This is a genomic window from Halogranum gelatinilyticum (genome assembly GCF_900103715.1).
GTDB classification, from domain to species: Archaea; Halobacteriota; Halobacteria; order Halobacteriales; family Haloferacaceae; genus Halogranum; species Halogranum gelatinilyticum.
The window spans coordinates 224,488-440,872 of record NZ_FNHL01000001.1 but is presented as its reverse complement, the minus strand read 5'-3'; the positions used below and the strand labels follow the sequence as shown (position 1 = coordinate 440,872).

Here is a 216,385-nt window from a genome sequence, read left to right as displayed (position 1 = left end):
CCGAGCTGGGTGAACTCGAACATACCGAACGCCTGCAGGTCGAGCTCGGGTGACTGTTCGCCGAGCTGCGCGGCGATGTCGCTCGCGAGGATGTTGGTCGACGTGCCGATGAGCGTGAGCGTCCCGCCGATCATCGAGGCGAACGACAGCGGCATGAGGAGCTTCGACGGCGACGTCTTCCCCTCGTGGGCGAGGTCGGCGATGACCGGGACGAGAATCGCGACGACGGGCGTGTTGTTGATGAAGCCGGAGATGGGCCCGGTGATACCGATGGTCGCCGCGAGTTGCTTCCGCTGGTCGGAGCCGGCGTACGCGGCCATCTTCTGGCCGATTTTCTGGACGATACCGGTCCGGTTGATGCCCGTACTGAGGATGAGCATCGCGAGGACGGTTATCGTCGCGGGGCTGGCGAACCCCGAGATACCCTCTCGTGGTGAAATCTGTGTCCACGGTTCGAGGACCATCAGCAGGACCATCAGCAGAATCGCCGTCACGTCGATAGGGAGCCACTCGGTGGCAAACAGGACGAGCGCGAGGAGGATGACTGCGAAGACGACGAGCATGTCCACAGTCACAGAAGTCGAAGCCACCCCCTGAAGCGAGAGGGCGGGCGCGGAGAAAGACATACGTGAGTGATGTGTCGGCGAGGCAAAAGGGCTGGTATCTACGGTTTGACTCCTGTGACTGCGACGACCACTGGCGGCGGATGTCCTCAGCGGGCAGACTCGTCGTCTCGTTCGTACGTGATTGTCAAGGAGCCACTCGCAGGCCGCGCCGCCGCATCGCGAAGCGTCCGAAACTCGTCGAGCAACGTCGATGCGTCGTCCGACCCCACGCGGTCGTTCTGTGACTCCTCTCGTACCGTGTCGTACACCCGCTCCAGGATTCGGTGTATCGCGTATGCATCCGCCTTTGAGTCGATTTCGAAGGTTGCCTCGTATCGTCGCATACACTCGGTTCGTGCCCCAGCGGGATAACACAACGTACGGCGCGTACTCGGTGCGTTCCAGTGGCCGTCGGGTGGGGGACTCACCACCAACAACATCCGTCTACGGAGCCTTGTTTCTCTATGGACCACAGTCTCACACTGTGCGCTCGCCCGAGTCGACCCGTCGACGAGGGCTCTTGACACGGGATACTCGTGTGGCCTGTTCCTGTTCTCTGCGCGCGCCGGTCGCGCGGTACGCATCACATAGCGTCGTGTTCCGCACCAGCACCCATGAACCGGAAAAACACCGCCGAGAGAGACATCCACGCACAGCCCAGCCTGACCGACACCATCGACCACCGGTATCGGTATCGTATCCTCCTCGCACTCACGAGAGACCGAGTCGGTGACGGAATCGTCATCAGCCGGCCGGTCTGTTGTCGAGGAAGTCACCGACGGGATTCGCCGCCGCCGCGCTCTATGCGGCGTGTCTCCTCTGTGACGTACGGATGACGCAACGAGAGGTCGCCGCCGTCGCACGGGTGGCGGAAGTGACGATCCGTGCCCGGTATCAAGAACAGATCCGCGCGATGGGCCTCTGACGGACGAGACCGCGTCTCACGTCTCGTCCTGTAACCGTTCCTTCCGACGGTCGAACTCGTCGTCGTCGATGTCACCGCGGGCGTACGCGGCGCGGAGTTCCTCCATCGCGGTGTCGGCCCGTCCACCGGTGTTCGTCAGTGCCTTGTAGCCGAGATAGCCGAGACCGACGAGGAGCGCGAGCATCAGCAGTTGGCCGAGCGCGCCGACGAAGAGCATCCAGCCGGGTGCGTCCGTGCCGTACATCGGTCCCATCATCCCGCCACCGTAGCCCATCATCCCGCCACCCATGAACAGCGTGGGCAGGAAGACGAGCACGGCTAGTGCGGCCAGTGCGATCACGACCAGTTGGGTAGTGTTTGTCGTCGTAGCCATCGTAACTCACTCCTTGGGAAGCGAAGCTTCCTCACGTACAGATACGGTCTCTACGTTTAACTCCGTTATCGCTGCGAACTCTCTGGTTTCCAACGAGGATTCTTTGGAATCCAAAGTGAAACGGGGTTGTCCCACACGTAATACGGCCTCGTCCACACCGAACGACGGGTCCGCGGGTACGATGTCGCCAGCGACGGGCACCGCGGAGTCGACGGAGCCGAGGAGTCGACGACTCGATAACCGTTAGGCGTCGTCGACGAGCAGCGAGTCGATGTACGCCGAGAGACCGTCGCGGAGCAGCGGCTCGAACTCGTCGAGACCGAGGGCGAGATAGAAGCCGGTCGAGCCGTCGGTGGCGGCGACGAGGAAGGCAGCGGTGGCTCGGGGGTCGACGTCGCGGAAGACGCCCTGTTCGACGCCGTCGGTGACGATGTCGGTCAGCGTGTCGACGACGTGGCGTTCGAGTTCGACGAGCGGCTCGCGGAGCGTCTCGTTGTGCGGAGCGTGCGAGAGCAGCTCCATGACGGCGACGTTGACGCCGCGGCGTTCCTCGTCGTCGGTGGTGACGAACAGCCGGTCGCAGGCCTCGCGGAGTCGGCTCTCGGGGTCCGTCGCGTCGAGGTCGTCGAGTTCGGCGGCGAGCCAGCCGGTCGACCACGCCAGGAAGGCGGCCACCATCTCGTCTTTCGAGTCGTAGTGGTAGTACAGTCCCGCCTCGCTCTTGTCGCTCTCGGCGGCGACGTTCTTCGTCGTCAACCGCGCGTAGCCGTGTTTGGCGAGCGCGCGTCGGACGGCGTGGACGACCTCCTCGTCGGCCGACACGGCGGGGTCACTCATACCCGAGTGGAGCGGCGTGGCTCGTTTGACTCTTGTGTTCTCGGGGACGCGTCGACGGTCTCAGTCGTCGTTTCCATCCGGTGAGAAGAAAGACGAGTCGTCCCACATCGTCCGTGTAATCTCGTCGAGGTGGACGTCGCCGCATCGCTGGCACCGTTCCTCCTCCGGGAGGGCGTAGACGGTCTCACAGCGCGGACAGACGAAGAACCGGAGGCCGAGCACGGACGACCGTTGGGAGTCTGAACGCATAAGTCGACCTCCCGGCGGCTCCGTCGGCCGCCACGAAACCGTCACCTTCCCGAACCGTCTTGTCGCAGCCGTGAGTGTGTGAACACATGGCAGACGATTCCACGGAGACGGACAGAGCGTCCGGTTCGACCGTCGCATCGCTCGGCCGCGTCCTGTTCGGTCTCGGTCTCGCCCTGCAAGCCTCGGAAGACTTCCGCGACATGGAAGACAACGTCGAGTACGCCGAATCCGCAGGCGTCCCGCTGCCCGAGTTGGCGGCCCCGCTCGGGTCGGGGACGATGCTTCTCGGCGGTCTCGGCGTCGCGCTGTGGCGGTTCCCGCGGCTCGCAACGGGCGCAGTCGTCACGTTTCTCGCGATCGTGACGCCGACGATGCACGACTTCTGGAACGAGGAGGACGCGAGCGGCGAACGGCTGGCCTTCTTCGGCAACCTCACGATGTTCGGGGCCGCGCTGGCGTTCTTCCGGAAGGCGTACCGCTGACACACCGCCAGTAGGTGTGTCGCCGAGAGCGACGGCTGGTTCTCGGGGAGTGCTTCGGCGAGAAAGCGGTGTGACGTGAGTGCCGCGCCTACATCGGGAGGACCGTCACGCCGACGAGGATAATCGCGCCAGTGCCGAGCAGCACCATCACGCAGTAGCCCATGATGTCGCGGACGGAGAGGCCGCTGATGGCGAGCAGCGGAATCGCCCAGAAGGGCTGAATCATGTTCGTCCAGGCGTCACCCCACGCGGCGGCCATCGCGACCCGCGGGATACTCGTCCCGCTGGCTTCGGCCGCCGTGACGAGCGTCTCACCGATGACGGCCCACTCGCCCCCGCCGCTGGGGACGAAGACGTTGACGATGCCTGCCGTGAGGAAGGCGATGGCGGGGAGCGCGCCCTCCGGCGAGACCTGCACCATGCCCTGGGCGATCTGCGTCGCGAGACTGGTCGAGCCCTCCGGGGCGTAGGCCATGATGCCCATGATGCCCGCGTAGAAGGGGAACTGGATGATGATGCCCCAGACGTTCTCGACGGCCTCTTTCATCACGTCGATGTAGGCCGCGGCCGACCCGTGGAGCGTCAGGCCGAGAAAGAGGAAGCCGAAGTTGACGATATTGAGGTTGAGGTTGTTCCACGGCATGACGCCGTTGGCGACGCCGTTTGCGAAGTAGAGACCGACCGCGGCGATGCCGACGAGCCCGGTCCCGACGGCGAGCGGTGTCGAGTGTTCGATGCGGTCGGCGAGCGTCATGTCGTCGGCCGCGTGGACCGTCGCGCCCGAGACCGTCTCACCGCCGTCGGTGGCGACCGTCTCGGGGTCGATGGGCGTCTTCTTGTCGTCGTCCTCGGGGTACATCAGCGCGAACAGTCCCGGCAGGAAGACGAACGCGATGACCGCGAAGAGCACGAGGTTCATCGGCGTGAAGATCGTCGCGGCCGTCCCGATGGTCGCTTCGAGCGTCCCGTTGGCAAGCAGGAAGTTGCCGGCGTCGCCCGTGGAGTTGAGCGTCAGCGGAATCGACCCGGCAAGCCCGCCGTGCCAGACGACGAAGCCGGCGTACGCGCCGGCGACGATGACCGGGAAGTCGATGCCCCGCACCTCCTGGGCGACCTTCCGGGCGAACAGACCGCCGACGACGAGACCGAGTCCCCAGTGGACGAAGGAGGCGACGGCGGCGACGACGGGGACGAGCGCGGCCGCACTCCGCTCACTCGACGGAATGCGGGCGAGCCGTGCCAGCAGCGCGTCGACGACGTCGGTCTGCGCCAGCGCGTAGCCGGTCATCAGGATGAGCGTCATCTGCATCGCAAAGGAGAGCAGATTCCAGAAGCCACCGTACCAGCCGGTCGTGAGAATCGCCTCGGCGTGGGCGACCGCACTTCCAGCCGGTTCGACGAAGGCGAACGCCAGTCCGTAGGCGACGAACGTCAAGAGCACCGCGAATAGGAAGGCCTCCGGCAAGTAGCGTTCGACGAGCTTCGAACTCCCCTCTGCCATCCGACGGACGATGTTTGCCATCTGTATTCGGGACTGTCCGTTTATGTATGATAAATAGTGCGGATTGGTAGCAGCCGACTCGTGTGGTTCGCCGGGGTCACACGTCGGTTACGAGAAGAGCGCGTCCGCCAGCGACGGCGTCGCCTGTCTGAGCCGTATCTCGAAGTCGGCCTCGACCGAGTCCGTCTGGATCTCGTTGCCGACGCTCGTGTCGATCCGGTATTCGACGCGGATCTCGACGGTCTCACCGGCACCGACACTCCCGAAGTCGAGTTCGGCCACGCCGTCAAGCGACGAGGCGGGGACGAAGGTGGCCACGTCGCCGACGGCGAAGAGCCGCTGGCCCGAGTCGCGGACGGCGTAGACCCGAACCGTGGCCGCGTCGGCGAGTTCACCTTCGCCCACGCCGGGGTCGTCGCCCGTGATGTCGACCGCCCGCTCGGGGTCCGTCCGTCCGTTCTCGTCGCTTCGGACCGACAGGTTCGACAGGGAGAGGACCCCGGCGTCGCTGCCGTCGTTTCGGACGACGATGCTCGACCGTCGCTGCGCGCCGGGCGCGAGACCGTCGCCGGTGAAGAGGTCGGTCGGTGCCCCGGAGACCAGCGTCAGACGCACCGCGGGCGGCTCGGACGGGGTGGCCGTGGGAGTCGCGGTCGGCGTCGATGGCGTCGACGTTGATGGCGTCGTGGTCGGCGTCGACGTGGACGGCGTGGGGGTCGGCGGCGTCGGGTCCCCACCGCCACCCGTCGACCGCCGGGTGTTCTCGACGACGAGCCGGTACGAGACGGTCTGTTGGGCCTGTGCGACCGCGGTGTCGCCGCGGGAGGCGACGGCTCGAACCGAGACGAACGAGGTGTGCGTCGCTTCGGTCCCGTCGAGGGAGTTGTCGTACACCGCAGACCGCGTGGCGTCGAGGTAGACGAGGTCGGTCGTCCCGAAGGCCTCCGCGAGGGTGAGCGTGGAGCTGTCGGCCGCGACGGTTCGCGCACGGGCGAGTGCCCAGCCGTCGGCTTCGCTCCACGTATGCACCTCGACCGTGACGGTGTCGACGCTCCCGGTCCAGCGGAGGTCGCCGTCGAGGCTGCCGTCGACCCGACCGACGGTACCCATGGCGGACTGGACGGAGACCGGGTCGGCGACGACGGCGTCGACCGTCAGCGTCACCGGGTCGTCGGGCATCGGCGTGGTCGTCCTCGCGTTCGTCCCGGTCGGGTCGTCGGCCGAGGGGTCGGTGGGGTCGTCGGTCGGAGGGTCGCTCCCGTCGGTCGTCGACTGGGACGTCGTGCCCCCGGGTGGCTCCGGCGTCGACGACGGCGACGTCACGACGTCCAGCCCGCCGCCAGCCGACTGCTGGGTCGGGCCGTCCGAGGGCGCGGCCACGTTCGAGTCGCCGAACAGCGTGCCGACGAAGCCGATTCCGGTCCCCGCGAGGACGACGACGGCGACGAGCACCACGAGGACGTTCCGGCGGGTCACGAACGGCACGACGGCCGCGGCGAGAGCGGCAGCGAGGGCCGCGACGCCACCGAAGAACCACGCGACGAGCGCGCGACGGGGGCGGACTTCGACCAAGAGGGCACCCGCGACGACGACGGTTCCTGCCGGGAGGCGGTCACCCGTGTCGGTCTCCCGTTCGGTGTCACCGCTGCTGACGACGGCGATGCCGCTGTGGACGATGCCATCGACCGGAAGTCGCTCGCCGACACCGACCGAGACGACGTCGCCCGAGCGGAGTTCGTCGGCGGCGACGGTCTCGAACGCGCCCCCCTCCGTGCGGCGACGGACGTCGCCGGTCACAGGTCGCTCCAGGCTCGGGTTCGACCCGAGGGCGTGGTCGGGATGGCCACTCCTACGGGTCGGCAGTCACGTCGTGAGACGTCGTATCGTGAGACGGCTATCGGAACCGGGAGGGAGACAGAGGCGGCGTCCGAAGGCGGTCGTCCGGTCGAGCGGCTGGGTCGGAGATACATAGTTCTGAGTCGAGAGTTGTGGAGACAGCGACCGTGATGGTGTGTCTGTTCTCCTCCTCGAACCCGGACTACGTATTCATCCGCCCCATGCGTTCACGTAATGGGTCACAGAACGAGCACAATCACTCGTTAAACCGGCTCTCAGGCCCAGGTGACACGGTTTACTACCGTTTTCACCAGCCGTCGATGAACGAGATAAACGATTCGACGAGACCGAGTACCGTACAATGGTGGTATCGGGTTTATGTTGACTGCTGAACTGTATCTCAGACGTCAATGTCTCTCCAAACAGAACAACGGGCGGCGGGGGAGGGGGCGGCGGATGCGGAGAGTGACGGTTCGGGGGACGAGGAGCTCTCGACTGACGAGCTGTTTCACATCCTGAGTAACCGGCGACGGCGGTACGTGCTGCACTACCTCTTTCAGCGCGACGAACCGGTCGAGCTGCGGGAGCTTTCGGCACAGCTGACGGCCTGGGAGAACGACGTGGAGCTACAGGGCGTCACCCACAAGATGCGCCGCAGCGTCTACAACTCGCTGCAACAGACGCATCTCCCGCGGATGGCGAAGTCGGGCATCATCTCCTTCGACGACCGGAGCGGGACGGTCGAGTTGACCTCGCGGGCGGTCGACTTCGACATCTACGTCGACATCGTTCCCGGCCGCGAGATCCCCTGGAGCGTCTACTACCTCATCCTCGGGGCGTTCTGGCTGTCGGTGCTCCTCGCGACGCAGTTGCTGCCCGTGGCTCCCTTCACGACCTTCGACCAGGTCACCTGGTCGCTGTTCATGGCGGTGAGCTTCACCGTCTCGGGGGCAGTCCACGTCTACGTCAGCCGGAAGCGCCGACTGGGAAGCAGCGGGAAGCCGCCGGAGCTGCGCGTCGAGGAGTGAACGCTGTGAAGGCGTGAGTCAGTGGCTGTGCATGACACACACGATGTTCTCGGCCACCAAACAGCCTCGCCCTGAACAGTTTGGGTTCGGTGCTATCGACGGCTAAGTCGGCCGCAAACGGCTCGGACGCCGGTTTTGTAACGGGTCGCTCTCACTCCCGCGGGCAGTCGTACGTGTCGCGGACGGTGTTCGCCAGCATCCCGTCGGCGGCGAAGACGATGTAGACCACGACGAACGGGTCGTCGGCGGGGCGCATCACGAACACCTCGCGTTGGTCGTCGTCGTCTCTGTTCTCGTTTACCCGGTCGATGAGCGGCTCCAGCGGCAGGACGCCGCTCTTGAACTCCTCGAAGATGTCGCGCGCGCCGGGCTGTTCGGCGAAGACGTAGAGGACGCCGTTGGCCGCGCCGTCGGTGTCGTACGTCACGCGGGAGTTCATGCCCTCGTTGTCGGCCTCGGCGTTCTGCCACGTCTCGCGGGCGGCCTCGAACAGCCCCGTCACGTCGTCGACGAACTCGATTCGCGTGCGCTCGTCGACCGAGAGCGACGAGAACCGTGGGGTTCCCTCCTCGGTCCACGCCAAGGTCGCCTCGACGACGAAACCGGGGCGCAGTCCGGCGACGATGTCATCGAGAACACTGTCGTAGCCGTCGGTCCGGACGTACGTCGGGTCGAGGCTCTCGAGGTCGATGAGGAGGAGTTCCGGTCGCTCGCGAGGGCTGTCGAGGACGCGGAACCGGCCGCTCGTCGTCAGTTCCATGGATTCGGGTTGCGGTGGAACGTTCTTAAGCCGGTTGGTCTCGTGGGTCGCCCCGACTTCTCGGTCGGTCTCACGAGCGTTCGCGCAGTCACTCCAGTCAATACGCTCGCTGGGACCGGCTGGGCCGACGACGCAGCCACCCGCCTGCCACGCGGACTGTCCCACCGCGTACCAAGGTTCTATGTCCCGGTCGGTGAATGGGGAAACATGGTACAGGTCGTTGACGCGTCGACACTCGTCGGCGCGGGAGCTGTCGTCGTCTTACTCGTGTGCAGTGCCTTCTTCTCGGGGAGCGAGATCGCCATCTTCTCGCTGGAACGCCACCGGCTGAACGCGCTGTTCCAGCGTGGCCCGGAGAAACTCGTCGCCCCGCTGCGTCGCCTCCGCGAGGACCCCCACCGGCTGCTCGTGACCATCCTCGTCGGTAACACCATCGTCAACATCGCGATGGCCTCTATCGCCACCGCGGTCCTCGCCCGACTGTTCAACCCGACGACGGGCGCGGTCGTCTCCACCGTCTTGATGAGCGGACTCGTCCTCGTCTTCGGCGAAATCTCGCCGAAGTCCTACGGGGTCGCCAACAGCGAGTCCCTGGCACTGCGAGTCGCTCGCCCGCTCGAACTTATCCAGAAAGCACTCTATCCCATCGTGGGCTTCTTCGACATCGTCTCCCGTGGCATCAACCGCGTCACCGGCGGCGGCCAGGACATCGAGCGACCCTACGTCACCCGCGAGGAGATCGAGTCGCTCCTGACGACGGGCGAGCGCGTCGGTGCCATCGACGAGGCCGAGCGCGACATGGTCCAGGGCGTCTTCGACCTCAGTTCGACCACCGCCCGCGAGGTGATGGTGCCCCGCGTCAACGTCGTCGGCGTCGACGTCGACACCCCGCTCGACGAGGTCATCGAAATCTGCTCGGCCAACCGCATGACGCGCCTCCCGGTCTACGAGAAGGCTCTCGACCGGATGCTCGGCATCGCCGACATCCGCGACGTCGAGCGCGCCGCCCGCGAGGGATTGGACCTCCGCGACGTGCTCCTGCCGACGCTCCAGGTGCCCGAGAGCCGCGAGATCGACAGCCTGCTCACCGAGATGCAGGAGAAACGCGTCCCGATGGTCATCGTCCTCGACGAGTTCGGCGAGATGGAGGGCATCATCACCATCGAGGACATCCTCGAAGAGATCGTCGGCGAGATATTCGAAGTCGGCGAGGAACGGCTCATCCGCCCGACGTCCGACGGCCTGCTCGTCAAGGGCGAGGTGACCGTCGGCGAAATCAACGACTTCCTCGACGTCGGTCTGCCCCGTGAGGGCGACTTCGAGACGGTCGCGGGACTCATCAACACCAAGTTGGGCCGCATCGGCGACGTGGGCGACACCGTCGAAGTCGCGGGCGTCTCGCTCACGGTCGACGGCGCCGAGGGCAACCGTATCAGCCGCGTCCGGGTGAAGCGGCTGCCCGAAGAAGACGTGCCGGGCACGGGCAGCGAGTAACTCCTCACTCGACGGTCGCCGGGCGCGCGTGGACGGTCAGGACCGGCCGCTCGGCCGCCCGCAGGACTCGCTCTGTCGTACTGCCGAGCAGCAGCGACTCCAGGCCGCTGGCACCGTGCGTGCCCATCGTGATGAGGTCGGCGTCGATTTCCGCCGCGTAGTCCAGTACCGTCCGCGCGGGGCGGCCACGGCGGACCGCCGTCACCGTCTCGATGTCTGCGGTCTCGAAGCGGCTGCCGACCTCGCTCGTGACCCGCGCGCCCATCCGTTCGTAGCCGCCGATGAGGTCCACCACGACGTCGGGGTCGAACACGCTCACGTCGACGACGTAGAGGACGTGGACCGTCGCGTCGAACGCCGTCGCCAACGCCTCGGCGTGGCGGACGGCCGCGTCCGCACCCGTACTGCCGTCGGTCGGCAGCAGAATCGTCTCGTAGTCGGGCTGTTTCGTCCGCGGACCCCCGGCCACGAGAACCGGCGCGGTCGCGCCCGTGACGACGCGGGCGGCCGTACTGCCGAACAGCGTCTCGGCCAGCCCGCTCCGACCGTGGCTGCCGACGAGCACGAGGTCGGCATCGTTGCTCTCCGCGTAGTCGAGAACCGTGCGGTGGACGACGCCCGAGCCGACGGCACTCACCACGTCGACACCGCGGCCGCGAGCGCGGTTGGCGACCGTCTCGACGAACGCCTCGGCGCGGCGGCGTCGCGACGAGTGGACGTGGTCGCGCGTCTCTCCGTTATCCGGGCCTTCGTACGGCGGGACGACGCCGAGGACGTGGAGCGTCGCATCGAATGCCCCCGCGAGGGAGACGGCGTGGTCGGCCGCGAGCGTCGCGCCATCGCTACCGTCGGTGGCGAGGACGAGCGTGTCGAAAGAGCGGGTCATGGGGGAACTACGCGCTCATCCATCATGCTGTTTGCGCCGAACGACGGGCGATGGGCTGGGAGCGTCGCTCACGCGATTCCCTTCAACAACGTGCCGACGACGAACGCGACGGTCGCCGCGAGCATCCCGACGGCGAACATCTCGCCGCCGTTGACGACCCAGCTACGCCGCGTGACGAAACTCCGGCTCGCGCCGACGACGAAGAAGGCGATGCCGGTAAAGAGGATCGAGACGCGAAACAGCGGTTCGATGACGAGGACGTAGGGGACGAGCGGGAGTGCCCCGGCGACGACGAACGCGAGGAAGGTGACGAGTGCGGTCCGCCCCGGCGTCTTGCCGTCGTGGTCGACCTCGTTGCCACGTGCGGCCTCGTAGTCGGCCTCCGACCGTCGGCTGAGGAAGTTGCTCATCCCCATCGAGAAGCCGTCCGCAAAGAGGTTTGCCGCCCCGAGGATGAGGACGATGGTGGGGTCGAGTGCCGCGCCCGCGACACCGGCGACGACCGCGAAGGTCGTCACGATGCCGTCGTTCGCGCCGTAGATGACTTCGGCGATATACTTACCCGAGGGATGGACCTCGTCACCGAGCAGCGTCTCCAACATAGCCCCCTCTACGCCCCCGGTCGACAACGGTGTTTTCCCCTACCGGGTGAGTTCTGCCGCCGCCCGGAACAAACCATCCAGGATCTCCGGTGTCGTCGGATGGTACGCCCGGTCGGGCAGCTCGTGGACGTCCAGCCCCAGCTCCACGGCGACCTGCATCGTCTTGGCCATCACGTCGGCGTGGTAGTGCAGCCCCTGATACCCCAACACCGTACCGTCGTCGGCGTCGACGACGAGCGTCGCCCGCCCCCGCGGCGTCGCCTTCGTCTTGAACACGCCATCGTCGCTGGCGTCGCGGGAGACGGCGACGAAGTCCAGCCCCGCCGCCTCGGCGGAGGCCCGCGAGTGGCCGACGCGGGCGTAGGGGTAGACCGACGCCGCCGAGAAGACGACGTGGTGGTGGACGTTCTCGTAGTCGACCATCTCGGACGCGTCGCCCCGAGCGTGGGCCAGCAGGTTGTCGGCGGCGAGATAGCCCTGCTCCTTTGCGACGTGCAGGATGGGTTCCTTGCCGTTGACGTCGCCGACGACGAAGACGGTCTCCGCATCTCTAGCCTGCATCGTGTCGTCGACCCAGTCCGCTCCGACCGACAGCGGCGTGTTCTCCAGCCCGAGTCCGTCGACGGTGGGACGGCGGCCGGTGAAGAGAAAGAGCTGCTCGGCCTCGACGACCTCGCGCTCGCCGTCTTTCTCGACGCGGAGCCGGACGCCGCCGTCGTCCATCTCCTCGACCGACTGCTCGGCGGCGTTGGTCAGAATCTCGACGCCGAACTCCTCGCGGTAGATGGCGAGTGCCTCGTCACCGAAGGCAGGGTCGGCCTCGTCCAGCGGCCGGTCGTCGTGTTCGATGACAGTGAGATCAGACACGCCCGCCTCTTTCAGGTAGGGGACGAGTTCCATGCCGACGTAGCCGAAGCCCATCACGACGCCCGAGTCGGGCAACTCGGTCGCGTCGAGCACGTCCGCGCTCGTCATGTAGTCGACGTCGTCGATGCCGGGCAAGTCGGGGACGTGGACGGACGAGCCGGTGGCGACGACGACGTAGTCGGCGTCGAGTTCCCGCTCGCCCGCCTCGCCGTCGATGTCGCGCACGCGGACGGTGTGGTCGTCGACGAACGTTGCCGTTCCGTGGAGGAACTCGACGCCCTCCGTCTCCGCCATCCGGTGGACGGCCGCCCGGCGGTGTTCGGCGAAGCCGAGGACGTGGTCGTCTTTCGTCGCCACCGTCGCTTCGAGGTCGATCGTGGGTGGCTCGCCGTCCAGCCGGTGGTCGTGGCGGGCCTGATACCGGTGGGCCGCCGCCGAGAGGACCTCTTTCGAGGGCATACAGCCTTTGAGAATACAGAGCCCGCCGCCGGGCTCGCCGTTGTCGACGAGGGTCAGCCGGTCGATCTCGCGACCGACGTGGTCGGTGAGCGACTCGGCGACGGCGACGCCCGCGCTCCCGTAGGCACCGATGATGACGACGTGCATTGTCGGAGCCTCGGAGCCGAGCGGATTAGGTGTTGTGTCGGGTGGGCGTCGAGGGCACAGAAAACCGGAAGACGCTGCGGGGTTTCTTGGTGAGGGACCGTGGTCGCGTCGGGCCGACTACCGCGAGATGGCGTCGCCCTCGTCGGTGACGACTCGCTCGACTTCCTCGCGCGTGACGAGTGCCACGTCGCCGCCGATGGTCCGCTTGAGCGACGCGGTGGCCGCGCCGTAGGCCAGACAGTCCTTGAGGTCTGCGCCCGCGACGCGCTGGGCGAGGAAGCCGCCGACGAAGGCGTCGCCGGTGCCGATGGCGTCGAAGGTGTCAGCCTCGAAGACGCCCTGTTCGGCGACCTCGCCGTCGTGGAGCGCGAGCGAGCCGCTGTCGCCGCGGGTGACGACGACCGTATCGAAGTCGTACGTCGAGGCAAGATGGTTGGCGACTTCGACGGCGTCGCCGTCGAGGTCGAGGCAGGTCCGGACGTCGCTGATGGGGGCGACGAGCACGTCGACGTAGGGGAACAGCTCGCGGTAGCCCGCGGCGGCCTCGGCGGGCGACCAGAGCTTCGTCCGGTAGTTCAGGTCGAACGCCGTCTCCGTCCCGTTCGCCTGGGCGTGGTGCAGCAGCGTCTTCGTCGTCTCGGCGGCCGTCTCGGAGAGCGCGGGCGTGATGCCGCTCGTGTAGAACACCTCGGCGTCGGCGATGGCGTCGGTCGGGAGTTCCTCGGCCGTCGCGGTCGTGATGGCGGCGTCCGCGCGGTCGTAGACGACGTTGGTGCCCCGGGGCGAGCCACCGTATTCGAGATAGTAGGTGCCGACGCGGCTCTCGGGGCGTTCGTCCCACGCGACGGCGGCGTCGATGCCGTAGCTCTCTAGTTCCGATGTGACCCGACGGCCGAGCGACGAGTCCGGCAGCTTCGACAGCCACGTCGTCTCACAGCCGAGGTTCGAGGCCGCGACGGCGACGTTGCTCTCCGCGCCGCCGGCCTGCACGTCAAACTCGCGGGCGCGCTCCAGTCGGTCGCCGCGGGGCGGCGACAGGCGAAGCATCGTCTCTCCGAAGGTGACGATATCTGTCATACGCGGGGGGTCGGGAGGGGAGCTAATAAGTCCCAGTCGTTCGGCGGAGCCGCGGCGGTTACTCCTCGCGACGCCGCCCGGCGTGGCCCGGATAGTCGCGCTCGAAGCGGTCTTCGATCTCGCCGCGGTCGAACTCGATGATGACGGGACGGCCGTGCGGGCAGGCGTAGGGGTTCTCGCAGGCGTCGAGCGCTTCGAGGAGGTCGACGACGGACCCCTCCGTCAGCGACGTGTTGCCCGTGATGGAGGGGTAACAGGCGAGGTCCGCGAGCAGGTCGTCGGCGACGGCGTCGACGGTCTTCTGTCCGCCTTCCTCCGTGACGAACGCCGTCAGCGCGTCCCGCAGGAGTTCGGGGTCCAGCGTGGCGTCGAAGACCGCGGGCACCGAGCGGACCGCGACCGTCCGGTCGTCGACCCGCTCGGCGTCGAAGCCGAGTTCGGCGAGTGCCTCGGCGTACTCCTCGAAGAGCGCGGCCTCCCGCGCCGTGAGTTCGAGCGAGACCGGGTCGGCCAGCCCCTGCGCCGACGCGCCGTCGCGGAACTCCCGTTGGAGGCGTTCGTAGTTCACCCGCTCGTCGGCGGCGTGCTGGTCGATGAGGACGAGCCCACTGCTCGTCTCGGCGACGAGGTAGGTGTCGAACAGTTGGCCGAGCACCCGCAGCGAGGGGAGACTGTCGTAGTCGCCGCCGACAGTGGCCTCCTCGCCGTCGAGGGCGCGCTGGCTGGTCGGCCCGGCGACGCTGAACTCGGGCGTCGCGTCCGTCGTACCGCTTTCGTCGTCCGAAGCGTCGTCGCCGAGCGAACGCTGTTCGGACGCCTGCCACGACCGGGGCGAGGGACGCGTGCCGTCCGGGTCGTCCTCGCGTTCGTGCTGCTCGGGGAACTCCCACTCGTCGGTGGCCGCACCGAAGTCCGGTGTCACGTCGGTGTCGCCCTCGGTCTGGCTCGCTGCTGACGACGACTCGGCCGAGCGGGCGTTGTCGACGACCCACGCGTCCCCGTCGCCGTCGTCTGCGTGGTCCCGCACCGCTGCACCGCCCGACGTGGCCGGTTCACGCTCCCCGCTGGTGACTGGCTCCGTGCTGGTCTCCGTGGCCGCGGTGTCGGCAGTGTCGGCGGTATTGGCAGTCTCGGTAGTATCGGCAGTATCAGTGGTGTGGGTGTCAGTACCGCCCGTCGCCGCCGTATCACCGGACGATTCGACACCGTCGTCACCGACGGGTCGCTCGGTGTCCGTCGCTGGCGACGGCTCCGACTCTTCGGATCGCTCCGGCGCGACCGCGGTCTCGTCGGGCGCAGACCGCCCCCGCGGGGCCGACGACCGGACCAGCCCGCCTTCCAAGAGCGCGGATTCGACGGCCGACTCGACGGCCGCCTTCACGCCGGATTCGTCGTCAAAACGGACCTCCATTTTTCGCGGGTGAACGTTGACGTCGACCGAATTGGGAGGAACGTCCAAGAAGAGCACCGCGAAGGGGTAGCGGTCGGGGGCGAGTTGGCCGCCGTAGGCGTCGAGGACGGCCTCTCGGAGGACGCCAGCGGTGACGTACCGGCCGTTGACGAACGTCGAGAGATACTCTCGCCCCGACCGCGTCGTCTCGGGGTGGCTCACGAGCCCCGACACGGCCGCGACGGCGTCGCTATCGGGGTCGGCGTCGACGGGCGTCATCGCCTCGGCGACCTCGCGGCCGTAGACCGACAGGACCGTCGATTCGAGACTGCCCTGGCCCTCGGTGGCGAAGACCTCGCGGTCGTTGTGTTCGAGCGAGACGGCGACGTCCGGGTTCGCCAGTGCGTACTGCGTGACGACGGTGTTGACGTGGTCGAACTCCGTCGCGTCCGTCTTGAGGAACTTCTTGCGAGCAGGCGTATTGAAAAACAGGTCCTCGACCTCGATGGTCGTCCCCGCCGGACAGCCCGCCGGTCGGACCTCGCCGACGTCGCCGCCCTCGACGGTGACTTCCGCACCCGCGCTGGCGACGTCGCGGGGTTTCGAGCGGATGGTCGTCCGCGAGACGGCACTGATGGTGTGAAGTGCTTCGCCGCGGAAGCCGAGCGTCCCGACGCCGGTTTCGAGGTCGTCGATGTCGGAGATCTTGCTCGTCGTGTGCTCTTGGACGGCGAGTTCGAGTTCCTCGGCGGTCATGCCGACGCCGTCGTCGCGGACGCGGACGCCGTCCTTGCCGCCGTTGTGGACGGCGACCGAGACGCGCGAGGCGTCGGCGTCGAGACTGTTCTCGACGAGTTCCTTGACGACGCTGGCGGGGCGTTCGACCACCTCGCCCGCGGCGATGCGCTGGATCGTCGTCTGGTCGAGTGCCCGGATGGTCGGCCGGTCCGTGGCTTCCTCGCGGTCGGTCATTCGAGTCCTCCCTCCCGGAGTCGCTGTGCCCGCTCGACGGCGGTCGCCTGCGTGTCGCTCAGACGGTCGGCCGCCGCCGACGGCGCGAGCCAGTCGTACGCGGTGTGCTCGTGGCTGAGCGTGACGGCCGTCGTCTCGGCGACACAGAGATAGTAGACGCCGTACCGCCCCTCGCCGCGGTCGTTGCGCCACGAGATGGTGTAGATGGGGCGGCGAATGACGACGTCGAGACCCGTCTCCTCGCGGACCTCGCGGCGGAGTCCGTCGACCGTCGACTCACCGACGTCGAGGCGGCCGCCGGGGAGCTCCCAGCCGCCGTCGCTCGCGCGGCGGACGACGAGCATTTCTTCGCCGTCGAACAGTACCGCCCGCTGGCTCACCGTCGCTCTCAGTGGTTCCTCCGTCATCGCCGCACCGTCTGCCGTGTCACTGCGCGTTCGAGTGCCACGCGGAGGTCCGAGGCCGCAGGGACCGTCTCGACGGCTGCCTCGGGGTCGGCCCACTGCCAGTCGTGGTGTTCCTCGCCGAGTTCGACTCGCCGCTCGTCGGTCGCACAGCGGTAGACGACCGCGTAGCGACCGTCGCCCGCGTCGGTCTCCCACGCCTCGGTGTAGACCGGGCCTTCGACGTCGATGTCGAGACCCGTCTCCTCGCGGACCTCGCGACGCAGTCCCGAGACGACGTCCTCGGACGCACCGAGACGGCCACCGGGGATGTCCCACGCGTCGTTCGACTCCCGGCGCAGGAGGAGGAGGTCTCCGCTCGGTCCGAACAGCGCTGCCTTCTGGCTGACCGTCACCTGCAGATGTTCGTCACTCATCGTTCGTCTCCCAATCGGTCCTGCCACTGTTGAACCTTTGCCATCAACTCGAGTGGCGAGGTCGCCTCGACGTCGGTCCCGCGCAACTCGTCGAGAATCGCTTCGGTTTCGGGGTCGAGCGCGGGGCCGGTCTCCGTTGTCGACTCGGCCGAGTCGGTTGTCTCGGCAGCGGCGTGGCCGTTCGTCGCCGCGACTGCAGCCTGCGTCGCTTCCTCGTCGTCCCCAGCGGCTTCGCTCGCGTTCGCGCTGTTTCCGGCCGCGAACTCCCCCGAGCCGAGGTCGAAGACGGCCTGGACGGGTTTGCCGCTCCCGCCACCCTTCGCCTCGATGGCTTTCTCGTTGCGCAGACGGTCGAGCACGTCGGTCGCGCGGTCGACCACGGGCTTCGGCACGCCCGCGAGGTCGGCGACGTGAATCCCGTAAGAGCGGTCGGTCGGGCCGTCGACGACGGTTCGGAGGAAGGTGACGTCGCCGTCGCGCTCGTCCGCCGCGACGTGGACGTTCTGAACCCGCGGGAGATGGTCGGCGAGACCGGTCAGCTCGTGGTAGTGCGTCGCGAAGAGCGTCTTCGCCCGCACCTCGTTGTGCAGATACTCCGTCGCGGCCCACGCGATGGAGATACCGTCGTACGTGGCGGTCCCTCTCCCCACCTCGTCGAGGATGACGAGCGAGTCCTCGGTCGCCGAGTGCAGAATATTGCTCAACTCTTGCATCTCGACCATGAACGTCGAGCGACCCTGTGCCAACTCGTCGAGCGCGCCGACACGGGTGTAGATGCCGTCGACGACGCCGACCGTGGCACTGCGGGCCGGGACGAAACTCCCCACCTGTGCGAGGAGCGTGATGAGCGCCGCCTGTCGCATATAGGTCGACTTGCCGGACATATTCGGCCCGGTGACGATGAGGAAGCCGCGCTCGCGGTCGAGTCGGAGGTCGTTCGGCACGAAGTCGGTCGTCTGCTCGACGACCGGGTGGCGGCCCGCTTCGATGTCGAGTGCGTCGCCCTCGTCCAACTCGGGACGGACCCAGTCGTTGCCGGCGGCGTGCGTCGCCAGCGAGGCGAGCGTGTCGACCTCGGCGAGTGCCCGACCGACGTCCTGCAAGAGTTCGGCCTCACTCGCGACCCGCTCGCGGAGCTCCTGGAACAGTTCGTATTCGAGGTCGCCGCGGACTTCTTCGAGCCGCAGGATGTCGCGCTCTTTCTCCTCCAGTTCGTCGGTGACGTACCGCTTCGAGTTCTTGAGCGTCTTGATTTCGCGGTAATGTTCGGGGACCTTGTCGGTGTTCGACTTGCCGACCTGGATGTAATATCCATCAGTTTTGTTCCGGTCGACCTGGAGATGCTGGATGCCGTGTTCGCGCTTCTCGCGGGGACCGAGGTCGTCGAGCCAGTTTTTGGCAGCTTCGTGCCGCTCGATGAGGTCGTCCAGTTCGTCGTCGTAGCCGCGCTGGAACAGTTCGCCCTGCGTAACCGTCTTCGGCGGCTCCTCGGCGAGCGCGTCGTCGAGTTCGTCGTGCAGGGCCTTCGCCGCCTCGCGGTCCGGCCGGTCGACGACCTCGGACAGCGGTGAGTCGGCCAGCCGACTGCCCGCGATGGCGTCGGCGAGCGCGGGGAGGATTTCCAGCGTGTCACGGACGGAGAGCAGTTCGCGCGCGCCGGCACTTCCGCTGGCCGACCGGCTGGCGAGCCGTTCGAGGTCGTACGCGCCGTCGAGCGTGTCGCGGACGCGCTCGCGGGCCAGCGCCTCCGAGGCGAGTGCCTCGACAGCGGCCTGTCGGCGCTCCAGTTCGTCCGGGTCGCGTCGCGGGCGGGTCAGCCACTCCCGCAACATCCGGCCGCCCGGACTCGTGACGGTGTGGTCGAGCGTATCCAAGAGAGAGCCGTCGCGCTTGCCCTGCATCGTCTCCGTGAGTTCGAGGTTGCGCTGGGTCGTCGCGTCGAGTTCGAGATGGTCCCGGGCGTGGTAGGCCTGCAGCCGCGTCATCGACTGCAGCACGCCGGCACCCGTCTCGTCGACGTAGGCGAGGACGGCTCCCGCAGCCCGGACGGCGCGTTCGGAGTCCAGCCCGACGCTGGCGAGTGCCTCGTCGCCGAACTGCTGGCCGACGCGGTGACGGGCGCGGCCGGGCGCGAACGCCTCGGCCTCGTGCAGCGACAGGGAGGCGTCGGTGCCGTCGCGGATGGCCGAGAGGAAGTCGTCGTCGCCGCGGAGAGTGGGTCCAGGAAGGATTTCGGCGGGGGCGAAGCGGTACAGTTCGGCGTGGGCGTCGGCCGCGTCGTCGACCTCCGTGACGAGGAAACGGCCCGTCGTGATGTCGGCGAAGGCGAGACCGAAGCCGTCCGCATCCTTCACGACGGCGGCGAGATACTGGGCGTCGGCGTCCGTCGTCTCCAAGAGCGTGCCGGGCGTGACGACGCGAGTGATCTCGCGGGCGTGGCCCGACTCGGTCTCGTACTGGTCGGCGACGGCGACGCGGTAGCCGCGTTCGACGAGTGCCTTGAGGTAGGGCGTGAGGTCGTTGAGGGGGACTCCCGCCATCGGGTAGGAGGAGCCGTGCGAGGACTTCTGAGACACCTTGAGATCGAGTTCCTTCGCGACCAACTCGGCGTCGTCGGCGAAGAACTCGTAGAAGTCGCCGCACTGCATCGCCAGAATATCGGCGTCCGTCTCCTCCTTGAGGGCGAGGAACTCCCCGACGATTCCCGTTGCAGTCATACACGGTTCTGCGGGAGACGGCGGCTAAAACACTGTGGGTTCGCGGGATATGGCTCCGGCACTCACTCCGACCGACGCCGCGCGAGGACCGCACCCGCAAGCGACAGCAGTACCGCCGCGACGACCGCGGGGGCGACGCCGAAGCCCGGACTCAGGACGCCCGTCGGCGCGTCGCTCTCGACCTCGACGCGCGTGTTCGAGTAGGCGTTCTGTCCGCTGGACTCGTAGGTCGCCGTCGAGCCGTTCACCGAATCTGCGCCCTCGGCGCGTTGGATGTCGCCGGGCATATTCACCGTGTAGCGCAGCCGGAAGTCCGCGAGGCTGACGCCGCCCGCCGCGCTGTCGGCGACGGAGGCGTTGAAGAACGTCGTGTCGGTGTAGACGACGCTCCCGTCCGTCCGGGTGACGTTCAGCCGGTCGTTGTCGACGGGGTTCCACTCGGTGACGACGAGCGTGACGGAGGCGTTCTCGCCGTCGAGCGACTCGTCGACGGACACGTTGGCGGCGTTCGAGACGTTGACGTTCGCGCGGAGCTGCTGGCCGAGGGAGTCGAAACCGTCGTCGACGGCGGCGTCGTTGAGCAGGCCGTAGACGGTCGTCGAGGTGGTCAAGTCGAGTTCGTAGCGGTCGATGCTACCGTCGGCGGCGACGTCGGAGTCGACGGTCACCGTCGCACAGCCCGAGAGAGCGACGAGGAGGGCGAGCGCGAGCACTGCGGGGAATCGTCTGTCCATGGCTGGCGCACGACCGGCTGTCGCAAAGTCGTTCCGGCCTGGTCGGCGGGGGTCCGGTCGGAGACGAGTCGTTGGTGCTCCGTTCGGGCCGCCTACGCGTACGCCTCGAACTCCTCGCCGAAGACGAGGAAGTAGCCGGTGCCGACCACCCCGACGACGGTCGCGACGCCGAAGGCGACCTCCGGCGACTGCGAGTAGAGCCAGCCGCCGAGTGCCGCGCTCGGGATGACCACGACGTTCCGCAGGAGGTAGTAGGTCCCGACGACCCGACCGCCGGCATTCTCCTCGGCGGGACCGACGATGAGTGCCTTGTGCGCGGGCAGCCCTGCGAACCGCAGCCCAGAGAAGGCGAAGAGCAGCGCGAGGACGAGTGCGTTCGGCGGCGCGGAGACGAGCAGGGCGGGGAAGACCGCGTAGACGGCGAAGCCGAGTGCGACGACGGGCTTGAGTCCCACGCGACGCGCGAGCACCGCGACGGGAGCCATCACGAGCAGCGCGACGGCCATCTCGATGGCGAGTAGGACGCCGAAGTAGGCGTCGGGGTTCAGCCCGCCAACCACCGGGAGCGTCGCGCCGACCGCCAGAAACTCGACGACGACGATGACGAAGAAGGTGTAGACCATCCCGTTGGCGAACCGGACGAGCGTGTCGGCGACCAGGAGGGGTCGCAGCGGGTCGGGCATCGCCCGCACGTCGTCGACGACGGCCGAGAATCCCGCGAAGGACTTCCCCAGCGAATCCTCGGCCGCATCGTAGAGCCAGTGTTGGAGGGCGGTGGCGACGAGACCGAAGCCAGCAGCCACGAGGAGGACGTACCGGAACCCCACCTCGAAGGTTGCCGTCGCGAGCAGGCCAGCGGCGAGCAGCGGGCCGAGCAGGAAGGCCGTCCGGCGGAAGGTCTCGGTGCTCGCGAAGCCGCTCGCGAGGCGGTCCGGCGGGACGCTCTGCTTGACGATGGCGAACGTCGCGCCGAGACCGAAGGACTTCCAGGCCTGCGAGAGCACGAGTCCGAGGAAGATACCGACGGGGAGGGTGACGGCCTCGACGGAGAGCGCGCCGAGATCGAGCGGCGGGAGCGTGAGAAAGCCGAAGGCGGGCGCGAACAGCCAGACGCCGAAGCCGAGCGTCGAGGCCAGCCCGAACAGCGTCAGCGCGACCCGAGAGCCGATGCGGTCCGAGAGCGCGCCGCCGGGGTAGGGGTAGACGGCACTGATGAGGTTGCCGAAGCTCCCGTAGAGACCGATGGCGACGCTCCCCGCGCCGAGGACGCTCATGTACCGCGGCATATACCGGCCGGTCATCTGGAAGCCGAGGCTGAAGGCGAACATGGCGACCGAGAGGACGAGCACGTCGCCCTGCAACGCGAAGAACTGCCGGAACGTGTCCAGCGGATTCACGTCCTCGTTGTCCATATCTCCGTCTCTGCGGGCACCGACAAAACGACACTGGAGCGAGGCGGTCTCCGGAGGGATGGGGAGGGCTCTCGTGCGGTACATAGCAGTGAATTGGATTTTGGTTCATAGTTTACGTGACATATTTCTTTAGATAATTTCAATTCAAACAACGTGATACAAAGAAGTGCGATGAAGCAAGAAATGGCAACCTACCTGAAGCAGAACCCACGACTGACCGGCGTCCTGTTCACGACGCTCCTCCTGTTATCGCAGGCAGGCAGTGTCGTGGCGAACAATGCAGGCAGTATCCGCGGTCCTTAGTCGAGTTCAGAGAGTTCCAGTTCGGAACTCCAACGGAGACCCGACGAGGTCCAGACGGGAGTCGTCTCCAGTTCCAGAAACTCACGGAAGTCGGAGAGACGCAAACACTTGCGTTCGCTCTTACCAGTAGCGAGGTAGTATTTCGATTGATTCGGTAGATACGGAATGACGAGTGAGCCAACTTCGTGCTGCCTCGATGGGAAGAAGTCAAATTGTACAGAGAGATAGCCGTCTTCACTACACGGCTCAACCGTTGGCACGACTAGCACACCGCTCTCCGCCTGACACAACGACATCCCGCCGTCACCCAACACGGTGTACCGGTAGCCGACGACGTGCGCCTCCTGCGCCACCGACAACGCCGACCGGAAGGTGAACCCGCAGTTCAACAGCCGGGCGATGGTCTGGCCGAAGGCCGTCGCCGAGGCGTTCGCCACATCCGAGAGCGTCACGACGCCCGCGTAGCTCCCGCGGTCCAGGAGTGCCTCGCCTTGCTCGTGTGACTGGCAGGCGTTCAGGAGAAAGGAGTCGACTGCAACGTCGCACTCCAGGGTCGTCACGTCGAGATAGCCGTCGGCGCACTGCAGTCCGCGCTCGTCGACGTGGCCGATGTAGTGGAGGAAGTTCGTCGGCGTCTCCAAGACCTGTACCAGCTGGTCTCGCGTCAGGTCGTAGTGGACTTCGACCTCGAAATCCAGCAGCTCACGGCAGCCGTAGAGGTCGGCGACGACGTCCTCGTCGCGCATCTGCGGGTCGTTGCAGACGACGGTGATCTCGATGCTCGTGCGGTCGGTCGCCTCGCGGTCGAGACGCCGACGGTAGCTCTCGGGCGTCGACTTGCTCGCGCCGAGCGGGTATCCGTCGCCGACCCACGCGTGTTCGACCGTCTCCGTCGGCTCGGGCGTGACGATGTCGACGGGGGGCCGCTCGGTTCCTCGGGACGCCTCCGAGGAGTCGTCGCTCGACGTGCCACCGCGGGCCAGCCCGTCCTCCGGCACGGCCGCCCGGAAGAAGTCGCTCACCGCCTTCGGCTCGGCGCGAAGCGAGTCGCTCGACCGCTCGCTCGGACACCGGACGAGCGAGAGGTCTTTCGCGAGGAACGGCAGCATCTCGACGTTGTCGGCCGTGGGCCAGACGTCCGTCGTGAGGTTCCACTCGGGGAGCAACGGCTCGACGTCGGCGAACGGGACGTCGAGATACGCGCCGACCTGGTCGGCCATCGGTCGGCCGTAGAGGTCGCCGAAGTCGAGCGGGAGCGTCGCCTCGACCGCCTCCCGTTCGTGGAGGTCGACCGGATAGTAGCCCTCGGTCCGGGTGAGGCAGTCGAGGAAGAAGGTCTGTCTGAGCGTCCGCGCGAGGCCGGTTTCGAGGTCGGTGTCGGCCGTCAGCTGATGTGACCAGCCGGGCCCGTCGAGCCGTGGCGTCTCGCCCGGCACCACGTCGGCACCGAGATAGTACGCCACCGGCGTCGCCGCGAAGACGGCCGCCGGGTCGCGCGGGAGGACGAGCGTCAGCTCCGTGTCGGGGCGCTCGATACCGTCGGGGACGTCGAACTCGTCGCCGACCCGGAGCAACGGCGGATGGCCCCGAAGCGTCGGAAACGACCGTTCGGGCGAGATGGTCTGCAGCGACGACCCCAGCGTCGCGACCGCCCGCATCAACGTCTCCGGCTCCATCGTCGTCGTCACCGTCCCGGCGGGCTGTTCGTGGAACGACCGCGCGCCGAGTGCGACCGCAGCAGATCTGTCGAACCTGATGTCCGTAGAGCCGGTCCCGTAGGTGACTCTGAGCGGTGCGTCGACGGCGATGTAGAGCTTCATCGGTGCGGTGTTGACTTCGAGCGTGTAGCGTCCACGGGGGAGGACCACCGGTTCTCGGTTCGACGACTGGGCGACCGTCTCCCCGTCGCCGTTGCGGACGACGACGCCCATCAGCTTCGGGAGTTGGAGCCCGGAGGTTTCGACCCCGACGGCCGCGTCGACCGGCAGTCGGAACCGCTCTCCGGCCGTCGTCTCCGGCCGGGTCTCCTCGAACGTCCCGACCTCGAACGAGGTGTGTTCGATGTCGTCGACGACGCGGAGACGGGTGGCACTCACCTGCTCGAACCGGACCGTCACGCCGACCACCTCATAATCTCACCCACGGGGTCGTACCGTACTCCGGGAGATGCCACCGCTGTTCGGGGGCGAGACCGTCGCGGTGGCGCAGTTCGATGCGTGCGTCGAACCAGTGGCCCAGCGCGTCGATGCGCGGACTGTCGTCGGCGACGGGGAGATGAAAGTGGCCCATGCCGGTCGCGTCGCGGACGAGTGCCGTCGCGACACGCAGAAACCGGGCACTCGCCTCGTCGTCCCGTCCGAGCAGGGGACACAGCGGGTCGAAGGCGACACGGAGTTCCGACGGGTCGAGGTCGCCGTCGTCGAGCGCGTCGACCGCGTCGGTGAACACCTGCAACACCTCGATGGCGGACGGGCCGGACGCGTCGGACGGCGCGCCTCGGGGGGTGTCGACGGCGGTCGAGCGGTCCGTCGCCGTCACGTCGACGACGCGGACGTCGGGGTCGGAGGCGGCGACGCCCGGTGGGAGTCTGGTCGCGACGCGGTCGGCGTCGGCACCCGAGAGAACGAGCAGTCGGCGGCGCTGTTCGGCCGGGCTGCCGAGGAGCCGTCGGGTCAGCCGTGCGGACACGTCGTCGCCCACACAGCCGGTCACCAAGAGCGCGCAGCCGCGGCGTTTCAGCCGTGAGAGCACGTCGTCGAGGGTGCGTGCTTCGTCACCACGACACACGTCTCTTGTTCGCATTGGACTTTTCGTACCCGGCAGGTGGGGTTAAATGTTTCGCGGCTGGCACGGGTCCGAAGTCGGGACGGCACGGAGACGGCGTCGGCCCGCTTCGGTGGACCGAACACCTAAAGTCGGGTGCGTCCATCTCGTTCACAATGACTACGCTCGGAACCGCGAGCGCGGCCCCCGGTGAGATCGACACCGGACGGCTCGACGTCGGCGAGAGCCGCGACGGCAGCCCCATCGGCCTGCCCGTCGCCGTAATCAACGGTGCACGGGACGGGAAGACGCTCTATATCCAGGCAGCCAGCGACGGCGACGAACTCAACGGTGTCGGTGTCGTCCGCGAAGTCGTCCCGCAGCTCGACCCGACCGAACTCGCCGGGACGGTGCTCGTCGTCGGCATCGTCAACTACCACGCGTTCCAGGTCGCCGAACACCGCAACCCCATCGACGACACGAAGATGAACCGGGCGTATCCCGGCGACAAGAACGGCACCTCCAGCGAGCGCATCGCCGCCGCCACCTTCGAGGCGGCCCGGCGAGCCGACCTCGTCCTCGACCTCCACCAGGGGTCGACGAGCCGGATGATAAACGAGGTCCGCGTCCGTTGCGGCCGTCGCCACCGGATGCACCGCGAATGTCTCCAGCTCGCGAAGGTCTTCGGCTGCGGCCACGTCATCGACCAGAAGGGACCCGACGGCCAACTCGCCCGTGTCGCCCCGAGCGAGGGCATCCCGACCATCGACCCCGAACTCGGCGGCTCTGTCGGCTGGGACGACGAGAGCATCCGTCTCGGCGTCCAGGGCGTGTTCAACGTCCTCACCTACTACGGCTTCCTCGACGGGGACGTCCAGCCGGAAGAACAGACCCGTGCGAAGAGCTTCGACCAGTACGGCTCGCCCGCCGGGGGACTCGTCGACTTCCAGAAGGAACTCGGCGAGTCGGTCTCGTCGGGTGACACGCTGTTCGAGGTGACAGACGTCTTCGGGACGCTCAAAGCCCGCGTCACCGCCGACAACGAGGGCATCTTCTGGCGGTCGCGTCGGCTCCCGCAGGTCGCAAGCGGCGAGTACGTCTGCTCGGTCGGCAAGAACGTCGACACGTACTGAGCCACCCTTTTTCCTCCGCTGTCCCAATCACTACGGAGTGAAAACCCATCTCTCGCTGCCCACCAGGCGGTCCGACGCCCTCCCGGACCACGTCGATAACGACGTCCGGACCCCAGCGGTGCTCGTCGAGCAGCTCGTCGAGGCGTTCACCGACCCGGGTGAGACCGTGTTGGACCCCTTCGCCGGCTTCGGCACGACGCTCACCGTCGCCGAGAGACTGGGTCGCGTTGCCTACGGCGTCGAGGTCGACGCCGACCGTGCGACGTTCGTCCGCGAGCGCATCGCCGACCCCGAGAACCTCGTCCACGGCGACGTCTTCGACCTCGACGCCGCCTTCCCACCCGCCGACTGCTGTCTCACCTCGCCGCCGTACATCGGGTGGGCCGAGGGTGTCGATCCCTTCCGCAACTACGACCCCGACAGCGAGACGACGTACGAGGACTACCTCAACGACATCGTTCGGGCGTTCGAGCACGTCGCCGGATGGATGGCTGCCGACGCGACGCTCGTGGTCGACATCGCGAATCTGAAGACCGAGGACGGGGTGGTCACCCTCGCGTGGGACGTCGGGAAGTGCCTCGCCGAGACGGACGCGTTCGACTTTCGTGGCGAGATCGTCGTCACGTGGGACGGCAGGGAAAGTGACGGACGTGGGGGCGACGACAGCAACGGAGCCTACGGCTACGGCTACGACCACAGCTACTGTCTCGTCTACGATGTCGAAGGAGGTGCACGGTGAGGAACGCGTCCCGCTACGACAGTACAAGCATCTCGGTCGCTCCCGGCTGGAACTCGTAGTCGACCGGCCGGAACTCGGTCTCGATATCCTGCTCGCGTAACCGGCCGACCACCCTGTCGACGAATACCGACCGTTCGCGGTCCAGCGACGCCAGCGGGAACAGCCGCACCTCGCCGCGCGTGACGCGGAGCAGTTCGTCGACGGCCGCGTGGTGGAACTCGCTGGAGAGGCGGTCGTCGTAGAGAAAGAGGAGATTCGCGGAGAGCGTCAGGTCGAACGAATCGTCGGGGAAGGGCAGGTCGGGAAGTGCGGCCTCGACGTAGCGGTTCGGGTGACGCTCGTAGTCGGTCAGGAAACGCTCGTAGGCCGCCCGGAGATACCGCCCACGCGTCTCCACGTCGCCGTAGAAGTCCCAGACGAACAGGTCGCGCTTCTCGTGGAGCTGTGTCACTGTCTCGGTGACCGCCTGGTCGCAGACCGGGCCGAGGTCGCTTGCCGGTGGGCCGTACGCAGGATCGACGGCGGTCACGTCGGCACCGACGGCCGAGGCGACGGCGGTGAACGCACCCGGGCCGCCCGGACAGTCGAGGACTCGCGTGTCGACGAGTTCGGTCGCGTCGAGACCGAACATCGCACGATACTCCTCGAACGTCCGGCCGATGAGCCGAAACTCCTCGTCGACCGTGAACGTCGTCTCGTCGGGCACCGTTGCGGACCAAGTGTCCCGTTGACTGATAAACGTGTCCGCCACGTCGGCGAACAGTCGCCGGGGCGAGAGACGGAACCGTCACCTACTGGTCGCCTCTCCACGTCTCTCCGGCCATGCCGACCTCTCTTCACTGCCCCGCCTGCGACGCGACCTACGCCGACCGTTGGCGGTGCGAGTGCGGCCAGCCGCTCGACTTCGCCGAGACGCCCCTCCCCGAGGGACCGGCACCCGACGCAGGGGCGTTCGACACGCGCCGCGGCCTCTGGTCGTTCGACGAGTTCCTGCCCGTGAGCCGGGAGGTGACGCTCGGCGAGGGGACCACGCCGCTCGTCGACGCCCCGGAATGGAACGCCGAGTTCAAACTGGAGTACGTCTTCCCGACGGGGAGTTTCAAGGACCGCGGCGCGACGACGACGCTGTCGCGGGCGGCCGCGTTGGGTGTCGAGAAGGTCGTCGATGACTCCTCGGGTAACGCGGGTGCGGCCATCGCGACCTACGCCGCCCGCGCCGGCATCGACGCCGACATCTACGTTCCGGCGTCGGTCAAGGCCTCGAAGCTCCGCGCCATCGAGCGGGCGGGGGCGACGCCGGTCCGTGTCGAAGGGAGTCGCGAGGCCGTCACCGACGCCTGTCTGGAGGCAGTCGCGTCGGGCGAAGGCTGGTACGCCAGCCACGCGTGGAACCCCGCGTTCTTCGCCGGAACAGCCACGGTCGCCTACGAGATCGCCCTCCAGCGCGACTGGGACGTGCCGGACGCCGTCGTCCTCCCCCTGGGTCACGGGACGCTCTTTCTCGGCGCGTACCGGGGCTTCCGCGCGCTGCTCGAAGCGGGCTGGACCGACCGAATGCCGCGGCTACTCGGCGCGCAGGCCGCGGGCTACGCGCCCATCGCCGACGAGATTCACGGCGAAAGCGAGGGCGTCAACGACGTCGCCGACGGGATACAGATCCGCGACCCCGTCCGCCGCGGGGAGATTCTGGGAGCCATCGCCGAGACCGACGGCGACGCCATCGCGCTCGGCGAGGCGGCCGTCGAAACGGAACTGGAACGGCTGCACGCTGCGGGATTCTACACCGAGCCGACGTGTGCGACCGCCCCGGCCGCGCTCCGCGCCTATCGCGAGCGGGGCGTCCTCGAAGCGGACGCGGACGTGGTCGTGCCGCTGACGGGCAGCGGGCTGAAGAACTAGGTCGCGCTCACCGGAGCGACTCGACGGCAACGAACGAGCCGACGCTCGCGGCGATCCACTGCCCGCGGAGTTCCTCGCCGAGGTCACGCGGATAGAGCGTACACTGGTCGCCGTCGTCTGTCGAATCGATGGCGTAGTCCATCTCGAAGACGGGCCACGAATCGAGGTCGGTGGCTGGGGTGGGCAAGTCGGTCGACGGCTCGGGGTCGGGGTCGGGACGGGTCATTGGTGGCTCCTGGCGACGCGGTCGGGACGGCCGCGCCGTCGCTCGGAGAGACGTCAAGCGGGGCCTTGGGTATGGGGACGGTAAACGGACGAACGCCCTGTCGGTCGCCGCGGTATGGCGACGTTTCTCAGCGGAATCGGCGTTAGGATGGTCGTAACGACGAGAGAACCGGCTCCGTTCGAGTGATTCGTCACGCCCGGCAGCGGCTCACCGCTCGGGATGTGTCGGTGCGTCGAAGCCGCCGCGGACGAGCGGCTTCGCGACGTGTCGCCGCGCACACGGTGGGACCTCGTACCAGCCGGGTTCGAGGTCGCGGTCGACCGACACCTCGACCTTGCCCGGCCGACTCGTCTTGCAGTCGCGACACCGGTAACCCTGGTTCCGCCCCGCGCTCTCCATCGACCGACCGCACTCGGGACAGGTCGGCGTCGCCAGTGCGACGCGGTTCAACTCGCGGACGGCGAACTTCTCCAGTTTGAGCGTTCGCTCGCTCACCTCGCCGCAGAGGGTGAGACGGTCGCCGGGGCGGAGTGCCCGCACTCGGTCGCGGAAGCGTTTCGTCGGCTCGAAGGCGACGCAGGTGAGGTCGGCGTCGCTGCTGTCGCTGCCGTCGCTCCGCTCGCTTACGCCGACAGGTGACTCGTCGGCTCCGCCGTCGCCGACAGCGTCCGCGAGGGAAACGTCGAGGAAGACGTGGCCACCTTCCCGCGTCTCGGGGGCGGACACGACCGTTCCCGAGAGTCGGTAGGCCGCGCCGTCGGCGAGGTCGGCGGGCCGAGTCGCCGCCACGTCCTGCAGATGGGCGTCGGTGCCCTGGTTCGTCCGGAACAGGCTCGTGCGGTCGACGCGCTCGCCGTCGATGGCGGCGGCGACCGCAGCGACGCTCTCGGGGTCGTCGCCGCGGATGCCGTAGAGGATTGGACCGGGCGCGTGCGGGACGCAGACCGCCTGCCCTTCAACGTGGTCGACGGTATCCCAGACCGCGGGATAGCCCGCGTCGGCGGCGGCGAAGACCGAGTCGTAGTCGACGTCGCGGGGCGTCCCACAGCGGTCGAACGCGCGGTAGGAGACGTGTTCGTAGGTCCAGTCGTCGAAGGCGGCGTCGGCTCCGATGGCCGCGAGCGCGCCGATGCGGCCGCGACCGACCCCCCAGCCCGCGTGGCGGTAGCCTGCCTCATCGGCGAGGGCGACGGCGTCGGCGATGCTGTGGTGGGCACGGAGCGCGTCGCGGGCGAAGTCGGCGACGCGGTCGGGGACGTCAGCTGGGTCGCCGGGGCCGACGACGAGACCGGGGCTGGTTCGGGGGTCGTCGGTGACCGCGAGGTCGGTCAGTCGGTCGCGTGCGAGAGAGAACGCCTCGTCGACGGCGAGGTCGGTGTGGAGGGCGAGCGCGGCGTTCCCGCGGGTCTTGTGTTCGACGGCGGGGTTGAGCCGGACGAGCAGCCGGTCGGAGACGGTGCCACCCGCGGCCTCGACGGCCTCGGCGACGAGCGTCGCGAGATAGGTCGTACACATCCCCTGCTCGCGGGAGTCGGTGTCGTCGAGGCCGATGACGGTCATCGCGGAGGCCTACTCTACGGTGCGTAAAGCCGCTTTCGCGTTCGGAGAGACTATATAATTCTGTCGCCGAAATGCGGAGAAAATCGGGAGACGTGGCGTGGGTGTGGGGCACAACGGTTATATGTCGGGAATCGCCTATTACCCCCTATGTCTCGGGCAGCACTGGTCGACAATCTCAGTGCGATGTTGCACGACGCGGGGTTCGCCGTGAGCGACCGCTGTGCGATTCGGCCGAAGAGTTTCGACCTCGCCGCCCGCAGAGACGACGACCTCATCCTCGTCAAGATTCTGGGGAACATCGACGCGTTCGACGGTGCGACCGGCGCGGAGATGCGCCGACTCGGCACCTACCTGGACGCGACGCCGATGGTTATCGGTCTGCGGACCCGCGACGAGGATCTCAAGCCCGGCGTGGTCTACTTCCGTCACGGTGTTCCCGTTCTGAACCCCGACACCGCGATGGACATGTTCGTCGAAGAGGTCCCGCCGCTCATCTACGCCGCACCCGGCGGTCTCTACGTCAACATCGACGGCAGCATCATCGCCGACGAGCGCGAGGAGCGCGGCTGGAGTCTCGGTCGACTCGCCACCGAACTCGGCGTCTCGCGGCGGACCGTCTCGAAGTACGAAGACGGCATGAACGCGAGCGTCGAAGTCGCCATCCAGCTCGAAGAGCTGTTCGGGCGGCCCTTCAGTAGCCCCGTCAACGTGATGGAGGGTGCGGAGGAGGTTCGGGACGCCGAGCCGACGCCCGCGGACCCACAGGTCGACCCCGACGACGAGCACGTCCTGTCGGTACTGACTCGCGCGGGCTTCACCGTCCATCCGACGGCACGCGCGCCGTTCAAGGCCGTCAGTGAGGACAGCAACCGCGAGGGCAACGTGCTCACCGGCCACTCGGCGTTCACCCGCAGTGCCGAGAAGCGCGCCCGCATCATGTCCTCGCTCGGCGAGGTCACGCGGACGCGGTCGGTCTACTTCACCGAGGAGCAGTCCAAACGTGAATCGGTCGAGGGGACCGCCATCGTCAGCTGTGAGGAACTCGCGGGTATCGACGACCCTGACGTCATTCGCGACCTGATCCGCGAGCGGGCGAGCGACCCCGTCGAAGGGTAGGCCAGCCGACACACCCAAAGAGTTTGGCGGCGTGGTTATCCTGGTTGCCAGCCTAGTGAGCCTGTGCAGTATTTTACCGACGCGTCGGCCGGACTTCGTGAGGCGTTCGAGCGTGAAGTCCTCTCGTGGCCGGACGTCTCCGTCCAGACGACGTTCGGCTGTCCGTCCTACCGCGTCGCAGACGCGCGTTTCGCCGTCTTGAGCGACCAGGGCGTCTCACTCACGTGCCTGCCGGACGACGAACGGCGGTCGTTGGCGGCGACCCACCAGCTCCGCCCGTTCGTCGCCGACGGCCGAGCGGTCGCCTCGTGGACGACGGTGTCGGTGACGCCGGAGACGGTCGACTCGCTGCTCCCGGCGGTCAGACAGGGGTACGAGGCGGCGCGAAGCGTCTAAACGTCCGAAAAACGAAGTCCGCAGTTAGCTGGCCGAGCCGTAGGTCTCTTCGAGATACTCGACGATATCGTCGCTCTCGGCCATCCCCTCGATCCCGTGTTCCTCGTCGACGAGGACGGGGACGCCCGTCTGGCCGCTGACCTTCTCGACTTCGGTCCGCTCGGAGTGCGAACGCGGTACCATGTGGGATTCGTATTCGAGACCCAGCTCTGCGAGTTTGTTCTTGACCTTCGCGCAGTACGGACAGCCTTCCAGTTCGTAGAGTTCGAGGGTTGCCATCACTCTCCCGTTGGGAGTCGTGACTTAAGAACGCGGTGGTGGTGTGTGCCTGCCACGCCACACGACCGTCGCGCGTTTCATCGCGCGAACCGCGTCAGGCGTGGGAGTGTTGTGCCTGCCACGCCACGCGCGAAGCCGAGGTGGAAACGAATGCCAGCGATGGCAAAGAAACAGCGACCGCGTCGTCTCAGACCGCGCTGGAGAGGACGCCGCTCGTCCGGACGAAGAAGTAGACGACGAAGGCACCGGCGAGGACGAGGTGGCCCGGGCGGACGTCGTCGAACTCGCCAGCGGCGATCTTCACGAGCGGGTAGGAGATGATACCCGCGGCGATACCGTAGGCGATGGAGTAGGTGAACGGCATGACGAGGATGGTCATCCCGGCCGGGACGGTGTGGGTGATGTCGTTCCAGTCGATGTCGACGACGTTGCTGAGCATGACGACGCCGATGACGACCAGCGCGATGTGCGACGCGTAGAGCGGAATCGCCGCCGCGAGCGGGACGAGCGCGAGCGAGGCGAGGAAGAGCACGGCGACGACGAGCGCCGTCAGGCCCGTCCGGCCGCCCTCTTCGACACCCGTCGCCGACTCGATGTAGGTCGTGACCGTCGAGGTGCCGAGCATTCCGCCGACCGTGGTGCCGACGGCGTCGGCCATCAGCGGCTTGTCGACGTCCGGCAGGTTGCCGTCCTCGTCGAGGAAGTTACCGGCCTGGCCGACACCGACGAGCGTGCCCGCGGTGTCGAAGAAGTCGACGAAGAAGAACGTGAAGACGACGAGCGCGAAGGCGAAGCCCTCGATGTTGCCGAGCCCGGAGAGGAACGCGCCCGCGAGCGGCGAGATGTCGTAGGTCGCGCCCGGCCCACCGGCGACGAGACCGGCGTCGGGGGAGACGAGACCGAACTGCGTGACGGCCCAGCCGATGACCGTCGTGAGCGCGATGCCGAGGATGATCGAGCCTTTGACACCGCGGGCGTAGAGCGCGAAGGTGAGGAAGAGACCGAAGACCGAGAGGATGGCGACGGGGTTCGAGGCGACCTGGCCCATCGTGACGAGCGTCGCACCGTCGTCGACGACGATGCCCATCGCCTGCAGCCCGATGATCGTCAAGAACAGGCCGATACCGGTCCCGACGGCGAACTTGACGGGTTTCGGGAACAGCTTGATGATATACTCACGCGCCCCGACGGCGGTGAGCGCGATGAAGATGATTCCCTCCACGACGACGGCGGCGAGTGCCGTCTGCCACGGGATGCCGAGCGCGCCGACGACGGTGAACGCGAAGAAGGCGTTCAGGCCGAGACCGGGTGCTTGCGCGAACGGCCGGTTGGCGTAGAATGCCATGATGGTCGTCGCCACCGCGGCGGCGAGGATGGTGACGACGGCGAGCATCGACCGGACCTGTGCCGGTGAGTAGCCGTCGATGATGATCCCCGGTTTCGCGTCCGGAATGCCCGCCAGGATAGACGGGTTGACGACGACGATGTAACTCATCGTCAGGAACGTGGTGATACCTGCGAGTACCTCGGTCCGCACGGTCGTGTTGTGCGCGTCGAGGTCGAAATACTCTGTAAGGCCCATGATGGGCATACCTGTGATTATCGACTTAAGAATTGCCATCTCCAGTACGCACATATACACATATGTGGATAATTACTCCGAGATAACGCGCTCTACAAACTAATTGCTACACGAGCGTGTGTATAATCGTCGACAATCGGGAGAAAGAAACGGGTCATGGACGCTGGCGCGCCGGTCGACGACGCCGGACCGAGTTACTCGAACGTCGTCAGCGCGCCGACCGGCGCGTCGGTGATCTCCTTGGCGCGACCCGTGCCTTCGTCGCCGACAGCGATGAGCGCGAAGACGCCAGCGACCTCGGTGTCGGCCTGCAAGGCGATGTCGAGCAGGAGTTCCTGGGTCTCGCCCGACCGGATGAGGTCGTCGACGACGAGGACGCGCTGGCCCGACGAAAGCGCGCTCGCGGGGAGATAGTAGGTCAACTCGATGCCGGAGGCCAGCCGCTGGCGGGACTCGATGAACTCCTCGACGGCGGTCTCCTTGGACTTCTTGGCGTAGGCGAGGCGGGCGTCGAAGTAGCTCGCCATCGCCGCGCCGAGCGTGATGCCGTCGGTCGCGGCCGTCAGCACCACGTCGGGCCGTTCGAAGCCGAAGGCGTTGGCTGCGATAGGCGCGACGAGGTCGAGGAAGGACTGGTCGAAGACGACGCCGGAGTTGTCGACGTAGCCCTCGTCGTCGAACTCGACACGGGCTTCGAGCTCCGTCGAGAGCGCGTCGCGGCCGATCCCCTCCACGACCTCGCGGGCGCGGTCGGTACCGGGGAGGACGTGGCCGTTGACGTAGCGGTTGAGGTCGCCCGCAGGCAGGCCCGTCACCTCCGAGAGCTCGTCGTAGGTCCGGGTCTCTTTGAGCATCCGCAAGACGGCGACCGCCTGCAACTGGAGGGCGGCCTTCTCTGCTCTGTTCATACCGTGGACATCGCGTTTGCACAAGTATGAACACTTCGATATCCAGAGGTCGAAGAGATACGCACAGTTGTGTGACACCGGAAGGCACGGTTCGGGGGCCGAAACGAACGGCTCGGACCGTCGGCAGAGCCGAGAGTCAGCCCTCTGAAGTGGCGAAAACAGGGACGGAGAGAGGCTACTGGTCCGCGAGCAGGTCCGAGGCCGTGAGCAGCGAGTCGAGTTCCAGGTCGTGGTCGGCGAGATGCTCGGCGGCACCCTCCTGGCGGTCGACGACGACGATGACGCGGTTGACCTCCGCACCCGCCTCGCGCAGGGCTTCGGCGGCGTCGACGGCACTCTGGCCGGTCGTCGCGATGTCTTCGAGGATGACGACCTCCTCACCCTCGTCGAGTCGGCCTTCGATGCGTTTGGCCGTGCCGTACTCCTTTGCCTTCTTCCGGGCGATGACGTAGGGATTGCCCGTCTCGACCGACGTGACGGCCACGATCGGGACCGCACCGAGGGCGACGCCCGCGAGTTTGGTGTCGCCGACGCGCTCGGCGAAGGCCTCCGCGATGAGTTCGAGACAGTGGGGGTCGGTCTCGAAGAGATACTTGTCGACGTAGTATTCGCTCGTACCGCCGTGGGACAGTTCGAACTCGCCGAACTGGACGGCGTCGGCGTCGCGCAGTGCCCGAATGAGTTCCTGGTTCGCCATTACTGGTGGTGGGACGGGCGAGGGTGATAAACGGGGCGATTGGCGATTCGCGGCCGCCGTCGACGTGCGACTTCAAGCCGCTCTCGCGTCGCCGTGGGACCCGGACGACGGCCGGAGTCACCCGGAGTGCTGTCCGTACTGCATCCCGAGCCAGAACGCCGCGACGGGGACGAGGACGGCCGCAAACAGGGTGACGACCCGACTATAGACCACGACGGTCTGTGCGACCGTCCCGAACATCGGTAGCCACGTGGCCGACCCGGCGGTCACGCGCTCGAATATCGGCCGCAGTGCCGCTCGTAGGAGGAAGCCGACGGCGACGAGTCCGACGACTCCGAGAGGATACCGGAGAGGGCGGTAGTGAGTATCGGAGGACACGTCCGGGCGGTTCCGACCGAGGAGTGATAAGCCTTCTAGCGGGACACCGAACCGAAGTCACACGCCAGCGAGACGCCGTCGCCACGGAGAACGGTGTGGACCCGTAGAAATGGACTGCGAGGACGGCTCTACCAGGGTTCGTCCTTCAATCCGAGCACGTACGCGATGACGTTCGTCACGACGTGCAACACGGGCGTCATCACGACGACGACCACGAGCACGGGCAGTTTGAACGCCGCGCGGAACCACGCCGGGGCGAGCGCGGCCGTCAGGCCGAGCGAGCCGGCGACGAAGTCCAGTTGGTCGAGACCGGGGAACGCCGCCCCGCGCTCGCGGCCGCTGCGACGTTTGAGGAACGAGGCACCGATGTCGCCGAGCATCGCGCCGAACGACAGGGCGAACGCGGACTTGAGCGAGAACGCGGGGAGCGACACGCCGAGTCGTTTCTCCAGCGGGCCGCGGAGCAGGTCGAGGACGAGTGCTAGGAGGACGCCAGCGAGCGTCCCCACGGCGGTCCCGCGCCAGGTCTTGCCGTCGCCGAGGAGCCGTCGGCCGTTCCACGTACGGCCGCCGTCGATGGGTTCGCCGCCGCCAGCGAGCACCGCGACGTTGTTCGGGACGTAGGCCGGGAGCATCGTCCAGAACGCCTTGAGGACGAGTGAGCGCAACATACGCGAGACGTGTCGGGCGGAGGTTATAAGCCTCGGCGTTTCGGCCGACGGCGACGCCGGACGACGAACGGGAACGGATTTAAATAAACGACCGCAAGGATTGCCACATGATTCCCCCAATCGCCAGCCGATTCGTCGCGGGCGAGACGCCAGCCTCGGCGTTCGAGCACGTCCGCGAGACGAACGAGTCGGGCGTGAAGGTCATCCTCAACCTGCTCGGCGAGCACTACGACAACCGCGCCGAGGCCGACGGCGACACGGCGGCCTACGTCGATCTCGTCCGCGACATCGGGAGCACGGACCTCGACGCCTGCATCTCGGTCAAGCCCTCCCAGATCGGTCTCGACGCTGGCGACCGCGTGTTCGAGGAGAACTTCCGCGCCATCGTCGAGGCGGGCGACCGCCACGGGGTCTTCGTCTGGTGTGACATGGAGGACTACACGACCACGGACGTGACGCTCGACGCCTTCGAGGAGTTGGCTCGGGAGTTCGAGGGCGGCGTCGGTCTCTGCGTGCAGGCGAACCTCAAACGGACGAAGGCGGACCTCGAACGACTCGCCGACGTCCCGGGGAAGATACGGCTGGTCAAGGGCGCGTACGACGAGCCGAAGGAGGTCGCCTACAAGCAGAAGTCGAAGGTCAACGAGGCCTACCGCGAGTATCTGGAGTTCATGTTCGCGAACTTCGAGGGCGGCATCGCGGTCGGCAGCCACGACCCGAAGATGATCGAATACGCTACCGACCTCCACGAGGAGTACGGGACGGACTTCGAGGTTCAGATGCTGATGGGCGTCCGCGAGGACGCCCAACGGGAGTTAGTCGAACAGGGCTACGAAGTGTGGCAGTACGCCCCCTACGGCGGCAAGTGGTTCTCGTACTTCTACCGTCGCGTCCGCGAACGCAAGGAGAACGCGCTGTTCGCGCTCCGCGCGGTCGTCGGCGTCTAACGCGGGCGGCCGACACGTCGCCGAGGCAGTCTGTTTTATTCGAGAGACAGTACGCCCTCACAAACGGTCCCGAGTTAGAAGCGCTGATAAGGACGGCCTCTAGATACCCGACAACGAATGTCTACGTGGAAACGCGACGTCGCGAGCGGTCTCGTGGTTCTCGTCCCCCTCATCGTCCTCGCGGCCGTCGTCAGTTGGCTCTACCAGCGGATACTGGACCTCCCCGGCATGGACTTCGGCGTTCCGCCTGCGATTCCCGCGGGATACGCCAACCCGTTTCGGGTCCTCGTCGTCCTCGTCGTCTTCGCGATGCTGACGCTGGGCGTGGGCTACCTGATGCGGACGACCATCGGCCGCCTCGGAGAGGGTGTCATCGACGGCGTCATCAACCGCGTCCCGGTCGTCCGCGTCGTCTACAACGCCTCGAAACTCGCCGTCGAGACGGCACTCAGCGGCACCGAAGACCTCCAGAAGCCCGTCCGGCTCGAAGTCTGGAACGGCATCCGGATGACCGCGTTCAAGACGGGGAAGAAGACCTCGGACGGCCGTGAGGTCCTCTTCATGCCCACTGCCCCCAACATCACGACCGGCTTCGTGATGGAGGTCGAACCCCACCGCATCGAGGAGACCAACGAGAAGGTCGAGGAAGCACTCACCCGCATCCTCTCGGCCGGATTCGCCGAGACCGACGAGGGCGTCAGCATCGACGTCACCGAGGAGACGGGCATCGAAGACCTCGGCCGGATGAACTGACCAACCTGACCGCGCGACCGTCTACCGACTGTTTTCACGTCGCCGCCGACCGGTGAGCGGGGCGTTCGCAACGCTCGCCGAGTCGAGAAGGTGGGAAGTCAAGAAAGTCGAAGAATCGAAACTCGAAAATCGCAATTCGAGGATTTCAGCCGCTCAGACGTACGTGAACCACTCGTCGTGGTCGTCCGTCCGGCGCTCGACGAGGTCGAAGAACGCCTGCTGGAGTTCCTCGGTCACGGGACCGCGTTCGCCGATTTCGACGTTGTCGACCTGCCGGATGGGCGTGACCTCCGCCGCGCTGCCGGTGAAGAACAGCTCGTCGGCGGTGTTGAGTTCGCCGCGGCTGATGGAGACGTTGTCGTGGACCTCGTAGCCGCGCTCTTCGGCCAGTTCGATGACCGTGTTGCGCGTGATGCCGTCGAGGATGCTTTCGCTCAATCCGGGCGTGAAGATCTCGCCGTCGCGGACGAGGAAGATGTTCTCGCCGGGACCTTCGGCGACGTTGCCCTCCTTGTTGAGGACGATGGCCTCGCGGTAGCCGTTGCGGCGGGCTTCCTCGCCTGCGAGCATGGAGTTCACGTAGAGACCGGTCGTCTTGGCGTTGGTCGGAATCTGGCTGGAGGAGTGCTTGCGCCACGAGGAGACCATGACCTTGATGCCGTTCTCCAGGGCGTCCTCGCCGAGGTAGGTGCCCCAGGGCCAGGCGGCGATGGCGACCTGCGTCGGGCAGTCGCCGGGACTCACGCCGAGCGTGTCGTAGCCGTAGAAGGCGATGGGGCGGATGTAACAGGATTCGAGATCCTGTCGGCGGATGAGTTCCATCGTCGCCTCGGTGAGTTCCTCGCGGGAGAAGGGAATCTCCATCTCGTAGGGCTGCGTGGAGTCGTAGAGCCGTTCGAGGTGTTCTTCCCAGCGGAAGACGGCGGGGCCGTTCTCGGTGTCGTAACAGCGGACACCCTCGAAGACGCCGGTCCCGTAGTGGAGGCCGTGCGTGAGGACGTGAATCTGCGCGTCGTCCCAGTCCACGAACTCACCGTCCATCCAGATGGTGTCGACGTCCATGTCGTCAAATCCCATGTTCGGGCCATTGGCGGGCACTGCTATAAATTCATGAGGAATCGCGCGGCGAGGGTCGCCTTTTTGAGACGACAGGAGAAGACTGGACGTATGTCTCAAACAGCCACCGTCGCCGTCACCGGCGGCAACGGCCAGGTCGGCCGCGGCGTCATCCGCGAGCTGAACGCACACGGCTACCGCACGGTCAACGTCTCACGCGGCCGCCGCAGCGAAGCCGTCGCCGACGCCTACCAACAGGCGGACCTCCTCGACGCGGGCGAGGTCTACGGCGCGCTCGCAGCCTGTGCCGCCGACGCCGTCGTCCATCTCGGGATGCGGCCCCGCCCTGACGACGCGCCGGGCCACGTCACCTTCGAGAGCAACGTCATGACCACCTACCACGTCCTCGAAGCCTGCGAGAATCTCGATATCGACAGCGTCGCCATCGCCTCCAGCATGAGCGCGCTCGGTGCGGGCTTCGACCCCGACCAGGTGCGCCTCGACTATCTCCCCGTCGACGAGACCCACCCCGTCGACCCGCGGGACCCCTACGCCCTCGGGAAGCGCGTGCTGGAAGTCACCGCCGACGGCGTGGGCAGGAGAAACGACGGGCCGACGACGGTGGCGACGGTCCGGTTCCCGATGGCGATGGACGACGAGCAGATCGAAGAGGTCCTCGTCGACGGCGACCGCTCGCTGGACGCGATTCGAGAGGCACCGTTCCACCACTCGGCGCACAACACGCTGTTCGCGTACGTCCATCTCGACGACCTCGCGCGGCTCTTTCGGCTGTGTGTCGAGGCCGACTTCGACGGCCACGAGACGGTCTGGGCGGCGGCGGCGGACACGACCGTGGACCTCCCGACGAACGAGTTGGTCGCCGAAGAGTATCCCGAGGCCGACGTTCGAGTGGAACCGGAGGGGTTCGACGAGTACGGGAGTCTGGTCGACACGACGAAAGCGGGAGAACTGCTCGGCTGGACGCCCGAAAAGAGCTGGCGCGACTAACGCAGCCGCTCGACGAGCTGGTCGCCGTCGACGTAGACGAAGCCGTGGCGGGTGGCGTAGTCGCGGGCGGCGGCCTTCGGCAGCGCGTGGCCGGTCTCGTCGTCGAGCATCTCGCAGACGACGACGGCAGGCGGGAGTCCGGCTTCGGCCGCCAGCGCGAGGCCGAGTTCCGTGTGGCCCTGTCGGTCCGCGAGCAGGCCGGGGGCCGCCCGGAGGACGTTGACGTGGCCGGGTGCGCGGAAGTCGGCGGCGAACTCCTCGGGACCGTAGTCGCCCGCGAGGGCGGCCTCCGCCGCAGAGGCGAGTTCGGTGATGGTCAGCGCGCGGTCCGCGTCGGGGATGCCGGTGAAGGTGTCGCGGTGGTTAACAGGTAACGAAAACGACGAGCGGTCGTCGTATCCCAACTCATGGCTGCCCGCGCTGGGGTGGTCGATGGTGTCGTCGAGGAACGGCAGATCCATCGCGACCGCGGCGTCGTGCGAGAGCGCGGCGCAGACGAGACCGCCCGCGTCGTTGCGGAGGCGGGCGACGGCGTCGGCCGTCACGGCACCTGCGGGGTAGACGATGTCCGTCTCGCCCTCGCGGTCGTCGAAGTCGTGGACGAGGACGGGCTGGCCGTCGCGGAACGCCCGGATTGCACGGTCGACGGCGTCGTCGGCGACGGCGTCGTCGGCGAGGTCGCCAGCACGGCCGCTCATTGTGAGACCTCCACGACGCGGACGGAGACGGTGTCGCCATCGTCGAGACCGAGCGCGTCGCGCAGGCGGTCCGGGGCGATGATCTCTAGTTGGGTCTCGTCGTGGTGGGTCCGTTCGGGGACGATGATGTGGGCCGTGTCGTAGGACTCACCGTCGTACTCGACGGTCGCCTCGTAGCAGGAGGCGGGACCGAAGGTGCGCTCCTCGTCCTCCCAGCCGTCGATGGGGACGGCGTCGAGCGAGGACATCCCGGCACGGGCGCGGACGCTCTCCTCGGTCAGATCGACGTTGAGCGTGCCCGCGAACGGTTCGTAGCCGAGACGCTCTTCGAACTGCGCCATGTAGCCCGGCAGCGAGATGTAGTGGCGACCCTCGCCCATGCCGCCGGTGACGGTCCCGGTCAGGGTGACGGAGGCCTCCTCCTCGAAGACCCGCCGGTAGTCGGCGTACTCCTTGCGGAGGGCGGCCTCGCCAGCGTCGGTGATGTCGACCCACTGGCCGTCGCTGACGATGTCGCGCTCGACGTAGCCCGCCTCGTCCAGCCGCTGGAGGCGACGTGAAGCGGTCTGACTGGAGGCGTCGAGGCGGTCTGCGAGGCTCGAACACGAGACTTTGACGGGTCCGGCGAGCCCACCGTCGAGGGCGACGAGTTTCAGTGCAGCGAGTTCGTCGTGGCCGACGGCGGTCGCTGCGACCGTTTCTACCATACTCTAAACGTAGGAGCCATCGCTGATAAGCATACCGGAAGTGAGATGCGTAGCAGAAGTGAGATGGCGTGTCGGCGGAGTACCGACGCCGAGCGGGCGGAGGGTGCGACGCTTCCGTCACACCAGTGGATATCCACTCTATGGACGGTTCGCATCTAAGTCCGTCGGTTGCGGCGGTTCAGCGCGCCTCGTCGCTTCCGGGCCGGTCGGCGCGCTCGACCGCGTCGCCGACGGACTTCGGAAGACGGGCCATCACGCGCTCGAGACGGTCCTCGGGGAGCCAGACCCACAGATAGTGGCCGTCGCGACGCTCGATGACTTTGGATCCCTCGACGTCGGTGACGAGAACCTCGACGACCGGCGTCGCGTAGAGATCCGCGACGGCCGCGACGGCCTCGACCGTCGCCGGTATCTCGCCCACGAGTTCGGTGTCGGTGTGTTCGACGCCGGAGCGTGCGGCCAGGACGGCGAGCGCGTCGCTGGCGGACGGCCGACTGACGTCGAGTCCCCAGAAGTCGAGCGTCCCGAGTTCCCGCGGCGTCACGGCGGCGACGGCCTTCGTCACTCGGGCGGCTGCCTCGTCGTAGTCGCCGTCGAAGGCCTCCTCGTGGAAGCCGTAGCGGACCTCGTTGGGCGGTTCGGGTGCGGGTTCGGGCGGGTTCTCGACGACGTCGGTGAACAGGTCGGTCACGAACGACGCGACGTCGTCGTGACCGGCGTCGCGGGCGGCGGTGTCGAGGACGTCGCGAATCTCGGCGAAGTCGACGGCATCGGAAGTTCGGTCGGCCGCTGGAGGACTGTCGTCTGCAGGCATCCTCGACGGCTACGACCGGGCCACGCAAAGCCGTTCGGCTCGCTCGTCACGGCGTGACACAAGACCTCTGAGCTTAGAAACCCATTTACCCGACGCTCGTAAACGACACTCCATGTTCAGAGCGTTCCGTAACGAGGTCGAGGCGGCCCTCGCCGACGCACTCGCGGCGATGGACCTGCCGACCGACGACCTCGGCGTGGAGGAGCCACCCGAAGACGTATCCGCGACACTCGCCTCCAGCGTGGCGTTCCGCCTCGCGAGCGAGGTCGGCGCGCCGCCGCCGAAGATCGCCGTCGACATCGCCGACCACATCGAGCTCGACGGCTACGACTACATCGACCACGTCGACACCGGCGGCCCGTACGTCAACTTCCACACGACTGAGAGATACCTCGCCGATACCCTCGACGCTGCGGGCGACGAGGCGTACGGCCGTCTGGAGGATCAAGGAGAGTCCGTCGTCGTCGAACACACCAGCGCGAACCCGACAGGCCCGGTCCACGTCGGCCGCGCTCGCAACCCCATCCTCGGCGACGCCATCGCCAACGTCATCGACTTCGCCGGCTACGACGTCGAACGCCACTACTACGTCAACGACGCCGGCCGCCAGATGGCCGTCTTCACCTGGGCCTACGAGACCTTCGACGAGGACGACCTCGACGAGGAGCCCGAACGCGACCGCATCGAGTACGACCTCGTGCGCTACTACCGCAAGGGCAACCAGGTCCTCGAAGAGGGCGACCCCGCCGAAGTCGAGGCCGCCGAGGAAGAGATTTCGGAGATCCTCCAGGGTATCGAGGAGGGCGACGAGGAGACCTACGCCCGCGTCGAGGAGGTCGTCGACCAGGTCCTCTCGGGGATGAAGGAGTGTCTCGGCCGCCTGCCCGCCGAGTTCGACGAGTTCGTCAAGGAGACGCGGTTCATGTTCGACGGCTCGACGAAGGAGATCGCAAGCCGCCTGAAAGACACCGAGTACGCCGTCCTCGAAGAAGAGGCGTGGCAGCTCGACCTCGAAGACTGGGACATCGAGAAGAAGCTCGTCTTCCTGCGCTCGGACGGGACCTCGCTGTACACGACCCGCGACCTCGCGCACCACGAGTGGAAGTTCGACAACTTCGACCGCGCCGTCACGGTGCTCGGCGAGGACCACAAACTGCAGGCCGACCAGCTCAACGCCACCCTGGAGATTCTCGGTAACGACACCGACAAGCTCCAGAACGCCATCTACTCCTACGTCAACCTCCCCGAGGGGAAGATGTCGACCCGCGCCGGCACCGGTGTCGACCTCGACGACCTGCTCGACGAGGCCGTCTCCCGCGCCCGCGACGAGGTGGAGTCGCGGCTCGACTCCCGCATCCGCGACGACGAGTTGGACGAAGCGGACATCGAACGTATCGCCCACCAGGTCGGCATCGGTGCGGTTCGCTACGACATCGTCTCCAAGCAGCCGACGAAGGCCATCACCTTCGAGTGGGACCGCGCGCTCGACTTCGAGGCGCAGTCCGCACCCTACGTCCAGTACGTCCACGCGCGCTGTTGTGGTATCCTCGACGAGGCCAAGGACGCAGGAATTGAACCGACCGACGTCGACCCCGCGGTCCTCTCCACGGAGGCCGAAGAGCATCTCCTCCGGACCATCGCCCGGTTCCCGGCCGTTATCGAAACCGCCGCCGAGGACCTCGAACCCCACACGGTCGCGACCTACACCCGCGAGTTCGCAGAGGCCTTCAACGGCTTCTACCGCGAGTGTTCGGTGCTCAACGCCGACGACGAGGCGACGAAGCGCGCTCGCCTCGCGCTCGTCGACGCCTCCCGCCACACCGTCGCCAACGCGCTGGGCGTGCTCGGCGTGGAGGCACCGGACTCGATGTAGAGGTGAGAAGCGGCTCTAGAAGTGCTCTTTTTCGAAGAAACGAGTAAAACGGTGGTTACGCGATGAGCGTCCCGCCGACGGCGAAGACAGCGGCAGCACCCAGTCCGAGCGCGAGCAGCAAGAACAGTGCGACCCACCAGAACGAGACGGATTCGTTGTCAGCCATATCGGCACTCCGAGGACGAGGCTAAAAGAACTTCCCGTTTTCAGCCCAGGAGTCGGCCGAGGAAGCCCGAACTCCCCCCGTCGTCATCGTCGTCGCCGGAGTCACCGTCGGTCTCGCCGTCGGCGTCCGACGTGCCGCTCGCCTCGGCCTCCTCGACGAGCGAGGTCTCGTAGACGCCGCCGTCGTCCGCCGATTCAGACGTTTCCGCAGCCTCCGCCGCGTCACCACTCTCGGCGTCGGGGACGAGCACGTCGTCCTCGTCGGTCTCGTCAGTCTCGGTAGTATCGTCGGCGTCGACGGCTTCGGTCTCCGTGTCGGCCTCGTCGGAGTCGTCGGCGTCGACGGCTCCGGTCTCCGCCTCGGCCTCGTCGGAGTCGTCCGGCTCCTCGGCGTCGGACGCCGCATCCGCAACGTCGTCTTCGACGTCTTCGGTGTCTTCGCTGTCCGAACCGACGGTCTCTGTCTCGGGGTCGGTCTCGTCGTCTGTCTCACCCGTGTCTTCGATTTCGTCGACTGCTTCGGCTTCTTCAGCTTCTTCGGGGTCGTCTGCGTCGTCCGCGACGACCGCGTCGGGGTCTTCCTCTTCTTCTTCCGTTGCCTCGTCTTCGTCCGCGACGACCTCGGTCTCTGCCTCCGAGTCGTCGTCTGCGTCGGACTCGTCCTCGCTCTCGCTCGCTTCGTCGCCTTCGCCTGCTTCGTCGTTCTCGACAGTCGCCGTGTCTTCGTCGTCTTCGTCCGTCTCGACGTCGGGTTCGTCGATGGTCTCACCCGTCAGTTCGCGGGCGAGACCACGGTAGGCGGCGGCGACGTCGCTCGTCGGGTCGGACAGCGAAACCGGGTCACCGGCTGTCGCAGTCGCGACGAGCGGACTGGACGGAACGGTCGCGAGCAGTGGGACGTCGAGTGCCGAGGCGAAGTCCTCGTCGGCGAGCTGGTCGAGGTCGACGCAGGTGACCACCGCGCCCGCGACGGAGCTGCCGAGGCGTTCGGCCACCTCTCGGGTCTTCGCCGTGTCGCCGACGGCGTTCGGGTCGGGCGTGGTGACGAGCAGGACGTCGTCGGCAAGACCCAGCGGGAGGACACTGTCGTGGCTCAGTCCCGCGCCCGTGTCGAGCAAGACGTAGTCGTAGTCGATGAACTCGCCGAGGACGTCCCGGAGGTTCGCCGGGTCGGCGTCGGGGAACGCCGCCAGATCCGTGTCGCCGGGGACGACCGCGAGTCCCGCCGGTCCCTCGTAGGTCGCCGCCTCGACGTCGGCTCGCCCGGCGAGGACGTCGTGGAGCGTCGCATCGTCGGCGTCGATCCCGAGGGCGTCCCCGAGATTGGCCATCCCGAGGTCCGCGTCGATGGCGACGACGCGTGCGCCTGCCGCCGCGAGTGTTGTCCCGAGCGTTGCCGTCGTCGTCGTCTTGCCGACGCCACCTTTCGCGCTGGCGACCGCGATTACCCGAGCCATGGTTGAGTTATGTGTGAGTCCCGCGTTACGTATATAAAGGTAGTTTCATCCGAAATGACAGGTTCGGCGACTGTCCGGTGAAGCGAACAGGAGGCGAGGGTGAGCCGTGATGACAGCCGGGACGGACAGTCAAAGGTTACTTAGCCACTGGCCGGGCTAGTACCGACAATGAGTAGTAACGCCGAGGGGGCGAGCGAAGACCGACGGAAGTACGAGTTCCGGAAGGTCATCGAGGAGCTACAGGAGTACGAAGGCTCCGGCACCCAGCTCGTCACCATCTACATCCCCGAAGACAAGCAGATCTCCGACGTCGTCGCCCACGTCGTCCAAGAGCACAGCGAGGCGGCGAACATCAAGTCCAAGCAGACGCGGACGAACGTCCAGGACGCACTGACGAGTATCAAAGACCGACTCCGCTACTACGACACCTTCCCGCCGGAGAACGGCATCGTCCTCTTCTCCGGCGCGGTCGACAGCGGCGGCGGCCAGACCGAGATGGTCACCCGCGTCCTCGACAGCCCGCCGCAGCCCGTCGAGTCCTTCCGCTACCACTGTGATTCGGCGTTCCTGACCGAGCCGCTGGAGGAGATGCTGGCCGACAAGGGCCTGTTCGGCCTCATCGTCCTCGACCGCCGCGAGGCCAACGTCGGCTGGCTGAAGGGCAAGCGCATCGAACCCGTCAAGTCCGCCTCGTCGCTCGTCCCCGGCAAGCAGCGCAAAGGTGGTCAGTCCGCCCAGCGTTTCGCCCGCCTACGGCTCGAAGCCATCGACAACTTCTATCAGGAGGTCGCCGGGATGGCCGACGACCTGATGGTCCCGAAACGCCACGAACTCGACGGCATCCTCGTGGGCGGTCCCTCGCCGACGAAAGACGAGTTCCTCGACGGCGGCTATCTCCACCACGAACTGCAGGACAAGGTCGTCGGCAAGTTCGACGTCTCCTACACCGACGAGTCGGGTCTCGGCGACCTCGTCGACGCCGCCCAGGACGTGCTGGCCGACCAGGAGGTCATGAAGGACAAGTCCCAGATGGAGGAGTTCTTCGAGAAGCTCCACCGGGGCAACGAGGCCACCTACGGCTTCGAACCGACCCGGAAGAACCTCGTCATGGGTTCGGTCGACCGGCTCCTCCTCTCCGAGGACCTCCGTAGCGACGTCGTCGTCTACGACTGTCCGAACGGCCACGAGGAGTTCGAGGTCGTCGACAGCCGCCACAAGACGCCCGACCACGTCTGCTCGGAGTGCAAAGAGGAAGCCGAAGTGCGCGAACGCGAGGACGTCATCGAGCATCTGATGGCCATCGCCGAACAGCGCGGCACCGAGACGAAGTTCATCAGCACGGACTTCGAGAAGGGCGAACAGCTCATGGACGCCTTCGGCGGCGTCGCCGGTATCCTCCGCTACTCCACCGGCGTCTAAGCAACGACGGCTCGGAACTACTCTTCTCTTCGTCAGTTGCGATACGGACCCGAAAGGAGGCGGGCAGCCGCTCAGTGCGACCGGTCGAACCAGTCGGGCAGCAGCTGCTGTTGTCGGAGGAAGTGGTAGCTCGCAGAGACGCCGAACGCGAGGAACAGGATCGTGAACAGGGCGTGGGGGTCGACGGCACTCACCGTGGGGACATCGGCCGCGTGGGCGGCGACGAGTGCGAGCGCGAGTGCCGTGAGTCCGAGATAATACTCGGCCCACGAGATGTCGTCGCCCGGGACGACCTCCATGTAGACGCGGACGTCGTCGATCCCCTCGGCGAGCGTGACGGTCTTGGCGTCCGTGTCGTACTCGACGACCCCGTGGTCGTCCAGCTTCGGGAGATGCGTCTGGTGTAGCGAGACGTAGACGCTCTGGCGGACGTTCCGCGGCGCGGGGTCCTCGCCCGTCTCCTCCGTCGCGATGACCTCCGAGAGGTCGCGCAGCGACATCGAGCCGTCGTCTCCCCGCAACGATGTCAGCACGTGACGCCGACGGTCGTTCCGTAAGATGTCGTGGATGTCGGTTCGGTCGAGCGTCCCGGCGAGCGAGGCTGAAGATGTCGACATAGGGCCACCAACGAATCTGTGTTCAGTTGACATTACATCACCCCCTGCGTAACACTGCGAACGGCGAACACAGACATATCAATCTTTCTGATAGTGAAAATATACGACCGATCAATCGAGCAGCTGTTCGAGTTGCACGAGTCGCCTGTCGAGGTCGACGTGGGCCTCGGGAGCCACCGTTGCGAGCCGTGAGAGCACCAAGAAGAGATCGACGCCCTCCCGCTCGGCGTGTGCTGCGAGCACCTCGATGGCACTGCGGTTGAGTGCGAGCGAATCGAGGTTCCCGACGAGGAGTGCTGTCGCGACACCGCCCTCGCCGTCGGGGAAGAACGGACCGACGACACCGAAGTCGGCGTCGTCCGGCGGCTCGCTGTCGACGCTACGCACGCGCAGACACTGTGGACAGAACGAGGCCGACGCTGACGCCGACGGCACGTAGTCACGGAGCGAGGGCGGCACGGCGAAGACGGCCGTCTCGACGTCACACTGTGGACAGACCATGGAAAACAGCGGAGCCTAGTCGTCCGCGGTGACGGTCTCGACCGGTTCGGCCGCCTCGGCGGCTTCGGCTTCCTTCTCGGCCTTCTCCTCTTCTTCCTTCTTGGCCTTGATCTTCTTCAGCCGGAAGATCTCCTCACGCTCCTGTTCTTCGAGCTTCTGCTCGATATACTCCTGGTTCTCGTAGAGGTCGGGCAGCAGCTTGAACTCCAGTGCGTTGACGCGGCGTTTCGTCGTCTCGATCTCTTCGAGCATCTTCTTCATCGCCGTCTCGACCTCGGCGGCGAGGATGATGGATTCGAGCAGCTGCTCGTAGGCGTCGGCGGCCTCGTCGATGCGCGCCGAGGAGCCGAGCAGGCCGTAGCCACGCTCGTCGAGAGACTTCTTGACCTTCGAGGATTCGATCTGCGGGACGACGACGCCCATGATGTTCTTCGACTGCGTCGTGATCTCGGGATGCTCCTTGAGCGCGGCCGCGGCTCCGCGAACCGCGACGTCGCCCTCCATGGCGCGGGCCATGTTGAGCTTGCGCTGGGCGGTCTCGTAGTCCTGGGAGAGACCGGCGCGGACGTCCTGTGCCTGGTCGAGGATGTCCATGAACTCCATGATGAGCCCGTCACGCTTCTGTTCGAGCGTGTCGTGACCCCGTTCGGAGAGTTCGATCCGGTCCTCGATCTCCATGAGGTTCTTCCGGGTGGGTTTGACGTCTTCGGCCATTCGTTGTCGGGGGGTTGTGCGTCGAGGGTGTTAACCTTTTACTGTCTCGCCGGAGAGCGTCTCGACTCTCGGACGGTGCTGCCGCTCTCGGCGACGGAAACGAGAGAGTCAGGCAACACCGCGAGCTACGCGGTGGCCCCGAAAGAAGTCGCTGGTGTCAGCCGATTACGCTTCGGCTTCGACCGTCTCTTTGTCTTCGTGGTAGTACTTCTCGATGAGTTCCTCGTCGACACGGTTGAGTTCCGACTTCGGGAACATCGAGAGCAGCTCCCAGCCGATGTCGAGGGTCTCGTCGATGGTACGGTCGGTGTCGAAGCCCTGGTCGACGAACTCCTCCTCGAACCGCTCGGCGAAGTCGAGGTAGATGTTGTCACGCTCCGACAGTGCCTCGCGACCGACGATGTTCACGAGGTCGCGAAGGTCCTCACCCTCGGCGTACGCGGCGTACATCTGGTCGGAGACGTCGGCGTGGTCCTCGCGGGTCAGCCCCTCGCCGATACCGTCGTCCATCAGCCGAGACAGCGACGGCAGCGGGTTGATCGGCGGCTGGATACCCTGGCTGTTGAGGGCACGGTCGATGTAGATCTGGCCCTCGGTGATGTATCCCGTCAGGTCGGGAATCGGGTGCGTGTCGTCGTCACCGGGCATGGTGAGGATCGGAATCTGCGTGACAGACCCCTCACGACCCTCGATACGACCGGCACGCTCGTAGAGCTGTGCCAGGTCGGTGTACATGTAACCGGGGTAGCCACGTCGACCCGGGACCTCCTCACGTGCGGCACCGATCTCGCGGAGTGCCTCACAGTAGTTGGTCATGTCCGTCAGGATGACGAGCACGTGGTAGTCCTTCTCGAAGGCGAGATACTCGGCCGTGGTGAGCGCGAGTCGCGGCGTGACCGTCCGCTCGACTGCGGGGTCGTCCGCGAGGTTCATGAAGACGACCGAACGCTCCAGTGCACCGGTGCGCTCGAAGTCCTCCATGAACTCGTTTGCCTCTTCGGCCGTGATACCCATCGCGCCGAAGATGACTGCGAACTCGCTCTCTTCGCCGTCGTCGCCCTGGTTGTCCTCCGGCACCGTCGCCTGACGGGCGATCTGGAGTGCGAGGTCGTTGTGGGGCAGGCCGGACGCCGAGAAGATCGGCAGCTTCTGTCCACGGACGAGCGTGTTCATGCCGTCGATGGCCGAGACACCCGTCTGGATGAACTCCTCGGGATACTCACGGGAGTACGGGTTGATAGCGGCACCGACGATGTCGTGACGCTCTTCGGGGACGATCTCCGGGCCGCCGTCGATCGGCTGGCCGGACCCGTCCATGACCCGGCCGAGGAGGTCCTCGGTGACGGGCATCTTCAGCGTCTCGCCAAGGAACTTGACGGACGCGTTTCTGTCGATACCGGTGGTGCCCTCGAAGACCTGGATGGCCACGAGGCCGTCCGAGGATTCGAGCACCTGGCCGCGCTTGGTCTCGCCCTGCGGCGTCTCGATCTCGACGATTTCGTCGTACCCAATGGGCTCGTCGACCTCGGCGAACACCAGCGGACCGCTGATCTCGGTGATAGTCTGGTACTCTTTCATTAGTAGAGCTCCCGGAGCTGTTCGGTGATCTCGTCTTTGAGTTCCGCGACGTACTCCTCGTAGTCCTCCTGCACGCCGATACGGTTCAGGCGCGGGGCGGCCTCGATGGCGATGATCTCTTCGACAGGGACACCGGCGTCGAGGGCCTTCGCGGCCTCGTCGTTGAACGTGTGGATGGCCGTCAGCATGAGATACGTCTTCTCCGGCGGACAGAAGGTGTCCGTCGGGTGGAACGCGTTCTGCTGGAGGTACGCCTCACGGAGGTAGCGAGCCACCTCGAGGGTGAGCTGCTGGTCCTCCGGCAGGGCGTCCTTACCGACGAGCTGAACGATCTCCTGCAGCTCGCCCTCTTCGTCGAGCACGTCGACCGCCCACTGCCGCTCCTCGGGCCAGTCGTCGCGGACGTTCTCGACGAACCACGGGTCGAGCTGGTTCCGGTAGAGCGAGTAGGACTCGTTCCAGTTGATTGCCGGGAAGTGACGACGCTCTGCGAGGTCGGCGTCGAGTGCCCAGAAGGTCTTGACGATACGCAGCGTGTTCTGGGTGACCGGCTCGGAGAAGTCACCGCCGGGCGGCGAGACTGCACCGATTGCGGAGACCGAACCCTCGGTCCCGTTGATGTTCTCGAAGTAGCCGGCACGCTCGTAGAACTCGGAGAGACGCGCCGAGAGGTAGGCGGGGTAGCCCTCCTCACCGGGCATCTCTTCGAGACGCGAGGAGATCTCGCGCATGGCCTCTGCCCACCGCGAGGTGGAGTCGGCCATCAGTGCGACGTCGTAGCCCATGTCACGGTAGTACTCCGCGATGGTGATTCCCGTGTAGATACAGGACTCACGGGCTGCGACGGGCATGTTCGAGGTGTTGGCGATGAGCGACGTCCGGGCCATCAGCGGGTTGCCGGTCGTCGGGTCTTCGAGTTCCGGGAAGTCCTCGATGACTTCCGTCATCTCGTTGCCACGCTCACCACAGCCGACGTAGACGATGATGTCCGCGTCGGCGTACTTCGCGAGCTGGTGCTGCGTGACGGTCTTACCCGACCCGAACGGACCGGGAATCGCGGCCGTCCCACCCTTCGCGATGGGGAACAGGCCGTCGAGGATACGCTGCCCGGAGATGAGCGGTTCGCGGGGCGTCATCTTCGTCTCGGACGGACGCGCCTCACGCACCGGCCACTCCTGGTGCATCGTGATCTCTTCGCCGGTGTCGAGTTCCGCGATGACTTCCTCGACGGTGAACTCGCCTTCCTCGATGGAGACGACCTCGCCGCCCTCGGACGTCGGCGGGACGAGCACCTTGTGCTCGATGGTGACCGTCTCGGGGACCGTCCCGAGGACGTCACCGGAGGCGACCTCGTCGCCCTCCTCGACGGTGGGCACGAACTCCCACTTCTTGTCCATCTCGATGCCGGGTGCGTCGACACCGCGGTCGAGATACGGACTGTTCATCTTCTCTTCCAGCACGTCCAGCGGCCGCTGGACACCGTCGTAGATGGTGTCCAGCAGGCCGGGACCGAGGTCGACCGTCAGCGGCTCGCCCGTGTTCTCGACGGGTTCGCCCGGGCCGACGCCGGAAGTCTCCTCGTACACCTGAATGGTCGTGAAGTCGCCCTCGATCTCGATGACCTCACCCATCAGCCCTTCGTCACCGACGTACACGACGTCGTTCATCCGGGCGTCAAGGTCTCGGGCGGTCACGACCGGACCACTCACACTCTGAATGATACCGTCCTCACGAACGGTCTCTTGCTGTGTTGCCTGACTCATTGTTATTCGTCCATTAGGTCGATACCGATAGCTCGCTTGATCTGTTCGCGGAGGCCACCGCTGCCAGCCTCACCGCCCAGCGTGACGAGTGTCGGTTCGATGCTCGTCTCCACCGACTTGCGGACGTTCCGTGACAGATGGTCGAGGTCGTCTGCGTGCATCACGACGATGCCGACCCCGTCGTCTGCCAGTGTCCGCTCGACGGCGTCGTCGAGCTGTTCGTCTTTCTCCTCCTCGGCGACGTTCTCGCACTTCCGAACGCCAGCGAGTCGGAAACCGGTGGTGAAGTCGGGGCTGCCGACGACGGCGATCTCCTGACTCATAGTATCACCAGTTCCGCTTCGATCTCGTCCTCGTCGAGCCCGGCCTCGCGGCCCCGGGCGATCGCCCGGATGTTGTCGACCTCGCGCTCCTTGGCGAGGATGTACGAGATGATAGGCCCGATAGAGAGCGGGAAGACGGAGCCGAGTCCGTCGGAGTACTCGAGGAGCGCGGCCTCGAGGGCGCGCTCGAAGCTGATGAGGCTGTCTGCGTCCTCCAGCTCGTCGAGTGCGACGGAGAGCTCGTCACCGTACGTGCTCTCGCGGATGCGAGTCACCAGCTCGTCGGGGTTGGCCGCGAGCTGAGACAGTTCACTCTCTTTGAACAGGTTCCCGCCCTCGATGTAGTACGCCGAGGGGTCGATGTCCGCCCCACTGCGAGCGAGTCGCAGTGCGTTCCGGGCGTTTCGGAAGTCGATCTCCGCTTCGAGGAACTCACGGTACAGGTCGACGGCCTCGCCGCCGCGCAGTCCGCCGAGCAGGTTCTCGTAGAACGCGCGGTCGATGGCGTTCTCGAGGGGAACGAGGACGTTCGTCTCCTCGTAATCCTCGTAGGCCTCCTCGAGCCCGTCGGCGAAGATGGTTCCGTCGAGCGCCGTGACGACGTCCTCGATGCTGCTCGCGTCGAGCAGGCGGTCGAGGAAGCGGTCGTCGAACTCACCGGCGCGGATGAGGTCTGCGTCGATTGACTCGCGGTCGATGTCGGCGTAGACGCCACGGATGACCGTCTTGACGTTCCACGCGTCGAACTTCCGGAGATAGCGGGCGATGAGCCCGTACAGTCGGCCGTCGGCCCACTCGAGGATGTCGTTGAACTGCTTCGCGAGGTTGCGGTTCAGCGCGTACTCGATGAGGTCGACGCCGGAGTAGCGACTCCCGAGCGCGTTGATCTCGGTTTCGTACTCCGACTCCTCCATGAAGCGGGCGATCTCGGCCGGACCCATGCGGGTCAGCTTACGGTACTCCTCGTCACTAAACAGGGCACCACGTCGTGCACGGACGCGGGCGTTGACATACTCCGGATTCGAACTTCCGGTAGTACTCATTGGTCGAACAGACGGGTGCTCAGTTCCTTCAAGTTGTCCTCCCAGACGTCTTCGAGGACAGAGTCGAAGGTGTTGTTCACACGGACCCGCGAGGTCTCGCTCTCGACGACGACGCCACCGAGGCAGTCGTAGTCACCGGCGAAGCTGTAGCCGTCGTAGTCGGCGAGGATCTCGGTCAGAAGCTCCTCGTCGTCGGCGCGGCCGTGGACCCGAACCTCGTCGTCGCCGTCGAACTCCTCGGCGGCGGCGTCGAGCAGTGCTCGGGTCAGCTCTTCGCGCTTCTCGCCGCCGAGTGCGGCGAGTTCGTCTTCGACCTCGCCACGTACCTGCTGGAGTACGTCACGACGGGCTTCGAGGCGCTGCTGTTTGGCCTCGAGCTTCGCGGAGGAGAGGGTCTGCTCACGCTCTTGGGCGATCTGCTTCTCCACGGCCTCCTCGCGTTCCTCGATGATCCGCTCTGCGTCGGCCTCGGCGTCCGCGATGATCTCCTCAGCGCGGGCTTCGCCGTCGCTGCGGATCTCATCCGCGCGCGCGCGGGCTTCCTCTCGAATGTCCTCAACGACAGTATCCAAACTCATTGTGAAAGGGAGAGGAGGCGTTTAACCGACGATGAACACGACGACGAGCGCGAGAATGACGAGCGTCTCCGGCAGGACTGTCAGAATCAGGCCCTGCGTGAAGAGACTGTCGTCCTCGGCGATGGCGCCGACTGCTGCGGCACCGATGCCACGCTCTGCGTAGCCTGCACCGGCGGCGGCGAGACCCACGGCGAGAGCCGCGGCGGCGGGGCCGGAGATAGCCGGGCCGTTTGCTGCACTTTCCTGCATCACGATGTTGGCGATGTCGAGCATTGGTAGGTCCTCTGTAGTTGTGTCGGTCGTCTCCGAACGTTCGTATGTGTCCACACGGCAGTCATAAAGCTTCCCAAAGTGTTTGACGAGGTTCCAGCAAAACAGGGGTGAAACATCCGTACGGGCGGTCCGTACTCCCAACGGGGGTCGCGCCAACGGGGAGTGCTGACGGACCGTCCCGGACGGCCTCGCTACCTGTCGCCGAGCGTCACCCGAAACGGACAGCTGGACGTCGCGGTGCAGCCAGCGTTGCGAGACCGACCGGTGGAAACGGTGAGCGCGTGGTCCGGTCGGAAGCGGGAAGCGCGTGACCGCGCAGGAAGAAGAGTCCGTGGAGCCACCCACGGTGGGTGACCAGAGACCGACGGTCAGTCTTTCGTCGTGTACTGCCGGTCGTAGCCGAACGGTTCGTAGTCGCTGCCGCCGCCCTCGTAGAACTTGCCGAAGAACTCGACGTACTCGAGACGGACGGCCTGCAGGCCGGCACTCGTCACACCGAGGATGAGCACCAGCGCGTGGCCGAGCAGCAGCACGAGGATGCCCACGAGGAACAGCGCCGCGCCCCCGTTGAACAGCCCCTCGAACATGATCGCCTCGGCTCCGTACTCGTTGATGACCCACTGTGGCCCGTGTTCGAGCATGAAGTGGATCTCGCCGTCGTGCTGGTACGCACCGAAGACGAGCAGGTTGACGGCGAGCGCCATCCCGGCCTTCGCGAGCAGCACGGCACCGATCCGTGCGTACGACAGCACGTTGACGAGCACGTTGAGGAACTCGACGGCCTCCGCGGGCTCACCGACGATCAGGAGCGCGAGCCCGATGAAGAACACCACGAGCGGTACCGACAGCGAGATGCCGAGACCGGGGATGGTGAACAGCTCCATCGCCGGGAACCCGTTGAATCCGAGGTTGAAGACGGCCTCGAAATACTGCTGTTGGGACTCCGGTGCGGCACCGGTCCCGTCGAACAGCGTGAACAGGAACGCCGGCTTCGAGTCACCGTAGTGCTGGCTGAAGATCCAGTACCACAGCGAGTTCATCATGATGAGCCACGAGCCGCTCTCGTAGATGGCGTGCTTGACGTCGTGGAGTTCGGTCGTCTCGATGAAGTCGAGAATCCACCCGATGTTGAGGTGGAGAATCCCGATGAAGACGCTCACCACGAGCCAGGTAATCGCCCAGCTGATACCGGCGGGTGAGAGCCCCTTCTCGATGGGGGCGTGCGAGAGACCGACGACGCCTTCCCAGAAGTACGTCGCGATCAGGTGTAAGCCGAAGATCTCGCCGTACAGGATACCGAACAGCATCGTGAACACACCGGCGAAGAGGGTGATACCACCCATGCTCTTGAACGCCGGACGGTCCTCGAAGTTCGTGTAGAGGAAGTAGCCGATCGCGGAGTAGAGCATCCCGTAGCCGAGGTCACCGATCATCAGGCCGAAGAAGACCGGGAACGTCAGGAAGACGAACACGGAGGGGTCGAACTCCCTGTAGTTCGGCTTACTGACTGCGTTGACCAGAATCTCGAACGGTTTGACCGCGCCGGGGTTGTCCTGGACGACCGGCGGGTCGTCCTTCTGCATCACGACGTCCTGCCCGCCGTCAGCGGCGACGCCGGACCCCTGGTCGCCCACGGGTTCGCGGACGGACTCGTGACCGCTGCTGTCGAAGCTCGCACGTTCGAGCTCCTCGACTTCGACGTGGTTGCCGACGGCCGAGTTGAGACCGCTGACGAAGTCGCCGAACTTCGTCGTCGGAATCCAGCCTTCGGCGACGAAGGCGTTCTCCGTCGTCGCAAAGGAGAGCGGTGCCTCCGTCTTCTGGACGTCGATGGAGAGCTTCTCCTCGGCGGCGAGCAGGAAGCCGGCCGCCTCCAGCTTCACCGATTCGAGCTCGTCTTCGACGGTGTTCAGCTCGGAGCGGAGCTCTCGCTTCTGCTGTTCGAGTTCTTCGACGTACGCTTCGGGGGACGCGTCCGCCTCGGGGACGCTGAGTGCGGCGAAGTCCGCACCGACGAGTGCGTCGGTGAGGGCACTATCGTTCGTACTGTCCTCGGGACGGGCGAAGGCGGCGACGACGTTGCCCTCCGAGAAGACGTCGTAGACCTGGAGTTCGTTCGCGTGAGCGAGCGCGTCCTCGACGGTGTCGGGTTTGCCCTGGCCGACGGCGACCTGGATGCTGTCGTAGCCCGACAGGAGGTCGAGGTCGATACCGAGCTTCGCGAACGGCGCCATCGCGCCGATCTGTTCGTCGATGTCGCGGATCTCCGTGCGGAGCTCGTCACGACGGTCGTCGAGTTCGTTGACGCGCGCGCGAACCTCTTCGAGTTCGGCCTCGAGTTCGTCGTCGTCGACGATGCGGGTCGGTCCCGCGTCCTCGGCGTCGACGTCGAGGATGCTCTCCAGCGAGCGAACAGTGACGAGTTTGTCCGAGGCACCCTCGGCACCGTCGAGCGGGTCGCCCTGTCCGAACGACTCCCACGAGCCGTCGTACTCGGTGACGTGCAGGAGGTTGAGGTCGTGGACCGTCTCGATGACGTCGTCCATGAACCGCTTTGATCCCGTCACCGAGACCTTGCTCATCTGTTCAGGTCTGAGCATTCACCGCCTCCTCGAACTGTTCGATGGCGTATTCGACTGCCTCGTCGACGTTCGACTCGGCCTCTTCGACCAGTTCCTCGCGGGCTTCGACACCCTCTTCGAGGAGTTCCTCGCGGCGGGCTTCGATCTCTTCACGCGCCTCCGCGAGGCGGCTTTCCTCTAACTCGTCGGCCTCACGACGCGCCTTCTCGCGGATCTCGTCCGCTTCGTTGCGCGCCTCGGCGATACGCTCTTCGCGTGTCGCTTCGGCGGATTCGACTATGTCGTCGGCCTCTTCCTCGGCCGTCTTAATCCGTTCGAGAACCTCTGGTCTCGGCATACTCACTAATCACTGGGAAGTTGTGCGAGCGGCGTATAAGGTGTTTGCGGAACGCTCTCGCACGATGGCCGGAGATGGCTCCCGCGTCTGGCACTCCGGGGCCCGTCGCGGAATCCGCACCGTTATGCCTCCCCACTCCTAAGCGCGATTCAATGGGAGTCCTCGAGAACAAAGCACGGGCCCGCCTGTTCTACAAGTACCTCTCGAAGGTCTACGACCAGGTCAACCCGTTCATCTGGAACGAGGAGATGCGCGACGAGGCCCTGGGGCTGCTCGACCTCCAGGCCGACGACCACGTCCTCGACGTCGGCTGTGGGACGGGGTTCGCCACGGAGGGGCTCTTGCAGCACACAGAACACGTCTACGGTCTCGACCAGAGCATCCACCAGATGCAGAAGGCGTGGAAGAAGTTCGGCAAGAACGACCAGGTGAAGTTCCACCGCGGCGACGCCGAACGGCTGCCGTTCAAAGACGGCTCCTTCGACGCCATCTGGTCCTCGGGCTCCATCGAATACTGGCCGAACCCCGTCGACGCGCTCGAAGAGTTCCGCCGCGTCGTCAAGCCGGGCCACAAGGTGCTCGTCGTCGGCCCCGACTATCCGAAGTCGACCGTCTTCCAGAAGATGGCCGACGCCATCATGCTGTTCTACGACGAGGAGGAGGCCCAGCGGATGTTCGAGGAGGCCGGCTTCGTCGACATCGAACACCACATCCAACAGCGCAAACCGGGCAGTCCCCGCGCCATCACGACCGTCGCGCGGGCGCCCGAGAAGTAACGTTTCTTTCTCCTGTTGCGACACTGCGGTCTCTCACACCGTCGCCGACAGCCGCGCGACCGGCCTGCCGTCGGCGACGATGCGGACCGTGACGGTCGCCCCCGACGTCAACTGCGGGCTGTTCGTCGACGCGAGTTCGACGCTCGCCGTCTCGCCGACCGACCACGAGCCGTCGCTCGCGACGTTGAACGGCCCGGTCGGTCCCGCACGGAAGCCGCGCGCGGAGAAGAACGGGACCGGCGGCTGGTGGCGTAACTCGGTTCCGTCGACGGCGACAGTGACTCCCAACTCGCTGACGTCGAGCGCGCGGCCACCACGGTGTGCGAGCGTGAGTCGGTCCCCCGAGACGGACAGCGAGAGTGCGACGGGCGTCGCCGACCGCTCCTCGGGGAGCTGCGTCGTGGTCGCGAGAACGCCCGCGCCGACGACGGCCGCGAGACAGACCGTCACGACGAGGACGAGCGCGACGCCGACGACCGGTGAGACGGCGCGCTCAGTCGCAGATGGCGAAGGCACGGCTGGGGATGGCCGCGGGTTCGGATAAAAAGGTCAGCGTCGCGTGTCAGCCGAGCCGTTCGGGCGGTGCCGCGAGCCCCGTCTGGTTGTCGGTCCCGCCGTCATCGTCGTAGACCGCGTTGGGCGCGACCGGTTCGACGCGGATGTCGACGACGGACTGCGTGCCGGTCTTGATCGCCTGGATGGTGAACTCCTCGCCCGGCGAGACCGTCCAGAGATGGCCGGTCTCGTTCGTCGTCCCCAGTTCGACCGGCTGGCTGTTGCTCTGCGGCGCGGTGATGAGGCTCACGTCCGCGCGGACGGGGTCGCCGGTCTGTGCGTCCTCGACGGAGACGAGCATCGGGCCGCCGGGATACGAGGGATGGACCGTGAGCCGGAGACCGACGCGAGTCTCGTTGACCGGCTCCGACGGCGGCGTCTGGTTGAGCACCAGCGACCGCTCCTCTTTGAAGATACTACCGGGGTCGGTCTTGTCGATGTAGGCGGTCAGACCTCCTCGCCGGTGAGGAACGACTGCGACCCAGATGTCTCCTTCACGTGCAGTCTGGGCGGAGATACGGCCACGCTGGGTGAGCGACGGATAGCGTTCACTCATCAGCGGCTCGATCTCTTCGCCGGTGACGGCGTTCGTTCCGGTCAGTCGACGGGAGCCGTCGTACACTTCCCTGACGAACGTCCGCTCCTGGATGGTCGACAGGACGACGCCTTCGGGGGTGGTGTGCACGTAGACGCGAGTCGGCGAGGAGTCACCGCGGATGACTGCCGCCGCGTGTGCCCGGACGGGTCCCTGTAGCGTCCGCAGTTCGAGGCGGATCGCGTCGACGCGCGTCTGAACGCTGAACCCCTCGATGTCCTCGCCAGCGTCCGCGAGCCGTGTCGCGTTCTGTGCGAGCTGACGAGAGACCGTGTCGACGCGGGCGAGCTCGGTGACCAGCTCGGTCGTGCTGAACTCGCCGGTACTGTGGCGTCTGAACGCCTCGCGTTCGGTCTGCCGGAGTTCGTTCATCCGGATCTCGACTTCGGTGAGTGCACGGCGGATGTAGGCCTGTTTCTCGGTATCGCTCTCTACGTCGGCGAGCCGCGTCTCCGTCCGCTGGGCGTTCAGCTGTCGTGAGAGGCGGACATCCCGAAGCGAGAGGGCCGCGCTCGCGTTCGCCCCCGACTGGCTGAAGTTCGTCCGTTCGGTGTCGCTCGGGGCGAGTGTCAGGACGTTTGCCAGTGTCCGGTTCTGTGCGGCGTCGACGGACGACGACACGTCGCCGGACTGGATCGACGCGGGGGCGAGACCGGGAACACCTGCGGTAGCTGCCACCGAGGAGGTGAGGAGGAGCACTGCGAACAGCACGGGGAGTGGTCTCATCAGACGGCCGTTGTCCGCGCACGTACTAAAAGTGGTCGGGACGTGCCCTCATGGCGAATTCGGCCGTCTCGACCGTCTCTCGACGGGGAAATATCACCCGATGGAAAGCGTTTTCAGTCCGCGAAGTGACCCTGCCAGCATATGCGGCACGCCGCCCTCGCCTTCGCCCTCCTCGTCCTCGTCGCCGGTGTCGGTGCCCCCGTCGTGGCAGCCGGTGCGGCTCCGGACGACCCGACAGCCCGGACGTCACCGGGGTCGACGCCCCTCGCGCTCCAGCAGAGCCAAAGCGAGAACGCCTCGGTGGGGACGGATATCGTCATCAGGGTCGCCGCGGACACGAACGCGACGTGGGAGATCGTCACTCGCCACCCCCTCGACTCGGAGGCCGACGTCCGCGCGTTCGACCGACTCGTCGCGGAACTCCAGTCGGGAGGGGCGAACAGCAGCCTCGACGAAGGGACCTTCCGAAACTACGCCGACCTGGCGTCGGAGTCGACGGGACGTGAGATGGTCATCCGCGACGTGCAGTACGACGGCCGGATCACCGACGACAACTCGACCGGCGTCCTGACGATGCGGTTCACCTGGACCGACTTCGCCGAACGGACCGACGGCGACCGTCTGGAGGTCCGTGACGTGTTCACGACGCCGGACGGCGGCACGTGGTTCCCGTGGCTCGGCGCGGACCAGACGCTCAGAATCGAGACGCCGGACGGCTACGAAGTCCAAAGTAGCTTCCAGGCGCGAAACGAGGAAGGCTCGCTCGTCACCGACGGGCCGCGGGACTTCCGGAGTAACCCCGTCTACGTCGTCTACGGCCCGACCGGCGGGGCGGGTGGCCTGAACGGCGGCGACGGGCCGTTCGGTGCCCTCTCGCCCGAGTTCCTCGCGGGCGTCGGCATCGCCGTCCTGCTCGTCGTCGCTGGCGTGTGGTATCTCCGGCAACAGGACGACGAGATACCCGACGCCGGTGGTGCCGACGGGGGCGAGCCACGCGACGGTCCGGCAGGAGGGGCGGCGACAGCGGTGGCCGACTCCGAGTCGGACGAGACCGACGAGCCGGAGCAGGACCTCTCGTTGCTCTCGGACGAGGAGCGGGTCGAACATCTGCTCGACCGCAACGGTGGCCGGATGCGGCAGGCCGACATCGTCAAGAAGACCGGCTGGTCCGACGCGAAGGTGTCGCAGTTGCTCTCGTCGATGGCCGACGAGGACCGAGTGAACAAGCTCCGCATCGGCCGCGAGAACCTCATCTCGCTACCGGACGAGGACCCGCGGCCGACCGACGAGGCGTAGGCCGCAACGTCGACGGTAGGCGCGGTTTCGTCCGGTCGTCACGGTTCCCACCGGGAAGTTCCGAAAGCGTTTACCACCTACTGGAGATAGTGGTCAATCATGAAGGTTCTCGTGACCGTCAAGGAGGTGGCCGAAGTCGAGGACGACTTCGAGATCGAAGGAACGCAGATCGGCGAGCAGTTCCTCGAGTACGACCTCAACGAGTGGGACGACTACGCCGTCGAGGAAGCCGTCCAGATTCAGGAAGCCGGTGACGACGTGGAAGTCGTCAGCGTGACCATCGGTCCCGAACGGAGCGAGGAGACGATCCGGATGGCGCTCGCGAAGGGTGTCGACCGCGCGATTCGCGTCTGGGACGACGCCCTCGAAGACGCGGAGCTGCTCGACGTCGCCGCCAAGACCCGTATCCTCCGCGCCGTCGTCGAAGCCGAAGAGCCGGACCTCGTCCTGACCGGCGTCCAGGCGAGCGACGACAGCTTCGGCGCGACCGGCGTCTCGCTGGCCGACGCAATCGGCTCCGACTGGGCCGCCGTCGTCAACGCGCTGGACATCGACGCCCTCCACGCCGAGAACGTCGCGAACGTCCGCCGCGAACTCGAAGGCGGCGTCGAGGAGCTGACCGAGGTCGACCTCCCGGCCGTCCTCACCATCCAGACCGGGATCAACGAACCGCGCTACGCCAGCCTCCGCGGCATCCGGCAGGCGCAGTCCAAGGAAATCGCCCCCCAGACGCTCGACGACCTCGGTCTCGGTGTCGCCGACGTCGAGTCCGACCTCGTCCTGACCGAGATGTACGAACCCGAAAGCGAGTCAGAAGCGACCATCTTCGACGGCAGTGCCGAGGAGGCCGCCGGGCAACTTGCGACGGTCCTCCGTGAGAAGGGGGTGGGGGCAGAATGAGCGACTACGAGCCGGTGACGGACGGCGGCGAGGTGAGTGATGTGCTCGCCGTCGCCGAACACCGCCGCGGCGACCTCCGCGACGTCAGCTTCGAGATCATCAGCGCGGGCCGCGAACTGGCCGACGAGACCGGCGGCGACCTCCATCTCGCCGTCGTCGCCGGCGACGTCGACAGCTTCGCCGACCAGCTCAACCGCGAGGGCGTCGACCACATCCACACCGTCGCCTACGGCGAGGAGTTCAACCACGACGTCTACACGCAGGCCGTCGAGGCACTCTCCGACGAGCTGTCGCCCGCAGTCGTCCTGATGCCGAACAGCGTCAACGGGCTGGACTACGCGCCCGCCGTCGCCAACAGGCTGGGCCTGCCGCTCGTCTCCGACGCTGTCGCCTTCGAGTGGGACGGCGCGCTCACGGCGACGAGAGAGATGTACGGCTCGAAGGTCGAGACGACCCTCGAAGTCGACGCCGAGCGCGTCGCCGTCACCATCCGCGGTGGCGAGTGGCCCGCCGCCGAGGGCACGGGCGACGCCGACGTGGCCGCCTTCGACGCCGGTATCGACGAGGACGCTATCGGCTCGCGCGTCACTGGCTTCGAGGAGGTCGGTGCGGGCGACGTCGACATCTCCGAGGCAGACGTGCTCGTCTCCGTCGGTCGCGGTATCGAGGACGAGGAGAACATCGAACTCGTCGAGCGGCTCGCCGACGCGCTCGGTGCGACGCTCTCCTCCTCGCGACCCATCGTCGACGCCGGCTGGCTGCCGAAGAACCGCCAGGTCGGGCAGTCCGGCAAGGTCGTCACGCCGAAGGTCTATCTCGCAATCGGGATCTCCGGCGCGGTCCAGCACGTCGCCGGGATGAAGGGAAGCGACACCATCATCGCCATCAACACCGACCCGAACGCGCCCATCTTCGACATCGCCGACTACGGGGTCGTCGGCGACCTGTTCGACGTGGTGCCCGCGCTCATCGAAGAGTTCCAGTAGCGCGACCGGTCGACGGTCTTTTTCGCCCGAATCGACTCACGCGCCAGCGGCCGGTCGGCCGCTTTTCCCACTAATCCGGTACGTACTTCCCTACCCAACCCTACGACACCGACAATGGAGTATCTGGAGCGCCGTGTCACCCTCGTGAACGGCCGCCTCACGGACGTCATCGAGGCAGTCGAACCCGACGAGCTCTCGGACGAACTCGCACACGTCGCGCTCGCGGGTGGCAAGCGCGTCCGCCCCGCAGTGACGATTCTCGCCTGCGAAGCCGCGGGCGGGACGCCGGAGGACGCCGTCGACTTCGCGGTCGGGATCGAACTCGTCCACAACGCCTCGCTGGTCATCGACGACATCATCGACCGCTCGGACATCCGCCGCGGCTCCGAGAGTGCCTGGGCCGAGTACGGCTACGGCCCGGCCATCGTCGCCAGCGACGGCCTGCTCGGCGAAGCGTTCGCGCTCTTCTCGTCGAACGAACAGGCGATGCAGGTCGTTGCCGAGTCGATGGTCGAACTCGGCGAAGGCGAGGCCACCGAACTCGTCGCCAAACCCTCGAACGAAGAGGAGTATATGGAACTCGCGCGCCGGAAGACGGGCGCTCTCTTTCGGGCTGCGGCCGAACTCGGAGCTATCGCCGCCGGAGCAGACGCCTTCACCGTCGAGTCCTTCGGCGAGTACGCCGAGCGCGTCGGCGTCGCCTTCCAGATCCGCGACGACGTGCTCGACGCGACGTCCGACGCCGAGTCGCTGGGCAAGCCGACGGGGCAAGACGAGGAGATGGGCCGCCCCTCGCTCGTGCAGGTGACGGATCTCACGCCCGAAGAGGCCAACGAACGCGCACGGACGCAGGCCGACAAGGCACTCGCGGCACTCGACGCGGCCTCAGTCGAGGAATCGGAGGCCCAAGAGTATCTGCGCGACCTCGCGGAGTTCGTCATCGTCCGCGAGCGGTAGAAGGTCAAAGCGACTGTTTTCGAGACTTCGGACCGACGAGTGACGACACTCCTGCGGTGGCGCGCGGCCTTCCGGCGTTTTATCGCCGGAGGCCGCTCGTGCGAGGGATGAGTGAGCGACCAGCGGGAGCGAACGAATCGGTTGGGGAGGGTGTGGTTTCGTCGGGCGGGACTGAAAGGGGACGCGTTGTCGGCGAAGCACGAAGAAGCAAGCACTGGAGCGAACGGAGTGAGCGAAGGGCGCAGCGATTCGCGCGAGTCGACAACGCGTGGGCTTTCGAGACGGTCAAACAGTCAGTGTCGACTGGAGACCCCGCGCCGACGTCTCCGAGAGAAACAACGGAACGTCACACATCAAGCCGCTTCTGCGCCCGTCGGATACCGCGACTCCGCAATCGCAAAGGCCACCGTGCTGAAGACGCCCAACAGCGTCCCGACCGTCAACGCGACGGCCAGTCCCGTCAGGCCGACCGTCCGGACCGTCACCTCGCCGACCGCCGCCGAGCCGATGCCGACGACGTCCGAGAGGAAAAAGCCCGAGACGGCGTAGAGCACGAGTGCGATGGCGACGACGTAGAACGGCGCGTTGAGATAGCGCCACTTGAACCGCCCCGCGAGATACTCGTCGGTCACCTGGCCGAGGCTGCTGGTGATCCCGGCGACGGCGAACCACTGGACCGCGCCGTGGACGAGCGAGGCGAGGACGACGGCGGGTGCCAGACTCGGGCCGAAGGAGTCTTCGACGGCCCGGAGCGTCTCCAGGCCCTGCAAGCCGCCGACCGCCAGCAACGCCGCGGCGACGACGTAGGTGATGAGCGTCGCGCGACCGGCGTAGAGGAGGTTCCGGGCGCGCTCGGCGGTATCGTCGACGACGGACTCCAAGCCGAGTCCGCGAAAGAGCGTGTAGAGACCCAAGAGTGCCGAGATAAGTCCCAAGACGGTCGTTCCGGGGACGTTGAACAGGCTCGCGACGACGACGAAGGGGTAGATGAGAAGCAAGATACCGAGCGGGACGAGGATGGTCCCGCGGGTCTCGGGGTCGGCGAGCACCTGCTTCATCGTGTAGTACATCGACTCCAAGTCCTGGGCCTGCCGGACGACGACGCGGCGGACGCCGTCGATGGGCACCCGAGAGCGGATGACCGGGAGGACGGACTCGTCCTGCGCGCCGTCGGTGATGACGATGGCGCGGACGTTCTCGCCGGTCTGGAGGCTGGCGAGGACGGTGTCGACCTCCTCGCCGACGACCCGGTTCGCCTTGACGTCGCTGCCGTTGACCCCGGTGACGGCGGCCACCTCGACCTCCTCGCTCTGCTCGGCGGCCACCTCCTCGTAGACGTGAATCCCCTGGAAGAGGACGTTCACGTCCGAGTCCTCGGGGTCGGCGGTCGCCAGCGCGACCGCAGCCTCTTCGACGTCGTCTCGGCCGAGGACGGGCGTGCGCATCCCCGTCTTGCGGCCGAGGTCGTCGTCGAGGTCGACACAGAGGACCAATAGCATCGGGCGAACGTATGTCACGGGGCTATATTTGTGTTCGGGGAAGCGGCCGCGGCTGGCGGTTCCGAGCGGACGGTGTGTCGACAGCGGCCGAACCACCGTGTCGGCGGTCGAATCATCGCGGCGACGGCCGAGCCAGCGGGTCGACGACTGGGCCACCGCGTCGACGGCCGAACCACCGAGCCGACGTCACGTGGGCCGCCACGACGACCCGCGTCCGTGGGACGACACGACGTCACACGCCGGATCCGCAAGTCGCACTGCTTTTGGGTTTCGGCCGAATACTAGTGTGACAACGAATGATTTCGAAGGGCTGTGAACAGTGCGCCATGGGTGGGAAGATGGTCCTGTTCGTCTACGGCTACTGCGACCAACGGGACTGTTTCTACTGCCCCCTCGGCGAGAACCGCAAGAACGTCACCGACGTCTACGCCAACGAGCGGAAGGTCGAGTCCGACGAGGACGTCATCGCCGAGGCCAAGCGGATGGACGCCCTCGGGACGTCTATCACGGGTGGCGAACCGCAGGAAGCGATGGACAAGACCTGTCGCTACCTCTCGCTGCTCAAAGACGAGTTCGGCGAGGACCACCATACGCATCTCTACACGGGCATCACGGGCGGCCGCGAGAATATGCGCCGCCTCTCGGAGGCCGGTCTCGACGAGATCCGCTTCCACCCGCCGTACGAGCTCTGGGGCGATATGCACGGCACGGAGTGGGAGGAGATTCTCCACATCGCTCGCGAGGAGGGGCTGACGCCCGCCTTCGAGATTCCGGGCATCCGCGCCGAACAGGAGTTCCTCGACTTCCTCGACGAGGGTGCCGCGGAGTTCTGTAACATCAACGAGTTCGAGATGTCCGACGGGAATTACAGGAGAATGCAGGAGGAGGGCTACGAACTGCAGGAGGGCCACATGAGTGCCGTCGACGGCTCGAAAGAAGCCATCCTCGACGAGATGGGCGACCACGAACGCGTCTACTTCTGTACGAGCGTCTTCAAGGACGCCGCCCAGCACCGTAACCGCCTGAAGCGCATGGCGAAGAACATCCGTCGGGAGTTCGACGACATCACCGACGACGGCACTATCGTCTACGGCAAGACCTGGGTGACCGAACAGCGGCTTCAGGACCTCGGCGTGCCGGAAGACTTCTACACCGTCAAGTCCGAACACGTCGAACTCGCGTGGTGGCTCCTCGAAGAGATGGTCACCGAGGGCGACGTCGAGAAGGGTGAGATTGTCGAGCAGTATCCGACGGTCAACGGAACAGTCGTCGAGCGGACACCGCTGGCCTGAGTCGGACCGCGAGCGACCGACGGGAGCGAGCGGGCCAAGGAGACCCCAGAGGGGTCGACGCGGGCTTTTGGCCGAGCTTTTACCGAGCGAGCGGGAGCGAGCGCAGCGTAAAAGGTCGCGTCCGAACAGTATCCGACAGTCAACGGAACGGTCGTCGAGCGGACGCCGCTGGCCTGAGTTCTGTCTGTATTCCCTGAAACTCTCGAATTTCGGGGTTTCAGGGCGAGAATTATGTTCTTTGGCGTCGTTCTCTCATGCGGTGAACTAACATGGCAAAACAGTTCGAGTGTACGATGGAAGACTGCGACTTCATGATTCGGGCGAACGAGGAGGGTGAGGTCATCCACATCGTCCGCGAACACGCCCAGGACAAACACGGGATGTCCATGAGCGACAAGGACGTCCGCAAGGGGATGGCGAACGCCTGACCGGACGCACACCGTCACGTCCGAACCGCAGTCGAACCCCGGCTTTTTCCAGATAACGTCGTAGAGAGTTTCACTTTCACTCCGCGTGTGGCAAACGGTTAAGTAGTCACCGAGGCGTGGTGAAAGTGATGCCAGACGACCCCGAGGAGGGGATGCTGTCGTGGGACGAGTCGGTGTTCCGTGACGAGCACGTCTTCGAGATCGACTACGTTCCGGAGTCGTTCAAACACCGCGAGAGCCAGATGCAGAGCCTGAAGTACGCTCTGCGTCCGGCGGTTCGCGGTTCCCGTCCCCTCAACACCATCGTCAGCGGACCGCCCGGCACCGGCAAGACGACGGCGGTCCAGAAGCTCTTCGGGGAACTCAGTGCCGAGACCGACGTGCGGAACGTCCGCGTCAACTGCCAAGTGGATTCGACACGCTACGCCGTCTTCTCGCGTATCTTCGAGGCCATCTTCGACTACGAACCCCCCTCCTCGGGTATCTCGTTCAAGAAGCTCTTCGGCCAGATCACCGACCGTCTCGTCGAGGACGACGAGGTGCTCGTGGTCGCACTCGACGACGTCAACTACCTCTTCTACGAGAACGAGGCCTCAGACACCCTCTACTCGCTGCTCCGCGCCCACGAGGCCCACTCCGGGGCGCGCATCGGCGTCATCATCATCTCCTCGGACCTCTCGCTCGACGTCATCGAGGAACTCGACACGCGCGTCCAGAGCGTCTTCCGGCCCGAGGAGGTCTACTTCCCGGTCTACGACGAGCGGGACATCGTCGACATCCTCAGAGAACGTGCCAAGCGCGGCTTCCACGAGGGCGTCGTCGGGACGCCGGAACTCGACCGCGTCGCCGAGTTGACCGCCGAGAAGGGCGACCTCCGGGTCGGTATCGACCTCCTGCGTCGTGCCGGTCTCAACGCCGAGATGCGCGCCAGTCGGACGGTCAACGTCGGCGACGTCGAGGAAGCCTACGAGAAGTCGAAGTATATCCATCTCTCGCGGAGCCTCCGCGGTCTCTCAGAATCCGAAACTGCGCTCGTCCGCGTCATCGCCGAACACGACGGCGAGCAGGCCGGCGAGGTCTACGACGCCTTCCACGAGGACACCGGACTCGGCTACACCCGCTACTCGGAGATCACCAACAAACTCGACCAGCTCGGAATCATCGAAGCGGCCTACACCGACGTCGGCGGCCGCGGCCGGTCTCGCGCGCTCTCGCTCGCCTACGACCCCGAGGCCGTGTTGGACCGGCTGTAAGCTGCCTTCCTGCGGTGGCCGTCACGGCGGCCACCGACGCTCAGAATCAGAACTCCTCGACGTGTGGCCGCAGGTCCAGTTCCAAGGTCCACGCGCTCTCGTCCTGTTCGACCAGCTGCCAGTAGCTCTCGGCGATGGCGTCGGGGTCGAGATACTCCTCCGGGTTCGCTACCTCGCGGTCGGGCGGCAGAATCCCGCCGTCTAACACGACGTGGGCGACGTGGATGCCCTCGGGACCCAGCTCCCGCGCCATCGACTCGGCCATCCCGCGGACCGCGAACTTCGCGCTGGAGAAGCCGAGCGCGCCGTCACGGCCTCGAACCGAGGACGTCGCCCCGGTGAAGATCACCGTCCCGCCGTCGCCGGCGAGCATATCCGAGAGCGCCTCCTGCGAGCAGACGAAGCCGCCGCGAGCGGCGACTTCCCAGACGCCCTGGAACTCGTCGACCGAGAGGTCCTGCAGGCCCTTCCACGCCGAGCCGCTGGCGTGGTTGACAAGGATGTCGACCGCGCCGAGTTCGTCGCGGACGGTCGCGAAGGCGTCGCGAACCTCCGCAGGCTCCGCGAGGTCCGCCGGGACGGCGAGCGCGCCCTCGCCCAATTCGTCGGCGAGTTCCTGGAGATAGTCGACAGACCGCGCGAGCAGCGCGACCTGACAGTCCTCGCTGGCGAGTTTGCGGGCGATAGACGCGCCGAGTCCGGGACCGACACCGGCGACGACGGCAGTTCGTGGCATACGCGGATGTCGGGCGACAAGCGGATAACCGTTCAGGCGGCGGAAGCCGACTCACTCGCTCGGCCCGGTCGGCGAGTCCGGGACGGTCGACGCCGTCGACGACAGCATGTCGGTGACGACGCGGAGCGCGAGCAGGTCGAGAGCGGCTTGCACCACACCCACGAGCGCGCCGACGACGAACGCGACGAGCGTGGCAAGCCCGACGAACGTGAGCAGGAAGAGCACCGCCGTCGGCTCCGGCGTCCCGACCTCACCGGTTGCGAGGGCCTCCAAAACGATGACGCCGACCAGTTCGAGGAAGAACAGACTCCCCGTCACGCCGCCCCACTTCACCGACGCTTTCAACACCGGCCACTCGGCTCCGCGGGTGAAGGGTGTCTCCGCGAGGAGCCGGCGGTTCGTCCACCACGTCGTCGCCCAGAGCAGCGCGTAGAGCGCGAGTCCGACCGTCGTCGACAGCCCGCCAAGGAGGTCGCCGAGCGCGTCCGTCCAGTGCAGGAGCGTGACCGGGACGAGCGTGAACAGCGCGGTGTGGAACGTCGCGAGGACAAAGGCGAGCAGCGGGTCGGCGGAGTCAGCCGAGCCAGTGACGTCAGGGGGAGCGGACGCAGCATCAGCCATGGGCGAGCACCTCCGCGAGAACGACCACCGCGGCGAGTGCGAGCGTCGTAGCCGCGTAACTTCGTCTGAGGCTGTCGGCTGCGACGGTCTCGGCTCGCTCGCGGCGGGCTTCGACGACGAGCAGGCTGCGGACGAGCGAGCCGAGGACGACGGCGGCGACCAAGAGGAGTTTGGCCGTCAGCGTCGCCGACCACTCGCCGCCGGGAATTCCCGGGGCGAGACTGCCGAGGTTGCCGACGCCGGTCATCACGAGCAACCCCATCGCGGCCCAGAAGAGCCGTTCGTAGCCCGTCGCGGCCGTCAGTGCGGTCGAGGAGAGGGCGGTGTCACCGTCCGTCTCGCGGAGCAGGAACCAGACGAACGTCGCGCCGCCGAGGGCGACCGCCATGCCGACGACGTGCGCCCAGCGGACGGCGAGCGACGAGAGTGCCAGTGGGAGGGGGACCATACGGAGCCTCGACGCCGAAGTGACAAATATCTGTGGTGCGCTCGTGGGCAGCCAGACGGGTGAGTCGGCGGGAGCCGTGTAGAGACGGTCTCCCCGCTCACCGGGCGGTTTTTGGGTGCCGACCGGGAGATGGAGATATGAAGACGACAGGCGGCAGCGACGCCGCGAAGCGCGACGCCGGGGAGAGTGCAGCGGACCTCGTGACCGACGGGACCGTCGTCGGTCTCGGCACCGGCAGCACCGCCGCACACGCCATCCGCGCGCTCGGCCGGGCGGTCGACTCGGGGCTGGACATCCGGGGCGTTCCGACCTCCTTCGCCTCGCGCGAACTGGCTCGCGAGGCCGGAATTCCGCTCGTCGACCTCGACGAGGTCGACGGCGTCGACATCGCTATCGACGGAGCCGACCAGGTCGCCGGTGGCGACCTCATCAAGGGTGGCGGTGCCGCGCACGCACGGGAGAAGATCGTCGACGCGGCAGCGGACCGCTTCGTCGTCGTCGCCGACCCCTCGAAAGAGGTCGAGACACTGGACCATCTGGTCCCGGTCGAGGTGCTCCCGGCCGCGCGGACGACCGTCGCGTCGGCCGTCGAGTCCGCGGGCGGCGACCCCGTGCTGCGGGACGCCGAACACAAGGACGGCCCCGTCGTCACCGACAACGGCAACCTCGTACTCGACTGTGACTTCGGTGCCATCGAGGCAGCCGCGGCATTGGCACGGACGCTCTCGGAGACGCCGGGCGTCGTCGAACACGGGCTGTTCGTCGGGCTGGCCGACGAGGTCCACGTCGGCACCGGCGAGGGCGTCACGGTTCACGAACTGTAGCGGAAGAAGCGAGAGAGCGTCAGAGGTGAGAGACCGGGAGCGAGAGGCCGGGAGCGAGAAAGATCGGGAGCGCGGGAGAGACCGACGAACGGGGTTCGGAGGATACAGCCGTCACTCGTCGGGTTAGTCGGCGATAAAAGTGAAGAAGCGTTGCGAGCCGAGTTTACAGGTCGCGCGGCTGGACCGTCTTGCGGTCGTTGTCTTCTGCGCGACGTGCTGCGTCGTCGAGCAGTTCCTTCACTTCCTCGTCGAGTGCGTCGTAGAAGTCCGACGCAACGTTCTTGTCATCGAGGTACTCCTTGACGGCTGCTTTGACAATGAGGTCTGCCATGCAGCCTCGTCTACCGAGGCCTTATATATAAGATTTCCTGAAACAGCCCGTCAGACGCTGTGGAGCCACAATACCGGCTTTGACAGTCAACGGATTTATACGCGACCCGGATGTAGGCTCCGAACCTTACGATTACTGGGGCGTCGGGCCGCGGGTCACGCCACGGTTTCTCACCATCCGGCACGTCCGGCGGACGAGCGGGCGAGCGGACGAAACGACAGCTACGAGTAGGTATAGTGCCGACAGCGGCGTATGCGCGATATTCTGGACGCCGTCGCCGCTGGCGACCTCTCACCGGCGGACGCCGAAGTACAGCTACGTGGCTACGCGACGACCGACAACGGCCGGTTCGACGCCGCTCGCGAGCAACGACGCGGAGTTCCGGAGGCCATCCTCGGGGAGGGAAAGACTCCGGCAGAGATCAGTGACCTCGCGGCGACGGCCGTCGAGACCACGGGCAGAGCCATCGTCACCCGCACCGACGAGGACGACGTGACCGCCCTCCACGACCGCTTCGACGGTGAGGACGTCTCGGTCGACCACGACCACCGCGCGAAGACGGTCGTCGTCCACGAGGAGGGCTACGAGGGGCCGACGCTGGCCGCGACGGTCGGCATCGTCACCGGCGGGACATCCGACGCTGCGGTCGCTGGCGAGGCCGCAGTCATCGCCCGCGAGATGGGCGCGACCGTGGAGTTCGTCGAAGACGTCGGGGTCGCCCATCTCGGCCGCGTGCTCGACCATCTCGACACGCTCCGCGAGTCGGACGTGCTCATCGTCGCCGCCGGGCGGGAGGGCGCGCTGCCGACGGTCGTCGCCGGGCTGGTCGACACGCCAGTCATCGGCCTGCCGGTGCCAACGGGCTACGGCGCGGGCGGCGAAGGGCGGGCGGCACTCGACGGGATGCTCCAGTCGTGTACCATCATCTCGGTCGTCAACATCGGCGCGGGCTTCGTCGCCGGAGCACAGGCCGGACTGGTCGCACGCGCCGTCGACGGCGCGCGCGACGCCTGAGCGTCGCCGGTCGGGGGAGAAACGGGCATCGCCTGCCGACGTCCGAACGGTGAGGTCGGCACTCGTCAACTGCTGACGTGGTAATCCGGCACACGTTGCCGGTTCCGCGCGCACACGCGCGCACACACGGGGAACCTATTTGGGTATGCGACTCATAGGGACGGACACCGGCAACGGTGGATGCCGGACAACTATGCCAAGTTGCGACCACTGCGGGTCGCACGTGTCGGAACGCTTCGCACGCGTGTTCGCCGACGAGACGGGCCAGGTCTTCGCCTGCCCGAACTGCTCGGCAAACGCGGGTATCGCGGAAGTCGCACGACAGCGTGCACGCGCATAATCAACTGAGCCAGGTAACGCAACGGACACAACCACCACGCGAAGCCAATACCTGATCCACCGCAGTCACGGCCGGGGGTTCCGGGTGCCTTATCGGCCCCGGACCCGTTGTCCGGCCGTGCACTACGTCTACATCGTCGAGTGTCACGACGGCACCTACTACACCGGCTACACTACGGACGTCGAGCGACGCGTCGACGAGCACAACGACGGGACGGGCGCGAAGTACACCCGCGGGCGGACGCCGGTCGAACTGGTCCACACCGAGTCGTTCGACTCGAAGTCGGGGGCGATGAGCCGCGAGTACGAGATCAAACAGCTGACGCGCCGGGAGAAAGAGCAGCTGGTTGCGTCGTCGGCCGTCGCCGACCGCTGACGCGTCTGCGACGGGTGGTCTTCAGTCGTCGGCAGCGACGAGTGGCGTTCGGTCGTCGGCAACGACGAGTAATCCTCAGTCGTCGACAGCGAGAGGCGATTTCCCCTGACTGACTGCGGCGGCGTGTTTGGCGACCAGTAGTCCGAGTTCTTCGGTTCGTTTGCGGAGGCCCTCGTCGACGAATTCACCGTCCTCGAACTGACGGGAGGCGTGAGGGATACCCACCTGCTGGGGAATCGTCCAGCCGTGGACGTTGCGGACGGTCGAGCGCATATGTTCGAGCGTCGCCCCATGGGACGCGCCACCGGCGGTCACGAGCAGGCCGACGACGGTATCCTCGTAGTCGTCGCCCGAACAGTAGTCGTGGAAGTTCTTCAGCGTCGAGGAGAGCGTCCCGTGGTAGACGGGTGAGCCGAGAATCACGCCGTCGGCTTCCCGGACTCGGCGGACGAGCGCGGCGGAGTCGCCCTGGACGTCCTCGTCGGGGTGGTAGAGCGGGAGGTCGACGGCACCGAGGTCGAGGAGGTCGACCTCGGCACCGGCCTGCTCGGCGGCGGCGAGTGCGTGTTCGAGTGCGATCTTCGTGTAGCTGCCTGCCCGACGGCTGCCACAGACGGCGACGACTGTCGTCATTGGCGTTTATCCGTGACGACCGGGTTAAAACTCGTCGCCTCTCCGTAGAAATCAACAGTCAGCTGGCACGAAGCCCGTCGGGGAGGCTTACGCCGGGAGATGGTTTTTTGGCCGGGCGGCGGGAGTGACTCGTATGGACGAGATCTCTTTCGGTACCGACGGCTGGCGTGCCACACTGGACACCTTCACCGACGACCGTGTCCGCATCGTCGGACAGGCGGTCGCCGACTATCTCCGCGACGAGGGCCACGACGAGCCGGTCGTCGTCGGCTACGACGCCCGCGAGACCTCGCCCGGCTTCGCCGAGAGTCTCGCCGAGGTGCTTTCCGGAAACGGCTTCGACGTGATTCTCCCCGAGCGCGACTCGCCGACGCCCGTGACGGCGTGGGCCATCGTCTCCCGTGAGTGCGCCGGCGCACTGATGGTCACGGCCTCGCACAACCCGCCCGAGTACAACGGCGTGAAGTTCATCCCCGAGGACGGCGCGCCCGCACTGCCCGAGGTGACCGAACAGATCGAGGCGAACCTCCGCGAACCCGACTTCCTGCCCGAAGACGAACACGGCTCTATCGACCGCGTCGACCTCGTCGCCGACCACGCCGAGCACGCTCGGGACCTCGCCGACGCGGACCTCTCGGGGCTCACCGTCGTCTACGACGCGATGCACGGCAGCGGCCGCGGCGTGACCGACGAACTCCTCGAATCCGCCGGTGCGGAAGTCATCACGCTCCGCACCGACGAGGACCCGACGTTCGGCGGAAACTCGCCGGAACCGAGCGCGGAGAACCTCGAAGGGCTGGTCGAGGCCGTCCGCGAACACGACGCGGACTTCGGGGTCGCCAACGACGGCGACGCCGACCGCCTCGCGCTGGCGACGCCCGAGCGCGGCTTCCTCGACGAGAACCTCTTCTTCGCCGCAGTCTACGACTATCTCCTCGAATCGGATTCCGGGCCAGCAGTCCGCACGGTCTCGACGACGTTCCTCATCGACCGCATCGCCGAGGCGCACGGCGAGGAGGTCTACGAGACCCCCGTCGGCTTCAAGTGGGTCGCGCAGGCGATGGGCGAACACGACGTGCTGATGGGCGGCGAGGAGTCCGGCGGCTTCTCGGTCCGCGGCCACATCCGCGAGAAGGACGGCGTCCTGATGTCGCTCGTCGCCGGCGCGGCAGCCAGCGAGGAGTCCATCGACAGCCGCGTCGACCGCCTGCTGGAGGAACACGGCGACATCGTCGCCGACAAGGTCAGCCTGGAGTGCCCCGACGACGAGAAAGAGCGCGTCCTCTCGGACCTCGAAAGCGAGATTCCGGAGTCGGTCGCCGGGCGCGAGGTGGCGAAGGTCGTCACGCTCGACGGCTTCAAGCTCCTGCTCGACGACGGCTCGTGGCTCCTCGTCCGCCCGAGCGGGACGGAGCCGGCGATGCGTATCTACGCCGAAGCCGGGAGCGAGGAGCGCGTGGAAGCACTGCTCGCCGACGGCCGCGAGCTGGTCAGCGCGCTGCTCTGAGCACTCACTGACCCGGCGGCGGGCGGTGAGCCTGCATACTCCGCACGCCGAGCGCGACGACGATGACGGCGGCCACGCCGAGCGCGAAGAACTCGAGACCGGGAACGGTTCCCTGCTGGAGCCAGGTGTAGGCGTCGTCGACGACGACCACGACGAGGATGGTTGCGACGAGCAGCCAGCCGAGCACACCGAGGCCGTACTTCTCGTTCATACTGGCCACTCCTCGACCGAGACCTATAGCTCTGTTTCCGCCACCTACAGCCGACCCCACAGCCGACCGTCCCGCCGTTCGACCTCGAAACCGAGCGCGTCGTAGAAGGGCCGCACGCTGTCGTCGAAGTCAGCGGTGAGCGCGCCGTCGACGGCGTCGGCCGCTGCCTCGACCAGCCGCCTCCCGATACCGCGGCCACGACGCTCTTTCTGGACGGCGACGGCGTCGACGTGGCTCCCGTCGAGCGCGAGCGCGCCGACGACGCGGCCGTCGGCGTCGGCGACGAGGACGCTCCCGTCACTGATTCGGTCCCCGACCTCGCCTGCGTCGGCTTCGAGGACCGCGGCGTCGAACAGTCGCATGACGGCGACGAGGTCGTCGGCCGTCGCAGCCCTGATGCGGACGGTCTCTCTACCCTCGGCCATCACTCGACAGTGTCCTCGTGCGGGCACGGCGCGCCGCCCTTGATGAGTCGGAGCACCTTCACGTGGTCCGTCTCCACGGGCTGGTCCTCGGGGACGGGACGGCCGTCGACGAGGACCGACACCTCGTGCGGCGAGAGGTCGAGGGCCGAGAGGAGGTCGGCGTAGGTGCCGTCAGGGGGGACAGAAACCTCGTGGGTCTCCTCACCGACGACTTCGACGGTGACGTTCATACGTCCGCTCGGTCGTGCGGCCGTTTCAGCGTTGCCGTCTGTGGCTCGCTCGCCCCCGGTTCACCGCTGGCCGCGCGTCTCGGCGACGAGCGCGCCGAGTCCGGTCAGGAGCGCGATAGTCGGGACGGCCACGCCGACGACCGGAACCTGCCACGCGAGGGTGACCGCGGCGGCACCGACGAGCGGGGCTACCTGTCCACCGTCGCGGTCGACGACAGCGAGAAGCCGGGAGCCGAGTGCGACCTGTCCGGCCGCGAGACCGGCGAGCGCGAGGGTGACACCGAGCGTCAGGACGACGGCCGCGACGGGCAGTCCGACGAGCGAGGCGGCGAGGAGGACGGCGACGACGACGAGCGTCAGGACCGCGACGAGACCGGTCAGGAGGCTGTCGAGCAGCCGCCCGTGGTGTCGACGAGTCACGCTCGCGACGGACATCCCGAGCCACTGCATTCCGGCGAGACCGACGAGCGCGGCGAGACCGGGGACCAGCACTGGGGCGAACCGAGTCAGTCGCAGGAGCGTCCCGAGGGGACCGAGGAACCGACTGGTCGGGTCGAGCGTGCCGACGACGGTTCCCCCTTCGTCGGCGAGGCGGGCGTCGTAGACGAGGTCCCCGGAGACCCGGCCTCCCTCGGCGAGGACGACACGGTCGCCGAGGACCTGCACGTCGTCGGCGACGGTGCCAGCGAGCCGGACGCTCCCGCCGCCGGCGTTGAGCGGTCCCGAGAGCGTGGCGTTCTCGGCGACGACGACCCGGCCGCCGTAGGCGACGGTGCTGCCGCCGACGTCGCCCGCGAGGCGGACGGTGCCGCCGAACGCCTGCACGTCGCCCGTGACCTCGCCCCTGACGACGACGGTCACGCCGTAGGCTCGGAGGTCACCCTCGACGGTCCCGGCGACGACCACGGTCTCGCCGCTCGCGACCTGGCCGCCTCGGACGGTCTCGCCTCCGCCTCCGACGACGGTGGGGGGTGTCGCGACGGCGAGCGCGCCCGCACCGACGACGAGCGCGACGAGGAGGGCAGCGACGAGCGTCGTGGGGCGGGGACGGCGCATGGTTCGTCCGAGTCGTCGGCCGGGGGTGAGATAAGTCGGGCGACTACTCTCGGGGAGTTTATCAGGCGACCCGCACCTACAACGGGTATGAGCGAGGCCGAGAGTTCGTCGCCGGGCCGCGAGATCTGGATCGAGAAGTACCGACCGCAGACGCTCGACGACGTGTACGGACAGGAGGACATCGTCGACCGCCTGGAGAGCTACATCGCCCAGCACGACCTGCCGCATCTCCTCTTTGCCGGTCCCGCGGGCATCGGCAAGACGACCTGCGCGACCGCCATCGCCCGCGAGGTCTACGGCGACGACTGGCGCGGCAACTTCCTCGAACTCAACGCCTCCGACGAACGCGGTATCGACGTCGTCCGCGACCGCATCAAGAACTTCGCCCGCGCCTCCTTCGGCGGCCACGATTACCGTATCATCTTCCTCGACGAGGCCGACTCGCTGACCTCGGACGCCCAGTCCGCGCTCCGCCGGACGATGGAGCAGTTCTCGGACAACACCCGCTTTATCCTCTCGTGTAACTACTCCTCGAAGATCATCGACCCCATCCAGTCGCGGTGTGCGGTCTTCCGGTTCTCGCCGCTCTCGGACGACGCCGTCGCGGGCCAGATTCGGAAGATCGCGAACCGCGAAGGCATCGAGATGACCGACGAGGGGCTGGACGCGCTGGTCTACGCCGCCGACGGCGACATGCGCCGCGCCATCAACTCCCTGCAGGCGGCGGCGACGACGGGCGACGTCGTCGACGAGGAAGCCGTCTACATGATTACGAGTACCGCCCGCCCCGAGGAGATCGAGTCGATGGTGACCGCCGCAATCGATGGCGACTTCGCCCGCGCGCGCTCGACACTCGATACGCTCCTCACCGAGACGGGGATGGCCGGCGGCGACATCATCGACCAACTGCACCGCGGCGCGTGGGACTTCGGGCTCAGCCAGCGCGAGACGGTCCGGCTGATGGAACGCATCGGCGAGGCCGACTACCGCATCACTGAAGGGGCGAACGAGCAGGTGCAGTTAGAGGCACTGCTCGCGTCGCTCGCGCTGGACGAATAGGCCGGGACGAAACAGAGGCCATCTACCGCTGACGACGGTTTTTACGACTCTTCGACGCGGACTATTCGGTGAAATCCTCGTGCGCTCGACGTTCCCCCTCCAGGCGCACCGTCACGCACTCAGTGCCCGTGAACTGACCAGCAGGTATGGCACGTGGTCGTCGGGCCGAACCGCTTCGTCGACAGCGAGTCGAAGCACACTCTCGCTCGCGTCATCCCGCTCGGATACCGAGCACGAACAGTCCTGTTCCGAAGATTCCGAGTACGAAACCGACCAACGGGAGCGGGAACACACTCTCGAAGAACGTCACGAAGAGTACGCCGAGGAGGGTCGCCTGCACACCGGCGAGCGTGGTTTTGAGCGCGAATCGGTCGGACACAGGACACACGTGTGTGTCAACAGACAAGAAAGCTTGCTGCGTGTCGTCGACGGCTTCCGACTCACACCTCGGGTTCGATGTAGATCATCTTCACCCGACTGTCCGCGTTCTTCAACTTCCCCTCGATCTGTTCGATGTCCTCGTCGATAGCACCCGTCACCAGGTCGTCGTTGAAACTCACTTCTGCCGCCACCAGTACCTTCGCCGGGCCGACGAACATCGTCCGGAAGCTGTCGATGTGCGTGACGCCCTGGTGGTCGTTGATTACTGCGCGGAGCCGTTCTTCGACGCTGGAGTCGAGACTCTCGCCAAGCAGGAGTCGCTTGTTCTCCCACGCCAGCGCGACGGCGAATCCCATGAGCATGAGACCGATGAGGAGCGCGGAGACGGCGTCGAAGAGCGGGTTGCCCGTGAACTGCGTGAGCAGGATGCCGACGAGGGCGATGGCGGCCCCCGCGAGCGCGATGGTGTCCTCGGTGAACGCCGTGAGCGTCGTCACGTCGCTGGTCTTGCGGAACGCCTCGGGGATGCCCGACCAGCCGTACTCCGTGATCTGCCGCTGGAGTTCGTCGTTGGCCTTGACGAACGCGTAGGTCTCGAACGCGATGGCACCGAGGAGGACGACGACCGAGACGTACCACGGCGGGAACGGCCCGATGCCGAGGATGGTCACCGGGTCGAGGCTCGCGCTGTGGGGATGCATGATCGCGTCGTAGCCGTGTTTGACCGACTCCCAGCCCGCGATACCGAAGAGCAACACGGAGACGAGGAAGCTGTAGAAGAACTGTGCCTTGCCGTAGCCGAAGGGATGCTCCTGGTCCGGCTCCTTCCCGCTGTAGCGGATACCCACGAGGAGGAACACCTGATTGCCCGTATCGGAGATGGAGTGGTAGACCTCCGAGAGCATCGAGGGACTGCCGGTCAGGAGGAAGGCGAAGAACTTGAGAATCGCAATCGCCCCGTTGGCGAAGAGGGCGGCGATGACGACCGATTTGCTGCCTGCCATACGCGACGACTCACGAGGGTCGGGGTTAACGGTTCCGACCGTTCGGCCGAGTGAGAGGTCCGGACGGCGTGGCCGCCTCCGTCGAACGCGACGACGACGGCAGCTTTCAGTAGCCCGCCGTCCTACGACTCCTCATGCTCGTCGTCGTCTCCGATACCCACAGCACCGACAGCCACCGACTGACCGGCCGGACGCTCGACGCCGTCCGCGAGGCCGACCTCGTCGTCCACGCCGGCGACTTTATCACCGAGAGCGTGCTGGACGCCTTCTACGACGAGGCCGACGTCTTGCGAGCGGTCTACGGCAACAACGACGACGCCGGGATTCGGAGCCGTATCCCCGAATCACGCACCGTCGAGTACGGCGACGTCCGCTTCGCCGTCACCCACACCCGTCGCGGCGGGGCGACCGAACTCACGCTGTTCGGCCGCGAACGCGACGCCGACGCCGTGATCTTCGGCCACAGCCACCGGCCGGGCTTCGACGCGACGGGGCCGCTCCCCCTCCTGAATCCGGGGAGCCACGCCCAGCCACGAGGAAACCGGCTGGCCCACGCGGAGCTAGAGGAGATGTCAGGTGGGCTGCGCGGCCGACTCGTCACGCCGGACGGCGACGTCTTCGAGGAGTTCAGGATTCTCGCGGAGTAATGAGATTGTGATCCGGCAGACGAGATGAGGGAGGACCGAAGCAGCGGGAGTCGGGCAGTGGGAGAGGGGTGGGGACGCGCCGCCCGCCTCGTCGTGACGGGACCGGTTCACACACTGGCCGTCGGATGGCTGTCATCCACGTGGAGACGTGGGGGCGTTCTCCACGGAGTGGAGGGCCGAAGCGGGCGTGCGCACCTCTTGCTATGCGGTGTTATCTCAAATACACTTGGTAAGCACAAACAGCCGTTTTACCTACGCGCTCGGAGGAGCAGAATCCCCACCAAGAGCACCGTCAGCCCGCCGAGAAAGAAGAGTACGCCGGGCGACGTCGCGAGGCTGTCGAGTAGCGTCGGGTCGGCCGCCCTGACCGCCGAGTCGGTCACCCGCGCCGCCGTCTCGGTCGCCGTCTGCGTCGCCTCCGGAGCGGCCGTCGCCGTCGGCTCGGCGGTCGCCTGCGGTGTCTCGGTCGCCGCCTGCGTCGTCTCCTCGGCGATGGAGATGCCCGGCTCCGAGGTCGTGCTCGTCGGCTCGGGCGTCGCCGTCTCCACGTCCGTCGATTCCACTGAGACCGACGTGTCCGTCGTCGTCGACTCCGCGCCACCTGCCGCGCCGTCGTCTGCGGAGCCGGAGCCACCGCTCGTCGACTGTGCACCGCCAGCGTCGCCACCACCCCCGGCACCGGCACCACCACTCGTGAACAGTCGGCTCGTCGGCCCGCCGGCGAGACGGTCGACGACGAGGCTCGCAGCCCCGAGGACGCCGACGCCGCCGAGCAGTCGGCCGAGGGTCGTCTGGAGACCGGTGGTGTCCTCCTCGCGGCCCGCGACGACGACGAGCGCGCGGTCGACCGGGACGTAGACCTTCATCTCGCGGCCCTTCTCGGAGTAGACCGTGTCGCCGACCTCGATGAGGTCCGCCGATTCGAGTTTCTCGAGGTGGTACTGGGCGTTCTGCAGAGAGGTGTCGACGCGGTCGGCGAGGTCGCTCGCGGAGCCAGGCTCCTCGTGAAGCTCAGAGAGCAGTCGACGGGCGGTCCGCGAGGAGAGCGCGGCCAGGAGGTCGTCCGCGGCGTCGCTGTCGACGCCGATGACTCGGGGGTCGTCACTCTCCGGCCCGTCGAGGTCGGACGTGGAGGGCAAAATGTCCGCCATCGGAGACGGCTACCGAGTCCGGGGGCATGAGTCTTCTCCTCGTGTCGCCCGAAGGCGTGCTCGCCAGCGACCCACGAGTCGGCGACCGTGAACCTGTGACCACGAGTCGGCGACAGCCACGCCGAAACGGCTTTGGAGCCGCCGACGGAAGGGTGCCGTATGTCTCTCGTCGCGCTCCAGGGTGGAGGAATCGTCGACTTCCTTCTCTCCAACCCCGTCTTTACCGGGCTTCTTATTGTGATGCTCCTGTTCGTCTTCTTCAGCTATCTATTCATCAGACGGACGCTCACCGGACTCCGCGAAGGGTACGACCAGGGCCGTCGTGGGAACTGAGATGACCACACCACCCGACTCGTTCGCACACGAACACACCGCGCGCGAACGGAGCGACCGCTGATGGTCGCCACCGCGGTCGTCGCGACCTTCGCCGTCGCCGCGCTCGCCAGCCTCTTTATGGCGTGGGCCATCGGTGCCGGCTCCTCCGGGTCGACGCCCTTTGCCCCCGCCGTCGGCGCAAACGCCATCTCGGTCATGCGCGCCGGGTTCATCGTCGGCCTGCTCGGCTTCTTGGGGGCTGTCCTCCAGGGCCAGAACGTCTCGAACGCCATCGGGACGGAGCTGATCGTCGGCCAGACGCTGACCGCGACGGCGGCGGTCGTCGGTCTCCTGACGGCGGCAGGTCTCGTCGCCATCGGCGTCTTCACGGGCTACCCCATCGCGACGGCGTTCACCGTCACCGGCGCGGTCGTCGGCGTCGGTCTCGCGCTCGGCGGCGACCCCGCGTGGGCGAAATACCAACAGATCGTCACGCTGTGGGTGCTCGTCCCCTTCGTCGGCGGCGGCGTCGCCTACGCGACCGCACGGACCCTCCGCAGTGAGCGCGTCAAAGAACGAATCGCCGTCCCGATCTTGGGTGGCATCGTCGGCGCGCTCGTCGCGACCATCCAGTTCGCGCTCCTCGGCGACGGCGACGGCCCGCGCTCCATCGCGCAGGTCGCGAGCGACCTGCTCGCACTGCCGCCCGTGCTCGGTGTCGACAGCGGCGTCATCGTCGCGACACTCCTCGCCGCGCTGCTCGCGGGCGGCCTCCTCTACCAGGATATGGCAGCCGACGAGGCCCGCGGCCAACGGCGGTTCCTGCTCGCGCTCGGCGGTCTCGTCGCCTTCTCCGCTGGCGGCAGTCAGGTCGGGCTGGCCATCGGCCCGCTCGTCCCGCTGCTCGACGACGTGACCGTCCCCCTCATCGCCCTGCTCGTCGGCGGCGGTCTCGGTCTCTTGGCCGGGTCGTGGACGGGCGCGCCCCGGATGATCAAGGCACTCGCACGCGACTACTCCTCGCTCGGACCGCGCCGCTCTATCGCCGCGCTCATCCCCTCCTTCGCCATCGCACAGGCCGCCGTCGCGCTCGGCGTTCCCGTCTCGTTCAACGAGATCATCGTCTCGGCCATCGTCGGCAGCGGCTACGCGGCTGGCGGTGCGGGCGTCAGCCGACAGAAGATGGTCTATACGGTGTTGGCGTGGATCGGCTCGCTCGCACTCGCACTCGGCGTGAGCTACACGGTGTTTCTCGGCGTCGACGCGCTCTTTTAAGGGTCGGTATCCGCATCTGCATCTGTCTCGGAGTTTTCATCCGACGTGCGGTGTTCGACCCGCTGCCCCGCGGTTACGTACGTTCGACCGTGAGCAGTCCGCTCGTCCGACAGGCCGACCCGCGTCGTCACGTCGTCGAACGCGACCGGCAGCCCCATCCCCCGGAAGAACCCCGGCCGGTCCTGCACGTGAGCGTGGAGATGCGGCTCCGTCGAGTTCCCCGAGTGGCCACAGCGACCGACCTGCTGGCCTCGTTCGACGCGGTCGCCCGCGGAGACTGCGACGCTCCCCTGCTGGAGATGTGCGAGGACGCTGTACTCGCCGCCGTCGTGTTCGATGGTGAGCCAGTTCCCCCGGATGTCCCGCTGGGTCGGGTCGAGCCAGCCGCCTGCGCGGTGGTAGTCGCGGTGGCCGTCGCTGGCGGCGACGACGACGCCGTCGGCGGGGGCGACGACCGGCTCGCCGAAGCAGTAGTAGTCCTCGGGCGACGAGCCGTCGCCCGTGTGAGTTCGTCCCGCTTCGTCGGTTATCACGAAGTCGTAGGCGTACCGCTGGGTGAGGATGTCCCACGAGTGCGACTGGGCGCGCTCGGTGCTGCCGCCGATGACGGTCCACTCGCCGTCGAAGGGGAGACGAAACGAGGTCGACTGCTCGTAGCGGTCGGGACGCGGGAGTCGGCCGCGGTACCGCAGGAGGATGGGAACGTGACCTGCCAGCTGGCGGAGCCCCTGCAGTTGCACGAACGGATTGAGCTGTTGGTACGCGATGGAGACGTAGACTGGCCACATCGAGGGAGTCCCGCCCTCGACCCAGTCGGTCGGACTCCCGTCGTCGGGCGTGGGGAGTGCCGTCCGCACGAGCGGCCAGAGCGCGAAGAGGAAACAGAGCGCGAACACGCGGAGCGGCGACAGCGAGTCGGAGAGATAGCCCGGCACCGAGAGGAAGCCGAGAACCGCGAACAGCGACGGGTCGGGGAAGCGGTCGCGGAGGCTGGGCCGGTGGCCGTCGGCGGCGTCGCCAGCGTCGCCAGCGTCGGCGTCTGCCGATGGAGGAGTTTCGGTCATGACAGAAAGAGCGGCGGCGACGGGGTTCAACGTTTGGCGAAGGAATTTTCTATTGAATATCTGATATTAGTGCATTCACTCGACGGCCGTCGAGACGACGCGTGCGGTCTCGTCGAGGTCGACACGGAGCGTCTCGCCGCCGAGCGTGACGGCGACACGGACGCGAGCGTCCGTCGCCCCCGGTGGTTCCTCGGACCCGTCGCCAGCGAGTTCGGTCGCCGCGTCGCGCTGGACGACGGGGAGTTCCCACAGATACCGCTCGCTCGGAGCGACGCCGTGGTGGTGGGAGAAGCCGACCACGTCCGGCTGCGTGAGGAGACAGAACCCGACCGGGCCGACGACCCGCAGCCCGCACGTGTCACAGGTCGCCCGAAAGCCAGGTGAGACCTCCTCGCTCTCGTCGCCGAGACCGGTCAGGCGAGTCGTCGCCGTCCCCCAACAGCCCGGACACGCGCCAGCGAGCAACAGCTCGACCGTATGCGAGAGGTTGAGTCGGGCGACGGCAACGAGCTCCGGAATCGACCGACCGGTCGCCGCGTTCGGCGGGAGACTCCAGACGAACAGTGGGTGGCCGTCCGCGCAGGCGACCCGGAGGACGCCGTCGGCGTAGCGGCCGGAGACGCCGGCGTCACACAGGGGACAGTCGCTGTCGAGTTCGGTGGGTCCGACCGACTCGCGACGGGTGTAGGTCCCGGCGAGGATGGCGGCGACCACCGCGTGCCCGGCCTCGGTCAGGCGGTAGCCGCCCTCGACCTTCGCCACGAACGTCCCGAGCAGCTGCTTCAGATGGTAGAGAAAGCGTCCCGAGTCGGCGACATCGACGCCTTTGCGGAGCGTCGAGAAGGAGAGCACCGCGTCGTCGGGCTGTTCGCGGTAACGGTCGGCGAGGACGCGCACGATGTCGACGCGGACCGGGTCGCTCAACGCACCGAACGCGGCGTCGGGGTCCGTGTGCGTTCGGCCCTCGGTGTCGGCGTCGCCGTCGGATGTGGAAGATGGGAGAGTCACGGTGACCAGTCACGCAGAGAGGGGACGCGCGCGACGAAAAAGCTGTGCGGCGACTAGTTGCCGCTCTCGACTTCGGCTTCCTGCTCGTCGGTCTCTTCGTCGTCCTCGTCGGGCTCGTCGACGTCCTGTTTCGTGATGCGCGCCTTCATGATGCGAGTGTTGTCGACCTGCTCGATGCGGATGACGACGCTGCCGTAGGCGATCTCCTCGCCCTCCTCGACGAGGCGACCGGCGCGGTTGAAGATGAAGCCAGCAAGCGTCTCGAACTCCTCGCCCTCGGGCAGTTCGAGTTCAAGCACCTCGTTGACCTCGTCGATGTTGACCTCGCCGCGGACGAGCGTCGTGTCCTCGTCGAGGAACTCGAACGGTTCCTCCTCGTCGCCTTCGAGGATGTCGCCGACGATCTCCTCGACCATGTCTTCGAGGGTGATGATGCCCTCGGTCGTCCCGAACTCGTCGATGACGATGACCATCTGCATCCGGTTCTCCTGGATCTCTTGGAGCAGTTCGTCGATGTTCTTCGACTCGGGGACGTGCAGCGTGGGCTGGACCGTGTCGATGAGCGTGCCCTCGCCCTCGCCGTAGTACTTCTGGCGGACGAGGTTCCGGACGTTGACGATGCCGATGATGTTGTCGAGATTGCCGTCGTAGACCGGGATGCGCTCGTGGTCCGACTGGACACAGGTCTCGATGGCCTCGTCGAGCGTCGCGTCCTTCGGGACGGCCGTGACGTCGAGTCGCGGCGTCATGACCTCCTTGGCGATGGTGGAGTTGAAGCGGAAGATGCGCTGGAGCATCTCGCGTTCCTCTTCCTCGATGACGCCCTCGCGTTCGCCGGTCTGGATCATGTCCTGGATCTCGTCGCGAGTGACGTACGAGGTCTCGATGGACGAGCGGCCGCCCGTGACGCGGTTGACGACACGGGTCAGGTAGTCGAAGAGGATCACCAGCGGCATGAGGACGTACTCCGAGAGCTTCAGCGGCCGGGCGATGCGCAGTGCCCACGATTCGGTGTTCTCGACGGCGTACGACTTCGGCGCGCTCTCCCCGAACAGCAGGACGAGCGTCGTGATGCCGAAGGTGGCCGCGAGCACCGCCTGCCCCTGCGAGAGGTAGATGGCAAACAGCCCCGTGGCGATGGACGACATCGCGATGTTGACGATGTTGTTCCCGACGAGGATGGTCACCAGCAGTCGGTGTGGGTCGTCTTTCAGGTCTTTGACCGCCTCAGCACCCGGAACACCGTCGTTGACGAGCGAGTCGACGCGGTGCTTCGCGAGCGAGAACATCGCGATCTCCGACGAGGAGAAGAACGCCGACAGTCCGGTGAGGACGACGATTGCGACGATGCCGGCAATCGTCACTGACGTGTCGTCAATCGGTAGCAACTGCAACAGTTGCGTGACTTGTCCGGGAACGGCGAGAGGAGTAACTGACAGCGGCAAACCCATGTAACACCTGACCTTGACGGGGGCGAGAATTAAGGGTTACCCTCCGGGAGCGCGAGAAGCCGGTCCGAGGGTCGCCGAGCGGGCTGAAAGAGTCGGGGAACCGAGTGGACCGGCGTCGGCGTCCCACGCGGATGCCCGCGAGCGAAGGGCTTAGGCGACTCACGGACGAAGAGACATCCATGTCAGACGACGAGCCAACCATCACGCTGTACCGGCTGCAAGCGTGCCCGTACTGCGAACGTGTCGTCCGCAAGCTCCAAGAGTGCGACGTCGACTATCGGTCGCGGTTCGTCGAGCCGATGCACTCGGACCGCAACGTCGTCAAGCGGATCAGTGGCAAGCGGTCGGTTCCGGCCATCGAGGACCACAGCACCGGCGTGACGATGTCCGAATCCGCCAACATCGTCGACTATCTCGAGAAGACCTACGGGGGTGCCGCATAATGGTCGACTTCGACGTCGTCGAGCTGGGCGCAGCCGACCACGTCGACGTCGGCGAACAGGCACCGGACTTCACCCGCCCGCTCGTCAACACCGAATACTGGGAGAGCCGCTCGCTCTCCTCGTTGACCGACGAGGGACCGGTCCTGCTCGTCTTCTACCCGATGGACGGCGCGTTCCCCGCGACGTACATCTGGAACGAACTCCGCGACCGCGAGCTCGGCGAGCACGTCACGGTCGTCGGCTGCTCCATCTCCGACCCCTACGCCCACAAACAGCTCATCGCGGAGCGAGGGATGGACTACCGGCTGTTCTCGGACCCGAGCGCCGACGTCGCCCGTGAGTACGGCATCGACCACGAACTCGACGGCATGGCCGGTATCCGCGAGCCGCGGCCGGCGGTCTTCCTCCTCGACGAGGAGCGGACAGTCCAGTACGCGTGGGTCGCCGAGGAGTGGCCCTCGTTCCCCGACTACGACGAGGTCGAGGACGCAGTCCGGTCGCACACGTAGGCCAAGTCAGCAGCTTTTCGAGCGGCCGCCGCCAACGGAGAGCCATGCGAGCGGACGTACGCGACGCTGTCGCCGCCGTCGAACGCGGCGAGGCGGTCGTCTACCCGACGGAGACGGTGTACGGACTCGGAGCGGACGCACTCGACGCCGAGGCAGTCGAAGGCGTCTTCGAGCTGAAGGGACGCAGCCGCGACAAGCCGCTGTCGTTCGGCGTCGCTGACGTCGACACCGCACTGGAGTACACCCGACCGACCGAGCGGGAGGAGGCGTTCATGCGCGAGTTCCTCCCCGGTCCCGTCACGGTCGTCGTCGAACGCCGCGAGACCGTGCCGGACGTCCTCGTCTCGGGGAAGGAGCGCGTCGGGGTTCGGATTCCCGACCACGAGACTGCACTGGAACTGCTCCGTGAGACCGGCCCGCTGACGGCGACGAGTGCCAACGTCAGCGGCTCGCCGAGCGTCCTTCGCGTAGCGGACCTCGACGACCGCATCCGCGACGGGGCCGGTGCCGTCGTCGACGGCGGCGAGACGCCCGGCACCGAGAGCACCGTGGTCGACCCCGGCTCGGGGACGGTCCACCGACGCGGCGCGAACGCCGACGCCATCGAGGCGTGGCTGGCCGAGCACTAAAGCCCGAGTAACGACCGCAACGACCGCGTTTTGACGCCGCACTGACTCCGGTAGTCACAGCTGTCACACTTGTCGCTGCCGCGGAGCCGCGGCGGCGGCCCGTCCAGCCCCCGGACCGTCCGGAGTGCCGTTCGGTAGACGGCCTTCTTGCGCGTCGTCAGCCGAACAGTGCGGACGACGCCGTGGGTCGGATACTCAACGAGCGCGGTCGGGATTTCACGCTCGCGCTCCCACGACAGGGCCTTCGCGGCTGCGACGGCCTTGACGGTCTGTGGCTCCCAGACGCCCCGTTCAGGGGGCGTGCCGGGCGAGACGAGCACCGGCACAGGCGGGTCGTCGGCTCCGGAAGGATCGAGCAGTTTGTGTGCGACACCGCGGCAGTCCTTCCCCGTCAGGAGGGTGTCGCGCCGGGTCGGGTCCGTCAGCGCGTCCCAGTCGTCGCGGGCGGCGAGACGGCCGAGTGCCGCACGGTAGCTCTCGGGGGCGACGGCGACAGGGAGGTCGCGGAGTTTCGCGTCGCTGGCGTCGCGAAGCTCCGGATACTGGAAGGCGAGTTCTTTTGCCTCGTCGACGGCGGGCGGTGGTGCTCGGTCGTCGTCGCGGCGGGCGTAGTAGAGCTGTCGCGGGCAGTACGTCGCGCGAGCGAGGTCGCCGAAGGAGACGAGGTCGGACACGACGTGAGGTGGCCGCGTCCTCGTATTTGAACGTGGAGGTGGACGTGGGCCGTCGAGGGGAGAGAAAGAGGGAGAGAGATGCGCACGGCTGGGGCGAACGGCCGTCGCAAAAACCCCGGTTAGAACGAGACGTCGGTCTCGATGTCCTCGGTCGCGTCGTGAAGCCCGTCCTCGCGGGCGTCCCGCGCCATCCGGTTCGTCAGCGCCGAGTCCGTCAGCAGTTCCTCGAACTCGTCGCGGAAGCGGTCGTTCGCGCGGGTCGATTCGAGGTCCGCCTCGACGACCTCGGTGTAGTGGGTGACGACCGACTCGTCGGCACCGAGCACCTCGGCGCGCTCGTCGAGCGGTGCCTCCTCGACCAGGAGCGCGCGGAGGTCGTCCAACGGGAAGGGTGCCTCGCGGTCGTCCGCGCGGACGAGATGGAGGTCCATCCGGGCGTTGAACACGGTCTCCTCGTCGGTGCCGAGCGCGTCAGCGATGTCGGCGTCCGTCTCGCCGTCGTAGAACCGTTCGACGACCTCCTGGAGGTCGTCGTCGTCGAGTTCCGAGACGAAGCTGTACTTGTCGCGCATCGTGCCGATGATCTCCGCGAGCCGTTCCCCTGCGCCAGTGCCATCCTCGGTGAGCGAGCCACGAGTCTCCTCTTGACTCTCCGTCACCGTGTCCGACCCCGTCGCGTCGATGAAGATATCACGGAGCTCAGCAGTCTTCTCGTCCATTGGTACAGACTACAACGCGGGAACGACCAAAAGGCTGTTCCCAAAAGAGTTGGGGACACTGGACGAGTTGCTGTCAACCGATGGTTTCAAACTGGTTTACGAGAGAGAGGAGATATGGCAACATCCACCGACTCCGTCGACCTCGTCGGCGACGAGGCCGTCGTCAACCTCGCCCGAGCGGCACTGTTCGCCGCGTTGATGGGCGCGTTCGCCTTCGTCTCGTTCCCGAACCCACTCTCGCCCGCACCCATCACCCTGCAGGTGCTCGGCGTCTTCCTCGCGGGCATCATGCTCGGACCCGTCTGGGGTGCCGCCGCGATGTTCCTCTATCTCGCGGCGGGCGCGGTCGGCGCGCCGGTCTTCGCCGGTGGCTCGGCGGGACTCGGCGTCCTGCTGGCCGAACCGACGCTCGGCTATCTCTGGTCGTATCCGGTCGCCGCCGCGGTCGTCGGTCTCGTCGTCCACCGCGGCCCGGCACTCCGTGACTACCGCGAGGCGAGCCTCCCGACGCTCGTCGGCGCGATGGTCCTCGGCGTCGTCGTCATCTACACCCTCGGTATCGCCGGGCTGATGGCGGTGCTCGGCCTGAGCGTGACGGAGGCCTTCGTCGGCGGCGCGGCCGCCTTCATCCCCGCCGAGGCCTTCAAGATCGCCGCCGCGGTCGGCATCGTCCGGTCTGACGCTATCGCCGCCGACTGAGGTCGAGCGACGATGATCGAGACCCGCGGCCTGACCCACCGCTACGGCGACACCGTCGCCGTCGACGACGTCTCCCTCTCCGTCCCTGACGGCGAGTTCCTCCTGCTCGTCGGGGCCAACGGCTCCGGCAAGAGCACGCTCGTCCGCCACTTCAACGGCCTCTTGGAACCGGACGAAGGGGAGGTGTTGGTCAACGGAACGGCCGTCCGAGACGACCTCGTCGCCGCCCGGACCGCCGTCGGCATGGTGTTTCAGGAGCCGCGCGACCAGCTCGTCGCCGCCACTGTCGGCGCGGACGTCGCCTTCGGCCCGGAGAATTTGGGCCTTTCCCGAGAAGAAATCGACCGCCGCGTTGCCGAGGCACTCGCCGCGGTCAACCTCGACGAGAGAGCAGGAGAGAGCGTCCACGAACTCTCCGGCGGCGAGCGCGAGCGGGTCGCCATCGCGGGCGCGCTGGCGATGGAGCCGGACCATCTCGTCCTCGACGAACCCTTCACCGGCTTGGACGAACCGGCCCGCCGGTCGGTCGTCGCCCGCTTACGGGAACTCCACGCCGACGGGACGGGCGTCGTCGTCGTCACCCACGACCTGCGGGACGTGCTCGGACTCGCCGACCGGGTCGTCGCGATGGCCGACGGCCGAGTCGTCCTCGACGACGACCCCCAGGGCGCGCTCGCGGACCTCGCGGGCCTGAACGTCCGGGTACCCACCGCAGCCGGAGCCGACGACGACCCCGGCGGCGTCGGCGACGTCGCCGACACCGGGACCGACTGACTGATCATGCTCACCTACAGCCCCGGCGACTCGCTCGCCCACCGCCTCGACCCGCGGACGAAGCTCTTGTTGCAGATCACGTTCGTCGCGTCGGCGGTGGCCCACACGACACCGCGGGGGCTGGCGGTCCTCACCGGTCTCACGGCCGTGCTGCTCGGTCTCTCTCGCCTGTCGCCGACGACGGCACTCTGGGAGTTCCGGTACGCACTGCCCCTCCTCGTCGTCGGCCCGCTCGTCGCGGGCGCGACGCTCGGCGCGCCGTGGTTCGTCGTGAGCGAAGCCCGCGAGACGTCACTCGCGAGCTACCGGGTGCTCCTCGTACTTCTCGTCAGTGCCGCCTACGTGCGGACGACCGCGCCGCGCGACTCGCGGGCGGCCATCCAGCGGAGTGTGCCGGGAAAGCCCGGCCAGTTCCTCGGCATGGGCGTTGGGCTCGTCTTCCGGTTTCTCCCCCTCTTGCAGTCGGACCTCGCGCGGACGCGAGAGGCCATCGCAGCCCGTCTCGGCGAGGAGCGGCCGGTCCACGAACGAATGGAACTCGTCGCGACGGCGGGGCTGAACCGCGCGTTTCAGCGGGCGGACACACTCGGTCTCGCGATGCAGGCACGGTGTCTGTCGTGGAACCCGACGCTCCCCCCGCTTCGGTTCACCCGCCTCGACGCGCCCGCGGTTGCGCTCGCGGCAGTGCTTGCTGTCAGCGTACTGTTCTGAACCCCGGGGCGGCGGCGGGATACCGGGAGACACGACCCACATCCGGTGGCAAGATTTAACCGTTCACTATCCGGGTGATTGAGTATGATATTCCTGCAATCGACCGTGACGCGGGAAACGTTCTGGACCATCGGTCCGGTCGGGAAGGCCCTGTTCTACGGTCTCGCGGCCATGGCGGTCTTGGTCTTCCTCTACGGAGTCTACGAACGGTTCGCCCGCTACACGAAGGGAACCGACGACTGGTTCGACCGGCTCGACAACCTCGGCGAGCGCGTGGCCTGGTCGGCGAAGGTCGTCCTCTCGAACGAGAAGCAGTTCGACCGCGACCTCTACGGAGGCATCATGCACGCCTTCATCCTCTGGGGCTTTCTCACCCTCCTCATCGGAACGACCATCCTCGCCATCGACATCGACGGCTACCGACTCCTCACCGCCCTCTTGACCGGGCAAGAACAGTCCTTCTTCGTCGGCGACTTCTACCTCTCGTACTCGCTGGTGATGGACGCGATGGGACTGCTCTTCGTCGTCGGCGTCGGCATGGCCATCTACCGCCGCTACGTCGTCCGCAACCACCGCCTGTGGGGGAAACACACCTCCCTTGAGGACGACGCGTTCATCTGGACGCTCTTTCTCCTCGGAGTGGGCGGCTACGTCATCGAGGCGTTCCGCATCGTCGGCACCGGCTTCCCCGAGTTCGAGACGGTGAGCTTCGTCGGCTACTTCGGCGCGCTCGTCTTCGACGCCGCCGGGATGACCCCCGCGATGGCCGAGAGCCTCTACTGGTGGGGCTGGTGGTCTCACGCCCTGCTCGCACTGGGCTTCGTCGCGCTCATCCCCTACGCCAAGCCGTTCCACATGCTCTCCTCGTTCGCCAACGTCGTCACCCGCGACGAGAAGGCCGGCAAACGCCTCCCGGGCGTCCCGGCGGACCTCGCGCCCGACGACATCGGCTACACCTCCGCCGACGACTTCTCGTGGAAACAGATGCTCGACATGGACGCCTGCACGAAATGTGGCCGGTGTTCGTCGGTCTGTCCGGCGAAGGCGTCGGGACGAAACCTCGACCCACGGGACGTCATCCTCGACCTGAAACAGTACCGTGACGACCTCGACGCCGGGCGCACGGAATCCGTCGACATCGTCGCCGACGGCGGTACCTCTGTGATTGCCTCCGAGTCGATGGAATCCTGCATGGCCTGTATGGCCTGCATGGACGCCTGCCCGGTCGAGATCGAACATCTCAGCCACTTCACCGAGATGAACCGCCGGCTGACCGAGACGGGCCAGATGCAGGAGACCGTCCAGGAGTCGATGATGAACGTCTTCCAGAACGGCAACACGTTCGGCGAACCCGAGCGCAAGCGCGGCGACTGGACCGACGAGCTGGACTTCGAGGTTCCCGACGCCCGCGAGGAGGACGTCGAGTTCCTCTGGTACGTCGGCGAGTATCCCTCCTACGACGAGCGGAACCAGCGGGTCGCCCGGTCGCTCGCGCGACTGTTCCACGAGTCGGGCGTCTCCTACGGCATCCTCTACGAGGACGAACGGCACGACGGCAACGACGTCCGCCGCGTCGGCGAGGAAGGGCTCTACGAGATGCTCGTCGAGGACAACGTCGCGGCCTTCGCTGACTGCGAGTTCGAGAAGATCGTCTGTACGGACCCCCACTCCTACAACACGTTCAAAAACGAATATCCCGAGATGGCCGCGGAGATGGACACCGAGTTCGACTATCCGGTCTACCACTACACGCAGGTCGTCGAAACGCTCGTGAACGAGGGACGGCTCGGTCTCGACGGCACCGAGTTGAACTACAGCGTCACCTACCACGACCCGTGTCACCTCGGCCGGTACAACGGCGAGTACGAGGCTCCCCGCGAAGTCATCAAAGCGACCGGCGTCGACCTCGCGGAGATGCCGCGGAACCGCAACAACTCCTTCTGTTGTGGCGGCGGCGGCGGCGGTCTCTGGATGGACCTCGAAGAGGAGTCGAAGCCGAGCGAGGAGCGGCTCCGCGAGGCACTCGAAGACACGGAGGCCGGTGCAGCGGTCGAGAAGTTCGTCGTCGCCTGCCCGATGTGCGGGACGATGTACGAGGACGGCCGGAAGACCGGCGACTTCGAAGACGACATCGAGATCGTCGACATCACCGAACTCATCGTCGAGGCACTCGACACGGGAGCCGCTCGCGAGGGCGCGATGAGCACGGACGAACTCGGCGGCGGCCCGGCGACGGCCGACGACTGAGGCTACGACGCTCCGTTTCGCCACTCAGATTCGAGCAACCCGTAGAGCACGCGGTCGACGTACTCCCCGTCGACGAAATACTGGTCGCGCTGGCGACCCTCTTCGACGAAGCCGAGCGTTTCCAGTCCGGCCCGTGACGGTTCGTTCGTCGCGAGTGCTCCGGCGACGAGTCTGTGGAGCCGACGCTCCGCGAAGGCGTACTCGACGAGGAGTTCGGCCGCCTCGGTCCCGTATCCCGCTCCCTGCGCGTCGGGGGTGACCCACGCCGCGAGCTCCGCACGGCCCGAATCGTGGTTCACGTCGAACAGCGAGCAGAAGCCGACGGCGTCGCCGTCGACACAGGCGAGCAGGTTCACGCCGCCGGTGTCGGACATGTAGCCCTCGAAGTCCGCTTCGAGCTGCTCGCGGTTCTCAGGCTGGACCCGCGGCATCCACCGCCGGACGGCCGGATGGTTTCGGTTCCGTTGGAGGAAGTCGAGGTCGTCGCGTTCGACGGTTCTCAACGTCACGTCGTCGCCAGTGAGAAAGACGGGACCGGGCATGGCGACACGGACAGCCGGGGTCGCCAAAGCCCTTCGGGTGGGGCGTTAGTTGTTGTCGTACTCTTTCTTGAAGCCGCGGAACTCCGTGCGGTGGGCCTCCTCGTCGGCGAGCACCGTCACGGCGAGGTCCTCTGTCACGGGGTCGTCGGCTTCTTCGGCGGCGTTGATGAGCGCGCGGTATGTCGAGATGGCGTCCTCCTCGGCGTCGAGGACGCCGTTGATGACCGAGAGGACGTCCGTGCTGTCCTCCGGCGGCTGGAGGCTGTGCTGGTTCGCGGTGAACTCGGCGGAGCCGGGCGGACGCTCGTCGAGCTGTTTCAGCCGCTGGCCGAGCAGTTCGGCGTGGTTGAGTTCCTCTTGGATGTCGGTCTGGAGGGACTCTTTGATCTCCTCGGCGCGGACACCGTCGAGGATGATGGAGTTCGTCAGATAGTTCATGACGGTCTCGATCTCGTCGGCGTACGCTTTCTTCAGCAGGTCGGTGACTTCCTGAGAGGTCATTACGTCCAAAGCGTCACACGCGAGAGACAAATAGGTATCCGCCGGGGAAGTTCAGACGCGACTCGCGAGGACGTCGGGAGCGTCGACCGGACGGACGCCGTCGGCGAGACCGACGTCGGTGGCGACGGTGCCCTGCGAGGCGTGTGAAGCGGAGCGCGGGGCAGCTACGGGACAGCCACCGAAGACTCAACTGTGCACTGAGTGACATGGGAGCTATGGAGCCGACGAACGAGGCCGACCTGGAGTGGACCGAGACGCACCACGGCGAGACAGAGTTCCGGCGGAAGAGGCTCGCCGCGGCCGCGGGTGGCGACCGACTCGGCTGTAGCCTCTACGAACTCCCGGCGGGAGCGAAGTCGTGGCCCTTCCACTACCACACCGGTAACGAGGAGGCACTGTACGTCCTCGCCGGAGCGGGGACGCTCCGCCTCGGCGACGGAAGCCACCCGCTCCGCGCTGGCGACTACGTCGCGCTTCCCGCGGGAGAGACCGGCGGCCATCGCGTAATCAACGACGGCGACGACCCACTGCGGTATCTCGCCGTGTCGACGATGGGCGACCCGGACGTGACGGTCTACCCCGACTCGGGGAAGGTCGGCGTCTTCGCGGGGTCGCCACCCGGCGGCGACGGGGAGCGGACCGTCCACGGCTACTTCCGCGAGGACGACGCCGTCTCCTACTGGGAGGGCGAGGAGTAGGACCAATAGAGCGGACGGGCTTTTGTCCGTCCGGTGCCAAGTGGGAGTATGGACTGTCGACCCGCGGACGGAGGGTGGATGCGATGACGAGACCCCGGATCGTCTACGACGACGACTGTGGGTTCTGTACGTGGTCGGCGGCGTTCGCCGACCGCCACGGCGACTTCGAGCTGGTCGGCTTCTCCGATCTCGGCCGCGAGGAGCTGGTCCGGCTGCCAGCGAACTACGAGCGGTGTGTCCATCTCCTGACCGACGACGCCGTCTACTCCTGTGGCGAGGCGACGGAACAGATTCTCGCCCGGCTCGACCCGGCGGCACAGGAGGTCTTCGGCGCGCTGCGCGGCGTGCCGGGCTACGCGGGGACGAGAGAGAAAGCGTACCGCTGGGCGGCCGACCGGCGGGCGTGGTGGGGCAAACTCGTCAGTCGGGACTCGGTGTGAGGGCTGGCGGGGTCGGCGGGGACCGGCGAGTTACGCGAGGGCGGCGTCGAGCGTGTCGAGGAGTGACTCGACGACCTCGCGGTCGCGCGGCGGCGCGTCGACCAGATATCTCGTGAGGGCTGTCCGGAGCGCGCGGAGTTCGGCAGGCATGAACTCGTCGCTCCGTTCGACCGTCTCGAGGAGGCTCACGTCACACCAGTCGCTGCCGCCCTCCGCACCTTCGAGTGCCCTGAGGACGGCCGCGTGCGCGACCCACCGCTCTTCGAGCGTCAGGTCGAGCGGGACCGGCTGGCCGTGGGCCGATTCAGTCATCTATGGTTCCTCCATCTAAGTGTACGAGACGTTCTGACAAAAGTATGCGTAGTGTTGGCAAAGCTCACGCACAACAGCGGAACGCGTCGGCAAGTCACTCGAACGGTGAGAGACAGAACTACTCGAACGCCGAAATACCAGTCGGCTCACGGGGATTTCAGGTGTTCTCGTGATACAGTCACTCGAACGCTGAAATCCCCGTGAGATCCTGCCCCAACACCAACGTGTGGATGTCGTGGGTGCCCTCGTAGGTGTAGACCGTCTCCATGTTCGAGAGATGTCGCATCGGCGGATAGTCGGTCGTGATGCCGTTGCCGCCGAGCATCTCGCGGGCGATCCGCGCCTGGTCGCGGGCCATCCGGACGTTGTTGCGCTTGGCCATCGAGACCTGCTGCGGGCGGAGGTCGCCGCGCTCTTTCAACTCCGCGAGGCGGTAGGCGAGCAGCTGGGCCGTCGTAATCTGCGTCGCCATCTCGGCGAGTTTGTCCTGCTGGAGCTGGAAGCGAGCGATAGGACCGCCGAACTGCTCGCGGTCTTTGGCGTACTCGCGGGCCGTCTCGAAGCAGTTGCGGGCAGCACCCACTGCACCCCACGCGATACCGAAGCGCGCCTGCGTGAGACACGACAGCGGGCCTTTCATCCCCGCGACGCCCGGCAGGACGTTCTCCTCGGGCACGCGAACGTCGTCGAGGGCGATCTCGCCCGTGATGGAGGCCCGCAGCGAGAGCTTCTCGTGAATCTCGTCCGTCGAGACGCCGTCGCGGTCGGTCTCGACGAGGAAGCCGCGGACGGGCGTGTCGTCGGCAGAGGTGTCGCGCGCCCAGACGACGGCGACGTCAGCGATGGGTGAGTTCGTGATCCACGTCTTCGCGCCGTTGAGGACGTAGCCGTCGCCGTCCTTCTCCGCTCTCGTCTCCATCGCCGACGGATCCGAGCCGTGTTCGGGTTCCGTGAGACCGAAACAGCCGACAGCCTCGCCGGTGCCGAGTTTCGGGAGCCACCGCTCTTTCTGTTCCTCGCTCCCGTAGGCGTGGATGGGATACATAACCAGCGCGCCCTGCACGCTGGCCATCGAGCGCAGGCCGGAGTCGCAGGCTTCCAGTTCCTGCATCAAGAGTCCGTAGGCCGTCTCGCTGACGTTCGGCAGGCCGTAGCCGTCGAGGTTCGGCGCGTAGAAGCCGAGTTCGCCCATCTCCGGGATGAGTTCGGTCGGAAACGTCCCCTCCAGATAGTGCTCGCCGATGTCCGGCCGGACCTCTTGCTCCACGAACTCCCGCGCCGTGTCGCGAATCATCCGCTCTTCGGCGTCGAGGTCCTGCTCCAAATCCACGTAATCGAGCATGAAGGTTCTTCGGCACCGTCCGGTGAAAAGTATTCGCAAGTGTTGCCTCGTCGAACGGACGGCAGGGCGACGGAGAGAACGACAGCCGAGCTACGCCGCCGCCGTCGACGCTTTGCGCACGTCTTCGGCGTAGCGGACGAAGTTGTCGAAGAGCCGCTTTGCCTCACACGCGGCGTCGTAGTTCTCGGGGGTGATGCCAGCGAGGACCGACTGGACCCGTTCCTCGCCGAGGAACTCCTCCTTGCTCTTGGCGATCTTCTCGGCAGTCGCGGTGTCGTACTCCGGGTGGAACTGGACGCCGAAGGCGTGGCCCTTGCGGAAGCCGTGGTTGCCGTACTCGTTCGTGGCGATGGCGGTCGCGCCCGGCGGAAGTTCGGTCACGGCGTCGCCGTGGCTGGTGAAGACGGTGAACTGCTCGCCGACACCCTCCAAGAGCGGGTCGTTCTCGGTCCGCTCGATCTCGTTGTAGCCGAGTTCGAACGCACCCATGTCCTCGACGCTGCCACCGAGGGCCGCCGCGACGACCTGGTGGCCGAAACAGACGCCGAGCAGCGGGATGTCGCGCTCGTCGGCGTTGGCGACGTAGCCGACGAGGTTGCCGATCCACTCCTCGTCCCAGTAGACGGAGGAGCGCGAGCCGGTGACGACGACGGCGTCGTAGTCGAAGTGGTCGGGAATCTGGCCGCCACTGGCGTCGAACTCGACGAGGTCGGCGTCGAGTTCCCGCCGGAAGTTACGTTTCGTACTCTCGTCGTTGTGTGAGGCGTCGAGGAGGGCGACGCGCAATCGGGTCATTGTAACACGGAACACGACCAGCGGGAAAATGCCTTGGGTTCGGAGGGGCTTCTGCCGGTCCTCGTGACACGCGGTCAGTCGTCGCTCTCTGAACCACGGCGGTCGGCGGTGCGACCCCGCGGCAGGAGCCGCTTCGCCAACGCGCCCAGCCGTTTGTAGGTCAGATTGACGTAGAGTCCCGAGAGGAAGACGATGCCCGCGAGCAGCACCCTCGCTTGTTGGTTGTCAGCCGTCGCGGCGTCGGGGACGATGACGGCCGAGAGGAGATAGACGCCAGCACCGAGCGGGAGTGCGGCGACGACGGTCAGTCCCGCGCGGACGAGCGAGGCCGTCTCCTCCTCGAAGTTCCTGACGAGCCGCGTGAAGACGTAGCCGAGACCGCCGAGGACGGCGAAGACGTAGACGTGGAGGGGGACGACGACGGCGAACCCCGTCCCCAGCAGATACGACTGCGGTGACGACTCCCCTGGGACGCCGACCGTCACTGCGACGAACGCGAGCGTCCCGAGGAGGTAGCCGAGGACGAGCAGGCGGCCCGTGCTGTCGTCGTACCACGGCCGCCCGTCCGCGTCCCGCCCGGTTGCGGTCTCGTCCGGACCGTCCGGGCCGTCCGGGCCATCAGGGTCGTCGGCTTCGTCGGCACCATCGGCTCCGTCGGCTGGCCGTGGAGACATACGTTCACAACACTCGTGGTCGGTGATAACTCTTTAGCCGCGGACGGTCGCACTCACTCGGCGTCGTCTGCCTGCTCGGCGAGGAAGTCGAGCAGCCGGTCGTTGACGACGCGGGAGTGTTCGACGTGCGCGAGATGGCCCGCGCCGTCGACGGCGGAGAAGTCACCGCGCGGCAGCCCCTCCGCCAGCTTGCGGCCGCGCTCGGCCGGCCACACGGCGTCCTCGGTCCCGTGGAGCACGAGCGTCGGCGTCGTCAGCTCGAACAGCGTATCGGAGATGTCGAACCCGTCGACGGCGGCGGCCTGAGCCTCCCACGCCGCTCGGTCGGCGTCCTCCTCGCCGCGCCACGCGACGATCTGGTCGACGACGTCCGGCTGCTCGGCGAAAAAGTCGGGCGAGAGGGCAGCGTCAAGCGACGAGCGCAGTTCTTGGGGGTTCGTCGGCGTCCCGTAGAGCCGCGAGAGGTCGAGGTCCGCGCCCGAGGCGGCGGTGCCGACGAGCGTCAGGCTCTTCGCCCGCGACGAGGAGCGTGCGACCTGCATGGCGACCATCCCGCCGAGACCGGCACCGACGAGGTGGGCCTTCCGGACGCCGTGGTCGGCGAGGACGACTTCGACGTCCTGGGCGAGTTCGCCGACCGTGTAGGGACCGTCGGGCGCGTCCGAGCGACCCGAGCCGCGGAGGTCCAACACGAGACTTTCGTACGGGCCGGCGACAGCGGCGTGTTGCCATCCCCACTGCCAGGCCCCGTAGCCGACGTCGCCGACGAAAGCGACGGTCTCGCCGTCGCCGTCCGAATCGTAGAAGAGCGAGACACCGCCGTTACGTGCAGTTGGCATGGGTGAAGAGTCGGTGAGCGGGCCGTTGAAGCCACCGGTTGGCCATCGAAGCCACCGATTGGCCATCGAAGCCACCGATTGGCCATCGAGTCCACCGGTTAGTCGTCGAAGCCGTCTGCGGACGGTACTGTGGAAAAAATCGGGGCTACGTCCGAATCGGACGGACTTCCTCCGCGTACAGCGAGTACCAGAGGACGCCGAAACCGGTCGTGGTCACCACGCTCTCGACGAGGACGCCCGGACGGAGTCCGCCGGTGACGAGCGTCAGGACGCCGACGACGCCGACGCCGAGAGTCACGATGCCGAAGCCGAGGGCGAACGCCCGCAGCGTCGTCGAGGACTGTCGCCGACTCGCGCGGTACGCGAGGACGGCGATGAGTCCACCGAGGACGAGCGTCGTCGTCTTCGCGAGGACCACGAACGTCAGGAGTTCGTGTTCGTTCATGAGCAGGAAGTGTCACCGCAGCCGTCGATGACGGCCGCGGCGATGGGGGAGTTCAGCCGAGCAGGTACCGGAGTACCGGCCGTTGGCGGACGGTCGCCGTCTTCTCGATGATCGCGTCGAGGCCGAAGATACGGCCCGCGGCGAAGACACCGACGATGACGAACATCAGCAGGCCGAACAGGTCGCCGTTGACGTAGCCGTGGGCCCAGTCGGCGTTCCCCAGGTAGAAGAACACCATCAGGACGCCCCCGAAGAACGCCGCGAGGCGGACCAGCGCGCCCACCAGGAGACCGAGACCGATGAGCGTCTCACCGACGGGAATCATGAAGTTCGTGAACTCGAGCATCCACGGGGTGCCCGCGGCCCACACGAGGAAGCCGTGGATGGGCGAGCCTTGCGTGGCGTTGACCATCCAGCCGCTCGCGTCGAAGCCACCGAGCTTCGTGTACCCGGCGTGGAAGAACCACCAGCCGGTCACGAGGCGGATGAGGACCGTCGTGTAGCCAGCGACGCTGGCTGCGTAGTCGAAATCGATGCTGTGGCCGAACCAGTTCGCTTGTCGGGTAGTCATGATGATTCACTCTTACAGATAGACAGTCGCGCCGATTGAGAATATAAACAGAGAGTGGTTCTCTCCCGGTGAGAATCGAGTGAGAATCGAGTGAGAATCGAGTGAGAACCGGGTGCGACGCGGACAGCGAAGCGGGTCTGCAGGTTCGGGTTCACAGCGACGGCGGCGTCGAAAACAGACGGCGAGGAGAACGAGTGTGGTGGTGTGAGTCGGCTGCCGGGTGTGGCTTGGTGTGACCACTGCGGAGCGGGCTGTGGGCGTCAGCCCAACAGATACCGGAGCTTCGGCCACTGCTTCACGAACTCGGTGCGCTCGATGATCGCGTCCAGCCCGAGGATGCGACCCGCGGCGAACGTCCCGACGATGACGAACATCAGCAGGCCGAGCAGGTCGCCGTTGACGTAGCCGTTGGCCCACGCGGCGTTCCCGAGGTAGAAGAACACCATCAGGACGCCCCCGAAGAACGCGGCCAGCCGCGTCATCGCCCCGACGATGAGCCCGAGACCGATGAGCGTCTCACCGACCGGCACCATGAAGTTCGTGATCTCGAGCATCCACGGCGTCTGGCCCGCCCACGCGAGGAAGCCGTGAATCGGCGCGCCCTGCGTCCCCTGCACCAGCCAGCCAGCGGCGTTGAAGGGTTCGGGTGCCATCAGCTTCCCGACACCGGCGTGCAGGAACCACCAGCCGGTGAGCAGCCGGACCATCACCATCACGTAGCCCGCGACGCCCTCAGCGTAGTCGAGCTGCAGTGCGTTCGTCAGTCGGTCCATCGTCACCGTCTCCGGCGCTTGGGTAGTCGCCATCAGTCTTCACCTCACATATGGGCGTTGTGCCGGGAGATGTGTATAAACCCGGACCGATTCCCAGAGTCTGAAAACGAGTGACTGCGCGGGGGTCGAGTCGATTTCGGCTGGTTAGGGAAAATGGGGGCGTCGTCTCGCGTCAGGCGGCACCTCCGCGACAGCACGTCGGCGACCACGGAGGGTCGCGTGTGTCGTGCCGCGTCAGGCTGCACCTCCGCGACAGCACGTCGGTGACCACAGAGGGTCACCTGCGTGACGTCGCTTCGGGAGACACTTCCACGGCAGCGTGTCCGCGCCTCACGAGGAGGCGCGTGGACGACGCCGTTTCAGGTGTTATGCATCCAACGCTTGCTTCAACAGCTCCGGCACGTCGTCCAGCACCTCGTCGAGTTTGTCGGCGTCGGGACCGCCGCCCTGTGCGAAGTCCGGCGGGCCGCCGCCGCCACCGCCCACCTGCTGGGCGAGCTGGCCGACGAGTTCACCGGCGTTGACGTCGACGCCGTCGGGGACGCCGACGACGAACATCGCGCTGCCGCCGTCCGCGCTGCCGAGGACGGCCACCTTCCCCTCGTCGACGAAGGCGTTGGCCATCTTCCGCAGCTCGTCGGTGTCGCCGTCGAGCCGCTGGACGACGACGGGCGTGCCCTCGATGTCCATCTCGTCGCCACCGGCCGCGGCGCGGGCCTCGGCGAGTTCGTCCTTCAGGCGGTCGATGGTCTTGCCGCGCTCCTTCCACTCGGTGAAGAAGCGCTCGGCCGTGTCGGGCACTTCCTGCGGCGTGACGTCCAGCACCTCGGCGGCGTCGTAGAGCGCGTCCTCCGTACGCTGGGTCGCGTCGATGGCAGCGTCGCCCGCGGCGAAGGTGATGCGCTCGATGCCGTCCTGCACCGGTTCGGTGTTGAGAATCTTGATGCAGCCGATGTCGCCCGTCCGCTTGACGTGCGTGCCACCGCAGGCCTGCACGTCGTCGCCGACGTGGATGAGCCGGATGTTGGTGCCCGGCGGGATGCCACCCTGATACAGGTCGAAGCCGTGTTTCTCCTCGGCCTCGTGGCGGTGGGGCCACTCCTGTTTGACCGGCTGGTTGTCCATCACGATCTCGTTCGCGAGATGTTCGATCTCCTTGACCTGCTCGCGGGTGATGCGCTCGTAGTGGGTGATGTCGAAGCGGGAACTCGTCGTCCCCTTCTGGGCACCGGCCTGCCGGACGTGGTCGCCGAGGACCTTCCGGGCCGCGTAGCCGACGACGTGGGTCGCCGTGTGGTGGCGCATCAGCCGACGGCGACGGGTCACGTCGACCTGCCCGCGGACGAACTCGCCCTTGCCGGGGTCCCGATCCGTCCGGTGGAGAACGACGCCGTCGCGGATCTGCGTGTCCGAGACTTCCGCCGTGAGTTCGTCGCTCGTCATCGTCCCCTTGTCGGCGGGCTGGCCACCGCCCTCGGGATAGAACATCGTCTGGTCGAGGACGACGTCGTAGCCCTCCTCGCGCTCGAAGACGTCGAGGACGACCGCCTCGAACTCCGTGCGCTGTTGGTCCTCGTAGTAGAGCTTCTCCGTGTCCGGGAGGTCAGAGAGCCGGTCGTCGGTGTCGTCCTTGTCCTTGAACGCCTGCTCGGAGTCGTGGCGGGCGGCGACGAGCGAGTAGAAGTCGTCGGGTACGTCGACCTCGGCCCCGCGCTCCTCGGCGATCTCCTTGACCATGTCCGGCTGGATGCCGTGGGAGTCGTAGAGTTCGAGCAGGTCGTCGGTCGGGATGGTATCGCCCGTTCCGGCGTACTCGTCGGCGAGCTGCTCGATGCGGCGGCTGCCGCGTTCGAGCGTCTTGCGGTACTTGCGCTCCTCGGTGCGGACGATGTCGCGGATGGTGTCGCGGTTGTCGTACTTCAGGCGTTTCGCCTGCATGTCGACGAGTTCGTCCAGCGGGGCGTCGATGCCGACGTTGTCCACCAGACGCTTCGTGCGGCGGAGCACCATCCGGGCGAGATAGCCCGTGCCGACGTTCGACGGGACGATGCCGTCGCCGAACATGTAGGCGAGTGCACGGCAGTGGTCGGCGATGGCGTAGATGTCCTCGAGGGGGCGCATCAGCGTCGTGAGGTCGCTGACGTTGACGCCGAGTTTGTCCGCGATGTTGTCGCGGGCGACGTCCATGTCCTCGGCCTCGTCGATGTCCATGTGACCCGCCAGCTTGGCGGCGCGGTGGATGAGCTGCTCTTCTTCCTCTGAGTGCTCGATACCCGCGTTCTCCTTCAGGAAGGCGATCATGTCGGGGTAGACCGCCTCGTAGACCGTCGGGGTCCCCTGGCTCATCCACGTCCACCGCTCCAGCCCGTAGCCGGTGTCGACGATGTACGTGTCCATCGGCGTGTAGCGGTTGCCGTCCTTGAGTTCGTACTCGCCTTCGGGGTCCTGCGTCATCGACATGAAGACGAGCGTCGCCAGCTCTGCGCCCTTGTAGATGACCTCGATGGCGGGGCCGGCGTTGCCGCCGCCGACCCACGGATCTTCGATGTAGACGATCTCGTCGAGGTTCGCACCCATCGACTCGAACAGCTCGTCACAGTAGCGGACGGTGTCGTCCTTCCAGTAGACTTCACCCTCGTAGGCGTAGTCGCCCGCGGCCTCCTCGCGGGCGTTGAAGGCGTGGTGGGCCATCATCTCGAAGGCCATCGTGTGCCGGCCCGTCCGGCCGACGTTGTCGATGTCCTGCATCCGGATACACGGCTGAGAGATACACAGTGGGTTGGCCGGCGGGGGCGTCTCTCCGGAGGTGACGAGCGGCTGGAAGTCGTAGATAGATGCCTGCGTCAAGAGCACGTCGTCGCGCCAGCGGTTGGCGGCGACCGGATAGGGGTCGATGCGCGTGTGGTCGTTGTCCTCGAAGAAAGAGAGGAAGGCCTCGCGCATCTCCTCCATGGTGTAGGCCTCGTCGAAGCCCGGGTTGTCGATGAAACTGTAGTCTGCACACGGCGGTTCGCCGCACGTCTCGCGGTCGTGGTCGCGCGTCCAGAAATGCGCCCCGCAGGAGGGACACTCCTTTCGCACGAAGTCGTTCTCCTCGAAGTATTCGAGGCGATACTCCGACTCGAGTTCGCTCATTGTCTTTTATGTGGCCGACGCCCGGGTAAAACAGTTCCGGGAATCCGAGTTCCGGGCTGTCGCGGCGACGAGGCCACCACAACCCTTATGCTGCCGATTGTCATGGTTCCGGTAATCGATACGTTCCGTCAGATGACACCGACAGTGCCGTTACGCGTAGCCGTCGCCGACACCGATTCGACCCTCTCGGACCTCCTCGCCGACGTTTCGGAGGTCGATCTCCAGGTCGGTCTGCCGGGAGCGTCGGCTCCGGCGAACGGCGCGCGGCTACCGGACTGTCTCGTCGTCACTGACCCGAATCTCGACCCAGGGGTCGTCGAGACCGTCAAGCGCGGCCGGATTCCCGTCATCGTCGTCACCGAGATGCCCCTCTCGGCGTTCATCGAGGACGAGCACATCGCGGGCTACGTCCGGCCGGGGGAGACCGACGCCGACACCCGGAGCCATCTCCTCGACGAACTGCGGTGGGTGACCGGCCACGAGACGCGCCAGCAGCTCCGCGAGAGCACCGACCGCGTCACGGCCCTCCACGACGCGACGACCACACTCGTCGGTGCGACGACGACCGACGAGCTGTACCGGCGGACCGTCGACGTCGCCAACGACATCCTCGAGTTCGACATCTGCTACGTCGGCACCGTCGAGGGCGAGAAGATCGTCCCGCGAGCGGTCTCGTCGGACGCGCCCGAACGCGGTGCGCGGACGATGCACATCGACGAGGGAATCGCCGGGAAGACCTACCGGACCGGCGAGTCACAGCTGGTCCGCCGGGTCGAAGAGGCCTCGGAGGTCGAACCGGCCCGCTCGGAGTACCAGTCGGGTATCAGCGTCGCCATCGGCGACCACGGCGTCTTTCAGGCCGTCGCGACGGAGCCGGACATGTTCGACGAACAGGACCTCCAGCTGACCGAGTTGCTCATCGGCCACGTCGCCGAGACCCTGACGCGGCTGAAAGCCGAACAGAGCATCCGCATCAGAGAGCGGAAGATCACGCGCCTGCACGAGGGCGTCACCGACCTCGTCTCCGCCCGGAGCGTCGAGGACCTGTTCCAACGGACCGTCGAGGTCGCCGAAGGGATACTCGAGTTCGACCAGAGCTACGTCTTCGTCGTCGAAGACGGGGAGTTCGTCACGGCGGCGGGTGCCGCTCGCGACGACCCGGTCGACGTCGGCCGACTCCAGATGGGCCGCGGGGCACTCGGCGAGACCTACCGGACCGGCGAGTCGCGGCTGACCCTGGACATCGAGCAGGACTCCGTCGCCGAACCCGTCTCCGGCGTCTTCGGGTCGGGCATCAGCGTCCCCATCGACGACGTGGGCGTCTTCCAGGCGGTCGCACGCGACACCCGGCGGTTCGACGAGACCGACCTCGAACTGGCGGAGCTGCTCATCTCGCACGTGACGGCGACGCTGAAGCGGATCGAGGCCGAGTCGGGGCTTCGCAGCGAGCGCGACCGCCTCGACGCGCTGTTCGAGAACATCCCGGACGCCGCCATCGCCTTCGAGTTCGAGGGCGGCCAACCCATCGTCCAACGCGTCAACTCGGCGTTCGAGCGGGTCTTCGGCTACGGAGCCGACGAGGTCGTCGGCGAGAACATCGACGAGCGCATCGTCCCCGACGGGGTCGCCACGGAGGCGAACACGTTCAACGAGGGGCTGAAGTCCGGAACGAGCCTCCGTGCGGAGGTCCGCCGCGAGACCGCCGACGGCCCGCGGGACTTCCTCCTCCACGTCGTCCCCATCAGCCTCGACGAGACGAACTCGGGGGGGTACGCCATCTACACCGACGTCACCGAGCAGAAAGAGCGGGAACGGCAGCTCCGGCGACAGAACGAACGGCTCGACGAGTTCGCGAGCATCGTCAGCCACGACCTGCGGAACCCGCTGACCGTCGCCGACGGCTATCTCGAACTGGCGCGCGAGACGGCCACCGGCGGCGAAGCGGAGTTAGAGCGCGTCGCCGACGCGCTCGACCGGATGAACGCGCTCGTCGAGGACCTCCTGACGCTCGCCCGGAAGGGGAAGGTCGTCGGCGAGACGAGCCGGATCGACCTCGACGAGGCTGCCCGCGAGGCTTGGACGCATCTGGCGACCGCCGACGCAACCCTCAGCGTCGACACCGGCCTGACACTCGACGCCGACGAACCGCGGCTCGTCGAACTGCTCGGCAACCTCTTTCGGAACGCCATCGAACACGGCGAGGCGTCGGCCGTCCGCATCGAGGGCACCGCCGAGGGGTTCGCCGTCGAGGACGACGGCCACGGCATCCCCGTCGCCGAGCGCGACGAGGTGTTCGAGACGGGCTACACGACGACGACGGACGGGACGGGCTTCGGCCTGACCATCGTCCGACAGATCGCCGAAGCCCACGGCTGGACGGTCTCGGTCGGCGGCGACGACGGGGGCGGCGCGCGCTTCGAGTTCGAGGTCTGAAGACGCAACGTTCAGGCTCGCGGCCGTCCAACAGGAGCTATGGAACTCACACGCGGCCTCCCCAGTGGCCGTCGCGACTGGGCGACGCTCGTCGGCTTCGTCGTCCTCGTCAACATCGTCGGCGCGGTCCCGGCCGTCCTCGGTGGCCCGAACAGCGCGTGGTTCGCCGCGCTCGACAAACCCTGGTTCTATCCGCCGCCGGTGACGTTCGGCGTCGTCTGGACGCTCCTGTTTACGCTGATGGGCATCGCGGTCTGGCGCGTCTGGAACGTCGGTATCGAGCGACAGGACGTCAAACTCGCACTGGGCGCGTTCGTCGGCCAGTTCGTCTTCAACGTGGCGTGGACGCCCGCGTTCTTCACCCTCCAGCGGCCGGTCCTCGCCCTCTGGATCATCCTCGCGCTCGTCGTCGCCGTCGTCGGTACCATCGCCGCGTTCGCGCGGGTCGACCGCCGGGCGGCCGCCCTGCTCGTCCCCTACCTCCTGTGGGGCTGCTTCGCGACCGTGTTGAACTACAGCATCGTCCAACTCAACGGCTACGCGCTGTTCTGAACCGAGACGCTCACAGCCGCCGAATTTCACAGCCCAACTCTGCGAGCGTCGCCAGCGCGGTCTCCACGTCGTCCTCTTTGACCAGTACGTGGTCCGTCGAATACGCCGAGAGTGCAAAGATCGACACCCCGGCGTCGGCGAGTGCCGAGGCGACGACGGCGAGGAAGCCGACGAGGTCGAACGGCAGGACGGCGTCGAAGGTGAGGAGCGTCCAGCCGGATTCGACGTCGAGCGTCTCGATTCGACTCTCGGCCAGCCGTGTCTCGGTGAGCACGTGCGTCACCTCTCGGCCGTCGTCGATGGTCGCGAAGGTCCCCGAGACGTCGCACTCGCCATCCGTAGTGACCACGGCGTAGCGTTCGGCGGCGACTTCGACGGTGCAGTCGTCCAAGACCGCCACGGGGTCCAACGGCCCCATCTACGCGACGACGCGGGCGATGCGGTCGACCGCCGCGTCGACGTCCTCGCGGGAGACGTCCCAGTTCGTACAGAAGCGCGTCGTGTGCTCGCCGAACGCGCCGCAGCCGACACCCGCCTCGGTGCAGGCTTCGGCGAACGCGTCACCCGTCATGCCCGCACCCTCACTGTCGACGACGACGATGTTGGTGTCGGGGTCGGCGACCGAAAGCCCCGGGAGGTCGTCCAGCCCGTCCGCGAGTGCCTGGGCGTTGGCGTGGTCATCCGCGAGGCGGTCGACGTTGTCGAGCGCGAGGAGGCCGGGTGCGGCGATGATGCCGGCCTGTCGCATCCCACCGCCGAGGAGCTTGCGCGTGCGACGCGCGCGAGCGACGAACTCCTCTGTACCAGCGACGATGGAGCCGACCGGCGCGCCGAGTCCCTTCGAGAGACAGAACATCACGCTGTCGACCGGTTCGACGAGTTCTTTCGGGTCGACGTCGAGGGCGATAGCGGCGTTGAAGACGCGCGCGCCGTCGAGATGGACCGGCACGTCGTGAGCATGGGCCGCCTCCGCGGCGGCCTCGACGTGTTCGACCGGGACGGCGACACCGCCACGACTGTTGTGGGTGTTTTCGAGCGAGAGCAGCCCCGTGCCGGGGCGGTGGAGGTCCTCGGCGACGAGGTTCGTTCGTACTTGCTCGGGCGTCGGCACGGCGCGCTCGCCGCAGTCGACGGTGCGGACCTGCAGTCCCGAGAGCTGTGCGAGACCGCCGAGTTCCCACTTGACGACGTGGGCTTGGTCGTCGACGAGGATCTCTTGGCCCCGCTGGGTGTGCGTGCGGGCGGCGATCTGGTTGCCCATCGTGCCCGTCGGGACGTAGAGGGCGTCTTCGGTGCCGACGAGGTCGGCGGCGCGGGCTTCGAGTTCGTTGACGGTCGGGTCGTCGCCGTAGACGTCGTCGCCGACGTCGGCGTCGCGGGCCGCATCACGCATGGCGTCGCTCGGCATCGTGACGGTGTCGCTGCGGAGGTCGATCATGTCCCCCAATTCGGGGGTGAGTGGAAATAGGTCGTGGTCGTGAACAGCGTTCAGGCCGAGCGGCGTCGGCCGCGACCGGCCGTGAGCAGGCCGTAGGCGAGACCGGCAGCCGCGCTCAGACCGAGGAGACCGCCGAGACCGAACGTGCTGGAGAAGCCGTCGGGACCGCTCTCGAACTGGAGGAGGCTCCACGGGGTGCCCGCGGGACCCAGCGAGAGCGACGTGACACCGGCGATGTCGAGGAGCATCGGCGCGAGCATGGCCGCGAGGAAGCTCAACCCGAGGACCACGCCGAAGCCGACGAGACTGCTCCGGAGGACGGTCCGCGGACTGTCGACGGGGGCGAACTCGGCGTCGCCGAAGACGCGGAGCCCGGTCACGTCGTCGTGGACGTCGACGTCTGCGGGATAGCGAAGCAGCAGGCGGACCATCCAGAGGTCGCCGACCGCGCCGCCGACGTTGAGCGCGAGGGGAACGAGCAGGATGGGGAGGTCGAACGCGAGCATCACCGGGACGCCGACAGCCGTGATGACGACGAGCGGCACCAGCGCGATGACGATAAACTGGTTTCGGGTGAACTCGGTGTCGCTCGTCGCGTAGGCGTACGGGAGGACGAAGTGGGCAATGCCCGCGCCGTAGCGGGGGTCGCCGCCGTAGCGTTTCATCGCGACGCCGTGGAGCAGTTCGTGGACCACGATGAGTCCGGCCGAGAGCACGAGGAGGACGAGACCACCGACGGCGACGCCGCCGACGTTCTCGGCGTCCACGTTGACGCCGAGGGAGGCCGTGCCGTGGACGACACCGTAGAGACCGCCGAGGACGAACAGCGCGACGACGAAGCCGGCGGTGCCGAGGCCGGTCCACTCGAGCGCGGTCTGGCGGGAGACGGTGAACGTGGTGAGCGGAGTGCGAGAGTCGGAAGACATTGCCACGACACAGATGTCGTTGGCTGAGCATATAGAGACCACGTGAGCAGTGTGAGCGCCCGTTGGTTTCGAAGGGCACGAGAACCCGAAAGGCCCATCCCCCGGCCCTCGGAAGAACCGTTATGGACGCGCGAATCCGTGAACACGCAGAAATCATCGTCGACCACTCGACAGACATCCAGGCGGGGGACAACGTCGTTGTCTACCTCCCGTCGGAAGCCGAGGACCTCGGCGTCGCCCTCCACGAGCTCATCGGTGACCGCGGCGCGAACCCGCTCTATCTGAACTACTCCGACCGTGCCGACCGTGCGTTCCTTCGCGCACGCGAGGACGACTTCGACACGCCAAGTCACCATCTCGCGATGTACGAGGAGGCCGACGTCGTCATCCTCGCCCGTGCCGGGCCGAACCCCTCCGAGAAGAGCGACGTCGCCCCCGAGACCAACGCCGCCTACCGCCGCGCCTACCAGCCGGTCCAGAAGGAACGGCTCTCGACGCGCTGGTGTCTCACGCAGTATCCCACGGGTGGCTACGCCCAACTCGCGGGTATGAGCACTGAGGGCTACGAGAACTTCGTCTGGGACGCCGTCAACAAAGACTGGGACGAGCAGCGCGAGTTCCAGGCGCAGATGGTCGAGATCATGGACGACGCTGACGAGGTCCGCATCAGAAGCGGCGACGACACCGACCTGACGATGTCGGTCGCGGGCAACTCGACGCTCAACGACTACGGCGAGAAGAACCTCCCCGGCGGCGAGGTCTTCACCGCGCCCGTCAAGGACAGCGTCGAGGGCGAGGTCCACTTCGACATGCCGCTGTACCGCTACGGCCGCGAGATCGAGGGTGCGCGCCTGACGTTCGAGGACGGCAAGGTCGTCGGCCACAGCGCCGACCGCAACGAGGAGCTGTTGACGGGCATCCTCGACACCGACGAGGGCGCGCGCTACCTCGGCGAACTCGGTATCGGCATGAACCGCGCCATCGACCAGTTCACCTACAACATGCTCTTCGACGAGAAGATGGGCGACACCGTCCACATGGCCGTCGGGTCGGCCTACCCCGAGACCGTGGGCGACGAGAACGAACTCAACGAGAGCGCCGAACACGTCGACATGATCGTCGACATGAGCGAGGAGTCGGTCATCGAGGTCGACGGCGAGGTCGTCCAGCGCGACGGCACCTTCGTCTTCGAGGACGACTTCTAAGCGGTCCTGCGGTCTTTTCATCGACAGTTTGCGAGCGAACGGAGTGAGCGAGTAAAAGGTGTTCGCAGGCCGACTTCTAAGAGCCCCCTGCGGGCATCAGCCCGAAGCGTTCGTGTGAGACGACTGTCTAGTCAAGAAGAAAGATAAACATCCGTTACAATTAGCGGAGGATTTAACCCGCTGTTTCGGTTCTTGGTACACGTGCCCAAGATACACTGTCCCGACTGTAGCCGGGACATCGGGATGCACGAACTGGAGGGAAAGACGACGACAGTGCGTTCGGGGGGATTCAGTACGCGCTACCGCTGCCCGTTCTGCCGAACCGACATGGACAACATCACCGACTATCTGGTGTAGGCGTCGCTGTCGGCTGTGAGGCTGCGAGAGCGAGAGACATCGCTGTCGGCTGTGAAGCTACGAGAGTGAGTGCGGCGGTCTACTCCTGAATGTCGAGCTGGAACTGCTCGTTCTCGACGACGGAGTTCAGGACGACGCTGGTGTTGGACTCGCGGATGTCCGCGTCCGTGAGCAGCGCCTTGATCTGGCGGTTCATCCCGTCGGTGTCGGTGAACTTGCCGACGGCGATGACGTCGTAGTCGCCGGTGACTTCGTAGACCGAGATCATCTGTTTCTCCTCGCGGAGTCGCTCGGTGATGTCCGGGAGCTTGCTCCCTTCGACCTTGAGCTGGATGATGGCCGTGACGTCGTAGCCGAGTGCGTCGTAGTTGATCTTCGGTGTGTATCCTTCGATGACACCTTCGTCTTCGAGATCTCGGAGGTGATTCGAGACGGTTGTGACGGAGACGTCGAGTTTCTCCGCGAGGCTCCGAAGGCTGGCTCGGCCGTCGCCGAGGAGTGCATTGATGAGTTTGGCGTCGAGGTTTTCGTACGTCATTACACCTAGGGTCTCTCTCGCCCCATTAGAATTTTACGAATATCCAATTCTGTGAGCGACCCGCGGGGTTTGCACTAGCCGATAAAATCTTTATACTGGGTGTATTCGGTAACCAATGTCCAGAACATGACGGACGAAAACACAGCACCCGACGGTGGTCTCAGTGCCGAAGCACAGGCCGTCGTCGACGAAATCGAAGAGAAGGATGTCGACTTCCTCCGCCTCCAGTTTACTGACATCCTCGGCACCGTCAAAAACGTCGCCGTCCCGGCCACACAGGCCGAGAAGGCGTTCACCGAAGGCATCTACTTCGACGGGTCTTCCATCGAAGGGTTCGTACGCATTCAGGAGTCCGACATGCGTCTCACGCCCGACCCGTCGACGTTCGCGATTCTCCCGTGGCGCGACGGCCGCTCGGCGCGTCTCATCTGCGACGTTATCAACACCTCGACGGGCGAGCCGTTCGAGGGCGACCCGCGGACCATCCTGAAGGGTGCCATCGAGCGCGCCGAAGAGATGGGCTATCAGGTCAACGCCGCCCCCGAGCCGGAGTTCTTCCTGTTCGAAGAGGACGAAGAGGGTCGCGCGACGACGAAGACCAACGACGCCGGTGGCTACTTCGACCTCGCGCCGAAGGACCTCGCCTCGGACGTCCGTCGTGACATCATCTACGGTCTCGAGCAGATGGGCTTCGAGATCGAGGCCTCCCACCACGAGGTCGCCCAGGGGCAGCACGAGATCAACTTCGAGTACGACGACGCGCTGACCACGGCCGACAACGTCGGGACCTTCCGGACGGTCGTCCGCGCCATCGCCGCGCAGCACGACCTGCACGCGACGTTCATGCCGAAGCCGATCCCGCGCATCAACGGCTCCGGGATGCACACGCACATCTCGCTGTTCACCGAGGACGGCGAGAACGCGTTCCACGACGACGACGACGAGTTCAACCTGAGCGACACGGCCCACTCGTTCCTCGCCGGTATCCTCGAGCACGCGCCCGCGCTCGCCGCCGTCACCAACCCGACGGTTAACAGCTACAAGCGGCTGGTGCCCGGCTACGAGGCACCTGTCTACATCGCGTGGTCCGACCGCAACCGCTCGGCACTCATCCGCAAGCCGGCCGCACGCGTCCCGGCAGCCTCCCGTATCGAGGCTCGCTTCCCGGACCCGTCGTGTAACCCGTATCTCGCCTTCGCCGCGCTCATCCACGCCGGTCTCGACGGCATCGACAAGGGTCTCGAAGCACCCGACCCGGTCCGCGAGAACATCTACGAGTTCGACGAAGAGAAGCGCGAAGAGTACGGCATCGAGACGCTCCCGTCGAACCTCGGCGAGGCCATCACGGCTCTCGAATCCGACGAGGTCGTCCAGGACGCACTCGGCGAACACGTCTACGAGAAGTTCGTCGAAGCCAAGAGCCAGGAGTACGACGAGTTCCGCATCGACGTCTCGCAGTGGGAACTCGACCAGTACCTCGAGAAGTTCTAACTCGGCTCGCTTCAGAACCGCCTTTTTTATCGTCGACTCCGCCGCGAGCCACGGCTATCGTCGCTCGGGACGGCCGTCTCCAGCGCAACACGGAGCCACACGCAGCTACCGACGCACGACGGCCACCAGCCGCGGATAGGCGACGACGACTGCGACGGCGACCGCGACGACGACGAACGTGACCGGCAGCGTCGGCTGCACCGCCGCCGCCCCCGCCCAGAGTCCGCCCGTGACGGCGAGACCGACGACGGCCACGGCCGGTGACATCGGCGTGTCGGCGACTTGGGCGACTCCGACGATCTCGGCGAATTCGTCGGGACCGACACGCCGGAGTGCGACCAGTCCGCCGAGTGCCCCACCGAGACCGGCGACCGCGTCACGGACTTCCGCGGCGTGGCCACCGACCGCGGCGGCGACGAGCGCGAGGAGACCGACGGCGGCGACGACGCCGAAGAGGCGGTCGGGTCGGCCGTCGGCGACCCTGAGCGCGCCGACGAGGAACGCGAGTCCGACCGCGACGCCGACGACGATGTCGACGCCGTAGTGGACGCCGAGGACGAGCCGCGAGAGACCGACGACGGCGACGACGGTCGCGGCGGCAGCGACGCGGCGGCGACGGTTCCACACGTCGAGGAGCGTCGCGAGCCCGCCGTAGACGACAGTGGTACCGATGGCGTGGCCGCTGGGGAAGCCGAAGCCCGTCCCGGTCGCGACGTTCTCGAAGACGGGGGCGACGAGTGCGGGAAGCCACGCGGGCGGCGTCGCCGACGCCGCGCCGGGCGGCCGCGGCAGGCTGAAGAAACTCTTGAGAGCGACCGTCAGGAGGAGCGCGCCGAGCGCGAGACCGACGAGAAGCGCGCCTGTGCGGCGCGGCTCGGCGGTGAGAGAGGCGGGAGCGAGCCAGTACAGAAGGACGACGAGGACGAGGAGGAACCACGGGTCGCCGAGTTGCGTGAGGAGCGCGAAGACGAGGACGAGCACGTCGGGCGTGGCGGCGAAGAGTTCGGAGATGCCGAGTCCGCGCATGGGAGAGAGGTGGTGAGAGGTGGTGTAAGTGGAGTGAACGCGAGGGACGTGCGCGGCGGCGACTACCGTTTCTCGCGGACCTTTCCGGCCGCTTTCGCGGGGACGCTGAGGAGGTTCAGGCCGAGACCGACCATGATGAAGAGGGCATAGAGACCCAGCGTCGACAGGAAGATGATGAGCATGGCCGCGATGGCGAGCAGGCCGTTCTGGAAGGTGAAGAAGGCCCCGAGCGTCAGCACCGTCCCGTAGAGGAGGACGAGATAGGGACCCCAGCCGCGGGCGTGGCCCCGGCGCATCTTCGCGCGGACGTACCGCTTCATCTCCGACTCGAGTTCGGGTTTCTTGACCGTGCGGTCGTCGACGTCGCGCTCGAAGGCGGCCAGGTCGGCCTGTAGCTCCTCGATGCGGTCTTCGAGTTCGTTGATGTCCGGTGCTCCGGCCGGTTCGACGTCGCGGCGTGTGGTCTCGGTGCCGTCCTCCTCACTCATATCCGTCTGTCCGAACTGTCTCCCCGCGGGCTGTTGTACCTGCCGGTCTACGACCCGTCCGCCGATAACCGCGTTGACGACCGCGCCGGTGAGGAGTAACATGCCAGAGAAGTAGAAGTAGGTCAGGAGGAGGAGGATCGCGCCGACAGCGGCCGCCCCGCCGGCTTCGCCACCCGAGGTCGAGCCTGCGTAGATACCGAAACCGGTCCCCAAGAGCGTCCAGCCGACGGCCGCGAAGATCGTCCCCGGCAGTGCCTCTCTCGGCGACGCCCCGACGTCGGGGAGCACGTAGTAGAACGGGAAGAAGGCGACACAGAGCGTCGTGAGCAGGATGACCGGACTGATGAGGTCGACGAAGGGAAGGTCGACGAGCGCCATCACCGAGGTCAGCACGCCGATACCGGCGACGCCGAGACCGATGGCACCGAGGACGACGAGCCCGTCACGGACCTGGTCCAGTATGCTTCCCGCCTCCGAGCCGTAGATGCGCGAGAAGGCGACGTCGACGCCGCGGAAGATCTTGAGCGCGCCCCACAGCGTGAGGGCCAGGCTGACGAGGCCGAGCCCGCCCTGTGCGGTCTCGGCTTCGAGTGCCCCCCGGATGAGGTCGAAGCCAGCGGGGAGGTTGGTCTCGGCGTAGGAGAGGATATCGGCCTTCAGTGTGTCGCCGCCGACGAAGATGGCGACGATGACCGCGAGCACGAGCAGCGGAATCAACGAGACGAACGAGTAGTAGGAGATACTCGCCGCCATGAACGTCACCTCGCGCTCTTTGATCGTCTGCAGGACGGTCCGACCGACCGAGAGGACGTCCGCGGGACTGGAGAGGGAGACTGATGACACGCCGAACTGTTCGCCGCGTTGTTATAAGTAACCGGCGGCTGCCCGGGGATTCGGCGGTCTACGTGTCCTTCTCGGGAGCCGCGGCCTCGTAGATCTCGGCCACGTTAGCGTCGGTCTTGAACGACGTACCGGAGTAGTGGGCGTGGCTCGCCTCGTAGCCCGCCGCACGGAGGTCCGCGAGGAAGTCGTCCATCGAGTTGGCCGGGACGCCCCACTGCTTGCAGAGGCGGTGTTGGTCGTAGTTCGTCGGCGTCGACAGCTCGTCGGCGACGGTGTCGAGCAGCCGACGGGCCTTCTTGGCCTCGCCCATGTCGTCGGTCACCTCGTCGTGGACGGCGCGGGCGAAGTCGCTATCGGCGATGTCGCCAAGCCAGATGGGTCCGGCGGTGAGCATCCGGGTGCCCTCACAGTGCGGGCAGGTCTCGATGGGATGGGCATGCAGGCCGACCTCGTGTTCGCGGTAGAGACAGTCCTCGCAGTGGTAGACGTGGCCCAGCTGCTCGACGAGCGCGTCGGCGCGAGTCGCGCGGTGGTCGAGTTCGAGATACGTCCGGGCGTAGTGTCGCGAGACGTGCGAGAGGACCGGGACGGCAGCGACATCGTAGCGGGCGGCCGTGCGGACCATCGCGGAGATCAGTACTCGAAGCCCCATCTCGGCGTGGTAGTCGGTGTTGCGCGGGACGGTGGAGTATTTCCGAATCCCGCTCTGGAGATGCGCGCCACAGAGCGGCGCGGTGTCGGTCGCGGTGACACAGACGAGGTTGCGGGCGTTGGCGAAGGCGGCGTCGGCGAAGGGGATAGGCGTCCCGAACGGGTCGATGTCGACCACGTCGAACAGTTCCTCGTGCAGCAGAACGTTGGCGTCCTTCTCGACCGCGCGACCCGACAGGTCGTTGCGCGCGAGGTTCGACTCGGCGAGGGCGACGGCCTCCTCGTCGATGTCGGCGCAGGTCACGTCGTAGCCCTCGGCGGCGGCACGCACGCCGCGGATGCCGCTCGCGGCCATCGCGTCCAGATACGTCTCGACGCGGGGTTCTCGCTCCTGGTAGGCCCGGAGCGCCGCGACCGTGACGTCGCGGTTCAACTCCTGGGTGGGGTTGAAGAACACCCCGTCGCCTGCGCCCTCGCTGGCACCGTCGCGGGAGGACTGGACCTCCACGTCGACGCCGCCCTCGCTTACGTTCATGTGACGTGGACTGGGGGCGACGGCGAAAAGTCGCCCGGTACGAGGTTGATACGGGTTCGTCGGGTGAGTGTGGAGTCTTCCACGTCTCTTCGCTCGGGTAGTCGGTAGGGAGAATTGGTGTGTGGACTCTTCGAAAGCCCACGCGGTCTTTCTCTATGTTGGTGTCGACGCAGAGTACACTCTGAAAGCCCACGCGCTGTCGACTCGGGAGGCTCGCCGCGCTCCTCGTCGCTCACTTCGTTCGCTCCTGCGGTGCTTGCGTCGCCTTCCTTCGTCGACAACGCGTCCCCTTTCAATCCCGCCCCCAGCAGCCACACCCTCCCCAGCCGACTCCTTCGTTCGCTTCGCTCACTCAGTCGTCCCTCGCACGAGTGGCTCGCGCCGACAAGACGGCGCGAAGCCACGCGCCATACCGGTTGGCCAATCCACGGGCACTGGGCGCGCGACGGCGCGCCCACATGGGGGAGGATCGGCGCGGTGCTGTGTGGACCTGGTGGATATGCAAAGCGCGAGGGCTTTGCTGAGTAGCCTGCATCTCGGAGAGCACACCAGACGAGCGGTTCGAGTTCCAGAGCATGAGCCGAGACCCGAACCCGGCACGAACCTCTAGCACCGAACCTGTTTTGTCAGCGCCCCCGAAACCACCGCCCGTGACCGAGGGAGACGACTGGCGAGCGGCGCTCCGCGAGGCGGGCAAGCTCACCCCGTCGATAGTCGACACCATCGTCTCCACCCACGGCAACCGCGGGATGCGCGCGCTGGAGGCCGTCTCCGAAAAGCGCGTGAAGGAGTACCGCGACTTCACCGTCGTCGTCGGCTACGACGACGAGTACGTCGTCGAGGGCGGCGGCTGCACCTGTAAGGACAGCTCCTACAACCTCGACCCCGAGGACCCCGACCAGCGGTGTTGGCACGTCCTCGCCGTCGACGTCGCCGAGGCGTTAGGCGAGGTCGACCACCACGATATGTGGTACTCCGAAGTCCGCGAGTTCCTCTGACGTTAGGCGAAACAGCTGTTCGGCCCGAAGCCGAGCCGGATACAGCCGAGAGCCGGAATCCTGAAGCGAGCGAGTCCCCGGACCTCCGCGGGCCGCACCGGTTCGGCCAGCCCGTTGGCCTGGTCGTACCGATTGTTCGCGTCGCCCTTGGTGACGAAGCCCGCGTTGGGAGCCGGACAGTTCAGCAGTTCCTCGCAGTTCTCGGCGCTGATGTAGCGTTTGTCGGCTTCGTCGTACCAGTTCTCGCCCTCGTCGACCCAGAAGCGTGCCCGGTGGATGATGGGCGAGGGGTGGCTGGGTGTATCGTAGACGACGACCGAGCCAGCGACGCCGAACGTCCCGCCGGACCCGGCCGCAGCGGCACTCTCCGTCGTCGCGATGCCCGTCTCGCCGACCGCCGCGCTGGGAGCGAACCGCCCCGGTTCGGTGAGGAAGACGAGGTCACCGCGGACCATGTTCGGCTGCATGCTGCCGCTCTCGACGGCGACCATCGGCGGCCAGAGGCCGCTGACCGAGAAGAGCAGCAGGCCGACGAGCGCGACGAGGAGGACGGTACTGAGCGTCTCGCGGAGGACCATGAGCGGTCCCGACTTCGTATGGAGGAACCGCGAGAGGAGACTCTCTTCGGGAGGCATACGACCCCGTTGGCGGGTCGCCCATGTCAATCCGTCCGTTTTCCATCCGACTCGAGTCTGCCGACGCGGCTGCCGGAAGGTTTTCGCGCGAGCGACGTGAATTCGCTCGCAATGCCCAACGACGACACCATCGAGGAGAAGCGTGTCTACAGCGACAAGGCGGGGAAGGTGGAGGTCTTCGTCGCCAGCGAACTCGGCGTCGTCGCCGTCGACGTCTCCGGCGACCGCGTCGGCGAGTTCGGCCTCGCCCACCGCTGTACCGCCCGCGCAATCGCCGCCGAAGGCGAGCGTGTCGCCGTCGCCACCGACGAGGACGTCGACCTCGCAGTCGGCGACGAGGAGTTCGAGCCGACCGGCTTCGGCCCCGCCGTCGCCGTCGGCTTCCACGACGGTGACCTCCTCGCGGCCAACGAGGACGGCTGGGTGGCCCGCTACGACCCCGAACGAGCCGACGAGGTCGACCTCACCGACCTCGATGCGGCCGACGCCGACGCCGCCGAGAAACTGGCGTGGCAGACGCTCGGCCACGTCGAGACCGTCCGCGCCATCGACGGCCCGCTCGTGGCCGCCGCCGACGGCGTCTACCGCGTCGGCGACGGCGACCTCTCTCATGCTGGTCTCGACGACGTGCGCGACGTGGCCGGTCGCGGCGTTCCGCTGGCAGCGACAGGCGAGTCACTCTACACGCTCGGCAACGGCTGGATGGACGTCCTCGACGGCGTCTTCCGGTCCGTCTCGGGCGACGGCTTCGAGCGCGCCCACGCCATCGCGGGGACGACGGTCTACGCGAAGGTCGACGACGAGTGGCAGGAAGCCGACCTGCCGACCGACGACCCCGTCGTCGACGTCGCCTACGCGCCCGGCGCGGTCTTCGCCGTGACCGAGGCTGGTACCCTCCTCGTCGACGCCGGCGACGGCTGGCAGACGCAGGTCCTCGGGGTTCGTGGCGTGGCGGGACTCGCCGTCCGGTAATCGGCGCGGCCCGTCGCGACCCCGCGCGAACGGTTCTCGCACGCACGGGCAACGAAAACCGGTTTAACGCCGAACGTCGTGGCCTCGACTATGATACTGCCCGGCTCCACCTCACAGGCACTCGCCGCGGCACTCGCCGAGGCTACCGGCGAACCGCTGGCGACAGCCGAGTACCGTACCTTCCCCGACGGCGAACTCCTCGCCGCCGCCGACGCACTCGCCGAGGAGACACCCGAGCGCGCCGTCGTCGTCGCCTCGACCACGACCAGCGACGCCCACCTCGAACTGCTCCAGCTGCAGGACGCCGCCCGCGAGGCCGGGGTCAACGAGGTCGTGACCGTCATCCCCTACATGGGCTACGCGCGACAGGACTCGGCGTTCAAGCCCGGCCAGCCCGTCTCCGCCCGCGCCGTCGCCAAGGCCGTCAGCACCGGGACGGACCGCGTGCTGCTCGTCAACCCCCACGAGCCGGGGATTTCCGAGTTCTTCGACGTCCCCTGTGAGAACGTCGACGCCGCGCCCGCGCTCGCCGACCCGCTGCCGCCGAAACTCGCCGACCCGCTCTTCCTCTCGCCCGACGCGGGTGCCGTCGAACTCGCCGAGACCGTCCGCGACGCCTACGGCGCGGGCGACACCGACTACTTCGAGAAGGAGCGCGACTACGAGACGGGTGCAGTCGAGATCAGCCCGAGCGACGCGAGCGTCGAGGGACGAGACGTCGTCCTCGTCGACGACATCATCGCCACCGGGTCGACGATGAGCGAGTCCATCGAAGTGCTGCATCAGCGGGGTGTCGGCCGGGTCTACGTCACCTGCGTCCACCCGCTACTCGCCGCCAACGCGCGGACGAAACTCGCTTCGGCGGGCGTCGCCGGACTCTACGGCACCGACACCATCGAGCGCGACGTCTCGACGGTCTCCGTCGCCGGGAGCGTCGCCGACGCGCTCTGAGGACAGGACACGTCTCACAACGGTTTTAGGAGAGACGCACACAGAACGGAACAGATGACCGGGCGTTACGGGGACCGCGACTACCACCGACTGACGAAAGGTGGCGTCGCCGTCGGTGTCAGCCTCTTCGCCCTGGGGAGCCTCTGTGAGGCCGCCGCTGCCGCGATGTTCGGTGGCGTCGCCGGATGGACGCTGGCGTTCCTCGTCGAACTCGAACTGCTCGGTGTCGCGCTCGCGTTCGCCGCGCCCTTCCTCTTCGGAATCGTGCTGCCGCTCACGGAGTAGTCGGCCGAAAAACGGATTACAGTCTCTTATCGCGTCGTGTCGGGGTCGAGATAGCTGCTCACGCGCGGCAGGAGTTCGGAGTAGCCGAACAGATACAGCCCGAAGTAGAACGCCACCAGTCCGAAGCAGGCGAACCAGAGACCGAGCGTGGTCTGGCCGGCCGCGAGCGTCTCGAGGGCGAGTTCTTCGAGATAGAGGCCGAGCGACGAGAGCGCGCCCGCGCCGACCGTGAAGAACGCGATCGCCACGAATTCCGGCATCGTCTCCACCAACAGTTCGTACATACTCCGAGGAGCACGGTCGGCGGTTGTGAGTCTTTCGCTCTCAAAAAGGATATAATCGCCACCGAAGTACGCTCAGTCATGGCAGGTCGCTACGGTAACCTCGACTATCCACGCTTGACCAAGACCAGTTTCGCCTTCGGCGTCGCCCTGTTCGCGCTCGGCGCGCTCGGCCACGTCGCTGGCCCGGCACTCTTCGGTCCGCTCCCGGCCTGGGAGTCGGTCCTCTTCACTGATATGGAGATGATCGGCGTCGCCATCGCGCTCGTCTCGCCGTTCCTCTTCGGTATCCTGCTCCCGCTCACGGAGTAGCTGGGTATCCCCCGCCTCGGCAAACCTTCTTACTGCACGCGTTCGACCGTCGAACCATGTCCGATGACTGTATCTTCTGTAGCATCGTCGCAGGCGACATCCCCGGCCGCGTCGTCCACGAGACGGAGACGACACTGGCCTTCCTCGACGTCAACCCGCTCGCTCGCGGTCACACGCTCGTCATCCCGAAAGCGCACCACGCGCGGCTGGACGACCTCCCGGCCGACGTCGCGAGCGACCTCTTCGCCGCGGTCCACGAGCTGACCCCGCGCGTCGAGGCCGCGGTCGACGCCGACGCGACGACCGTCGGCATCAACGACGGCGAAGCGGCCGGCCAGGAAGTCCCGCACGTCCACGTCCATCTCGTCCCGCGGTTCGACGGCGACGGCGGCGGTCCTATCCACGCCGTCGCGGGCGACCGGCCGGACCTGAGCGACGCGGAGTTCGACGACATCGAAGCCGCCATCGCGGAGTCGTAAAATCACGCCGCCCAGCGAAGAATTTTAATCCGAGGAGCGGCGCAAACTCGTCTATGCCCGGAACGACGACCGCACTCGTCGGTGCGACAGGTGGCGCGGGAACGACACGGACTGCCGTCGAACTCGCGGCCATGCTCGCCCGCGACGGCCGCGACGTGGCCGTCCTCGACGCCGCGTACGCGACACAGGGACTCAGCCACTACGTCTCGGGGCGTATCGACCCCGACCTGACGACCCTCGTCACCGAGTCGGCGGAACCGCTCGACGCTGGTCTGGTAGACCTCGATGTCGACACATCCGGCCGCGTCGCCTGCTGTCCCGTCTCTGCTCCCTTCGAGCGACTGGCGCGGGCGAAGACCGCCGACGCCGCCCAGCGGTTCGAAGAGCGCGTCGCCGAGGCCGCCCAGCGGTTCGACCACGTCCTCGTCGATACGCCGCCCGTCGCCGCGAACCAGGCTGTCGCGGCCGTGACGAGCGTCGACCGCGTGGTGCTCGTGACGCCCGGCACACGGCACGGCGCGGACGCTCTCCAACAGATGCGAGGGCGGCTCCGTGACCTCGACGTGACGGCGGCCGCAACGCTGTCGACACGAGGAGCCATCGACGACGCCGACGCGACGGTCCCCGCAAGCGACGTCACGGAACCGGACGACGCTCCCGCCTGTCTGGCCGACTCCGGCGAGTTCGCTCCCGCCGTCGCCGTCGCTACCGAGGTCGCTGTCGACGAGCAGTTAGCTATCGAGTTCGACGACGAAGGGCTTCGAGAGACAGTCGAGTCGTATCTCCCCGAGTGAGGAGGCCGGTCAGCGAACTGAACCGGGATTGCTCATCGTCTCGCCCAGGACGTCTCGCTTCGCGACCGTCGCGTTGGTCTCCGGCGACAGCGTCCCTTCGACCGCTTCTTCGAGTTCGGCGACGCTCTCGTGCGTCTCGATGTAGGTCGCCAGGGCGAACTCCGCCTCCGTCGCGTCCGTGAGCGCGAGGGCATCCGTCCGCGAGAGTTCGCCGCCGAGCCAGTCGCGCAGCACGTCGCGTGCCATTGGCGACAGCGGGGTCACGCCCGCGACGCCACAGCGGTGCAGCACCTTCGCGGCCGTCATCGGCGCGATTCCCGCTCGCTCCGCGCTCTCGCCGACGCTCGTCCCCGTGGTGTGCGTCTCGACGGCCGTCGCCGCCGCCTCGGGCGTACACGGCAGGTCGTCGGCGTGTGGCTCGAACCGCTCGACCAGCGAGCCGTCCGTGTCGTCGACGGTTGCGAGCCCGCGGTCGCGTTGCTCGCTCGTCACCTCGATTCCTTCGGCGATGTCCGCCAGTCCCATCGGGACGTGCTGGTTCCTTGTCGCACTAAAACTTACTGGAGAGTGTTCGAAAATTATAGCCAGAACGTACCGGTCACCGGTACGTTCGGGTCGGTGCAGTCGGGTTGTTTTCGGCGTTTCGTCCCGTCTTTAAATGGGGCAGCGCGACCAAGTATGAGATGTGATGAGTCAGGCACGCTCTCCGAACTGTCCCGAATGCGACGGACGACTGAACGCCCACGGCGACGAGACGGTCTGCGGCGAGTGCGGACTCGTCGTCGCCGAGGACCGCATCGACCACGGTCCCGAGTGGCGTTCCTTCGCGGACGACGACACCAACCCCGAACGCACCGGCGCGCCGCTCACCCGCTCGCGCCACGACCGCGGTCTCTCCACCGAGATCGGCCGCTCGACCCGGCTGAAGGGTCGCAAGCGACGGCAGATGGCCAGACTGCGCAAGCAACACAACCGCGCCCGTATCTCCTCGAAGCGCGAGCGCAACCAGGTCTACGCCTTCACCGAGATTCGGCGGCTCGTCAGCACGCTCTCGCTGCCCGAGCAGGTCCGCGACCACGCCTGCTCGCTCGTCCGCTCCGCACAGAGCGAGGACCTCGTGCGCGGCCGCTCGCTGGAGGGCTTCGCCGCTGCCGCGGTCTACGCTGCCTGTCGCGTCGCCGGCGTCTCCCGCACCGTCGACGAGGTGACCGAGGCCGCCCGCGCCGACGCCGACGAGCAACAGGCCGCCTACGACGCGCTCAACCGCGAACTCGGGCTGCCGGTCGGTCCCATCGACCCAGTCGAGTACATCCCGCGGTTCGCCAGCAAGCTCGACGTGGGGTCGGACGTCGAACGCGGGGCCCGCGAACTCGCCGCCGAAGCCACGGACGAGGGCATCTCGACCGGCCGCAACCCGAGCGGCGTCGCCGCGGCGTGTCTCTATACCGCGGCGCAGCGTAGTGAGACGGCGAACGAGACGCTCACCCAGAAAGAGACCGCCGACGTCGCCGGTGTGACGCCGGTGACGCTCCGCAACACCTACACCGACCTGCAGGACTGAACCGCCGCTTCTAACTCGCTGATTCCGGCCGCCGCACGACTGTCGGGTGCGACGTCGACGACAGGCTTCTCCTCGGACACCGACTCGCCCACCCGCGGGTCCGCCGGGAGCGTCGTCACGGGCGCGCCGAGCGTCTCCGCGATGGTCTCGACGGGTGGCTCGTCGACGGCGCGGTTGACTACCACACCGACCAGCGGCGCGTCGAGTTCCCGCGCCAACTCCCGCGTCCGCACCGCGTCGGCGAGGGCGAACGGCCGTGGCGAGGCGACGACGACGGCAGCGTCGGCGACGGCGAGCGGAACGCCCGCGTCCGCGCGCATCCCCGCTGGACAGTCGAGGACGACCTCGCCGTACTCGCGGTCGACCGCCTGGACGGCGGCGACCAACTCGGTCACGTCGGCCGCGCGGGCACCCGCGAGCGACCGGCCGCAGGGGAGGAGCCGGACGGGACCCTCACGGACGGCTTCGACCGCGTCGGCACGCCCCGCAAGCACGTCGTGGAGGTCCGGCCCGTGGCCGCCGGGGAGGTCGGCCATCCCGAGGTCGGCGTCGACGACGACGGCGTCGAGCGCGGCTCCGAGGTTGTACGCGACGGTCGACTTCCCGACCCCGCCTTTCCCGCCCGTGACGGCGAGAATCACGCCAGCCTCCGGAGTGGGGCGAGGTCGACCTCCGTCGACTCGGCGCGCTCGGCGAGTACCTCAGCGCGGCTGGCGACGGCACGCAACTGCTCGGCGTCGTCGGCGACCGTCTCGGGCAGGTCGGCGACCGCGTCGAGACCACCCATCTCGGCGAGCGTCGCAGTCGCCTCCGGGACGGACGGCTCGGTCAGGGTCTCGGCGCGTTCAATGCGCGTGGCCACGGCGTCCAGCCACGCCGAAACCGCGTCGGGGAGTTCTGTGTCAGACGCGTCCGTACCGTCGGCAACGTCGGTACTGTCAGCAACGTCGGCAGGGTCGGCAACGTCGGCAGCATCGACAGCATCGCACCGCCGGATATCGGCGACACCGGGGCTGTCAGACCCGTCGGACGTGTCGCCGTCGGGCATCCCGTCAGCAGGCCGGGCGTCGATACGCTCCGGCGTCGGCACGGCGTCACGCGGTGGCTCGGCACGGCCGAACCGCCGGACGACGGCCGCAGCCGAGGAGTCCCCGTCGGGAGTCGGTGCGGCGTCCGGTGCTCGCTCGTCGGCGACGAGTTCCACGGGCGGGTCGGCGACGGCTGCCGGACAGGCGTAGCCGACGGCTACACGGTCGCCCGCGGGGACGACTGTCTCGTAGTGCTCTCCCTCCCACCCGGTCTCGGGCACGCCGTGGCGACGCGGCGGCAACACCGGGCCATCGAGGCGGTTCGCCAGCCGGATCCGGCGGTCGGTCGGTGTCTCGTTCGCCAGCCGGACGCCGACGAGCGTCACGCCGTCGACGTGCTCCGTCGTCCACTCGAAGTCCATGGGCCTCCTGGCCGCGCTCTCGGATTTAAATCACAGCAGGACGACGGGCGTCCCCAGCACCTCGGCGATGGCGTCGGCGACGCTGTCGTCAGCAGCCGAGTCAGCGTCGTCGGTAACTGAATCGGCGTCGTCAGCGACGGCCGCCGAGACGACGACCGGCGTGTCGAGGTCGGCGACGCGGACGGCCGCGAGTTGGGCCAGGGCGTCGGGACCGTCGTACGCGCCAGGGTCGGCGATGCCCTCCGTCGGGGGAGGAGTCTCCACGGCCACCGAGAGGCAGTCGACGGCGGCGACGCTGGCGACAGCGTCGGCGAAGGCGGGGGCGACCGCCGCGGCGAGCGACTCGCGCATCGCCCGACGGAGGTTGGCCGCTCTGTCTTCGAGTTCGAGCTGCTGTTCTCGCTTCTCGCGGGCCTCGCGCGCCGCCGCCTCTCTGCGGTCGAGCGTCTGTTCGGCCGCGACGCGCTCGGTCTCGACCTCCGAGAGCCGGGTCGCGGTCTCGGCGAGTTCGGCAGCGACCCCCTCGGTCGGTGCGTCCGTCTCGCGGCGTGCCTGGAGTCGGCCGCGGAGCGTCGCCAGCTCCTCCCGGAGGCGAGCCTCCTCGGCACCCGCCTCGGCGACCCGGCGACGCGCGGCGGCCACGTCGACGTCCGGGACGACGAGGTCGTCGAGTGCGGCCCGAACGTCGTCGTACGCGGCCCGCTGCGGCGGCTCGCGACCCACCGACCGTGCAGCCGCCGCCAGCCACACACGGAGCGACGGCTGGAGGTCGCCGTCGACGTGGCCGAGCACGTCGTGGCTGGCGGGGATTTCAGGAATTGGGGGAGCATCGGGGGTTTCGGGCGTTTCGGTATGCTCGAAACCCGACAGACGGCCGTGTCGCAGCGACGGCGGTCGCTCACGCTCGCCGCGGACCGCGGCGAGGACGGTGTCGGGCGCGACGTCCTCGTCGCGGAGGTCGACGTCCTCGTCGCGGAGGTCGACGCCCTCGACCCCCTCAACCCGCCGCCGCGACTCGTCGGCGCGCCTCATAGCTCGCGGTCGCGGAGGCTGTCGGTGTCAGGGTGGTCGGTCCCCGCGGCGAACTTGTCGTAGGGCGTGCTCGGCTCGCTCCGGTTCTCGTAGGCGACGGCCGCCTCCCGAACCTCGCTGTCGACGGCGGCGAACTCGTTCCACGGTTCCGTCGCCTCGATCTGTACGTCACCACCGTGTTTGGCCCGCAGTCGGAGCGCGAGGAAGGCTCCGAAGGCCGTCTCGTCGAGGAGGGCGGCCCGGCCGAACCGACGGACGACGGTCTCCTCGTGTGTTCGACAGACGTTTCGGAGCGTTCCGCGGGCGGCCTGCGAGTACGTGACGACCAGCAGCACAGACTCGCGTCACTGCTTCGAGAAATTAAAGCTGTTGCTCGATGAATAAATGCTCCTACCGCGAGCGGACGACCCGGTCGTCGCCGGTGATGTCGACGACGGCGTCACAGAGCGACGCGATCCGCTCGACGGTCTGCTCGTCGTGCGCGCTGGGGTCCATGTGGAAGTGCGCGACGGCGTCGACGCCGTAGAGCCGGCCGGTGAGAATGTGGAGGAACTCGTAGGCGGTCTCGATATCGACGTACTGGAGCATCGCAGTCAGCGAGTCGAAACAGACCCGGGTCTGGCAGTCGTTGCCGTCCCAGCGGTGGAGATATTCGTTGAGCCTGATTCCGAGTCCGGTGAGGTCGTTCGGGCTGGCAACGCTTTCGACCGGGCCAGCGGTGGAACCGCCGCCACCCGCGCTCGCTGCGGCCGACCGCGTCGACTCGCCGACGCTCACGATGCCGAGGTTGGCCGGTTGGCCGTGGCCGTGCTCGCGCCAGCGACGAAGCTGCGCGTCGGGGGATTTCGTGTACGACACCCACAGCAGGTTCTCCTGTGCGGCGTCGTCGGAGCGAAGCAGGCTGGTACAGACCTCGTCTTCCTGCGACGAGATCGACGGCGCGAGAAAGAGGACACTGGCTGCATCCTCGAGCGCGCTGTGGCCGTCCGACGCCGGTATGTGTGTTGCCAAGCCGGTCACTCCTGTGTGATACAGCTATCCAGTAGGCCAGCGTCTGACAAAAGTGTTTACCTTCTTTCAATCTCCGCCACCGAGGGCTCGAAACGCCGCTCACTCGATGCGTCGAAGCTCGAAGCGGGCGTCGTCGACCTCTCGGAGTTCCTGAACGCGGGCCCGTGCTTCCGGCTCGGAGCTGGCGACGACGACGGTTCCGTCGACGGCCTCGTCGCCGCTCGCGCGGTAGGCCGCCCGCGGGTCGTCGCCGAACTCAGTCGCGTAGGTCCGCAGGACGGTGAGCACCTGCTCCTCGGTCGCCGCGAGGTCGGCCTCGCCGCGCTCGAACGCGCGGAGCGCGTCCTCGACGTTCCGGAGGGCGGAGATGCGGTCCATCGGTCTCAGGTCGTGCGGAGATGGTCGGTCTTCGGTTCGTAGACTTCGCCCTTCCGCCGGAGCTTCTCGATCTCGCCCTCTGCCTTGTCGCGGCCCATGCCGATCTCGTCGGCGCGGTCGAGCACCTCGTCGACCGGCGCGCCCTCTTCGAACTCCTCTTCGATCTCGCTGATGAGCTGTTTGAGGGTCTTGATGCGGTCACGCTGGCTCTTGGAGGTGCCTGTCTCGACGACGTCGGCGTCGAACTGGCCCGTCTCGGGGTCGACACCGATGTCCTGCAGACACGACCGGACGATCTCGATGACGCGGGTCGCGTCCTCCTCGGACACCTCGTCGGAGAGCCGGACGCGGGCACTCGCCTCGGCGAGGCGGACGAGTGCTTCGAGCTTTCGGGCGGTCACGGGGACCGGCGCGTCCTCGTCGGCACCCTTCGCGCGGAGGTCGACGTAGAACTCGCGGATGGCCGCCTTGGCCTCCTCGGTCATCGTCGGGTAGCAGTTGCGCTTCGAGAACGCGATATATTTCCGGAGGAGTTCGGCGTCGATCTCGGGGGCGACCTCCTCGGTGACGGAGTTGACCTCCTCCTCGGTGAACTTGGACGTCGGCACGTGCGTCCGCTGGGTGTTCAGCTCACCCGCGTAGTTCGTCTTCAGGATGTGGTCGGCGAGCTTGCCGTCGTGTTCGGGGTCGGGCTGGTCGGTGACGGTGAAGATGAGGTCGAACCGCGAGATGAGTGCGGGTTCGAGGTCGATCTGCTCGCCGATGGGCTCGTACTGGTCGAATCTGCCGTATTTGGGGTTCGCCGCACCCAAGAGCGAACACCGGGACTTCAGCGTCGCGTTGATACCGGCCTTCGAGATCGAGATCTTCTGCTGCTCCAGTGCCTCGTGCATCGCCGAGCGGTCCTCGGGACGCATCTTGTCCAGCTCGTCGACCGCCGCGATCCCCTTGTCGGCGAGGACGAGCGCGCCCGCTTCGAGCGTCCACTGCTGGCCGTCGCCGAAGTCGTCGCGGACGGCGGCGGCGGTGAGACCGGCCGAGGAGGAACCCTTACCGGAGGTGTAGACCGAGCGGGGAGCGATGTTCTGGATGTACGAAAGCATCTGGGACTTCCCGGTACCGGGGTCACCGATGAGGAGCATATGGAGGTCGCCACGGATGCGGGAGCCGTCGGGGAGATGTTTGGTGACGCCCGAGAACAGCTGGAGGATCATGGCCATCTTCTCCTCGTCGTAGCCGTAGATGGCGGGGGCGACGGAGGCGACCATGTCCTCGTAGATGTTCTCGCGGTTGGAGATCTCGATTATTTGTTGCTTGTCCTCGTCGGTGATCTCCATGTCCTCGAACTCCTCGTCCTCGACGGTGATGGACATCCCGTCCATGTAGAGATCGAAGATGGCGGACTTCTCCTGGCCGCTCTTCTGCTGTTCGATGTGGAGGACGCCCGTGACGGTGACGTGGTCGCCGGCGGTGACTCTTCCGGTGATGTCGTCTTCGAGGTCGATGTCGATGGCCTGCGGCGTCTCGCCGCCGCGGAGTCCCTCCGGACTCTCCTGGACCCGAATCTTCTGGGAGTCGATGAACTCCGACTGGTCGAAGTTGACCCGGAACGGTCCCTGTCGCTCACAGCCCTGACACTCGTGGGGTTCCTGGAAGTTGCCGTCCGATTGAGGGATGTAGGTCATCGTCCCACAGCGCTGGCACTCGAAGGCGGCTTCCGTGATCTTGGGCCGGACGTCCGTGGCCTTGCGGACGATACCGGAGACGGCGATGAGCTTGCCGATGTGGTCGTCGTGGACGCGGATCGAACGGATGTCGACGGCGCGGTCGATGTTTCGCAGGCGGACGTGTGCCTTGCCGAGTTTGACGTCCGCGGGCAGGTCGTAGAGCCGGAGTGCCTCTTCGGCGTACTCGCGGAGCTGGTCGGGCTGGTTGAGGAAGTCCTCCGCGAGGTCGGGGTCGAACCGGTAGAGGTCGTCGTAGTCGATGTAGAGCGAGCGTTGCTCGTTGGGGTATTTTTGGGCGAGCTGACCGATGGCGTCCCGGTAGTAGTTCCGGTAGAACTGGATGAAACGCTCGGTCAACTCCTGATTCTGTGCCTGAGCCATTGAGACTGGCTTACGGCTTCATCGTGTAAGAAGTGTCGCCTTGGGGTGGAAGTGGTCGGGAGTGTCGGCGGTCGCAGTGGCCCGAGCACCAAGGTCGGAAATCAGGCCGCAGTCGGCCGAATCGCGCGGTAGAACGCGACCGAATACGTCCCGAAGAAGCCGCCGAAGAGGGTCGTCAAGAGGACGAGCGCGAGGAAGCCGACGACGAGGAGCGGCAGTGAGAGGCTGACGTCCGCGAGCGGGCCGTACACGTCAGCCAGCGGCGTCGGTGTGGGGGTCGTCGCCACCGACGAGGTCAGGAGAATCGAGAAGACCGCGCCGAAGAGCCCGAACAGCGCGCCGATGCCGCCCCCGACGAGCGAGTAGACGAAAGTGTCGCCGAGGTGGCTCCGAACCACGCTGGCGCTCCGCTTCAGCCCGGCGAACGGGCCGAGGTCGTCGAGGACGATGGCCTGCACGTAGAACTGCAGGAAGAAGACGACGAGCAGATAGAGACCGAAGAGCACGAGGCCGGCGAGGCCGAGTACGAGAAAGAGCGCCGTGCTCGAGCCGGGCTGGGCGAGACCGACGACGACGGCGACGAACACGCCGACGAAGACGAGTCCGAAGACCACCAGGTTGCAGACGAACAACACACCGAAGGCGAGGAAAACCGGGATGTAGTACTCTTTCCCGGCAGCGACGAGCGTCGCCAGCCGCGTCTGCCCGTCGAGCGCCTCGTGAGCCATGGCGATGAGCCCCGCTTGGAGGAACGGTAGCGCGAGCAGCATCACACCGCTCAACAGCAGCGACACGATGCCGCCGACGAAGGGACTCACGGTCTGGACGACGAGCTGTGGGAGCTGGAGGAGCGCGAGGACGGCGGGCACGACGAACAACACGGGGTTGCGTCGGAGTGCGGCGGCGGCTGGACGGAGGGTCGAGAGGGCTTCCATACCGGATTCGTCATGTCGAATGTGTAAAAGGATATGCCTTGCCCGGCCGCTGACGGCACGCTTTTCCACGCGCCTCTCCGAGCCATCCCCATGCGGCGAGTCATACGGTTTCTGGTCGGGGCGTTGCTCGGTCTCGGCGCGCTCGTCGGCTATCTCGCGTTCGTCGGCGTCGACAGCGTCGTCTCGCGGGCGACGGCCATCGCGCCGTGGGCGGCCGCGGCCGTCCTCGCGCTCGTCGTCGCCGAGGGACTCGCCGACGCTATCGGCGTCTGGGCCTCGATCCGGCCGCTCGGCCGGGGGCTCTCCGCCGGACAGAGCGTCCAGTTCGCGATGGCCGGCGACTTCTTCGACACGCTCTCGCCCGCCGGGCCGGTGAGTTCCGAGCCCATCATGGCGCGCTTCATCGGCGTCACGACGGAGACGACCTACAGCGAGGCACTCGGCGTCCGCTCGGTCGCGAAGTACGTCAAATCCGGCGCGCAGTTGCTCGTCTCGACCGCGTTGGGCCTGCTCGTCCTCGTCGGCGGGACGACGCCGCAGTACGTGCTTCTCACGCTCGGTGGAGCTGTCGTGGGACTCGTCGTTCTCGGAGGACTGCTGCTCTACTCGCGGTCACTCCTGTCGCGGCTGTTCGTCGTTGTTCTCACTCCTGTCGTCGCGCTCGTCTCCTCGCTCTACCGCGAGGAGGCCCACGGTCGGAGCGTCGTCGTCGACGCGGTCGAACGGTTCTGGGAGCGTATCGTCCAGTTCCGGACTGCACCCGAACTCCTCGTGCTCGTCGCACTCGGCGGCGTGCTCGAACAGCTGCTCACCGCGGCCGCGCTGTGGGTCGCGCTGGCCGGGACGGGGACGACGGTGGCTCTCCTGCCCATTTTGGTCGTGATTCCGCTGCCGCAGGTCGCGAGCGTCGTCCCGATTCCGGGGAGCATCGGCGCGTACGACATCCTCCTGGGTGGGGCGTTGGTGGCGATGACCGGCGCGCCAGCGGCGGGTGCGGCGGCAGCGGTGTTGGTGGTACGGACGATGACGCTGCCGTTCGGGTTGTCTGTTGGTGGGGTTTGCGTGGCCTTCCTCCGTGGCTGGAGACCGTGAAGCGGTAGACGGAGTGGGGTCGACGGACGGCTTCGAATCCGGGCGTTCCCAACCCACGCTGTGGACAGCTCGAAAGCCCACACATCCTCGTCTGCTGTCGCTGGTCACTCGGTGACCCCCTCGAAAGCCCACGCGCTCTCGGCTCCCGCCGCTCGCCGCGCTCCTCGCTCCTGTCAGTCGCTGCGGTGCTTACTTCGCGGAGGTTCGCCGAGAGCGCGTCCCCTTTCAGTCCCACCCGCAACAGCCACACCCTCCCCAGCCGACTCCCTCACTCGTTTCACTCGTTCAGTCGTCCCTCGCGTGCGTGTCTCGCGGCCGTCGCCGCGAAGCCACGCGCCATACCGGCTCATCAATCAGTGTCCGTCGGGACGAACACAGACTTTTGTCGACCCACCACGACACCTCGGCCATGGACTTAGGACTCGCAGACGACGTCGCACTCGTCACCGCAAGCTCGGCCGGACTGGGCTACGGCAGTGCCGAAGCACTCGCCGACGCAGACGCCAACGTGGTCATCTGCGGCCGCGACGCCGAGAAGCTCGCGACCGCCGAGACGGCACTCGAAGGCGTGGGCACCGGCCGCGTCGTCGGCGTCGAAGCCGACATCACCGACCCCGACAGCATCGAGAACCTCGTCGAAGTCGCCGTCGACGAGTTCGGCGGCATCGACCATCTCGTCACTTCCGCGGGCGGCGTCCCGCCGGGTACCTTCGACGACACCACCGAGAAGCAGTGGTACGGCGCGTACGACATGCTCGTGATGAGCGTCGTCTGGACGGTCCGAGAGGCCGCTCCGTATCTCAAAGAGAGCGACGCAGGTACCGTGACCTGCATCACCTCGACGAGCGTCGAGGAGGCCATCGACGGGCTGGTGCTCTCGAACGCCGTTCGCCGTGGCGTCATCGGTCTCGTGAAGACGCTCGCTCGCGAGTACGCCCCCGAAGTGCGGGCCAACGCAGTCCTGCCCGGCGCGCACGAGACAGCGCGAATAGAGGAACTCGTCGAGGACTCCGTCGACCGCGGCGAGTACGACAGCTACGACGAGGGGCTGCGGAGTTGGGCCGACGATATCCCGCTGGGCCGCGTCGGCGACCCGCGCGAACTCGGCGACGTCGTCGCCTTCCTCGCCAGCCGCCGGGCGAGCTTCGTCAACGGCGTCGCGCTGCCCGTCGACGGCGGCCGCCTGCGGAGCTGAGGTTAGAAGGAGCCGTTCTCTTTCAGTATCGACACGACCTCGCGGACGCGCTGGGCCTCTGCTTTCGGCACGACCAGCACCCGGTCGTCCCACGCGACGACCGCGAGATCCGAGACGCCGACCAGTGAGACGCGCGCCCCGTCGGCGACGACCACGTTGTCCGCGGCGTCGACGGTGAGGCTCTCGCCGAGCGCGACGTTGCCCGCGTCGTCCGCGTCGAGAACTCGCTCCAGGGCGTCCCACGAGCCGAGGTCGTCCCAGTCGAAGCCCGCGGGGACGACCGCTGCGTCCTCGGCGCGCTCCATCACCGCGTAGTCGATGCTCACCTCGGGGACAGCCTCGAAGCCCTCGGCCTCGTCGCCCGCGTCGAGCGCGTCTACAAGCAGCTCCAGCGGCGAGTCCCGAGCGGCCGAGAGGAGTGCATCGGGCGTCCACGCGAAGATACCCGCGTTCCAGTAGTAGCCCGCGTCGACGTACTCTCCTGCCGTCTCGGCGTCCGGCTTCTCGTGGAACGCGGCGAGGTCGAAGTAGGTTTCACCGGCGAGGTCTCGGGACGCACCGGGTTCGATGTAGCCGTAGCCCGTGTCGGGTCGACTGGGGTCGACCCCGAAGGTGACGAGCGCGCCGGTCTCGCTGGCGACGCGAGTACCCGTCTCGGCGACCGCCTGAAACTCACCGGACACGGTGTGGTCACTCGGCAACACGAGGACGACGCAGTCGCCGACTTCCTCGCGAATCCGGTGAGTCGCGTAGACCAGCGCGGGACCGGTGTCCTTGGCGACGGGTTCGGTGATGACCTCGGCGTCGGGGGCGTGGTCGGCCACGTCGTCGGCGAAGTCGGGTCGCGTCGAGACGAAGACGTGGTCGGCGAAGTCCGCGCGGGCGACGGTCTGGCTCAGGAGCGAGTCGTCGCCGACGAGCGAGAGGAACTGTTTGGGTCGATGCGAGCGGCTGGCCGGGTAGAGACGCGTGCCGGTGCCACCGGCGAGCACGAGCGCGACGAGCGGACGGTCCATGGCGGGGACTGACGCGGACGGTACAAAATCCTCACTACCACGTCTCGACGACGCCCTCGCGGACGTCCTCGGCGCAGCCCTGACAGTCGGCGTGGTCGGGGTCGAAACAGGCCGGACGGCCCTCGCTGTCGACGGCGACGGCGCGTTTCTCGGCGTGACGGCGGCAGACGAGCCGGGCGCGCCCCTCGTCGTCGGTCGGGAGACCGAACCGCTCGGCTCCGTCCTCGCCGTCGCGACCCTCGCGGTAGGCGCGTCGCGCCTCGGCGTAGCGTCGGCCGGCGTTTCGGAACGTGTCGCGCACGAAGCGTTCGAACCGCTCGTCCATGGCCGAGGCTGCGTCCGCCGAGGCCATAGGTCCGTCGCCTCTCGGCGGCCGCTCGACGGCGCGTTTAAGTTGCCGAGGCTCCCACTCGGGATAGATGCGGCCCACCACGCCCGGAGGTTCGCGATGACCGAACCGAGCGAGACGACGACGCGGAGTGAGACGAGCGACGATGCCCCACGGACCGACGGCGGCACGGTCGACGACCGCGGCGACGACGTCGGCACCGCCGACACCGTTCGCGTCATGACCTTCAACGTCCGGTACGACACGGCCGAGGACGGCGACCTCGCGTGGCCGAACCGCAAGGAGCACGTCGCGAGCGTGATCCGGTTTCACCGCCCCGACGTGGTCGGCCTACAGGAGCCACTGGAACACCAGCTCGACTATCTGCGCGAGCAGCTGCCCGCCTACGACTGGGTCGGCGTCGGCCGAATCGACGGCGAGGCAGAAGGCGAACACGGTCCCGTCGGCTTCCGTCGCGACCGCTTCACGCTCCGTGACCACAACACCTTCTGGCTCTCGGAGACGCCCCACGTCACCGGCAGCAAGCATCCCGAGGCGTCCTATCCGCGGATGGCGACGTGGGTCGAACTCCACGACGAGCGCGCCGGGGCGACGTTCGTCGCCTGCAACACCCACTTCGAGCACCGGAGCGCGCGGGCTCGCGAGGAGAGTGCCCACCTCCTCCGTCGCCGCCTCACCGACGTCGCGGGCGACCTTCCGACGGTCGTCGTCGGCGACCTGAACTGTACCGAGGACGACCCACCGTACCGGGTGCTCACCGCCGTCGAGGGCGACGGCCGTCGGCTCTACGACGCGCAGTATCACGCCATCTACGGCCACCACGGGCCGACCCTGACGTTCAACCGCTTCGACGGCGAGACGAAGAAGATCGACTACGTGTTCGTCACCGAGGACGCCTCGGCGGTCCAACACGCGGTCGTCGCCGACCACTGGGATGGCGAACCGCCCTCCGACCACGCACCCGTCGTCGCGGACGTGCGGTTCACGAACTGACGTCGTAAACGTGGGTCTTGCCGCTTGAGAAGCGCGTTTCCGAGCAGCTCCAGACGCCGTCAGACGTGCGATTGACGACTTCTTCCCCTCGTCTTCACTTTCACCGAGAGCCATATTTTTTATACCATTGGGAACCAACCGGCGTATGCCTCTCGTCGAAAACTCAAGCAGAGGCAGTGAGACCCTATGACAGACCTGCGAACCCACGCAGCGGAGATTGCGGAACAGTTCTCGGACCACCTGGACGTCAGCGTCGACGACGTAGAGGAGCGGCTCGACAACCTCGTCAACGAGTACAAAGTCCCCGTCGACGAGGCGCGTCGGAGCGTCACCAACAGCTACCTCGACGAAGCCGGCCTCGAACGCGACGACATCGCGAGCGGCGCGGGCGGCAGCCAGCTCGTCGAAGTCGCCGACATCGACGAAGACGAACAGTGGGTCGACCTCAAGGTGAAGGTCGTCGACCTCTGGGATCCCGGCCACGAGTCCATCGCACAGGTGGGCCTCGTCGGCGACGAGTCGGGGACGATGAAGTTCGTCGCCTTCCAGACGTCCGAACTCGAAGCGCTCGAAGAAGGCAAAGTGTACAGCCTCGCCAACGTCGTCACCGACGAGTACCAGGGGAACTTCTCGGTCAAGCTCAACCGGACGACGACCATCACCGAACTGGACGAGGAGATCGAAGTCGGCGACGACAACTCGACCGTCGAGGGCGCGCTCGTCGACATCCAGTCCGGCAGCGGCCTCATCAAGCGGTGCCCCGACGAGGACTGCACGCGCGTCCTCCAGAACGGTCGCTGTTCGGAACACGGGACCGTCGAAGGCGAGTTCGACCTGCGGATCAAGGCCGTCCTCGACGACGGCAGCGACGTCCACGAGGTCATCTTCAACAAGGAGATGACCGAGGAGCTGACCGGCGTCACCCTCGACGAGGCCAAACAGCAGGCCATGGACGCGCTCGACACCACCGTCGTCGCCGAGGAGATGCGGTCGATGGTGCTCGGTCGCTACTACAGCGTCACCGGGCCGACCTTCGGTCGATACGTCCTCGCCGACGAGTTCGAAGAACTGAGCGGTCCAGCCGATGCCGAAGCCGTCCTCATCAAAGCGAGGTCCCTCTAATGAGCCAGTCCGTTCCCACCCGAGAAGTCGCCCGCCGCGTGTTCGCCCAGGAGTTCAACGACGCCGGCTACACGTTCAAAGAGTCCGACGACGAACGCGCGCCGGTCTACCTGCTGCTCCCCACCGGGGAGAAGGCGAACCGCGTCTTCCTCGTCGGCACGCTGACCGAGAAGGAGGACGTCGGCGAGGACTCCGAATACTGGCGCGGCCGCATCGTCGACCCGTCCGGGACGTTCTTCGTCTACGCGGGTCAGTACCAGCCCGAGGCCGCGAGCGCGCTGCGTGAACTCGAAGCACCGTCGTACGTCGCCATCGTCGGCAAGCCGCGGACGTTCGAGACCGACGACGGCAGCATCAACGTCTCCGTCCGCCCCGAGTCCATCACCGAAGTCAACGCCGCGACGCGCGACCGGTGGGTCGTCGAGACGGCCACCCGGACGCTCGAACGCATCGAGGCGTTCGAGGACGAGGGCAACGAGTACGCCCGCATGGCGAAAGACCAGTACGACCTGTCGACAGACACGTACAAGCAGGCTGCCATCGGGGCTCTCGAAAGCCTCGACACGCAGACCACCGACGAGCTCGCAGCCGACGACCTCGACGCGCCGCAGCCCTAGGCCGCGCGAGTCGGGACGTCGACTGCGGTTTCCGTTTCTTTTCCTTATTCCAACGACTCCGACAGCACCGCCTCCAGCCGCTCGTCCAGTAACCCGTCAGCGACGAGCGACGCGACCGCCTCGATGTCGGGATGCGGCGGCCGGTCGTCGACCAGCGGCGGCACGACCTCGCGGACGGTCTCGTAGACCGCACCGGTACCCGGCGCGTGCGTCAGCGTGTCGTCGACGAACTCCGACGCCTGCGCCGCACAGAGCAGTTCGATGGCGACGACGGTCCGCACGCGCTCGGCCACGCGTCGGGCGGCGAAGGCCGACGTCGCGCTCATGCTGACGTGGTCCTCCTGCCCGCCGCTGACGGGCGTGTTGTCCATCGACGGCCGCCCCTCGGAGCGACACTCGTTGAGGAGCGCGACGGCGGTGTACTGCGGAATCATGTAGCCCGACTGGAAGCCGCTGTCGGCGGTGAGGAAGGGTGGGAGATGCGGCTCCTGCAGGTTCGGGTTGACCATGCGGTCCACCCGGCGTTCGGAGATGGCGGCGAGTTCGGTGAGCGCGTTGACGGCGTAGTCGAGGCGGAGCGCGAGCGGCTCGCCGTGGAAGTTCCCGCCCGAAATCACTGCCCCGACCTCGGTGCCGCTCGCCCGCTCGTCGACCTGCTCGCGGGCGAAGACCAGCGGGTTGTCGGTCGCGCTGTTGAGTTCGACGGCGACCGCCTCGCGGAGGTGGCCGACTGCATCGCGGACCGCACCGTGGACCTGCGGGATGCACCGCAGGCAGTAGGCGTCCTGCACCCGGTCGCAGTTGCGGTGGGATTCGACGATTTCCGACCCTTCTGTGAGTCGTTTGACGTTGCGCGCCGTCGCTTGCTGGCCCGCATGGGGCCGCGCGGCGTGGACGGCCGGGTCGCAAGAGGCGGTGGTCCCGAGGGTGACTTCGGTCGTCAGCGCGCCCGCTGCGTCGGCGGCGCGGAGGACGCGCTCGGCGTCGACGACGACCATCGCAGCCAGTCCCACAGAGAGTTGGGTCCCGTTGATGAGCGCGAGGCCCTCCTTGGCCTTCAGCGTCAGCGGCTCCAACCCGGCGGCGGCGAGAGCCTCGTCGCCCGAGAGTCGCCGAGTCTCGGAGCCATCCGCGCTGTCGACGTCGGCCACGCCCTCCCCGAGCAGGACGAGTGCCATATGTGCAAGCGGTGCGAGGTCGCCGCTGGCTCCGAGACTCCCCCTCGATTTCACGACCGGATGCACCCCCGCGTTGAGCATCGTCACGAGATGGTCGACGACGACTTCGCGGATTCCGGAGTAGCCCTTCGCGAGCGCGTTGACGCGGGTCACGAGCATCGCGCGGACTTCCTCGCGAGCCAGTTCGCGACCCGCACCGGCCGCGTGGCTTCTGACGAGGTTGGTCTGGAGCCCTTCGAGCTTCTCGCGGGGGATGTGGGTGTCGACGAGTTCGCCGAAGCCGGTGTTGACGCCGTAGACCGGGTCGCCCTCGTCGACGATGTGTTCGATACGCTCGCGGGAATCGCGAATGGCCTCGCGTGCCTCGGCGGCCAGTTCCACGGACGCGTCGTGACGGGCGACGGCGACGACCTGCTCGGGCGTGAGCGACTCGCCGTCGAGGGTGAGTGGTCCGGTTGGCTCAGACATGGACGACGTCACCTCCCTTCAGGACGGCCGCCACGGGATTCACGCCGACGTTGTACGGGATATGCCGGTACGACGGCGCGTCGAGGACGACGAGGTCCGCGGGCGCGCCCTCGCGGAGCGTGCCGAGTCCCCCCTCGCGGTTCAACGCCCGCGCGCCGCCCTCGGTGGCGGCGACCAGTGCCTCGGCGGGGGTGAGCTTCATGCCCGTGCAAGCCAGCGCGACGGCGAAGGGCATACTCTGGGAGTAACAGTTCGGGTTGAAGTCGGTGGCGACGGCGACGTGTGCGCCAGCATCGAGGAACGCGCGGGCGTCGGCGTACTCGGTGTCCAGCGTGAAGGCCGTCCCCGGCAGGAAGACGGGCGTTACGTCGGCGGCGACGAGCGTCTGGACGTCCGTCTCGGTCGCTTGCAGGAGATGGTCGGCACTCGCCGCGCCGACCTCGACTGCGAGTTTGGCTCCTCCCAAGTGGACGAACTCCTCGGCGTGGACCTTCGGCGTCAAGCCGTGCTCGATGCCTGCTTCGAGGACGCGCCGCGATTGGTCGACCGAGAACACCCCCTCCTCGCAGAAGACGTCACAGAATTCCGCGACTCCCTGTGTTTCCACTGCGGGCAACTGCTCGGAGACGACTTCCTCGACGTAGTCGTCGGCGTCGCGCCCCTCAGGGACCGCGTGGGCACCCATGAACGTCGCGACGACGTCGACCGGATGTTGCTCGTCGGCGCGGCGGACGGCGTCGAGCATCCGGAGTTCCGTCTCCGTGTCGAGACCGTAGCCCGACTTGACCTCGACCGTCGTCGTCCCGTGCGAGAGCATGGTGTCGAGATGCGAGAGCAAGTCCGCGAGCAGTTCGTCGTCGCTCGCCTCGCGGGTCGCCCGGACGGTCCGGAGGATGCCGCCACCCTCGGCCATGATCTCCTGGTAGGTCTTGCCCCGTAGTTTGGCCTCGAACTCGTCGGAGCGGTCGCCCGCGAAGCAGGCGTGGGTGTGCGAGTCGACGAAGCCCGGAACGACGCTTCGGCCACTGGCGTCGACGGTGTAGCGGGCGTTCTCGGGCGGATACTCGCGAACGACCTCGTCGGTCGGGCCGACGGCGACGACACGGCCGTCCTCGACGGCGACGGCGGCGTCCTCGACCCGCTGGAGCGGGGTCTGTGTTCCCTCGGCGACGACGACTTCGGCGGCGTCGTGGACGACGGCAGTGAGTTCACTCATCGTGACCTCCATTCCCTGCGTAGCCAGCGAGGAAATGTGCGACGGCGCGGCCACCGGCCGACGCAGTCAGCCCGTTTCGGTCCAACGGTGGTGCGCACTCGACCACCTCAAAGCCCGATGCTCGGGGGTCGCCCGCAAGTCGCCGGAGCAGCCAGAACAGTTCGCGCGTCGTCAGGCCGCCGGGCGTCGGTGCCGACACGCCGGGGGCGGCCGCGGCGTCGAGCACGTCGAGGTCGACGCTGACGTACACGTAGTCGACGTCGCCGAGGGCGTCGAGTGCGCGGTCGGCGGCAGCGAGCGGGTCGTCGCCGACCGCCTCGGCGGTGACGATGTCGCCGCCCATCTCGCGGACGTAGTCGGCGTAAATGGTCGACGTCTCGAAGTGCCGCGCCCCGAGACAGGCGTAGCCGTCGAGTCCCGCCTCCAACAGCTGGCGGTAGGGCGTCCCGCTCGTCGCGTCGGTACGGACCTCGCGGACGTCGAGGTGGGCGTCGAGGTTGACGACGCCGACGCGTCCTCGACTCAAGAGTGGGGCGACGTTCGGGAACGTCAGCGAGTTGTCGCCGCCGAGGAAGACCGGCAGGGCGTCGAGACCGTGAACGAGCTCGGTCGTCTCGCGGAGGCGAGCCTGTCTGTCGGCGACCGGTGTTCCGGCCGAGTGCTCGCGCGTCCCGCCGAGTCCGTCGACGTCACCGAGGTCGCCGACGCCGAGCCCGTCGACGCCCCCGACCGGCCCGGTACCGTAGTGGTGCGTCTTGCTCCGGGTGAGTGCCGCGCGGAGTGCGGCCGGTCCCTTCTCGGCACCGGGACGTCCGATGACGCCCCGGTCGAACGGTTCGCCGACGAGGACGACGTCGAACGCCCTGGCTTCGTCGATGCTGGTCGCCTCGACGACGTGGCCGAACTGCTCGTCGTTGGGGTCCGACGACGTCCCCTGCCAGGTGAACGAGTGGCTGAACTCACTCATCGTCTCGTGCTGCCTCCCGCATCGGAATTCGGACGTTCGACCGCTCGGCTTCGTCCAGTGCCTCCTCGTAGCCCGCGTCGGCGTGGCGAATCACGCCCATGCCGGGGTCAGTGGTGAAGACGCGGCGGGCCTTCTCGGCCGCGAGGTCCGAGCCGTCGAGGACGACGTGGTTGTTCGTGTGCAGCGAGTTGCCGATGCCGACGCCGCCGCCGTCGTGGACGCTGACGATGTCGGCTCCGGCCGCGCAGTTGAGCAGTGCGTTGAGGATGGGCCAGTCGGCAACGGCGTCGGTGCCATCCTTCATCGCCTCCGTCTCGCGGTGGGGACTGGCGACGCTGCCCGCGTCGAGGTGGTCGCGGGTGACGACGATGGGAGCACTGATCTCGCCGTCACGGACGAGCTCGTTGATACGGAGCGCGAACGTCGCGCGTTCGGTCAGTCCGTCGCTGTCGGTGGAGTACCCCAGCCAACAGACGCGACTCGGCAGTCCCTGGAACGCGACCTGCTCGTGGGCGAGGTCGATCCAGCGGTGCAGGTGGTCCTTCTCGGGGAACAGCTCTTTGACCGCTTCGTCGGTGCGGTGGATGTCGGCGGGGTCACCCGAGAGCGCGACCCACCGGAACGGTCCCTTGCCGCGACAGAACAGCGGTCGGATGTAGGCCGGGACGAAGCCGGGGAAGTCGAACGGCGAGCGAGACTCCGTCTCGCTGCCCCCCGCGCTACGCGCGGGAACGTTCACCATCCCTCGGTGTTCCTGCACCTGCCCGCGGATGTTGTTCCCGTACTCGAAGGTGACGGCTCCTCTCTCTTGCAAGGCGAGCATCGCCCGGACATGTCGGGCCATCGTGTCGAGGCTCGCCTCGACGTAGCGTTCGGGGTCCTCGTCGCGCAGACGGTCGGCCTCGTCGACGGTGTAGCCCGAGGGATAGTAGCCCTCCAGTTCGTCGTGGGCACTCGTCTGGTCGGTCAGGAAGTCGGGGACGAAGTCGCGTTCGAGCATCCCCTCCAGCATCTCTGCGGCGTTCATGTGCAGGCCGATGGAGAGCGGTTCGCCCCGTTCGGCTGCATCTTCTGCCAGCCGGATGGCCTCGTCGAGGTCGGCGGTCTTCTCCATGCAGTAGCGCGTCTCGATGCGGCGGTCGATGCGTTCGGCGTCGACCTCGGCGGCGATGCAGACGCCGTGGTTCATCGTCACCGCGAGCGGCTGCGCGCCGCCCATGCCGCCGAGACCGCCGGTGACGGTGATAGTTCCCCGAAGCCCGTCACCGTCGGGGAACTGCTGGCGGCCAGCCTCGGCGAGCGTCTCGTAGGTGCCCTGGAGGATGCCCTGCGTGCCGATGTAGGCCCACGACCCCGCGGTCATCTGGCCGTACATGATCTTGCCCTCGGCTTCGAGTTCGTGGAAGTGTTCCCAGTTGTCCCACTTGCCGACGAGGTTGGAGTTGGCGATGAGCACCCGTGGCGCGCGCTCGTGGGTGGTGAAGCGGCCGACGGGCTTGCCCGACTGAATCAGGAGAGTCTCGTCGTCCGCGAGGTCCCGAAGCTCCGCGAGGATGGCGTCGTAGGCGTCCCACGAGCGGGCCGCGCGGCCCGTCCCGCCGTAGACGACGAGGCGTTCGGGGTCCTCGGCGACGTCGGGGTCGAGGTTGTTGTTCAGCATCCGCAACGCGGCTTCCTGTCGCCAGCCCTGACACTCGATGTCGGTCCCGGTGGGCGCGCCCTGATACCGACGCCACTCGGCGCTCGGTTCGCCCAGTCGGTCGGCCGGTTTCGGAGCCTTCGGAGGACTGTGTCCGCTCATATCCCTAGAAGGTAGTGCCGGACGCGCAAATACTGCACCCCCCGCGTGCGGCGGGGTATTTATCTACTCGGCGGCGTCTGTTCGTCCATGTACGAGGCGACGTTCCGCGTCGCGGACGCGGGGTTCTACGCGGCGGCGACGGCCGAGACCGACGCCCGCATCGAACTGTGGTGCAACGACCACTGTGACCTGCTGCACGTCACGACCGGCGGCGACAGCGACGCCGCCGAGACCGTCGCGGCCCACGTCGAGGACCTGGTGGGCATCCGCGACCGACTCGCGACGGCGGACGAACTGGTACTCGTCACGAGCGACTGCCTGCGGTCGCACGACTCGACGTCCGTGGAGACGTATCTCGCCCGCAACGACTGTCTGTTGCTGCCGCCGCTGCGGTACGGCCGCGGCGCGAAGTTCGTCCGCGTCCTCGCGCTCGACCCGGCGGCACTCTCGGCCTGTTACCGCGACCTCGTTGCCGACGGCTACACCGTCGACGTCGAGTCGAAACGGGAGGTCACCTCGGTCCGGCAGGACGCGCCGCTCTTGACGCTGGCCGACGTGTTGCCGACGTTGACCGAGCGACAGCGGCAGGTCCTCCACACAGCCGTCGACGGTGGCTACTACGAGATTCCGCGGGAGACGACGACAGAGGCCATCGCAGCGGCCGTCGGCGTCGAACGTCGGACGGCCGAAGAACATCTCAGACGTGCGGAGAACAAGCTCGTGGCGAGCCTCGTGAGCTATCTGTGAGGCTCGTCTGACAAACGGTTAAGTGGTTGGCAGCGCGACCTGAGACAACGATGGGCAACAAGAACAAGACCATCTCGTTTCGGGTCAACGAGGACGCCTTCGAGACCCTCCGGGAGATCGCCGAGGAACGCGATATCTCGCTCTCGGCGGTCTTCCGCGACTACGTGGACATGCTCGTTGCCCACGACGGTCAGGTCCGCGTCATCCCCGAACACGAACTGGACGACATGGACGTGGACGACGAACCGAGCTTCCCGCCGAAAGTCGAAGTGCCGAAGAGCTTCATCCGCGAACACGAGCGGCTCGAACTCGAAGCCGACCATCTGCGCGAACAGCTCGAAGAGCACAAACGCTACGTGACTCACTTGCGCGAACAGCTCGACGAGGAGGAGGAAGTCATCTTCCTCGAAGACCTCGACGGCGAGTCCGAGGAGTCGCCGTACCGACTGGGTTAACCGCTCAGTTCCCGCTTCGCTCTCGCTGCCTTCTGTTCCATCTCCCGGTTGCCGTCGACGTCGGCGAGTGCCTCGACCGCCTCCAGCGTCCGGACCGACTGGTCGAGAAACGAGAGGATGTCGCCCGGATACGCATAGAGCATATAGTCGTCGGTCATCACGTCGACGATGGCGTCGGGACCGAGTCCCTGCGCGCGGAGTTCGAGTAGATACTGGATGAACTTCCGCTCGGGGTGGCCGCAGTAGGGGTTGTCCTCGCAGTCGCAGTCGAGGAAGTCCTGTGCGAAGTCGAGGACGCGCTCTTGGGTCGCGTCGTCGAGTTTCGTCAGCCCCTCGCCGGTGAACACGAGGTCCAGCGTCGCTCCCTTGAACGCGCCCTTGGGGATGTTGGCCTCTAACTGGGAGGAGATCTGGCGGTGGTTCTTCAGGTAGATTTTGTCCGTGATGGCCACGCTTGGCGTGTCGTAGGACGCTCGCCGTCAAAAGACCGACGCTTCGGTCGACCGCCCGGCGTCGCCGACGCGGACCGTGGGTAATCGACGCACACGAGGGTGGAAGTCGTAACGTATTTGAGCGAAACCGGAGTAGAAGTGGGTGTGTCCGGGTTGGGGTAGTGGACCATCCTTCAGCCTTGTGGAGGCTGAGACGCGGGTTCGATTCTCGCACCTGGACCTTTTCACGAACTCACTCCCCACGAGCGTACGCTCACGTCAGTGAGCGTCGCGAGTAACGACGTGATGAGTGAAGCGTTCGACGGAGAGAATCGAAGCAGGGAGGTCGTGCGCAGCGAACGAAAGTGAGCGACCGTTTCTCGGAGGTTCGATTCTCGCACCTGGACCTTCTTCCGAACGTTTCTCAGTGAGCGTGTGCTCGCGTCAGCGAGCACCGCGAACGGACATCAAGTGAGGAGAAGTCTTGACTGAGAGCTTACCGCGCGTCGAACGGCGACGCCTGCTCACCGACCGGGTCACGCAGTGACGACGCGCTCAGCGAGCCGGTCGTCTGGATGATGTTGAAGGCGGTCATGAGGTCCGTCCGGGAGACGAGACCGACCAGTTCGCCGTCGACGTCGACGACGGGTAGACGGCCGACGTTGTGTTCCTGCATCGTCGAGAGTGCCTCCATCGCGCCGGCGTCGGGCGTGATGCTCGTGATGTCGTCGGCCATGACGTCGGTGACGCGGTAGGCGTCGCGTTCGACCTCCTTGATGCCGCGGGCGTCGTTGAGCGTGACCATCCCGACGAGTTGGCCGTGGCGCATGACCGGGTAGCCCGTGTGCCGTTCACGGAACATCTGGTCCATCAACTGGGCGATGCTGGTGTCCTCGGTGACGGTGTGGAGGTCCTCGCGAGTGGTCATGATGTCGCGGACGACGACGTTCTCGAAGGCCGCCTTCATCACCGTCTGCTGGGCCTCGCTGGAGGCACCGATGTAGATGAAGAAGGCGAGTGCGACGAGAAACAGGTTCGCGAAGAGCCCGAAGATACCGAGCATGAAGGCGAACACCTTGCCGACCTCGGCGGCGATCTGCGTCGCGCGGGCGTGCGGCCGGTTGCGGGCGAGCAGTGCCCGGAGGACGCGGCCGCCGTCCATCGGGAATCCGGGGAGCATGTTGAAGACGGCGAGGGCGACGTTCGTCATCGCGAGATAGCCGAGGACGAACTTCGCGGCCGCTTGGCTGCCGGGGACGACGACGAAGGCAGCGTAGGAGACAACACCGATAGCGATGCTGACGAGGGGACCGGCGATGGCGATGTAGAACTCCTGTTTCCAGTCCTCGGGAATGTCGGTGAAGCGCGCGACACCACCGAACAGCCAGAGGGTGATGGACTCGATCTCGAAGCCGAAGCGCATGGCGACGAGCGAGTGGCCGAACTCGTGGAGCAGAACACCGGCGAACAGCCCGAGCGCGGCGACGATGCCGACGATCCACGACATCGAGCCGGCGGTCAGCGGGCCGGTCGCGATGCTGGAGCCGAACAGGTCGTTGATGATGCCCGTCAGGTTCGCCACGTCGGTCCCGATGAGATAGGCGAAGAACGGTAATACTAGAAGAAACGTGATGTCGAGTTTGATGGGGATGCCGAACGCACTCCCGATCCGAATACCTCTCATACCCCCCACTAATGGACGCGCACTCTTAAACTCGGGCACGGAGACGTGGCTTCCGTCGTCGACAACGCTTACCCGGAAGCGGTTGTATGGGGGGTATGACCGAGTCGAATCCGAAGCCAGTCATCAAGCGCGCGACCGACGTTGAGTACGAACCCGTCGGGGCCGCAGACGGGATGTCGAAAGGCGTCCTCATCGACGAATCGGACGGCGCGCCGCATTTCGCCATCCGGCGGTTCACCCTCGAACCGGGCGCGTCGGTCCCGAGACACACGAACGAGGTCGAACACGAACAGTACGTCCTCGCCGGGGAGTACACCGTCGGTATCGGCGACGAGGAGTACACTGTCGCTGCGGGCGACTCGCTTCTCATCCCGGCAGGAGCCGTCCACTGGTACCGCAACGAGGGCGACCTTCGCGGGGCCTTCCTCTGTGCCGTCCCGAACGGCGACGACGCAATCGATCTCGTGGAGGAGTAGTTACAGCCGCCGGGTGACCGTCGTCTCACACGCCGGACAGACGTACGCCTGTGTCGCGCCGACGGTGTCGGCAGCGTCGGCTTCGATGCGCCAGTCTCCACTGAGGGGGCTTTCGTGTCCACAGGTCGGACAGATGAGCACCGTCTTCGGTGGACGACCGTCCCACCCAGTCCGTACTTCGTTCGACATTCAATTACCCATTCGCCACAGAAGTGTAAATACCTGTCGGACTTGCAGAATTATCTGATTGTTCGTGTTGGAACAAGCCCAGTTTTGTTCATGATCGTTCGAGAGTCCGTGACAAACCGCGACAGGGAGCTGTCGTTCCGCCTCGCACGCGACCGTGTCGCTGAAATACCCCGTCCGCGTACCGAACGCTGTGTCTCAGCAGGTCGCACACGTCGAGACCCTGTTCTTGCACAAAGTGGGCGACAGGTTCCAAGTCGTCGCCATCCGCGACGGCGACCGTGTCTTCCGCGGCGTGCTCGAACTGAAAGAGACGGACGCGGGTCCCCGTCCGGGCAAGTTCCGCAAGAAGAGCGGGTCGAACGAGGAGCCGCGCAGCCCCGGCGAGTTCGTCGACCTCGCCCGGAGCGCCCGCCGTATCCGCATCTCCGACCACACCGAATTCGAGTCGCGCAAGGAGCTCAAAGAGATGCTCTCCGGCTACCAGCTGGAGGCACTCGTCGTCCGGACGTGCCGCTACTGCGCCAACAGCGGCCGCTACTCGCCGATCACCGAGGACACGGCCATCAAGGCCGACCGCGACTACATCTGTCCCGACTGTGCGACCCGCGAACTCGAACGCGAACTCTCGTTCAAGGGCGGGCTGACGAAAGCCGCCCAAGACCGGCTCGAAGACCTCCTGCTCGACGTGCAGGATTTGAGCCGCATCACCAACCTCCTCAAGGGCGACCTCGACCCCGACCTGACGAAGTTCGACGAGATCAGCGCGACCGTCGACGACGTGAACCCCGTCAAGACGGCCGACCTCGACCTCCACCCGAAGCTGAAGGGGATGACGACGGAGCGTTTCGACTCGCTACTCCCCGTCCAGAGCCTCTCGGTCAGAAACGGCCTACTCGACGGCGACGACCAGCTCGTCGTGAGCGCGACGGCGACCGGCAAGACCCTCGTCGGCGAACTCGCTGGCGTCGACCGCGCGCTGAAAGGGAAGGGGAAGCTGCTCTTTCTCGTCCCCCTCGTCGCGCTCGCCAACCAGAAACACGAGGACTTCAAGGAACGCTACAGCGACCTCGGGCTGAACGTCACCATCCGCGTCGGCGCGAGCCGCATCAACGACGACGGCAACCGCTTCGACCCCCACGCCGACGTCATCGTCGGCACCTACGAGGGAATCGACCACGCGCTGCGGACCGGCCGCGACCTCGGCGACATCGGCACCGTCGTCATCGACGAGGTCCACACCCTGAAGGAGGACGAACGCGGCCACCGCCTCGACGGGATGATCTCGCGGCTCAAACACTACTGTGAGACGCGCGCGACGAAGCGCGACGGCTACGACGGCTCGCAGTTCATCTATCTCTCGGCGACCGTCGGCAACCCCGAGTGGCTGGCGAGTCGGCTGAAGGCGACGCTCATCGAGTTCGAAGAGCGGCCGGTCCCCATCGAACGCCATCTGACGTTCATCGACGGCCAGGAGAAAGCTCGCATCGAGAACCGACTCGTCAAACGCGAGTTCGACCGCAAGTCCTCGAAGGACTACCGGGGGCAGACCATCATCTTCACCAACTCCAGACGGCGGTGTCACGAGATCTCCCGGCGACTGGAATACTCGTCGGCTCCCTACCACGCCGGTCTCGACTACGGCCGCCGCAAGCAGGTGGAGCGACAGTTCGGCAACCAGGACCTCGCGGCCGTCGTCACCACGGCTGCTCTCGCTGCTGGGGTCGACTTCCCGGCCTCGCAGGTGGTCTTCGACTCGCTGGCGATGGGTATCGAGTGGCTCTCCGTCCAGGAGTTCAGCCAGATGCTCGGCCGGGCGGGTCGGCCGGACTTCCACGACCGCGGTATCGTCTACATGCTCGTCGAACCCGACTGCACCTACCACGGCAGCATGGAGATGACCGAGGACGAGGTGGCCATCAAACTCCTCAAGGGAGAGATGGAGGACGTCCGCACGCGCTACACCGAGTCCGCCGCCGTCGAGGAGACGCTCGCGAACATCACCGTCGCGGGCAAGAAGGCCAAGCGGCTCAACGACCGGATGCTCGGCGACATCGACACCACCCGGGCGGTCGGTCGCCTCCTGGAGTGGAAGTTCATCGACGGCTTCGAGCCGACGCCGCTCGGCCGCGCCGTGACGCGCCATTTCCTCTCGCCGAAGGACGCCTTCCGCATCCTCGACGGGGTCCGGTCGGGACTCGATCCCTACGCCGTCGTCGCCGAGATGGAACTCGCGGACAACGAGGACTGAGGCTTCGACGATGACGGACGCACGAGCCACGAGCACGGCCACGGCGGCCGGTTTCGGACTGACACTTCCCACATCCTTTTGCCTACCCGTATCGTCGGACAGGCCGTGGTAGCGATAACGTCGGGGATGGTGGTGGTGTTCGCCGTCATCCTCCTCGCGCTCCTGTTCTTCGCGACCGAACCGGTTCCCGTCGACATTACCGCGATCGGCATCATGGTCGTCCTGATGATGGTGCCGCCGGTCTCCGGCGCGCTCGCGTCGGTCGGACTCCTGTCCGCACCCATCGAGACCATCACGCCCGACCAAGGGATATCAGGTTTCGCGAACGCCGCGACGGTCACCGTCCTCGCGATGTTCATCCTCAGTGAGGGCGTCCAGCGGACCGGTGTCGTCCAGATTCTCGGTGCGAAGATTTCGGCACTCACCGGCGACAGCGAGACGAAGCAACTCGGCGCGACCATCGGCGTCGTCGGTCCAATCTCCGGGTTCATCAACAACACTGCCGCCGTCGCCATCCTGCTGCCGATGGTGACGGACCTCGCCGAACGCGGCAAGACGTCGCCCTCGAAACTGTTGATGCCGCTCTCGTTCGCCTCGATGTTCGGCGGGATGCTGACGCTCATCGGCACCTCGACGAACATCCTCGCCTCGGACCTCTCGGCACGCCTCGGCGTCGGCGCGTTCTCCATGTTCGAGTTCACGCAACTGGGACTCGTCGTCTCGCTGTTCGGGGTTGTCTATCTCCTCACGATCGGCCGGTATCTCATCCCCGAACGCATCAAGCCGCAGGTCGACCTGACCGAAGAGTTCGAGATGGCCGACTACCTCACGGAGGTGGCCGTCCGCGAGGACTCGCCGCTCGTGGGCCAGCAGGTCCAGACCGCGCTCGTCGAGACGGAGTTCGACGTCGACCTCATCCAACTCATCCGCGGCGACGAGGTCTTCCTCGAACCGCTGGGTCCGAAGCAGATTCAGGCGGGCGACGTGTTCGCCATCCGAACCGACCGCGACACGCTCGTCGAACTCTTGGAATTCGAGGGGCTGGACCTCGTCCCCGAGGTGACCGTCGACGAGGCCGAACTGGAAGCGGCTGGCGGCGGGCAGAACCTCGTCGAGGTCGTCGTCGCCCCCGGCTCGTCGCTCGTCGGCGAGTCGCTCGCCTCCATGGCGTTCCGCCAACGCTACAACGCGACCGTCCTCGCACTCCGGCGCGGTGGCGAACTCATCCGTCGCCGGATGGACAACATCCCGCTCCGCGTCGGCGACACGCTGCTCGTACAGGCGACGACGGGGAGTATCGAACGGCTGGACGGCAACCGCGACTTCATCGTCGCCCAGGAGATCCAACGGCACGACTTCCGCGAGTCGAAGATCCCCGTCGCCGTCGGCATCGTCGCCGCCGTCGTCGGGCTCGCGGCAGTGAACTTCGTCCCAATCGTCGTCTCGGCACTCGGCGGCGCGCTTGCGATGGTCGCCACGGGCTGTCTGAAGCCCACGGAGGTCTACGACGCCGTCCAGTGGGACGTCATCTTCCTGCTGGCGGGGGTCATCCCGCTCGGCATCGCGATGGAACAGACCGGCGCGGCCACCCTGCTCGCGGAGTTCGTCGTCATGACGGCGACCTATCTCCCGCTACTGGGGGTGCTCGGTGTGTTCTACGTCGTCACCGCGCTCCTGACCAACGTCGTCAGCAACAACGCCAGCGTGGTGCTCATGGTCCCGGTCGCCTTCGAGGCGGCGACGACGCTGGGTGCGAACGCTTTCTCGTTCATCCTCGCGGTGACGTTCGCGGCGAGTACGGCGTTCATGACGCCCGTCGGCTACCAGACGAACCTGTTCGTCTATGGTCCCGGCGGCTACAAGTTCACGGACTACATGCGCGTCGGCGCGCCGCTACAGTTGATCTTCGCAATCGTGACGACGCTCGGCATCGCGTACTTCTTCGGCCTACGGCCCTGAGTGTCACGGACACCGGGGAACGAAACGCTTTACAGGCGGTGCGGGCTTGGTATAGACGCGGGACCGTGGGTTAGCCTGGTATACTTCGGGCCTTGGGTGCCCGTGACCCCGGTTCAAATCCGGGCGGTCCCACTTCTCCACGAACTCACACCGCCGAGCACCGCGTAGCGTGTGCGAGGCTGTCGAGTTCGTGGTGACTGGACGACGGCGGATTTGAAACAGGGAGCGACTGAAAGGAGCGACCGTGGTTCAACATCCGGGCGGTCCCACTTTTGCGAAGCAAAATGGATCCACGAAGGCGAGCGCAGCGAGCCTTCGGCGGTCCCATTTGGTATACTCGCTGTGAGTTACGCATCGGCGTTCTAGCGACTGTTCCACGCTTCGCTTTCTTCGCCCGGAGGTGGTCACTGTGACGACCCGTCTGGACCTCTGAGACGACCGTTGTATCCACCGTGATGCACGGGGAACAAGCGAGTTCAGACGACGCTGCTCGTCGCGGCTCGTCTTGCCGCACCCGGCCAGCGGTGCCACTGACGAGGAAGTTCGTCCGGATTCGGCGAAAAAGTTGATCCGCGAGAACAGTTCCCGAGAGTCAGTTCCCACGGATTCGCACGTAGGGTCCGCGCGGGCGTCTCAGTCGTCTGCGACTACGGACGTCAGTCGTCTGCGACTACGGACGAATCGTCCCGCGTGATGAACCCGTCGTCGCTCGCTCGGCTGGCGATGTGCGGCTGGAACACCCAGGCTGCCAGCAGGACGATGGGAATCATCGAGACGGCCACGACCGAGTAGCCGGTGTGGAGGTTCGGCAGGAACGGTGCGGCGTACACCAGCGGGTAGACGATGCCACCGACCGTCCCGATGCCACCGACGACGCCGGCGACCGCTCCGGAACTGTTCGGGAACATCGCCGGGACCTGCGCGAAGATCGCCCCCTCGGCGAACGCACAGCCCATCCCGACGAGGAACCCGACGCCGACCGCGAGCATCACCTGCCCGCTCAGTCCCGCGAGCGTCATCCCGAACATGGTCAGGACGACGAAACAGAGCGAGACGAACGTCCACTGTTCGCGGTAGCGGCCGGTGAACACCGGGAGGATGTCCTTCTCTTTGCGTGCCAGGAGGTCGCTCACGTATCCACCGACCGGCCGCAACAGTCCGGCCGCAATGGAGAACGTCGCCGCGAACGTCGAGGCAAGCACGAGGTTCTGGGTGTTGAATCCCTCGCGGTAGTAGGTGGCCAGCCAGCCGTTCATCGACAGCTCCAGCCCGAACGTCATCACGTACCCGAACGCGAGGAGGACCGTCCCGTATCGCGTTGCGGTGAAGAACCACTCCTTGGCGGTCGCGCTCTCTTTGGTCGCCTGCCGCTTTTCGGTCGACTTCGCAGCCTCACCAAAGACGAAGTAGACGACCGCGAGTCCGATGGCGACGACCCCGGTGTAGAAGAACGCGGCCCGCCAGTTGGTGTCGAACAGAGGACCACTCCAGCCAGCACCGAACACGCGTGGCAGGATGAGTGCCCCGCCGGCCGCGCCCGCGTTTCCGATGCCAGCGTAGATGCCTTCAGCGGTGCCGAGTTCCTCCTCCTCGAACCACTCGGAGACGTGCTGAATGCCGATGACAAACGTGATCCCTGCCGTTGCGACGATGAGACGCGTCCCGAAGAAGACAGCGTAGGACTCGGCGAACGCGCTCCAGATAGAGAAGACACCGACGTACGCGAGGACGATAGCGAAGACCACCGGCGCGCCGAACTTGTCGGAGAGCCAGCCGGTTAGTATCCGACCGAACGGCGCGAGCCAGATGGCGGCACTCGCGAGGATACCGATCTCCGCGAGCGACAGCCCGAACTCCTCGGCCATCGGTCCGGTGAAGGGAGCGAACGAGAACCAGATCAGGAACGAGAAGTTGAACCCGATCGTCGCCAGGAGCAGCGTCCGGTACTTGGTCATCTTGATCGGACTCTTCACGAGCGGACACCCCCCATCTGACGCGGCCGGGTCGGGAGCAGACGCCCGGTATCGTGAGCGGCTCCGACCGATCGCGTCCGATTCGGACACGTCCCGAGCGACTTACGTTTCACCTTCTGTACGATACGGCGAATCAGTACCGAGATTTCTAATTCCAACACAGTTCAGGCATATATTGTGGTAGTTAATAAGCCACACGGTTGACAAAACTAAAAATATGAGGCTGGATAGTTCTGTTCCATCTAAACTGATTTCTCGCACCGTTGATTACATATATAGAGAGGTGAAATAAAATAGCTAGTATGAACTGGGTGTAGAGTTGTACAATCCATCAATCTCGATAATAGAAACTATCGATTGTTACAGATTGTGTGGCGGACGGTGCCGCCAACTTCGGGAGCGCGTCGACCGCCCGAACCGACGGTCAGTTCGTGATTACTTCGGGAGAACGAGGTCGTCGGTGTCGCGCCGTTCGGGGGCACGCAGACCGACAGCACACTGCTTGAAGTTGGGTTCAGCCGACTCGGGATCGACCTCCGATAGCGTCAGTTCGTTGGCGGCGGCGTTGTGAATCGGGAGCCAGACGACGCCGGGTGGAACGGTGTCGGTCGGGGCGACGTCGACTACCACGCTGGACCGACGGGATTGGAGAACCGTTCGGCCACGGTCGAGAGACTGCAGATGCTCCGCGATCGTCTCGGGGTGAATCCGTGCGGTCGGTCGTCCCACGTCACCGCTGTCGCGTGTTCGGACGCCCGTGTTGTACACGCCGGAGAGTCGGCCGGTCGTCAGAGTGAGCGGATACTCCTCGTCGATCGGTTCGGGGACACGCTGGTGCGTGACGGTGGAGAAGTGCGCCCGACCGGAGTCGGTGTGGAACGACCACTCCCCGTCGTCGTAGTACCGGTATCCGCCCTGACTCTCGAGGTCCGGAGCCGGCCACCTGACCGCGAGCTCGTCGGCCAGTCGGTCGTAGGTGATACCCGAGAGATCCGCCGTCGTGCCGGCTGTCACTCCGCGCAGCTCGTCGAAGACCGCCTCGGGTTCGACCGGTGGGGAGGCGAACAGGTCGGAGTCGATCCGGTTGCCGATAGCCGCGATGATGTCGATATCCGTCCGGGCCGCACCCGGCGGGTCGGCCGTCGCAGTGACCCTGGACACTCGACGTTCCATGTTGATCGTCGTGCCCTCCGACTCTCCCCACGTCGCCGCCGGCAACACCACGTCGGCACACGCGACGGTGTCCGAGGAGAACGCGTCTTGCACGACGAGAAACACGTCGTCGAGGGCGCGCCTGACGTGGCTCGCGTCGGGCATCCCCGCCACCGGGTTGGTCGCGACCGTCCAGCAGACGTCGATGCTCCCGCGGGCGAGTTCGTCGACGATGCGGACGAAACCGGGACCGGGAGACGACGGCAAGCGGCTGAGCGGAACGTCCCACGTGTCGGCGACCGCCTTGCGGTTCTCTATCTCGGTGAACTCCCGGTAGCCGGGCCAGGTCCCTTTCGAGGCGCAGACGCGGTTCCCCATGGAGTTGGCCTGCCCCGTCAGTGAGAACGGTCCGGTCCCGGGGCCGAGGTTACCCGTCGCCAGACAGAGGTCGATGAGTGCCCGTGCCGTTCCGGTCCCCTGGATGCTCTGGTTGACGCCCATCCCCCAGTACAGTATCGTGGGGGCGTCGAGCACCGCCGCCATCGTTTCGACCTGCTCGACCGGCACATCCGCCGTCTCGGCCGCCGCCTCGACATCGGGCAGCGACTCGACCATTTCCTCGAAGCCCGTCGTGTGGGGCCCGACGAACGCGGTATCGATGTTGCCGGTCTCGAAGATATGGGCCAGTACTGCTCGGGCCAGCGCGAGGTCGGTCCCCGGTTCGGGCTGGATGTGGACGTCTGCGGCCCTCGCTGTCTCCGTCTCGACCGGGTCGATGACCACCAGCTGACCTGCCTCGTCGTCGGCACTGTTCGTAATCCAGCGGTGTAACACCGGGTGGGCGATGGCCGGATTGGCACCCCACACGAGGTGGGTCTGCGCCTGCGGGATGTCGTCGTACGTCGGTGGGGGCGCGTCGCTGCCGAAGGCCTGGTAGTATGCGGTGACAGCCGAGGCCATACACAGCGTCGTGTTGGCGTCGTAGTGCCGGGTGCCGAACCCGCCGCGGGCGACTTTTCCCAGCGCGTACGCTGCCTCGTTCGTCTGCTGTCCGCTCCCCAACACGGCGACGTTGTCGTTGCCGTCGCGGAGTGCCTCGATGAGCCGCGTGCTCACGACGCCGAGTGCGGTGTCCCAGTCCGTCGGCTGGAGCGTCCCGCCGCGCCGGATCATCGGCTCGGTCAGCCGCTCCCCCTCGGGAGCGACCGTCTCGCGGACGCCACGCCGACATTTCAGCCCGTTGCTCGTCGGATGGTCGGGGTCACCGCGCACCTCCGTGACGCCGTGGTCGTCCGCGTCGCTCCGCTGGCGGTAGCCACAGCCGACCGCACACCGCATACACGTCGTCGGTTGCCACTCTGTCATCTCGGGATGGAACTCGAGCGATACTCGTCGCCGCGCTTGGACGGCTCAGTCGGTTCGACAGTGTCTGGACAAAAAACCACGGTTGGAGTGTCGGCAGTGCTCTAGTGTGATAACTGTTGTTCTAATACCCCCCTCCCATCCTGAAAGCTGATAATATTGCTTTAGGTCCGCTCGATGCGTCAGTCGTTGTCGACCGAGACGACGTCTCCGGGGGTGGTCATTCCCTGATACTGGAGCGGGTTCTCAGGCTCCCCATCCCAAACCGAAAAAAGGTCCACACCGACACCCGTTCAGCGTGCCGACGACTCGGTTCGGTTTACTTCAGGTCGAAGCGGTCGGCGGTCATGATCTTGTGCCACGCGTCGACGAAGTCCTCGACGAACTTCTCCTCGGCGTCGTCGGCACCGTAGACTTCCGCGATGGCACGGAGTCGCGAGTGCGAGCCGAAGATGAGGTCGACGCGAGTGCCGGTCCACTTGACCTCGCCCGTGTCGCGGTCGCGAACCTCGTAGAGGTTGTCCTCGCCGTCGACGGGCTGCCACGCGTTCTCCATGCTGAGGAGGTTGTCGAAGAAGTCGTTGGTGAGCGCGCCCGGCTGGTCGGTGAAGACGCCGTGGTCCTCGTCGCCGTAGGTGGCTCCGAGTGCGCGCATCCCGCCGACGAGGACGGTCATCTCCGTCGGCGTGAGACCGAGAAGGTCGGCCTTGTCGACGAGGAGTTCCTCGCCGGGCTGCTCGGCGGCGTCCGAGCGGTAGTTACGGAAGCCGTCGGCCTTGGGCTTGAGCGCCTCGAAGGACTCGACGTCGGTCTTCTCCTGACTGGCGTCGGTGCGGCCCGGCTCGAACGGGACGTCGACGTCGTGGCCAGCCGCGGCGGCTGCCTCTTCGACGGCGACGTTGCCGCCGAGGACGATGAGATCCGCGAGCGAGACGCGCACGTCGTCGTCACGCGAGCTGTTGAAGTCCTCCTGGATGGCCTGCAGCGTGTCGAGGGCGGTCGCGAGCTGTTCCGGCTCGTTGACCTCCCAGTCGCGCTGCGGGCGGAGACGGATGCGCGCGCCGTTCGCGCCGCCGCGCTTGTCGCTGTCGCGGTACGTCGACGCCGACGCCCACGCGGTCTTGGCGAGCTGCGAGACCGAGAGGCCGGAGTCGAGGATGGCCTCCTCGAGTTCTGCGACCTCCGCGTCGCCGACGGTGTCGTAGTCGGCGTCCGGGATGGGGTCCTGCCAGATCATCTCCTCGTCCGGGACTTCCGGGCCGAGGAAGCGTTCCGGCGGGCCCATGTCACGGTGGGTCAGCTTGTACCAGGCCTTCGCGAAGGCCATGCCGAACTCCATCGGGTTCTCCTGGAACCGCTCGATGATCTCGCGGTACTTGGGGTCCTTCTTCAGCGCGATGTCGGTCGTCAGCATCATCGGCGTCGCCTCGCCCTCGTCGTGGGCGGGTTCGGCACTGCCGTGGAGCGACTCGTCGGTCGGCGTCCACTGCCACGCGCCGCCGGGACCCTTCTCCGGCTCCCACTCGTACTCGAGCAGGTTCTCGAGATAGCCCATGTCCCACGAGGTGGGCGACTGTGTCCAGGGACCTTCGATACCGCTCGTGATGGTGTCGGCACCCTTGCCGGAGCCGTGGTCGTTCTCCCAGCCGAAGCCCTGCGCCTCGATAGGTGCGGCCTCGGGTTCCGGGCCGAGGTTCTCGGGGTCGTCCGCGCCGTGGACCTTCCCGAAGGTGTGGCCACCGGCGATGAGCGCGACGGTCTGCTCGTCGTTCATCGCCATGCGGTCGAACGTCTGGCGGATGTTCTTCGCCGACGCCTCGGGGTCGGGCTGGCCGTCCGGCCCTTCGGGGTTGACGTAGATGAGCCCCATGACGGAGGCACCGAGTCCCTCCTGGATGTTACCGGGCTCGTCGAAGCGTTCCTGCGTCTCCATCTCGTCTTCGGGACCCCAGTCGACGGCCTCGTCCGGTTCGTACTCGTCCTCGCGGCCACCGGCGAAGCCGAACGTCTTGAAGCCCATCGACTCCATGGCGACGTTGCCGGTCAGGACCATCAGGTCGGCCCACGAGAGGCTCTTTCCGTACTTCTGCTTGACGGGCCAGAGCAGTCGGCGCGCCTTGTCGAGGTTCGCGTTGTCGGGCCAACTGTTGAGCGGCGCGAACCGCTGTCGGCCACCACCGGCACCACCGCGGCCGTCGCTGGAACGGTACGTTCCGGCACTGTGCCACGCCATCCGGATCATCAGCGGGCCGTAGTGGCCGTAGTCGGCTGGCCACCAGTCCTGTGACGTCGTCAGGACGTCCTCGATGTCGTCTTTGACCTCGTCGAGGTCGAGCGACTCGAACGCCTCGCCGTAGTCGAACTCCTCACCCATCGGGTCAGAAGTGCGGGCGTTCTGGTCGAGAATATCCAGGCTCAGCTGTTCCGGCCACCAGTCTTTGTTGGACCTCTTCATCGTCAGCCAATTGTTGCCTTCGCCTGTTAAGATTATCTATCTCGGAAACCATCTGTTTGCAGCTTGCGAAACAGTCTTTTCTATTACCAAAATTTTGTGGCTAGTCGAGTCGGATTCATCCGTCGAACGGTCCCGGCGGAAACCGAAGAGAGTCGATGATATCTCCGGGCGATAGAGTCACCAACCGACGGTCTCCGCCAGCCGTCTCCGAGTGACAGCTGTCAGCGCGAGCGTCTGACCCGGACCGAGCCGTCGCTCGTCACGCCGACGAGGATCGACTCGCGGACCTCGCGGCCGCGAATCGCGTCGCCAGCGGCGTCGCTGACGAGTTTCATCAGGTCCGGCGCGGTGTGGTTGACCTTCACACCGGCGTCGTCGCAGGCGTCGTAGACCAGTTTCGGCACGTCGTAGAGGTCGGTTCCGGCGGCGACGTCGACCTGCACGGGCGCGGTCAGTGCCTCGGCGAAGGCGACGGTCTCACGTGCCTTCTCGACGTTCGAGCGGGCACTCGCCTCGATACTGGAGACGTTCGCTCGCGACGTCCCGAGACAGTCGGCGATGACTGCCTGTCGGACTCCACGCTCGCGGAGCACGAGCACCTCCGCCTGCCGTCGCGTCAGGATGCTGCGCTCGGGGTCGAAGCCGACCTGTTCCAAGAGCGCGTCGACATCCGGGACGTCGTCCATAGGACTGCTTGGGAAGGGGTCGCAAAAAAGGTACAGAAATCACTGTCCACGGCCGAATCAGCGGCCGAACGCTGTCTAGGACCCGCCCCAGAAGTTGTCGCGGCTGCCGAGCCGCTCCGGACGGCTCGGTCTGTCGCGACCACGGTTGCGGTCCCGGTCGTTGTCGGTGTCGTCGTCCGACTCGTCTTCCGTCTCCTCCATCGGGAGCCGCTCGACCTCTTCTGCGCGAGCGTGGTTCGACATCACGCGGATGATCTTGACCTTCGCACGAGCGTCGGGCAGGATTCCGTCGACCATGACGATGAAGCCGTCCTCGGTGCGGCCGACACCGGCACCGCTCTCGTGGATGTCGGTCACCTCGACGATGACTTCCTCGCCCGGCTTGACCGGTTGCTGTTTCAGGTCGCGGATCGGTTGGTCGTAGTGCTGACACCACTCGGCACCGCCGCGGTTTCCGTAGTGTTGACAGCCCATGCCCTGGATGCGCTCTTGGAAGCTTGGGCAGTCGTCAGCCAGTGGACAGTCCGGCATAGCCGTGAGTACCCGGGGGTCGGTCTAAACCCTTCCGTTCGGGTGATTGGCCGGACGAGGGCGACTGTCCGGCACCGAAACCCTTTCGCCCGCGCTCACTAACCCCCGGCCATGAGCCGTCGCGTCCCCGAGTTCGCGCTCGTCACTGGAGGCTTTCTCGCGCTCACGGTGCTCGGCGTCGGCGTCGCCTTCACGGGCGATCTCGTCCGGTCGGCACTCACCGCCGTCGTCGTCGGCTACCCCTTCGGTCTCTACGCCGTGAGCCACAGCGAGGACCCGACCGAGGTACTGCCGCCGCGGTACGTCCTCCCGGCGGCCGCCGTCGCCGGCGCGAGCCTCCTCGTCGCGGCCGTTCCGGGCGCGACCGAACGGCTCGCCGGACGACTCCTCTACGCGCTGTTCGTCGCGCTCGTCGTGGCACTGCCGCCGGCAGCCTACGCCGTCTCCTACGGCCGACTCCGACCGCTGCCACCCCGAGCGACGGCCGCTGGGGGAGCCGTCGTCGGCGCGACGCTCCTCGTCGCCGGTCCCCTCGCTGGCGACGCGGTCATCGGTGCGGCCGACGCGCTGCTCGTCTTTCTGGCCGGTGTTGGCTACGCGGACGTCCACGGCGTCGGTGCGACCCGCCGGACCCGCCGCCTGCTGGTCCTCGCTGGCGGCGTGTTCAGCCTCGCTCTCGTCGGCGTCGGACTCGTCGTCGGGTCGACGACGACGCTCCTGCCGTGGGTCGTCGCGGCCATCACGGCCGCGCTCGGCCCGAGTCTCCACTACGCGTTGTCGGTGGAGCAAGGGCGTCGAGGTCAGAACTTCTTCAACAGGCGGTCGTAGAAGGCGTTGCCGCTCTCGCCGGCCAGTTTCTCGACGATGAGCTCCGGCGTCGACCGCGCGAGATGGTCCTTGACGGGCGAGCGGTTGACGACCAGCTGGCCGTCTTCGAGGCCGACGGCCTCGATGCCGTCGACGGCGACGTGGAAGTCCGCGGCCTCGCGGATGCCGCCAGCGAGATGGGAGACGAACACCGCCGTCGCGTCCTGCCCGTCGAGTTCTTCGAGGATACCGGCGATGATTTTGGCACTGGCACCTGGTTCGGTGATGCTCTCCAGTTCGTCGACGAGCACGAGGCGGTTTTCGGCCCCTTCGGTCAGGTCGGCGAAGTCCCGGAGCGTGGCCTCGAACGCGCCAGCGTCGAGCGTCCCCTGTGACTTCGCGTAGTAGTGCAGTTCCTCGAAGGTCTCCAGTCGGACGCGCTCGGCGGGGACGGGCAGGCCCATGTGGGCGAGCAGGACGACGACGCCGACGAGGTCCAGCGTCGAGGTCTTGCCACCGCTGTTGACGCCGGAGAGGAGCGTGACGCCCTCGACCGTGTAGTCGACGGGGTCCACATCTGCAAAATCGACGTCCAAGAGCGGCGAGCGGCCGCCCTCGATGGCGAAGCCGCTGCCGCCGAACTCGGGCATGACGCACTCGAAGTCGCGGGCGAAGCGGGCGACGGCGAGTTCGACGTCGCGTTCCAGCGCGTCGCGAACGAGGGCTTCGACCGGCTCGCGCAGGTCGCCGAGGTCGGTCGCGAGTTCGGCCTTCAAGCGAGCGGCGCGCTGGTCGCGGGCCGCGCCCAACTCGGTCTTCAGGCGCGAAGCGACGTCCTCGCGGTGTTCGACGGGGAAGGTCGGGTCGGTCGGAAACAGCCGTTCGACGGGACCGTCCTCGCCGGACTTCAGCGAGAGGCTGTCGACGACGTGCTCGCGGGCCTTCGCCAGCGCGTCGTCGTACTGGTCGGCCAGCTCGCGGTCCAGGAGGGAGTCGACCCGCGCGCCCTGCTCGACGAGCGAGAGGAAGTCAGTTCCCTCGATGGTGACGTCCTGTTCGCGGATGGCGTCCCGCAGATGGTCGTTGGCGACGGATTCGGCCGTCGAGACAGCGGCCGACACGTCGTCGACGGCGTTGGTGAGCCGGGTCAGTTCGTCGTCGCCGACGAGTTCGCCATCGTCGTCGACGCGGGAGAGACCGTCCCGCAGGTCTGCGAGCGAGCACGCGGGGTCCATGCCCGCGGCCTCGTGGACCTCGGCGGCCGCGAGCAGTCGTGAGCGGTTGGCCGCGAAGAAGTTCAAGAGGCGTTCGGGGACGATGTCGGCCGGGCGGTCGAGAGCGTCGGGCCAGACCCGGACGTCGCCCTCGACGTCGATACCGGCGAAGGTCTCGTCGATGACGACGACCGTCGAGTACGACCGCGCGAGTTCGGCGATGTCGCGGCCGTCCTCGACGATCTCGACTGAGAGTTCGGGGTAGGCCTCGTCGGTCTCGGCGTAGCGTTCGGCGTCGGCGGTGGCGAGACAGCGTTCGCGGACGCGCTGGGTCGGCGGCGACTTCAGGGGTGCGACGTCGGAGAGCGCGTCGAGGACCGCGTCGTCGACCTCGCGGGCCATCGCCTCGCTCGCGAAGGCGCGGACCTCCTCGATGCGCGACTCGGCGGTGCTCGGAAACAGCGTCTCCAGGCGTTTCTCGGCGTAGGTCGTCTCCGTGCGGGCTTGCAGCAGCCCGAGGACGTCCTCGTAGAGGTCGCGGGTGTGGCTGGTCGCGAGGAAGCCGCCGTCGTCACCGTGTCGCTTCCGGATGGCTCCCCGTGCGATGGCGGCCGCCCGTCCCGCGGTGAGACCGGGGGCGCGGGCGAGCGCGGCGACGTCACCGTCACGGAGGGCGCGTTCGGCGTCGTCGAGGCGAGCGAGCGACGCGGCCGTCTTCTCACCGACGCCGGGGATGGCCGTAAACTCCATTCGTCGCAGGATATTGCGGCCTCTGATAAAAGAATGCGGGTCAGGTCGGGGGATGTGGGGTGAATCGGCCGGCGAGACACGAGCGACGACGAACCATGCCGAAGGCAACGCGCTTTTGCAGTCCCACCGGTAATGCCGACTATGACTCTCGACGAGAAGCTCGCTGCTGTCCGGGACGACCTCGCCGAACGCGACGGCGTGCTCGTCGCCTTCTCCGGCGGCGTCGACTCCGCCGTCGTCGCCACACTCGCCCGCGATGCCCTCGGCGACGACGCCGTCGCCTGCACCGCCAGAAGCGAGACGCTGCCCGAGGCGGAACTGGACGACGCCAAGCGCGTCGCGAGCGAGATCGGCATCCGCCACGAACTCGTCGAGTTCTCGGAACTCGACAACCCGGCGTTCGTCGAAAACGACGGCGAACGCTGCTATCACTGCCGGACGATGCGTCTCGGCAAGATGTACGAGGCGGCCCAGTCGTTGGGCATCGACACCGTCTGCGACGGCACCAACGCCTCGGACCCCGGCGAGGGCCACCGTCCGGGTCTCCGCGCCGTGGAGGAACTCGAAGTCTTCTCGCCGCTCTTGGCACACGATATCACCAAAGACGAGGTTCGGGAGATCGCCGACCGCTACGACCTCTCGGTCGCCGACAAGCCCTCGATGGCCTGTCTCTCCTCGCGCATCCCGACCGGGCTGGAAGTCACCGAGGAGAAGCTCTCGCGCGTCGAGAAGGCCGAACGCGTCCTCCGCACCTGGGGCTTCTCGCAGTTCCGCGTCCGCGACCACGACGGACTGGCCCGTATCGAGGTCGCCGAAGAAGAACTCGACGACGCACTCGACCCCGAGTTCGTCCGCGCGGCCCGCGAACATCTGAAAGACGTCGGCTTCGACCACGTGACGCTGGACCTCCACGGCTACCAGACCGGCAGCGTCAGCCCCGCCAACGAGGCCTACGACGAGGAGCCGGTCGTCGCCGACGTCTTCGCCGAAGACTACCCGATGCGCGAGTAGTCGAGACCGTCGAGAAAGCCAGTCTCGTTTTCGACCACCAGTTCGGGCGGACTCGCCACCCGGATCTCGTTGAGCGCGCAGTTCGCTTGCTCTTGGTCGAGCACCGCCGCCACCGCGTCGAGTCCCTTCAGGTCGGCGAGGACGAATCTGATAGGACCGCCGTGGCTGACGACGAGCACCGTCTCTCCCTCTTCGAGTCCGTCGAGGAGGTCGGCCCACGCCGTCAGCACCCGCTCGCGGAGGTCCAAGAAGCTCTCGCCGCCCTTGGGCCGGGCTTCGGCCGCCGAGTAGCCGACGGCTTCGAGGCTGTACTCGGGCAGCTGCTCGTGGAGTTCGGCGTCCGTGAGTCCTTGCAGGAAGCCGAAGTCGCGCTCGCGCCACGCCGGGTCGAGGGCGACGTCGCGGCCGAGCGTCCGGGCGAGATGGTCGGCCGTCTCCTGCACCCGGCGGAGGTCGGAGGCGACGACGCGGTCGACGTCGTAGGTCGCCGCGACGTGACTTGCGAGCGCGTCGGCCTGCTCGTGACCACGCGCCGTCAGCCGTGACGGTGCCCAGCCCTGGATGCGGCCCTCGCGGTTCCAGTTCGTCTCGCCGTGTCGGACGAGGAGCACCGTCGCCATACTGGACGTTCTCCGGGGGAGGCTATGAGCGTTGTCGCCCTGCCGAGCTGTGTCACGCGAGGTTGAACATCTCGGCCGTCGTTAGGGTCTCATGCGAGAACTCACGACGACGGTCGACATCGACGCCGCGCCCGAGGCAGTGTGGGCGGTACTCACCGACTTCGAGCACTACCCCGAGTGGAACCCCTTCATGCGCGTCACCGGCCGCGCCAACGAGGGCGCGCGGCTCGTCGTCGACCTGACGCCGCCGGGTGGCCGGGACTTCCAGTTCCGACCCACGGTGACGCGCGTCGACCGCGACCACGAGTTCCGGTGGCTCGGCCACCTGTTCGTCCCCGGTCTCTACGACGGCGAACACCGCTTCATCTTGGAGACGCACGACGAGGGCACCCGACTGACGCACGCCGAGTCGTTCGGCGGCGTGCTCGCCGGGCTAATCAACCGCTTCGTCGGCGAGGGCACCGAGCAGGGCTTCGAGGAAATGAACGCGGCACTGAAGGAGCGAGTCGAATCACTGGCGACAGCGGAAGCCAACGGAGTTGAAGCGTCGCGAGCGGCGAAAGACGACTCGACCGGCGACGAGGTCGCGGTCTAATTCTCGTTTTCTTTCGTTCTCTTTAGTTCGCTCTAGTTCCCGGTCCACCGCAGGAGCGCGAGCGTCCCCTCGAACAGCGTGACCATCGTGATGGCGATGATGATGGGTGCCATCCCGGTCGGGTCGGGGCTGACGAGGAACGCGAGCCCGAGGAACGCCCCCCAGAAGATGAGCCGCTTGTCCTCCAGCCACTCGCGGGTGACGAGGTTCATCATGATGGCGAGCATGATGAACAGCGGAATCTGGAAGACGATGGCCATGTAGCCCATCAGGATGAGGATGAGGTTGAACGTCTCCGCGAGACCGAACGCGATGAGCGCCGTCCCCGTCGTGTAGCTGGTGAAGTACGCGAAGATGGAGGGAAGCACGACGAAGTGTGCGAAGGCGACGCCGACGACCGCGAGGATGAGACTCGTCGGGACGGACGCCAGATAGTATTTCCGCTCGTTTTGGTACAGTCCGGGTCGCATGAACAGATACGACTCGTAGACGAAGACTGGCAGGCCGACGACGACGCCGACGAGGCCGGCGACCTTCAGTTTCGTCAGGATGAGTTCCAGCGGGCCGTAGACGTGGGGGCGGAGATCCTCGTTGCCGGGGAGACCGGCACCAGGGATGTGTTGGTTCCAGAGGAAGTTGATGATGTCGACGGTGCTCGGGACGTACGCGAGCACTTCGCCGAGACCGAAGACCGAGAGCGCGACCCCGCCACCGAGGACGAAGACGACGGCGAGCCGCCGGACCATCTCCTCGATGTGGTCCGCAAGCGGCATCTCCTGGTCGGAGTCGGGACCGTCGATGAAGCCGTCCTCGAAGTCGTCGAGGTCGTCGCCGTCGTCTTCGAGGTGGCTGAAGTCTTCGGCGAAGCCGTCGGGCATCTCGTTCGAGAAGCCGCCGTCGGCCTCGCTCGTCTCGCTGGAGTCGTCGGTGTCGGCGTCCGGAGACGGCGACTCCTCGGAAGCACTGTCGGAGGCATCCGCGTCGGTGTCGGCGTCAGCAGCGTCCGCGTCGTCGACGGGTTCGAGTCCGCCCGTGTCCGACTCGCCGTCCGCGGTAGCCCCGTCGTCGGTGTCGGAGTCGCTCGTCTCGGTGGCTCCGTCGGTATCGACGTCGTCAGCGTCGGCATCGTCGTCGACGTCGGCCGCGGCATCGTCGTCAGCATCGTCGACAGCGGCATCGTCGTCTGCGTCGTCTGCGTCGTTGGCGACATCAGCGTCGTCTGCGTCGGCCGCAGCATCGTCAGCATCGTCAGCGTTGTCGGCGACAGCAACGTCGTCAGCACCGTCGCCATCGACATCGCCGTCGCCGTCGCTGGTCTCCGCTACCTCCGGCTCTGCGGCCGGTTCGGTATCGGTATCGGTGGATTCCGTGACGCGGTCTGTCGGCTCGTCGCTGCCGTCGGGGTCCCGCGACGGCTCGCCAGCCGACTCCGATTCGTCGCCCATTCAGTTGGTCTACGCTCCCGCTGTGTTATAGGCCTTTTTCCATTGGCTCGCCGGGTGCAGTCGAAAAGATTGATAACGACGAGACGGTTCCGAAACTGTATGTCTAGCGCGCTCGACGAGGACACCCGCCGCGCACTCGGTGAGGGCCGGGAGACCGCCGGGGCCATGTTGCGGTCGGCCCAGAAAGACGGGCAGAAGATCTTTATCGTCTTCCTCATCGGCTTTCTCGGCGCGTTCTACGCTCTCCAGTACCGTGTGTGGCAGTTCCTGAAGGACGTGACCAAGGCTCGGATGAGCCAGGAACTCGGCGAACAGGTCGTCATCATCGCCCAGACGCCGTTCGACGTCATCCTCTTACAGGCGAAGATCAGCCTCGCCGTCGGTATCGTCGTCGCGTTTCCGGTCTTCATCTACTTCGCTCGTGACGCGCTCGAGGAGCGTGGCTACTGGCCGCGCTCTCCGGTCGCCATCTGGAAGGTGGCCCTCGTCGGCCTGCTGTCGCTCGTGCTCTTCGCGCTCGGGCTGTTCTACGGCTACTACCTCTTCTTCCCGCTGATGTTCCAGTTCCTCGCGGAGAACGCCATCGCGGCCACGTTCGAGCCGCGCTACTCCATCGTCAAGTGGGCGCAGTTCATCTTCCTCCTGACCATCTCGTTCGGTCTCGCCGCCCAGATGCCGCTGGCGATCACGGGGCTGTCGTACACCGAGATCGTCCCCTACGAGACGTTCCGTGACAAGTGGCGCTACGCCGTCGTCGCCATCTTCGTCTTCGGTGCCGTCTTCTCGCCGCCGGACCCCTTCACGCAGATCATGTGGGCGGCACCGCTGCTCATCCTCTACGGCTTCAGCCTCTATCTCGCGAAGATCGTGGTGACGGCCCGTCGGAGCAGCGAGCGGACGAGCTTCCGCGCGCTCGCGGCGTCGAAGTGGAACGTCCTCGCAGGCGTCTTCGCCGGCGGTGTCGCCGCCGCGTATCTGTTCTACACCCGCGGTGCCGTCACGGCCATCAACGCGTACCTCGATACGAGCACGGTCGGCACGTACACCGACTACCGGCTGCTCTCGGCGGGCGAACTGCTCCCGCTGTCGCCGACGCTCAACGCCGTCCTCGTCGGAGCCGCCCTCGGTCTCGTCGGCGTCGTCGTCGCGCTGATGTACTTCGTCCTGTCGACGCTGGACGAGGACGTCCCCGACGAGGGTGCGATGGGCGACCCGACCGCGCTCGACCTCGGCGAACTCGACGAGGCGGGCGTCCGGGCGGCCCCGCTCGAAGCCTTCGCCGCGCTCACCGAACCGCAGGCACTCCAGCTTGCCAGCGACGCGATGGACGACGGCGACCACGCGAAGGCTCAGGCCATCCTCGACCGCTTCGACGAGGCCGAGACGGCCGACATCGAGGGCGACGGTGACGTGGCCATCGAGACGCCGGACGCCGACGACGATGGCGACGGCGACGACGAGACCGCGCCCGGGAGCATCGAGGACCGCGCGACCCGCGCCGGTGGCTCGTTCCTCTCGGAGCTGACGGAGGGCGAGCGCGACGAGGACGACATCGGTGGCTACTACACCGACATCATGTTCATCGTCGACAGCGTCACCTCGAAGGCGTTCTGGGTGGTCGGCTGGTTCATGCTCGTCCTCGGCGGGACGTTCACCTGGCTCTACAGCGGCGGTATCGGCGAGGTGAAAAACGACTTCCTCGACCGGCTTCCGGCCGCGGTCAACCCCGACTCGCTGACGGTCATCACGCTGCATCCCGTCGAGGCACTCATCTTCGAGGTGAAGTTCTCGACTCTCGTCGCGGGCATCATGACGCTGCCGCTCATCGCGTTCCTGGCGTGGCCCGCACTCCGCGAGCGGAAGCTCGTCTACGGCCGCCGCTACGTCATCTTCGGCTGGGTCGGCGCGCTGCTCGTCGGTCTCGTGGGCGGGTTCGCCCTCGGCTACAGCTACGTCGCCCCGACGGTCATCAGCTACCTCGTCGCCGACACGGTGTCCGCGAACATGGTCATCAGCTACCGCATCACCGACTTCTTCTGGCTCATCTTCTACACGACGGCCGGAATCGGGCTCCTCGCGGACATCCCGGTGTTGATGGTGCTTCTGAACACGGCTGGGGTCTCCTACAAGGCGATGCGGGGCCGCTGGCGCGAGGTGACGGTCGGTATCCTCACCTTCGCGGCCTTCTTCACCCCCGCGGGCATCCTGACGATGTTCCTCGTCACGATTCCGCTCATGGCCGCCTACGGCGTCGGACTGGCCGTGCTGTTCATCTTGACGTTCGGCGGCCGCCGCGACCTCGTGAACCCCCGAACCGCGGACGCGTAGTCGCCGACCATCCGACGCGTCGCTGCCTGCTGTTTTCTTTCGGCTTCGAACGAGATAGGGGTAACACTTGCATCCGCGTGTCGAAGTGTAAGAGGTAAGTATTCGCCCACGAACCCCAGCGTATGGCGAAGATAAGCGTGGAAATCCCTGACGAACTGCTCGCCGATCTGGACGAACACGTCGGCGAGAACGGCAAGTTCGTCAACCGCAGCGACGCGATTCGGGCATCGATCCGCAAGACGCTGGACCTCCTCGACGAGATCGACCAGCGACACGGCCGACTGAAAGATGAATGACAGCAGCTACGAGCCTTCGCTCGCTCCTATCGCCCTCGTCGGCCTGTTCGTCACGGCACTCGTCACCGCCCAGCTCGTCTCCTCGAAACTGCTCGCGTTGACGGTGCCGGTCGTCGGCGTCGTCCTCACCGCCCCCGGCGGGACGCTGGCCTACGCGGCGACCTACTTCGCCTCCGACTGTATCTCGGAACTCTACGGCCCGCGCTTTGCCCGCCGCGTCGTCAACGTCGCCTTCGCGATGAACTTCGTAATGCTCGCGCTCGTCTTCGCGACCATCCAGCTCCCGGCCGCACAGGGCAGCCCGGTCGACCCCGACCAGTTCGCGACCGTCCTCAGCTCCGGCGGGAGCATCGTCCTGGGGTCGTCGCTGGCCTACCTCGTCAGCCAGAACTGGGACGTGCTCGTCTTCCACCGCATCCGCGAGATGACGGGCGAGTCGTTCCTCTGGCTCCGCAACATCGGCTCGACGGCGACGAGCCAACTCATCGACACGGTCATCTTCACTGTCGTCGCCTTCGCCGTCGCGCCCGTCCTCCTCGGCACCGGTCAGGCCCCGCCGACGAACGTCATCGTCAGCATCGTCGTCGGTCAGTATCTCGTGAAACTCTTCATCGCGCTGGTCGACACCCCGCTCGTCTACGCCACCGTCGGCGCGATCCGCGCCAGCGACGACGACGGCGTCGTCCCGACGACCGCCGACTGACTGGCGGCCGTCGCGTCCTACCGGTTCGCGCTCCCGACCGTTTTCGCCCTGATTCTCCCTGATTCTCCCTGATTCGCCCCACAGAGACTGTCAGTGGCGGATACAACTGTATTTATGTCTTTTGGTAACAGACCACACGGTATGGGCGGGACGCACAGAATCCGACTGACGGAGCGCGACAGCATGGAACGGGGCGTCCGCTGTCCGAACTGCGGGAGCTACACGTCGTTCCACGACATCATCGCGACGGGTCACTGCCGGGGCATCCACCGACGGGAGGAGCCGTGCGAGACGGCACTGGCCATCGACCTCGTGGTGCGAGAGGTGGAGATACACGAGAGAGAGTTCGAAGCCGAGAGCGTCGGGACGCTGGAGCCGGAAGACTGAGCGCGAGAAGGGAAGTGAGAGAGACGGCACGGAGCGGCCGCGCCGGTGGCCGGGTTACTCGTCGGCGACGCGCTCGGCGAACGCGAACCGCGGTTTCACGTCCGTAATCTCGACGGTGACGACGTCACCCGTCTCCGTGCCGGAGACGAAGACGGTGAAGTCCTCGACCTTGGCGATGCCGTCGCCCTCGCTGCCGACGTCGACGATTTCGACCTCGAGCTCGTCGCCCGTGCGGATGGGGGCGGTGATGCGGCCCTTCCCGATGAGATAGAGTTCCGAGGACTCCTTCCGGGAGGCGTCGGGGTGGGTCGCCCGGACGTACTGGAACTCCTTCTCCATGTCTTCGCGCAGGTCCGGCAGGTCCGGGCCGTCGAACACCTTCACCGCGAGGTCACCGCCGCTGTCGAGGACGTCGAGCGCGACCTCGAAGGCCTGGCGGGCGAGATAGACCGACCGGGCGTGGTCGAGGTTGTACTCGCCGGTCATGTTCGGGGCCATGTCCGAGAGGACGACATCCGCACCGTCCTCGCCGAGTTCGGCGAGCAGTTTCTCCTTCGTCTCCTCCTCGGTCATGTCGCCGCGGATGGTCGTCACGTTCCGCGCCTCCAGCTCTTTGATACGCTGGAGGTCGACGCCGACGACCTTGCCGTGTTCGCCGACCTCCTCGGCGGCGACCTGCAGCCAGCCGCCGGGGGCGGCTCCGAGGTCGACGACGTGGTCGCCGGGCGACAGCAGCCCGGACGACTCGTTCAGCTGTTTCAGTTTGAAGGCCGACCGTGCCCGGTAGCCCTGCTGTTTCGCCCTGTTGTAGTATTGGTCCTTGCGTGGCATCTGTTGAGCACGGATAGACCACCAAGCCCTAAACAGGCTTCGTTGTCGTCGACAGGGGTCGTCGGCTGTTGGCTGTCGGCTGGAGCACCCGTGTCCCACCGCTCCGTCGCGCGCTCGCACACGGGCGAGACACTAAATCAGGAGTATTTTTAAGGCCCATCTCGTAGCACGCACCATATGTTCAAGGCCATCGTCAGTGCGTCCACCCTCCGGGACGCGCTCGACTCCGTGAGCGTGCTTGTCGAGGAGTGCAAGATCCGACTGAACGAGGACGAACTCGCCATCCGCGCGGTCGACCCCGCCAACGTCGGCATGGTCGACCTCTCGCTGGAGGCGGCGGCGTTCGAGTCCTACGAGGCCGACGGCGGCGTCATCGGCGTCAACCTCTCGCGGCTCGAGGACATCGCGGGCATGGCCAACTCCGGCGACCTCATCCAGCTCGAACTCGACGAGGAGACCCGCAAGCTCCACATCCAGATCGAGGGTCTCTCCTACACGCTGGCACTCATCGACCCCGACTCCATCCGCCAGGAGCCGGACATTCCGGACCTCGACCTCCCCGCCGAAATCGTCTTGGAGGGCAACCAGATGGACCGCGGTATCAAGGCCGCCGACATGGTCTCCGACCACATCCGCCTGCACGTCGACGAGGAGGAGGAGGCCTTCTACATCGAGGCCGAGGGCGACACCGACGACGTCGACCTCAAGATCGGCAGCGACGAACTCATCTCGCTGCAGGCCGGACCGGCCGACTCGCTGTTCAGCCTCGACTATCTCAAGGACATGAACAAGGCCATCCCCTCCGACGCCGAGGTCACCATCGAACTCGGCGAGGAGTTCCCCGTCAAGCTCCACTACGAGTTCGGTGAGGGCATGGGCCACGTGACGTACATGCTCGCGCCGCGCATCCAGAGCGACTAAGCACGACACGCCCGCGGTTTCTCTCTTCTCTCATCGTCGGTGAGCGACGCGTCAGGCGGGTCGACGGGCTGGGAAGTCAACACGGCGTGAACGCAGACGCGACGTGAATACGGACGGGACCTTCAGACGGCCGAGACGCTCGCCCGGCTCACCGCACCGGCAGCCGGACGGTCGCGGTCGTTCCGCGTGAGTCGTCGTGGCCGTCCGTCGCCGTCCCCGTCTCGAAGGAGAGACCGCCACCGAGCGATCTGACGCCCCAGTGGACGAGCCAGAGCCCGATGCCGCTGCCGTGTTGCAGCGGCGTCTCCGTGCCCGCATCGATGGTATCGAGTTCGTGGTCGGGGATTCCGGGACCGTCGTCGGCCACGGTGACGACCAAGCCACCCCCGTCGACGGCTGCCGAGACCCACACCTGCGGCGCGTCGACGTCGTTGTGTTCGATGGCGTTCTCGACGAGGTTCTCGACGACGGCGTCGAGCACGTCGGGGACCGTCCGGACGACCAGTTCGTCGGGGAGGTCGGCGGTGACGGTTGCCGCGGGGAACGCGTCGCCGAGTTCGTCACAGACCGCGCGGAGCAGCGAGGCGACGTCGACGCGCGTCGGGTCGCCGGGCGACTCGATGAGCTGTTCGAGCTTGCGGGCCTTCTCGCTCATGTCGACGAGACTCCGCGCCTTCCGCTCGATGGTGCTCGCCATCCGCGCTTCCGACTCGGGCAGCGTCTCTTCGAGCGTCTGAGCGTAGCCGAGGACGACCGTCATGTCGTTGCGGAGGTTGTGTCTGAGGACGCGGTTGAGGACCTCCAGCCGTTGGCGACGCTGTTCGCGTTCGGTGATGTCGTTGAGCGTCACCGTGTGACCGACGAGGCGGTCGTGCTGGTCGGCGATAGCGGAGGTCGTCAGCTCGTAGGTCCGCCGGTCGTCGCCCGCGGTGAGGACGGTCTTCGGCGACCCGCCGTCGGCTTCGAGTCCGAACCCCGGCACGAGGTCGCCGAGCCGCCGTTCGAGCAGTTCGTCGGTGGACATCTCCAGGACGTCCTGGGCCTTCCGGTTGACCTCGACGATTCTCCCCTCGGGGTTGACGATGACGACGCCGACGCCGACGTCGTCGATGGCGGCCCGGCGGCCGAGACGACGGGTCGTCGGCGTGAGACCGAACAGCTCGAACCGGAAGAGTGCGTAGCCGAACGCCAGCCCCGTCACGGCCAGCGCGATGGGCGTGAAGTTGATCTGGGGGTACGGACCGACGACGAAGGTCCGCTTGACGTGGGCGACGGTCGGGACGAGGCTGCCGACGAGCATCGCGAGTGCCTGCTCGCGGTAGAACGCGCCCTGCGAGAGCAGCATCTCGCCGATGAGAGCCACCCCCGTCCCGATGAGGAGATAGCCGTAGGCGGCGTGGAGATAGTACCACGGACCGGGGTCGTAGAGCACCGTCGCCGCCCCGAACGCCGGTTCGACGTGGTAGTTCGCCCACATCAAGTGGTGGGCGTCGTTGGTCGCGACGAGCACGGTCGTCACGACGGGGACGACCGCAAGCGCGGCGACGACTCGCCGGGTGACGACCTCGCTGCGGCCGGTGTAGCCGAGCGCGAACATGAGCCACGCGGGGGCGACGAGTGCCTGCCCGATCTCGTTAGATATCTCGAACAGTTCGCGCGCGGCGGGGTCGAAGGTGACGAGCGCTCCCGCGTAGGAGAGCGACCAGACCGCTGCCCCGAAGGTGAAGACCGCGAAGGAGGGAGCCCCCGGCTCGTCACGGTTGCGGAGGGCGAAGACCGTGAGTGCGAGCGTCGTAATACCCGCCAGAAGCGAGAGGAACACGAGCGGGGAGGGCATCGGAGAGACGGACGGCCCACGAGCATAAAAACCGACAGGTCGCGCCAACCGACTGTCGGAGCAATCCGGAGGTCAGGAGGCCGATAAGTCAAGCGCGACTACCGGCGGGCGATGGTGAACAGGATCGCCAGGATGGGAATCACGAGCACCGCACCGGCGACGAAGGGGGACCAGTAGGTGACCGCGGCGTAGAGTGCCGCCATCGTCGGGGGACCGACAGTCCGGCCCAGACTGCCTGCGCCCTGCGTGACGCCGAACGCACTGCCCTGTTTGTCGGCGGAGGCCGACGTGGAGACGAGCGTCGACAGCGCGACGTTGAGAAGCCCGTTGCCGAGCGAGAGTGTCGCCAACACGACGAGGAGCGCGAGAAGTTCTCGAGTCAGATAGGCCGGGCCACCGACGGCCGGGAGGAGCGTCCCCAACTCGGGCGAGAAGGGAATCGCCGCGAGCGCGACGAGCAACAGCGACGCCCCCATGATGGCGATGCGCGGCTCCGAGACGACCCGCGAGAGGCGGCCGACGACGACGCCCTGGTTGATGACGCCGAGGACGCCGATGTAGGTCAGGAGGAACGCGGTCTGCGTCGCGTTGTAGCCGTAGATGTCGGCGGCGAACGGGATGAACATGACCTGAATCCCCGAGAACGCGACCGAGACGAGGAAGTAGGCGACGACGAGTCCGCGCAGCCCGCTGTCGCGCAGCGCGTCGGCGAACTGCCCGACCAGACTGCGGCGAGCGGCGACGCCGCGTTCGCGCTCGGGTTCCGGCAGGAACGCTGCCGCAGCCGCCAGTGCGAGGAGGCTGAGCGTCGCCGCCGCGAAACTCGGCAGCGAGAAGCGCGTCGCCGGGATGAACGCCGGGAAGATTTCACGGGCCGCCGTGACGACGGCGTCGCTGGCGAGCACGCCACCCACCGCGGGACCGAAGATGAAGCCGAGGCTGAACGAGGCACCGATGAGTCCCAACGCGCCCGCACGCCGCTCGGGCGGCGTGATGTCGGCGATGTAGGCCTGTGCGGTGGCGATGTTCCCGCCCATCGCCCCGGCGACCATCCGCGAGACGAAGAGCACGGCGAGTCCGGCGGTCAGCGTGAGAGCGTCCGAGACCTGCCCGGCCAGCCCGAAGACGGTCCACGCGATGGCACTGCCGAGCAGCGAGAGCATCAGGACGGGGCGGCGGCCACGTTCGTCGGAGAGCCGCCCCAAGAACGGCGCGAAGAGGAACTGCATCAGCGAGTAGGAGGCAGCCAGGAGACCGATGAAGACGTCGCTGACGAGGAAGCTGCGCACGTAGAACGGCAGGATGGGGATGACGATACCGAAGCCGAGCAGGTCGATGAAGACGACGCCGATGACCGTCGCGAGTGCCCGGCGGCGGGAGGCGACGGCGGGGTCGGCGTCGGCCGCGGTGGCGGCCTCGGGTCCGTTCATACCCCTACGGCGTCGGCGACGGGCCTAACGCTTTCCCCGACTCACAAGCTCCGGTCGATGACCCGCTTCGCCGCCGTCGCCTTCTCCTTCCAGCCGTAGCCGGCCTCGTAGACGTGGCGTTTGCTGTCGACGAGCTGTTCGGGCGAGGCCTCCTCGAAGCCGCCGCGGTCCCACGCGCCCGACTCGCGGAGCCAGTCGACGACGTGTTCTTTCGTCTCTGCCCAGGACAGCCCGACCATCTCGTACCACGCGACCATGGCGAAGACGGCGTTGTCGTGACAGCCGGGGACACTCCCTTTGAGATAGAGCGTCCGCATCGGCTCGCTGGTCGGCTCGGAGACGAGTTCCTTATACTCGGACGCGGTGAGCAGGCGGAGCGCGCCGTCCTCCTCGACGACGCGCTGTTGGCGTTTGAGCGACTCGACGGCGGCGACGTGGAGGTTGTCCCACTCGCCGTGGACGAGTTCGGGGAGTGCCTCCTCGCGGCGGGGGCCGACGGAGAGCAGCGAGACCACGTCGATGTAGGCCTTCTCCACCTCGGGCCACTGGGTCCCCTCGAACCGGCAGTCGGCGTCGTGCAGGCTGTTGGTGGTGCGACAGCCCGGACACGGATAGTCGAATCGCGGCACGACCCCTGCTTGTCAATCGGCGGTAATAGCTTGCGTGGTTGCCGCCGAGAGAGCGGAAAGCGAAGGGTCGATAGGCACGCGGCCCGACTTCCCGGTGTGCTATCCCGCAGACGCGCCCTCCACGCGCTCGGCGTCGCCGCCCTCGGCCTCCTTGCGGGCTGTTCGGCCATCGACAGCGACCCGAAACCCGGCTCCCTGCTCGTCGTCAACAACAGCCCCGAGAGCCACACGCTCCGGCTCACCATCGCCCGCGACGGGTCGACAGACGACCCACGCGAGGAAACCGTCTCCATCGGTGCGTCGGAGTGGGGGCTGCGGAACGGACTCCTCACCGACCCCGGCGTCTACGAGGTGACGGTGACACTCGCGAGTAGCGAGAACGAGCCGGTGACGACGACGGTCGAACTGACAGGCGAGTCGGGAAGCCTTCGTGGCGAGAATCTGGAGGCGTTCATCGACGAGGACGGGAGTCTCCGCGTCGAGGTGCGGACGTACGACTAGTTCTTCTCGCCGCCGTTGGCGCGGTGTTCGCTGATGATCTGGTCGACCATCTCCGACTTCTGTTCTTTCTGCCGCTCCTCGGCGCGCCCCTCCCAGTCGTCGATGACCGACTGGACGTCGCTGCCGCGGGCGATGGCGAGTTCGTCGATCTCCTGAATCGAGATGCCGTCGGCCGGGCCGACCGGAATCTCGTGGTCGAACAGCACCTCCTCGGCGACCTCCGAGATGCCGCCCGAGCGCAGGACGGCCTTGGGTCGTTTCTCGGCGAGGAGTTCGGCCGTGCTCCGACCGGCCCCGCTGGCGTCGCGGAGATAGACCACGTCGCCCGCGGAGATGCCGTACTCCTCGACCGTGTCCTGGATGGCCCCCCTGGTGAACTGCTCGACCACCTTCACGGGCACGAGGTCTCGACCCTCCGCGACGTCGGCGAAGTTCGAATGGTCGAGCTTCCAGAGGTCCTTCAGCCGCGAGAGCTTCGACTGGAGTTCGTCGGCACGCTCTTTCTCGGCCGCTAACTCGCGCTCCAGCCGGCCGTTCTCGCGTTCGAGGCGGTTGACCTCGCGGCGTTCGCGGGCCTCCCGTCGCTCCTCGCGGCGGGCGTCCGAGAGCTCCTCTTTGTACTCCTCGATGGTCTCCTCGCGGTCGTCGAGTTCGTCGGTGAGGTCGTCGACGTGCGCCTCCAGCCGCTCGACCTGCGACTCCAGCCGTTTGATCTTCTTCTCTTCGGCCGTGAGTTCCCGCTCGGTGTGTTCGTGCGTCTCCTCCTCCGTCTGCTCGTCGTCCGAGAGGTCCCGGAGGACCGCCTCGACGGACTCCTCGCGGGAGACGACGCGGGCGATGACCTCTCCGCGGTCGAGTCGCGGCGGGACCTTCCGCGTGATGCGGTCGAACTGGTCCTCGTGGGCGTCGAAGGCGAACAGCGCGGCGGCCATCGCGTCGCGTTCGTGGTCGTTGTCGTAGTCGTCGTTTCGAGTTCGATGAAGTTTCTCGTCGACGGGGATGTCCGACGGGGGATGCCAGCCCGCGGCGTCGAAGCTCCGGCGGAACTTCTCGACCGTCTCGGGCATCGGCTCGACGTCGGCGGCGACGATGATGGGCCGACCCCGTTCGATGAGCCACTCGATGACGTCGGCGGTGTCGCTCGTCCGACTGGAGTAGACGTCGAGGACGCTCCCGTCGAGGCCGACGACGGCCGCCGCGGTGGTCGTCCCGGGGTCGATGCCGACGATGACGTGGTCGCGGCGTTTGACCAGTGGTTCGAACTCGATACCGTCCCGGCGTTCGCGTTCGACTTCGATACGGATGTCGCCGGAGCGACGGTTGGAGACGGGGATGTCCTGTGGCCGCGCCTCGACGGTGAAGATCGCGTTCGAGAAGCCGCCGTACTTTTCCGTGACCTCGCGCTCGAAGGCGAGTCCGGCCTCTTTGAGCTTCGACTCGACGTCGCGGGCGGTCGTCTTGACGTTGCCGTGGATGCGGCGGGTGTAGCGGTCGGAGGACCAGCCGCCCTTGCCGGTCGAACGGCCGCGGGAGACCTTGACGGTCGTCGTGTCAGTGAACGCCGAGACCTCGTAGCCGACGTTGGCCGCGGCGAGGCGGGCGGCCGCCTCGGCCTCCTTCATCGGCTCTTTGCCGTAGGGGACGCCGTGGCGGGAGGCGACCCGCGAGAGGGGTTCGGGTCGCTCCGCGCCGGTCACCTGTACGAGTTTCGTGTCGGCGGGGAGTGACTGCAGGAAGTGTACGAGCGCGTCCTTGTCGGCCGCAAGCTCGTACATGTTGTCCGTCGCGACCATCGCTGGTTCCTCGCGCTCGATGAGGCGGGTGAGTTTGCGGAACGAGACGACGTCACGGTCGATCCGTTCTTCGCCGTCCGCCCCGCCGTCGGTGCCGACACCGGTGTCGAGCGACCCCGTGTCGAGGGCGACGACCGCGTAGGAGGGCGAGTCCCCACGGATGTTGCCGCTCTGGATGTCGACGCCGAACACCAGCGAGTCGAGCGCACTCGTCCGAGTGCTCACGAACCCCGCTAGGGAGTCTGCCGATAAATACCCCACGCCGGGGACGACGACTCCCCGTGGCCGCCGAGACGTGTCGAGATTTAGACTGATATGCGAACTATGAAAACCCCCGCTTTCCACGGTTCTTGTGGTAACATGAGTTCCGACCCAAGCCCTCCATCCCTCCGCCCCGACAACCTCACACGGCTCGTCCTCACGGGCGTGCTCGCCCTCCTCGTCCTCTCGGCCCCCGTCGCCGGGCTTCTCGCGTGGGAGCCCGTCGAAGAGGGGAACGTGAAGGTCGTCAAGAAGTGGGGTGCGACGACCGGCACCGTCTTCGAGCCCGGCGCGCACTTCGTCAACCCCGTCTCGCAGTCGACGAGTAGCCTCTCCGTCCGGCCGCAGTCCTACACGATGTCCGCCCAGCAGGGCGAAGGACAGGTCGACCGCGACGACGCCATCCGCGTCCTCACCGAGGACGGTCTCCGCGTCGACATCGACGTGACCGTCCGCTACCGCGTCGACGCCAGCCAGGCCGTCGACTTCTACAAGAACTACCGGACGGTCGAAACCGCTGAGGAACGGCTGATTCGGCCGTCGATTCGCTCGGTCCTCCGGACCGAAGCGGGCCGCCTCCCTGTCACCGAGATCTACACCGGCGAGGGGCAGACGAAGCTGAAACTCGCCGCCGAACGGGAGCTCGGCGAGGACTTCCAGAACGACGGGCTCATCCTCGAAGCCGTCCAGATCCGCAACGTCGAGTTGCCCGCCGAGTACGCCCGAGCCGTCGAGCAGAAAGAGATCACCGAACAGCGTCGTCAACAGAAACAGAGCGAACTCGAAGTCGAGAAGCTCGAAGCCGACCGAAAGAAGATCGAAGCCCAGGGTGAGGCCGACGCGAACCGCATCGTCAGCGAGTCGCTGACGAACGAGGTGCTCGCCCAGCAGTACATCCAGAAGCTCGACGAGACCGACACCGTCTACATCCCCGTCGGCGGCGAGGGCTACCCGCAGTTCGTCCGGAACCTCGAGTCCGACGGCGGCGGGTCGTCGAGTTCATCGAGTTCGTCGAGCAGCAGTACTGGCACGGAGACGAACAACAGCTCCGCCGAGTCGTAGCCGACATGGACCGTCGGCTCCTCGCTGCCCTCGCGCTCTGTGCGACGCTCGTGGTCGGCTTCCTGGCTCGTGGCCTGTTGCTCTCGGTCGGCCGCGTCGTCCTCGTCGCGCTCGCGCTCGCACTCGTCGGCGGCGTCGCCTATCTGGTGACGCGACAGCCCGCCTACCGACGGTCGAAGGTGGGCGAGGGGACGCGCATCCTCAAACAGCCCGTGTCGGCGGCAGCCGACGCGCACTGCGTCGAGTGCGACGCAGCCGTCACCGACGGCGAGCGTCGGCGGTTCGTCCGCGAGTGGGTGCTGTTCGGCGTGCCGCTCCTCCTGCTCGACGACGGCGAGAACGTCTACTGTGCGTCGTGTGCAGGTGAAGCAGTCGACGTTGCCGAGGCCGTCGCTGGCGACGTCGACGAGACAACTGACGTGCTCCGCGAGACGTAGCGACTACTCGTCGTCCGGGAACGGCACCTCGAACTTCTGGCCGTCGTCGGGGACGAAACACTCCCCGTCGAAGCCCTCGCGACCCTCCCGCTCGATGGGGCCCGCGTTGCCCGCGTAGCGCGAGGAGATGTGTGTGAGTGCCAGTCGTTTGGCGTTGGCGCGACTGGCGACGTCGGCGGCTTCCTGTGCCGTCGAGTGGTACGTTTGGCGCGCGCGGCCCGCCTCCTCGGTCGTGAACGTCGCGTCGTGAATCAGCAGGTCGGCGTCGTGGGCGATGTCGACGGTCGCCTGCACGGGCCGCGTGTCGCCGGTGTAGACCAGCGTCCGGCCGGGGCGAGGCTCGCCGACGACCTGTTCGGGGCGGATGACCGTCCCGTCGTCGAGTTCGACGGTCTCGCCGTTGTGGAGCTTGCCGTACATCGGCCCCGGTGGGATGCCCAATTCCTCTTCGGCCTTCTCGCGGTCGAAGCGGCCCGGCCGGTCCTCCTCGACGATGGCGTAGCCCTGGGATTTCGTCCGGTGGTTCGTCTTGAACGTCCGGACCTCGTAGCCGTCACCGGCGAGCGCGGTCTTGCCGGGGGCGACCTCGTGGATGTTGACGGCGTAGCTGGGGTCGTAGCCGCCGGCGTGGACGAGGCTCTTGATATGCTTTTTCGACCCTGGCGGGACGTGAATCGCCAGTGGGTCGTCGCGGCCGTTGAAGTCCCACGACTGGATGAGACCGGGGATGCCCAGGATGTGGTCGCCGTGGAGATGCGTGACGAAGAGGTGTGTGACGTTGAACCCCGTGCCGAACCGCATCATCTGTCGCTGGGTGCCCTCGCCGCAATCGAAGAGGAACCGTTCGCCCTCGCGGTTGACGAGGAGCGCGCTGGGTGCCCGCTCGGTCGTGGGCACCGCCCCGCTGGTTCCGAGAAACGTCACGCGCATCGACATACCCGAAGTCACACGGGGGACCACTAAACCCGTGTCGGAAGCGCGTCACCGGCAATCCGTGCAGGAAGTCCGACGAACGAACCGTTCAAACCCGTTTATCTCCGTTCAAACTGCTAAATCCGGGAGAACAGACTGTCGGGTATATCAGGCTCTCGGCACTTCCACCGAGTACGATGCGCCGACCAATCGCGACCGTGCTGGTTGCACTCATGCTGCTGCTCGCTGGGTGTGCCGGTGGGGTCGACTCAGGAACGACCGGACCGAGTGGAGAGACAACCGCGGCCGAGAGCGGAAGCACGAGCGGCTCGACAGGGACGGTGAACATGTACGTGAGCGACGAGCGCAACGCCATCGACCAGTTCGAGCATCTCAACGTCACCATCACGAGAGTCGGCTTCCAGAAGGCCGACGCCGACGATGAGGACGACGAGGAGTCCGAATCCGAGAGTGACGAGAACGAGAGCGAGATAGAAGCCGACGACGACGTGGAGATCGAGGCGAACACCACCGTCAACGGCTCTGTCGACGCCAACACGACGGGCGTGAACGCCACGGCTGACGCCGACGTCGAGGCGAACGCGTCGGGCGAGTTCGACGAGAGCGACGGCTGGGAGGAGTACGAGGTCGACTCGAAGACGGTCGACCTGACGAAGCTCCAGGGTGCGAACGCGAGCGCCCTCAGCTCGATCGACGTCGAGGAAGGCAACTACTCGAAAGTCTTCGTCTACGTCAGCGACATCAACGGCACCCTCGAGAACGGCGAACAGGTGAACGTCAAGCTGCCGAGCCAGAAGCTCCAGCTGAACAAAGGCTTCACCATCGGCGCGAACGAGAGCGTCGACTTCGTCTACGACATCACCGTCTTCGAGGCGGGTAACAGTGGAAAGTACATCCTCAAGCCGGTCGCCAGCGAGTCCGGCACGAGCGACGAGGTCGAGATCGACGTCGTCGACGACGAGGACGACGAGCGTGACGACGACGCCGAAGACGCTGGCAACGAGGCCGACGACGCAGCCGAGGACGCGGACGACGCGGCCGAGGAGGCGGCGAACGGCCTCAACGCCTCGTTCGTCAGTGAGGTCACCGCCGGGTCGAACGCGACGATCAGCGTGACGCAGAACGGCTCCGCGGTCGCCAACGCGACGGTCGAAGTCGACGGCGAGGTCGTCGGCGAGACCGACGAGAACGGCGAGTTGACCTTCAGCGTCCCCGAGGGGAGCGAAGAGATCGAAGTGACCGTCACCAGCGGTGACAGCGAGGTCGAACTGGAGCAGACGCTCACCGCGACGGTAGAAGCGGGCGCGAACGCCGGGAACGGCAACGGCAACGGAAACAACGGCCTGACGACGCTGTTCGGCTGACGAAGCCACGACGGCCGTCCCCGCAGAACCGCGATTCCGACCGCAGCCCTCCGACCCGCGTTCGCTGTTTTTCGCGACGCTGACCGCCGAGCCGACCCGCTCGGACCGACCGATTCTTACCCGCCGACCGATTACTCCCGGCCAATGGACGCGCCGCTGTGGACGGATACGCACGCGCCAGCCCTCTCGGACCTTCCGCAAGCAGCGGTCAGAGACCGGCTGGGCCGCGCCGTCGACGAACCGATGAACCTCGTGCTCCAGGGACCGCCGGGCGTCGGCAAGACCGCCGCAGTCCGCGCACTCGCCCGCGAGACCCACGAGGACCCCGATAACGATTTGGTCGAAATCAACGTCGCCGACTTCTTCAACCGGACGAAAAAGGAGATCCGGTCGGACCCCCGCTTCGAGCAGTTTCTGGAGGGTCGGAGCCGGATGGCGAAACGCGACATGATCAACCGCGTGCTGAAGGAGTCCGCCAGCTACGCCCCGATGTCGGGGAGCTTCAAGACCATCGTCCTCGACAACGCGGAGGCCATCCGCGAGGACTTCCAGCAGGCACTGCGTCGGGTGATGGAGCAACACCACCGGACGACCCAGTTCGTCATCGCCACCCGCCAGCCCTCGAAGCTCATCCCGCCGATCCGCTCGCGCTGTTTCGCGGTCCCGGTCCGCGCCCCCTCGACCGACGAGACCATCTCGGTGCTCGAAGGCATCCTCGAAGCCGAGGCGGTCGACTACCAGTCCGACGGGCTGGAGTTCGTCGCCAGCGCGGCCGGTGGCAACCTCCGGAAGGCCGTCTTGAGCGCGCAGGCGACCGTCGTCGAACACGACGAGCTGACGATGCAGGCCGCCTACCAGACGATGGGCGACCTCGGCAACGACGGCGACCTCGTGGCCGCGCTCGACGCCGCGGCCGAAGGCGACATCGCGGGGGCCCGGAAGGCCGTCGACGACCTCATCTCCGACGAAGGCTACGACGGCCAGGAGCTGCTGCGGGAACTGCTCCGGGTCGCTCGCGCCAAGTCCGACTACGGCGGCGACGACCTCTGTCGGCTCTACCGACTCGCCGGCCAGGTCGACCTCGACCTCGCGGAGGGCACGGACGCGACGATTCACCTCACACATCTGCTGTCGGCGTGGGCGACGGGTGCGGGTGGCACCGACGGGACGCGGGCACGATGACGGGCGTCACGCCCGGCACGTGGCGTTACGCGGCCCCGCCGCTCCTGCTCGCGGTTCCGGCTACCGTCGTCGCCTTCCCTGTCGGTCTCGCGCTCCTACTGCTTGGTCTCGGCGTCGTCGCCTTCTTCCGCGACCCCGAGCGGACGCCGCCCGAGTCGGGCATCGTCGCGCCCGCTCACGGCAAGGTCTCCGTGATTCGCGAGGAGGGCGAGCGGGTCCGCGTGGGCGTCTTCATGAACGTCACCGACGTCCACGTCATCCGCGCGCCCGCAGACGGCTACGTCGAGTCCGTCGACCGCCGCCCCGGTGCGTACAAACCCGCGTTCTCGAAGGACTCGGACCGCAACGAACGCGTCGACGTCGACTTCGGCACTCACGAAGTCTCGTTCATCGCGGGCTGGTTCGCCCGGCGCATCCACCCTTACGTCGGCGGCGGCGAGTCTGTCGCCCGCGGCGAGCGACTCGGCCACATCGCCTTCGGCAGTCGGGCGGACGTGCTCCTGCCCGAGTGGGTCGACATCGAGGACGTTGCCGTCGAGAACGGCCAGCGCGTCAGAGCGGGCGAGACGGTCGTCGTCGAGACGCCCGCGGCCGACGACTGACACCGCACGCCTCTCCTGCGAGCCGACGACCGAGACCACCTCACTTCTGAGACAGTCTCCCCGTTTACGTCGTGCGATTTCCAGATGAAGTGGAGGTTCGTCCGACTATCGTCTGACGTCCGTGCGGTGTCCGGCTGACAGTGTTCCGGGAGCCGCCGCTGTCCGGTGGTCTGCAGTCGAAACAGAGGGGTTTGTCAGACACCCACACTGGCGGGGAAGTGACATATTCGGCGGCGGTAACGCCGGAGCCAGGTGTTACGCTCGTGTCAGTACGTGAACGTATCGAGTGAGCGAGCGGTGGACGCGACGCTCGAAGAGCTGCTCTACCTGCCAGCCGTTCGCTTCGGCGACGTCGGCCCACGAGCGGTCGGCGACGACGACGGCCCGCGGCGCGACGCGGGCGGTCTCCGAGAGCGCGCCAGCGACGAGGTCTTCGAGGTCGTGGCGGGCGATCTTCGACTGTCTGCCGTAGGGGGCGTCGAAGACGACGCCGTCGACCGCGTCGTCGCGGAGCGCGAGGCTCGTCGCGTCGCCGCGCATCACGTCCCACGTCGCCTCGGGCGTCAGTTCCGCGAGGTTCGTCCGGGAGCCGCGGACCATCTTCCACTGGGCGTCCGCGCCGACGACGCGAGCACCGACGAGCGCGGCTTCGAGCAGGACACCGCCGGTCCCACACATCGGGTCGAGAATCGTCTTCCCCTCGCCTGCACCGGCGATGTTGACGAACGCCCGAGCGTCGAGCGGGGCCATGCTGCCGGGCTGGAAGAAGGGGCGGTCGGTCGGCTTGCGGTCGCCGAAGTCGCGGATGCTCTCGGCGGCGAGCCAGCCGACGAGGCAGGTATCGTCCGAAAAGAGGACGCGGAGTTCGTGGTCGGGGTCGTCGAGGTCGACCGTGAAGCCACGGTCGACGAGCACGCCGCCGAGGGTCCGCTCGGCCTCTTGGGTGCTCACATCGGTCGCGCCGTGGACGTTGCGGGCGCGGACGGCGACGGAGCCGCGCCGGTCGAAACCCGCGGCGTCGAGGAGGGTACGGGCGTGCTCGACGCTGGCGTCGGTGCGGCCCACGAGCTCGCTGGCTCGGTGGGTGTACGCCAGCGTGCGGAGTCGCTCGGGGTCGATCCCCCGAACCGTCGCGAGACCGGGGGCGACGACGTCGACCGCGTCGGCCGCGCTCGCGGCCTCACAGGCGGCGAAGGCGTCGTCCTCACCGGCGAGTTCGAGACAGTACACGCTCGCAGTGTGACGACCGACCAGTATGAGCGTGCCGACTCGGGGTGGCCGATAGCGTTGCATCAACAGTATCGCACTGGCAGCGTTGCACCGACGCCGTCACACCGACACCCCCACACTGACAGCTGTCGGTCCACCGTCACGAGCGCGAGCGACCGGCGATAGGGGACCGGAGCGACCAGATTTCCCACAGCCGCTGGGTTTACTCAATTCTGCTACCTATCAAGCAACAGCACCAAACTTTTTAAACCTTAAATACGACGTTTAAGTCGTTACATGACCGACCCCACGGAGACAATCAACATCGAGAACGTGGTCGCCTCGACGGGAATCGGGCAGGAACTCGACCTGCAGAGCGTGGCGATGGACCTGGAGGGGGCGGACTACGACCCCGAGCAGTTCCCCGGTCTCGTCTACCGCACGCAGAACCCGAAGTCCGCGGCACTCATCTTCCGCTCCGGCAAGATCGTCTGTACCGGCGCGAAGTCGACCGACGACGTTCACGAGAGTCTCAACATCGTCTTCGACAAACTCCGAGACCTGAAGATTCAGGTCGAAGACGACCCCGAGATTACGGTCCAGAACATCGTCACCAGCGCCGACCTCGGCAAGAGCCTCAACCTCAACGCCATCGCCATCGGTCTCGGGCTGGAGAACATCGAGTACGAGCCCGAGCAGTTCCCCGGGCTCGTCTACCGGCTGGACGAACCGAAGGTCGTCGCGCTCCTGTTCGGGTCGGGCAAGCTCGTCATCACGGGCGGCAAGAAACCGCAGGACGCGAAAGACGCCGTCGAGGTCATCACCGAGCGACTGTCGGAACTCGGCCTGCTGGGCTGAGTCGGCTCAGAGTCGGCCACGTCTCCACAGTATCGCGTCTCTCTTCTCTCTCCTCTCTCCGCGGCCGCATCACCCGAATTCCGGACCGGGAACGTCAGGACCAAACCCCCCGACTCCGTAGGCCGCGTATGGTCGTCTTGCAAGCCGGCGCGGTCGGCAGCCCCCTCGCCATCGCCGGGACGGTCGGTGCGTTCGCGCTGTTCCTCTCGGTGACGGCGCACATCGCCGCCCGGAACGTCCTCGGCGACGTCGAGGTGAAGAAGGCCTTCGCCGTCGGACCGCTTCCGGCGGCCATCGCCGTCGTCGCGACGGCGTTCGGCATCAACTCCTTTCTCGCCATCGCCGCCGCCGTCGTCGTCGACGCCGCCGCCATCGGATTCCTCTACGGCCGCTCGCGGAAGCTGACGGCGTACGTCACCGCCATCCACATCGTCGTCAGCATCATCCTCGGGGCACTGATCTTCAGTCTCGTCTTCCTCATCGGCAGCGCGCCGGGCTAGGACAGACTGAAACGGCCCCCGGCCGCAGGGCGGATATGGTCAGTCCGGTCGAACGTCTGAAACGTGTCGTATGGAACGTCGACGAGCACCGTCTCCGCGCGCCGTGGCGACTCGTGGTGGGCACCGTCGCCGTCGGCATCGTCGTCGCACTCTTCGCGCTCGCCACCGGGCTCGTGGTCGGCGTCCTCGGCCTCGGTTCGGCATTCACCGAACTGTTCGGTGCGGCCGCCTACGGCCTCGTAAGAGACCTCGTGGGCGTCCTCTTCACCGGCCTCGGCTTCCTCGCCGGTATCGCCGTCGTCGGCCGGTTTCTCGACCGCCGCCGGTTCGCGGACTTCGGCTTCCATCTCGACCGCGCGTGGTGGGTCGACCTCGGCTTCGGGCTCGCGCTCGGTGCGGGCCTGATGACGGCCATCTTCGCGCTCGGCGTCGCCGCTGGCTGGTTCGCGGTGACCGGCCTGCTGGTCGGCGAGTCGGTGCTCGCGGGTCTCGTCGCGCTCCTCGTGCTCTTCCTGTTCGTCGGCGTCTACGAGGAGTTGCTCGTCCGCGGCTATCTCTTGACGAACGTCGCCGAAGGGCTGGCGGGGTACGTCGGCGACCGCGGAGCCGTCGCCGTCGCCGTCGCGCTCTCCTCGGCCGTCTTCGGCGTCCTCCACGCCACCAATCCGAACGCCTCGCTCGTCAGCGTCCTCACCATCACCCTCGCGGGCGTCATGCTCGCGCTCGGCTACGTCCTGACGAACGAACTCGCCATCCCCATCGGGCTGCACATCACCTGGAACCTGTTTCAGGGGGCCGTCTACGGCTTTCCGGTCAGCGGTCTCCCTATCGACGCGAGTCTCGTCGGCACCCGCGAGACGGGACCAGACCTCGTCACGGGCGGGCAGTTCGGACCGGAGGCGGGGCTCCTCGGCGTCGGCGCGATTCTTCTCGGCTGCGTGCTAACCGTCTGGTGGGTCCGCTGGCGACGCGGGGCGACGGGGATTCACGCCGGTGTGACGACGCCGGAGCTGCGGGTCGCTCGCGACGACGGCAGGTCGGCTGAGGACGGCGACTGAGCCGCGAAAGAACAGCTATCGACACCGCCAGCGTACTGGCCGCATAGACCCCCACATCACCCTCGTGACGCTCGGCGTCTCGGATCTCGACGAGTCGGTTCGGTTCTACCGTGACGGTCTCGGTCTCCCCATGCAGGAGCGCGACCCCGGGAGCGACGTCGCCTTCTTCACACTCGACGGGACGTGGCTCTCGCTGTATCCGCGTGCCCTGCTCGCCGAGGATGCGACGGTCGGCGACGACGGCGAGAGTGGCTTCTCAGGCGTCACACTGGCGCACAACGTCGAATCCGAAGAGCGGGTCGAGGCGGTGCTGGCCGAGGCGGTCGCCGCCGGCGGCGAGTTGGTGAAAGAAGCTGGGGACACGTTCTGGGGCGGCTACTCGGGACACTTCGCGGACCCCGACGGCCACCTGTGGGAAGTGGCGTATCCGCCGTTGGACGACGAAGCAGACGGAGAGTAACGACCTACTTCATCAGCCGCTCGATCTCCGTCACGAGGATGTCCGAGGCCCCGACGGCGCGGAGGTCGTTGATGACGCTGAAGACGTCCGACTCGTCGACGACGACGTGGACGGCGACCTTGTCGTCGCCGGCGATGTCCATGACCGTCGGGCCGCCCATGCCGGGGATGACCTCGCGGACGTCGTCCAGTTTCTCCTTCGGCGCGTTCATCATCAGATAGCGTTTGCCGTCGGCTTCGAGCACGGAGCGGAGCGCCATCGTCACCTGCTGGACCTTCGGATCGTCTTCGACCTCCGGACGGGCGAAGAGCCTCACGGAGGAGGAGAGTACCTCGTCGATGATCGCCAACCGGTTGACCGCGAGCGTCGTCCCCGTCGAGGTGATGTCGATGATGGCGTCGGCCATGTCGACGTGCGGCGTGAGTTCGGTCGCGCCGGTGACCTTGACGATCTCGGGGTCGACGCCCTGCTCTTCGAAGTAGCGGCGCGCGATGGTCGGGAACTCGGTGGCGACGCTCTTGCCGGCGAGGTCGCTCACCGACTCGATGTCGCCGTCCTCGGGCGCGGCGAGGACGAGCCGACACTTACCGAAGCCGAGGTCCAAGAGTTCGGTGAGGTCGTGGCCCGATTCTCTCACTTGGTCGTAGCCCGTGATGCCGATGTCGGCCGCGCCGTCACGGACGTACTCGGGGATGTCGGCCGCGCGGACGAAGAGCACGGTCACCTCGGGGTCGACGGTCTCGGCGTAGAGCTTGCGGTCCGAGCCGTTCTCGATGTGCAGCCCGGCGTGTTCGAGCAGGTCGATAGTCGGGTCGTGGATGCGCCCCTTGTTGGGCACGGCGATGCGCATACTCGCCCCTCGCAGTCACGGGGGAACTGTCTTTCCCTCCGGTGTGGGTCGTCGCCAACCCTTACACCTAATGTCCCCACGGCGGAAGCACTCCCCATGAGCACGCTTCGTATCACCGACGGACAGGTGCTTCTCCCCGATATGCGGGTCGTCGACGCCGACGTTCTCGTCGACCGCGAGGAGGGTGGTATCCTCGACGTCGGCCGCGACATCGACGCCGACGCCGACGAGACACTGGACGCGTCTGGTGGCTTGGTCATGCCCGGACTCGTCAACGCCCACTGCCACGTCGCCATGACGCTCCTGCGGGGTTACGCCGACGACAAACCGCTCGACGCCTGGCTCCAAGAGGACATCTGGCCGGCCGAAGCCGAGCTGACCGCCGAGGACATCCGCGCCGGGGCGGAGCTGGGGATGCTGGAGATGATCAAGTCCGGAACGACGGCCTTCGCCGACATGTACTTCGAGGTCCCGACGCTCGTCGACGCCGTCGACGAGGCGGGACTCCGCGCCCGCGTCGGCCACGGCGTCGTCACTGTCGTCAAGGACGACGAGGGTGCACAGGTCGACATCGACGAGAGCCTCTCGGTCGCCCGCGAGTACGACGGCGCGGCGGATGGCCGACTCTCGACGGCCTATATGCCGCACTCGCTGACCACCGTGGGAGAGGAGTATCTCCGCGAGAGCGTCGCCGAAGCGCGGGAAGACGGGGTTCCGGTCCACTTCCACGCCAACGAGACGACCGACGAGGTCGACCCCATCGTCGACGAGCGCGGCGAGCGGCCCCTGGAGTACGCCGACGACCTCGGGATGCTGAGACCGCAGAACTTCCTCGCACACTGTGTCCACGTCGACGAGAGCGAGATCGACCTGCTGGCGACCCGCGGGGCGGCCGCGGTCCACTGCCCGGCGTCGAACATGAAGCTCGCAAGCGGGATGGCTCCCGTCCAGCGGATGCTCGATGCGGGCGTCACGGTCGGCCTCGGCACCGACGGCGCGGCCTCGAACAACGACCTCGATATGTTCGACGAGATGCGCGATGCGGCCATGATCGGCAAGCTCGCGGCCGACGACGCCAGTGCCGTCGCCGCCGGGACGGTCGTCGAGATGGCGACGCGCGGGAGTGCCAACGCCATCGGCGTCCGTTCGGGCGTCGTCGAGCCCGGCGCGAACGCCGACCTCATCGTCCTCGACCTCGACGCCCCGCATCTCGCGCCCGCCCACGACCTCGTGAGCCATCTCGCCTACGCGGCTCGCGGGTCGGACGTGCGCCACACGGTCTGTGACGGCCAAGTGCTCATGCGCGACCGCGAGGTCCTGACGATGGACGAAGCCGAGGTCAAAGAGCGCGCGCGAACCCACGCGAGAGACCTCGTCGCCCGCGCTGAGGACGCCTGAGGCTGGGATTCGGTTCAGAACCCTCCCCGAACTGTTCACCACTGTTTTCCAGCAACTTTCTCCGGGAACAGATAGTACGCCCTGAGAGAGGGTTTTGAACGCTGATAAACGCTCTGTGGCCGCCGAACGGTCGTCGAAAACCGGTAAACGACGACCTCTCTTTATATGTGGAAGTCACCACGGGCCGGATGCAATGCGCGCCACCAAACCCCTCGCGGCACTGTTCGCCGCGTTCCTCGTCGTCACCGCCGGCGTCTCGTTCGCCGGTGCTGTGGCGGCCGACGCACCCCTCGACGTGGCTGCCAACCAGCAGCTCGACACGGGCGACGCCGTGGTCTCCGTCAGTCAGGACGGGACCGCAGTCGCTGACGCGACAGTCACCGTCGAGACAGAGGCACCGTACGCAGGTAACGGGACGTACGCGACCGACGCGAACGGCACCATCACCCTGCCGAACCCCAACGAGACCGTCACCGCGAATCTGACGGTCACGAAGAGCGGCCAGCAGACCGTCGAGACGGTCGAGCTGGTCCCGCTGAACGATTCGCTCGCGGTCAACGTGACCGCGAACGACGACCGCTCGGCGACCGTCAGCGTCACGCAGTACGGGACTGACGTCGAGAACGCGACCGTGAACGTCACCGCTGACGGCAACTACTCGGGCACGGGCGAGTACGAGACGGACGAGAACGGCACCGTCACGCTCCCCGCACCGAACGAGACCGTCACGGTCGACGTGACCGCGACCGCGGACGATGAGACCGCCGAGACGACGGCGACGCTCGAAGCCGAGGGAGAGGCGGACGAGCCGATGAACTTCGGCCAGCGCGTCTCCTCGTTCGTCCACGGGCTCCTCGGTGACGAGGACCGCGAGGGCGGCATCGGCCAGCAGGTCTCGGAGTTCGCGAAGGAGAACAACCCGGGCAAGGGTAACGGTCTCGACAAGGAGACCGGCCGTCCGGACCACGCTGGCGACAAGGACAAGGACAAGGACACGGGCAAGCCGGCACACGCTGGCGGCCCTGACAAGACCGACGACGGCGACAACGAGGACGACCCGGACGCGCAGTCGACCGACGAGGACGAAGACGAGGAAGAGGACTCGGGCAACGGTAACGCCGGAAACGGTAACGGCAACGGCAACGCCGGAAGCAATCCGGGCAACGGTAACGGCAACGCGAAGGGTCGGTAGGCACTCCACCGACGGTCCCCCGACGCAGTAACCCTCCAAACCGGCTCCGGGCACCGCGCCGACATCGCGCCGGGCACTTCTTTCGACAGTCACCGACGAGCAGCGACCGCTGGGGGTGGAGAACGGTCGTCGCTTCCTGCTTCGGTACCGTTTTCACCGCCCTCGACACATCCAGTCGTATGAGCGAGACGTATCCCCCGATCACCGAGCATCTCGACGACGTCGAGACCGCTCGCGAGGAGGGTCGCCGCAAGATGGACTGGGCACTCCAGCACATGCCGATTCTCGAAGCGCTCCGCGAGGAGTTCGAGGCCGACAAGCCCCTCGACGGCCAGCGTATCGCGATGGCAATGCACGTCGAGGCGAAGACCGCGAACCTCGTCGAACTGCTCGCGCTCGGCGGCGCGGAGGTCGCCATCACGGGCTGCAACCCGCTGTCGACGCACGACGACGTGTCCGCCGCGCTCGACACCCACGACAACATCACCTCCTACGCCGTCCGCGGCGTCGACGAGGAGGGCTACTACGACGCGCTCCGCGCGACGCTCGCGTTCGACCCGACCATCACCGTCGACGACGGGATGGACCTCGTCTACCTCGTCCACGAGGAGTATCCGGACCTCATCGACACCATCGTCGGCGGGGCCGAAGAGACGACCACGGGCGTTCACCGCCTGCGCGCGATGGACGAAGAGGGTGAGCTGAAGTACCCCGTCTTCGCCGTCAACGACACGCCGATGAAGCGGCTGTTCGACAACGTCCACGGCACCGGCGAGTCCTCGCTCGCCACCATCGCCATGACCACGAACCTCTCGTGGGCCGGCAAGAACGTCGTCGTCGGCGGCTACGGCTACTGTGGCAAGGGTGTCGCCAAGAAGGCCTCGGGCCAGAACGCGAACGTCATCGTCGCCGAAGTCGACTCCCGGCGCGCCCTGGAGGCGCACATGGAGGGCTACGACGTGATGCCGATGGCCGAAGCCGCCGAAGTCGGCGACGTCTTCATCACGACGACGGGCAACCGCGACGTCATCACCGAGGAGCATTTCGAGGTCATGCAGGACGGCGTCCTCCTGGCCAACGCCGGTCACTTCGACATCGAGATCAACCTCGACGAGCTGGACGACCTCGCGGTCGACCGCTACGAAGCCCGTGACGGCGTCGAAGCCTACGAGATGGAAGACGGCCGTCGGCTGAACGTCATCGCCGAGGGTCGGCTCGTCAACCTCGCCGCACCCATCTCGCTGGGCCACCCGGTCGAGGTCATGGACCAGTCGTTCGGCGTGCAGGCCGTCTGCGTCCGCGAGATGGTCGAGAACGGCGACGCCTACGACGCCGGTGTCCACGACGTCCCGGACGACCTGGACCGCGAAGTCGCCGAGATCAAGCTGGAGGCCGAGGGCATCGAGTTCGACTCGCTCAGTGAGGAGCAGCGCGAGTACATGGGCTCGTGGGCCCACGGGACGTAAGTCGACACGTCGAACACGTCGACACCGCGAACGAACCGCTAAGCCCTCACGGTCCGTACAGAGGGCATGAACCGCGGACTCCCCTTTCTCGTCGCCGGCGTCAGTTTCCTCACGCTCGCGTTCATCACCCTCGTGACCAGCGGTCCCTCGACGTTCACCGTCTGGATCGCGGTCGGGGCCGCGATGCTCGCCGTCGGCTTCGCGTTGTCGCAAGCGGAGTCGGACGAACCGGACGACGACGGCCGGATGGACGCCGACGCCGTCGACCCGGAGCGGGCGTAGGTCGTCCGACTTAAGCCGACCCACGCGCCAGACGAAGTATGGCCGCCAACAGGAAAGGAGACAGGCGGGAACGCGAACTCGTCAACCGACTCGACGAGGCGGGGTTCGCCGTGATGCGCGCCCCGGCCAGCGGCGGCGCGACGACCCGCGAACTTCCCGACGTGCTCGCTGGCAACGGCGAGACCTTCTACGCCATCGAAGCCAAATCCAGTGCCGGCAACCCCATCTATCTCACCGGCGAGGAAGTCGAGGCACTCGTCTACTTCTCGAAGAACTTCGGCGCGAAGCCACGTATCGGCGTCCGTTTTGATAGAGAAGACTGGTACTTCTTCCACCCTGCGGATCTCTATACGACCGACGGCGGCAACTACCGAGTGAAGAAGGAGACCGCCCTCGCCGACGGCGTCGACTTCGACGAGTTCGTGGGGAAGTCCGCGAAGACGACGCTCGCGGACCACGCCGAGTCGGTCGAGGACGACGGTCCCTCGCAGGGCGTCCGCGACGTGCTCGACGCCGTGAAGAAGGGTGTGCTGTCGGTGGACGAGGCCGCAGAGATTCTGGACTGAGCCGGCTCTCACGTCGTGTTACAGTACTGCCCCGGACCCGACGCCGACCCCGTACAGACCGTCCGGGCGTCGTCGCCGCCGACCGGCCGCTCGCTCGCGACGACCCGCTCGGGGACCCGCTCGCGGAACTGGACACCGACCTCGTAGTTCGCGACGCTCAGACTGTCGGGACAGCCGAATCCGCGCTCCCAGAGCGGTTTCTCACGCACCCCGACGGTGACGTGGAGCGTGTCTTCGTCGGGATCGTAGCGGAGCGATTCGAGGAACGACTCGTGGCACGGATTACCCTTGTAGAGCAAGCCGAAGACGACCACCCGTGCGCGACCCTCGCGGCGGACGACGATGGGCGGGTCTTCGGGGTCGTCGAGGGCGGGTTCCCCGTCGAGGCGTTCGAACGACCAGTCGGTGACGGCGTCGCCGGTGTCGACCTGTGGCTCGGGCGGAAGTGCCGAACAGCCAGCGGTCGCGGCGGTCGTCGCCGTCGCCAGCGAGCAGAGGAGGGCACGTCGGTTCACGGGTGGGAGTGCTCGGAGGAGCTACCTGTGTCTTCTGGGTGCAGCGAGCGGAGTCGACGCTGGGGGTCGCCTCAGGCTTCGGCCTGGCCGTCTGCGGAGTCGGGGGAGCCGGCCGTCAGCCGCGGGCCGTCGTCGACGCGGCGGAGCCGCGAGGCCGGGAAGCCGTAGCGTTTGGCGTCGCCGACGGTGTCGAGCCCGCCGAGCGCGCGGACCGATTCGAGATAGACCGCCTCGACGACGGGTTCGTGGCCGCCGTAGTCGGCGTTGGTCTCGTAGTCCGCGACGGGTCGGCCCTCCGCGGTCTCGTACTCGTCGGCGCGCTCGCCCGTGACCCGCGTGACGACGAGGATACCCTCCGTCTCGCGGTCGCGGACGAAGTCGCCGGGGGCGAAGCCGTGACGGTCGCAGAGCTGCGGGCCGCGCTCGTAGGTCGGAACGAAGGTCACGTCACCGCAGACGGCGCAGACGGCGCGACGGTGGCCGGGCGGCGGGACGCGGCCCTCGGTGACCTCGATGGCGACGCGACGGAGATGTTTGCAGCGCGCGCCGCGGATGGCGTGGTCCGGGCAGGTACACGAGCGGCCGTCGAGGTCGACGACGTAGGTGCCGCGTTCGGTCTCGACGACGTATCGGTCGTCACGGAGCGGGCGGACGAGCATCGGTTCGGTCCGGGCGCGGAGCGCGCGGCCGGTGAAGCCGTCGGCTGGCAGGGTCGTCGGGCGGTCCGAAGCTGGTGACGCTGGTGTGTTTCGAGTGTGCGTCATGGTGGATGCGGGGCGGTCGCCCCGCAAGTGTCAGAACTAGGTCGTCGAGACACCTAAACCTTCGGTGCGGCCCTCGAAACGCCGCGATTCGTCTGTTTCGGCCGCTCTCGTGTGACGGACTTACCGAAGTCGTTTTAAGACGTCCGTGGAAATCCGCGGACATGGCTATCGAAGGGGAGACGCTCAAGGAAATTGTCGTCTCTGTCGTCGCAGTCGGCTTCTTTATCGCACTCATCATCGGAATCGGCACCGTCTACGGGACGGAACTCGCCGGGATGGGTGGGCTCGCACTCGTGGGGGCTATCGTCCTGTTCGTCATCGCGATGGCCGTCGTCGGTCTCGTCCTCTCGCGGTAACGCTACGCCTCGCGCCAGTCGACGACCTCGTCGGCCTCGTCCAGTGCTTTCTCGTAGTAACTCATCGGGTGCGCGATGGTCTCACAGCGCTCGTCCTTGTTCACACAGTCGCCGTAGGCCTGCATGGTCGCACACGTCGGCGCGGCGAACTGCGCTCCCGACCCGTCGCGGAGATACTCCGTCTGGTAGCGGACCGTCTCCTCGTCGAGCGGCGTCTCACGGTAGAAGCGGACGACCTCGTCGGTGTCCATTCCGATACCCGTGAGGAAGGCAGTGAGCGCGAACGTCGAGTGGGCGTCGAGGTCGTTGTCGCGGCGGACCCGCTCGACGAGATGGGTCATGCAGGGCGGGAAGAGTTCGGGGGCGACGGTGTCGATCTGCCGGACCTCACGGCGGTCCGCCAGCAGGTCGCGGAGGGTCGCGATCTCCTCCTCCAGCGAATCGGCGAGTTGGTCGCCACCGGCTGTTCCTCTGACTTGGAACGGCAGCCCCTCGGCGACGCGGCGTTCGACGGCCTCCCGGAGCAGGCGTTCGAGTTCGTCGCGAGTGACCCGGACGTCGCCGTCGACGACCTCGCGGTTGACCAGTCGCCAGCCGTCGCCCCAGTCGCCGTCGGCGAGGGTGAGATAGCTGCCGAGCGCGACGCGGAACCAGTGCGGTTCGTTACCCCGTTCGGGCGGTTCGGCGTGAATCTCGTCGTCGAAGTCGAACTCGTCGAGCACGCGGTCGAGCGTGACCGTCCGCTGGGAGGTGCTCTTCAGCCCCTCGTCGTCCGTCTCGAAGTCCTCGGCGAAGCGGTCGGCGGCGGTCGCGGCCTCGGCGGCGGCGTACTTGCGGACTGCTGCGGGGGCGTCGATGAGCGAGACGAGGATGCGGGCGATTGGGTAGGAGAGCAGTTCGTCCTCGACGCTCCACTCGCGAGGTGTCTCGGAGGCTGTCGTCCCCGAGAGGAGCGCGCGTTCGACCCGCTCGCGGCCGCGCTCGACGGCGGGGGCGTCCTCGGCGACGAGCGTCGGGAGGGCGACGCCGGACGCTTCGACCGCCTCGCGGGCACCCTCGAAGAACGGATACCGGGCGTGGAGCGGGTTCATCACCCGCTGGTTTCGAAGCGGCGCGCATAAGCGCGACGGTTGGCGGAGAGAAGACCGGACGACGCCACGCGTTCGAGGCCGTGTCCCACGTCGACAGCCCACACAACGCCTGACACACATCCAGAAGTCATATCCCGTCGCCCGAGGTTCACACCAGTATGGACGCCTACGAACAGATCACCCGGAACGTCTCCGAGGTGGTCACCGAGGACGAGGTCCGCGCGCTAGCTGAGTCTCCCGACGGAAAGCGGGCGTACGTGGGCTACGAACCCTCCGGCGTCCTCCACATCGGCCACATGCTGACGGCGACGAAGCTCATCGAACTCCAGGAGGCTGGCTTCGAGGTCACCGTCCTCCTCGCCGACGTCCACGCCTACCTCAACGACAAGGGCACGTTCGAGGAGATCCGCGACACGGCCGAGCGCATGAAAGAGCAGTTCCTCGCCTACGGGCTCGACGAAGAGCAGACCGAGTTCGTGCTCGGCTCGGAGTTCCAGTTCGAGCGCGAGTACGTGCTCGACCTCCACGCGCTCGAACTCAACACGACGCTCTCGCGGGCCGAACGCGCGATGGCGGAGATCAAATCGGGCGAGTCGGCGAAGGTCTCGCAGGCCGTCTACCCGCTCATGCAGGCACTCGACATCGTCTACCTCGACGTCGACCTCGCCATCGGCGGGATGGAGCAGCGGAAGGTCCACATGCTCGCTCGCGACGTCCTCCCCGCAATCAACGAGGACTCGCCGACCTGTCTGCACACGCCGCTCATCGCCGACCTCTCGACGGGCATCGGCAAGATGTCCTCCTCGACGGGAACGACCATCTCGATGGAGGACTCGACGGAAGACATTCAAGAGAAGGTCAACTCGGCGTTCTGCCCGCCGACGGCCGCCCCCGACCCGGACGACGACGGCAACGACCGCGAGAACCCCGTCCTGCAGATCTTCGAATACCACGTCTTCCCGCGCTTCGAGCAGGTCGTCGTCGAACGCCCCGAGGAGTACGGCGGGGACCTGACCTACGACGACTACGAGACGCTGGAGGCGGAGCTGGAGTCGGGCGAGCTGCACCCGATGGACGCCAAGACCGCGCTGGCGTCGTACCTCGACGAGCTCATCGCGCCCGGTCGCGAGAAGATCCGCGCAGAGTAGTTCCGCGCAGAGTAGTCGGCGACGGCCGCCACCTCGTCTTTTCTCTCATCAGCCGCCGAGCAGCCGCGCTAGTCGACGAACCGCTCGATGTCGTCGACGGCGTCACCGTGGTCCCAGTAGGCGTCGCTGGGGACGCTATCGAACCAACCGAGTTCGACCGTCTCCCACGGGCCGAAGGCGGGGTCGTCACCGAGCGGTTCGCCGTCGACGGGTTCCATGCGGAGGACGACGTCGAAACTCGTCGCCTCGTGGTCGCCGTCTTCGGTCGACCGGGCGACGCGAGTGACGCGTTCGACGCGGTCGGTCGCGCAGTCGACGCCGGTGAGCGTCTCGGCGAGCCGTCGGCCGGCAGCCAGCCAGTCCTCGTCGTCGCCGACGGGACCGTACGGCAGTCGCCAGCCGTGGGGACTGTTCAAGAGGAGGACCGCCCCGTCGTGGTTGGTGATGCCGACGGCGACGAGGCCGCCGATACCCGCGAAGTAGTCGACGTCCGCCCGGTCGTCGACCGTCCGCTCGTCGCAGAACGCGACGTCGGCGTCCGTGCGGAGCTGTTCTGGGTCGAAAATCGGGTCCATACGTCGAGTCGTTGGCCACCGGGGTTGTAACTCTGGTGCCGAAATCGGTGGCGTGGTCAGGCCATCCCGAACATCGACATCACGTTCCCGATCAGTCCCTTCGCGACGAGACCGAGACCGACGAGCGTGAGGGCGATGCCGACGGCGACGATGGGTTCCTTGGCCGCGACGACGGCGATGCCTGCGACGAGAAGGACGACACCGGCGAGACCGGTCGTGCCGAGTTTGTCGATCATACGCGAGTGTTCTGACTGCGGCGAGTAAAAGTACCGCTTTGACGAGTCGTACGTGATTCCGCGACGCTTCGTGCGGGAGCGATAGCGAATACCTCGAAAGTCTCGCCCCGTGGATTGGTCAGCGGTCGGCGCGTGGCTTCGCGGTCTCCGTACCGCGAGCCACTCACGCGAGGGATGAGTGAGTGACCGAAGGGAACGAACGAATCGGTTGGGGAGGATGTGGCTGTCGTGGTCGGGTGGGCTTTCGAGGTGTTCTCGACTGTCGAAACGGTAGAAGGCAATAGAGAACCCGTCCGGACGAACTCAAACCCAATACCGTCTCAAACCCGTTGGCAGCGGAAAAACACAAGTGTCCGGAGCCACGAACATGAAAACGGAATGAGCGAGAGCGCACAGCGACGCGACCTGCGAATGCCCGACGACGACGAGGTGTTCGCCGTCGTCACCGAGATGCTCGGGGCCAACCGTGTCGAGGTCCGCTGCGCGGACGGCACCGAACGAACCGCACGAATCCCCGGCCGGATGCAGAAGCGCGTCTGGATCCGCGAGGACGACGTCGTCCTCGTCGAACCGTGGGACTGGCAGGACGAGAAAGCCGACATCAGTTGGCGCTACGAGCGCGACGAGGCCGAGCAGCTCCGCGACGAAGGCCACATCCGCTGACGACGTTGTCCACGCCGACGCTGTTTTTGGCCGTCGACATCCCCGAGCAGTGACGACGACACCTGCTCCCCTTTTCAGGCCGGAGTTCGTAGCCCAACGCAGATGACAGGGGACTTCGAGCTGATCGAGCCGGAGGAGGCCGAGGGGTTCGGCGACGAGTGGGAGGAGATAGACGTCTCCGACACCGAGGCCGACCGCATCGCACGCAAACGGGACCGCAAGTTCAACGAGTTCCGCAAGCGAATCAAGGACGCCGACCAGTTCAAGGTCGAACAGTCGGTCTTCGACGACGCGACCTTCGCGGCCATCTACAAACTGGTCCAAGACGGCTACATCGAGGCCTTCGGCGGTCCCATCTCGACGGGCAAGGAGGCGAACGTCTACGAGGCACTCGGCGAGGACGAGGAGGACGTCGCCGTCAAAATCTACCGCATCAACGCCTCGAACTTCCGGCAGATGCGGAGCTACCTCGAAGGCGACCCCCGATTCCGGGGCATCGGCAACGACAAGGGGAAGATCGTCCTCGCGTGGGTCCGCAAGGAGTACGCGAACCTCGAACGCGCCCAGAAAGCGGGCGTCCGGGTGCCGAACCCCATCGCCGTCGAGCGCAACGTGCTCGTGATGGAGCTCGTCGGGTTGGTCGAGGACCGCGCCCGGCGGCTCTCTGAAGTCGACGTCGAGAACCCCGAGACGGCCTACGAGGTCGTCCGCGAGTATATGCGTCGGCTCCACGGCGCGGGCCTCATCCACGGCGACCTGAGCGAGTACAACCTCATCGTCCACGAGGGCGAACTCGTCGTCATCGACCTCGGCCAGGCCGTGACGGTCCACCATCCGAACGCCGAGGAGTTCCTCCGCCGCGACTGCACGAACGTCGCGAACTTCTTCGCCCGGCAGGGCGCAGATGCCGACGCCGACGAACTGTACGAGTACGTGACCTCGGTCGACGACGACGAGGAGTAGACTACCTCTCGACTACCGCGACAGATAGGCGTTCGTGACCAGTTTCGTTGTCGCCGACGTGGCAGGATAGTGCGTAGAGATACCGACAAATGTAGCGTCAGAGCGACGAGTCACCTCGACGCCGCCGAAACGTTCTTTTCACCGCGTTGACTACGGCCGTCTATGCAGTCTGCTCCCGACTGCCGGTGCTGGCGTTGGTGGCCGCACGTCTCGGGAGCGGACAGTCTCGTCGTCGCCCGCGCCGTGGCGTAACCCGTCGTCGGCGACGGTGGATGCTCACTTCGCTCTCCTCTCGTTTCGACTTCAAACTACGAGCGACAGTACCATCCAATGCACGACTTCACCGTCACGCCGTACGCCGTCGAGGGCGACGTCGACTACGACCGGCTCCTCGAACGCTTCGGCGCTGACCGCCTGACCGACGCACAGATCGCCGACTTCCCCCAGCCAGCCCACCGCCTGCTCCGCCGGGAGGTGTTCTACGCCGGGCGCGACGTCGACCGGTTCACGGCCGCAGCGACCCGGGACGAGACCGTCTCGGTCGTCACCGGCCGCGGTCCCTCTGGCCCGATGCATCTCGGTCACGTTTACCCCTTCTACTTCGCGAAGTATCTCCAGGAGCAGACCGGCGCGCACGTCTACATCCCGCTGTCGGACGACGAGAAATACTTCGCCAAGGACCTCACCTTCGACGAGATTCACGAGTACACCAAGGAGAACCTCCGGGACATCCTCGCGGTCGGCTTCGACCCCGAGAAGACGAGAATCATCGTCGACACCGAGGACGCCGACGTGGTCTACCCGCTCGCCGCCGAGTTCGCGAAGGAGCTCACGCCCGCCGCGATGGAGGCGACGTACGGGACGCCGCCGAACGTCGGTCTCGGCTTCTATCCGGCGGTGCAGGCGACGCATCTCCTCTTGCCCCAACTTGTCCACGGGCCGCATCCGACGCTCGTCCCCATCGCCGTCGACCAGGACCCCCACGTCCGGGTCTGTCGGGACATCGCCGCGAAGCAACGCCACGACGTGACGAAGCCCGCCGCGTTGCTCTCGAAGTTCCTGCCCCGGCTCGGCGGAGGTGGCGGGAAGATGAGCACCTCCGACGAGGCACCCGGAATCCTGCTCTCGGACGACCGCGAGACGGTGCGAGAGAAGGTCGCGAAACACGCCTATTCGGGTGGGCGGAGCGACCTCGACGAACACCGCGAACACGGCGGCGACCCCGAGGTCGATGTGGCCTACCAGCTGCTGTTCTACTTCTTCGAGGACGACGACGCCGAGTTGGAGCGGCTCGCCGACGAGTACCGCTCGGGTGAGTTGCTCTCGGGCGAACTCAAGGAGTACGCCGCCGACCGCATCGCAGACTTCCTCGAAGCCCACCAAGCGCGACGGCCCGAGGGACCGATTGCGGAGGTCGTCGACCCGTATCGGCTGACCGACGCAGAGCGCGAACGGCTGCGGCCGGGGGTGTTCGGATAGGTTCGGGTAGGTTCAGGTAGCTCCGAGACGGCGACAAGTCGGCCGTCTCGGCCCGTAGAGACCGGATGTTCGTGTGTCGGTTTCTCCCACGGAGCGACGACGAACAAACGCTTAAACGGCTCGGACGGATAGCTGCGTTCATGCAACACGTGAAGGTTCCGCAGGACCGCATCGGCGTCGTCATCGGCGACGGTGGGTCGACCATGCGGGAGATCGAGAGTCGGGCCGAGGTTCGGCTCGACATCGATTCGGAGAGCGGCTCCGTCGCCGTCGACACGGTCGGGGACCCCGTCAAGGGGATGGTGGCACCGGACATCGTCCGGGCCATCGGCCGCGGCTTCAAGCCCGAAGCCGCGCTGTCGCTGCTCGACAACGATATGCGGATGTTCGACCTCATCGACATCGCGCAGGCGACGCGCAACAAGAACGACATGAAGCGACAGAAGGGCCGACTCATCGGCGAGAACGGCCGGACGCGCGAGCTGATGGAGGAGCTGTCGGGCGCGCACGTCGTCATCTACGGCTCGACGCTGGGCGTCATCGGCCAGCCCGAGGAGGTCGAGACCGTTCGCCGCGCCGCCGGGATGATCCTCGACGGCGCGCCCCACGGCGCGGTCTACTCCTTCCTCGAACGGAAGCACAACGAACTCACCGGTGGCCCGCAGCTCTCCGGCGGTAACGACTTCTAAGCCCGCGCTTCAGTTCGCTCTCGGTTCGTCGTCGTGCACCCGAGAGAGTCGTCTGTGGACCCAGATGGAGACTGAGAGAAACGTGTGCGAACCGTAGACAGAGACCGGATAGATACATCACTCTCCGCTCGGTAGCACCAGTATGAACGGCGAGGGCACGGTCGAAGGCATCTTCATCACAGGGGAGACGGGCGGCGACATCGAGCACCGAGACGAAGTCGAGGCCGTCGCGAAGCGTGGCCTGCGCGGCGACCGCTACTTCTCCGAGCAGGAACGGGACACCGGCAACCACGTCACGCTCATCGAGCGAGAGGCGGTCGAAGCCATCGAACGCGAGTCGGGGATCGAGTTGGCTCCCGGCGAGCACCGCCGGAACATCGAGACCAGCGACGTCGCGTTGAACCATTTGGTAGAAAAGCGGTTCCGCGTCGGCGACGCGGTCTGTCGCGGCGTCGAACTCTGCGAGCCGTGTAGCTACCTCCAGAACATGACCGAAGACGGCGTGCTGAGCGCGCTCTTACATCGCGGCGGTCTCCGCGCCGAGCTTCTGGAGAGCGGGACCGTTCGGGTAGGAGATTCGGTCGCCGTCGTCGAGTAAGCCGGAGACCAGCCGGACGCTGACGGCGGCCACTCGGCTACTTATACCACACCGTGAGACAGTGTAGCATGACTCGCCATGTCTCTCCCGTCTTGCGGTTTTGCTGATTTGGAAGCGGAAGCTTTTTATAGAACAACAGACAATGAATGCGTGAATATGGCTCAGCGAATGGGTAATCAGCCGATGATTGTACTGTCGGAGGACAGTCAGCGGACCTCCGGCAAAGACGCACAGTCGATGAACATCACAGCTGGGAAGGCCGTCGCCGAGTCCGTTCGGACAACGCTCGGTCCGAAAGGCATGGACAAGATGCTCGTCGACTCGTCGGGCGGCGTCGTCGTCACGAACGACGGCGTGACCATCCTCAAGGAGATGGACATCGACCACCCGGCGGCGAACATGATCGTCGAGGTCTCCGAGACGCAGGAGGACGAGGTCGGCGACGGTACGACGACCGCCGTCGTCATCGCCGGTGAACTCCTCGACCAGGCCGAGGAGCTCATCGACTCGGACATCCACCCGACGACGCTCGCACAGGGGTACCGTCAGGCCGCCGAGAAGGCCAAGGAAGTCCTCGAGTCCAAGGCCATCGACGTCACGGCCGAGGACCGCAACACGCTCCTGAAGATCGCCTCCACGGCGATGACGGGTAAGGGCGCGGAGTCCTCGAAGGACCTCCTCGCCGAACTCGTCGTCGACGCCGTGCTGGCCGTCGCCGACGAGGACGGCATCGACACCGAGAACGTCTCCGTCGAGAAGGTTGTCGGTGGCTCCATCGACAACTCCGAGCTCGTCGAGGGCGCAGTCATCGACAAGGAGCGCGTCGACGAGAACATGCCCTACATGGTCGAGGACGCCAACGTGGCGGTCTTCGACGGCGCGCTCGAGATCAAGGAGACCGAGATCGACGCCGAAGTCAACGTCACGGACCCCGACCAGCTTCAGCAGTTCCTCGACCAGGAAGAGAAGCAGCTGAAGGAGATGGTCGACCAGCTGAAGGCCGTCGGCGCGGACGCCGTCTTCGTCGGTGACGGCATCGACGACATGGCCCAGCACTACCTCGCGAAGGAGGGTATTCTGGCTGTTCGCCGCGTCAAGAACAGCGACCTCAAGCGCATCGCTCGCTCGACGGGCGCCCGCGTCGTCTCCAGCCTCGACGACATCGAGGCCGACGACCTCGGCTTCGCCGGCTCCGTCGCCCAGAAGGACGTCGGCGGCGACGAGCGCATCTTCGTCGAGGACGTCGAGGACGCGAAGGCCGTCACCCTGTTCCTCCGCGGTGGCACCCAGCACGTCGTCGACGAGCTCGAGCGCGCAATCGACGACTCGCTCGGCGTGGTCCGCACGACGCTGCAGGACGGGAAGGTCCTGCCCGGCGGCGGTGCACCCGAGACCGAGCTGGCTCTCGAACTCCGCGACTTCGCCGACTCCGTCGGCGGCCGCGAGCAGCTCGCCATCGAGGCCTTCGCCGACGCGCTGGAAGTCATCCCGCGCACCCTCGCCGAGAACGCCGGTCTCGACCCCATCGACTCGCTCGTCGACCTCCGCTCGCGTCACGACGCCGGTGAGTTCGGTGCCGGTCTCGACGCCTACACGGGCGACGTCATCGACATGGAAGAAGAGGGTGTCGTCGAACCCCTCCGGGTCAAGACGCAGGCCATCGAGTCCGCCACCGAGGCAGCCGTCATGATCCTCCGCATCGACGACGTCATCGCCGCTGGCGACCTCTCCGGTGGCCAGATCGACCCCGACGACGGTGACGACGACATGCCGCCGGGCGGCGGCATGGGCGGCGGTATGGGCGGCATGGGCGGCATGGGCGGTATGGGCGGCGCGATGTGAAGCAGGCGCTGAGTCAGTAATCACATCCACCCACTCCGTTCCCGTATCGACCACCAACTGTCGGCCCACTCTCGCCGAATCCGATTTTCTTTCGACGCTGACTGGTGAGCCGGTGGCTCGTCGATTGCTGTTTACATCGCAACGAGAGCACGATGGGAGTCCCGCGAGCAATGCGAGACGGCTTCGCCGTCTCGCTAGCCGTGCGGGCGACTCACGGGTCGCCCGTAGACAAAGCGAGTGGGACTACATCGTGCGAGAGAGGTCGAGTGAAACGAGACCGAACGAGCACGATGGGATTTGAACCACGGTCACTCCGCTTCGCTTCGTTCCCTGATTCAAATCCTATGGCTGTCGCTTCCTGCTCACTGTCGTTCGCAGCAAAGCGAGCACGATGGGATTTGAACCCACGGCCGTCGGATTAGAAGTCCGACGCTCTATCCAGACTGAGCTACGTGCCCTCGTCAGTAGCCACAGGGAGCGGCGTAAAAAGCGGTTTGGGTTCCGTCAGCCGTCGAAGCGGTACAGCGACGTCACGTACGGCAGGCGGTTGAACATCCAGTACGCCACCGGCAGGCCGATGACCGTGACCGCGAAGAACGCCGCCACGTTCGCCCAGAACCAACTGAGCCACCAGCCGACGAGGACGAAGTAGACCCCACGGACGACGAGCGACCGTTGGCCTCTCGCGGACTCGGGAGCCGTGAGCGACCGCGGCTCCTTCAGGCTCAGGACCGTCGGCACGAGGTTGATGAGCTTGATGCCGATCGGGAGGAGGATGATCGTCGCGTTGAGGAACCACGCGATGTTGACGACGACCGGTGTCGCCCACCAGCCGATGAAGACGAACCATAGCGCGCGGACGAGGAAGGATCGTTCTGCCATACAGGAGATGGTTCGTGTGGACGGATACCGATTTCGGCCTCATTCGAGTTGGTTGAGAGGTTCGGGAAGTGGCGGGGCCTGAACGTCTCGAAATCCCACGCGCTGTCGACTCGGGAGCCTCGCTGCGCGCTTCACTCGCTTCGCTCGTTGCAGTGCTTTCTTCGTCTGCCTTCGTCGACAGCACGTCCCCTTTCTGTCCACCCGCGACAGCCACACCCTCCCCAACCGACTCCTTCGCTCCTTCCAGTCGCTCAGTCGTCCCTCGCATGAGTGGCACGCGGCCATAAACGGCCGCGAAGCCACGCGCCGAACCGGGTTTCTCTCGCTCGCCACCGACCCCCTCCAGACTCGTATTCACAGGGCTTAACCACGCCACCAGTGTACCAGAAGGCAATGAGAGTCATCGGAACCGTCGGACTGCCGGGCAGCGGCAAGGGGGAGGCCGCGGAGGTCGCCCGCGAGGCCGACATCCCGGTCGTCACGATGGGCGACGTCATCCGCCAGGCGTGCCGCGACCGCGGTCTCGACCCCGCCGAACACCACGGCTCGGTCGCGAAGGCACTCCGCGAGGAGGAGGGTCTCGACGCCATCGCCGCCCGCTCGCTCCCCATGATTCGCGAGCACTTGGCGGAGACCGACACGGTCCTCGTCGACGGCCTGCGCTCGACCTACGAGGTCGACCGCTTCCGCGAGGCCTTCGGCGAGGACTTCCTCGTCGTCAGCATCGAAGCCCCGTTCGAGGTCCGCGCCGAACGCCTCGGCGAGCGCGGCCGCGACAACAGCGACAGCGACGTCGAAGCCCTGAAGGAACGCGAGGAGCGCGAACTCGGCTTCGGGATGGGCGAGGTGATGGACGACGCCGACGTCGTCGTCGACAACACCGAGTCGCTTTCGGCGTTCCGCGCACAGATTCAGACCCTGCTGCACGAGGGCCCCGAGGCACTGGCGGACGCGGAGTCGGGCCAGGAGGCGGAGCGATGATCTACAGTATCGACGTCCGCATCGTCGCGCCCGTCCGCGACACCGAGGTCACGGACCGCGTGCGCGACGCCGTCGCCAACGTCTTTCCCAACGCCGAGTTCGTCCACGAACCCGGCCAGCTCGTCGCCGAGACCCACACGCTCGACCCCTTCTCGGACAAGCTCCACGAGCAGGAGATCCTCGACAGCGCCCGCCGCGAGTTCGAGAACCGCGCGACCGACGACGGCTTCTCGTTCGCGCTGAAGAAGCAGGCCGCCTTCGAGGGCCACATCAACTTCGCCGTCGGCAACCCCGACGAACTCGGCGATATCGAGGTGCAGGTCACGGTCCGCGAGCCCTCTGTCGAGGAGTTCATCCACCACATCGCGCCGCCGACGAAGGACGGCAAGCCCGTCGAGGGCGAGTTCCAGCCGCGCGATTGACTCACCGAATGAACCGGGCGAGACGAGGGACGACGGATGCGTGAGACCGCCGTCGCTGGCGCGCGAACCGCCGTGCTCGTCGCCGTCGCCGGGACGGTCGCCGCCGTCACCGGGTCACCGTTCCTCTTTCCGAGCCTCGGGCCGTCGGCCTACGCGCTCGTCACGACGCCGAACAGTCCCACAACCGACCCACGGCGCGTGGTCGGCAGCCACGCTATCGGCGTCGCCGCCGGCTGGCTGAGCTACCATCTCTTAGCGACAGGAATCGTCGTCACCGACCTCCCGCCCGCCGGCTCCGCGGACCTCACGCTTTTGATGGCCAGCGGCGTGCTCGCGGTGGGACTCACGACCGCCGGGATGGTCGCGACCGACCTCCGACACGCACCAGCCTGCGCGACGACGCTCATCGTCGGCCTCGGCCTGTTGCCGACGCTCCGGGAAGGAGCCATCGTCGTCGTCGCCGTGAGCCTGCTCGTCGCCGTCGACCAACTTCTCCCCTAACCGAACAGCTCCTCGTGGCGCGCCGCGAGGTCCGTGTAGGCTCCCGAGTGGTGCTGCTCGAAGATCTCCTCGGGGTCGAGCGTCGTCTCCGCGAGCGGCGTCACGATAGCCGGGACGCCGCGGACGAACGACTCGGGGGGAATCTCGTAGCCCTCGGGGACCACCGCGCCGGAGGCGACGACGCTCCGCGCGCCGACGACCACGTCGGAGTTGAGCGTCGCGTTGAAGCCGACGAGCGCGCCGTCCTCGACGACGGCGTCGTTGAGTACCGCGCCGTGACCGACCATCACCCGGTCGCCGACGACGGAGGCGTGGAGGGTGGCGTTGTCGCCGACGTGGCTCTCGCGACCGATTCGGACCGGTCCGACGTCGCCGCGGCAGACCACGCCCGGCCAGACGCTGGCGTCGGCTTCAACCGTCACGTCGCCGACGAGGACCGCGTCGCGAGCGACGAACGCATCGTCGTGAATCTGGGGAGACGTACCGTCGAACGCGTAGTGTCGTCTGTCGACCATGTAGAGAAGACGCGCGAGGAAGGCAAAACCCTTCGCGCGGTGGGCACCCAGCGGAGAGAACGGCGAAAGCGACTCAGACCGTGAGCAACACGGCCACGGCGAGGGCGATGTAGACGACCTTCAGCGCGGTGTTGACGACGATGACCTTCGAGCCGAACTCCGCGCCCCAGATGCCGTACTGGAAGGGAATCGACCGCTTGAACGTCGAGAACGCGAAGGAGACGATGCCCCCGAGCAGCATCGTCACGACGGCGGTCCGCGCGGTGAAGGTCGTCCCGATCTGCGGCGCGATGGTCGCCGCGCCGACGGTCGTATCGAAGGTGTAAGCGACGATGACGGGGACGGCCGCACCCGGCAGCCCGACGAGCGACGTGAGCGGTTCGGCCGCCGCCGTCACCGCCGTCAGGTCCGTCGTCTCGACGATGAGCGTCACGAGCACGTAGACGACGGCGAGACGCGGGACGATGCGCCGCAGCTTCGACCACGTCTTCTCGCTAGCAGTTTCGAGGACCTCGCGAGCCGTGTCGTCCTCGTCGCCGGGGAGAGTCGGCCCCTTCGCGTCGTCCACTGACTCACCCGAGCCGTCGGTCTCGACTGTGTCGGTCACATCGGCCGCCTGCGCGTCCCCTGAATCAGTCGCTCGCGACGACGGGCCGTCCAACAGCACCGCGCCTGCGACGACGCCAGTGACCGTGATCGCCAGCGCGATGGCGGCCCGCGAGCCGACGTAGAGCAGGCCGACCTCCAGCCCGAGAATCGGAATCAACACGGGCGCGTAGAAGGTGAAGATGTGCTGGACGAAGCCGAAGAAGGTGTTCATCGTGACGGCGACGAGCGTCGCTCTGTCGTCCAGCCGTCCCGAGTCGCGGAAGTCCGCGAGCATCCCGTAGCCCGCAGTCGTCGACGCCGCCGTGGTGAGGATAGCCGTCCCCACCTCGTCGGGCAGGTTCGCCGGGCGCGTCAGATACCGCGAGAGGGCGGCCACGTAGTCGACGAGTCCGAAGCCGACCGCGACGTTGGCGAGGAAGACGCCCACGGCGATGAACACCGAGATGCGGGCGACGCGCGGCAGCACCTCCACGAGGACGGGGAGGACCGACTCGACGAGAGAGAGTGCCGACTGCACGGCTAGAGATGAGAAAGCGACGGTGAAATCGTCGTCGGTCGCGGTGGGAGAGGGTCAGACGAAGAGCCGAACCGCCCCGAAGAGCACGAGCACGCCCAGCACGTCGCAGGTGTTGGTGACGACGGGCAGCACCACGTCGTCGGGGTCGAGTTCGAACCGGTAGGCCGCGTAGGTCGCCGTCACCGTCACCACGACCGCGAGGACGGCCAGGCAGATGCCGCTCGTGAGCGAGACGAGCAGCACCGTCGTGAGCGGCAGTCGGGTGCTACCGATGAGTGCCGTCAGGAGCCACGCGCCGACGCCGATGACGGGGAAGACCGAGACCGCGAGCGCGACCGTCGCCACGGCGTTGCCCACGAGGTCGTCGTCCGTCGGCGAAAAGGAGAGCGTCCCCAAGTGAAACGACGTCGAGAGCCGCGCCGCGAGGATGCTGCCGAGATTCCCGGCGGTCCCGATGGTGACGGGCACGAGCACGAGCAACGAGGGGTAAGTCAGCAGCGACCCTTCGAAACTGCCGAGGACGAGACCGCTCCCGATCTCGACGAGCGTGAGCACGAGAAGGACGGGCAGCATCGCTCGCGTGATGGCTCGGACGGTCCAGTCGGTCGTCACGCCAGCCCACCCCCGCTCACGGCCAGCACCGTGCGGACCGCGATGAGGAGAAAGAGGATGCCGAAGACGTCGCCCGTCGTCGTCACGACCGGCCCGACGAGCGTGTCGGGGTTGTAGCCGCGACGGTAGCCCGCGAAGACGACGGTGACGACCACGACCGTCAGGACAGTTCCGGAGAGCACGCCCGCGACGAGCGCGATCCCGAGCAGCGTCGGCAGGGGCGCGACCGTCCAGCCCAAGAGGGTGAGAACGAGAAAGGCCGCCGTCGCCGCGAAGAGACTCGCGAGGATGCCGTTGCCGAGGGCGGCCGCGACGGCCGCGCCGAGTCGACGGTCGGCCTCGGAGATGCGCGGGACGACCAGTCCCTGGTGGAGTGCGGTGGCGATGCGCGCGCCGAGGCTGCCGTAAACGTTGCCACGGGTCGCGAGGAGGGCGGGGACGAGCACCAAGAGACCGGGCACCTGCTGGAGTTCCGCGCGCATCCCGCCGAGGACCGCGCCAGCGACGAGACCGCCGACGAGGCTGGCACCGAGTGCCGGTACCGCCTCACGGTAGGCCTGTATCGCGACCTCGCGCACGCTCATGACGGAACCCACACGCACCGGCGGCATAAAGGCCGCCGCAAGCGTCACGTCTCTCCAGATAAGCAGACGTTCCGACGGATTTAGGCGTCTCCACTCGAAGTCGGCTGTACTCCGATGTCCGAGCCGCACGTCCTCCTCACCAACGACGACGGAATCGACAGCCCCGCGCTCCGCGCGCTCCGAGACGAACTGGCCAGCGTCTGCGACGTCACCGTCGTCGCCCCCGCGACGAACCAGAGCGGCGTCGGCCGCGCCCGCTCGCGGACCGTCGCCGTCGAGGAACGCGACGACGGCTACGCGGTCGAGGGGACACCCGCCGACTGCGTCGCCTACGGCCTCCGCCAGTTCGACGACAGTCCGGACCTCGTCGTCTCCGGGGCCAACGTCGGTCCGAACGTCGGCTCGTACGTCCTCGGCCGGTCGGGAACCGTCGGCGCGGCGGTCGAGGCGGGCTTTCTCGGCACGCCCGGCCTCGCCGTCTCCGCCTACTGCTCGGAGGGCTTCTTCCCCGCCGACGACGCCGACTACGACGGTCCCGCACGAGTCACCCGCGACCTCGTCGAGGAGTATCTGGAGGGCGAGCTCCTCTCGCGGGCGGACTTCCTGAACGTCAACGCACCCCTCTACGACGCCGACCGGATGCGCGTGACGACGCCCTTCGCGGACTTCGATACGGGCGTCGAGCGACTGGACGGCGAGGAGACGGGTGACGACGTCGAGCTCCGCGACGCCTTCTGGGCGCAGGCCGACGCAGGCTACTGGGAACAGGCCGAGGCGGGCGGCGACCTCTTCGACCACATCGAACCCCACCGCCACGCCTACCCCGTCGGCTCGGACCGCCGCGCAATCCTCGACGGCGAGGTCAGCGTCTCGCCGCTGTCGGTGCCGCAGAGCGTCGTCCAGAGTGCCGCTGTCGACGACGCGGTCGCTCGGTACAACGGTGAACGCGTGGTCGACGGACCGCAGATTTAGGTTTCGGCCTCGAGCGTCACGCTATCGAAGCAGTCCCACACACCTCGTAGCCACGGCGCTCGCTGACTGCTTGTAACTCCTCGGTGTGCAGGTCGGCTATCCGTTCGGGGACGTCAGTGCAAACCGCTGCGGCAGGTGGGGCTACCGGACGTGTCCGTCGGCCCACGTGCATCGCCGACACGTCACACGATTCTCACGGTATTGGAATCATCATACAATACTACTTCAATTGGCGACAATCTGTAGCTGTGAAGCATCATGACTGGCTATGCAATCGTCTTGGCGTCCGGTGAACTGGAGCGGATTACCGCGGCGAGTATCATCGGTTCGGTCGCCGCCTCGATGGACATCCCAGTCTCCATCTTCGTGACGATGGAGGGGCTGGGGGCCTTCGAGCGAGAACGGGTCGAGGCCCGCGACTTCGACGGCGGAGCTATCGCGCAAGCGATGGCGACTGCCGAGGACGTCAGGGTCCCGCTGTTCACCGAACAGCTCCGACAAGCGAAGGAGATCGGCCCGCTGGAGGTCTACGCCTGCACGATGGTGATGGACCTCCTGGGCACGACCATCGACGACTACGTCGACGTGTTCGACGGGGAACTCGGCGTCGCCGGGTTCCTGAACAAAGCAGAAGGGAAGGAAGTAATCTTCGTCTGAGGTGACCAACAATGAGCAACGAAATCAAAGCTGACGTAACGGTTGATGCGCGCGGGGCGGCCTGCCCCGGACCACTGATGGATCTCATCGGCAAGATCAAGACGGTCGAGTCGGGGACCGTCGTCGAACTCCTGACGGAGGACACGGGGTCGAAGAACGACGTGCCGGCGTGGGCCGAGAAGGCCGGCCACGAACTGCTCGACGTCGTCGAGATGGACGACTACTGGGCCATCTACGTGGAGAAGATATGACCGAGGACATTCTCGTCGTCGGTGGAGGCACCGGCGGCCTGGTGGTGGCGAACCGCCTCGCTGAGGAACTCCACGCTGAACTCGACGCGGGGGACGTTCGGGTGACGGTCGTCACCGACGACCCGAACCACGTCTACAAGCCCACGTTCCTCTACGTCCCGTTCGGGAAGAAGACGGTCGCCGACGCGAAACGGCCCGTCACCGACCTCCTCGACTCGCGGGTCGACCTCCGGCTCGACCGGGTCGTCGGCGTCGATACCGAGCACAAGACCGTGCAGGTCGAAGACGGGGACGACGTCATCGGCTACGACCACCTCGTCCTCGCGATGGGTGCGCAGTTGGTTCCCGACGAGGTACCCGGCCTGAAAGAGGGTGGACATCACTTCTACGGCCCGGAGGGGGCCGAGAAGCTCCGCGACGAGTTGGCGACGTTCACCGAGGGCCACCTCGTGCTCAGCGTCATCGGGGTGCCGCATATGTGTCCCGCCGCACCGCTGGAGTTCGTCTTCATGGTCGACGACTGGCTCCGCGAACGTGGCCGCCGCGAGGACGTCCAGTTGACCTACACCTACCCCATCATGCGGGCGCACGGACTGGAGTCCATCGCCGAGTGGGCGACGCCGCTGCTCGCAGAACGGGACATCGCCCTGGAGACGTTCTTCAACCCCGAAGAGATCGACCCGGAGGCGAAGGTCATCCGGACGATGGAGGGTGAGGAGATGGAATACGACCTGCTCGTCGCCATCCCGCCACACACGGGCAACGAGCTCGTGAAAGCGGCGGGTCTCGGTGACGACGGCTGGGTCGCCGTCGACAAGCACACGCTCGAAGCGACGCACGCGACGGACGTCTACGCCATCGGCGACATCGCAGAAGTCCCGACGAGCAAGGCCGGCAGCGTCGCCCACTACGAAGCGGGTGTCGTCGCCGACCGTATCGCGAGTCGCGTCCGTGGACAGACGCCGACGGCCACCTTCGACGGCAAGACCGTCTGCTTCATCGAGACGGGGATGGACGAGGCGACGTTCGTCGAGTTCGCGTACGGCCGCCAGCCCACGGTCCGCGCGCCCTCGAAACTCGTCCACTGGTCGAAGCTCGGCTACAACGAGGCCTACTGGCTGACCGCACGGGGGGTGCTGTAACCGATGGCCGACACCAACGCGGCGCTTGGTGCCATCGAAGCCGAGGAACTGAGCACGGCAATCGAGGAACATCCCGAACAGGTCGCGCGCTTCCTCGAACGGCTCGGGCTCGTCAACGAGTTCCTCGACGCGGCCGACGTGGTCGTCTCCGGTCTCGACGACGACATGGTCACGGAACTCGCCGGCACGTCGTCGACGCTCGCGCTCGCGGCAAACGGCCTCGCGACGCCCGAGACCGTCGGGTTAGGAGAGACGGTCGGTGAGAACGCCGAAGACCTGTCGGCGGCCGTCGAGACGCTCGTCCGCCTCCAGCGCGACGGGACGCTCGACGACCTCGCAGCCCTCGGCGACCTCGTCGCACTCGGGTCGGCGGCACTGGACGACGACATGGTCACGGGACTCGCACACCGCGGTGAGCGACTCGGCGAGCTCGCCGACGTCGCTGCCGACGACGACACCGCCCGCGGCCTGCAGACGATGCTCGCTGCGGTCGGAACGGCGACTGCGAGCGACCCGGAACGAGTCGGAGCAGTAGGACTGGTGCGGGTGCTTCGGGACCCCGAAGTCCAGACTGGGTTGGGGTTCCTCGTCGCGCTGGCGCGGGCACTCGGCCAGACGAAAACAGAACAGAAACGGTCGTAGTACGGTCCCGAGAACAGCGGTGAGGGGGGACGCTTAGCCGAACGGACCGCCGCCGCCACCGCCGAGGCCGCCCATGCCGCCCATGCCGCCGCCGCCCTGCTGTTCGAGCTTCTTCATCATCCGCTTCATGTCGCCGTCACCCATCTGGCCGAACTGCTTGATGGTGCGCTCCATCATCTTGTGCTGTTCGAGCAGTTCGCGGATGGTCTCCTCGTCCTTCCCGCTGCCGCGGGAGATACGCTGAATCTGGGAGGCACCGATGGAACGGGGTTCCTCCATCTCCTCGTCCGTCATCGAGTCCATGATGACCTCGAACGAGCGCATCCGGTTCTGCGTGACGTCCATCGCGTCGTCCGGCAGTTGGTCCATGAGCCCGCCGCCGAGCCCGGGAATCATGTCCATGATCTGGTCGAGGGGACCCATCTTGTTCATGGCGTCCATCTGACGCTTCATGTCTTTCAGGGTGAACTTCCCCTTCATCATGTCCTCGGGGTCCCAGTCGTCGTCCTCGGCCTGCGTCTCGGCCATCGCGCGCTCGACGCGCTCGGAGAGCTGCTTCAGGTCGCCCATGCCGAGCAGCCGCGAGATGAAGCCGTTCGGCTCGAAGCGTTCGATGTCCTGAACCGTCTCGCCGGTTCCGAGGAAGGAGATAGAGGAGTCGGTCTCGTTCACCGCAGTGAGGGCACCGCCACCCTTCGCGGTCCCGTCGAGTTTGGTGATGACGACGCCGCCGATGCCGATGGAGTCGTTGAACTCCGTCGCCTGCTTCTTCGCGCCCTGGCCGATGGCGGCGTCGAGGACGAGCAGGTTCAGGTCGGGATTTACCATCTCCTCGATGTCCTCGATCTCGTCGATGAGGTCCGACTCGAGGGCGTGGCGGCCCGCGGTGTCGACGATGTGGACGTCGGCGTCGTCGGTCGCTTCCATCCCCTCGCGGGCGATCTTGACGGGGTCCTCTTCGTCGGGGTCGCCGTAGAACTGGACCTCCGCGCGCTCACACATCTGCTTGGCCTGGTCGTACGCGCCGGGCCGGAAGGTGTCGGTCTGGATGACCGCCGGACGAAGCCCTTTCTTCGAGAACCACCACGCCATCTTGGCGGCGGTGGTCGTCTTCCCCGACCCCTGCAGACCGGCGAGCATGATGGTCTGCGGTTCGAGCGGGATCTCCGTGGAGTCGCCGACGAGGTCGACCATCTCCTCGTAGACGATCTTGAGGATGTGGTCGCGCGCGGTCGTGCCGCCCGGCGGTTCCTCTTCGAGCGCCCGCTGTTTGATCTGCTTCGAGAGGTCCATCACCAAGGCGACTTCGACGTCGGCCTGGAGGAGCGACCGCTGAATCTCCTTGACGATGTCCTCGACGTCCTCTTTCGAGAGCCGGGATTTGCCCTGCAGCTTGTCGAGGGAACTGCGAAGGGAACTCCCGAGGTCATCGAGTACCATTTGCGGGTCGCTACGCTGTGGAGTCGTTAAAGACTTTGCACCTATGATTTGGTGTCGTGTGTTT

General features: G+C 66.7%; 231 protein-coding genes, 3 tRNA genes and 2 pseudogenes (1 of these 236 cut by a window edge). 105 read left to right on the top strand and 131 right to left on the bottom strand.

Features of this window, described 5'->3' with window-relative positions; translation table 11 throughout:
- Together BLR57_RS02235 and BLR57_RS02230 are read right to left on the bottom strand one after the other, a co-directional pair.
- Window positions 1-563 carry the beginning of an SLC13 family permease gene (locus BLR57_RS02235; RefSeq protein ID WP_089693720.1) on the bottom strand. It extends 1,246 nt beyond the left edge of the window, so 563 of the gene's 1,809 nt are visible here — the first part of the coding sequence; it begins with the start codon at window positions 561-563; the stop codon falls past the left edge of the window.
- Between the two features lie 149 nt (window positions 564-712).
- The gene (locus BLR57_RS02230) at window positions 713-949 is read right to left on the bottom strand and encodes a hypothetical protein (RefSeq protein ID WP_089693718.1); all 237 of its coding nucleotides are present in this window, start codon (window positions 947-949) and stop codon (window positions 713-715) included.
- Window positions 950-1,359: 410 nt separating this feature from the next.
- On the opposite strand from BLR57_RS02230, the pseudogene BLR57_RS02225 reads away from it, so the two are divergent.
- Window positions 1,360-1,530, top strand: a pseudogene (locus tag BLR57_RS02225) (transcription initiation factor IIB); the annotation flags it as partial.
- Between the two features lie 16 nt (window positions 1,531-1,546).
- On the opposite strand, the gene BLR57_RS02220 reads toward BLR57_RS02225, so the two are convergent.
- From BLR57_RS02220 to BLR57_RS18825, 3 genes are all read right to left on the bottom strand, one after another.
- A complete protein-coding gene (locus tag BLR57_RS02220) occupies window positions 1,547-1,903 on the bottom strand; it encodes an SHOCT domain-containing protein (protein WP_089693714.1) in 357 nt (118 codons plus the stop codon).
- A 243-nt stretch (window positions 1,904-2,146) separates the two neighbouring features.
- Window positions 2,147-2,740: a TetR/AcrR family transcriptional regulator gene (locus BLR57_RS02215; RefSeq protein ID WP_089693712.1), complete on the bottom strand. Its 594-nt coding sequence runs from the start codon at window positions 2,738-2,740 to the stop codon at window positions 2,147-2,149.
- Between the two features lie 60 nt (window positions 2,741-2,800).
- A complete protein-coding gene (locus BLR57_RS18825; protein WP_139173265.1) occupies window positions 2,801-2,989 on the bottom strand; it encodes a hypothetical protein in 189 nt (62 codons plus the stop codon).
- 86 nt (window positions 2,990-3,075) lie between these two features.
- On the opposite strand from BLR57_RS18825, the gene BLR57_RS02210 reads away from it, so the two are divergent.
- Window positions 3,076-3,471 carry a DoxX family protein gene (locus BLR57_RS02210; protein ID WP_089693710.1) on the top strand — a complete coding sequence of 132 codons (396 nt, stop codon included), beginning with the start codon at window positions 3,076-3,078 and terminating at the stop codon, window positions 3,469-3,471.
- Window positions 3,472-3,559: 88 nt separating this feature from the next.
- Here BLR57_RS02210 and BLR57_RS02205 read toward each other — a convergent pair whose 3' ends face one another.
- Complete coding sequence (locus BLR57_RS02205; RefSeq protein ID WP_089693708.1) at window positions 3,560-4,993, bottom strand: short-chain fatty acid transporter; 1,434 nt, start codon at window positions 4,991-4,993, stop codon at window positions 3,560-3,562.
- A gap of 87 nt (window positions 4,994-5,080) precedes the next feature.
- Window positions 5,081-6,769: a P-type ATPase actuator domain-containing protein gene (locus BLR57_RS19585; protein WP_211603145.1), complete on the bottom strand. Its 1,689-nt coding sequence runs from the start codon at window positions 6,767-6,769 to the stop codon at window positions 5,081-5,083.
- Between the two features lie 449 nt (window positions 6,770-7,218).
- On the opposite strand from BLR57_RS19585, the gene BLR57_RS02195 reads away from it, so the two are divergent.
- Window positions 7,219-7,836, top strand: coding sequence for a DUF7344 domain-containing protein (locus BLR57_RS02195; RefSeq protein ID WP_089693705.1), 618 nt, complete (start codon window positions 7,219-7,221; stop codon window positions 7,834-7,836).
- A gap of 151 nt (window positions 7,837-7,987) precedes the next feature.
- Here BLR57_RS02195 and BLR57_RS02190 read toward each other — a convergent pair whose 3' ends face one another.
- Window positions 7,988-8,596 (bottom strand): DUF6663 family protein, encoded by a 609-nt coding sequence (locus BLR57_RS02190; RefSeq protein ID WP_089693703.1) that lies wholly within the window; start codon window positions 8,594-8,596, stop codon window positions 7,988-7,990.
- A gap of 207 nt (window positions 8,597-8,803) precedes the next feature.
- Between BLR57_RS02190 and BLR57_RS02185 the strand changes: the two genes are divergently transcribed.
- Window positions 8,804-10,090: a hemolysin family protein gene (locus BLR57_RS02185; RefSeq protein ID WP_089693700.1), complete on the top strand. Its 1,287-nt coding sequence runs from the start codon at window positions 8,804-8,806 to the stop codon at window positions 10,088-10,090.
- 4 nt (window positions 10,091-10,094) lie between these two features.
- On the opposite strand, the gene BLR57_RS02180 is transcribed toward BLR57_RS02185, so the two are convergent.
- From BLR57_RS02180 to BLR57_RS02135, 10 genes are all read right to left on the bottom strand, one after another.
- Window positions 10,095-10,976 carry a universal stress protein gene (locus BLR57_RS02180; protein WP_089693699.1) on the bottom strand — a complete coding sequence of 294 codons (882 nt, stop codon included), beginning with the start codon at window positions 10,974-10,976 and terminating at the stop codon, window positions 10,095-10,097.
- 68 nt (window positions 10,977-11,044) lie between these two features.
- Window positions 11,045-11,578 carry a VIT1/CCC1 transporter family protein gene (locus BLR57_RS02175; protein WP_089693697.1) on the bottom strand — a complete coding sequence of 178 codons (534 nt, stop codon included), beginning with the start codon at window positions 11,576-11,578 and terminating at the stop codon, window positions 11,045-11,047.
- A gap of 39 nt (window positions 11,579-11,617) precedes the next feature.
- Window positions 11,618-13,051: a dihydrolipoyl dehydrogenase family protein gene (locus BLR57_RS02170; protein WP_089693694.1), complete on the bottom strand. Its 1,434-nt coding sequence runs from the start codon at window positions 13,049-13,051 to the stop codon at window positions 11,618-11,620.
- A gap of 117 nt (window positions 13,052-13,168) precedes the next feature.
- Window positions 13,169-14,128, bottom strand: coding sequence for a bifunctional 2-dehydro-3-deoxygluconokinase/2-dehydro-3-deoxygalactonokinase (gene kdgK1 / locus BLR57_RS02165; RefSeq protein WP_089693693.1), 960 nt, complete (start codon window positions 14,126-14,128; stop codon window positions 13,169-13,171).
- A gap of 58 nt (window positions 14,129-14,186) precedes the next feature.
- Entirely contained in the window at window positions 14,187-16,490 is a 2,304-nt protein-coding gene (gene mutL / locus BLR57_RS02160; RefSeq protein ID WP_089693691.1) for a DNA mismatch repair endonuclease MutL, read from the bottom strand.
- Entirely contained in the window at window positions 16,487-16,897 is a 411-nt protein-coding gene (locus BLR57_RS02155; protein ID WP_089693689.1) for an NUDIX hydrolase, read from the bottom strand. Before BLR57_RS02155 ends, mutL begins: the two co-directional genes overlap by 4 nt.
- Complete coding sequence (locus BLR57_RS02150; protein ID WP_089693686.1) at window positions 16,894-17,310, bottom strand: NUDIX hydrolase; 417 nt, start codon at window positions 17,308-17,310, stop codon at window positions 16,894-16,896. Before BLR57_RS02150 ends, BLR57_RS02155 begins: the two co-directional genes overlap by 4 nt.
- Window positions 17,307-20,027, bottom strand: a complete 2,721-nt coding sequence (gene mutS / locus BLR57_RS02145; protein ID WP_089693684.1) for a DNA mismatch repair protein MutS — start codon at window positions 20,025-20,027, stop codon at window positions 17,307-17,309. Before mutS ends, BLR57_RS02150 begins: the two co-directional genes overlap by 4 nt.
- Window positions 20,028-20,089: 62 nt before the next feature.
- Entirely contained in the window at window positions 20,090-20,761 is a 672-nt protein-coding gene (locus BLR57_RS02140) for a hypothetical protein (RefSeq protein ID WP_089693682.1), read from the bottom strand.
- Window positions 20,762-20,853: 92 nt separating this feature from the next.
- Window positions 20,854-22,173: an MFS transporter gene (locus BLR57_RS02135; protein ID WP_089693680.1), complete on the bottom strand. Its 1,320-nt coding sequence runs from the start codon at window positions 22,171-22,173 to the stop codon at window positions 20,854-20,856.
- Between the two features lie 183 nt (window positions 22,174-22,356).
- Here BLR57_RS02135 and BLR57_RS20015 point away from each other — a divergent pair, with 183 nt between their 5' ends.
- Window positions 22,357-22,476: a DUF7503 family protein gene (locus BLR57_RS20015; protein WP_449271665.1), complete on the top strand. Its 120-nt coding sequence runs from the start codon at window positions 22,357-22,359 to the stop codon at window positions 22,474-22,476.
- Here the strand turns inward: BLR57_RS20015 and BLR57_RS02130 are convergent.
- Window positions 22,473-24,593, bottom strand: a complete 2,121-nt coding sequence (locus tag BLR57_RS02130; RefSeq protein WP_139173264.1) for a caspase family protein — start codon at window positions 24,591-24,593, stop codon at window positions 22,473-22,475. The two genes, BLR57_RS20015 and BLR57_RS02130, sit on opposite strands and share 4 nt — an antisense overlap.
- 10 nt (window positions 24,594-24,603) lie before the next feature.
- Window positions 24,604-25,278, bottom strand: coding sequence for a DUF7504 family protein (locus BLR57_RS02125; protein WP_089693676.1), 675 nt, complete (start codon window positions 25,276-25,278; stop codon window positions 24,604-24,606).
- A 137-nt stretch (window positions 25,279-25,415) separates the two neighbouring features.
- Here BLR57_RS02125 and BLR57_RS02120 point away from each other — a divergent pair, with 137 nt between their 5' ends.
- On the top strand, window positions 25,416-26,372 hold the full coding sequence (locus tag BLR57_RS02120; protein WP_089693674.1) for a succinylglutamate desuccinylase/aspartoacylase family protein: 957 nt from the start codon (window positions 25,416-25,418) through the stop codon (window positions 26,370-26,372).
- Between the two features lie 37 nt (window positions 26,373-26,409).
- The gene (locus tag BLR57_RS02115) at window positions 26,410-27,111 is read left to right on the top strand and encodes a DNA methyltransferase (RefSeq protein ID WP_170830536.1); all 702 of its coding nucleotides are present in this window, start codon (window positions 26,410-26,412) and stop codon (window positions 27,109-27,111) included.
- 13 nt (window positions 27,112-27,124) lie between these two features.
- On the opposite strand, the gene BLR57_RS02110 is transcribed toward BLR57_RS02115, so the two are convergent.
- Window positions 27,125-27,817 carry a class I SAM-dependent methyltransferase gene (locus BLR57_RS02110; RefSeq protein WP_089693672.1) on the bottom strand — a complete coding sequence of 231 codons (693 nt, stop codon included), beginning with the start codon at window positions 27,815-27,817 and terminating at the stop codon, window positions 27,125-27,127.
- A 116-nt stretch (window positions 27,818-27,933) separates the two neighbouring features.
- On the opposite strand from BLR57_RS02110, the gene BLR57_RS02105 reads away from it, so the two are divergent.
- Entirely contained in the window at window positions 27,934-29,010 is a 1,077-nt protein-coding gene (locus BLR57_RS02105) for a pyridoxal-phosphate dependent enzyme (RefSeq protein ID WP_089693670.1), read from the top strand.
- Window positions 29,011-29,017: 7 nt separating this feature from the next.
- Here BLR57_RS02105 and BLR57_RS02100 read toward each other — a convergent pair whose 3' ends face one another.
- Window positions 29,018-29,236, bottom strand: a complete 219-nt coding sequence (locus tag BLR57_RS02100; RefSeq protein WP_089693668.1) for a DUF7511 domain-containing protein — start codon at window positions 29,234-29,236, stop codon at window positions 29,018-29,020.
- A 207-nt stretch (window positions 29,237-29,443) separates the two neighbouring features.
- Complete coding sequence (locus tag BLR57_RS02095; RefSeq protein ID WP_089693666.1) at window positions 29,444-30,796, bottom strand: tRNA(Ile)(2)-agmatinylcytidine synthase; 1,353 nt, start codon at window positions 30,794-30,796, stop codon at window positions 29,444-29,446.
- Window positions 30,797-30,943: 147 nt separating this feature from the next.
- Between BLR57_RS02095 and BLR57_RS02090 the strand changes: the two genes are divergently transcribed.
- Together BLR57_RS02090 and BLR57_RS02085 are read left to right on the top strand one after the other, a co-directional pair.
- Window positions 30,944-31,912 (top strand): transcriptional regulator, encoded by a 969-nt coding sequence (locus BLR57_RS02090; protein ID WP_089693664.1) that lies wholly within the window; start codon window positions 30,944-30,946, stop codon window positions 31,910-31,912.
- Between the two features lie 63 nt (window positions 31,913-31,975).
- Window positions 31,976-32,308 carry a hypothetical protein gene (locus BLR57_RS02085; RefSeq protein WP_089693662.1) on the top strand — a complete coding sequence of 111 codons (333 nt, stop codon included), beginning with the start codon at window positions 31,976-31,978 and terminating at the stop codon, window positions 32,306-32,308.
- Window positions 32,309-32,332: 24 nt separating this feature from the next.
- On the opposite strand, the gene BLR57_RS02080 is transcribed toward BLR57_RS02085, so the two are convergent.
- From BLR57_RS02080 to BLR57_RS02055, 6 genes are all read right to left on the bottom strand, one after another.
- Window positions 32,333-32,587: a glutathione S-transferase N-terminal domain-containing protein gene (locus BLR57_RS02080; protein WP_089693659.1), complete on the bottom strand. Its 255-nt coding sequence runs from the start codon at window positions 32,585-32,587 to the stop codon at window positions 32,333-32,335.
- Window positions 32,588-32,774: 187 nt separating this feature from the next.
- Window positions 32,775-34,169, bottom strand: a complete 1,395-nt coding sequence (locus tag BLR57_RS02075; protein WP_089693657.1) for an NCS2 family permease — start codon at window positions 34,167-34,169, stop codon at window positions 32,775-32,777.
- 194 nt (window positions 34,170-34,363) lie between these two features.
- Window positions 34,364-35,077 carry a phosphoribosyltransferase family protein gene (locus BLR57_RS02070; RefSeq protein WP_089693654.1) on the bottom strand — a complete coding sequence of 238 codons (714 nt, stop codon included), beginning with the start codon at window positions 35,075-35,077 and terminating at the stop codon, window positions 34,364-34,366.
- A 175-nt stretch (window positions 35,078-35,252) separates the two neighbouring features.
- Window positions 35,253-35,774, bottom strand: a complete 522-nt coding sequence (gene pyrE / locus BLR57_RS02065) for an orotate phosphoribosyltransferase (RefSeq protein WP_089693652.1) — start codon at window positions 35,772-35,774, stop codon at window positions 35,253-35,255.
- A 117-nt stretch (window positions 35,775-35,891) separates the two neighbouring features.
- Window positions 35,892-36,152 (bottom strand): hypothetical protein, encoded by a 261-nt coding sequence (locus BLR57_RS02060; RefSeq protein ID WP_089693650.1) that lies wholly within the window; start codon window positions 36,150-36,152, stop codon window positions 35,892-35,894.
- 128 nt (window positions 36,153-36,280) lie between these two features.
- The gene (locus BLR57_RS02055) at window positions 36,281-36,823 is read right to left on the bottom strand and encodes a CDP-2,3-bis-(O-geranylgeranyl)-sn-glycerol synthase (RefSeq protein WP_089693648.1); all 543 of its coding nucleotides are present in this window, start codon (window positions 36,821-36,823) and stop codon (window positions 36,281-36,283) included.
- Window positions 36,824-36,930: 107 nt separating this feature from the next.
- On the opposite strand from BLR57_RS02055, the gene BLR57_RS02050 reads away from it, so the two are divergent.
- Both BLR57_RS02050 and BLR57_RS02045 read left to right on the top strand, forming a co-directional pair.
- Window positions 36,931-37,770, top strand: a complete 840-nt coding sequence (locus tag BLR57_RS02050) for a proline dehydrogenase family protein (RefSeq protein WP_089693646.1) — start codon at window positions 36,931-36,933, stop codon at window positions 37,768-37,770.
- A 117-nt stretch (window positions 37,771-37,887) separates the two neighbouring features.
- Entirely contained in the window at window positions 37,888-38,523 is a 636-nt protein-coding gene (locus BLR57_RS02045; RefSeq protein WP_089693644.1) for a DUF502 domain-containing protein, read from the top strand.
- A 153-nt stretch (window positions 38,524-38,676) separates the two neighbouring features.
- Here the strand turns inward: BLR57_RS02045 and BLR57_RS02040 are convergent, their stop codons facing one another.
- Window positions 38,677-39,600 carry a branched-chain amino acid transaminase gene (locus BLR57_RS02040; protein WP_089693641.1) on the bottom strand — a complete coding sequence of 308 codons (924 nt, stop codon included), beginning with the start codon at window positions 39,598-39,600 and terminating at the stop codon, window positions 38,677-38,679.
- 90 nt (window positions 39,601-39,690) lie between these two features.
- Between BLR57_RS02040 and BLR57_RS02035 the strand changes: the two genes are divergently transcribed.
- Entirely contained in the window at window positions 39,691-40,587 is an 897-nt protein-coding gene (locus BLR57_RS02035) for an NAD-dependent epimerase/dehydratase family protein (protein WP_089693639.1), read from the top strand.
- Here BLR57_RS02035 and ribB read toward each other — a convergent pair.
- The 3 genes from ribB to BLR57_RS02020 all read right to left on the bottom strand — a co-directional run bounded on the left by ribB (window position 40,584) and on the right by BLR57_RS02020 (window position 42,806).
- On the bottom strand, window positions 40,584-41,285 hold the full coding sequence (ribB, locus tag BLR57_RS02030; protein WP_089693637.1) for a 3,4-dihydroxy-2-butanone-4-phosphate synthase: 702 nt from the start codon (window positions 41,283-41,285) through the stop codon (window positions 40,584-40,586). The genes BLR57_RS02035 and ribB overlap by 4 nt on opposite strands.
- Window positions 41,282-41,992, bottom strand: coding sequence for a DUF120 domain-containing protein (locus BLR57_RS02025; RefSeq protein WP_089693635.1), 711 nt, complete (start codon window positions 41,990-41,992; stop codon window positions 41,282-41,284). The genes ribB and BLR57_RS02025 overlap by 4 nt, the downstream gene beginning before the upstream one ends.
- A gap of 178 nt (window positions 41,993-42,170) precedes the next feature.
- Window positions 42,171-42,806, bottom strand: a complete 636-nt coding sequence (locus BLR57_RS02020) for a hypothetical protein (RefSeq protein ID WP_089693633.1) — start codon at window positions 42,804-42,806, stop codon at window positions 42,171-42,173.
- Between the two features lie 112 nt (window positions 42,807-42,918).
- On the opposite strand from BLR57_RS02020, the gene argS reads away from it, so the two are divergent.
- Window positions 42,919-44,679: an arginine--tRNA ligase gene (argS, locus tag BLR57_RS02015; protein ID WP_089693631.1), complete on the top strand. Its 1,761-nt coding sequence runs from the start codon at window positions 42,919-42,921 to the stop codon at window positions 44,677-44,679.
- A 206-nt stretch (window positions 44,680-44,885) separates the two neighbouring features.
- Here the strand turns inward: argS and minD are convergent, their stop codons facing one another.
- Complete coding sequence (minD, locus tag BLR57_RS02010; RefSeq protein WP_089693629.1) at window positions 44,886-46,301, bottom strand: cell division ATPase MinD; 1,416 nt, start codon at window positions 46,299-46,301, stop codon at window positions 44,886-44,888.
- A 168-nt stretch (window positions 46,302-46,469) separates the two neighbouring features.
- On the opposite strand from minD, the gene prf1 reads away from it, so the two are divergent.
- Complete coding sequence (gene prf1 / locus BLR57_RS02005) at window positions 46,470-47,720, top strand: peptide chain release factor aRF-1 (RefSeq protein ID WP_089693626.1); 1,251 nt, start codon at window positions 46,470-46,472, stop codon at window positions 47,718-47,720.
- 71 nt (window positions 47,721-47,791) lie between these two features.
- On the opposite strand, the gene BLR57_RS02000 is transcribed toward prf1, so the two are convergent.
- From BLR57_RS02000 to ahaH, 11 genes are all read right to left on the bottom strand, one after another.
- On the bottom strand, window positions 47,792-48,337 hold the full coding sequence (locus BLR57_RS02000; RefSeq protein WP_089693623.1) for a DUF7344 domain-containing protein: 546 nt from the start codon (window positions 48,335-48,337) through the stop codon (window positions 47,792-47,794).
- 111 nt (window positions 48,338-48,448) lie between these two features.
- Window positions 48,449-48,838, bottom strand: coding sequence for a DUF6276 family protein (locus BLR57_RS01995; RefSeq protein WP_089693621.1), 390 nt, complete (start codon window positions 48,836-48,838; stop codon window positions 48,449-48,451).
- A 15-nt stretch (window positions 48,839-48,853) separates the two neighbouring features.
- Window positions 48,854-49,552: a V-type ATP synthase subunit D gene (locus BLR57_RS01990; RefSeq protein WP_089693619.1), complete on the bottom strand. Its 699-nt coding sequence runs from the start codon at window positions 49,550-49,552 to the stop codon at window positions 48,854-48,856.
- Window positions 49,553-49,717: 165 nt separating this feature from the next.
- Window positions 49,718-51,130 (bottom strand): ATP synthase subunit B, encoded by a 1,413-nt coding sequence (locus BLR57_RS01985; protein WP_089693617.1) that lies wholly within the window; start codon window positions 51,128-51,130, stop codon window positions 49,718-49,720.
- Window positions 51,130-52,893 carry an ATP synthase subunit A gene (locus BLR57_RS01980; RefSeq protein WP_089693615.1) on the bottom strand — a complete coding sequence of 588 codons (1,764 nt, stop codon included), beginning with the start codon at window positions 52,891-52,893 and terminating at the stop codon, window positions 51,130-51,132. Before BLR57_RS01980 ends, BLR57_RS01985 begins: the two co-directional genes overlap by 1 nt.
- Window positions 52,894-52,895: 2 nt before the next feature.
- Entirely contained in the window at window positions 52,896-53,216 is a 321-nt protein-coding gene (locus BLR57_RS01975) for a V-type ATP synthase subunit F (RefSeq protein WP_089693613.1), read from the bottom strand.
- A complete protein-coding gene (locus BLR57_RS01970) occupies window positions 53,213-54,259 on the bottom strand; it encodes a V-type ATP synthase subunit C (protein ID WP_089693611.1) in 1,047 nt (348 codons plus the stop codon). Before BLR57_RS01970 ends, BLR57_RS01975 begins: the two co-directional genes overlap by 4 nt.
- Window positions 54,256-54,837 (bottom strand): V-type ATP synthase subunit E, encoded by a 582-nt coding sequence (locus BLR57_RS01965; protein ID WP_089693609.1) that lies wholly within the window; start codon window positions 54,835-54,837, stop codon window positions 54,256-54,258. Before BLR57_RS01965 ends, BLR57_RS01970 begins: the two co-directional genes overlap by 4 nt.
- 21 nt (window positions 54,838-54,858) lie before the next feature.
- Window positions 54,859-55,086, bottom strand: coding sequence for a F0F1 ATP synthase subunit C (locus BLR57_RS01960; RefSeq protein WP_394327567.1), 228 nt, complete (start codon window positions 55,084-55,086; stop codon window positions 54,859-54,861).
- 392 nt (window positions 55,087-55,478) lie between these two features.
- On the bottom strand, window positions 55,479-57,710 hold the full coding sequence (locus BLR57_RS01955; protein WP_089693605.1) for a V-type ATP synthase subunit I: 2,232 nt from the start codon (window positions 57,708-57,710) through the stop codon (window positions 55,479-55,481).
- On the bottom strand, window positions 57,697-58,029 hold the full coding sequence (gene ahaH, locus BLR57_RS01950; protein ID WP_089693604.1) for an ATP synthase archaeal subunit H: 333 nt from the start codon (window positions 58,027-58,029) through the stop codon (window positions 57,697-57,699). The genes BLR57_RS01955 and ahaH overlap by 14 nt, the downstream gene beginning before the upstream one ends.
- A gap of 152 nt (window positions 58,030-58,181) precedes the next feature.
- Between ahaH and BLR57_RS01945 the strand changes: the two genes are divergently transcribed.
- Window positions 58,182-58,805 carry a methyltransferase domain-containing protein gene (locus BLR57_RS01945; RefSeq protein WP_089693602.1) on the top strand — a complete coding sequence of 208 codons (624 nt, stop codon included), beginning with the start codon at window positions 58,182-58,184 and terminating at the stop codon, window positions 58,803-58,805.
- A 33-nt stretch (window positions 58,806-58,838) separates the two neighbouring features.
- Here BLR57_RS01945 and BLR57_RS01940 read toward each other — a convergent pair whose 3' ends face one another.
- Together BLR57_RS01940 and BLR57_RS01935 are read right to left on the bottom strand one after the other, a co-directional pair.
- Window positions 58,839-59,321, bottom strand: a complete 483-nt coding sequence (locus tag BLR57_RS01940) for a type IV pilin domain-containing protein (RefSeq protein ID WP_089693600.1) — start codon at window positions 59,319-59,321, stop codon at window positions 58,839-58,841.
- Window positions 59,322-59,367: 46 nt separating this feature from the next.
- Window positions 59,368-60,681, bottom strand: a complete 1,314-nt coding sequence (locus BLR57_RS01935) for a DUF7096 domain-containing protein (protein WP_089693598.1) — start codon at window positions 60,679-60,681, stop codon at window positions 59,368-59,370.
- A 141-nt stretch (window positions 60,682-60,822) separates the two neighbouring features.
- Here BLR57_RS01935 and BLR57_RS01930 point away from each other — a divergent pair, with 141 nt between their 5' ends.
- The 4 genes from BLR57_RS01930 (at window position 60,823) to BLR57_RS01915 (ending at window position 64,820) form a co-directional block, all read left to right on the top strand.
- On the top strand, window positions 60,823-61,977 hold the full coding sequence (locus tag BLR57_RS01930; RefSeq protein WP_089693596.1) for a helix-turn-helix transcriptional regulator: 1,155 nt from the start codon (window positions 60,823-60,825) through the stop codon (window positions 61,975-61,977).
- Between the two features lie 99 nt (window positions 61,978-62,076).
- Window positions 62,077-62,877, top strand: coding sequence for an electron transfer flavoprotein subunit beta/FixA family protein (locus BLR57_RS01925; RefSeq protein WP_089693594.1), 801 nt, complete (start codon window positions 62,077-62,079; stop codon window positions 62,875-62,877).
- 32 nt (window positions 62,878-62,909) lie between these two features.
- Entirely contained in the window at window positions 62,910-63,863 is a 954-nt protein-coding gene (locus BLR57_RS01920) for an electron transfer flavoprotein subunit alpha/FixB family protein (protein WP_089695455.1), read from the top strand.
- 114 nt (window positions 63,864-63,977) lie between these two features.
- A complete protein-coding gene (locus tag BLR57_RS01915) occupies window positions 63,978-64,820 on the top strand; it encodes a polyprenyl synthetase family protein (RefSeq protein ID WP_089693592.1) in 843 nt (280 codons plus the stop codon).
- Between the two features lie 353 nt (window positions 64,821-65,173).
- Here BLR57_RS01915 and BLR57_RS01910 read toward each other — a convergent pair whose 3' ends face one another.
- Window positions 65,174-66,319: a DUF373 family protein gene (locus BLR57_RS01910; protein WP_089693590.1), complete on the bottom strand. Its 1,146-nt coding sequence runs from the start codon at window positions 66,317-66,319 to the stop codon at window positions 65,174-65,176.
- A gap of 296 nt (window positions 66,320-66,615) precedes the next feature.
- On the opposite strand from BLR57_RS01910, the gene BLR57_RS01905 reads away from it, so the two are divergent.
- The 3 genes from BLR57_RS01905 to BLR57_RS01895 all read left to right on the top strand — a co-directional run bounded on the left by BLR57_RS01905 (window position 66,616) and on the right by BLR57_RS01895 (window position 69,292).
- Window positions 66,616-67,611, top strand: a complete 996-nt coding sequence (locus tag BLR57_RS01905) for a radical SAM protein (protein WP_089693588.1) — start codon at window positions 66,616-66,618, stop codon at window positions 67,609-67,611.
- 269 nt (window positions 67,612-67,880) lie between these two features.
- Window positions 67,881-68,039: a DUF1059 domain-containing protein gene (locus tag BLR57_RS01900; protein ID WP_089693586.1), complete on the top strand. Its 159-nt coding sequence runs from the start codon at window positions 67,881-67,883 to the stop codon at window positions 68,037-68,039.
- A 128-nt stretch (window positions 68,040-68,167) separates the two neighbouring features.
- Complete coding sequence (locus tag BLR57_RS01895) at window positions 68,168-69,292, top strand: ORC1-type DNA replication protein (protein ID WP_089693585.1); 1,125 nt, start codon at window positions 68,168-68,170, stop codon at window positions 69,290-69,292.
- 46 nt (window positions 69,293-69,338) lie between these two features.
- Here the strand turns inward: BLR57_RS01895 and BLR57_RS01890 are convergent, their stop codons facing one another.
- From BLR57_RS01890 to BLR57_RS01880, 3 genes are read right to left on the bottom strand one after another with little or no spacing between them, the layout of a single operon-like run.
- Entirely contained in the window at window positions 69,339-70,028 is a 690-nt protein-coding gene (locus BLR57_RS01890; protein ID WP_089693583.1) for an SDR family NAD(P)-dependent oxidoreductase, read from the bottom strand.
- A 51-nt stretch (window positions 70,029-70,079) separates the two neighbouring features.
- Window positions 70,080-70,649, bottom strand: a complete 570-nt coding sequence (locus tag BLR57_RS01885) for a DUF7965 family protein (RefSeq protein WP_089693581.1) — start codon at window positions 70,647-70,649, stop codon at window positions 70,080-70,082.
- Window positions 70,642-71,097 (bottom strand): CopD family protein, encoded by a 456-nt coding sequence (locus tag BLR57_RS01880; protein WP_170830535.1) that lies wholly within the window; start codon window positions 71,095-71,097, stop codon window positions 70,642-70,644. Before BLR57_RS01880 ends, BLR57_RS01885 begins: the two co-directional genes overlap by 8 nt.
- A gap of 137 nt (window positions 71,098-71,234) precedes the next feature.
- Here BLR57_RS01880 and rpiA point away from each other — a divergent pair, with 137 nt between their 5' ends.
- Entirely contained in the window at window positions 71,235-71,921 is a 687-nt protein-coding gene (gene rpiA / locus BLR57_RS01875) for a ribose-5-phosphate isomerase RpiA (RefSeq protein WP_089693579.1), read from the top strand.
- A gap of 163 nt (window positions 71,922-72,084) precedes the next feature.
- Here rpiA and BLR57_RS01870 read toward each other — a convergent pair whose 3' ends face one another.
- Window positions 72,085-72,252 (bottom strand): DUF1931 domain-containing protein, encoded by a 168-nt coding sequence (locus tag BLR57_RS01870; protein ID WP_089693577.1) that lies wholly within the window; start codon window positions 72,250-72,252, stop codon window positions 72,085-72,087.
- A gap of 252 nt (window positions 72,253-72,504) precedes the next feature.
- Here BLR57_RS01870 and larB point away from each other — a divergent pair, with 252 nt between their 5' ends.
- From larB to BLR57_RS01860, 3 genes are all read left to right on the top strand, one after another.
- The gene (larB, locus tag BLR57_RS01865) at window positions 72,505-73,266 is read left to right on the top strand and encodes a nickel pincer cofactor biosynthesis protein LarB (protein WP_089693575.1); all 762 of its coding nucleotides are present in this window, start codon (window positions 72,505-72,507) and stop codon (window positions 73,264-73,266) included.
- A 193-nt stretch (window positions 73,267-73,459) separates the two neighbouring features.
- The gene (locus BLR57_RS20010; protein WP_449271664.1) at window positions 73,460-73,606 is read left to right on the top strand and encodes a DUF7563 family protein; all 147 of its coding nucleotides are present in this window, start codon (window positions 73,460-73,462) and stop codon (window positions 73,604-73,606) included.
- 117 nt (window positions 73,607-73,723) lie between these two features.
- Window positions 73,724-73,981 carry a GIY-YIG nuclease family protein gene (locus BLR57_RS01860; RefSeq protein WP_089693573.1) on the top strand — a complete coding sequence of 86 codons (258 nt, stop codon included), beginning with the start codon at window positions 73,724-73,726 and terminating at the stop codon, window positions 73,979-73,981.
- Between the two features lie 75 nt (window positions 73,982-74,056).
- Here the strand turns inward: BLR57_RS01860 and BLR57_RS01855 are convergent, their stop codons facing one another.
- Complete coding sequence (locus tag BLR57_RS01855; protein ID WP_089693571.1) at window positions 74,057-74,614, bottom strand: NADPH-dependent FMN reductase; 558 nt, start codon at window positions 74,612-74,614, stop codon at window positions 74,057-74,059.
- A gap of 133 nt (window positions 74,615-74,747) precedes the next feature.
- On the opposite strand from BLR57_RS01855, the gene BLR57_RS01850 reads away from it, so the two are divergent.
- Window positions 74,748-76,121 (top strand): phosphoglucomutase/phosphomannomutase family protein, encoded by a 1,374-nt coding sequence (locus tag BLR57_RS01850; RefSeq protein WP_089693569.1) that lies wholly within the window; start codon window positions 74,748-74,750, stop codon window positions 76,119-76,121.
- A gap of 4 nt (window positions 76,122-76,125) precedes the next feature.
- Here the strand turns inward: BLR57_RS01850 and BLR57_RS01845 are convergent, their stop codons facing one another.
- From BLR57_RS01845 to BLR57_RS01830, 4 genes are read right to left on the bottom strand one after another with little or no spacing between them, the layout of a single operon-like run.
- Window positions 76,126-76,332, bottom strand: coding sequence for a hypothetical protein (locus BLR57_RS01845; RefSeq protein WP_089693567.1), 207 nt, complete (start codon window positions 76,330-76,332; stop codon window positions 76,126-76,128).
- A 44-nt stretch (window positions 76,333-76,376) separates the two neighbouring features.
- Window positions 76,377-76,757 carry a GNAT family N-acetyltransferase gene (locus tag BLR57_RS01840; RefSeq protein WP_089693564.1) on the bottom strand — a complete coding sequence of 127 codons (381 nt, stop codon included), beginning with the start codon at window positions 76,755-76,757 and terminating at the stop codon, window positions 76,377-76,379.
- Complete coding sequence (gene samp2, locus BLR57_RS01835; protein WP_089693563.1) at window positions 76,757-76,987, bottom strand: ubiquitin-like small modifier protein SAMP2; 231 nt, start codon at window positions 76,985-76,987, stop codon at window positions 76,757-76,759. The genes BLR57_RS01840 and samp2 overlap by 1 nt, the downstream gene beginning before the upstream one ends.
- A gap of 60 nt (window positions 76,988-77,047) precedes the next feature.
- Window positions 77,048-78,043 (bottom strand): bactofilin family protein, encoded by a 996-nt coding sequence (locus tag BLR57_RS01830; protein ID WP_089693561.1) that lies wholly within the window; start codon window positions 78,041-78,043, stop codon window positions 77,048-77,050.
- An 87-nt stretch (window positions 78,044-78,130) separates the two neighbouring features.
- On the opposite strand from BLR57_RS01830, the gene BLR57_RS01825 reads away from it, so the two are divergent.
- Window positions 78,131-79,102: a replication factor C small subunit gene (locus BLR57_RS01825; protein ID WP_089693559.1), complete on the top strand. Its 972-nt coding sequence runs from the start codon at window positions 78,131-78,133 to the stop codon at window positions 79,100-79,102.
- A gap of 211 nt (window positions 79,103-79,313) precedes the next feature.
- Here BLR57_RS01825 and BLR57_RS19195 read toward each other — a convergent pair whose 3' ends face one another.
- Together BLR57_RS19195 and BLR57_RS01820 are read right to left on the bottom strand one after the other, a co-directional pair.
- Window positions 79,314-79,481, bottom strand: a complete 168-nt coding sequence (locus tag BLR57_RS19195; protein WP_170830534.1) for a hypothetical protein — start codon at window positions 79,479-79,481, stop codon at window positions 79,314-79,316.
- A gap of 61 nt (window positions 79,482-79,542) precedes the next feature.
- Window positions 79,543-80,487, bottom strand: a complete 945-nt coding sequence (locus BLR57_RS01820) for a cation diffusion facilitator family transporter (protein WP_089693557.1) — start codon at window positions 80,485-80,487, stop codon at window positions 79,543-79,545.
- Window positions 80,488-80,621: 134 nt separating this feature from the next.
- On the opposite strand from BLR57_RS01820, the gene BLR57_RS01815 reads away from it, so the two are divergent.
- Window positions 80,622-81,134: a metallophosphoesterase gene (locus BLR57_RS01815; RefSeq protein ID WP_089693555.1), complete on the top strand. Its 513-nt coding sequence runs from the start codon at window positions 80,622-80,624 to the stop codon at window positions 81,132-81,134.
- Window positions 81,135-81,382: 248 nt separating this feature from the next.
- Here BLR57_RS01815 and BLR57_RS01810 read toward each other — a convergent pair whose 3' ends face one another.
- Window positions 81,383-82,285: an ArsR/SmtB family transcription factor gene (locus BLR57_RS01810; protein ID WP_089693553.1), complete on the bottom strand. Its 903-nt coding sequence runs from the start codon at window positions 82,283-82,285 to the stop codon at window positions 81,383-81,385.
- Window positions 82,286-82,444: 159 nt separating this feature from the next.
- Between BLR57_RS01810 and BLR57_RS19190 the strand changes: the two genes are divergently transcribed.
- Together BLR57_RS19190 and BLR57_RS01805 are read left to right on the top strand one after the other, a co-directional pair.
- Window positions 82,445-82,618 carry a DUF7859 family protein gene (locus BLR57_RS19190; protein WP_170830533.1) on the top strand — a complete coding sequence of 58 codons (174 nt, stop codon included), beginning with the start codon at window positions 82,445-82,447 and terminating at the stop codon, window positions 82,616-82,618.
- A gap of 63 nt (window positions 82,619-82,681) precedes the next feature.
- On the top strand, window positions 82,682-83,875 hold the full coding sequence (locus tag BLR57_RS01805; RefSeq protein WP_089693551.1) for an inorganic phosphate transporter: 1,194 nt from the start codon (window positions 82,682-82,684) through the stop codon (window positions 83,873-83,875).
- Here BLR57_RS01805 and BLR57_RS01800 read toward each other — a convergent pair.
- From BLR57_RS01800 to BLR57_RS01790, 3 genes are all read right to left on the bottom strand, one after another.
- Complete coding sequence (locus tag BLR57_RS01800; RefSeq protein WP_089693549.1) at window positions 83,872-84,939, bottom strand: M23 family metallopeptidase; 1,068 nt, start codon at window positions 84,937-84,939, stop codon at window positions 83,872-83,874. The two genes, BLR57_RS01805 and BLR57_RS01800, sit on opposite strands and share 4 nt — an antisense overlap.
- Window positions 84,940-85,014: 75 nt before the next feature.
- Window positions 85,015-85,947, bottom strand: coding sequence for a DUF7351 domain-containing protein (locus tag BLR57_RS01795; RefSeq protein WP_089693547.1), 933 nt, complete (start codon window positions 85,945-85,947; stop codon window positions 85,015-85,017).
- A gap of 53 nt (window positions 85,948-86,000) precedes the next feature.
- Window positions 86,001-87,398 carry a hemolysin family protein gene (locus BLR57_RS01790; RefSeq protein ID WP_089693545.1) on the bottom strand — a complete coding sequence of 466 codons (1,398 nt, stop codon included), beginning with the start codon at window positions 87,396-87,398 and terminating at the stop codon, window positions 86,001-86,003.
- A 179-nt stretch (window positions 87,399-87,577) separates the two neighbouring features.
- On the opposite strand from BLR57_RS01790, the gene BLR57_RS01785 reads away from it, so the two are divergent.
- From BLR57_RS01785 to BLR57_RS01775, 3 genes are read left to right on the top strand one after another with little or no spacing between them, the layout of a single operon-like run.
- On the top strand, window positions 87,578-87,841 hold the full coding sequence (locus BLR57_RS01785) for a glutathione S-transferase N-terminal domain-containing protein (RefSeq protein ID WP_089693542.1): 264 nt from the start codon (window positions 87,578-87,580) through the stop codon (window positions 87,839-87,841).
- Window positions 87,841-88,350 carry a redoxin domain-containing protein gene (locus BLR57_RS01780; protein WP_089693540.1) on the top strand — a complete coding sequence of 170 codons (510 nt, stop codon included), beginning with the start codon at window positions 87,841-87,843 and terminating at the stop codon, window positions 88,348-88,350. Before BLR57_RS01785 ends, BLR57_RS01780 begins: the two co-directional genes overlap by 1 nt.
- 44 nt (window positions 88,351-88,394) lie before the next feature.
- A complete protein-coding gene (locus BLR57_RS01775; RefSeq protein ID WP_089693538.1) occupies window positions 88,395-88,979 on the top strand; it encodes an L-threonylcarbamoyladenylate synthase in 585 nt (194 codons plus the stop codon).
- Here BLR57_RS01775 and BLR57_RS01770 read toward each other — a convergent pair.
- A complete protein-coding gene (locus BLR57_RS01770; protein ID WP_089693537.1) occupies window positions 88,976-89,653 on the bottom strand; it encodes a CRISPR-associated protein Cas4 in 678 nt (225 codons plus the stop codon). The genes BLR57_RS01775 and BLR57_RS01770 overlap by 4 nt on opposite strands.
- Window positions 89,654-89,772: 119 nt before the next feature.
- Window positions 89,773-90,372: a conditioned medium-induced protein 4 gene (locus BLR57_RS01765; RefSeq protein ID WP_089693535.1), complete on the bottom strand. Its 600-nt coding sequence runs from the start codon at window positions 90,370-90,372 to the stop codon at window positions 89,773-89,775.
- Window positions 90,373-90,486: 114 nt separating this feature from the next.
- On the opposite strand from BLR57_RS01765, the gene BLR57_RS01760 reads away from it, so the two are divergent.
- The 4 genes from BLR57_RS01760 (at window position 90,487) to BLR57_RS01745 (ending at window position 94,803) form a co-directional block, all read left to right on the top strand.
- Entirely contained in the window at window positions 90,487-91,071 is a 585-nt protein-coding gene (locus BLR57_RS01760; protein WP_089693532.1) for a biotin transporter BioY, read from the top strand.
- 12 nt (window positions 91,072-91,083) lie between these two features.
- Window positions 91,084-91,845, top strand: a complete 762-nt coding sequence (locus BLR57_RS01755; RefSeq protein ID WP_089693530.1) for an energy-coupling factor ABC transporter ATP-binding protein — start codon at window positions 91,084-91,086, stop codon at window positions 91,843-91,845.
- Window positions 91,846-91,851: 6 nt separating this feature from the next.
- The gene (locus tag BLR57_RS01750) at window positions 91,852-92,556 is read left to right on the top strand and encodes an energy-coupling factor transporter transmembrane component T family protein (RefSeq protein WP_089693528.1); all 705 of its coding nucleotides are present in this window, start codon (window positions 91,852-91,854) and stop codon (window positions 92,554-92,556) included.
- 84 nt (window positions 92,557-92,640) lie between these two features.
- Window positions 92,641-94,803 (top strand): heterodisulfide reductase-related iron-sulfur binding cluster, encoded by a 2,163-nt coding sequence (locus BLR57_RS01745; RefSeq protein ID WP_089693526.1) that lies wholly within the window; start codon window positions 92,641-92,643, stop codon window positions 94,801-94,803.
- Between the two features lie 2 nt (window positions 94,804-94,805).
- Here the strand turns inward: BLR57_RS01745 and BLR57_RS01740 are convergent, their stop codons facing one another.
- The gene (locus BLR57_RS01740; RefSeq protein WP_089693523.1) at window positions 94,806-95,345 is read right to left on the bottom strand and encodes a GNAT family N-acetyltransferase; all 540 of its coding nucleotides are present in this window, start codon (window positions 95,343-95,345) and stop codon (window positions 94,806-94,808) included.
- A 45-nt stretch (window positions 95,346-95,390) separates the two neighbouring features.
- A complete protein-coding gene (locus BLR57_RS01735) occupies window positions 95,391-95,846 on the bottom strand; it encodes a ferritin-like domain-containing protein (RefSeq protein WP_089693521.1) in 456 nt (151 codons plus the stop codon).
- Between the two features lie 215 nt (window positions 95,847-96,061).
- Between BLR57_RS01735 and BLR57_RS01730 the strand changes: the two genes are divergently transcribed.
- The gene (locus BLR57_RS01730) at window positions 96,062-96,544 is read left to right on the top strand and encodes a cupin domain-containing protein (RefSeq protein WP_089693518.1); all 483 of its coding nucleotides are present in this window, start codon (window positions 96,062-96,064) and stop codon (window positions 96,542-96,544) included.
- 83 nt (window positions 96,545-96,627) lie between these two features.
- On the top strand, window positions 96,628-96,984 hold the full coding sequence (locus tag BLR57_RS01725; RefSeq protein ID WP_089693516.1) for a thiol-disulfide oxidoreductase DCC family protein: 357 nt from the start codon (window positions 96,628-96,630) through the stop codon (window positions 96,982-96,984).
- A gap of 30 nt (window positions 96,985-97,014) precedes the next feature.
- Here the strand turns inward: BLR57_RS01725 and BLR57_RS01720 are convergent, their stop codons facing one another.
- From BLR57_RS01720 to alaS, 9 genes are all read right to left on the bottom strand, one after another.
- Complete coding sequence (locus BLR57_RS01720; RefSeq protein ID WP_089693514.1) at window positions 97,015-97,296, bottom strand: DUF7853 family protein; 282 nt, start codon at window positions 97,294-97,296, stop codon at window positions 97,015-97,017.
- 178 nt (window positions 97,297-97,474) lie between these two features.
- Window positions 97,475-98,638, bottom strand: a complete 1,164-nt coding sequence (locus tag BLR57_RS01715) for an acyl-CoA dehydrogenase family protein (protein ID WP_089693512.1) — start codon at window positions 98,636-98,638, stop codon at window positions 97,475-97,477.
- A gap of 90 nt (window positions 98,639-98,728) precedes the next feature.
- Window positions 98,729-99,433, bottom strand: coding sequence for a type 1 glutamine amidotransferase (locus BLR57_RS01710; RefSeq protein WP_089693510.1), 705 nt, complete (start codon window positions 99,431-99,433; stop codon window positions 98,729-98,731).
- A gap of 74 nt (window positions 99,434-99,507) precedes the next feature.
- Complete coding sequence (locus BLR57_RS01705) at window positions 99,508-100,107, bottom strand: hypothetical protein (protein ID WP_089693508.1); 600 nt, start codon at window positions 100,105-100,107, stop codon at window positions 99,508-99,510.
- A gap of 53 nt (window positions 100,108-100,160) precedes the next feature.
- Window positions 100,161-100,946 (bottom strand): alpha/beta fold hydrolase, encoded by a 786-nt coding sequence (locus tag BLR57_RS01700; RefSeq protein ID WP_089693506.1) that lies wholly within the window; start codon window positions 100,944-100,946, stop codon window positions 100,161-100,163.
- A gap of 145 nt (window positions 100,947-101,091) precedes the next feature.
- A complete protein-coding gene (locus BLR57_RS01695; protein WP_089693504.1) occupies window positions 101,092-101,391 on the bottom strand; it encodes a DUF7521 family protein in 300 nt (99 codons plus the stop codon).
- 52 nt (window positions 101,392-101,443) lie between these two features.
- Complete coding sequence (locus BLR57_RS01690) at window positions 101,444-101,962, bottom strand: DoxX family protein (RefSeq protein ID WP_089693502.1); 519 nt, start codon at window positions 101,960-101,962, stop codon at window positions 101,444-101,446.
- Window positions 101,963-102,222: 260 nt separating this feature from the next.
- The gene (locus tag BLR57_RS01685) at window positions 102,223-102,735 is read right to left on the bottom strand and encodes a DoxX family protein (RefSeq protein WP_089695448.1); all 513 of its coding nucleotides are present in this window, start codon (window positions 102,733-102,735) and stop codon (window positions 102,223-102,225) included.
- A 366-nt stretch (window positions 102,736-103,101) separates the two neighbouring features.
- The gene (gene alaS, locus BLR57_RS01680; RefSeq protein ID WP_089693499.1) at window positions 103,102-105,870 is read right to left on the bottom strand and encodes an alanine--tRNA ligase; all 2,769 of its coding nucleotides are present in this window, start codon (window positions 105,868-105,870) and stop codon (window positions 103,102-103,104) included.
- Between the two features lie 144 nt (window positions 105,871-106,014).
- On the opposite strand from alaS, the gene BLR57_RS01675 reads away from it, so the two are divergent.
- Window positions 106,015-108,303 (top strand): GAF domain-containing protein, encoded by a 2,289-nt coding sequence (locus BLR57_RS01675; protein ID WP_170830532.1) that lies wholly within the window; start codon window positions 106,015-106,017, stop codon window positions 108,301-108,303.
- Between the two features lie 39 nt (window positions 108,304-108,342).
- Complete coding sequence (locus BLR57_RS01670) at window positions 108,343-108,855, top strand: TspO/MBR family protein (RefSeq protein ID WP_089693494.1); 513 nt, start codon at window positions 108,343-108,345, stop codon at window positions 108,853-108,855.
- 10 nt (window positions 108,856-108,865) lie between these two features.
- Here the strand turns inward: BLR57_RS01670 and BLR57_RS01665 are convergent, their stop codons facing one another.
- Genes BLR57_RS01665 through BLR57_RS01655 form a run of 3 tightly spaced genes read right to left on the bottom strand, consistent with a single transcriptional unit; the run spans window position 108,866 to window position 111,219 of the window.
- Window positions 108,866-109,273, bottom strand: coding sequence for an ACT domain-containing protein (locus BLR57_RS01665; protein ID WP_089693492.1), 408 nt, complete (start codon window positions 109,271-109,273; stop codon window positions 108,866-108,868).
- Window positions 109,274-110,293 carry a threonine aldolase family protein gene (locus tag BLR57_RS01660; RefSeq protein WP_089693491.1) on the bottom strand — a complete coding sequence of 340 codons (1,020 nt, stop codon included), beginning with the start codon at window positions 110,291-110,293 and terminating at the stop codon, window positions 109,274-109,276. It abuts the gene before it with no gap.
- Window positions 110,294-110,343: 50 nt separating this feature from the next.
- Window positions 110,344-111,219 carry a DUF3267 domain-containing protein gene (locus tag BLR57_RS01655; RefSeq protein ID WP_089693489.1) on the bottom strand — a complete coding sequence of 292 codons (876 nt, stop codon included), beginning with the start codon at window positions 111,217-111,219 and terminating at the stop codon, window positions 110,344-110,346.
- 122 nt (window positions 111,220-111,341) lie between these two features.
- On the opposite strand from BLR57_RS01655, the gene BLR57_RS01650 reads away from it, so the two are divergent.
- A complete protein-coding gene (locus tag BLR57_RS01650) occupies window positions 111,342-112,424 on the top strand; it encodes an aminopeptidase (RefSeq protein ID WP_089693487.1) in 1,083 nt (360 codons plus the stop codon).
- A gap of 201 nt (window positions 112,425-112,625) precedes the next feature.
- Window positions 112,626-112,781: a hypothetical protein gene (locus tag BLR57_RS19185; RefSeq protein ID WP_170830524.1), complete on the top strand. Its 156-nt coding sequence runs from the start codon at window positions 112,626-112,628 to the stop codon at window positions 112,779-112,781.
- 79 nt (window positions 112,782-112,860) lie between these two features.
- Here BLR57_RS19185 and lrp read toward each other — a convergent pair whose 3' ends face one another.
- Window positions 112,861-113,319, bottom strand: coding sequence for an HTH-type transcriptional regulator Lrp (lrp, locus tag BLR57_RS01645; RefSeq protein WP_089693485.1), 459 nt, complete (start codon window positions 113,317-113,319; stop codon window positions 112,861-112,863).
- Between the two features lie 126 nt (window positions 113,320-113,445).
- On the opposite strand from lrp, the gene glnA reads away from it, so the two are divergent.
- A complete protein-coding gene (glnA, locus tag BLR57_RS01640; protein ID WP_089693483.1) occupies window positions 113,446-114,810 on the top strand; it encodes a type I glutamate--ammonia ligase in 1,365 nt (454 codons plus the stop codon).
- A 105-nt stretch (window positions 114,811-114,915) separates the two neighbouring features.
- Here glnA and BLR57_RS01635 read toward each other — a convergent pair whose 3' ends face one another.
- The 3 genes from BLR57_RS01635 to BLR57_RS01625 all read right to left on the bottom strand — a co-directional run bounded on the left by BLR57_RS01635 (window position 114,916) and on the right by BLR57_RS01625 (window position 118,353).
- Window positions 114,916-115,836, bottom strand: a complete 921-nt coding sequence (locus BLR57_RS01635; RefSeq protein ID WP_089693481.1) for a phosphatase PAP2 family protein — start codon at window positions 115,834-115,836, stop codon at window positions 114,916-114,918.
- Between the two features lie 62 nt (window positions 115,837-115,898).
- Complete coding sequence (locus BLR57_RS01630) at window positions 115,899-117,167, bottom strand: YihY/virulence factor BrkB family protein (RefSeq protein WP_280140433.1); 1,269 nt, start codon at window positions 117,165-117,167, stop codon at window positions 115,899-115,901.
- 58 nt (window positions 117,168-117,225) lie between these two features.
- Entirely contained in the window at window positions 117,226-118,353 is a 1,128-nt protein-coding gene (locus BLR57_RS01625; RefSeq protein WP_089693479.1) for a tRNA (guanine(26)-N(2))-dimethyltransferase, read from the bottom strand.
- A 650-nt stretch (window positions 118,354-119,003) separates the two neighbouring features.
- Here BLR57_RS01625 and BLR57_RS01615 point away from each other — a divergent pair.
- Window positions 119,004-119,351, top strand: coding sequence for a hypothetical protein (locus tag BLR57_RS01615; RefSeq protein ID WP_089693475.1), 348 nt, complete (start codon window positions 119,004-119,006; stop codon window positions 119,349-119,351).
- Window positions 119,352-119,353: 2 nt separating this feature from the next.
- Here BLR57_RS01615 and BLR57_RS01610 read toward each other — a convergent pair whose 3' ends face one another.
- Complete coding sequence (locus BLR57_RS01610) at window positions 119,354-119,986, bottom strand: S24/S26 family peptidase (RefSeq protein WP_089693473.1); 633 nt, start codon at window positions 119,984-119,986, stop codon at window positions 119,354-119,356.
- 111 nt (window positions 119,987-120,097) lie between these two features.
- Here BLR57_RS01610 and BLR57_RS01605 point away from each other — a divergent pair, with 111 nt between their 5' ends.
- The 3 genes from BLR57_RS01605 to BLR57_RS01595 all read left to right on the top strand — a co-directional run bounded on the left by BLR57_RS01605 (window position 120,098) and on the right by BLR57_RS01595 (window position 122,194).
- On the top strand, window positions 120,098-120,958 hold the full coding sequence (locus tag BLR57_RS01605; RefSeq protein WP_089693472.1) for an HVO_0234 family beta-propeller protein: 861 nt from the start codon (window positions 120,098-120,100) through the stop codon (window positions 120,956-120,958).
- A gap of 90 nt (window positions 120,959-121,048) precedes the next feature.
- The gene (gene prs, locus BLR57_RS01600) at window positions 121,049-121,909 is read left to right on the top strand and encodes a ribose-phosphate diphosphokinase (protein WP_089693470.1); all 861 of its coding nucleotides are present in this window, start codon (window positions 121,049-121,051) and stop codon (window positions 121,907-121,909) included.
- A gap of 54 nt (window positions 121,910-121,963) precedes the next feature.
- Window positions 121,964-122,194: a DUF7860 family protein gene (locus tag BLR57_RS01595; protein WP_089693468.1), complete on the top strand. Its 231-nt coding sequence runs from the start codon at window positions 121,964-121,966 to the stop codon at window positions 122,192-122,194.
- 26 nt (window positions 122,195-122,220) lie between these two features.
- On the opposite strand, the gene BLR57_RS01590 is transcribed toward BLR57_RS01595, so the two are convergent.
- Window positions 122,221-122,478, bottom strand: a complete 258-nt coding sequence (locus tag BLR57_RS01590) for a DUF8151 family protein (protein WP_089693466.1) — start codon at window positions 122,476-122,478, stop codon at window positions 122,221-122,223.
- Window positions 122,479-122,556: 78 nt separating this feature from the next.
- On the opposite strand from BLR57_RS01590, the gene BLR57_RS01585 reads away from it, so the two are divergent.
- The 3 genes from BLR57_RS01585 to BLR57_RS01575 are packed head-to-tail and all read left to right on the top strand — an operon-like array spanning window position 122,557 to window position 124,060.
- Window positions 122,557-122,787: a DUF7860 family protein gene (locus BLR57_RS01585; RefSeq protein ID WP_089693464.1), complete on the top strand. Its 231-nt coding sequence runs from the start codon at window positions 122,557-122,559 to the stop codon at window positions 122,785-122,787.
- Between the two features lie 56 nt (window positions 122,788-122,843).
- Window positions 122,844-123,266: an HIT family protein gene (locus BLR57_RS01580; protein WP_089693462.1), complete on the top strand. Its 423-nt coding sequence runs from the start codon at window positions 122,844-122,846 to the stop codon at window positions 123,264-123,266.
- 53 nt (window positions 123,267-123,319) lie between these two features.
- Window positions 123,320-124,060 carry an AAA family ATPase gene (locus BLR57_RS01575; protein WP_089693460.1) on the top strand — a complete coding sequence of 247 codons (741 nt, stop codon included), beginning with the start codon at window positions 123,320-123,322 and terminating at the stop codon, window positions 124,058-124,060.
- A 9-nt stretch (window positions 124,061-124,069) separates the two neighbouring features.
- On the opposite strand, the gene BLR57_RS01570 is transcribed toward BLR57_RS01575, so the two are convergent.
- Window positions 124,070-124,585, bottom strand: a complete 516-nt coding sequence (locus BLR57_RS01570; protein WP_089693458.1) for a DUF7858 family protein — start codon at window positions 124,583-124,585, stop codon at window positions 124,070-124,072.
- A 163-nt stretch (window positions 124,586-124,748) separates the two neighbouring features.
- On the opposite strand from BLR57_RS01570, the gene BLR57_RS01565 reads away from it, so the two are divergent.
- Window positions 124,749-125,621 carry a transcription initiation factor IIB gene (locus BLR57_RS01565; protein WP_089693456.1) on the top strand — a complete coding sequence of 291 codons (873 nt, stop codon included), beginning with the start codon at window positions 124,749-124,751 and terminating at the stop codon, window positions 125,619-125,621.
- On the opposite strand, the gene BLR57_RS01560 is transcribed toward BLR57_RS01565, so the two are convergent.
- The 8 genes from BLR57_RS01560 to BLR57_RS01525 form a co-directional block, all read right to left on the bottom strand.
- Window positions 125,600-126,262 (bottom strand): MinD/ParA family ATP-binding protein, encoded by a 663-nt coding sequence (locus BLR57_RS01560; protein WP_089693454.1) that lies wholly within the window; start codon window positions 126,260-126,262, stop codon window positions 125,600-125,602. The two genes, BLR57_RS01565 and BLR57_RS01560, sit on opposite strands and share 22 nt — an antisense overlap.
- On the bottom strand, window positions 126,259-127,071 hold the full coding sequence (locus tag BLR57_RS01555; RefSeq protein ID WP_089693452.1) for a DUF7857 domain-containing protein: 813 nt from the start codon (window positions 127,069-127,071) through the stop codon (window positions 126,259-126,261). The genes BLR57_RS01560 and BLR57_RS01555 overlap by 4 nt, the downstream gene beginning before the upstream one ends.
- A gap of 30 nt (window positions 127,072-127,101) precedes the next feature.
- A complete protein-coding gene (locus tag BLR57_RS01550; protein WP_089693449.1) occupies window positions 127,102-128,103 on the bottom strand; it encodes a DUF7856 family protein in 1,002 nt (333 codons plus the stop codon).
- Window positions 128,100-128,438, bottom strand: coding sequence for a DUF7855 family protein (locus BLR57_RS01545; protein WP_089693447.1), 339 nt, complete (start codon window positions 128,436-128,438; stop codon window positions 128,100-128,102). The genes BLR57_RS01550 and BLR57_RS01545 overlap by 4 nt, the downstream gene beginning before the upstream one ends.
- Before the next feature lie 55 nt (window positions 128,439-128,493).
- Window positions 128,494-129,114, bottom strand: coding sequence for a DUF7504 family protein (locus tag BLR57_RS01540; RefSeq protein WP_139173263.1), 621 nt, complete (start codon window positions 129,112-129,114; stop codon window positions 128,494-128,496).
- 99 nt (window positions 129,115-129,213) lie between these two features.
- The gene (locus BLR57_RS01535) at window positions 129,214-129,492 is read right to left on the bottom strand and encodes a DUF7854 family protein (RefSeq protein WP_089693443.1); all 279 of its coding nucleotides are present in this window, start codon (window positions 129,490-129,492) and stop codon (window positions 129,214-129,216) included.
- A gap of 5 nt (window positions 129,493-129,497) precedes the next feature.
- A complete protein-coding gene (locus BLR57_RS01530; RefSeq protein ID WP_089693441.1) occupies window positions 129,498-131,600 on the bottom strand; it encodes a minichromosome maintenance protein MCM in 2,103 nt (700 codons plus the stop codon).
- 101 nt (window positions 131,601-131,701) lie between these two features.
- Window positions 131,702-132,535, bottom strand: a complete 834-nt coding sequence (locus BLR57_RS01525; RefSeq protein ID WP_089693438.1) for a DUF7847 domain-containing protein — start codon at window positions 132,533-132,535, stop codon at window positions 131,702-131,704.
- Between the two features lie 90 nt (window positions 132,536-132,625).
- On the opposite strand from BLR57_RS01525, the gene BLR57_RS01520 reads away from it, so the two are divergent.
- Window positions 132,626-133,627 (top strand): lysylphosphatidylglycerol synthase domain-containing protein, encoded by a 1,002-nt coding sequence (locus BLR57_RS01520; RefSeq protein WP_089693436.1) that lies wholly within the window; start codon window positions 132,626-132,628, stop codon window positions 133,625-133,627.
- Between the two features lie 409 nt (window positions 133,628-134,036).
- On the top strand, window positions 134,037-134,822 hold the full coding sequence (locus BLR57_RS01515; protein ID WP_089693434.1) for an SDR family oxidoreductase: 786 nt from the start codon (window positions 134,037-134,039) through the stop codon (window positions 134,820-134,822).
- Window positions 134,823-134,824: 2 nt separating this feature from the next.
- On the opposite strand, the gene BLR57_RS01510 is transcribed toward BLR57_RS01515, so the two are convergent.
- Together BLR57_RS01510 and BLR57_RS01505 are read right to left on the bottom strand one after the other, a co-directional pair.
- Entirely contained in the window at window positions 134,825-135,838 is a 1,014-nt protein-coding gene (locus BLR57_RS01510; protein ID WP_089693432.1) for a mannose-1-phosphate guanylyltransferase, read from the bottom strand.
- Window positions 135,839-135,872: 34 nt separating this feature from the next.
- The gene (locus BLR57_RS01505; RefSeq protein WP_089695442.1) at window positions 135,873-136,163 is read right to left on the bottom strand and encodes a DUF7091 family protein; all 291 of its coding nucleotides are present in this window, start codon (window positions 136,161-136,163) and stop codon (window positions 135,873-135,875) included.
- Between the two features lie 123 nt (window positions 136,164-136,286).
- Between BLR57_RS01505 and BLR57_RS01500 the strand changes: the two genes are divergently transcribed.
- The 3 genes from BLR57_RS01500 to BLR57_RS01490 all read left to right on the top strand — a co-directional run bounded on the left by BLR57_RS01500 (window position 136,287) and on the right by BLR57_RS01490 (window position 138,919).
- Entirely contained in the window at window positions 136,287-137,180 is an 894-nt protein-coding gene (locus BLR57_RS01500; RefSeq protein WP_089693430.1) for an endonuclease/exonuclease/phosphatase family protein, read from the top strand.
- A gap of 186 nt (window positions 137,181-137,366) precedes the next feature.
- The gene (locus tag BLR57_RS01495; RefSeq protein ID WP_089693428.1) at window positions 137,367-138,302 is read left to right on the top strand and encodes a replication factor A; all 936 of its coding nucleotides are present in this window, start codon (window positions 137,367-137,369) and stop codon (window positions 138,300-138,302) included.
- Window positions 138,302-138,919, top strand: a complete 618-nt coding sequence (locus BLR57_RS01490) for an RPA family protein (RefSeq protein ID WP_089693426.1) — start codon at window positions 138,302-138,304, stop codon at window positions 138,917-138,919. Before BLR57_RS01495 ends, BLR57_RS01490 begins: the two co-directional genes overlap by 1 nt.
- A 44-nt stretch (window positions 138,920-138,963) precedes the next feature.
- On the opposite strand, the gene hutH is transcribed toward BLR57_RS01490, so the two are convergent.
- Genes hutH through hutU form a run of 4 tightly spaced genes read right to left on the bottom strand, consistent with a single transcriptional unit; the run spans window position 138,964 to window position 144,549 of the window.
- Entirely contained in the window at window positions 138,964-140,565 is a 1,602-nt protein-coding gene (gene hutH / locus BLR57_RS01485) for a histidine ammonia-lyase (protein WP_089693424.1), read from the bottom strand.
- Window positions 140,558-141,781, bottom strand: a complete 1,224-nt coding sequence (gene hutI / locus BLR57_RS01480) for an imidazolonepropionase (RefSeq protein WP_089693422.1) — start codon at window positions 141,779-141,781, stop codon at window positions 140,558-140,560. The genes hutH and hutI overlap by 8 nt, the downstream gene beginning before the upstream one ends.
- Window positions 141,774-142,748 carry a formimidoylglutamase gene (gene hutG / locus BLR57_RS01475; RefSeq protein ID WP_089693420.1) on the bottom strand — a complete coding sequence of 325 codons (975 nt, stop codon included), beginning with the start codon at window positions 142,746-142,748 and terminating at the stop codon, window positions 141,774-141,776. The genes hutI and hutG overlap by 8 nt, the downstream gene beginning before the upstream one ends.
- Window positions 142,741-144,549 carry a urocanate hydratase gene (gene hutU / locus BLR57_RS01470; protein ID WP_089693418.1) on the bottom strand — a complete coding sequence of 603 codons (1,809 nt, stop codon included), beginning with the start codon at window positions 144,547-144,549 and terminating at the stop codon, window positions 142,741-142,743. The genes hutG and hutU overlap by 8 nt, the downstream gene beginning before the upstream one ends.
- An 87-nt stretch (window positions 144,550-144,636) precedes the next feature.
- Here hutU and BLR57_RS01465 point away from each other — a divergent pair, with 87 nt between their 5' ends.
- Both BLR57_RS01465 and BLR57_RS01460 read left to right on the top strand, forming a co-directional pair.
- A complete protein-coding gene (locus BLR57_RS01465; RefSeq protein WP_089693416.1) occupies window positions 144,637-145,296 on the top strand; it encodes a helix-turn-helix domain-containing protein in 660 nt (219 codons plus the stop codon).
- Window positions 145,297-145,346: 50 nt separating this feature from the next.
- Window positions 145,347-145,751, top strand: coding sequence for a DUF8146 domain-containing protein (locus BLR57_RS01460; RefSeq protein WP_089693414.1), 405 nt, complete (start codon window positions 145,347-145,349; stop codon window positions 145,749-145,751).
- Here the strand turns inward: BLR57_RS01460 and BLR57_RS01455 are convergent.
- Window positions 145,748-146,203, bottom strand: a complete 456-nt coding sequence (locus tag BLR57_RS01455) for a DUF5814 domain-containing protein (protein ID WP_089693412.1) — start codon at window positions 146,201-146,203, stop codon at window positions 145,748-145,750. The two genes, BLR57_RS01460 and BLR57_RS01455, sit on opposite strands and share 4 nt — an antisense overlap.
- A 147-nt stretch (window positions 146,204-146,350) precedes the next feature.
- Here BLR57_RS01455 and BLR57_RS01450 point away from each other — a divergent pair.
- Window positions 146,351-146,423: transfer RNA gene (locus BLR57_RS01450), tRNA-His, on the top strand.
- Between the two features lie 255 nt (window positions 146,424-146,678).
- Here BLR57_RS01450 and BLR57_RS01445 read toward each other — a convergent pair.
- Entirely contained in the window at window positions 146,679-147,866 is a 1,188-nt protein-coding gene (locus BLR57_RS01445) for a M50 family metallopeptidase (RefSeq protein ID WP_089693410.1), read from the bottom strand.
- Between the two features lie 95 nt (window positions 147,867-147,961).
- On the opposite strand from BLR57_RS01445, the gene BLR57_RS01440 reads away from it, so the two are divergent.
- Window positions 147,962-148,342, top strand: a complete 381-nt coding sequence (locus BLR57_RS01440; RefSeq protein WP_089693408.1) for a cupin domain-containing protein — start codon at window positions 147,962-147,964, stop codon at window positions 148,340-148,342.
- Here the strand turns inward: BLR57_RS01440 and BLR57_RS01435 are convergent, their stop codons facing one another.
- Window positions 148,343-148,531 carry a DUF8106 domain-containing protein gene (locus BLR57_RS01435; protein WP_089693406.1) on the bottom strand — a complete coding sequence of 63 codons (189 nt, stop codon included), beginning with the start codon at window positions 148,529-148,531 and terminating at the stop codon, window positions 148,343-148,345.
- 190 nt (window positions 148,532-148,721) lie between these two features.
- Between BLR57_RS01435 and BLR57_RS01430 the strand changes: the two genes are divergently transcribed.
- From BLR57_RS01430 to BLR57_RS01420, 3 genes are all read left to right on the top strand, one after another.
- Window positions 148,722-150,779 (top strand): DEAD/DEAH box helicase, encoded by a 2,058-nt coding sequence (locus BLR57_RS01430; RefSeq protein ID WP_089693404.1) that lies wholly within the window; start codon window positions 148,722-148,724, stop codon window positions 150,777-150,779.
- Between the two features lie 126 nt (window positions 150,780-150,905).
- On the top strand, window positions 150,906-152,738 hold the full coding sequence (locus BLR57_RS01425) for an SLC13 family permease (protein ID WP_089693402.1): 1,833 nt from the start codon (window positions 150,906-150,908) through the stop codon (window positions 152,736-152,738).
- 59 nt (window positions 152,739-152,797) lie between these two features.
- A tRNA-Pro gene (locus tag BLR57_RS01420) sits at window positions 152,798-152,870 on the top strand.
- 524 nt (window positions 152,871-153,394) lie between these two features.
- Here the strand turns inward: BLR57_RS01420 and BLR57_RS01415 are convergent.
- From BLR57_RS01415 to BLR57_RS01395, 5 genes are all read right to left on the bottom strand, one after another.
- Window positions 153,395-154,693: an MFS transporter gene (locus tag BLR57_RS01415; RefSeq protein WP_089693399.1), complete on the bottom strand. Its 1,299-nt coding sequence runs from the start codon at window positions 154,691-154,693 to the stop codon at window positions 153,395-153,397.
- A 453-nt stretch (window positions 154,694-155,146) separates the two neighbouring features.
- Entirely contained in the window at window positions 155,147-157,228 is a 2,082-nt protein-coding gene (nasA, locus tag BLR57_RS01410) for an assimilatory nitrate reductase NasA (protein WP_089693397.1), read from the bottom strand.
- A 316-nt stretch (window positions 157,229-157,544) separates the two neighbouring features.
- Entirely contained in the window at window positions 157,545-159,680 is a 2,136-nt protein-coding gene (katG, locus tag BLR57_RS01405) for a catalase/peroxidase HPI (RefSeq protein ID WP_089693395.1), read from the bottom strand.
- A 221-nt stretch (window positions 159,681-159,901) separates the two neighbouring features.
- Window positions 159,902-160,366 carry a Tfx family DNA-binding protein gene (locus tag BLR57_RS01400; protein ID WP_089693394.1) on the bottom strand — a complete coding sequence of 155 codons (465 nt, stop codon included), beginning with the start codon at window positions 160,364-160,366 and terminating at the stop codon, window positions 159,902-159,904.
- Window positions 160,367-160,441: 75 nt separating this feature from the next.
- Complete coding sequence (locus BLR57_RS01395) at window positions 160,442-160,897, bottom strand: TRAM domain-containing protein (protein ID WP_089693392.1); 456 nt, start codon at window positions 160,895-160,897, stop codon at window positions 160,442-160,444.
- Between the two features lie 111 nt (window positions 160,898-161,008).
- On the opposite strand from BLR57_RS01395, the gene BLR57_RS01390 reads away from it, so the two are divergent.
- A complete protein-coding gene (locus BLR57_RS01390; protein ID WP_089693390.1) occupies window positions 161,009-161,725 on the top strand; it encodes a hypothetical protein in 717 nt (238 codons plus the stop codon).
- Here BLR57_RS01390 and BLR57_RS01385 read toward each other — a convergent pair.
- Entirely contained in the window at window positions 161,698-163,668 is a 1,971-nt protein-coding gene (locus BLR57_RS01385) for a MutS-related protein (RefSeq protein ID WP_089693389.1), read from the bottom strand. The genes BLR57_RS01390 and BLR57_RS01385 overlap by 28 nt on opposite strands.
- A 141-nt stretch (window positions 163,669-163,809) precedes the next feature.
- On the opposite strand from BLR57_RS01385, the gene larE reads away from it, so the two are divergent.
- Window positions 163,810-164,679, top strand: a complete 870-nt coding sequence (gene larE / locus BLR57_RS01380) for an ATP-dependent sacrificial sulfur transferase LarE (protein WP_089693387.1) — start codon at window positions 163,810-163,812, stop codon at window positions 164,677-164,679.
- Here the strand turns inward: larE and BLR57_RS01375 are convergent.
- Window positions 164,661-165,299 carry a histidine phosphatase family protein gene (locus BLR57_RS01375; RefSeq protein ID WP_089693385.1) on the bottom strand — a complete coding sequence of 213 codons (639 nt, stop codon included), beginning with the start codon at window positions 165,297-165,299 and terminating at the stop codon, window positions 164,661-164,663. The genes larE and BLR57_RS01375 overlap by 19 nt on opposite strands.
- Before the next feature lie 91 nt (window positions 165,300-165,390).
- Between BLR57_RS01375 and BLR57_RS01370 the strand changes: the two genes are divergently transcribed.
- Window positions 165,391-165,894: an SRPBCC domain-containing protein gene (locus BLR57_RS01370; RefSeq protein ID WP_089693383.1), complete on the top strand. Its 504-nt coding sequence runs from the start codon at window positions 165,391-165,393 to the stop codon at window positions 165,892-165,894.
- Between the two features lie 32 nt (window positions 165,895-165,926).
- Here the strand turns inward: BLR57_RS01370 and tatC are convergent, their stop codons facing one another.
- Window positions 165,927-167,339 carry a twin-arginine translocase subunit TatC gene (gene tatC, locus BLR57_RS01365; RefSeq protein ID WP_089693381.1) on the bottom strand — a complete coding sequence of 471 codons (1,413 nt, stop codon included), beginning with the start codon at window positions 167,337-167,339 and terminating at the stop codon, window positions 165,927-165,929.
- Between the two features lie 99 nt (window positions 167,340-167,438).
- Here tatC and BLR57_RS01360 point away from each other — a divergent pair, with 99 nt between their 5' ends.
- The 4 genes and pseudogenes from BLR57_RS01360 to BLR57_RS01345 all read left to right on the top strand — a co-directional run.
- Entirely contained in the window at window positions 167,439-169,667 is a 2,229-nt protein-coding gene (locus BLR57_RS01360; protein WP_089693379.1) for a twin-arginine translocase subunit TatC, read from the top strand.
- A 122-nt stretch (window positions 169,668-169,789) separates the two neighbouring features.
- Window positions 169,790-169,963, top strand: a complete 174-nt coding sequence (locus tag BLR57_RS01355) for a ribbon-helix-helix domain-containing protein (protein WP_089693377.1) — start codon at window positions 169,790-169,792, stop codon at window positions 169,961-169,963.
- On the top strand, window positions 169,956-170,666 hold the full coding sequence (locus BLR57_RS01350; RefSeq protein ID WP_089693375.1) for a queuosine precursor transporter: 711 nt from the start codon (window positions 169,956-169,958) through the stop codon (window positions 170,664-170,666). The genes BLR57_RS01355 and BLR57_RS01350 overlap by 8 nt, the downstream gene beginning before the upstream one ends.
- A gap of 141 nt (window positions 170,667-170,807) precedes the next feature.
- Window positions 170,808-170,990: pseudogene (locus tag BLR57_RS01345) on the top strand (hypothetical protein); the annotation flags it as partial.
- A 117-nt stretch (window positions 170,991-171,107) separates the two neighbouring features.
- On the opposite strand, the gene BLR57_RS01340 reads toward BLR57_RS01345, so the two are convergent.
- Window positions 171,108-171,884, bottom strand: a complete 777-nt coding sequence (locus BLR57_RS01340; RefSeq protein ID WP_089693373.1) for a 23S rRNA (uridine(2552)-2'-O)-methyltransferase — start codon at window positions 171,882-171,884, stop codon at window positions 171,108-171,110.
- Window positions 171,885-172,061: 177 nt separating this feature from the next.
- Between BLR57_RS01340 and BLR57_RS01335 the strand changes: the two genes are divergently transcribed.
- Window positions 172,062-172,805, top strand: coding sequence for a DNA polymerase sliding clamp (locus BLR57_RS01335; protein ID WP_089693371.1), 744 nt, complete (start codon window positions 172,062-172,064; stop codon window positions 172,803-172,805).
- A 148-nt stretch (window positions 172,806-172,953) separates the two neighbouring features.
- Here BLR57_RS01335 and BLR57_RS01330 read toward each other — a convergent pair whose 3' ends face one another.
- The 3 genes from BLR57_RS01330 to BLR57_RS01320 form a co-directional block, all read right to left on the bottom strand.
- On the bottom strand, window positions 172,954-174,642 hold the full coding sequence (locus tag BLR57_RS01330) for a sensor histidine kinase (RefSeq protein ID WP_089693369.1): 1,689 nt from the start codon (window positions 174,640-174,642) through the stop codon (window positions 172,954-172,956).
- Between the two features lie 98 nt (window positions 174,643-174,740).
- The gene (locus tag BLR57_RS01325; protein ID WP_089693367.1) at window positions 174,741-176,072 is read right to left on the bottom strand and encodes an MFS transporter; all 1,332 of its coding nucleotides are present in this window, start codon (window positions 176,070-176,072) and stop codon (window positions 174,741-174,743) included.
- Between the two features lie 41 nt (window positions 176,073-176,113).
- Window positions 176,114-176,701 (bottom strand): DUF7474 family protein, encoded by a 588-nt coding sequence (locus BLR57_RS01320; protein WP_089693364.1) that lies wholly within the window; start codon window positions 176,699-176,701, stop codon window positions 176,114-176,116.
- A 96-nt stretch (window positions 176,702-176,797) separates the two neighbouring features.
- On the opposite strand from BLR57_RS01320, the gene BLR57_RS01315 reads away from it, so the two are divergent.
- Complete coding sequence (locus BLR57_RS01315) at window positions 176,798-177,202, top strand: hypothetical protein (protein WP_089693362.1); 405 nt, start codon at window positions 176,798-176,800, stop codon at window positions 177,200-177,202.
- Here BLR57_RS01315 and BLR57_RS01310 read toward each other — a convergent pair.
- Window positions 177,199-179,220: a DUF460 domain-containing protein gene (locus BLR57_RS01310; RefSeq protein ID WP_089693360.1), complete on the bottom strand. Its 2,022-nt coding sequence runs from the start codon at window positions 179,218-179,220 to the stop codon at window positions 177,199-177,201. The two genes, BLR57_RS01315 and BLR57_RS01310, sit on opposite strands and share 4 nt — an antisense overlap.
- 135 nt (window positions 179,221-179,355) lie before the next feature.
- Between BLR57_RS01310 and BLR57_RS01305 the strand changes: the two genes are divergently transcribed.
- Together BLR57_RS01305 and BLR57_RS01300 are read left to right on the top strand one after the other, a co-directional pair.
- A complete protein-coding gene (locus tag BLR57_RS01305) occupies window positions 179,356-180,318 on the top strand; it encodes a prohibitin family protein (RefSeq protein ID WP_089693358.1) in 963 nt (320 codons plus the stop codon).
- A gap of 5 nt (window positions 180,319-180,323) precedes the next feature.
- A complete protein-coding gene (locus BLR57_RS01300; RefSeq protein ID WP_244509879.1) occupies window positions 180,324-180,755 on the top strand; it encodes a DUF8108 domain-containing protein in 432 nt (143 codons plus the stop codon).
- A gap of 3 nt (window positions 180,756-180,758) precedes the next feature.
- Here BLR57_RS01300 and rnz read toward each other — a convergent pair whose 3' ends face one another.
- Window positions 180,759-181,685, bottom strand: coding sequence for a ribonuclease Z (gene rnz, locus BLR57_RS01295; protein WP_170830575.1), 927 nt, complete (start codon window positions 181,683-181,685; stop codon window positions 180,759-180,761).
- A gap of 179 nt (window positions 181,686-181,864) precedes the next feature.
- On the opposite strand from rnz, the gene BLR57_RS01290 reads away from it, so the two are divergent.
- The 3 genes from BLR57_RS01290 to BLR57_RS01280 all read left to right on the top strand — a co-directional run bounded on the left by BLR57_RS01290 (window position 181,865) and on the right by BLR57_RS01280 (window position 184,836).
- On the top strand, window positions 181,865-183,052 hold the full coding sequence (locus BLR57_RS01290) for a DUF4382 domain-containing protein (protein ID WP_244509877.1): 1,188 nt from the start codon (window positions 181,865-181,867) through the stop codon (window positions 183,050-183,052).
- Between the two features lie 144 nt (window positions 183,053-183,196).
- Window positions 183,197-184,234, top strand: a complete 1,038-nt coding sequence (locus BLR57_RS01285; protein ID WP_089693354.1) for an AAA family ATPase — start codon at window positions 183,197-183,199, stop codon at window positions 184,232-184,234.
- Window positions 184,231-184,836: a protein sorting system archaetidylserine decarboxylase gene (locus tag BLR57_RS01280; RefSeq protein WP_089695435.1), complete on the top strand. Its 606-nt coding sequence runs from the start codon at window positions 184,231-184,233 to the stop codon at window positions 184,834-184,836. Before BLR57_RS01285 ends, BLR57_RS01280 begins: the two co-directional genes overlap by 4 nt.
- A gap of 255 nt (window positions 184,837-185,091) precedes the next feature.
- Here BLR57_RS01280 and BLR57_RS01275 read toward each other — a convergent pair whose 3' ends face one another.
- Entirely contained in the window at window positions 185,092-186,066 is a 975-nt protein-coding gene (locus BLR57_RS01275; protein ID WP_244509875.1) for a methyltransferase domain-containing protein, read from the bottom strand.
- Window positions 186,067-186,342: 276 nt separating this feature from the next.
- On the opposite strand from BLR57_RS01275, the gene BLR57_RS01270 reads away from it, so the two are divergent.
- The 4 genes from BLR57_RS01270 to BLR57_RS01255 all read left to right on the top strand — a co-directional run bounded on the left by BLR57_RS01270 (window position 186,343) and on the right by BLR57_RS01255 (window position 188,921).
- Complete coding sequence (locus BLR57_RS01270) at window positions 186,343-186,903, top strand: TATA-box-binding protein (protein WP_089693350.1); 561 nt, start codon at window positions 186,343-186,345, stop codon at window positions 186,901-186,903.
- Window positions 186,904-187,031: 128 nt separating this feature from the next.
- Window positions 187,032-187,403: a DUF7473 family protein gene (locus tag BLR57_RS01265; RefSeq protein WP_089693348.1), complete on the top strand. Its 372-nt coding sequence runs from the start codon at window positions 187,032-187,034 to the stop codon at window positions 187,401-187,403.
- A 35-nt stretch (window positions 187,404-187,438) separates the two neighbouring features.
- Entirely contained in the window at window positions 187,439-188,461 is a 1,023-nt protein-coding gene (locus BLR57_RS01260) for a CPBP family intramembrane glutamic endopeptidase (protein WP_089693346.1), read from the top strand.
- Between the two features lie 43 nt (window positions 188,462-188,504).
- Window positions 188,505-188,921, top strand: coding sequence for a VOC family protein (locus tag BLR57_RS01255; RefSeq protein WP_089693344.1), 417 nt, complete (start codon window positions 188,505-188,507; stop codon window positions 188,919-188,921).
- A 4-nt stretch (window positions 188,922-188,925) separates the two neighbouring features.
- Here BLR57_RS01255 and hisG read toward each other — a convergent pair whose 3' ends face one another.
- Entirely contained in the window at window positions 188,926-189,771 is an 846-nt protein-coding gene (gene hisG, locus BLR57_RS01250; protein ID WP_089693342.1) for an ATP phosphoribosyltransferase, read from the bottom strand.
- A 96-nt stretch (window positions 189,772-189,867) separates the two neighbouring features.
- Here hisG and BLR57_RS01245 point away from each other — a divergent pair, with 96 nt between their 5' ends.
- The 5 genes from BLR57_RS01245 (at window position 189,868) to hjc (ending at window position 194,675) form a co-directional block, all read left to right on the top strand.
- On the top strand, window positions 189,868-191,169 hold the full coding sequence (locus BLR57_RS01245; protein WP_089693340.1) for an amidohydrolase: 1,302 nt from the start codon (window positions 189,868-189,870) through the stop codon (window positions 191,167-191,169).
- 193 nt (window positions 191,170-191,362) lie between these two features.
- Complete coding sequence (locus tag BLR57_RS01240) at window positions 191,363-192,361, top strand: translocation/assembly module TamB domain-containing protein (protein ID WP_244509873.1); 999 nt, start codon at window positions 191,363-191,365, stop codon at window positions 192,359-192,361.
- A 179-nt stretch (window positions 192,362-192,540) separates the two neighbouring features.
- A complete protein-coding gene (locus tag BLR57_RS01235; protein WP_089693338.1) occupies window positions 192,541-193,827 on the top strand; it encodes an adenosylhomocysteinase in 1,287 nt (428 codons plus the stop codon).
- A 66-nt stretch (window positions 193,828-193,893) separates the two neighbouring features.
- Entirely contained in the window at window positions 193,894-194,109 is a 216-nt protein-coding gene (locus BLR57_RS01230) for a hypothetical protein (protein WP_089693336.1), read from the top strand.
- A gap of 38 nt (window positions 194,110-194,147) precedes the next feature.
- The gene (gene hjc, locus BLR57_RS01225; protein ID WP_089693334.1) at window positions 194,148-194,675 is read left to right on the top strand and encodes a Holliday junction resolvase Hjc; all 528 of its coding nucleotides are present in this window, start codon (window positions 194,148-194,150) and stop codon (window positions 194,673-194,675) included.
- 8 nt (window positions 194,676-194,683) lie between these two features.
- Here hjc and BLR57_RS01220 read toward each other — a convergent pair whose 3' ends face one another.
- Window positions 194,684-195,190, bottom strand: coding sequence for a hypothetical protein (locus BLR57_RS01220; protein WP_089693333.1), 507 nt, complete (start codon window positions 195,188-195,190; stop codon window positions 194,684-194,686).
- Between the two features lie 71 nt (window positions 195,191-195,261).
- Window positions 195,262-195,954, bottom strand: coding sequence for an SWIM zinc finger family protein (locus tag BLR57_RS01215; protein WP_089693331.1), 693 nt, complete (start codon window positions 195,952-195,954; stop codon window positions 195,262-195,264).
- Between the two features lie 161 nt (window positions 195,955-196,115).
- Here BLR57_RS01215 and BLR57_RS01210 point away from each other — a divergent pair, with 161 nt between their 5' ends.
- On the top strand, window positions 196,116-196,310 hold the full coding sequence (locus tag BLR57_RS01210; RefSeq protein WP_089693329.1) for a DUF7472 family protein: 195 nt from the start codon (window positions 196,116-196,118) through the stop codon (window positions 196,308-196,310).
- Window positions 196,311-196,312: 2 nt separating this feature from the next.
- On the opposite strand, the gene BLR57_RS01205 is transcribed toward BLR57_RS01210, so the two are convergent.
- Window positions 196,313-197,401 carry a DNA primase large subunit PriL gene (locus BLR57_RS01205; protein WP_089693327.1) on the bottom strand — a complete coding sequence of 363 codons (1,089 nt, stop codon included), beginning with the start codon at window positions 197,399-197,401 and terminating at the stop codon, window positions 196,313-196,315.
- 158 nt (window positions 197,402-197,559) lie between these two features.
- Between BLR57_RS01205 and BLR57_RS01200 the strand changes: the two genes are divergently transcribed.
- Entirely contained in the window at window positions 197,560-198,549 is a 990-nt protein-coding gene (locus BLR57_RS01200) for a tyrosine--tRNA ligase (RefSeq protein ID WP_089693325.1), read from the top strand.
- Window positions 198,550-198,617: 68 nt separating this feature from the next.
- Here BLR57_RS01200 and BLR57_RS01195 read toward each other — a convergent pair whose 3' ends face one another.
- Both BLR57_RS01195 and BLR57_RS01190 read right to left on the bottom strand, forming a co-directional pair.
- The gene (locus BLR57_RS01195) at window positions 198,618-199,124 is read right to left on the bottom strand and encodes an NUDIX hydrolase (RefSeq protein ID WP_089693323.1); all 507 of its coding nucleotides are present in this window, start codon (window positions 199,122-199,124) and stop codon (window positions 198,618-198,620) included.
- A 56-nt stretch (window positions 199,125-199,180) separates the two neighbouring features.
- Window positions 199,181-199,360, bottom strand: coding sequence for a DUF7470 family protein (locus BLR57_RS01190; protein WP_089693321.1), 180 nt, complete (start codon window positions 199,358-199,360; stop codon window positions 199,181-199,183).
- A 219-nt stretch (window positions 199,361-199,579) separates the two neighbouring features.
- Between BLR57_RS01190 and eif1A the strand changes: the two genes are divergently transcribed.
- The 6 genes from eif1A to thsA all read left to right on the top strand — a co-directional run bounded on the left by eif1A (window position 199,580) and on the right by thsA (window position 205,594).
- Window positions 199,580-200,023 carry a translation initiation factor eIF-1A gene (eif1A, locus tag BLR57_RS01185; RefSeq protein WP_342025998.1) on the top strand — a complete coding sequence of 148 codons (444 nt, stop codon included), beginning with the start codon at window positions 199,580-199,582 and terminating at the stop codon, window positions 200,021-200,023.
- A 102-nt stretch (window positions 200,024-200,125) separates the two neighbouring features.
- Entirely contained in the window at window positions 200,126-200,986 is an 861-nt protein-coding gene (rio1, locus tag BLR57_RS01180; protein ID WP_089693317.1) for a serine/threonine-protein kinase Rio1, read from the top strand.
- A 330-nt stretch (window positions 200,987-201,316) separates the two neighbouring features.
- Window positions 201,317-202,465 (top strand): tryptophan--tRNA ligase, encoded by a 1,149-nt coding sequence (locus BLR57_RS01175; RefSeq protein WP_089693315.1) that lies wholly within the window; start codon window positions 201,317-201,319, stop codon window positions 202,463-202,465.
- Between the two features lie 140 nt (window positions 202,466-202,605).
- Entirely contained in the window at window positions 202,606-203,154 is a 549-nt protein-coding gene (locus BLR57_RS01170) for a KH domain-containing protein (protein ID WP_089693313.1), read from the top strand.
- 142 nt (window positions 203,155-203,296) lie between these two features.
- On the top strand, window positions 203,297-203,752 hold the full coding sequence (locus BLR57_RS01165) for an MOSC domain-containing protein (RefSeq protein WP_089693311.1): 456 nt from the start codon (window positions 203,297-203,299) through the stop codon (window positions 203,750-203,752).
- A 183-nt stretch (window positions 203,753-203,935) separates the two neighbouring features.
- On the top strand, window positions 203,936-205,594 hold the full coding sequence (gene thsA, locus BLR57_RS01160) for a thermosome subunit alpha (protein WP_089693309.1): 1,659 nt from the start codon (window positions 203,936-203,938) through the stop codon (window positions 205,592-205,594).
- A gap of 383 nt (window positions 205,595-205,977) precedes the next feature.
- Here thsA and BLR57_RS01155 read toward each other — a convergent pair.
- Window positions 205,978-206,052: transfer RNA gene (locus BLR57_RS01155), tRNA-Arg, on the bottom strand.
- Between the two features lie 46 nt (window positions 206,053-206,098).
- On the bottom strand, window positions 206,099-206,476 hold the full coding sequence (locus tag BLR57_RS01150; protein WP_089693306.1) for a YccF domain-containing protein: 378 nt from the start codon (window positions 206,474-206,476) through the stop codon (window positions 206,099-206,101).
- Window positions 206,477-206,869: 393 nt separating this feature from the next.
- Here BLR57_RS01150 and BLR57_RS01145 point away from each other — a divergent pair, with 393 nt between their 5' ends.
- The 3 genes from BLR57_RS01145 to BLR57_RS01135 are packed head-to-tail and all read left to right on the top strand — an operon-like array spanning window position 206,870 to window position 208,380.
- The gene (locus BLR57_RS01145) at window positions 206,870-207,457 is read left to right on the top strand and encodes an AAA family ATPase (protein ID WP_089693305.1); all 588 of its coding nucleotides are present in this window, start codon (window positions 206,870-206,872) and stop codon (window positions 207,455-207,457) included.
- Window positions 207,454-207,879 (top strand): RNA-binding domain-containing protein, encoded by a 426-nt coding sequence (locus tag BLR57_RS01140; RefSeq protein ID WP_089693302.1) that lies wholly within the window; start codon window positions 207,454-207,456, stop codon window positions 207,877-207,879. Before BLR57_RS01145 ends, BLR57_RS01140 begins: the two co-directional genes overlap by 4 nt.
- Window positions 207,880-207,915: 36 nt before the next feature.
- The gene (locus BLR57_RS01135; protein WP_089693301.1) at window positions 207,916-208,380 is read left to right on the top strand and encodes an HPP family protein; all 465 of its coding nucleotides are present in this window, start codon (window positions 207,916-207,918) and stop codon (window positions 208,378-208,380) included.
- On the opposite strand, the gene BLR57_RS01130 is transcribed toward BLR57_RS01135, so the two are convergent.
- The 4 genes from BLR57_RS01130 to BLR57_RS01115 form a co-directional block, all read right to left on the bottom strand.
- On the bottom strand, window positions 208,377-208,895 hold the full coding sequence (locus BLR57_RS01130; RefSeq protein ID WP_089693299.1) for a gamma carbonic anhydrase family protein: 519 nt from the start codon (window positions 208,893-208,895) through the stop codon (window positions 208,377-208,379). The genes BLR57_RS01135 and BLR57_RS01130 overlap by 4 nt on opposite strands.
- Window positions 208,896-208,968: 73 nt before the next feature.
- Complete coding sequence (locus BLR57_RS01125; protein ID WP_089693297.1) at window positions 208,969-210,021, bottom strand: nucleoside recognition protein; 1,053 nt, start codon at window positions 210,019-210,021, stop codon at window positions 208,969-208,971.
- 54 nt (window positions 210,022-210,075) lie between these two features.
- Entirely contained in the window at window positions 210,076-210,633 is a 558-nt protein-coding gene (locus tag BLR57_RS01120) for a magnesium transporter (protein ID WP_089693295.1), read from the bottom strand.
- Window positions 210,630-211,217: a magnesium transporter gene (locus tag BLR57_RS01115; RefSeq protein WP_089693294.1), complete on the bottom strand. Its 588-nt coding sequence runs from the start codon at window positions 211,215-211,217 to the stop codon at window positions 210,630-210,632. The genes BLR57_RS01120 and BLR57_RS01115 overlap by 4 nt, the downstream gene beginning before the upstream one ends.
- Before the next feature lie 114 nt (window positions 211,218-211,331).
- Here BLR57_RS01115 and surE point away from each other — a divergent pair, with 114 nt between their 5' ends.
- The 5 genes from surE (at window position 211,332) to BLR57_RS01090 (ending at window position 214,881) form a co-directional block, all read left to right on the top strand.
- Window positions 211,332-212,189: a 5'/3'-nucleotidase SurE gene (gene surE / locus BLR57_RS01110; protein WP_089693292.1), complete on the top strand. Its 858-nt coding sequence runs from the start codon at window positions 211,332-211,334 to the stop codon at window positions 212,187-212,189.
- Between the two features lie 258 nt (window positions 212,190-212,447).
- Complete coding sequence (locus BLR57_RS01105) at window positions 212,448-212,846, top strand: DsrE/DsrF/DrsH-like family protein (protein WP_089693290.1); 399 nt, start codon at window positions 212,448-212,450, stop codon at window positions 212,844-212,846.
- 11 nt (window positions 212,847-212,857) lie between these two features.
- Entirely contained in the window at window positions 212,858-213,097 is a 240-nt protein-coding gene (locus BLR57_RS01100) for a sulfurtransferase TusA family protein (RefSeq protein ID WP_089693288.1), read from the top strand.
- Entirely contained in the window at window positions 213,094-214,239 is a 1,146-nt protein-coding gene (locus BLR57_RS01095; protein ID WP_089693286.1) for an NAD(P)/FAD-dependent oxidoreductase, read from the top strand. The genes BLR57_RS01100 and BLR57_RS01095 overlap by 4 nt, the downstream gene beginning before the upstream one ends.
- Window positions 214,240-214,242: 3 nt before the next feature.
- Window positions 214,243-214,881, top strand: a complete 639-nt coding sequence (locus tag BLR57_RS01090) for a helical membrane plugin domain-containing protein (RefSeq protein ID WP_089693284.1) — start codon at window positions 214,243-214,245, stop codon at window positions 214,879-214,881.
- A gap of 33 nt (window positions 214,882-214,914) precedes the next feature.
- Here the strand turns inward: BLR57_RS01090 and BLR57_RS01085 are convergent, their stop codons facing one another.
- Window positions 214,915-216,321, bottom strand: coding sequence for a signal recognition particle protein Srp54 (locus BLR57_RS01085; protein ID WP_089693282.1), 1,407 nt, complete (start codon window positions 216,319-216,321; stop codon window positions 214,915-214,917).
- Window positions 216,322-216,385: the final 64 nt, after the last annotated feature.

What these genes read in the sequence shown, in the direction of transcription:
- BLR57_RS01535 (WP_089693443.1), bottom strand. Translation starts at nt 129,492, where the DNA reads ATGGACCGCATCTCCGCCCTCCGGAACGTCGAGGACGCGCTCCGCGCG.
- BLR57_RS01915 (WP_089693592.1), top strand. Translation starts at nt 63,978, where the DNA reads ATGGAGTATCTGGAGCGCCGTGTCACCCTCGTGAACGGCCGCCTCACG.
- BLR57_RS01495 (WP_089693428.1), top strand. Translation starts at nt 137,367, where the DNA reads ATGACAGACCTGCGAACCCACGCAGCGGAGATTGCGGAACAGTTCTCG.
- BLR57_RS02230 (WP_089693718.1), bottom strand. Translation starts at nt 949, where the DNA reads ATGCGACGATACGAGGCAACCTTCGAAATCGACTCAAAGGCGGATGCA.
- BLR57_RS20010 (WP_449271664.1), top strand. Translation starts at nt 73,460, where the DNA reads ATGCCAAGTTGCGACCACTGCGGGTCGCACGTGTCGGAACGCTTCGCA.
- BLR57_RS01660 (WP_089693491.1), bottom strand. Translation starts at nt 110,293, where the DNA reads ATGATCGACCTCCGCAGCGACACCGTCACGATGCCGAGCGACGCCATG.
- BLR57_RS01595 (WP_089693468.1), top strand. Translation starts at nt 121,964, where the DNA reads ATGACCGGGCGTTACGGGGACCGCGACTACCACCGACTGACGAAAGGT.
- BLR57_RS01765 (WP_089693535.1), bottom strand. Translation starts at nt 90,372, where the DNA reads ATGGACGAGAAGACTGCTGAGCTCCGTGATATCTTCATCGACGCGACG.
- BLR57_RS02135 (WP_089693680.1), bottom strand. Translation starts at nt 22,173, where the DNA reads ATGGACAACGAGGACGTGAATCCGCTGGACACGTTCCGGCAGTTCTTC.
- BLR57_RS01570 (WP_089693458.1), bottom strand. Translation starts at nt 124,585, where the DNA reads ATGGGACTGGCGGACATCGCCGAAGGAATCGAGGTGACGAGCGAGCAA.
- BLR57_RS01500 (WP_089693430.1), top strand. Translation starts at nt 136,287, where the DNA reads ATGACCGAACCGAGCGAGACGACGACGCGGAGTGAGACGAGCGACGAT.
- BLR57_RS01905 (WP_089693588.1), top strand. Translation starts at nt 66,616, where the DNA reads ATGATTTCGAAGGGCTGTGAACAGTGCGCCATGGGTGGGAAGATGGTC.
- BLR57_RS01370 (WP_089693383.1), top strand. Translation starts at nt 165,391, where the DNA reads ATGCGAGAACTCACGACGACGGTCGACATCGACGCCGCGCCCGAGGCA.
- BLR57_RS01750 (WP_089693528.1), top strand. Translation starts at nt 91,852, where the DNA reads ATGCTCACCTACAGCCCCGGCGACTCGCTCGCCCACCGCCTCGACCCG.
- BLR57_RS01735 (WP_089693521.1), bottom strand. Translation starts at nt 95,846, where the DNA reads ATGACCTCTCAGGAAGTCACCGACCTGCTGAAGAAAGCGTACGCCGAC.
- BLR57_RS01215 (WP_089693331.1), bottom strand. Translation starts at nt 195,954, where the DNA reads ATGACGCACACTCGAAACACACCAGCGTCACCAGCTTCGGACCGCCCG.
- BLR57_RS02035 (WP_089693639.1), top strand. Translation starts at nt 39,691, where the DNA reads ATGTCTCAAACAGCCACCGTCGCCGTCACCGGCGGCAACGGCCAGGTC.
- argS (WP_089693631.1), top strand. Translation starts at nt 42,919, where the DNA reads ATGTTCAGAGCGTTCCGTAACGAGGTCGAGGCGGCCCTCGCCGACGCA.
- BLR57_RS01880 (WP_170830535.1), bottom strand. Translation starts at nt 71,097, where the DNA reads ATGGTCCCCCTCCCACTGGCACTCTCGTCGCTCGCCGTCCGCTGGGCG.
- BLR57_RS01360 (WP_089693379.1), top strand. Translation starts at nt 167,439, where the DNA reads ATGTCTAGCGCGCTCGACGAGGACACCCGCCGCGCACTCGGTGAGGGC.
- BLR57_RS01460 (WP_089693414.1), top strand. Translation starts at nt 145,347, where the DNA reads ATGGGCAACAAGAACAAGACCATCTCGTTTCGGGTCAACGAGGACGCC.
- BLR57_RS01815 (WP_089693555.1), top strand. Translation starts at nt 80,622, where the DNA reads ATGCTCGTCGTCGTCTCCGATACCCACAGCACCGACAGCCACCGACTG.
- BLR57_RS01710 (WP_089693510.1), bottom strand. Translation starts at nt 99,433, where the DNA reads ATGACCCGATTGCGCGTCGCCCTCCTCGACGCCTCACACAACGACGAG.
- BLR57_RS01100 (WP_089693288.1), top strand. Translation starts at nt 212,858, where the DNA reads ATGAGCAACGAAATCAAAGCTGACGTAACGGTTGATGCGCGCGGGGCG.
- BLR57_RS02045 (WP_089693644.1), top strand. Translation starts at nt 37,888, where the DNA reads ATGTCTACGTGGAAACGCGACGTCGCGAGCGGTCTCGTGGTTCTCGTC.
- BLR57_RS02185 (WP_089693700.1), top strand. Translation starts at nt 8,804, where the DNA reads ATGGTACAGGTCGTTGACGCGTCGACACTCGTCGGCGCGGGAGCTGTC.
- BLR57_RS01850 (WP_089693569.1), top strand. Translation starts at nt 74,748, where the DNA reads ATGGACGAGATCTCTTTCGGTACCGACGGCTGGCGTGCCACACTGGAC.
- BLR57_RS01565 (WP_089693456.1), top strand. Translation starts at nt 124,749, where the DNA reads ATGAGTCAGGCACGCTCTCCGAACTGTCCCGAATGCGACGGACGACTG.
- BLR57_RS01115 (WP_089693294.1), bottom strand. Translation starts at nt 211,217, where the DNA reads ATGAGCGTGCGCGAGGTCGCGATACAGGCCTACCGTGAGGCGGTACCG.
- BLR57_RS02040 (WP_089693641.1), bottom strand. Translation starts at nt 39,600, where the DNA reads ATGGGATTTGACGACATGGACGTCGACACCATCTGGATGGACGGTGAG.
- BLR57_RS01260 (WP_089693346.1), top strand. Translation starts at nt 187,439, where the DNA reads ATGGTCAGTCCGGTCGAACGTCTGAAACGTGTCGTATGGAACGTCGAC.
- thsA (WP_089693309.1), top strand. Translation starts at nt 203,936, where the DNA reads ATGATTGTACTGTCGGAGGACAGTCAGCGGACCTCCGGCAAAGACGCA.
- BLR57_RS01235 (WP_089693338.1), top strand. Translation starts at nt 192,541, where the DNA reads ATGAGCGAGACGTATCCCCCGATCACCGAGCATCTCGACGACGTCGAG.
- BLR57_RS01605 (WP_089693472.1), top strand. Translation starts at nt 120,098, where the DNA reads ATGCCCAACGACGACACCATCGAGGAGAAGCGTGTCTACAGCGACAAG.
- BLR57_RS01995 (WP_089693621.1), bottom strand. Translation starts at nt 48,838, where the DNA reads ATGGTCTGTCCACAGTGTGACGTCGAGACGGCCGTCTTCGCCGTGCCG.
- BLR57_RS01665 (WP_089693492.1), bottom strand. Translation starts at nt 109,273, where the DNA reads ATGGGGCCGTTGGACCCCGTGGCGGTCTTGGACGACTGCACCGTCGAA.
- BLR57_RS01625 (WP_089693479.1), bottom strand. Translation starts at nt 118,353, where the DNA reads ATGAACGTAAGCGAGGGCGGCGTCGACGTGGAGGTCCAGTCCTCCCGC.
- BLR57_RS01810 (WP_089693553.1), bottom strand. Translation starts at nt 82,285, where the DNA reads ATGGCGGACATTTTGCCCTCCACGTCCGACCTCGACGGGCCGGAGAGT.
- ribB (WP_089693637.1), bottom strand. Translation starts at nt 41,285, where the DNA reads ATGAGCGGCCGTGCTGGCGACCTCGCCGACGACGCCGTCGCCGACGAC.
- BLR57_RS02195 (WP_089693705.1), top strand. Translation starts at nt 7,219, where the DNA reads ATGTCTCTCCAAACAGAACAACGGGCGGCGGGGGAGGGGGCGGCGGAT.
- BLR57_RS01730 (WP_089693518.1), top strand. Translation starts at nt 96,062, where the DNA reads ATGGAGCCGACGAACGAGGCCGACCTGGAGTGGACCGAGACGCACCAC.
- BLR57_RS01775 (WP_089693538.1), top strand. Translation starts at nt 88,395, where the DNA reads ATGCGAGCGGACGTACGCGACGCTGTCGCCGCCGTCGAACGCGGCGAG.
- BLR57_RS02205 (WP_089693708.1), bottom strand. Translation starts at nt 4,993, where the DNA reads ATGGCAAACATCGTCCGTCGGATGGCAGAGGGGAGTTCGAAGCTCGTC.
- BLR57_RS01895 (WP_089693585.1), top strand. Translation starts at nt 68,168, where the DNA reads ATGCCAGACGACCCCGAGGAGGGGATGCTGTCGTGGGACGAGTCGGTG.
- BLR57_RS01150 (WP_089693306.1), bottom strand. Translation starts at nt 206,476, where the DNA reads ATGGCAGAACGATCCTTCCTCGTCCGCGCGCTATGGTTCGTCTTCATC.
- BLR57_RS02025 (WP_089693635.1), bottom strand. Translation starts at nt 41,992, where the DNA reads ATGGTAGAAACGGTCGCAGCGACCGCCGTCGGCCACGACGAACTCGCT.
- BLR57_RS01085 (WP_089693282.1), bottom strand. Translation starts at nt 216,321, where the DNA reads ATGGTACTCGATGACCTCGGGAGTTCCCTTCGCAGTTCCCTCGACAAG.
- BLR57_RS01855 (WP_089693571.1), bottom strand. Translation starts at nt 74,614, where the DNA reads ATGACGACAGTCGTCGCCGTCTGTGGCAGCCGTCGGGCAGGCAGCTAC.
- ahaH (WP_089693604.1), bottom strand. Translation starts at nt 58,029, where the DNA reads ATGCCGAGACCAGAGGTTCTCGAACGGATTAAGACGGCCGAGGAAGAG.
- BLR57_RS01990 (WP_089693619.1), bottom strand. Translation starts at nt 49,552, where the DNA reads ATGGCCGAAGACGTCAAACCCACCCGGAAGAACCTCATGGAGATCGAG.
- BLR57_RS01840 (WP_089693564.1), bottom strand. Translation starts at nt 76,757, where the DNA reads ATGGCCGAGGGTAGAGAGACCGTCCGCATCAGGGCTGCGACGGCCGAC.
- BLR57_RS02125 (WP_089693676.1), bottom strand. Translation starts at nt 25,278, where the DNA reads ATGCGAACAAGAGACGTGTGTCGTGGTGACGAAGCACGCACCCTCGAC.
- BLR57_RS02120 (WP_089693674.1), top strand. Translation starts at nt 25,416, where the DNA reads ATGACTACGCTCGGAACCGCGAGCGCGGCCCCCGGTGAGATCGACACC.
- hutG (WP_089693420.1), bottom strand. Translation starts at nt 142,748, where the DNA reads ATGAGTGAGTTCAGCCACTCGTTCACCTGGCAGGGGACGTCGTCGGAC.
- BLR57_RS01325 (WP_089693367.1), bottom strand. Translation starts at nt 176,072, where the DNA reads ATGAACGGACCCGAGGCCGCCACCGCGGCCGACGCCGACCCCGCCGTC.
- pyrE (WP_089693652.1), bottom strand. Translation starts at nt 35,774, where the DNA reads ATGGCGAACCAGGAACTCATTCGGGCACTGCGCGACGCCGACGCCGTC.
- BLR57_RS02070 (WP_089693654.1), bottom strand. Translation starts at nt 35,077, where the DNA reads ATGAACAGAGCAGAGAAGGCCGCCCTCCAGTTGCAGGCGGTCGCCGTC.
- hutU (WP_089693418.1), bottom strand. Translation starts at nt 144,549, where the DNA reads ATGAGCGGACACAGTCCTCCGAAGGCTCCGAAACCGGCCGACCGACTG.
- BLR57_RS01355 (WP_089693377.1), top strand. Translation starts at nt 169,790, where the DNA reads ATGGCGAAGATAAGCGTGGAAATCCCTGACGAACTGCTCGCCGATCTG.
- BLR57_RS02090 (WP_089693664.1), top strand. Translation starts at nt 30,944, where the DNA reads ATGTCTCGGGCAGCACTGGTCGACAATCTCAGTGCGATGTTGCACGAC.
- BLR57_RS01490 (WP_089693426.1), top strand. Translation starts at nt 138,302, where the DNA reads ATGAGCCAGTCCGTTCCCACCCGAGAAGTCGCCCGCCGCGTGTTCGCC.
- BLR57_RS01805 (WP_089693551.1), top strand. Translation starts at nt 82,682, where the DNA reads ATGGTCGCCACCGCGGTCGTCGCGACCTTCGCCGTCGCCGCGCTCGCC.
- BLR57_RS01350 (WP_089693375.1), top strand. Translation starts at nt 169,956, where the DNA reads ATGAATGACAGCAGCTACGAGCCTTCGCTCGCTCCTATCGCCCTCGTC.
- BLR57_RS20015 (WP_449271665.1), top strand. Translation starts at nt 22,357, where the DNA reads ATGGCAACCTACCTGAAGCAGAACCCACGACTGACCGGCGTCCTGTTC.
- BLR57_RS02020 (WP_089693633.1), bottom strand. Translation starts at nt 42,806, where the DNA reads ATGCCTGCAGACGACAGTCCTCCAGCGGCCGACCGAACTTCCGATGCC.
- BLR57_RS18825 (WP_139173265.1), bottom strand. Translation starts at nt 2,989, where the DNA reads ATGCGTTCAGACTCCCAACGGTCGTCCGTGCTCGGCCTCCGGTTCTTC.
- BLR57_RS01190 (WP_089693321.1), bottom strand. Translation starts at nt 199,360, where the DNA reads ATGATCGACAAACTCGGCACGACCGGTCTCGCCGGTGTCGTCCTTCTC.
- BLR57_RS02080 (WP_089693659.1), bottom strand. Translation starts at nt 32,587, where the DNA reads ATGGCAACCCTCGAACTCTACGAACTGGAAGGCTGTCCGTACTGCGCG.
- BLR57_RS01145 (WP_089693305.1), top strand. Translation starts at nt 206,870, where the DNA reads ATGAGAGTCATCGGAACCGTCGGACTGCCGGGCAGCGGCAAGGGGGAG.
- BLR57_RS01635 (WP_089693481.1), bottom strand. Translation starts at nt 115,836, where the DNA reads ATGCGCGGACTCGGCATCTCCGAACTCTTCGCCGCCACGCCCGACGTG.
- BLR57_RS01375 (WP_089693385.1), bottom strand. Translation starts at nt 165,299, where the DNA reads ATGGCGACGGTGCTCCTCGTCCGACACGGCGAGACGAACTGGAACCGC.
- lrp (WP_089693485.1), bottom strand. Translation starts at nt 113,319, where the DNA reads ATGACGTACGAAAACCTCGACGCCAAACTCATCAATGCACTCCTCGGC.
- BLR57_RS01590 (WP_089693466.1), bottom strand. Translation starts at nt 122,478, where the DNA reads ATGTACGAACTGTTGGTGGAGACGATGCCGGAATTCGTGGCGATCGCG.
- BLR57_RS01340 (WP_089693373.1), bottom strand. Translation starts at nt 171,884, where the DNA reads ATGCCACGCAAGGACCAATACTACAACAGGGCGAAACAGCAGGGCTAC.
- BLR57_RS01210 (WP_089693329.1), top strand. Translation starts at nt 196,116, where the DNA reads ATGGCTATCGAAGGGGAGACGCTCAAGGAAATTGTCGTCTCTGTCGTC.
- BLR57_RS01585 (WP_089693464.1), top strand. Translation starts at nt 122,557, where the DNA reads ATGGCAGGTCGCTACGGTAACCTCGACTATCCACGCTTGACCAAGACC.
- BLR57_RS01885 (WP_089693581.1), bottom strand. Translation starts at nt 70,649, where the DNA reads ATGGCTGATGCTGCGTCCGCTCCCCCTGACGTCACTGGCTCGGCTGAC.
- BLR57_RS01670 (WP_089693494.1), top strand. Translation starts at nt 108,343, where the DNA reads ATGGAACTCACACGCGGCCTCCCCAGTGGCCGTCGCGACTGGGCGACG.
- BLR57_RS01755 (WP_089693530.1), top strand. Translation starts at nt 91,084, where the DNA reads ATGATCGAGACCCGCGGCCTGACCCACCGCTACGGCGACACCGTCGCC.
- BLR57_RS02150 (WP_089693686.1), bottom strand. Translation starts at nt 17,310, where the DNA reads ATGAGTGACGAACATCTGCAGGTGACGGTCAGCCAGAAGGCAGCGCTG.
- katG (WP_089693395.1), bottom strand. Translation starts at nt 159,680, where the DNA reads ATGAAGAGGTCCAACAAAGACTGGTGGCCGGAACAGCTGAGCCTGGAT.
- BLR57_RS01305 (WP_089693358.1), top strand. Translation starts at nt 179,356, where the DNA reads ATGAGTTCCGACCCAAGCCCTCCATCCCTCCGCCCCGACAACCTCACA.
- BLR57_RS01845 (WP_089693567.1), bottom strand. Translation starts at nt 76,332, where the DNA reads ATGAACGAGAAGTACGGCCTCGGTGTGCTCGGCTGGCTGCTCGTCGCA.
- BLR57_RS01525 (WP_089693438.1), bottom strand. Translation starts at nt 132,535, where the DNA reads ATGGAAGCCCTCTCGACCCTCCGTCCAGCCGCCGCCGCACTCCGACGC.
- BLR57_RS01870 (WP_089693577.1), bottom strand. Translation starts at nt 72,252, where the DNA reads ATGGCAGACCTCATTGTCAAAGCAGCCGTCAAGGAGTACCTCGATGAC.
- BLR57_RS01980 (WP_089693615.1), bottom strand. Translation starts at nt 52,893, where the DNA reads ATGAGTCAGGCAACACAGCAAGAGACCGTTCGTGAGGACGGTATCATT.
- BLR57_RS01385 (WP_089693389.1), bottom strand. Translation starts at nt 163,668, where the DNA reads ATGGAGTTTACGGCCATCCCCGGCGTCGGTGAGAAGACGGCCGCGTCG.
- BLR57_RS01700 (WP_089693506.1), bottom strand. Translation starts at nt 100,946, where the DNA reads ATGCCAACTGCACGTAACGGCGGTGTCTCGCTCTTCTACGATTCGGAC.
- BLR57_RS01270 (WP_089693350.1), top strand. Translation starts at nt 186,343, where the DNA reads ATGACCGACCCCACGGAGACAATCAACATCGAGAACGTGGTCGCCTCG.
- BLR57_RS01925 (WP_089693594.1), top strand. Translation starts at nt 62,077, where the DNA reads ATGAAGGTTCTCGTGACCGTCAAGGAGGTGGCCGAAGTCGAGGACGAC.
- BLR57_RS01935 (WP_089693598.1), bottom strand. Translation starts at nt 60,681, where the DNA reads ATGAGACCACTCCCCGTGCTGTTCGCAGTGCTCCTCCTCACCTCCTCG.
- prf1 (WP_089693626.1), top strand. Translation starts at nt 46,470, where the DNA reads ATGAGTAGTAACGCCGAGGGGGCGAGCGAAGACCGACGGAAGTACGAG.
- BLR57_RS01745 (WP_089693526.1), top strand. Translation starts at nt 92,641, where the DNA reads ATGATATTCCTGCAATCGACCGTGACGCGGGAAACGTTCTGGACCATC.
- glnA (WP_089693483.1), top strand. Translation starts at nt 113,446, where the DNA reads ATGACGGACGAAAACACAGCACCCGACGGTGGTCTCAGTGCCGAAGCA.
- hutH (WP_089693424.1), bottom strand. Translation starts at nt 140,565, where the DNA reads ATGTCTGAGCCAACCGGACCACTCACCCTCGACGGCGAGTCGCTCACG.
- BLR57_RS01820 (WP_089693557.1), bottom strand. Translation starts at nt 80,487, where the DNA reads ATGGCAGGCAGCAAATCGGTCGTCATCGCCGCCCTCTTCGCCAACGGG.
- BLR57_RS01095 (WP_089693286.1), top strand. Translation starts at nt 213,094, where the DNA reads ATGACCGAGGACATTCTCGTCGTCGGTGGAGGCACCGGCGGCCTGGTG.
- BLR57_RS02095 (WP_089693666.1), bottom strand. Translation starts at nt 30,796, where the DNA reads ATGACCGTCATCGGCCTCGACGACACCGACTCCCGCGAGCAGGGGATG.
- BLR57_RS01800 (WP_089693549.1), bottom strand. Translation starts at nt 84,939, where the DNA reads ATGACCGAAACTCCTCCATCGGCAGACGCCGACGCTGGCGACGCTGGC.
- BLR57_RS01505 (WP_089695442.1), bottom strand. Translation starts at nt 136,163, where the DNA reads ATGGACGAGCGGTTCGAACGCTTCGTGCGCGACACGTTCCGAAACGCC.
- BLR57_RS01135 (WP_089693301.1), top strand. Translation starts at nt 207,916, where the DNA reads ATGCGTGAGACCGCCGTCGCTGGCGCGCGAACCGCCGTGCTCGTCGCC.
- larB (WP_089693575.1), top strand. Translation starts at nt 72,505, where the DNA reads ATGCGCGATATTCTGGACGCCGTCGCCGCTGGCGACCTCTCACCGGCG.
- hjc (WP_089693334.1), top strand. Translation starts at nt 194,148, where the DNA reads ATGGCCGCCAACAGGAAAGGAGACAGGCGGGAACGCGAACTCGTCAAC.
- BLR57_RS01890 (WP_089693583.1), bottom strand. Translation starts at nt 70,028, where the DNA reads ATGCCACGAACTGCCGTCGTCGCCGGTGTCGGTCCCGGACTCGGCGCG.
- BLR57_RS01090 (WP_089693284.1), top strand. Translation starts at nt 214,243, where the DNA reads ATGGCCGACACCAACGCGGCGCTTGGTGCCATCGAAGCCGAGGAACTG.
- BLR57_RS01390 (WP_089693390.1), top strand. Translation starts at nt 161,009, where the DNA reads ATGAGCCGTCGCGTCCCCGAGTTCGCGCTCGTCACTGGAGGCTTTCTC.
- BLR57_RS19190 (WP_170830533.1), top strand. Translation starts at nt 82,445, where the DNA reads ATGTCTCTCGTCGCGCTCCAGGGTGGAGGAATCGTCGACTTCCTTCTC.
- BLR57_RS01130 (WP_089693299.1), bottom strand. Translation starts at nt 208,895, where the DNA reads ATGGTCGACAGACGACACTACGCGTTCGACGGTACGTCTCCCCAGATT.
- BLR57_RS01330 (WP_089693369.1), bottom strand. Translation starts at nt 174,642, where the DNA reads ATGCCCTCCCCGCTCGTGTTCCTCTCGCTTCTGGCGGGTATTACGACG.
- BLR57_RS01740 (WP_089693523.1), bottom strand. Translation starts at nt 95,345, where the DNA reads ATGCCCGGTCCCGTCTTTCTCACTGGCGACGACGTGACGTTGAGAACC.
- BLR57_RS01705 (WP_089693508.1), bottom strand. Translation starts at nt 100,107, where the DNA reads ATGTCTCCACGGCCAGCCGACGGAGCCGATGGTGCCGACGAAGCCGAC.
- BLR57_RS01690 (WP_089693502.1), bottom strand. Translation starts at nt 101,962, where the DNA reads ATGACTACCCGACAAGCGAACTGGTTCGGCCACAGCATCGATTTCGAC.
- BLR57_RS01555 (WP_089693452.1), bottom strand. Translation starts at nt 127,071, where the DNA reads ATGGACTTCGAGTGGACGACGGAGCACGTCGACGGCGTGACGCTCGTC.
- BLR57_RS01445 (WP_089693410.1), bottom strand. Translation starts at nt 147,866, where the DNA reads ATGAGAGGTATTCGGATCGGGAGTGCGTTCGGCATCCCCATCAAACTC.
- BLR57_RS01510 (WP_089693432.1), bottom strand. Translation starts at nt 135,838, where the DNA reads ATGGACCGTCCGCTCGTCGCGCTCGTGCTCGCCGGTGGCACCGGCACG.
- BLR57_RS01165 (WP_089693311.1), top strand. Translation starts at nt 203,297, where the DNA reads ATGAACGGCGAGGGCACGGTCGAAGGCATCTTCATCACAGGGGAGACG.
- minD (WP_089693629.1), bottom strand. Translation starts at nt 46,301, where the DNA reads ATGGCTCGGGTAATCGCGGTCGCCAGCGCGAAAGGTGGCGTCGGCAAG.
- BLR57_RS01790 (WP_089693545.1), bottom strand. Translation starts at nt 87,398, where the DNA reads ATGGGTTTGCCGCTGTCAGTTACTCCTCTCGCCGTTCCCGGACAAGTC.
- BLR57_RS01965 (WP_089693609.1), bottom strand. Translation starts at nt 54,837, where the DNA reads ATGAGTTTGGATACTGTCGTTGAGGACATTCGAGAGGAAGCCCGCGCG.
- hisG (WP_089693342.1), bottom strand. Translation starts at nt 189,771, where the DNA reads ATGCGCATCGCCGTGCCCAACAAGGGGCGCATCCACGACCCGACTATC.
- BLR57_RS01140 (WP_089693302.1), top strand. Translation starts at nt 207,454, where the DNA reads ATGATCTACAGTATCGACGTCCGCATCGTCGCGCCCGTCCGCGACACC.
- BLR57_RS02190 (WP_089693703.1), bottom strand. Translation starts at nt 8,596, where the DNA reads ATGGAACTGACGACGAGCGGCCGGTTCCGCGTCCTCGACAGCCCTCGC.
- BLR57_RS01170 (WP_089693313.1), top strand. Translation starts at nt 202,606, where the DNA reads ATGCAACACGTGAAGGTTCCGCAGGACCGCATCGGCGTCGTCATCGGC.
- BLR57_RS01760 (WP_089693532.1), top strand. Translation starts at nt 90,487, where the DNA reads ATGGCAACATCCACCGACTCCGTCGACCTCGTCGGCGACGAGGCCGTC.
- BLR57_RS01280 (WP_089695435.1), top strand. Translation starts at nt 184,231, where the DNA reads ATGACGGGCGTCACGCCCGGCACGTGGCGTTACGCGGCCCCGCCGCTC.
- BLR57_RS01785 (WP_089693542.1), top strand. Translation starts at nt 87,578, where the DNA reads ATGTCAGACGACGAGCCAACCATCACGCTGTACCGGCTGCAAGCGTGC.
- nasA (WP_089693397.1), bottom strand. Translation starts at nt 157,228, where the DNA reads ATGACAGAGTGGCAACCGACGACGTGTATGCGGTGTGCGGTCGGCTGT.
- BLR57_RS01200 (WP_089693325.1), top strand. Translation starts at nt 197,560, where the DNA reads ATGGACGCCTACGAACAGATCACCCGGAACGTCTCCGAGGTGGTCACC.
- BLR57_RS01910 (WP_089693590.1), bottom strand. Translation starts at nt 66,319, where the DNA reads ATGCTATTGGTCCTCTGTGTCGACCTCGACGACGACCTCGGCCGCAAG.
- BLR57_RS02175 (WP_089693697.1), bottom strand. Translation starts at nt 11,578, where the DNA reads ATGTTGGAGACGCTGCTCGGTGACGAGGTCCATCCCTCGGGTAAGTAT.
- BLR57_RS01290 (WP_244509877.1), top strand. Translation starts at nt 181,865, where the DNA reads ATGCGCCGACCAATCGCGACCGTGCTGGTTGCACTCATGCTGCTGCTC.
- BLR57_RS01230 (WP_089693336.1), top strand. Translation starts at nt 193,894, where the DNA reads ATGAACCGCGGACTCCCCTTTCTCGTCGCCGGCGTCAGTTTCCTCACG.
- BLR57_RS02140 (WP_089693682.1), bottom strand. Translation starts at nt 20,761, where the DNA reads ATGGACAGACGATTCCCCGCAGTGCTCGCGCTCGCCCTCCTCGTCGCT.
- BLR57_RS01240 (WP_244509873.1), top strand. Translation starts at nt 191,363, where the DNA reads ATGCGCGCCACCAAACCCCTCGCGGCACTGTTCGCCGCGTTCCTCGTC.
- BLR57_RS02055 (WP_089693648.1), bottom strand. Translation starts at nt 36,823, where the DNA reads ATGTTGCGCTCACTCGTCCTCAAGGCGTTCTGGACGATGCTCCCGGCC.
- BLR57_RS01650 (WP_089693487.1), top strand. Translation starts at nt 111,342, where the DNA reads ATGGACGCGCGAATCCGTGAACACGCAGAAATCATCGTCGACCACTCG.
- BLR57_RS02220 (WP_089693714.1), bottom strand. Translation starts at nt 1,903, where the DNA reads ATGGCTACGACGACAAACACTACCCAACTGGTCGTGATCGCACTGGCC.
- BLR57_RS02170 (WP_089693694.1), bottom strand. Translation starts at nt 13,051, where the DNA reads ATGCACGTCGTCATCATCGGTGCCTACGGGAGCGCGGGCGTCGCCGTC.
- BLR57_RS01465 (WP_089693416.1), top strand. Translation starts at nt 144,637, where the DNA reads ATGTACGAGGCGACGTTCCGCGTCGCGGACGCGGGGTTCTACGCGGCG.
- BLR57_RS01900 (WP_089693586.1), top strand. Translation starts at nt 67,881, where the DNA reads ATGGCAAAACAGTTCGAGTGTACGATGGAAGACTGCGACTTCATGATT.
- BLR57_RS01610 (WP_089693473.1), bottom strand. Translation starts at nt 119,986, where the DNA reads ATGCCTCCCGAAGAGAGTCTCCTCTCGCGGTTCCTCCATACGAAGTCG.
- BLR57_RS02000 (WP_089693623.1), bottom strand. Translation starts at nt 48,337, where the DNA reads ATGTCGACATCTTCAGCCTCGCTCGCCGGGACGCTCGACCGAACCGAC.
- BLR57_RS02155 (WP_089693689.1), bottom strand. Translation starts at nt 16,897, where the DNA reads ATGACGGAGGAACCACTGAGAGCGACGGTGAGCCAGCGGGCGGTACTG.
- BLR57_RS01575 (WP_089693460.1), top strand. Translation starts at nt 123,320, where the DNA reads ATGCCCGGAACGACGACCGCACTCGTCGGTGCGACAGGTGGCGCGGGA.
- BLR57_RS01335 (WP_089693371.1), top strand. Translation starts at nt 172,062, where the DNA reads ATGTTCAAGGCCATCGTCAGTGCGTCCACCCTCCGGGACGCGCTCGAC.
- rpiA (WP_089693579.1), top strand. Translation starts at nt 71,235, where the DNA reads ATGAAGACGACAGGCGGCAGCGACGCCGCGAAGCGCGACGCCGGGGAG.
- BLR57_RS01955 (WP_089693605.1), bottom strand. Translation starts at nt 57,710, where the DNA reads ATGCTCAGACCTGAACAGATGAGCAAGGTCTCGGTGACGGGATCAAAG.
- prs (WP_089693470.1), top strand. Translation starts at nt 121,049, where the DNA reads ATGATACTGCCCGGCTCCACCTCACAGGCACTCGCCGCGGCACTCGCC.
- BLR57_RS01520 (WP_089693436.1), top strand. Translation starts at nt 132,626, where the DNA reads ATGCGGCGAGTCATACGGTTTCTGGTCGGGGCGTTGCTCGGTCTCGGC.
- surE (WP_089693292.1), top strand. Translation starts at nt 211,332, where the DNA reads ATGTCCGAGCCGCACGTCCTCCTCACCAACGACGACGGAATCGACAGC.
- BLR57_RS01830 (WP_089693561.1), bottom strand. Translation starts at nt 78,043, where the DNA reads ATGCGCCGTCCCCGCCCCACGACGCTCGTCGCTGCCCTCCTCGTCGCG.
- BLR57_RS01695 (WP_089693504.1), bottom strand. Translation starts at nt 101,391, where the DNA reads ATGAACGAACACGAACTCCTGACGTTCGTGGTCCTCGCGAAGACGACG.
- BLR57_RS01105 (WP_089693290.1), top strand. Translation starts at nt 212,448, where the DNA reads ATGACTGGCTATGCAATCGTCTTGGCGTCCGGTGAACTGGAGCGGATT.
- BLR57_RS01195 (WP_089693323.1), bottom strand. Translation starts at nt 199,124, where the DNA reads ATGGACCCGATTTTCGACCCAGAACAGCTCCGCACGGACGCCGACGTC.
- BLR57_RS01515 (WP_089693434.1), top strand. Translation starts at nt 134,037, where the DNA reads ATGGACTTAGGACTCGCAGACGACGTCGCACTCGTCACCGCAAGCTCG.
- kdgK1 (WP_089693693.1), bottom strand. Translation starts at nt 14,128, where the DNA reads ATGACAGATATCGTCACCTTCGGAGAGACGATGCTTCGCCTGTCGCCG.
- BLR57_RS01580 (WP_089693462.1), top strand. Translation starts at nt 122,844, where the DNA reads ATGTCCGATGACTGTATCTTCTGTAGCATCGTCGCAGGCGACATCCCC.
- BLR57_RS01985 (WP_089693617.1), bottom strand. Translation starts at nt 51,130, where the DNA reads ATGAAAGAGTACCAGACTATCACCGAGATCAGCGGTCCGCTGGTGTTC.
- BLR57_RS01930 (WP_089693596.1), top strand. Translation starts at nt 60,823, where the DNA reads ATGCGGCACGCCGCCCTCGCCTTCGCCCTCCTCGTCCTCGTCGCCGGT.
- hutI (WP_089693422.1), bottom strand. Translation starts at nt 141,781, where the DNA reads ATGAGTGAACTCACTGCCGTCGTCCACGACGCCGCCGAAGTCGTCGTC.
- BLR57_RS02075 (WP_089693657.1), bottom strand. Translation starts at nt 34,169, where the DNA reads ATGGGCCTTACAGAGTATTTCGACCTCGACGCGCACAACACGACCGTG.
- BLR57_RS01550 (WP_089693449.1), bottom strand. Translation starts at nt 128,103, where the DNA reads ATGAGGCGCGCCGACGAGTCGCGGCGGCGGGTTGAGGGGGTCGAGGGC.
- BLR57_RS01440 (WP_089693408.1), top strand. Translation starts at nt 147,962, where the DNA reads ATGACCGAGTCGAATCCGAAGCCAGTCATCAAGCGCGCGACCGACGTT.
- BLR57_RS01685 (WP_089695448.1), bottom strand. Translation starts at nt 102,735, where the DNA reads ATGGACCGACTGACGAACGCACTGCAGCTCGACTACGCTGAGGGCGTC.
- larE (WP_089693387.1), top strand. Translation starts at nt 163,810, where the DNA reads ATGACTCTCGACGAGAAGCTCGCTGCTGTCCGGGACGACCTCGCCGAA.
- BLR57_RS02100 (WP_089693668.1), bottom strand. Translation starts at nt 29,236, where the DNA reads ATGACCCGTCCCGACCCCGACCCCGAGCCGTCGACCGACTTGCCCACC.
- BLR57_RS01655 (WP_089693489.1), bottom strand. Translation starts at nt 111,219, where the DNA reads ATGTCTTCCGACTCTCGCACTCCGCTCACCACGTTCACCGTCTCCCGC.
- BLR57_RS01415 (WP_089693399.1), bottom strand. Translation starts at nt 154,693, where the DNA reads ATGACCAAGTACCGGACGCTGCTCCTGGCGACGATCGGGTTCAACTTC.
- BLR57_RS01715 (WP_089693512.1), bottom strand. Translation starts at nt 98,638, where the DNA reads ATGCTCGATTACGTGGATTTGGAGCAGGACCTCGACGCCGAAGAGCGG.
- BLR57_RS01395 (WP_089693392.1), bottom strand. Translation starts at nt 160,897, where the DNA reads ATGCCGGACTGTCCACTGGCTGACGACTGCCCAAGCTTCCAAGAGCGC.
- BLR57_RS01960 (WP_394327567.1), bottom strand. Translation starts at nt 55,086, where the DNA reads ATGCAGGAAAGTGCAGCAAACGGCCCGGCTATCTCCGGCCCCGCCGCC.
- samp2 (WP_089693563.1), bottom strand. Translation starts at nt 76,987, where the DNA reads ATGAACGTCACCGTCGAAGTCGTCGGTGAGGAGACCCACGAGGTTTCT.
- BLR57_RS01400 (WP_089693394.1), bottom strand. Translation starts at nt 160,366, where the DNA reads ATGGACGACGTCCCGGATGTCGACGCGCTCTTGGAACAGGTCGGCTTC.
- mutL (WP_089693691.1), bottom strand. Translation starts at nt 16,490, where the DNA reads ATGACCGACCGCGAGGAAGCCACGGACCGGCCGACCATCCGGGCACTC.
- BLR57_RS02105 (WP_089693670.1), top strand. Translation starts at nt 27,934, where the DNA reads ATGCCGACCTCTCTTCACTGCCCCGCCTGCGACGCGACCTACGCCGAC.
- BLR57_RS01175 (WP_089693315.1), top strand. Translation starts at nt 201,317, where the DNA reads ATGCACGACTTCACCGTCACGCCGTACGCCGTCGAGGGCGACGTCGAC.
- BLR57_RS02180 (WP_089693699.1), bottom strand. Translation starts at nt 10,976, where the DNA reads ATGACCCGCTCTTTCGACACGCTCGTCCTCGCCACCGACGGTAGCGAT.
- BLR57_RS01265 (WP_089693348.1), top strand. Translation starts at nt 187,032, where the DNA reads ATGGTCGTCTTGCAAGCCGGCGCGGTCGGCAGCCCCCTCGCCATCGCC.
- alaS (WP_089693499.1), bottom strand. Translation starts at nt 105,870, where the DNA reads ATGAGCGAACTCGAGTCGGAGTATCGCCTCGAATACTTCGAGGAGAAC.
- BLR57_RS02215 (WP_089693712.1), bottom strand. Translation starts at nt 2,740, where the DNA reads ATGAGTGACCCCGCCGTGTCGGCCGACGAGGAGGTCGTCCACGCCGTC.
- BLR57_RS02210 (WP_089693710.1), top strand. Translation starts at nt 3,076, where the DNA reads ATGGCAGACGATTCCACGGAGACGGACAGAGCGTCCGGTTCGACCGTC.
- BLR57_RS01285 (WP_089693354.1), top strand. Translation starts at nt 183,197, where the DNA reads ATGGACGCGCCGCTGTGGACGGATACGCACGCGCCAGCCCTCTCGGAC.
- BLR57_RS01945 (WP_089693602.1), top strand. Translation starts at nt 58,182, where the DNA reads ATGGGAGTCCTCGAGAACAAAGCACGGGCCCGCCTGTTCTACAAGTAC.
- rio1 (WP_089693317.1), top strand. Translation starts at nt 200,126, where the DNA reads ATGACAGGGGACTTCGAGCTGATCGAGCCGGAGGAGGCCGAGGGGTTC.
- BLR57_RS01825 (WP_089693559.1), top strand. Translation starts at nt 78,131, where the DNA reads ATGAGCGAGGCCGAGAGTTCGTCGCCGGGCCGCGAGATCTGGATCGAG.
- BLR57_RS01530 (WP_089693441.1), bottom strand. Translation starts at nt 131,600, where the DNA reads ATGGCTCAGGCACAGAATCAGGAGTTGACCGAGCGTTTCATCCAGTTC.
- BLR57_RS02050 (WP_089693646.1), top strand. Translation starts at nt 36,931, where the DNA reads ATGATTCCCCCAATCGCCAGCCGATTCGTCGCGGGCGAGACGCCAGCC.
- BLR57_RS01970 (WP_089693611.1), bottom strand. Translation starts at nt 54,259, where the DNA reads ATGAGTACTACCGGAAGTTCGAATCCGGAGTATGTCAACGCCCGCGTC.
- tatC (WP_089693381.1), bottom strand. Translation starts at nt 167,339, where the DNA reads ATGGGCGACGAATCGGAGTCGGCTGGCGAGCCGTCGCGGGACCCCGAC.
- BLR57_RS01975 (WP_089693613.1), bottom strand. Translation starts at nt 53,216, where the DNA reads ATGAGTCAGGAGATCGCCGTCGTCGGCAGCCCCGACTTCACCACCGGT.
- BLR57_RS01245 (WP_089693340.1), top strand. Translation starts at nt 189,868, where the DNA reads ATGAGCACGCTTCGTATCACCGACGGACAGGTGCTTCTCCCCGATATG.
- BLR57_RS01425 (WP_089693402.1), top strand. Translation starts at nt 150,906, where the DNA reads ATGGTGGTGGTGTTCGCCGTCATCCTCCTCGCGCTCCTGTTCTTCGCG.
- BLR57_RS01780 (WP_089693540.1), top strand. Translation starts at nt 87,841, where the DNA reads ATGGTCGACTTCGACGTCGTCGAGCTGGGCGCAGCCGACCACGTCGAC.
- BLR57_RS01725 (WP_089693516.1), top strand. Translation starts at nt 96,628, where the DNA reads ATGACGAGACCCCGGATCGTCTACGACGACGACTGTGGGTTCTGTACG.
- rnz (WP_170830575.1), bottom strand. Translation starts at nt 181,685, where the DNA reads ATGCGCGTGACGTTTCTCGGAACCAGCGGGGCGGTGCCCACGACCGAG.
- BLR57_RS01435 (WP_089693406.1), bottom strand. Translation starts at nt 148,531, where the DNA reads ATGTCGAACGAAGTACGGACTGGGTGGGACGGTCGTCCACCGAAGACG.
- BLR57_RS01720 (WP_089693514.1), bottom strand. Translation starts at nt 97,296, where the DNA reads ATGACTGAATCGGCCCACGGCCAGCCGGTCCCGCTCGACCTGACGCTC.
- BLR57_RS01300 (WP_244509879.1), top strand. Translation starts at nt 180,324, where the DNA reads ATGGACCGTCGGCTCCTCGCTGCCCTCGCGCTCTGTGCGACGCTCGTG.
- mutS (WP_089693684.1), bottom strand. Translation starts at nt 20,027, where the DNA reads ATGACTGCAACGGGAATCGTCGGGGAGTTCCTCGCCCTCAAGGAGGAG.
- BLR57_RS01205 (WP_089693327.1), bottom strand. Translation starts at nt 197,401, where the DNA reads ATGAACCCGCTCCACGCCCGGTATCCGTTCTTCGAGGGTGCCCGCGAG.